The sequence below is a fragment of the Oceanibaculum nanhaiense genome, from assembly GCF_002148795.1.
In the GTDB taxonomy this organism is placed as follows: domain Bacteria; phylum Pseudomonadota; class Alphaproteobacteria; order Oceanibaculales; family Oceanibaculaceae; genus Oceanibaculum; species Oceanibaculum nanhaiense.
The window spans coordinates 225,589-448,290 of record NZ_MPOB01000001.1; the positions used below are offsets into that span (position 1 = coordinate 225,589).

A 222,702-nucleotide genomic window follows, 5' to 3' on the forward strand; every position below is an offset into this window, starting at 1 on the left:
GCCGCAAGGGCGGGGCCTCCAGCCTGCCCATCAGCGCTTCCAGCGATGCGGTGGCCTCCTCCGGACGGCCGGCCACCATCAGCAGCAGCCCGCTATGGAAGCTGGCCAGCAGCGACAGCCCATCCTCCTGCCGGATATCGCTCAGCAGCTTCAGGGCCGCATCGGTATCGCCCTGCCCCTGCAGCAGCCAGGCAAGCAGCAAGGGCCGGGTCAGTTGCATCAGCCCGCGCGCCGGCTGGTCGAGCAACTGCGTGGCGGCACCGTCGAAATTCTCCTGTCGGGCCATCTCGAGCGAGAGATAGAGGGCGGCGACCGGGTCGCCCGGCGCCAGATCGGCCACCCGACGGGCCAGCGACCCCAGGGAATCGAGCCGGCCTTCGGCGATCTGCAGCACCAGAACACGGCGCAGCAGCGTCGGATTGTCCGGATCGGCGGCCAGCGCCTGGATCATATAGTCGGCGGCGGCGCCGAGGTCGGCCTCGCGGTAGGCGTGCTGGCCGGCCAGATAGCTGCCCGAGGCGGCCGTGGCGGCGGCGTGAGCCGGCCGCGCGGCCATCGGATGCCAGGCCAGAACGGAGCCGCCGATGAGGGCGGCACAGGCCAGACGGGCAAGACGGCAGGGCGGCAACGGGCGTGTCATGATCGGTTTTCCACCCATCGGCCTGACGGAAACGCCGCGGCTGTGCGGCGCCCCCGGCGGCCTTCTACATGTTGGGATAGTTGGGCCCGCCGCCACCTTCCGGAACGACCCAGTTGATGTTCTGTGACGGATCCTTGATGTCGCAGGTTTTGCAATGCACGCAGTTCTGCGCGTTGATCTGCAGCCGGGGATTCGATCCGTCGTCGTCGCGCACGATCTCGTACACGCCGGCCGGGCAGTAGCGCTGCTCCGGTGCGTCGTAGAGCGCCAGATTCACCTCGATCGGCACGCTCTTGTCGCGCAGAGTCAGATGCGCCGGCTGGTTCTCCTCGTGATTGGTGTTCGAGATGAACACCGAGGAGAGCTTGTCGAAGGTGATCTTGCCGTCGGGCTTGGGGTAGTCGATCGGCGTGCACTCGGACGCTTTCTTCAGCTGCGGATGGTCGGCGTGGTTACGGAAGGTCCACGGCGCCTTGCCCCGCAACAGGTAAGTATCGACAGCCGAATAGGCAAGGCCCGCCCACATCCCGTTATGGAAGGCCGGCCGGATGTTGCGCACACCGCGCAGCTCCTGCCATACCCAGCTTGCCTTCAGCGCTTCCGGATAGGCGGTCAGCTCGATACCGTTGCCGGCGCCTTCCTGGGTGAGCGCCTCGAAGGCGGATTCGGCGGCCAGCATGCCGGATTTCATCGCGGTGTGCGTGCCCTTGATCTTCGGCACGTTCAGGAAGCCGGCGGTGCAGCCGATCAGCGCGCCGCCCGGGAAGGTCAGTTTCGGAATCGACTGGAAGCCGCCCTCGTTCAGCGCCCGGGCACCATAGGAGATGCGGCGCGCGCCCTCGAAGAAGGGTTTCACGGCGGGGTGCAGTTTGAAGCGCTGGAATTCGTCGAACGGGCTGAGATAGGGATTCTGGTAGTCCAGTCCGATGACGAAGCCGACCGCCATCTGGTTGCCCTCCAGATGGTACAGGAAGGATCCGCCATAGGTGGCGCTGTTCATCGGCCAGCCGATGGAGTGCCAGACCAGCCCGGGCTGATGCTTTTCCGGGTCGATCTCCCACAGTTCCTTGATGCCGATCCCGAAGGTCTGCGGGTCGCACTCCTTGCGCAGCTCGTATTTCTGAAACAGCCCCTTGCTCAACGAGCCACGGCAACCCTCGGCGAACAGGGTGATCTTCGCGTGCAGCTCAACGCCCGGCGTGTGGTTGGCGGTGGGCTCGCCATCCTTGCCGATACCCATGTCGCCGGTGGCGACGCCGCGCACCGCGCCATTCTCGTCATACAGCACCTCGGCGGCGGCGAAGCCGGGGTAGATTTCCACGCCCAGCGCCTCGGCCTGCTCGCCCAGCCAGCGGCAGACATTGCCCAGGCTGACGATATAATTGCCGTGATTGTTCATCTGCGGCGGGGTCGGCAGCTTGAACGCCTTGTTTTCCGTCAGGAACATGAAGCGGTCATCGGCGGCCGGCGTGTTCAGCGGCGCGCCCTTTTCCTGCCAGTCGGGAATCAGCTCGTTCAGCGCGCGGGGTTCCAGCACCGCGCCGGAAAGAATATGCGCCCCGACCTCGGAGCCCTTCTCGACGATGCAGACGCTGACATCCTTGCCGCTTTCGGCGCAGAGCTGCTTCAGCCGTATCGCTGCGCTCAGACCCGACGGGCCGGCGCCGACGATGACGACGTCATATTCCATGCTTTCGCGTTCCATTTACCCTGTCCTGCTGCGCTAGACCAAATCGTGGCGGACCGGAATTGCGGCCGGTCGGTCGATCTTTCGTCCTCTCGGGCCGCAGCTTCCTATATAGTTCGTCAAATCAGAAACCGCCTATCCCTTAGCGCAACGCGATGGCGATTGCCATGCCAGAACCGCAATATTCCAATCCGATCCGCCTGTTGCAATGGTATGCCGAGGCCGGAATCGACGAGGCGATCGAGGATCAACCGATCGATCGCTACGCTATTGCGGCGCGCGCCCGGCCGTCCGCCGCCGCAACCGGCGCAGACCAGGGGCGGCAGAGCGTTCCGGCGGGGTCACGACCGCTGCCTGCGGCGCTGGCGCAGCCTCGCCCAGCCGTAGCCCCAGCCTCTCCTGGTATAGCGGCCAGCAGCTTTGACGGGGCGGCCGATGCGCGGCGCCGTGCCGCCTCGGCCGACTCGCTGGACGCGCTGCGCACGGCACTGGCCGCCTTCGATGGGTGCGCCCTGAAGCAGACCGCGATGAATCTGGTGTTCGCCGACGGCAACCCGGCCGCACCAATCATGTTCATCGGTGAGGCGCCGGGGCGTGACGAGGACCGGCAGGGCCTGCCCTTTGTCGGCCGCTCCGGCAAGCTGCTGGACAGTATGCTGGCGGCCATCGGGCTGGAGCGCCATGCCGAGAAGCCCGAACAGGCCGTCTATATCGCCAATATCCTGCCCTGGCGGCCGCCCGGCGACCGCACGCCGACCGCCGCCGAGATTGCTGCTTGCCTGCCCTTTATCGAACGGCATATCGCGCTGGTGAAGCCGCGCCATGTCGTTCTGCTGGGCGGCACGGCGGCGAAATCCCTGCTGAATCGCAGCGAGGGCATCATGCGGCTGCGTGGACGCTGGTATGAGCACCCGGTCGAGGGGCTCGATAAACCGGTATCCTGTCTCGCGACCCTTCATCCGGCCTTCCTTTTGCGAAGCCCGAAGGAGAAGCGGAGCGCCTGGCGTGATTTTCTCGAGCTAAAGTCGAAATTAGGAACTTCTGTATAACTTATTGACTTCACACCCGAAGCCAAATTTCCAGAAAGTTGACGTTAAATAACCGCCAGGGGCTGAGACGATTCAACGTCTTGCCAGACCCCTCTTCTTCTGTTTTACCTAGCGCTATGAATCCGCGTGATACTAGAAAAATCATAGCGATTTCAAAGGCATCAATGCTCGCAGCGCTTTTGGCGGTCGGGCTGGCGATGCCGGCGAAGGCCCTTGACGGGCTGCCGATCGAAACCGCGCTCCTGTCGCCGGGCACGCTCGAGAAAGCTCTCGAGGGGCAAGCCTCTGGTTTGCCTGCCGTTTTGCGGCCGTCGGATGCGCAACTCTACAAGCGCATCTTCTCCCTGCAGACGCTGGGGCGGTGGGAAGCGGCCGATCGTGAAATCGCTAAACTGAACGACCGGTCGCTGATGGGGCATGTCCTCTATCAGCGCTATATGCATCCGACCGCCTACCGCTCCTCCTATGAGGAATTGCGGCGCTGGCTGGAGTTGTATGCCGATCATCCTGAGGCCAGCCGGGTCCATGGCCTGGCCCTGAAGCGCAAGCCCGCCGGCGCGAAGGCGCCGACGGCCCCGGTGCAGGGCTTTCTGTACGGCAATGGTACCGAAGGCTCGGGCATGCCGGAGCGTATCAGCATCCGCAACCGGGCCGGCAAGCTGGTCAAGAACGCCGCCGCCGATCAGGTGTTGCGGCAGATCACGGCGCTCTCGCGTGACGGCTCGCCGAGCGCGGCGCTGAAGCTTCTGGAAGAGCGGCTGACGGGCGAGATCGATGCCCTGCCCCTCGCGCTTGCGCGCGGCGAGATCGCCGCCGGCTATTACCTCGCCAACCGCGACGATCTGGCGCTGGAGCATGCCGCCAAGGCGGTGCGCCAGTCGGCCGACCGCGACATGATGGCGGCCTGGGTTGCTGGCCTTGCCGCCTGGCGGCTTGGCAAGTTCGATGCCTCGGGCCGCTATTTCGAAATGGTGGCGCTTGACGACGATGTTTCCGGCTGGACCGCCGCTGCCGCTGCCTATTGGGCCTCGCGCGTGCATCTGAAGCAGCGCCGCCCGGCCGAGGCGACGCGCTGGCTGGCCCGCGCAGCGACCTTCCCGGCGAGCTTCTACGGGTTGCTGGCGCGCCGGGCGCTGGGCGTCGAGACGCCGGCGAACTGGGGCGAGCCGCCGCTCGATACTTCGGATTTCCGCTATCTGATGGCGCAGCCGGGCGGCAAGCGCAGTCTGGCGCTGATTCAGCTGGACATGACCGAACTGGCGGAGATGGAGCTGCGCAAGCTCTACCCCCGGATCGAGCCGGAGCGCGCCACGGCAGTGCTGGCCGTCGCCAACCGCGCCAATATGGCCGGCTTGGCCCTGCGGCTGGCCAGCCGGCTGCAGGTTGCGACCGGCGAGCGCTACAAGGTCGGGCTGTTTCCGATGCCGCAATGGGAGCCGCCGGGCGGCTTCATCGTCGATAAGGCGCTGCTGTTCAGCATCATCCGCCAGGAATCGGCCTTCGATGTCCGCGCCCAGAGCGGCAGCGGCGCGCGCGGCCTGATGCAGCTGATGCCGAGCACGGCGCGGCTGATGGCGACCGATGAGGAATATGCTGGCAACCGGTCGGAGCTGTTCGACCCCGACCTGAATCTGACGCTGGGCCAGCGCTATCTGCAGCATCTGATCGGGCTGGACACGCTGGATGGCAACCTGTTCTGGGTGGTTGCTTCCTATAATGCTGGCCCGGGCAATCTGCGGCGCTGGCTGAAGCAGGTCGATTACCGCGATGATCCGCTGCTGTTCATCGAATCGATCCCGTCGCGCGAGACACGGAATTTCGTCGAGCGGGTGGTGGCGAATTTCTGGACCTACCGCATGCGCATGGGCCAGCCCTCCCCGTCGCTGGACCAGGTGGCGGCCGGCCAATGGCCGATGTATGAATCGCTGGACCCGCAGGCCCCGGACAACGGTTCGATTGCCCAGACCATCTCGGCGACGCATTAGCGCACAGAGAGCGGCTCCCGATCATGGCTATTGACGAGCGTATTCCCTTCGTCGCGATCAGCATCGCGGTTCTCACCGTTTCCGATACGCGCGGCCTGGCCGAGGACCGCTCCGGCGACACGCTGGTGCAGCGCATCGCGGCGGCGGGCCATCGGCTCGCCGACCGCGCCATCGTGAAGGACGAGATCGCTGATATCGTCGCCCGGCTGCAAGGCTGGATCGAGGATCCGGCGGTGGATTGCGTGATTTCCACCGGCGGTACCGGCGTGACCGGCCGCGATGTGACGCCGGAGGCCTTTGCCCAGGTGTTCGAAAAGGACATACCGGGCTTCGGCGAGCTGTTTCGCTGGCAGAGCTACCAGAAGATCGGCAGCTCTACCATTCAGTCGCGCGCGGTCGCCGGCGTGGCCAGGGGGACATACCTGTTCGCCCTGCCCGGCTCGACCGGTGCCGTGAAGGATGCCTGGGACGGTATCCTTGCGCAGCAGCTCGATATCCGCCACCAGCCCTGCAATTTCGTGGAGCTGATGCCGCGCCTGCGCGAGCATGAGGGCTGGGGCCGTAAATCCTGACCTAACCGGTTGCTTTCTGTCTTTCCCGCCAGCGCGCCAGATCGGCGCCGGTGTCGATATCCTCCAGCGTCGCGGCCAGACCGACAGAAAGCCCGCCCATGGCGCGCCTTGTATCGGCCATTGCCTGCGGGCCCGACCAGCGTACCGCTGACAGGTCCAGACGCCGGGGCCGGGAATTCTGATTAAGGCCGATCAGCCAGTAACCGCCATCGCCGGCCGGCCCCAGCACGGCATCGTGACGCTTCAGCAGGCGAAAAGCGCCGGCGGTGTTGCGGCGTGAAACCTCCGGAATGTCGCTGCCGATCAGCAGCGCCGGGCCCGGCGGCATCCGCTTGAAAGCCCGCAGCATACGGGCGCCCAGATCGCCTGGCCCCTGGGGCAGAACGCGCCAGCCGGCTGGCCAGCGGTGCTGGCGGGCTGCGGCATCGGGCGTCACCGCCAGCCAGCAGCGCCAGCGCGGATCCCGCCCGAGCCGCCGCAGCAGGCCGGCAAGCTGCGCACGGTAGAAGCGCCAGGCGGGAACGCGGCCGATATCCCGGGCAAGACGGCTCTTCACCCGGCCGATCCGCGGCTGTTTGGCGAAAACGATCAGATTGGGCCGCCCTCTCATGGGTAGAACCGCGCGATACGCTCCGGCGGCACACCGAGGAAGTAGGCACCAAGGCAGACCCAGTTACGGACTACTCGCCGGGCTGCGCCATTCCGGCGGTAGCGCCCGGCGGATGTGATGGCCGTCACGCCGGGCAGCAGAATCAGGTTGCGCCGTCCTATACGCCGAACCAGCGCCACATCCTCCATCAGCGGCAGCGCCGCGTACTCCCCGAGACTGCGGTAGTAGTCCCGCTGAATCAGCAGCGCCTGGTCGCCATAGGGGAGCCCCAGCAGCCGGCTGCGCAGCATGGCCGCTGCCGCGATCAGCCGATACGCCGGTCGGGTGTCGTCAAAAGCGAGGCGGGCATAGGCGGCGCGCTGGCGGTTTGCCGGACCGGCGATAAAACCGGCAATCGCGTCGGGCCAGTCGCCAGCGAGAATCGTGTCGGCATGCAGGAACAGCAACCAGTCGCCCCGCGCCGCCTGTCCGCCGGCCCGCAACTGCCTGCCGCGCCCCCGTTCGGCCGTGACGATATGGGCGCCGGCCTGCTTGGCGAGCGCGACGGTGCTGTCGCTGGAACCGCCATCGGCGATGAGGATCTCATGCGGTAGCCCGGCGCGCCCCACCAGCCTGAGTGCCGCGAGGCAGGAAGGCAGGGTTTTCGACGCGTTCAGCGCCGGGATCACGATGGACAGGGTCGGCTTTTCGGTCACGTTCCGGCGAGCGCCTATGGCTGGGGATTGCGTGTGTCTCGTTCCTACCATAGACCGGAGGTCGAGGCTGTTAACGAAGTGGTGAGGAGGAGGCATGGCGCGCCTGGTCGATCTGTCGGCGCTGCACCGGGCGCTGGTCCGGCTGCCGGGCTATGAGCAGGTGCCGCTTGGCGCGCTGGCCGCCCTGCCGGAAAAGGGGCTGGCGCATGATCATGTGCAAATCGCCGGCACCAGGGCATTGCTGCGGGTGCCGAGGCAGAGCCAGTTCGACTTTTCGGCGCGCGACAATCTCGCCTACCAGAAGGCCTGCTTCGAACGCTGCCAGCCCAGTGGCCATACCCCGGCGCTGCTGGGCGTTCTGGAGCCATCGGATGAAGTGCCGATGGGCGCGCTTCTGGTCGAACATATTGACGGGGTAGTGCTGTCTCTTCCAGGCGACATGGCGGGTATTGCCGCCTGCCTTGCCGCCATCCATACGCTGCCTTTGCCGCTCGAAGCGGATCGTCCGCCCTTGCAGGAACATCGCGAGGCAGTATCCGGCACGCTAGCCATCATCGAACGCCAAACCTTGGGGCTGGCGCAGGCGGCACTCGACAGGGAGGCCGCGGATCAGATCGAGAAGGAGCTTGCCTGGGCGCGCGGTTTTGCCGCCGAGGCGGCGCAGTGGCCGCAGCCGCTGGCGCTGGTGTTGAGCGACACCCATCCAGGCAATTATTTGCGCGCGGCGTCAGGCCAGGTGGTGTGCGTCGATCTGGAGAAGGCGGTCTATGGCGCGCCGGCGATCGACCTCGCCCATGCCAGCCTGCACACCTCAACCACCTGGGATGTGGACGCTGCCGCCAGCCTGTCGCGCGGCGAGATCGAAGCTTTTTATGCCGCCTATCTCGATCTCCTGCCACCGGCCATGCGGGAGGCGCTGATGCCCTGGCTGCTGCCGTTGCGCCGCCTGACCTGGCTGCGCTCGGTCACCTGGTGCGTGCATTACCGGGTCGAATCGGCCAGGGCCCGGCGGCGCGACAAGCATCTGGCCGCCAGCACCGAGGACTGGTCCACCGAGGATGTGGATGCGGCCCTCACCGCCCATGTCGAGGGCCGGGTGGCGGATTATCTCGACCCCGCCACCATATCCGCCATCCGCGCCGAATGGCTTGGCCCGGCGCGGCTTAGCTTCTAGAGTCGCCGCATGGGAGAGATCGTCAATCTGCGGCAGGCCCGCAAGGAACGCGACCGGCGGGAAAAAGAACGCCGGGCAGAGGAAAACCGCGCCGCCTTTGGCCGCACCAAGGCGGAAAAGCGCACGACAGAGGCCGGGAAAAAGCGGGAAGACAAGAAGCTCGACGGCCACCGCCTCGATCCGGAAGAGCGCTAGCCTCGATTCTTGTTCTTGATTTGTTCCGATTTCGCGATCATGTTTCCAGACATGGTCGAGGAAGCCCCCATCCTGCCCAAGAAGGGCCGTGGCGCCGTCCGCAACGAGAGCGGCCGCTACGAGAAATTCGCGCGCATCGCCGTGTCGGATGGCTGGGACCGCGTATCCGAGGATGAATTCCCCGATGAGAACCGGCCGCGCACGGAGATCCGGACCGACAGCAGCCGCAGCATCGTCAGCCATAATGACTCGCCGGATATCCCGTTCAGCAGTTCAATCAATCCCTATAAGGGCTGCGAGCATGGCTGCATCTACTGCTTCGCGCGGCCGACCCATGCCTATCTCGGCCTGTCGCCGGGGCTGGATTTCGAGACCAAGATCTTTGCCAAGCCCGACGCGGCGCAGCTGCTCGACAAGACATTCCGGGGCCGGAATTACAAACCCAGCGTGATCGCTATGGGCGCCAATACGGACCCCTACCAGCCGGCGGAGCGCAGCTTGCGCATTACCCGCGCCGTGCTGGAGGTGCTGGAACGGTTCGGCCATCCGGTCGGCATCGTCACCAAATCGGCGCTGGTCACCCGCGATATCGACATTCTGGCGCGGCTGGCGAAACGGCGCCTCGTGGCGGTCAGCCTGTCGGTCACCACGCTGGACCGCGATCTTGCCCGGGTGATGGAGCCGCGCGCCTCCACCCCGCCGCGCCGGCTGGAGGCGATCCGGCAGCTGAGCGAGGCCGGCATTCCGACCGGGGTGATGGCGGCGCCGATGATTCCGGCGCTGAACGACACTGAGCTGGAGGCAATCCTGCAGGCGGCGGCCGAGGCCGGGGCGACATCGGCCGGTTATGTGCTGTTGCGGCTGCCGCTGGAGATCAAGGATCTGTTCGCCGACTGGCTGGAGGCACACCGGCCCGACCGGGCGAAACATGTTCTCTCACTGGTACGCGACACGCGCGGCGGCGCGCTCTATACGGCGGAATTCGGCAAGCGCATGCGCGGCGATGGTCCCTATGCCGAGCTGATTGGCCAGCGTTTTCGCGCCGCCGTGAAACGGCTGGGGCTGAATCGCGACCGCTGGGCGCTAGACCTCAGCCAGTTCAAGGTGCCGCCACCGCAGACCGGGCAGCTCAGCCTGTTCTGATCGTACCAGCCTTTGCCCCCGCCGCTGCTTTCGCTATGCTGGCCTTGATCGTAACGAAGGCGGAACCAATGCCGGACTTCAGTCTCGAACAGGCGCATGGCGGGCTTGTCGCTGGCATCGACGAGGCCGGGCGCGGCCCCTGGGCCGGGCCTGTGGTGGCCGCCGCCGTGATCTTCGACGCCAAGCGCATGCCTTTGGAGCTGCTGTCCCTGATCGACGATTCCAAGAAGCTGAAAAAATTGCGGCGCGAAGCGCTGTTGCCGGCGATCCGCGCCTGCGCCTGGATCGGCATCGGGGCGGCCAGTGCCGCTGAGATCGACCGGGTGAACATCCTGCAGGCGACATATCTTGCCATGCAGCGTGCGGTCGCGCGGCTGCCGGTGCGGCCCAGCCTGGCGCTGGTCGATGGCAACCGGGCGCCTGCCCTGCCCTGCCCGGCGCGCACCCTGATCGGCGGCGACGGGCTGTCGCTCTCCATTGCCGCCGCCTCGATCGTCGCCAAGGTGACGCGCGACCGGGCGATGGAGCGGCTGGATGCGCGTTATGGGGCCTATGGCTGGGCCAGCAATGCCGGCTATGGCACGGCGGTGCATCAGGCGGCGCTGCGCGATCTGGGGCCGACCCGTCACCACCGGCAGTCCTTCCGTCCGATTCAGGCGCTTCTGGAGCAGCCCGAAGGAATCGGTTGAGGAGTCGTTTATAGACTCCTGACTCTGAACCCTTTTTCGCTTGACGGCGAGTCGGCCTCGACTCACATTGGCCGAATGGTGCCAAACAAGACTCTCCCGCTCGACCAGATTCTGGTCGGCGACTGTATCGAGATGATGAACCGCCTGCCTGAGCGGTCGGTCGATCTCGTCTTTGCCGATCCGCCTTACAATCTGCAGCTTGGCGGCGATCTGCTGCGCCCGAACAACAGCCGGGTCGATGGCGTTGACGATGATTGGGACCGGTTCGACGATTTCGCCACCTACGATGCCTTTACACGCGACTGGCTGAAGGCGGCGCGACGCATCCTCAAGGATGATGGTGCGCTCTGGGTGATCGGCAGCTATCACAATATTTTCCGGGTGGGCTCGATCCTGCAGGATCTGGGCTTCTGGATCATGAATGACGTGATCTGGCGCAAAACCAACCCGATGCCGAATTTCCGTGGCCGGCGCTTCACCAATGCGCATGAGACGCTGATCTGGTGCACCAAGGGCAAGGACCAGAAGGGCTACAGCTTCAATTACGACGCGCTGAAGAGCCTGAATGACGACCAGCAGATGCGCAGCGACTGGCTGCTGCCACTGTGCACCGGGCCGGAGCGGCTGAAGGATGCGGAGGGCCGCAAGCTGCATCCGACGCAGAAGCCAGAAGCCCTGCTCTACCGTGTGCTGATGGCGACCACCCAGCCGGGCGGCGTGGTGTTGGACCCGTTCTTCGGCAGCGGCACCACCGGCGCTGTCGCCCGTGCGCTGGGCCGGCACTATATCGGGCTGGAGCGCGACCCCGCCTATGCGGTTGCGGCCGAGGCGCGGATCGCCAAGGTGATTCCGATGCGCGACCCCGACATCGTCGCCATCCGCTCCAAGCGCAGCGAGCCACGCGTGCCGTTCGGCACCATTCTGGAGCGCGGCATGGTGCGGCCGGGCGAAATCCTGTTCGACGAGCGCCGACGCTGGTCGGCGCGCATCCGTGCCGATGGCACGCTGATCGCCCCCAGCCGCGAGGGCGGCGTGCAGGGCTCGATCCATTCCGTGGGCGCGGCGGTGCAGGGTGCGCCAGCCTGCAATGGCTGGACCTTCTGGCATGTGCAGCGCGACGGCATGGCACTGCCGATCGATATTTTCCGCCAGCAGGTCCGCGCCGAACTGGCGGCAGGTTAGGCTAATCCCGCCGCGCCGCCGGTTCCTTCAGCGGCAGCAGGATCAACAGCCCCACGACGAAGAAGGCCAGGATTGTCGCCATGCCGGCGCGCTGGCTGTCGAACATCAGCGTCACGCCGCCCAGCAGCATCGGCCCCGCCCAGGCGGTGGCCTTGCCGGACAGCGCGAACAGGCCGAACATCTCCGCCTCCTTGCCCACAGGGGCAAGTCGCGCCATCAGGCTGCGCCCGGCCGCCTGTGCCGGGCCGACGAACAGCCCCAGCGTCAGCGCCAGGATCCAGAACCAGGTCACGCTTTCGACCACCAGCACCGGAATACCAAAGCCGATCAGGAAGACCAGCGTGATCAGGATGGTGCGTTTCGGGCCGATCCAGTCATCGACCCAGGCGAACAGGAAGGCCCCCAGGCCCGCTGTCACATTCATCGCGATGCCGAACTGGATGATTTCGGCAAAGCTCATGCCGAAGGTGCCGGCGGCGTAGATGCCGCCGAAGGCGAACAGGGTGACCAGCCCGTCGGTGTAGAACATCCGCGCCAGCAGGAAGCGCACGATGGTCCGGTGCTGGCCGATGTCGCGCAGCAGCTGGTGCAATTCCCGAAGCCCCTGCCGTGCCGCCTGTGCCATCGGCAGGGCGCTGCGCGGCCGGTCCGGCGTCCACAGCAATAGCGGGATCATGAACAGCGCGTACCAGATGGCGACCAGCAGGGCGGTGGCGCGCACCGGCTCCGCCTGCTCCGGGTCGAGGCCGAAGGGTGGCGGATCGGCCTGCACCAGCCCGTACAGCGCCACGACCAGGCAAGCCAGCCCGCCGCCATAGCCAGCGGCCCAGCCCCAGCCGGACAGCCGCCCGGTGCGACCGGGCGTGGTCAGGTCCGGCAGCATCGAATTATAGAAGATGGTGGCGTATTCGTAGCCCAGCGCGCCCAGCGCCACCAAAGCCAGGGCCAGCGGGATATCCCCGGCATCGGGCCTCACGAACCAAAGGCAGGCGCTGGCGGCGATTGACAGCAGGCTGAACCAGAAGATCCAGGGTTTACGCGCGCCGGCACGGTCGGCGATGGCCCCCAGCACGGGGCCGGTCAGCGCGACGGCCAGCCCGGCCAGCCCGGTCGCCTGCCCCCACAGGAAAGTGCCCTGTTCCGGCGTTTCCGCCACCGCACGGGTGAAATAGGCGGCGAAGATGAAGGTGGTGATGACCGTCGGGTAGCTGTTGTTCGCCCAGTCGAACAGGCACCAGGAGAAGATCGCCCGGCGGTCCGGCCGCCGGGTGGAGGGCACGCTATCGCTCATCGGTTAGCGTCTAGGCGGGCAGCAACGCGCGCAGCTGCGCGTTCGCCACAGTCAGCATGGCGAGATCGACGCCACCCGGCGTGTTGCGGAAATCGGCCAGCAGCTGCGCGGCCTTGTCCGTCGCCGCGCGATTCTGGGAGACCCAGCTTTCGATCTTGTCCTCGCTATTGCCCTTGGCGGTCTTTCCCGTGGTGGCGAGTACGCTCTGGGTCAGCAGTGCCTGATGGCTGTAGAGATCGCCCACCGCACTGTCCACGGCGATCTTCTGCCAGTGATTGTCGAGCGACAGTCCGTCGGCGGCATTGCGCAGCCAGTCGAGACCGAAGCGGGTGCCGACGGCGAAATAAATGCGGGCGACATCGACAATGTCAGTCTTGCTGCCCGCCATTTCGGCGATCTTCACGATATCCGGCGCGCTCAGCAGATAGTCGATGGCGACGATCTCCGAGGCCAGCGATGCCGGGACGCCGTGCTTTTCCAGCTCGGCCTTGCGCTGTTTCAGGGCACCCGTGTCAGCTTCCGGTATCGCCGTGTCGAGTGCCTTGCAGAGGGTGGCGATGCCGGGGCCGAAACGGCCGGTCTCGGCGGATATGTCGAGCGGCCGGGCGGCGTTCGCCAGGAACCACAAGGTGGCCCGCTCGACCAGCCTTCCATATTCCAGCAGCATGCCGATCTGGACGTCCGCCGGCGCCTTGCCGTCCAGCGCCTCGATCTCGGCCCAGCGGTCCCGCAAATTGAACGCCTCACGGCTGATCGTGTAGGCGCGCGCGATATCGACGGCGGGCTGGCCGGTCTTCTCGCGGATCGAATCGACGAAGGCGCTGCCGACCCGGTTCACCATCGAATTTGTGGTGACGGTGGTGATGATCTCGCGGCGCAGCCTGTGCCCGGCGATATAATCCTTGTAGGGGACGCGCAGCCGCTCCGGGAAATAGCGCAGCAGATCCTCGACCAGCAGCGGGTCATCCGGCAGATCGGAGGCCAGCAGGTCGTTATAGAGCGCGATCTTAGAGTAGGAGAGCAGGATTGCCAGTTCCGGCCGGGTGAGGCCGGCATTGGCCGCCGCGCGGTCGGCGATGGTGTCGTCGTCGGGCAGGAATTCGATGGCCCGGTCCAGCTTGCCGGCGCGCTCCAGATGGCGCATCAGCCTGGCATGCAGGTCCAGCAAATCGCCGCCGCGCGCCTGTTCCATGCTGATCGCCTGGGTCTGCAGGTAATTGTGCCGCAGCACATGCTCGCCGACCGCTTCCGTCATCTGTTCCAGCAGCTTGTTGCGCTGCTTTTCGGTCATGTCGCCGGCCTGCACCACGCCGCCCAGCAGGACCTTGATGTTTACCTCATGGTCGGAACAATCGACGCCAGCGGAATTGTCGATGAAGTCGGTGTTCAGCCGCCCGCCGGACAGGGCGTATTCGATGCGTCCGCGTTGCGTCATGCCGAGATTGGCGCCTTCGCCCACCACTTTGGCGCGGATGTCCTGCCCGTTGATGCGGATCGCGTCATTGGCCCGGTCGCCGGCATCGGCATGGCTCTCGCTGCGCGCCTTCACATAGCTGCCGATACCGCCGAACCACAGCAGATCGGCCTCGGCCTTCAGGATCGCGGTCATCAGCGCGGTGGGGGTCAGGGTCTCCTCGGCAATGTCCAGTGCTTTCCGTGCCTCGGGCGAGAGCTTCAGCGACTTCGCCTTGCGGTCGAACACCGCCCCGCCCTTCGAGAGCACCTTGGGGTCGTAGTCCGCCCAGCTGGAGCGCGGCAGATCGAACAGCCGCTGGCGCTCGGCAAAGCTTGTGGCCGGGTCGGGGGTGGGGTCGATGAAGATGTGCAGATGGTTGAAGGCGGCGATCAGCTTGATATGCCGGGACAGCAGCATGCCGTTGCCGAACACGTCGCCGGACATGTCGCCGACGCCGGTCACGGAGAAATCCTCGGCCTGGATATCGCGGCCCAGCTCGCGGAAATGCCGCCTGACCCCTTCCCAGGCGCCGCGCGCGGTGATGCCCATCTTCTTGTGATCGTAGCCGGCGGAGCCGCCCGAGGCGAAGGCGTCATGCAGCCAGAAGCCATAGTCGATGGAAACCGAATTGGCGATGTCGGAGAAGGTGGCCGTGCCCTTGTCGGCGGCGACGACCAGATAGGGGTCGTCCTCGTCCAGCCGCACCACATCAGGCGGCGGCAGCAGGTCGGACCCGGCGACATTGTCGGTGATGTCCAGCATGCCGCACATGAAGGTCTTGTAGCAGGCGATGACCTCTTCCATCAGCGCCTCGCGCCCCCCCTCGGCGGGCGGACGTTTCACCACGAAGCCGCCCTTGGAGCCGACCGGCACGATGACGGCGTTCTTCACCATCTGCGCCTTCATCAGCCCCAGCACCTCGGTGCGGAAATCCTCCTTGCGGTCGGACCAGCGGATTCCGCCGCGCGCCACCTTGCCGCCGCGCAGATGCACCGCCTCGACACGCGGCGAATAGACCCAGATCTCGACCATCGGGCGGGGCAGCGGCAGCTCGTCGATGCGCTGGCTGTCCAGCTTGAAGGAAAGGTAGGGTTTCGGACGCCCGTCCGCACCTTTCTGGAAGGCGTTGGTACGCAAGGTCGCCATCACCAGATTCACGAAGCGCCGCAGGATGCGGTCCTCATCCAGGCTGGAAACCGCGTCCAACGCGTGTTCGATCTCGACCAGGATGCCGCCCTCGCGGACGTCGGCATCCTTGCGGTTCGCGGGATCGAAGCGGGCTGTGAACAGCGCCACCACCAGCCGGGCGATGTCGGCGTATTTCGCCAGAGTCTGCTCGATATAATCCTGGCTGAAGGTGAAGCCGGTCTGGCGCAGATATTTGGCGTAGGCCCGGATGATCGCGGCTTCGCGCGCACTCAGCCCGCCGCGCAGGACCAGCCGGTTGAAGGCGTCGTCTTCCGTCTCGCCATCCCAGACGGCGGCAAAGGCATCCTGGAACTTCTGCTTGGCGCGCGTGAGGTCGATAGCGATTGCATCGGCTGCGTGCAGATGGAAATCATGCACCCAGATTGAGGAGCCGAATCCGGCCGGTTCGATCTCGAACGGCACCTCGCTGATCGCCCGCAGCCCCATATTCTCCAGCATCGGCAGAATATCCGACAGCGGCACCGGCTGGCCGGTGCGATAGACCTTGAAGTGAACCTCATGCTCCGCCGCGCCGATCGGCCGGTAGAGATTCATGACGAGGTTGCGGTCGCCGCGCAGCGCTTCGATGCGGTCGATGTCGAGCAGGGCGGACTGGGCGTTGAAATATTCCGTGTAGCCGATCGGGAAGGCGCGCCCGTAGGTCTTGAACAGCGCCATACCGCGCTCCTCGCCCTTGGCCTCGATCAGGGCTTCGGACAGCCGGTCGGTCCAGGATCGCCCGGCCTCGACGATCTGCGCTTCCAGTTCCTTTACGTCGTAGGACGGAATTTCGCCCCGGGTCGTTTTGATAATGTAATGAACCCGCGCCAGCACGGAATCGGAGAGCTGGGTGTAGAAGGCGGCAAGCGTGCCGTTGAAGCTCTTTTCCAGCAGCGCCTGGATCTTCAGCCTGAGGTCGGTGTTGAAATTGTCGCGCGGCACATAGACCAGGCAGGAGATGTGGCGCTCGAAGGCGTCGCGGCGGACAAACAGCGCGGTGCGCTGGCGTTCCTGCAGATGCAGGATGCCGAGCGTCATCTCGAACAGCTCGTCATCATTGATCTGGAACAGTTCGTCGCGCGGGAAGGTCTCCAGAATGTTGACCAGCGCCTTGCCATCATGGCTGGCCGGCGGGAAGCCGGCGCGCGCCAGGATGCGCGCGACCTTCAGGCGCAGCAGCGGAATGCTGGTTGGAGATTGATTGTAGGCGACCGAGGTGAACAGGCCGACGAAGCGCCGCTCGCCAATCACCTTGCCGGCGGCATCGAATTTCTTGACGGCGATGGAATCCATATGCACCGGGCGATGCACCGTGGCCAGCCGGTTGGTCTTCACCACGTCCAGGATGGTTGGCGTCAGCAGATAGTCGCGCACATCGTCGGGCAGCTGGCCCAGCTCGCGCATGCCGTCGAACACCTGCACCTCGGGGTCGCGCAGGATGCCGAGTCCGGTATCAGGCACCACCTCGCGCTTGGCCTGCTTGCCGCGGCCCGTATAGCCATATTCGCGGTATCCCAGGAAGGTGAAGTGATCCGCTTCCATCCAGCGCAGGAAGGCGCAGGCCTCGGCCAGCTCGTCGGCGGCCAGATTGGCTGGCGGCGCTTTTTCGATGCTCTCCACCTCGGTCAGCACGGCGGCGCGCATCTTGCGCCAGTCCTCCACCGCCGCGCGCACATCGGACAGAATGCCGGCCAGCCGCTCCTCGATATGCTCCAATGCCGCCAGGTCCGATTGTTCGGAGGCCTCGATGTGCATGATCGATTCCAGCCGGCTATCCCCGATACCGTCTTTTGCCTCGGCGTCCGGCGGCAACAATTCGATCATCTTGCCGGTTTCGTCGCGGCGGACGCGGGCGATCGGGTGGATGACGAGATGCACGGTCATGCCGTGGCGGCTGAGTTCCGCCGTGACCGAATCGACGAGGAACGGCATGTCGTCATTGACGATCTCGATGGCGCTGTGCAGCGAGTGCCAGCCATTTGCCTCGAAGGTGGGGGCGAAGGCGCGAACTTTCGGCGTATTGGCGGGGCGTTGTGCGACGAAGCTCCAGGTCGAGAGCACGGCGCCGAGCAGATTCTCCGTATCGCGGTCCAGTATGTCGTCGGGCGGCACATGCGCGTAGAACAGCCGGACGAAGGTTTCCAGCGCCTCGCTCTGCCCGGGCGAAAGACGTTGCCGTGCCAGCCGGATAACGGCGTCGATGGCTTCCTGCTTGCGGGTCTCGAGTTTGCCGAGCATGACCTTCTCCCCCTTGGATCGCCGGTGCGGGTCGATGCTGTCTCCGGCCCTGCGCAATCTTTAACCAAAAACTAGCGCAATCCGCGGGCACAAAGAAGGGACAAGGCGGAAAACAAAAAGAAACGGCCGGCGCTGTCAGGCGCCGGCCGTCTCCTCCGCAAATAGGGGGGATGCGGATCAGAAGGTCAGGAACGTGCCGAAATAGACGGCAACCGCCTTGTCGTCGGCGCCGCTTGCCGGGGCGGGATCGAAATCGCCGAGGATAAAGCCGCCGGCGAATTTGATGCCGTCATTGACGGTATAGGAGGCGGCAATGTCGAACAGCTTCGCTTCGGCGTTGCTGCCCTCATTATCGCCGTTGAAGTAGGTCAGGCCGAAGCCCCAGGGGCCGGTCTCGTAGATTACGCCCAGATCCCAGGCCTTGCTGTCATTGTCGCCGGACAGGCCGTTGTTGAATTTGGCGTAGGAGCCGCCGACGGTGAAGCCGGAGAAGCCGACATTGGCGCCGAAGGAATAGCCCTTGAAGTCATCGAAGGTGCCCGCACCGTCGTTCCCGCCGAGGCTGGCGAACTCATAGCCGGCCGACAGGCCAAGCTCCACCCCGCCGACTTCCCGGGTATAGGCGGCCGCCAGGCTGACCCAGTCCTCCTGCTCGCCGATCCCGCCCTTGGGCAGAACGCCGAAGCCCTGGGTGTTGCCATCGGTGTTGGTGGTGTCCGGCACGTAGGACAGGCCGAGCTGGAAGCCGCTGAACTGCGGGGTGAAATAGGTGATCTTGTTGGCGTCGTTGGTTTGCACCAGATAGGTCGAGGTCGGCGCGCCGTTATTTTCGTAGGGCGCGATGTCCGGCGTGTTCACGCCGATGCCGACATAGGGCGCCTGATAATGCATCAGATAGGCTGCGGTCTCCTTGGAGCCGAGCTGCACCTTGCCGAAGCCGCCTTCGAAATACATGAAGACTTCGTCGGTCGGGCCGTTGGTCGAACCGGTGTTCACGATTTCCAGATTGGCCAGGAAGCCGACGGTCAGGCCGTTGTCCAGCTTGGTTTCGCCATTGAACTGGACCTCGCCCTCATGCCGGAAGGCGACTTTCTTGAAATCGGTCGCGCTGCCATCCTGGTCGGAATAGGTCACCACATTGCTGTAATAGCCGTTCACCGACAGCTTGATCGGATCGGATGCCAGAGCCGGCTGCGCCATTGCCCCCATCGCCGTCCCCGCCGCCACCAAGGCGGTGCTGCCCAAAAGCAATTGCTTCATTTGCTATGCCTCTTGCTTCGATTGCCCCTGTTTCCCGACCCGTAATCCCGGTCTTCCGGGCAGTCGCGTCGGGTTTGACGCCTTATGCGTTGCCGTATTTCTGCAATATACAGGCCAATTCCGGTTTTTACCAAGTAGCCGGGAAAGTATGGAGTTCTGACTACAGAACAGAGGCCATGGTTATTTAAAAGGCCAAAAAAAGCGCAAGAAATCGGCAAGTGGCGAAAATATGAGCAGAAGCTTGATTGGCGCCTGCGCGCCAGCGTAATGCCGGAGGGCTGGTGGGGTATCATGGTGGGGAAGTATGGGCACGAAGGCGGAGGGCATGAAAAAGGCCGCTGAGTCAGCGGCCTTTTCGTTGCGCTTTCGCGCCTCTATTGGAGCGGGCGATGAGATTCGAACTCACGACCCCAACCTTGGCAAGGTTGTGCTCTACCCCTGAGCTACGCCCGCATTGGGTACGTCCCGACCGTCAGGCCGTGGCGAGGCCGCGATAATACCCATTGCGATCTCCTTTGCAAGCGGTGAATCGCGGAAAAATTCCAAGCCGCATGAAGGGCCGCTTTCGGCCGATCTTTCCGGTTGAGTTCTTCTCCGCCGGTTCGTTAGGCTGCTGGCCATGATGGAGCAATCTCAAGACGATAAGGCGAAGGACGACGGGGCGATGGCGGCGATTGCCCCAACCACGGCTGACGCGCTGCTGGCGCGGCTGGACGCACTCGGCGTCGCCTATACGGAACACCGGCATCCGCCTTTGTTCACGGTGGAGGATTCGAAGGCGCTGCGCGGCGAACTGCCGGGCGGGCACTGCAAGAACCTGTTCCTGAAGGACAAGAAGGGCCAGTACTGGCTGGTGGTGGCGCTGGAGGACCGGCCAATCGACCTGAAAGCGCTGGACAAGAAGATCGGCGCGGCGCGGCTGTCCTTCGGCAGTGCCGAGCGGCTGTGGCAGGTGCTGGGTGTGCGGCCGGGCGCGGTGACGCCCCTGGCGCTGGTCAACGACAAGGCCGGCCAGGTGAATCTGGTGCTCGACAAGGGCATGCTGGCGCATGACCCGCTGAATTATCATCCGCTGGTGAATGACCGTACCATCGCGCTCAGCCCGGAGGGGCTGCTGGCCTTCCTGCGTGACACCGGCCATGATCCGGCGATCCTCGATCTGGAGGAATAGCCGTCTGCACAAGCTGCGTGCGGTATGGGGCCGCCATGCGGCTTTCGCGGCTTGTATCCGGCGCGTATTGCCGCCACATTTGCTGCGATCCGGCGGCCGGTGCTTCCGATTGCACGCATGTCCGCCCCACCAGCAAACACGGTCAATAACGGTGAATACCGATGGATTTTCTGATCGGCGGCGGCCCTAAGCCCGCATCCGGCGGCGGCACGCAGAGCCCCTACGTCAAGGACACCACGACGGCGAGCTTCATGGCGGATGTCGTCGAGGCCTCGCAGCAGCAGCCGGTGATTGTCGATTTCTGGGCGCCGTGGTGCGGCCCCTGCCGGCAACTCGGCCCGGCGCTGGAGAAGGCGGTGGCGGAGGCCAAGGGCGCGGTCCGCATGGTGAAGATCAATGTGGACGAGAATCAGGAGGTCGCCGCACAGCTGCGCGTGCAGTCGATTCCGACCGTCTATGCCTTCTTCCAGGGCCGTCCGGTCGATGCCTTTCAGGGGGCATTGCCGGAAAGCCAGGTGAAGGAGTTCGTGAAGCGGCTGGTCGATGCCGCCGGCGCGGGTGGCGGCGAGGCCGAGGCCGTGCAGGCGGCGCTCGATCAGGCGGCGGAATTGCTGGCCACGGACGATTTCCAGAATGCCGCGGCGCTGTATTCGCGCATCCTGCAGCACGATCCGGAAAGTCTGCCGGCGATCGCCGGCCTGTTGCGCGCGCTGATTGGCGCCGGACAGATCGACCAGGCCAAGGCCCTGCTGGCTGATTTGCCGGAAGAAGTGACGAAAAGCGCCGAGGTCGAGAGCGCGCGTCAGGCGCTGGAGCTGGCCGAGGAAGCCCAGGCCGCGGCCGGCGAGCTGGTTCAGCTGGAGGCGCTGCTGGCGCAGAATCCAGCCGATCATGACAGCCGCTTCAAACTGGCGATGGCGTATTACGCCACCGGCGACAACGAGGCGGCCGCCGGGGCATTGCTGGAGATCATCCGCCGCAATCGCGCCTGGAACGACGAGGCCGCGCGCACCCAGCTGCTGAAGTTTTTCGAGGCCTGGGGACCGAAAGATGAGGTCACGCTCTCGTCGCGGCGGGCCTTGTCCTCCATATTGTTTGCATGACCGAATCGCCCTTCGACCCAAAGTTCGACGAATTACCGCAGACCCTGCCAATTTTTCCGCTGTCGGGCGTGCTGCTGTTGCCGCGCGGGCGCCTGCCGCTGAACATCTTCGAGCCACGCTATCTGGCGATGACCCGCGATGCGCTGGCGGGTGACCGGCTGATCGGCATGGTGCAGCCGAAACCCGGCCCCGATGGGCATAAGGCAGGCGATGCCGGTGCGCGCGATTCCGGCGCGGCGGAGATCTATCCGGTGGGCTGCGCCGGTCGGCTCACGGCCTTCGCGGAGACCGACGATGGCCGCTACCTCATTACCCTGACCGGCTTCTGCCGGTTCCAGGTGCAGGAAGAGCTGCCTTTGAAGCAGGGCTATCGTAGCGTGCGGGTCGATTGGAGCGGCTATGCCGCCGACCGTGAGATGGCGGCCCCCTCCGGGCTGCGCCGCGACGATTTCGAATCGACGCTGGCGCATTATTTCCGGCTCTACGGCATTCAGGCCGACTGGGCGACCATCAAGGAGGCGCCGGACGAGCGGTTGATCACCTCGCTGGCGATGATCTGCCCCTTCGCGCCGACCGAAAAGCAGGCGCTGCTGGAGGCGCCGACCCTGGCAGACCGGGCGCGTGTCATCCACACGCTGATCGAGATGGCCGTTGCCGAGCGCGGCAGCGGCGATACGGCCCGGCACTGATTGATGAACACGGCACTGACGAAAGAGGCTGCACGTGACGGAACATGAGGCTGGCCAGGCCAAGGCCACAGGGCGAGATGGGGCCACAGGAAGCGTCGATCCGAAATTGCTGGAAATCCTGGTCTGTCCGCTGACCAAGGGTCCGCTGCGCTACGACGCGGCCCGGCAGGAACTCATCAGCGACCAGGCGCGGCTCGCCTATCCGATCCGCGACGGCATCCCGATCATGCTGGTCGATGAGGCGCGGCAGCTCGACGATACGGAACTGAAGCGCCGATGAGCGAGGAATTCGATACCGCGCACTGGCCGACCGAGGTCACGCTGAAGAAGGCCGAGAAGCTGCTGGAAATCAGCTTCGACAATGGCCGGAGCTTTCGCCTGCCGGCGGAATATCTGCGTGTTGAAAGCCCGTCGGCCGAGGTGCAGGGCCATGGCGCCGGCCAGAAGAAGACCGTTCACGGCCGCGCCCATGTCGGCATCATGGGGCTGGAGCCGGTTGGCAATTACGCCATCCGCATCAAGTTCGACGATCTGCACGACAGCGGCATCTTTTCCTGGCGCTATCTCTACGAACTGGGCGAGCGTCAGGATGAGCTGTGGGCGAAATATCTGGCGGAGCTCGAGAAGCTCGGCCTGTCGCGCGAGCCGAAGCGGCGCTCCTGAGCGGCTTCAGCCGCCGATTGTGCCCATGGCGTGGCGCATGAACAGCCGCTTCAGCGGCGGCAGCTGGTTGACGGCGGCGAGGCCCAGCCGGCGGGCCAGCCGGACCGGGGCGATATCGTTCGAGAACAGCCGGTTTAGCCCGTCCGTCGCGGCGACCAGCGTCATCGTATCGACCCGCCGCCGCCGGTCATAATCGGCCAGCAGCGCCGCCGAACCGAGATCGAGGCCAAGCCCTTGCGCTTCGGCCAGCAGCTCGACCAGCACCTCGACGTCGCGCAGGCCAAGATTGAGGCCCTGCCCGGCAATCGGATGGATGCCGTGCGCGGCATCGCCGACCAGCGCCAGCCGGCGGTCGGTCATGCGTTCCGCCAGCAGCAGCGACAGCGGATAGTGCCAGCGCCGGCCGAGCAGTGTCAGCCTGCCGCAATAATCGCCGAACCGCCGGTTCATCTCGGCGCTGAAGGCATCATCGTCCAGCGCCAGCATCTGCGGCACCAGATCGTCGCGCTCGGTCCAGACGATGGAGGCCCGGTTCGGATGGCCCGGAATGCCGGTCATCGGCAGCAGCGCGAAGGGTCCGGCCGGCAGGAAGCGCTCATGCGCGATATTGCGGTGTGGCCGTTCCATTGACACCGAACACACGATGCCGGTCTGGCCGTAGCTCCAGCGCGTGACCTTGATGCCGGCCTCCTCGCGCAGCCGGGAGCCGCGGCCATCGGCGGCGATGGCGAGGCGTGCGGAGACAATGCGGCCATCGGCCAGCGTCGCGGCCACGCCATCTTGCCGGCGCTCCAGCGTCGCCACATTCATCGGCGCCAGCAGGGTCAGGCCCGGCACCTCGGCAAGACCATCGAACAAGGCGCGGCGAGTCACGGTATTCTCGACGATCCAGCCCATCGGCTGGTCGCCGACCTCGCGGTGGTCGTAATGCAGGAACAGGCGGGAATCGCCGTCGGATACCCTGATGTCGAGGATTGGACCGGCCTCCGGCACGATGCGGTCCCATAGACCGATGCGGTCCAGCAACTGCTTTGACCCCAGCGCGATGGCCGATCCGCGCCCGTCATAGGCGGCATCGGTCTGACTCTCGGCGGGCTCGCGGTCCACTGCCACGCTGCGTATGCCTTTCAGCGCCAGCGCCCGGCCCAGCGTCAGCCCGACCAGGCCGCCGCCGACGATCAGTATGTCGGTTTCGATTCGCATGCCGGTCTCGTTTTGCTGTGCGCTCATGCCCGATGCTCTCTGGTTTCGGCCTGGTTTCGGCCCGCCGACAGATCCTGCCAGTGACTCTGGTCCGGGACCGGCACCCTGTCCAGAGGCGCGATGTCGCGGCGAGGGGGTTAAATATTAGTCACCGTCGGCAAAATACGCACAAAAAATAGGCAAAACAGCGATGCGTTGCTGATCATGACGGGTTGATGACAGCGGAGTCGCCCGGAATCGCTGGTATCTCATCACCGCATCATAAACGGCATGCTTCTTGAGTTAGTCCCGTCAGACCCGCGTCTGCGGGCTGATGGTACACCCGGAAGGAAGGGGAGCGGGCGACATGAAGCTGATTATGGCGATCATCAAGCCCTTCAAGCTCGACGAAGTGCGCGAAGCGCTGACCGAGCTGGGCATCCAGGGCCTCACTGTGAGTGAAGTGAAGGGCTTTGGGCGTCAGAAGGGACAGACCGAAATCTATCGCGGCGCCGAATATGCCGTGAATTTCCTGCCGAAGGTGAAGATCGAGTTGGTGGTTTCCGACGATCTCGCCGAATCCGTCGTCGAATCGATCCAGAAAGCGGCCAATACCGGCCGGATCGGCGACGGCAAGATCTTCGTGCTGGACGTGGCGCGGGCGATCCGCATCCGCACCGGCGAAACCGACGCGGACGCGCTTTAAGGATTGCGGAGGAGGCAATGATGATGGGGTTCAATAGGCTCGCTGCAAAGCTGAGCAGGGGGGTCGGGCTGGCGGCTCTGGTCGCTGTTCCGGTAGCGCTGACGGCGACACCCGCCGCCGCCGAGGTCTCGGCGGAAACGGCATTCGTCTTCAACACGTTTTCGTTCCTGGTGTGCGGCGCGCTGGTCATGTGGATGGCCGCCGGCTTCGCGATGCTGGAATCGGGGCTGGTGCGGTCCAAGAATACGGCCGCGATCTGCCTGAAGAACATCACGCTCTATTCGGTCGCCGGTATCATGTATTACCTGGTCGGCTACAGCCTGATGTACACGGATGTCAGCGGCTGGATCGGTTCCTTCGCGCTGTTCTACAACTCGTCCGACGCGGAACTGGCGCTGCTCGGTGCCGACGAGGCGACGGCCGAACAGGTCGCCGCCGTGGTCGATAACGGTTATTCGGTGATGTCCGACTGGTTCTTCCAGATGGTGTTCGTCGCCACCGCGGCCTCTATCGTCTCGGGCACGCTGGCCGAGCGCATCAAATTCTGGCCGTTCATCATCTTCGTCGTCGTGCTGACGGCGATTCTCTACCCGATCCAGGGCTCGTGGACCTGGGGCGGTGGCTGGCTCAGCGAGATGGGCTTCAGCGACTTTGCCGGCTCCACCATCGTCCACTCCGTGGGTGGCTGGGCGGCCCTGACCGGCGCCATCATCCTCGGTGCGCGCAAGGGCAAGTACGCGGCCGATGGCCGGGTCACCCCGCTGCCGGGCGCCAACCTGCCGCTGGCCACGCTGGGCACCTTCGTGCTGTGGCTGGGCTGGTTCGGCTTCAATGGCGGCTCGCAGCTGGCGCTGGGTTCGGCGCTGGATGCCACGGCGATGGCCATCGTGTTCTCCAACACCAACCTCGCGGCCTGCGGCGGCGTGATGGCGGCCTGCCTGCTGACGCAGATCCTGTATGGCAAGATCGACCTCACCATGGCGTTGAACGGCGCCATCGGCGGCCTGGTGTCGATCACCGCCGGTCCGGACCTGACGCACCACTTCCTGTCGATCATCGTCGGTGCCATCGGCGGTATCCTGGTGGTGGTCACGGTGCCGCTGCTCGACAAGCTGAAGGTCGATGACGTGGTTGGCGCGATCCCGGCCCACCTTGTGTGCGGCATCTGGGGGACGCTGGCGGTCGGCATCTTCGGTGGCGGCAGCCTGGTGACCCAGGTGATCGGCATCGTGGCGATCGCCGTGTTCATGATCGTGACCAGCGCTATCCTCTGGCTGGTGCTGAAATTCACCATGGGCATCCGGGTCAGCGAAGAGGAAGAAGCACTCGGCCTCGACAAGGCGGAGCTGGGCCTCGAAGCCTATCCGGAGTTCGGCCGGAGCTAAGCCCCCGGCTCTAAGCCCTCGGCTGGGCTTCGCTCAAGCCGAGAAGAAACTGGCCCGGGCGGTCGATTCCGTCCGGGCTTTTTCTTGGCTTCCGCCAGAAGCTAACATCAGGACTCAACGAACTGGCTTAGCCTTCTGTATTGTCTTTACCTTTTTCGCCGGTATAGTGCGTTTGGAGGGATTACCGGGATGGTAGCCCCCTTTTGCCATTTTGTTAGGCACCGCTTTACTGGGCACCGCGATGATCAACGACCGGTTGGACGCTCTTGCCGATTATCCGTTCCGCAAGCTGAGCACGCTGCTCGACCCGATCAAGCCGGTCAGCAACGACGCGCCGCTGCTGCTGTCGGTGGGTGAGCCGCAAAATCAGCCGCCCGCCTTCATCAACGAGGTGATCGCGGAGAATGGCCATCTCTGGAACAAATATCCGCCAGCCCTGGCGACGCCGGCCTATCGCCAGGCTGTCGCCGACTGGCTGACGATGCGCTACAAGCTGCCCGCCGGCTTCGTCGATCCCGACCGCAATGTGGTGCCGGTGCCGGGCTCGCGCGAGCCGCTGTTCATGCTGGCGCTGGTGACGATTCCGGCGGCCAAGGGCGGCGGCAAGCCGGTGGTGCTGGTGCCCAGCCCCTCCTATCACGTCTATCGCGGCGCGGCGCTGGCGGCGAACGCCGAGACGGTCTATCTGCCGGCGACCGCGGCCACCAACTTCCTGCCCGATCCGGAGAGTGTGTCGAAGGATGTGCTGGAGCGCACTGCGCTCTGTTACCTGTGCACCCCGTCCAACCCGCAGGGCACGGTGGCGGACATCGCCTATCTGAAGAGATGGATCAAGCTGGCGCGCGAGCATGATTTCGTGCTGGCGGTCGATGAATGCTACGCGGAAATCTATGACGCGCTGCCGCCGACCGGCGCGCTGGAGGCCTGTGCGGCGCTGGGCGATGGGCCGAACGGCACGCCGATGGATAATGTCGTGGTGTTCCATTCGCTGTCCAAGCGCTCCTCGGCGCCGGGCCTGCGCGCCGGCTTCATCGCCGGCGATGCCAAGGTGATGGCGCGCTATGGCGAACTCATCAGCTATGCCTGCACGCCGATGCCGCTGCCGCTGGTGGCCGCCGCCACGGCGCTGTGGCGCGATGAGGCGCATGTCCGCGAAAATCAGGCGATGTATCGCCGCAACTTCGATATCGCGACCCGGCTGCTGGACGGCAAGGCAGGCTATTTCCGGCCGCAGGCGGGGTTCTTCCTGTGGCTCAATGTCGGCGATGGCGAGGCGGCCTGCGCGCGGCTGTGGAAGGAGGCGGCGATCCGCAGCCTGCCCGGCGGCTATATGGCGGTGCCGGACGCGAACGGGGTCAATCCCGGCGCGCCCTATCTGCGCATCGCCCTGGTTTATGACAATGACACGATGGAGGATGCGCTCGGCCGTTTGGCGCGCGCGCTCTGACCATCCCGGAGGGGCCGATGGCGACCACCAGCAACGCGACGACCCGGACCGTGCTCTTTCCGCCCGGTTTCGCGGCCTTCCTGAAGCGCCGTGCACGTGAGGCCGCCGGTCTGGCGCTGATCGCGCTGGCCGTTGCGCTGGTGCTGTCGATGGCGAGCTATCATCCGCAGGATCCGTCTCTCAACACCGCCAATACCGGTCCCGTGCACAATTGGCTGGGCTATCCCGGCGCGCTGGCGGGCGACCTTCTGCTGCAGACGCTGGGCCTGTCGGGCGGCCTGCTGGCGCTGGTCATTGCCGCCTGGGGCTATCGCATCCTGGCCCGGCTGGGCGTGGCGCGCGCTGTCCTGCGCGTCGCCCTGCTGCCGCTGGGGCTGCTGCTTGCGGCGATGGCGCTGGCGATCGTGACGCCGCCCGCCGGCTGGCCGCTGGTCAGTGGCCTGGGCGGCTTCACCGGCACGCTGCTGCTGGCCAAGGCGGGCGGGCTGCTGCCGCTGCTCGGCGCCTCGGTCGAGCTGGCGCTGGTCGGTCTGGCGGCGGGGCTGCTGGCGGCCTTGCTGCTGCTCTACACGCTGGGTTTCTCGCTGCGCGAATGGTGGGGGCTGATGCGGCGCAGCGCGCGCATGGCCTGGGCCGGCGGCGCGCTGACCTATCGCGGCGCTGCCGCCAGCGGGCGTCTGGGCGGGCGCCTGGGCGGGGCCGCCGCCAGGGCGGGTTACGACCTGGCCCGCAAGGGGCTGCGGCAGGAGCCGTCGCTGAAAGGGAATGTGCTGTCGCGCCGCCGCGCCGAGGAGGACACGAAGAACGGGGACGAGATCGTCCCCCGTGCCGCCCGAGGCCCGCGCCTGGAACTGCCGCGCGAGCCGGCAGCCGCCGCGCCGAAGGAAGCGCGGCTGGAGAAGCGCAGCCCGGCCAAGAGCGCCTCGAAGCAGAAATCGCTCGACCTTGCCCCCAGTGGCGATTTCGAACTGCCGGAGATGGAACTGCTGACGCCGGCGCCCACGCGGCGCAGTGGCCCGCAGCCGGAAGGGCTGGAGGCTAATGCCCGGCTGCTGGAGACCGTGCTGTCGGATTTCGGCGTAAAGGGCGAGATCGTGAAGATCCGGCCCGGCCCGGTCGTTACCCTGTACGAGCTGGAGCCGGCGCCTGGCACCAAATCCTCGCGCGTCATCGGCCTGTCCGACGACATCGCCCGCTCGATGAGCGCGGTGTCGGTGCGCGTCGCTGTGGTCCCCGGCCGCAGCGTCATCGGCATCGAGCTGCCGAACCAGAACCGCGAGACCGTGTTCCTGCGCGAGGCCTTCGAATCGGACGCCTATGAGCGCAGCGCCGCCAAGCTGCCGCTGGCGCTGGGCCATGATATCGGCGGCGTCCCGGTGATCGCCGACCTTGCCCGCATGCCGCATCTGCTGGTTGCCGGCACCACCGGTTCGGGCAAGTCGGTGGCGGTGAACGCGATGATCCTGTCGCTGCTCTACAAGCTGCCGCCGGAGCGCTGCCGCTTCATTATGATCGACCCGAAGATGCTGGAACTGTCGATCTATGACGGTATTCCGCATCTGCTGGCGCCGGTTGTCACCGACCCGTCCAAGGCGGTGGTGGCGCTGAAATGGACGGTGCGGGAGATGGAGAACCGCTACCGCGCCATGTCGAAGCTCGGCGTGCGCAATATCGACGGCTACAACCTCCGCCTTGCCGAGGCGCGCAAGAAGGGCGAGGTGCTGAAGCGCCGCGTGCAGACCGGCTTCGACGCCGATACCGGCAAGCCGGTGTTCGAGGATGAGACGCTGGATCTGGAGCCGCTGCCCTACATCGTGGTGGTGGTGGACGAGATGGCCGACCTGATGCTGGTCGCCGGCAAGGATATCGAGGCGGCGATCCAGCGGCTGGCGCAGATGGCGCGCGCGGCGGGCATCCACATCATCATGGCGACGCAGCGCCCCTCGGTCGATGTCATCACCGGCACGATCAAGGCGAACTTCCCGACTCGCATCAGCTTCCAGGTCACCTCCAAGATCGACAGCCGCACCATCCTGGGCGAGGGCGGGGCGGAAACCCTGCTCGGCCAGGGCGACATGCTCTACATGGCCGGCGGCGGCCGTCTGACCCGCGTGCACGGCCCCTTCGTCAGCGATGGCGAGGTCGAGGATGTGGTGCGCCACCTGAAGGCGCAGGGCGTGCCCGACTATGTCGAATCGGTGACCGAGGATGACGATCTGGGCGGCGACATCGCCGGGCTGTCGGGCGATGGCGAACGCGACGATCTGTTTGACCGCGCGGTCGAGCTGGTGGCGCGCGAGGGCAAATGCTCGACCAGCTTCATCCAGCGCTATCTGCAGATCGGTTATAACCGGGCCGCCCGCATCGTCGAGCGCATGGAGGCGGAAGGCATGGTTTCCAAGGCCAACCATGTCGGCAAGCGTGAGGTTCTGCTGCGCGAACCCGACGAGTGAGCGGTTTGACGCCATTGCGGCAGAATCGGCCCATTCAGGGCCATTTTGCGGCACGCCTTGCGTGCTTCGCTACCGCACCCCATCTCCGTGTCATGCGAAACTTCCCCCTACTCGCATCGCTGGTCGCCGGCCTCCTGCTCCTGTCCGCTCCCCCCTCCACTGGGCAGGCAGCGGGGCCGGCGAACACAGCACCCAGCCTTTCCGCCGCGGACCGTGAGACGGTTCAGCGCCTGGAAACCTATCTGAATAACATCAAGACCATGCAGGCCGACTTCCAGCAGATCGCCTCCACCGGGCAGAGCGCCAGGGGCATCTTCTATTTGTCCCGGCCGGGCAAGCTGCGTGTGCAGTACACCGAGCCGGAACCGGCCTTCCTGCTGGCGAACCAGAATCTCCTCGTCTATGTCGATGAGACGCTCGGCCAGGAAAGCTATGTTCCAACCGGTTCGACGCCGGTCTCCTTCCTGCTGGCCGACACCATCAGCCTTGATGGCGATGTCCGCATCGAGCGCGTGCAATCCAGGGACAATGTGATCCGGGTCGGGCTGGTGCAGCGCGACGATCCGGATGCCGGCGCGCTGACGCTGGTGTTCAGCGACCTGCCGCTGGAGCTGCGGCAATGGACGGTGACCGACGCGCAGGGCGTTAAGACCACCATCGCGCTGAACAATACGAGCTATGGCCGCAAGCTCGATCCCGACCTGTTCGAGTATCAGCAGAAGCCGGTGCAGGGGCCGCGCAACTGACGGCTCCGCCTTCGATACGCCCGATTTCGATACGATAACGTTACGTTTTGCGGAAGGGGCGGGCCAGCAGTGCGGCGAAGCCGCCGTCGCGCGCCTCGCCTTCCAGCCCAATCTCCATATCCAGCCGCCGCGATTCCAGATTGCGGGAGCCGAACAGCGGATCCCAAAGGCTGAGGATGGTGGCGTAGTTCGAATCCGTGTCGCGCCGCACCGCGTGATGGTGCATCCAGTGGATCGAGGGTGTGACCACGATCCGGGCCAGCGCTTTTTCCAGTCTTTCGGGCAGCCGCAGGTTGGAATGGTGGAAGATCGACGCCATCAGCACCAGCGTCTCGAAAACCAGCACGGAAACCAGCGGGATATCGAACAGCATGATGATGGCCGCCCGCGCCAGCGCCGACAGCACCACCTCGCCGAAATGGAAGCGCACGGCGGAAGTTGCGTCGAGGAACCGGTCGAGGTGATGCACCGCATGGAAACGCCACAGCAAGGGCAGCTCGTGATTGGCGCGATGCCACCAGTAGATCAGGAAATCCAGCAGCAGGATATCGGCCAGCAGTGCCCAGCCGCCGCGCAGCGCGTCCGGCCGCCAGCCCAGCGTGTGCTGGCTGGCCCATAGCGACACCGGCACCACGACCAGCGGCGACAGGCCGGCATTCAGCAGCCACAGCCCGGCATTGCGGGCGAGGCGCGGCAGGCCACGGGCTTCCGCTGGCCGGTCGGCGGCCGGCAGCAGCCGCTCCCCGGCCAGGAACAGCGCGATCCACAGGCCGACAGCGAGGCCTTTCCAGGCCAGCAGGGTCTCGATGGGCAAGGGCGACTCCATGGCAGCAAACAGAACTAGACATAATCCGTCCGCATGCCTGCCGCCACTCACGAGCGCGGGAGCGGGAAAGACAGTGCCACCCCTTGCCCTGACAGGCCGGGGATGCTAGCTGAATCAGCCATGACAAAGCGCGACATGCCACCGCTGATCGGCGTCACCGCCTGCCGCAAGCTGCCGGGCGAACTGCCGATCCATACGGTGTCGGAGAAATACATCACCTGCGTGACCGATGCCGCCGGCGGTTTGCCGTTGCTGATTCCGGCCTTGGCGGAACGCCTCGACCTGCCGGCGCTGGCCGAGCGGCTGGACGGGTTGCTGCTGACCGGCAGCCCGTCGAATGTAGAGCCGCATAATTATGGCCGGCCCGACCTCGATCCCGGCGATGCCTGCGACGGTGCGCGCGATGCGACGACGCTGCCGCTGATCCGCGCGGCGATTGCCGCCGGCGTGCCGGTGCTGGCGATCTGCCGCGGCATCCAGGAGCTGAATGTGGCGCTGGGCGGCAGCCTGCACCAGCACATCCAGAACATGCCAGACAAGCTCGATCACCGGATGCGGCGTGACGTCGAACTCGATGCCAAGTACCGTCCGGCGCATTCCATCGACATCACCGAGGGTGGCGTGCTGCACCGGCTTCTCGGCACACGCAGCGTGCTGGTGAATTCGCTGCACGCGCAGGGCATCGACCGGCTGGCCGAGGGGCTGGCGGTCGAGGCGGTGGCGCCGGACGGCATTGTCGAGGCGGTCAGCGTGACCGGCGTCAGGGCCTTCGCGCTGGGGGTGCAGTGGCACCCGGAATGGCCGGTGCCTTACAATGCGGTCTCTCAGGCGCTGTTCGAGGCATTCGGCGCGGCCTGCCGGGCGCGTGTCGCGGCGCGCTTCGGCTCGCTGAGCGCGGCCTGACCGGTGGCGGGTGCAGGACAGCAGGAGCGGCTTTGCCGCGTGCTTGAGGTCACGCCGCTGGCGCGGGCGACCAGTCTGGTCCGGCTGATGCCCCTGGACGAGACGCCGTTCGATTTCCGGCCCGGCCAATATGCGTCCCTCGCTTTTCCCGGCCAGCCGCCGCGCGATTATTCCCTCGCCGGCATGCCGGGCGAATCGCATCTCGACTTCCATATCCGGCAGGTCGGCGAGACCGGCCCCAGCGCCTATGCGCAGGCGGCGCTGCATGCCGGCGATCCGGTGCGGCTGGAGGGTCCCTTCGGGCAGGCCTATTGGCGCGAGAATCATGACGGGCCGATGCTGCTGATCGGCGGCGGCACCGGCCTTGCCCCGATGATCGCCATTGTAGAAACCGCGCTTGCGGCGGGGGTGGAAACACCCGTTCATCTCTATGCCGGCTTTCAGGACGAGCCGGACGTCTATTACGAGGACAGGCTGCACGCACTGGAAGCGCGGCACGGCAACCTCTCCGTCACCTATGTGCTGTCCGCGCCGGAAGAAGCCACGGATCGCCGCACTGGCTTCGTGCATCTGGCGGTGGCTGAGGATCATGCGGATTTCGCCGGCTTCAAGGCCTATCTGGCGGGGGCGCCGGTCATGGTCGAGGCGGCGGTCTCAATGCTGGTTGCACGCGGGCTGAAGCCGGCCGATATTCATGCCGATCCGTTTTACGGCGCATCCGATCCGGCCGCTGTCCGGCGCGCCTGACTTCCTTCCATCCAGCGAGGATTTTCGATGAGTTTCGTCATTCCCGCACCGGCCCAGACAATTATTCCGGTCGAGGGCGAACAGGGCGGTTTCCCGGTGCGCCGCATCTATTGCGTCGGCCGCAATTATGCCGCCCATGCCCGCGAGATGGGGCATGACCCGGACCGCGAGCCACCCTTCTTCTTCATGAAGCCGGCTGATGCCATCGTGCTGTGCCCGAAGGGCGCCGGCGCCCCCGCCGAGATGCCGTTTCCGGTGGCGACCGAGGATCTGCACCACGAGATCGAGATGGTGGTGGCGCTCGGCAAGGGCGGCAAGGACATCCCGGCCGACAAGGCGCTGGAGCATGTCTATGGCTATGCCGTCGGCATCGACCTGACGCGCCGCGACATCCAGGCGGTGGCCAAGAAGATGGGCCGGCCCTGGGACATGGCGAAGGGCTTCGACCATTCCGCGCCGTGCGGCACCATCGTGCCGGCGGCGAAGATCGGTCATCCCGCCAAGGGCCGCATCCAGATTTCCGTGGACGGCACGGTGAAGCAGGATGCCGATATCGGCGACATGATCTGGAATGTGCCGGACACCATCGCCTATCTCTCCACCCTGGTGGAGCTGTTCCCCGGCGATCTGATCTATTCCGGCACCCCGGAAGGTGTCGCGCAGGTGAAGCGTGGCGAACTCATGGAAGGCAGTGTCGCGGGCGTCGGCGAAATTGCCGTGAAGCTGGTGTAGGCCGATGGCGCTTCGTATCGCGACCTGGAACATCAATTCCGTGCGGCTGCGTATGCCGCTGCTGCTGCGCCTGATGCAGGAACAGCAGCCCGACATCATCTGCCTGCAGGAAACCAAGGTCGAGGACGACAAGTTTCCGTTCGAGCCGATCCGCGAGGCGGGCTATGTCCACACCGCCATCGCCGGCATGAAGAGCTACAATGGCGTCGCCATCCTGTCGCGCCGGCCCTTCGCCTTCGAGGGGCCGCGCCACTGGTGCGACAAGGAGGATTGCCGCCATGTCAGCGTCACGCTGGAGGACGGCACGGAGGTGAATAATTTCTACATCCCGGCCGGCGGTGACATCCCCGACCCGGAGAAGAACGACAAGTTCGCCCACAAGCTGCGGTTCCTGCGCGAGATCACCGGCTGGTTCGAGGGCATGAAGGGCGATGGCAAGCGCCGCGTGCTCGTCGGTGACCTGAACATCGCGCCGCTGGAGCATGATGTCTGGTCGCACAAGCAACTGCTCGACGTGGTCAGCCATACCCCCATCGAGGTCGATCTGCTGGGCAAGCTGCAATCCAGCCTTGGCTGGGTCGATGCGGTTCGCCATTTCGTTCCCGAAACGGAAAAGCTCTACAGCTGGTGGAGCTACCGCGCGAAGGATTGGGAGGCGTCCGACCGGGGCCGCCGGCTGGACCATGTCTGGGTCACGCCCGATCTGGTGCCGCATCTTGCCGGCCAGCAGGTGCTGAAGCCGGTGCGCGGCTGGGAAAAGGCGTCTGACCATGTGCCGGTGCTGGTCGATCTGGCATAGCGGCGTGTAGGGGGCGGTCGATGGCGACGGAACTGCGCTACCAGCGCGAGGCGATCCGGGCGGATTATATCCGCGCCGCCATCGGCATTGCCTTCGCTGTCGGGCCGCTGCTGTTCATTCCGCAGATCCATTGGGTCTTTGCGGTCATCCTGGCGGTGCTGGGGCTGTTGTTCCTGGCCTTCGGGGTGCGCACCTGGCTGCGCGGCCGCACCCGGATTCTGGCCGGCCCAGAAGGGCTGACGGTCGAGGATCGCCGTCGCCGGCACCTGCCCTGGGAGGCGCTGGAGGAGGTGAAGCTGGCCTATTTCTCCACACGGCGCGACCGTTCTCAGGGCTGGATGCAGCTCACGCTCATCGGCAACGGCACCAGTATCAGCCTCGATTCGCCGCTGGAGCATTTCCACGAGATCGCCGAGGAGGCCGCCCGCCATGTCCGCGCCCGGCGCCTGCCGGTCAGCACTGCGACGGTTCTCAACTTCGAATCGCTGGGCATCCACGGGCTGAAGCCGGCCGATCCGCTCGCTGGCTCCCTCCGGCAGGGCGAAGGCTGAGCGGCATCCCGCCCCATTTACAAGCCGGGCCGGCCTGTGCTTGTTAAGCTCCCGGTTATTCTTCCCGTAACGCCGCAGGACGATTCCCATGGCCCGATTCAAGACCATTGATGACCTCGCCGTCGCCGGCAAGCGCGTGCTGGTGCGCGCCGATCTCAACGTGCCGATGCAGGACGGCAAGGTCAGCGACGCCACCCGCATCGAGCGGTTGGCCCCGACGCTGCTGGAGCTGGCGGACAAGGGTGCCAGGGTGGTCGTGCTGTCGCATTTCGGCCGGCCCAAGGGCAAGCCGGACGCCGCCTATTCGCTGCGTCCGCTGGTGGGCTCGCTGTCGGCGGCGCTGGGCGGGCGCTCGGTCGCCTTCGCCGGGGATTGCGTGGGCGAGGCCGCAAAAGCCGTGGTGGACGGGCTGGCCGATGGTGGCATCGCGCTGCTGGAAAACACCCGCTTCCATGAAGGCGAGGAGAAGAACGATCCGGCTCTCGCCCAGGCGATGGCCGATCTGGGCGATTTCTATGTGAACGACGCCTTCTCGGCGGCGCACCGTGCACACGCTTCGACCGAGGGCATCGCCCGGTTGCTGCCCAGCGCCGCCGGGCGCTTGATGCAGCAGGAGCTGGAGGCGCTGGAAAAGGCGCTGACCAGCCCGCAGCGCCCGGTCATGGCGGTGGTCGGCGGCGCCAAGGTCTCCAGCAAGCTGGACCTGCTCGGCAATCTCGTCGCCAGGGTGGACAAGCTGGCGATCGGCGGCGGCATGGCCAACACCTTCCTGTTCGCCAAGGGCGTCGAGGTCGGCAAGTCGCTGTGCGAGCGCGATCTGGCCGAGACCGCGCGCGAAATTCTGGCGAAGGCCGAGGCGGCGAACTGCACGATCCTGCTGCAGACCGATGCGGTGGTGGCCGATGCGCTGGCCGAAGGGGCGAAGACGGCGGTGGTCGGAATCGATGCCGTGCCGGCCGACCGCATGATTCTCGATATCGGGCCGAAGACGGCCGAAGCCTGGCAGGCCGAAATGGCCGAATGCCGCACGCTGGTCTGGAACGGCCCGGTCGGTGCCTTCGAGACCGCGCCCTTCGATGCCGGCACGGTGGCGCTGGCCCGCGCGGCCGCACGGCTGACCGAATCCGGTATGCTGCTCTCCGTCGCCGGCGGCGGCGATACGGTGGCCGCCCTCAACCATGCCGGGGTGGAGGAGAGTTTCTCCTACGTCTCCTCCGCCGGTGGCGCCTTCCTGGAATGGCTGGAAGGCAAGACCCTACCCGGCGTTGCCGCGCTCATGCAGGGGTGAGCTGGCCCTATTCCGCCGCCCGCGTTTCGGCACCCCCTGCATAGCGCCGTTCCATCGCCCGGCGATAGGCCGTGGCCTCGTCCTGCTTGGCCTCGACATCGGCCCAGGTGACCGGCTGGCCGGCCTTCACCGGTCTGGTCACCTTGATGCCATGGGCGAGGCCGATCGGCACGCCGCCCAGCTTCAGCGAGGCCTCGGCCGGCAGCAGCTTGCCCCAGACCGTGTAGCCGCCTTCGCCGTCCAGCGTCTCGCCGGGGGCAAGGTCGCGCTTGGATGTGGCCACCACGTCACCGCGGAAGGCGCGGGGCTGGCCGGTCGGCTCCTTGCGCAGCGCGGCGTTGGCGACGGAAATGCCGAGTTCCAGCCCGATCAGGTGGAAGGGCTTGTACATTGAGGTGTAGGTGCCGCTCTCATCGGTCAGCAGCCCGTACTGTGCGAAGCAGTCATGGACATACTGATTGGCGCCCTTGAACACGACATAGACGCCCCAGCGCAGATCGCGGAACACGTCACTGCCATCGCGGTTCAGGCTGGAGACGACCTCCACCATGCCTTCGCCCTCCAGCACGCCGCCCTTGGCCTTCGGGCGCAGGACATCATGCAGGCTATCGACCCCGGCGGGCGGGAACAGCAACCCGTCGGAGGGCGGGGTCAGGCCGCAGGCATTGGCGACGGCGGCCATCTCGATGCCCGACTTGGTGCCATCGACGAAGGAATTGAACATCTGCGGGTTGAAATCGCCCTTGGCCAGCTGCTCCTCAGTGAAGCCGAAATGCTCCCACACCGTCTGCGGCGTCGATTGGTGATAGGAGGGCAGGTATTTCGTGCCCTTGCCGGCGGCTACCACCTCGAAACCTGACGTGCGCGCCCAGTCCACCATCTCGGCGATCAGTGCCGGCTGGTCGCCATAGGCGAGGCTATAGACGATGCCGGCCTTGCGGGCTTCCTCGGCCAGGGCCGGGCCGGCCAGCGCGTCGGCCTCGACATTCACCATGACGATGTGCTTGCCTTGGCGGCAGCATTCCAGCACATGGCGGATCCCGGCGGCGGGATGGCCGGTGGCATCGACGATCACCTCAATGCCGGGGGCGGATATCATCGCCATCGTGTTGTCGGTGATATGGGTCTTGCCGGTCTTCAGCGCCTCTTCGATGGAGCGCGCGCCGAACTGCGCCTCCGGCCAGAAGGTGCGTTTCAGCGAGGCGCGCGCGCGGTCGGGCGACAGATCGGCGACAGCGGCGATCTGCATCCCCGGAGTCAGCCGAGCCTGGGCCAGGAACATGGAGCCGAACTTGCCGGCGCCGATGAGCCCGACCGTGACCGGGCGGCCTTCGGCGGCGCGGGCCTGCAACATGCTGTGGAGGTTCATGATCTTTCCCCTTACTCGGCGGCCGTGCGGCGGTGCGCCAGCAGGCAATCGTCGGCCTCCAGCTCGATCGGGGTGAAATCGCGATGCGCGATGTATTCCGGCCGCTTGAACTGGCGGATCGCATTGTCGGTGCGGTTGGCGGTGACATAGACCACCCAGCGGTCCCAGGGCGACATGTTGCTGGTCGAGCCATGCACCAGGCAGCCATGGAAGAACAGCGCCGAACCCGGCCCGCCCTTGGGGGCGACGATGCCGCCCTCATCCACCAGCTGGCGGATCGTGTCATTGTTGATGACCCAGAGCGGGTAGGAGGTGGTGGACAGGTCGTGCGCCGCCGGGATGGCGCCCTTGCGGTGGCTGCCGGGAATCAGCATCAGTGGGCCGTTATACTCGTTCACCTCGTCCAGATAGACGGCGAAGTTCATCGCGCGCGGCTCCGGCATCGCGTCGTCGGCCTGCCAGGTGCCGTAATCCTGGTGCCATTGCCAGATATCGCCGTCGAAGGCGGCCTTGCCGTTGATCTTGAACTGATGGATATAGACCGGCCCGCCGAGCAGTTGCTGCGCCGGCCCGATCAGGCGGGGATGGCGCGAAACCTTGCGATAGACATCGTTATAGGTGTGCGCGGCGAAGTTGGTGCGCACCTTGCCGGAGACGCGCTCGCGCACATTTTCCGGGCGGTCCTGGGCGAACAGCGCCGGCACCTCGCCCTTCATCACGGCGATTTCCTCGGCGCTGAACAGATCGGGGATGAAGACATAGCCGTCGCGCTCGAACTGGTCGAGCTGGTCCTGGGTCAGTTGCATGGCGGTTCCTCCTGTATAAAGCGCGGTCTTACGCCGCGTCGGTCTGACCGCCCTGTTTCAGGGCGGCGATAAGGTTTTCGGCAGCCCGGGCGGTATGGGCGCGGGCCAGTGCCTCGGCGCGATCGCCATCGCCGGCGATGATGGCGTCGAGAATGGCTTCATGCTCGTCCCAGACATCGCGGGCGCGGCTGCGGGCGCGCAGCACGCTGCCCATGATCCGGCGGCTGTGCTGCATGTGGGTGGAAATCGCATCCTCGATCAGCGGATTGCCGCTCAGCGCATAGAGGAAGCGATGGAAGGCCAGATCCTGCGCGGTGCGCTCGGCGACGCTGCCGGTCTCGGCCCCGGCGCGGCCGGCGGCGATCAGCGCTGGGCCATCGGCACGGGCGCGGGCAGCATTGCGGGTAGCGGCGGCACGGGCAGCCAGCCCATCCAACGCGCCGCGCACCTCATAGACATGGGAGATCGCGGCCTCGTCCAGCGGCACCACGCGCAGGCCGCGCCGGCCGGCCTCCTCCAGGAAGCCCTGGCGCTTCAGCAGCATCAGCGCCTGGATGACTGGCTGGCGCGAGACATTCAGGCTGGCCGCCAGCTCCTCCTGCGTGACCCTCTGCCCGGCTTCCAGCTGGCCGTCGCAGATCGCATCCAGAATGGCATCATAGACCCGGTCGGCGAGCTGCGGCTGCAGGGTGATCGGCTTCATTTGCATACTGTATACAAACGGGCGATGCGCAGGGAGTCAAGCCGGCATATGGAAAGCTAATAGTCGCAGCTTGCCGCCTATCCCCGCTGGCTATCCCCGGCGCGGCATCAGCACCCAATAATCGAGGTCGAGCACAACCGACGGGTCGTCGCCCTCGGCGCCGGGGAACTCTCCGCAGGGCCGGTCCTTCGCCGCCACGGTGCGCAGGCGCAGCGCGCCGACATCCGTGCGCTCCGGGATCGGCTGGCGGTCCAGCACCTGGCTCCAGGCGTAGATTGTGTCGCCGGCGAAGCTGGGGGCGGCGTGCCGTCCGCCATTGATGGCGGCGATGAAGGCGGCGTTGGCCAGCCCGTTGAAACTGAGCGCGCGGGCCAGCGACATGACATGCCCGCCATAGACTAGCGGCCTTCCGAACCGGCTGCTCTGCGCCAGATGCCGGTCGAGATGCACCCGCGCGGTATTCTGGTAGAGCCGCGTCGCCATCATGTGCTCGGAGTCCCCGATGCTCATGCCGTCGATATGGTCGATCCGCTCACCCGCGACATAGTCCTCCCACAGATGGGGGGAGCCGGCGGCCTCCGCATCGTAGCCGCTGAAATCCGCGCCCGACGGCACGGTCAGCGTGTCGGCGGGGACCAGCGATGGCAGGTCGGGGATATGGGTTTCGGGCGTTGCCGCCGATTCGTTCCGCTTGCGCACCATTACCCAGCGGTTCCAGCTCACCACCGTCTCGTCATACTGGTTGCGGGTCAGGGAGCGCACATAGACGATGCCGGCCTTGCCGTCGGAGGTCGGGCGCAGACCGGTCACCTCCGAGACTGTGGACAGCGTGTCGCCCGGATAGGCGCGGGTTTCGAAGCGCAGATCGGCATAGCCCAGATTGGCGATGGCGTTCACCGAGATATCCGGCACCGTCTTGGCAATGGCGATGTGGAAGACCAGCAGATCGTCCAGTGGCGCGCCCAGCAGGCCGATGGAGCCGGCGAAACCGGCGGCGGACTGCACCGGAAAGCGGCTGCCGGTCAGCGCCAGGTTCAGCGCCACATCGCCGGTGGTCACGGTGCGCGGGGTGGCGTGGCGGAAGCTCTGGCCGAGTCGGAAATCCTCGAAGAAATTGCCGGGGCTGGATTTCGGCGCGGGAGTCGTCATGGCATGGCTTCCGGTTGTCGCGGTCGTGATCGGGGCGGTCTCGCGGAGGGACTATTCACGAGGCATGCCGGCATGGCAAGCTTGCCCGGTTTTCACACCGCGTCCCGCCACACCCGATCTCCCGGCCCGCCCATGAACGTGCTTTCCATCCAGTCCGCCGTTGCCTATGGCCATGTCGGCAATGCCGCCGCGCAGCCGGCGCTGCACCGGCTGGGCCATACGGTCTGGCGGGTCGATACGGTGGTTTTCTCCAACCATCCGGGGCATGGAAAGTTTGCCGGCCAGGTGCGCCCGGCGGCGGAGGTGGGCGCGATCCTGCAAGGCCTCGCCGATCTCGGCGTGTCTCGCGATTGCGCCGCTGTGCTGTCCGGTTATCTGGGCGAGGCAGGAACCGCCGGGGTCGTCGCCGAAGCCGTTACGCAGGTGAAACGGGCCAACCCGCAGGCCGTCTATCTGCTCGATCCGGTGATGGGCGATGCGGGCCGCGTCTATGTGCGTGACGGCGTGCCGCTGGCGATGGCCGGCACGCTGCTGCCGCTGGCCGATATCGTGGCGCCGAATGCGTTCGAACTGTCGTTGCTGGCGGACAGGCCGGTCAGCGACATGGCGACGGCCATCGCGGCGGCGCGGGTGCTGCTGGCGCGCAGCGTGGGATTGGGGCCATCGCTGGTGCTGGCGACGGGGCTGCGGCTGGAGGGCGGCAGGGTCGCCACGCTGGCGGTGACACAGACGGAAGCGCATGCCGTTACCGCACCCTGGATCGACCGGCCGATCTTCGGCACCGGCGACCTGTTCGGCGCGCTGTTTCTCGGGCACTGGCTGGAGGCGCCGGGGGATGCGGTGCGGGCGCTGCGGCTGGCTGCCAGCGGTATGGCCGAGGCCGTCGCCGCCACCGATGCGGCGCAAGCCTCGGAGCTGGCGCTGATCCCCAATCTGCAGCGCATCTGCCATCCGCCGGCGCTGCTGCCGGCGGAACGTGTCTAGGTTTACTCTCTCGTTATCCTCGGGCTTGACCCCCATGGGCGCCTTGGGGATCCAGGGGCGGTGCTTTGCCTGAAACCTAACGGCTTGCTGCCCTGGATTGCCGGGTCAAGCCCGGCAATGACAGACAAAAGAAGGGCCTGGCCCGGCCTCAGTGCCGGAAATGCCGCATGCCGGTGAACACCATGGCGATGCCGGCCTCGTCGGCGGCGGCGATCACCTCATTGTCGCGCATCGAGCCGCCCGGATGGATGACGGCGGTGGCCCCGGCCTCGACGGCGGCCAGAAGACCGTCGGCGAAGGGGAAGAAGGCATCGGACGCGACCACGGACCCTCTCGTCAGCGCCTCCGTCTCGCCGGCGGCTTCCGCCGCGTCCTGTGACTTGCTGGCGGCGATGCGCGAGGAATCGACGCGGCTCATCTGCCCGGCGCCGATGCCGACGGTGGCGCCGTCCTTCACATAGACGATAGCGTTCGACTTCACATGCTTGCAGACGGTGAAGGCGAACAGCAGATCGGCAATTTCCTTGTCGGTCGGCTGGCGCTTCGTCACCACCTTCAGGTCGGATGCCGTGATATGGCCATTGTCGCGGGTCTGCAGCAGATAGCCGCCGGCCAGCGAACGCAGCGTCATGCCGCCGGCGCGCGGGTCGGGCATGCCACCGGTCAGCAGCAGGCGGAGATTCTTCTTCTTCGCCAGCAGTTCCTTCGCCTCATCATCGGCGTCGGGCGCGATGATGACTTCGGTCAGGATGCGGGAGATCTGTTCCGTCGTGGCGGCGTCCAGCGTGCGGTTCACCGCGATGATGCCGCCGAAGGCGCTGACCGGGTCGCAGCGCAGCGCCCTTGCATAGGCCTCGGCGATATCCGCGCCCTGCGCCACGCCGCACGGGTTGGCGTGCTTGATGATGGCGACGGCGGGCTCGGTGAACTCGGATACCAGCTCGAAGGCGGCGTCAGTGTCGTTCAGATTGTTGAAGCTGAGCTCCTTACCCTGCACCTGGGTCGCCGTGGCGATGCCGATACGCGGCGCGCCGCCGGTATAGAAAGCGGCCTGCTGGTGCGGGTTCTCGCCATAGCGCAGCACCTGCTTCAACTCGCCGCCGATGGCGATGCGGCGCGGGAAAGTATCGCCCAGCTGGCCGGCGAACCAGGTGGAGATCGCTGCGTCATAGGCGCCGGTGCGGGCATAGGCGGCGGCGGCCAGCTTCCGGCGCAGCGCCAGCGAGACCGCGCCCTTGTTCTCCGCCATCTCCTGCTTCAGCGGGGCATAGTCGGCGGGATCGACCACCACGGCCACGAAGCCGTGATTCTTCGCTGCCGCGCGGATCATCGCCGGGCCGCCGATATCGATATTCTCGATGGCTTCGTCGAAATCCGCGCCCTTCGCGACGGTCGCCTCGAACGGGTAGAGATTGACCACCAGAAGATCGATGGGGGCGATGCCGTTGGCCTCCATCGCCGCGACATGCTCCGGCAGATCGCGGCGCGCCAGCAGCCCGCCGTGGATCGTCGGGTGCAGCGTCTTCACGCGGCCATCCATGATTTCCGGGAAGCCGGTGTGGTCTGCGACCTCCGTCACCGGCACGCCGGCGGCGGCCAGCGCCTTGGCGGAGCCGCCGGTGGACAGGATTTCCACGCCATGGCCGGCCAGGAACTGCCCCAGCTCGACAAGTCCGGTCTTGTCGGAAACGGAAATCAGCGCGCGGCGGATGGATACCAGATTGGCGTCGGCCATGGGTCGCTCCAGCGGTCGGGAAAGTTGCGGCACCGTCTAGACCATGCGGGCGGGCGAGACAAGCGCCGGATCGCCGCAGCCGCTGATATACGGCCTCAACCCAGTGTTTTGCCCTTGTCCTTGCGCTGCAGTTGCGATTCGCGGACGCCGATATAGGTCGCCGCGCCGAAGATCAGGGCGCCGCCGGCATAGGTCCACAGGTCCGGGATTTCTGCGAACAGGATATAGCCCAGCGCCGTGGTCCAGATCAGCTTGGCGAAATCGACCGGCAGCACGGTGGAGGCGTCGGCCTCGTGCAGCGCCTGGTTCATGCAGGTCTGCGCGATGGTGCCGAGGAAGGCGATCAGCGCCAGCGCGGCATATTGCTCCAGCGTCGGCCATTGCCAGAAGGGAATGGCGGCGACCAGCGTCATCGGCGCCATGAAGATTGCCATATAGGCGGTGATGGCGACGCTGGATTCGGTGGCCGACAGCTTCTTGATGCACAGCAGCGCCAGCGCCCACATGGCGGAGGAGAACAGCACCAGCATGGAGCCGGTATCAATCTCGACGAGGCCGGGCCGCAGGATGATCAGCGTGCCGGCGAAGCCGATGATCATCGCCACCCAGCGCCGCATCCGCACCACCTCGCCCAGGATCAGCGCTGCGCCCAGCGTGGCGAACAGCGGGGCGGAGAAGCCCAGCGCCGTCACCTGCACCAGCGGCGTGATCGACAGGGCGAAGAAGAAGCTCAGCATCGCCACCGTGTTCAGCGCACCGCGCAGCGCGTATAGGCCGAGATGCCGGGTGCGCAGCACGCCGAAGCCGACCCGCTGCAGCACCGGCAGCAGCAGGATCAGCATGAAGAAATTGCGGAAGAAGGCGATCTCGAACGGATGCAGACCGGTCGAGGCGTGGCGGATCGCGGCGTGCATCGAGGCGAAGGCCGCCGTCGCCACCAGCATCAGCAGCAGCCCCTTCAGGGCCGGTGGCAGGCGGTGATAGCGGTACAGCACGGACGAGGCCCCTTCACGGCGTCGCGGGATAGGGCCGGTTTACTCCCCCGGCTCGACCTTGCGCAAGGCAAGCGGCTCGCCCTGATATTCCGGCACCAGCCGGTGGACCAGCGCCAGGGTCTGGTCGGTGCGCCGGGTGCGCGCCGCCTCGCCCAGCTCCTCCAGCGCCCGGTTCAGCAGGGCATGATCGACGGTGCGCGGCGTGGCGATCTGCAGGCCGCTCAGGCTGGTCGGCTGCAAGGCCTCCAGGCCATGGAACAGCTCTTCATGCAGCTTCTCGCCGGGGCGCGGACCGGTATAGACGATGTCGATATCGACGCCCGGCGTCAGGCCGGCCAGCCGGATCATCTGCTGGGCGAGATCGAGGATGCGGATCGGTTCGCCCATATCCAGCACGACGATGGCGCCGCCTTCCTCGACATGCGGGTCGGTGAGGGTGCAGGCCTGCAGCACCAGCTCCACCGCCTCGCGCACGGTGAGGAAATAGCGCTTCATCTCCGGATCGGTCACGGTCAGCGGCCCGCCGCGCGCCAGCTGGCGTTGGAACAGCGGCACGACCGAGCCGGTGGAGCCCAGCACATTGCCGAAACGCACCGTGGTGAAGCGGGTGCGCGGGCCACCGGCGCGGCGGCGCTCCAGAATGTCCAGCGACTGGCAATAGGCCTCGGCCAGGCGCTTGGTGGCGCCCATCATGCTGGCCGGGTTGATCGCCTTGTCGGTGGAGATCAGCACCATGGTCGGCACGCCGGATTCGACGCAGGCATCGGCGACGTTGCGGGTGCCGATCACATTGGTCAGCACGCCCTCGTTCGGGTTCGCCTCGACCATCGGTACATGCTTCAGCGCGGCGGCGTGGAACACAACATCGGGCCGTTCGCGGGCAAACACGTCGGACACCCGCAAGCGGTCGCGCACATCGCCCAGGATGGCGACGCGCGACAGGTCGGGATGGTGCTCCGACACTTCCAGATCGATCTCGTAAAGCTGGAACTCGGCATTATCCATGAGGGTCAGCCGCGCCGGCCCCAGATCGCTGATCTGGCGTACCAGTTCGCCGCCGATGGTGCCGCCGGCACCGGTCACCAGCACCCGGCGCCCGGCGATCAGCGCGCTTACCGCATCGCGGTTCAGCACGGTCTGCGGGCGGCCGAGCAGATCCTCGACATCGATCGGCTTGATCTCAATTTCGGTATCGAAACGGCCTTCGAGATTGGTCAGGCGCGGCAGACGCGACAGCTTGATGCCCAGCCGGTCGCCGATCGCCAGCAGCTCGCGCACATCCGTGCCCTCGACGCGCTTGGGCGTGATGATCATGCGCTCGGGCCGGAGCCCGCGCCGGTCCAGCTCATCGACAATGCGCGGCAGTTCCTCGAAGGTGCCCATGACCTCGATGTCGCGGATCTTGCGGCCGACCCGGCCGGCCTTGTGATCGATGACGCCGACCACCCGGTAAGGGGCGAGGCGCAGGCGGCTCATCTCGCGGATGAACAGGTCGGCCTCGTCGCCGGCGCCGACCAGCAGCACCGGGACGCGGCGCTGGCTGTCGCGCTCCAGCACGCCCAGCAGGGCGCGGTCCTTCAGGACGCGGTACATCAGGCGCGGACCAGCCAGCAGGGCGGTCATCACGAAGAGGTTGATGATCACCAGCGAGCGGGGAATATCGTCCAGCCGGGTGATGAGGAACAGGGCGGCCAGGAACAGCAGGTTGGTCAGCGCGACGACGCGCAGGATTTGCATCACATCGCCGACCGAGGCGTAGCGCCAGATGCCGCGGTCCAGCCGCATTGCGGCGATGACACCGGTCGCCGCCACCACGAACACGCCGAAGGCCAGCAGGACCGTGTTTCGGTCCAGCGTCAGCACCGCATCGCCAAAGCGCAGATAGAGTGACAGCAGGAAGGACACCGCTGCCATGGCGATGTCGTGCAGGTTGGTGACAATAATCCGCTGTACTTGGCGGTTCGTCACTGCCGTGCCCCGATTTGCATGACGGCCGAGACCCTCGCTGTCCATCCAGATCCGAAAATAGCACGTCCCCGGAAGGTATCCTACAAGCCGTTCAAATTGCTGGCTTGTATGGTCCGAAGGAGGGCCTGCTCCATGTCAAACGGGTGACGCCACGAAAGAGTTGCCGAAAACCGTGCGGCATCGACGGAAAAACTACCGACCAGCCGCCTTCCTGCCTCCGGACCGAGCAGCAAACGCAACAAACCCGCGGGGCCAGGGATCAGCAGCGGTCGCTGGCCAGCGGCGGTACGTAAGCGCCCGATCAGCTGGGCCAGGGATATTTCCTCCGCATCATTCAGGAGAAAACGCTGGCCCCCGGAGACCGGATAGGTTTCCAGGCAATGCCTTATGGCATCTACCATATTACCCACATAAAGCATCGCTCGCCGATTGTCGATACTGGCAACGGGCAGCGGCACGGGAATCAGCGCCAACCGCAGCAGCCGGGCGAAGTTGCCGCCGGCACCCGGCCCATAGACCAGGGGCGGGCGTATTATGGTCGCACTAGGCAGCAGCTCCAGCACCGCAGCCTCCGCCGCCAGCTTGCAATGCGCATAGGGCGTTGCCGGGGCTGGTGTGTCCGCATCGCGGAAGGACTGGCCGGGCAGCGTCTCCTCGCCCATCACTTTGGCGCTGCTGATCTGCACGAAACGCATGATACCGGCGGCGGAAGCGGCGCGGGCCAGTGTCGCGGCGCCATCGACGGTAATGCGCCGCAGGGTGGCCTCGTCCAGGCCGCTCTGATCGGCAGGCGAGGCGAGATGGACGACGGCCTCGATGCCGGATAATGCCGCGCGCCAGTCGGTTGCCGGTCCGATATCGCCGACGATGGCGGGTTCCACACCGTCGGCCAGGGGGGCAGACAGCGGCCCAGGCCGGCGCTGCGCGCCGCGTACCTGGTGGCCATGCGCCTGCAGATGCTGGCTCAGCGCCCGCCCCAGATAGCCGCCCGCACCGGTGACGAGGATATGCATAATTAGCTGGTGCCCTTTGGCCGCGCCCGTACCATCCAGCCCAGCAGGCCGGCGGTGACCAGCGCCGCCCCGGCCAGCGCCGGCAGTTCATGCCCGGCGGCCGCCAGCATCGCCAGCAGGATCAGCAACGCATTGCCGCCGGCGACCATTGTGCTGACCGTGGCGTGGCTGAAGCCGCGCCGCACCGCCTGCTGGTAGAAATGTTCGCGATGGCCATGCCAGAATTTCTCGCCGCGCAGCACGCGGCGGACCAGCGTGATGCTGGCATCGGCCAGATAATAGGCCGGCAGGATCAGCGCCGCTGCCCATTGTCCGGCGGCGGCGGCCGACAGCAGCAGGAAGCCCAGCAGATAGCCCAGCGGCACGCTGCCGACATCGCCCAGGAACAGCCGCGCGGGCTGCCAGTTGAACCACAGGAAACCGGCGGCGGCGGCGGCCAGCATCAGCAGGGGCGGCTGCCAGGCGGCCCCTATGCCAGCCCCTGCGCCGGCCCAGATACCAACCAGGACCAGACCCAGCGCCAGCGCCACGGTCTGCACCCCGGCCAGCCCGTCGATCCCATCCATGAAGTTGAACAGGTTGACGAACCACAGCCACAGCAGCGCGGCGGCCAGCAGATCCAGCCAGCCGGGCAGCAGTCCCTGGAACACCGGCCCGGCATCGGCCAGCACCAGCATGCCCAGCAGAACCGCCAGCAGCTGCGCCAGCAGCCGCATCGCGGCCGTCAGGTCGAACAGATCGTCGAGGAAGGAGATGGCGGCCAGCCCGGCCGCTGCCGCCAGCAGCAGCGCCATGACCGGCAGCAGGGCCGGCATCGTCAGCGCATAGGCGATCCAGCCAGCGGCAATCGCGGCCATCACGGCGATGCCGCCGCCGCGCGGTACCGGGCTGGCGTGGCTCGACCGGCGATTGGGATGATCCAGCACGGCATGGCGCAGCAGCAGGCCGATCACGGCGCGCGTCGCCAGCGCCGCCAGCAGCAGCACCCCGAGCGGCGCCGCCATCGACCAGACCCAGCCTGCCGCCATCGCCGTTACACCTTTCCCGCTTGTACCTTGTCAGGCGCGCGCTTTTCTTCGCGCCGCAGTGCCCATTTCATGACCGTTCCGGTTCCGGAAAGGGTTCCGGAAACGATGATCTGCTGGCTGCGCTTCATCTCGCCGCGCTGGCCGAGATAGACGCTGTCCGCCAGTGCCAGCGTGCCGCCGCTGGCCAGCATCCGCCAGCCGTGCCCGCCGGGTAGCCGCAGCAGCACGAAAGCGCCGTTCTGGCTGACCGATGCTTTCACCTTCGGATGCAGATGGAAGCGCACGGCGAAGTGCTCGCCGCCGCTGCCGGTCAGCACATCCTCGCCGCGCACATCGGCGCCATCGGCGGACAGGAACAGCCGGCGCCGGTGGGTCAGCATCAGCCGTTCCGCATAGCCGTCATGGCTGGCATTGATGAGCTGGTCGCCGTCCTGCTCCTGGCGGTCGGCCGTTACCCGGGCCGGGCTGCGGCCCGGCGTGCCATCGCCCAGCACTTCGGCGGAGTTCACGTCATCGACCACCAGCGTCGAATGCGCCGCGGTGGCGCGCAGCGCCCGGTTCCAGTCGGGCCGGCCGCTGGCGGCGCCGCAATTCACGATCAGCCGCTCCTTGGCGACGCTCATTTCGAAGGACAGCAGCCCGGCATGGGCGCAGCCGTCCAGCGTGCCGGGCTGGCCGGCATCGAGAATCAGCAGGGTGCGGGCGGCGGAGAGGCGGTGGAAGCCTGACGCGCCGGGCGCGTTTTGCGGGCGGATCTTCGCTTCCGACTGCGCCAGCACGGCGTCGATCAGCAGCGGGTCTTCCTCGTTGGAATCGTTGAACAGCGCCAGCCCGCCATCGCCATGGCGCAGGGTGCGGAGCATCGCTGCCATGCGCTCGATGGCGCTGTCCACCGCGTCGGGCACCGGGTCGCCGGTGGCGCGCAGGCAGGCGCGGATGTCGATCAGGTCGCGCAGCACGGCAAGATGACGCGAGGGGCTGCGCGAGGCGTGACAGCCATCGGGCAGGATTTGCCGCGGCAACCGCTCGGCCAGCAGCCGGCAGCCCTGCGCCTGCAGAGCGGTCTCGGTCGGCAGGGCCGCGCCGGCATAGATCAGCCCCTTGGCTGCCTGCACCAGGCCTGATCCGTCAGCCGCGGTCGCGGCAATGCGGCCCAGATGCCGTGCCTGGCGGAACAGGCTGTCGAGGAAGCGGGCGCGGAACTCGTCATCGGCGCTGGCGCAGAAGAAATCGTGATGGCCGATCCAGTTGGCGATGCGCTCGCCCAGTATGTCGGCCTCCCAGGCGAAGGCGTCCCAGTCGGCGTAGCGGTCGATCCAGTCGGCAACCAGTTCGCGCGCGCGGCGCCGCGCCATGTCGCCGCCGACCTGACGCAGATCGCGCAGCCAGGAAAAGCCGTTCAGCGCCGCCTGCCAGTCGCCGGTCGCGTCTTCCGGCACCCAGGTGTCAGGATCGCGCGGATCGGCCGACAGCAGCACGACATGGCCGAGCAGCGAGAAGCGGCCTTCCAGGATCATCCGACCGTGATCGGAATGGCCGGGCCAGCTGTCGGTGGGGACGGTGGCAAGCTGCTCGGGCGCGCGGCCGGACAGGATGTAGCGATAGAGCGGCGTGCCATAGGCGAAGGTTCGGACCGTCCGCCAGAGACCGCCCCGCCTGGCGCCCTGATCGCCGCCCTGATGGCCCTCGCGCGTGCCGTTCAACCCTACTTGCCCCTCAAGGTCTGGATGTTGGTGGCGTAGGCGGCGGTACCGCCGGCGAAGGTGGCGGTGCCGGCGACCAGCACATCGGCGCCGGCGGCGATGACCTGCGGGGCGGTGCGGGTGTTGACGCCGCCATCGACCTCCAGCTCGATCGCCCTGCCGCTGTCGTCGATCATCCGGCGCAGCCGGGCGATCTTGTCGAGCTGGCTGTCGATGAAGCTCTGCCCGCCGAAACCGGGATTGACGCTCATCACCAGAATCAGGTCGATATCGCCCATCAGATATTCGACCGCTTCCACGGGGGTCGCCGGATTCAGCACGATGCCGGCCTTCTTGCCGAGCGATTTGATGAGCTGCACGGTGCGGTGCGGGTGGGCGCCGGCCTCCGGATGGAAGCTGATAATGTCGGCGCCGGCCTCGGCGAAGGCTTCGATGAAGGGATCGACCGGCGCGATCATCAGATGCACGTCGAAGGGCAGGGCGCTGTGCGGGCGCAGTGCCTTCACCACCAGCGGGCCGATGGTCAGGTTCGGCACGAAATGCCCGTCCATCACATCGACATGCACATAATCGGCGCCGGCCTCGGTCAGCGCGCGTACTTCCTCGCCCAGCCGGGCGAAATCGGCGGACAGAATCGACGGGGCAATCTTCACGGGTCGGGACATGCTGCGTTCCTTATCGCTTTAACCAAGACGCCGCAAGCGCGCGGCATAGAATCCATCAAGTCCGCCCTGTTCCGCAAGATGGCAGGGCAGGGTGCGCAAATCGCCATCCGGCGTCACGCACTCGCTCCAGCCGCCAATCTCGGCAGGATCGACCGGCACCCGTTCCCACGCGGCCGGGGCACGATCGAGCAGGGCGGCGATGCGCTCCTCGCCTTCCGCCGGCAACAGCGAGCAGGTGGCATAGACCAGCAGCCCGCCCGGTTTCACCAGTTCGGCGGCGTGATCGAGCAGCCGGTCCTGCAGTGCGGACAGCTTGGTGACGTCGGCGGGCGTCTTGCCCAGCGCCACATCGGGATGGCGGCGGATCGTGCCGGTGGCGCTGCAGGGCGCGTCCAGCAACAGGGCATCGGCGGGTTCGGCGGGTGCCCAGACGGTACCGTCGGCGGCCTCCACGCCGGCGGACAGGCCGAGGCGCTCCAGATTCCGCGACAGCCGTTGCAGCCTTTTCGCCGACCGGTCGATGGCAGTGACATGCGCGCCCATCGCGGCCAGCTGTGCGGTCTTGCCACCGGGGGCGGCGCACAGATCGATCACATTCTTGCCGGCGACATCGCCCAGCAGAAGCGCCGGCAGGGCGGCGGCGGCGTCCTGCACCCACCAGGCGCCTTCGGCATAACCGGGTAGATCCGATATGGCGCCGCCGAAGCCGCGCCGGATGGTGCCGGTCGGCAGCAGGACCCCTTCCAGCCTTTCGGCCCAAAGCGCCGCGTCGGTCGCCACGCTGATGTCGAGCGGCGGGTCGGTCAGGTTGGCGGCGGCGATGGCGCGGGCGGTCGTATCGCCATAGACAGTGCTGAGCAGATGCCACAGCCAGTCCGGCATGTTCAGGCGGGCGGCATCCTGCGCCTCTAGCAGCGCCTTGCCGTCACGGTCGAGCCGGCGCAGCACCGCGTTCGCCAGCCCCTTGAAGCCGGCATGGCGGGTCTTTCCCAGCAGCGAGACGGCGGAATCGATGGCGGCATGGGCCGGCACGTCGAGAAACAGCAATTGCACGACGCCCAGCCGCAAGGCATGGCGCACCGGCTGGGCCGAGGCCGCGAGAGGCTTTTCCAGGCATTGCGCGATCAGATCGTCGGCCTGGCCCAGGCGCTTCAGCGTGGTGCTGGCGATCAGCCGGGCGAAGCCCCGGTCGCGGGCCGACAGCCGGTCGCCCCCAGCCTTATCACCCGCCGCCTCGTCGAACGCGTCCTCCAGCGGCCGGTTGCGGTCCAGAACGGCGGATAGCGTGGCCAGCGCCACGGCGCGGTCGGCATAGGAACGGGGCATGGTGTGCTTCAGTAGTGTCCGGTTTCGCCGGCAGGATTGCCGAAGGGCGGAAAATCGCTCATCGCCTGGGTTTCGCGATGATGGTCGAGCGCCCAGTGCACGCTGGGGAAGGCGATCTCCTGGCGCGGTATATCCTCCCAGCGGAACAGCGCCACCTCCTGCGATTCCTCGCCCGCCGCCACCTCGGGCGACAGCAGGCGGGCGCGGTAGATCAGCTGCACCTGGCTGATGCGCGGGATGTTATAGACCGCCAGCAGGCGCTCGATCTCGATGCGGGCTGTTGCCTCCTCGAAGGCCTCGCGTACCGCACCGGCCTCGGTCGATTCGTTCAGCTCCAGATAACCCGCCGGCAGCGTCCAGTAGCCGATGCGCGGCGGAATGGCGCGGCGGCACAGCAGGATACGGTCCTCGTGCAGGCAGATGGCGCCGACCACGATCTTCGGATTGTCGTAATGGATGAAGCCGCAATCGTCGCAGATCAGCCGCGGTCGGTTGTCGCCTTCGGGCACGCGACGGTTCACCGGCCCCTTGTTGAGGGAAGAGTCCAGAGTCGTTTTGTCGGCCTGGAAATCGGGCCTGTCTGAGGAATCGCGCGACATGCGCCTAGATTTGGCGGGCTTTATCGACGGCGGCAAGCGGAAATACCGGTCTTGCGCGGCGGAATGTACAGTGGAGAGAGCATGAAAAAGGCCGGCAAGAGCCGGCCTGGGAGATTATTGCAGGATAATCCGGCGTCAGACGGAAATGTCGAGCTGGGAGCCGCGCGCATCCGTGTTTGCCTGGCTGGCCTGTCGCGCGTTGCTGGCGTCGAACAGGCGACCGCCATCACGCTGCTGGTTCTCGCGGGTGCGCTCGTCCTGACGCTGCCGCTCGGCAACCTGGCGGTTGCTGGTGACCGCTTCCGGCGTGACCTGCACCGGCTCACCGCGAATCTCCGCAGGCCGCGGGGGCACCACGGTCGTGGTCGGCGTTGGCGCGACGGTCGGGGCGAAAGGTTGCAACATAAAAATACTCCTACGCCCATAAGATAGTCCTGATGCGAGAGGAATGCAAGGTTCTGCGGGGTATCGGCCGGAGTCGCCGGGGAATCCGCAAATGACCCTGGCATTACCGGTTCTCTTTCCCGTCCCCTTTGGACGTGCCCTTCTGGGTGTGCGACGGCAGGACGCATGGATTGTCCGGCCCTGGTCCCGCTATAAAAGCAGACTGCGATTAACCTTCCGATCTTTTCCGACCGTTGCGAAAGACTGTCCGATGTCTTCCACCCTGCTGCGCCGCGCCCTGTTGATCTTCATCGCCGGTGCGCTCGTGTTGCTGATCGCCCTGGCGGGGCGCGTCTATATGATGATGCAGCAGGACGCGCCGGAGGGCGTGGCCACGCTGATCGGCGGACCGTTCGAGCTGGTGGACCAGGACGGCAAGCCGCGTCGCGACAGCGATTTCCGCGGCCAGTACATGCTGGTGAATTTCGGCTACACCTATTGCCCGGATGTCTGTCCGCTGGGCCTGCAGGTTATGGCCCAGGCGCTCGACATGCTGCCGGAGGAGAAGGCGGCGAAGATCGCGCCGATCTTCATCACTGTCGATCCGGCGCGCGACACGGTCGAGCAGATGAAGAACTATGTCGGCTTCTTCCATCCGCGCATGGTTGGTCTCACCGGCACGCCGGAACAGGTGGCCGGGGCCGCCAAGGCCTACCGGGTCTATTACAAGAAGGTCGAGAGCGAGAGTGCCGCCGACTATCTGATGGACCACAGCGCGATCATCTACCTGATGGGGCCGGACGGTAACTATCTTGCCAATTTCACGCATGAGACCCCGCCGGAACGGATGGCCGAGACCCTCGACAAGATGCTATAAGGCGCGCGACAGCGCCGCCGCTTGATTCGCGGCGCCTTTCGCCCATAGAATTGTGAAAGCGCTTACAAACATTTCCGCAGGAGACCCCAGATGAGCACCCTGACCGGCCCGGCGGGCGTCGTCGCCGCCAGCCTTACCGCGTTCAAGCCCGATCTTTCCATCGATACCGAGCGCACCCTCGCGCATGCCAAATGGCTGCTGGCCAATGGCTGCGACGGCGTGCTGATCTTCGGCACCACCGGCGAGGCGAACTCGCTGTCCGTTGCCGAGCGGCTGGAAGTCATCGAGGCGATCGGCAAGTCCGACCTGCCGAAGGACAAGCTGATGATCGGCACCGGCTGCTGCGCCATCCCGGACACGGTCGCCCTGTCAAAGGCGGCGCTGGCCGCCGGCGTCGTGCGCCTGCTGATGCTGCCGCCCTTCTACTACAAGAACCAGTCGGAGGACGGGCTCTACGCCGCCTTCGCCACTGCCATCGACCGGATCAACGATCCGCGGATGAAGATATTCCTCTATCACTTCCCGCAGATGTCGGGCGTGCCGATCCCCGATGCCGTGACCGCGAAGCTGATCAAGAATTACCCCGGCATCGTGGTGGGCATGAAGGACAGCTCCGGCGATTTCGAGCATATGAAGAAGATGCTGACCGAGCATCCGGGCTTCGAGCTGTACTCCGGCACCGAGAAGTACCTGCTGGATGTGCTGCGCCTGGGCTCGCCCGGCACCATCTCGGCTACGGTGAATGTCACCTGCGCCCAGGCCGCAAAGGTCTATGCCAACTGGAAGAGCGACCAGGCCGATGCCCTGCAGGCCGAGATGACGGCCCAGCGCGTGGCCATGGAAAGCGCGCCGGCGGCCAGCGCCATGAAGGAGATGATCGCCCGGCAGACCGGCGATGCCGCCTGGCGTCCGGTGCGGCCACCCTTCGTGGCGATCTCCGACGAGCGCTATGCCGCGCTGGAGGAGAAGCTGGCTCAGACCCAGTTCCGCTTCCCCGGCACCCAGGCCAAGGCCGCCGAATAGGTTATTCGGTTCCCTTTTTCGGTGACAGAAACCCCGCTCTCCGGAGCGGGGTTTTTCGTTGCGGACAAGATGGTTACCGTTGAATGGCTGTACGGAGTGGCAGGGCGAAGGGAATAAACACGAAATAATTGCGTTGAATAGGCCTAATCAATAGCCACCTTTATCATAGAGTTAATTTGATTTTTGGCTGGAAATTTAAGAATTTTTTTCAGGCAGAAGAATTATTGTCAGGAGTTATGCAATGACCGACAAGAAAAGCTTCATGCAGAAGTTTGACGATTTCCAACCTACCAAGGCTCTTTGGGCCTGGACGACCATCGGCGCCGTGGTCGGCACGGTGCTGATCGGCTTCATCTGGGGCGGTTGGGTTACCGGCAATACGGCGAAAACCATGGCTTACGACGCCGGCAGGGACTCCCGCGCCACCCTGGCGTCCAACATGTGCATCGACAATTTCCTCGCCGGGCCCGATGCCGCCGGGCAGCTCGCGGCGCTGAAGAAGGAAAGCAGCTGGAGCCGTGACAGCCTGATCGAGAAAGCCGGCTGGACAACCTTCCCGGGCGATTCGAAGCCGGTGCCGGGGGCGGCCGATTTATGCGCCGAGCATCTTGTCGCCGTCGAGCTTTCTGCCGACATGCCGGCCAAGGCCTCGGAAGGCACCGGTACGATGAAGCCGGGTGCGACCATACCGAATTGATGCACGGGTGATCCCGTGCCGCAGAGACAGTCCCGCCTTTTCAGGCGGGACTTTTTTGTCAGGCGGCCCGCGGTGCTTCCCATTCCGCCAGCTGCTTCAGCTCGGCGAGGCCGGTCTCGAACATCCCGCCGACCATCTTCTCGGAGTTGCAGACCAGGCTGAAGGCCTTGCCTGCGAAATTCATCGGGCCTTCCATCGCCCAGGTGAGGCGCGTGCCCTGCGGGGAGGGTTCCAGCGTGAAGGTGACGCGATTGCTGGCCTTCATCGGCCGGCTCATCTCCAGGGCGAGGGCGATATGGCTGTGCGGGATGCTCTCGACGATGCGGATGCTGCCGGTCCCGCACTGCCGGTTGCCGTCCCAGGCGAGCGTGGCGCCGACGCCCTTGTCCGGGCCGGTGAAGGTACGCTTCATGTTGGGATCGGACCGCTCGAACGGCGACCAGTCGATGCCGCGCCGGATATTGTTCAGGATGGCGAACACCGTCTCCGGCGGCGCGTCGATCATCGTCGAGCGGGCGACACGGAAGCTGTCCGGCTGCCGCGCGATAGCGATGGCCAGTACGGCGAGAATCGCCAGAACGGCAATCGTTACGATCCAGAAAAGAGTCATCTTGGCCTCCTGTGTCCAAAAGTTGATATCAACTTATATGGAGACTGTCAAAGCCGCAATGTTCAGGCTGCCTGGCGATGTGCCAGCACGATGCCGGCGATGATGGCGGCGCTTCCCGCGAGCAGCGATGGGGTCAGCGGCTCGTTCAGCAGCGTGACGCCCAACAGCGCCGCTGTCGGTGGGCTGAGTGCCAGGAACACGGCGACCCGGCTGGCCGGGGCATGGCGCAGTGCCCAGAGCCAGAGGAAGAAGAACACGCCGCTGCTGAGGCCGATGAACAGCACGGCGAGCGCGGCTGTCCTGTCGATGCTGGCCAGGGGCGTGGATTCCTGTTCCCACCAGGCCGGCAGCAGCAGTGACAGGATGGCGGCCGCCATTGCCAGCGCTCCGACCCGGACCACCGGATAGCGCGCGAGATAGGGCCGGTAGAGCACGGAACAGAGGGCGCCGGTTACGGCGCTGCCCAGCACGGCCAGCGCGCCGAGCCAGTCCTTCCCGCCTTCGGTGGGCGCGGCCAGCGCCTCGCCCAGCGCCAGCCCGACGCCAATCAGCGTCAGCAGCACCCCCAGGCCCTTGGCGCCGCCCAGCCGTTCCTGCCTGATCATCGCGGCGAGCAGCAATGTCAACAGCGGCATGCTGGCGAACACCAGGGCGGCGCGGGCGGCAGTGGTGTATTGCAGGCCGATGTTCAGCAGCGCCACCAGCAGCGCGAACTGGCCGATGCCAAGGAGGGCGATGGCCAGCAGGTCACGCGGTGCGAAGCGCGCCTTCGGTGCCAGCAGGGCGGGGATCAGCAGGACGGCCAGACCCAGCGCATAACGCAGCAGGGTCAGCGTTGCCGGTCCGGTCTGTTCCACCACATAGCGGCTGGCGACCAGGGTGGCGCCCACCTGGATGCCGGTGCCGGCGGCGGCCAGCCCGGCCAGCAGGGCAAGCCGCCGGTCGGTTGCCGGCGCGGCCGTCACAGATCGCGTTCCCAGGTCTCGCCGACCAGATCCTTGCCGAAACTGTGATGCGCCTCCGTAGCGACCAGCCGGAATCCGGCCTTCTCGTAGATGTGCCGGGCGGCGTGCAGCACATCATTGGTCCAGAGCATCATCCGACGATAACCGGCCTGGCGGGCGAAGCGCAGGCATTCCTCCACCAGGCGGCCCCCGATGCCGTGCCCGCGCGCCTTCGGATCGACAATCACCAGCCGCAGCTTCGCGGTTTCCGCATCCTGGCGCACCACAAAGGCCGACCCCACGCGCTCTCCCGCCATCTCGGCGATCCAGCAGCAATCGCCGGTGGGGTCGAACTCATGCAGAAATTTAGCCGCCACCTCGGCGACGAGCGCCTCGAAGCTGATATCCCAGCCATATTCCTCGGCATAGAGCTCGGCATGGCGCTGGATCACCCAGCCGATATCGCCGGGGCGGTGCGGCCGCAGCAGATAGGAGGATGGTGGCACGGCCTCGCCCGACAGCAGGGTCTCCGCTGTTTTCAGGGCGGAAACTAGCCGTTGGCACGCGTCTTCCGGCAGCGTGTCGAGCAGTTCGCCGATTTCGTCATGGCTGCGCGCATTCAGCAGGGCGAAGGCGGCCTGCCCGCCCTCCGTAAGGGACAGCAGCGCGCGGCGGGCATCCTCCGGCGAGGGTCTGCGCGAGAGGACGCCCTTATCCTCCAGACCCTTCAGTACGCGGCTCAGATAACCGGCATCAAGGCCAAGATCGGCGCCGAGATCGCTGGCGGTCAGCGCCGCGCGCCGCGCCAGTTCGTAGATGATGCGGCCCTCGGTCAGGGAATAGGGGCTGCCGAGCAGGCCCTCATGCAGCACGCCGATGCGGCGGGTATAGAAGCGGCTGAAGCGGCGGATCGCCGCGATGCGCTGTTCACGAACGGACTCGGCCATGCCCTACCCTCCCTTGCAGGAGAATCGAGCATGGCCAAATTAATTGCCTATAGCAAATAATTTCCTGCTGGCGGCAGGGATCAGTTCAGGCGCTTCTCGGTCTCGCGGTCGAACAGATGCACCTCGCCATCGGCCGGCCGCAGATAGATCGTGTCGCCGGGGCGGGCCTGGGCCACGCCGGGCAGGCGCGCGGTCAGATGCGCCTCGGTGCCCTGGATGGTGCCATAGACCAGCGTGTCGGCGCCCAGCATTTCCACCAGATCGACGGCGACTTCCAGCGTGTCGGCGGTCTTGTCCTGGTGCTGCTGCAGATGTTCGGGGCGGATGCCCAGCATAACCGGATGGCCGTCTGCGGCGCCGAGAACCGCTTCGGTAACCGGCAGGGCGACGCCGCCGCCGAGATCGATGGTGCGGCCCGAATCGGCAAGCCTGGCGGGCATGAAGTTCATCGAGGGCGAGCCGATGAAACCGGCGACGAACATGGTCGCCGGCTTCTCATAGACATCCAGCGGCGTGCCGATCTGCTCCGCCACACCGAGATTCATGACAACCAGCCTGTCGGCCATGGTCATCGCCTCGACCTGGTCGTGCGTCACATAGATCGAGGTGGTTTTCAGCCGGCGTTGCAGCCGTTTGATCTCCACACGCATCTGCACGCGCAGCTTGGCGTCGAGGTTGGACAACGGTTCGTCGAACAGGAATACGGCCGGCTCGCGCACGATGGCGCGGCCCATGGCGACGCGCTGGCGCTGGCCGCCGGACAGCTGGCGCGGAAAGCGCTCCAGCAGCTGGCCGATCTGCAGCAGCGCCGCGGCATCCTGCACCCGCTTTTCGATCTCGGGCTTCGGCAGGCCCTTGATCTTCAGCCCATAGGCCATGTTGGCATAGACCGTCATGTGCGGGTACAGCGCATAGTTCTGGAACACCATCGCGATGTCGCGGTCTTTGGGCTCCAGCTGGTTCACCACGCGGTCGGCGATCGAGATGTCGCCGCCGGTGATGTCTTCCAGCCCCGCCACCATGCGCAGCAGCGTGGACTTGCCGCAGCCCGACGGGCCGACCAGCACGATGAATTCCCCATCCTGGATATCCAGGTCGATGCCATGCAGCACCTGGGTGTCGCCGTATTTTTTGAAGACGTTCTTCAGATGGACGTCAGCCATCGGTATTGACCCTTCCAAGCCTTACTTTTCGGTTTCGACCAGGCCCTTGATGAACAGGCGCTGCATGAAGATGACGATGGCAACCGGCGGCAGCATGGCCAGCATGGCGGTCGCCATGACCGCCGGCCAGTCGGTGAAATCATCCACGCCGATCATCTGGCTGATGCCCATGACAATGGTGTTCATGTCCTTGTCGGTGGTGATCAGCAGCGGCCACAGATACTGGTTCCAGCCATAGATGAAGAGGATGACGAACAGCGCCGCGATATTGGTGCGCGACAGCGGCAGCACCACGTCGCGGAAGAAGCGCATCGGCCCGGCGCCATCGATGCGCGCGGCCTCCAGCAGCTCGTCCGGTATCGTCATGAAGAACTGCCGGAACAGGAAGGTCGCGGTCGCCGAGGCGATCAGCGGAATCGTCAGCCCGCCATAGGAGTTCAGCAGCCCGAGATCGGCCACCACCTCGAAGGTCGGCAGGATGCGCACCTCGACCGGCAGCATCAGCGTGATGAAGATCGTCCAGAAGCACAGCATCCGGAACGGAAAGCGGAAATAGACGATGGCGAAGGCCGAGGTCAGCGAGATGGCGATCTTGCCGATGGCAATGACCAGCGCCATGATCAGGCTGTTCAGCATCATCAGCCCGACCGGAATCACCTTGCTCGACCCTTCGAACAGGGCGCGGCTGTAATTCTCGATCATGTGCGGGCCGGGCACCAGCGGCAGCGGCGGGCGCATGATTTCGCCCTGCGTCACGGTGGAGGCGACGAAGGTGATGTAGAGCGGAAAGGCGACGATCGCGATCCCGCTGAGCAGGATGATGTGGCTGAGGATCGTCAATCCGGGGCGGCGTTCGATCATGGCGCGCTCCTAGTAATGCACGCGGCGTTCGATATAGCGGAACTGCACGACGGTCAGCGAGATGACGATGGCCATCAGGATGACCGACTGCGCCGCCGAACCGCCGAGGTCGAGGCTGACGAAACCGTCGGAGAACACCTTGTAGACCAGCGTCTCGGTCGCCTTGCCGGGACCGCCCTGCGTGGTCGCGTGGATGATGCCGAACGTGTCGAAGAAGGCATAGACGATGTTGACGACCAGCAGGAAGAAGGTGGTCGGCGACAACAGCGGGAAGATGATCGTCCAGAACCGCCGCGACGGGCCGGCGCCATCGATGGCGGCCGCCTCGATCAGCGATTTCGGGATCGATTGCAGCCCGGCCAGGAAGAACAGGAAATTGTAGCTGATCTGTTTCCAGGCCGCGGCGAAGACGATCAGCCCCATCGCCTGCTCGCCGTTCAGCACATGGTTCCAGTTATAGCCGCTCTGCTTCAGCCAGTAGGCGATGATGCCGATCGACGGGTTGAACATGAACATCCACAGCACGCCGACAATGGCCGGCGCCACGGCGTAGGGCCAGATCAGCAGCGTGCGGTAGGCATCTGTGCCCTTGATCACCCGGTCGGCCATCACGGCCAGCACCAGCGCCATGCCCAGCGACAGCAGCGTGACGGAGACGCTGAACACTGCCGTGGTTTTGAAGGAGCCGAAATAGAGCGGGTCGCGCAGCAGATTCTCGAAATTCTCGAACCAGACGAATTCGCTCGACAGGCCGAACGCGTCCTCGATCAGAAAGGATTGGTACAGCGCCTGGCTGGCCGGCCACAGAAAAAAGACGGCGGTGATGACCAGCTGCGGAAAGACCAGCATCAAGGGCAGCAGGGTCTGGCGAAAGACGACGCGTTTTTCCATCTGGGCGGTCTGATCTGGAGTGCGGGGCGATCCGGAGGCGGTTTATTAACGACCAGGACGGCGCATCGCAAGGATGCGCCGTCCCAGGCCGATATTGAGCGTGAGCGGTGTTACTTGTTGGCCCGCTCGAAGCGACGCAGCAGCTCGTTGCCGCGTGCGACCGCGCTGTCCAGCGCTGCCTGGGCGGTCTTCTGACCGGCCCACACGCCTTCCAGCTCTTCGTCGATGATGGTGCGGATCTGGTCGAAGCTGCCCAGACGCAGGCCCTTGGAATTGTCGGTCGGCGCCTTGCCGGTCATCTGCTTGATGGCGATGTCGGTGCCCGGGTTCTTCTCGTAGAAACCCTGCTTCTTGGTCAGCTCATAGGCCGCCGGGGTGATCGGCAGGTAGCCGGTGTTCTGGTGCCAGTGCGCCTGCATTTCCGGCGAGGCCAGGAAGTCCAGGAAGGTGGCGACGCCCTTGTACTCTTCCTTGGAATGGCCGGCCATCACCCACACCGACGCGCCGCCGATGATGGTGTTGTAGGGCGCACCCTCGACCTCGGCGTGATAGGGCAGGTTGCTGATCGCGAACTCGAACTTCGCTTCCTTCTTCACACCGGCATAACCGGCCGAGCTTTCGAACATCATGCCGCATTCGCCGCTGCGGAAACGGGCACCGGCCTCGTTGCGGCGGCCGGCATAGATGAACTTGCCTTCCTTCGCCCACTTGCCGAGCATGTCGATGTGCTTCACCTGCAGCGGACCGTTGATGGTCAGCTCGGTGTCCATGCCCATCATGCCGTTTGCCTTGGTGGCCAGCGGCACATTGTGATAGGCGCTGAGGTTCTCCAGCTGGGTCCAGGACTGCCAGGAGACGGTCATCGGGCACTCGACGCCGGCGGCCTTCAGCTTGTCAACGGCGGCGCCGACCTCGGTCCAGGTCTTCGGCAGCGACATGGTGTCGATGCCGGCCTTCTTGAACAGGTCCTTGTTCACATACATGACCGGGGTGGAGCTGTTGTACGGGAAAGACAGCATCTTCCCGTCCAGCGTGCTGTAATAGCCGGTCACGGCGGAGAGATAGTTCTTCGGGTCGAACGGGAAGCCGTTCTCGTTCATCACCTCGTACACCGGCTTCACGGCGCCCTTGGCGGCCATCATGCTGGCGGTGCCGACCTCATAGACCTGCAGCAGGTGCGGCTGCTGCTTGGCGCGGAACGCGGCGACGCCGGCGTTCAGGGTCTCGGAGTAATTGCCCTTGTTGGTCGCGACGACCTTGAAGTCCTTCTGCGAGGCGTTGAACTTCTCAACCTGGCCCTCGAGAATTTCGCCGAGGCGGCCGCCCATGGCGTGCCACCACTGAATCTCGGTCTGCGCGCTGGCGGCGCTGGCGCCGGTGAGCGCGGTGGCGATCACGCCAGCGGCGAGTGCAGTTTTGCGGATAATCATGAATAGTCCCCCCTTATATGGGCCCGTCAACGGTAAGCTGGAGCCCTCTTGTAGGCGCAATTCATTATGCTCTCACGACAGTTTTGTGAAGCTTTTATTACGAACACGCGAACTGTAAGGCCCGTCCGCGGCAGGGATTCCGCCGCAAGCTTCGGATAGTGAAATATCGCGCGAAGCGTCAGATTAGCGCCGATAACAGGCGATTAACAGGCGATGGCGAGGAGGCGATCATGCGGACCGAACGGCAGGTAATTGTGGAGCAGGCGGATGAAGCGGCACGCTGGCTGCAGGTTCTGGCGCGCGATGGCGCGGCTGACGGTCATTTCGTCTATGCGGTGCGCTCGACGGGAATCTATTGCCGGCCGAGCTGCTCCAGCCGCAAGCCCAAGCGCGAGAATGCCTGTTTCTATGACCTGCCGGAGGCGGCTGAACAGGCAGGGTTCCGGGCCTGCAAACGCTGTCGGCCGGAACAGGCGCCTTCCGCGGACCCGCGCATGGCCGCGATGCGGCGCGCCTGCCGGCAGATCGAACAGGCGGACCATGGCGCGGGGCAGGCGGCACCCGATCTGGAAACCCTGGCGGCGGCCGCCGGGCTCAGCCCGTTTCACTTTCAGCGGCTGTTCAAGCAACTGGTCGGGGTGACGCCGAAGCAATATACGGAAGCGCGGCGGCAGGCGCGGCTGCGCCATCATCTGCGCAAGGGTGAGGCCGTCGGCAGCGCGCTCTATGGCGCCGGCTATGGCTCCAGCAGCCGGCTTTACGAGAAGGCGGGGGATTATCTCGGCATGACGCCGGCGGTCTACCGCAAGGGCGGCGACGGGATGACGCTGGGCTATGCGCTGGCGGAAACGCCCTTGGGCCTGCTCTATGTGGCGGCGACGGAACGCGGCCTCTGCGCGGTCGGTCTTGCCGATGACGCGGCGGAGGCGCTGGCAGACCTCGCCGCCGAATTTCCGAAGGCGATGCGCGTGCCGGACCAGCAGGGTCTGGCGCCGGCGCTGGCGGCCATCCTGGCGCATCTGGGGGGCCGCAGCCCGCATCTCGACCTGCCGCTCGATATCCGGGCCACCGCTTTCCAGCATCAGGTGTGGGAGGCGCTGCGGGCCATTCCGCGTGGCGAGACGCGCAGCTACAGCGAGATCGCGGCGGGGCTGGGCCGGCCAGAGGCGGTGCGTGCCGTGGCGCGGGCCTGTGCCACCAATCCGGCAGCGCTGGTCATCCCCTGCCATCGCGCGGTGCGTCAGGACGGCACGCTCGCCGGCTATCGCTGGGGGATCGATCGCAAGCGTCGCTTGCTGGCGCAGGAACGCAAGGTTTGACATTGGTTCAATTTTTTCTAATAATACCTTGAAATTAATGTCTATCTTTATCGGCAGTTAAACCAAAGACTCAGGACCAGCGATTTTGAAGGCTTTCCAGGCTTTTGGGGCGCTGGATCAAAGCCGTTCCGAGTAATCGGACTTATTGATCCAGACGAACCGGAAGGTATTTGGCATGCTTCTCTAAAGCATGCTAATGGTGAACCGAGAGTGGAAAGTTCGGGGCTCCATGGCGAGAAAACGAACACCGGAACGGGGACGCGCCGAGACACGACACCAGCGCAGGAAAAGCGCCGGTGCTTCTGCCCGAATCGGAATATTCGGCTTTTTACTAAAATGGTCTTTGGTTTCGGTCGTCTGGTTGTCGGTGCTGGTTGCCGGGGCGGTCGGTTACTTCGCCTATCAGCTGCCGGACATTTCCGCCCTGAACGAGCAGGCGCGCCGGCCCAGCGTCCAGCTCCTCGCCGCCGATGGCGGCGCCTTCGCCAGTTTTGGCGAGGTTTATGGCGAAACCCTGCCGGTGAAGACGATGTCTCGGCACCTGCCGCGTGCTGTCATCGCCATTGAGGACCGCCGTTTCTACGATCATTTCGGTGTCGATCTGTTCGGCCTTGCCCGCGCCAGCATCGCCAATTTCCGCGAAGGGCGGGTGGTGCAGGGCGGCAGCACGATCACCCAGCAGCTGGCCAAGAACCTGTTCCTGACCTCGGAGCGCAGCTTCGATCGCAAGATAAAGGAACTGCTGCTCGCGCTTTGGCTGGAGCAGAAATTCAGCAAGGACGAGATTCTCGGTATCTATCTGAACCGGGTCTATTTCGGCGCCGGCACCTATGGTGTGGATGCCGCTTCCCGGCGTTATTTCGGGCGCAGCGCGCGCGACCTCGATCTCTATCAGGCGGCGATGCTGGCCGGCCTGCTGAAGGCGCCTTCGCGCTATAACCCGTCACGCGACAAGGCGCAGGCCGACGCCCGCGCCCGGCAGGTGCTGGCGAGCATGGTGGATGCCGGTCTTGCCGATTCGGCCGCCGCCGCCCGCGCGGCGAAGCAGGGCACCACTATCGCGGCGGGGGCGCGCGGCGGCGATGGCGCGCGCTATTTCGCCGATTGGGTGCTGGATCGCGCCATGGGCTATCTTGGCCATATCGACCGCGACATCACCATCGTCACCACGTTGGAACCGGCGCTGCAGCGCGCGGCGGAGGATACGCTGAAGCTTGCGCTTGTCCGTGACGGCAGCGCCGCCAGGGTCGGGCAGGCATCGCTGGTGGCGCTCGACCTCGATGGCGGGGTGCGCGCCATGGTCGGCGGCCGGGATTACGGGCAGAGCCAGTTCAACCGCGCGACTCAGGCCCAGCGCCAGCCCGGCTCGGCGTTCAAGCCGATTGTCTATCTGGCTGCCCTGCAGGCCGGCTGGGAACCGACGGACAGCATCGAGGATCAGCCGATCCGCATCGGCGACTGGAGCCCGGCCAATTTCGATGGACGGCACCACGGTGTGGTCACGCTGGCCGACGCCTTCGCCCAATCCTCGAACGTCGCGACCGTGCGGCTCGCCGAACGGGTTGGCCGGTCGCGGATCATCGAGGCCGCCCGCCGTCTCGGCCTGTCGGGCGAACTCGCCAATCATCCCAGCCTGCCGCTCGGTGTGAACGAGGTCAGCCTGCTGGAGCTTACCGGCGCCTATGGCCCCTTCGCCAATGGCGGACAGGGCGTCATTCCCTATGGCATCCGGGAAATCCGCGATGCCGACGGGCTGGTGCTGTTCCGCCATAATGGCTCGGCGATCGGCCCGGTGATGTCGCCCGGCGAGGCGGCAAGGATGACCGACATGATGGTCGGGGTGATTTCCCACGGCACCGGCCGCGCGGCGCAGCTCAGCCGGCCGGCGGCGGGCAAGACCGGCACCAGCCAGGATCACCGCGATGCCTGGTTCGTGGGGTATTCCAGCGATCTGGTGACCGGCATCTGGATGGGCAATGACGATGCTGCGCCGATGAACAAGGTAACGGGCGGCGGCCTGCCGGCGAAGGCCTGGCAGGCCTTCATGGAGCGCAGCCATCAGGGCCTGCCGCCCAGCCCGCTGTTCGCCCATGCGCTGATGCGCATCCAGCAGGCCTCGGTCGAGCCGTCGCGTCCGGCGCTGGCGACCGGCATTCTGCCGGGAAACAGGGTGGACGGCCTGTCCGGTGCGCGGGATTAGCGGTTCCCCCTAGCGCTTTCTGGGCAGCACCAGAAACCGGAAGCTGAGCAGCGCCAGGATCGTCATGCCGGCGATGCTCACTGTCATCGGCAGGGCGGTACCGTCATGCCAGTGGCCCACGCCGATGCCGACCAGCGCTGCCATGCCCATCTGCAGGAAGCCCATCAGCGCTGAGGCGGCGCCGGCCATCCGCGGATAGGGGCCGATGGCGCCGGCCATGGCGTTCGGCATGATCAGACCGACCCCGGCCATCACCAGCGCGAAGGGTCCGACGATACCGGCCACGCTCGGCAGACCGGCCAGCACCAGCCCCGCCATGGCTGTCCCCGCCAGCGCGGCCAGCGTGCCGCCCAGCAGGATCAGCCGGTCGCCGCCCAGGCGTAGCGTCAGCCGCCCGGCGGCCAGCGCGCCGCTCATGAAGCCCAGCACCACGGCGGCGAAGCAGAAGCCGAAATACTGCTCCGGCACGCCCAGCACCTCGATCAGCACGAAGGAGGAGCCGGAGATGAAGCTGAAAATGGTGGAATAGGAAAAGGCGACGGTCAGCGCGTAGCCGAGATAGAGGGGGTCGCGCAGCATCAGCCGGTAATTGCCGATCAGGATGGCGGGATCGAGCGCCTGGGGATTGCGCTGCGCGTTGGTCTCGGCCAGCAGGAGCAACAGCCCCAGCAACACCGTGCCGCCAAAGCCCGCCAGCACCCAGAAATTCGCCTGCCAGCCGAACCAGACATGCAGGAAACTGCCCAGGATAGGGGCCGCCGCCGGCACCAGCGCCATGGCGCTCGACATATAGGCCAGCACCTTGGCCGCTCGGTCCGGACCATAGACGTCACGCACCACGGCCCGCGCCAGCACCGGGCCGCAACAGGCGCCGACCGCCTGCAACCCGCGCGCGGCGATCAGCGTCTCGATGTTCCAGGCCAGCGCGCACAGGATGGAGGCCAGGAAATACAGCGCCATGCCGCCCAGCATCACCGGGCGCCGGCCGAAGCGGTCGGACAGCGGGCCATAGATCAGCTGCGCGACGGCGAAGCCGACCAGAAAGACGCTTAAGGTCAGCTGCACGCTGGCCACGTCGGTCGCGAAGACGCGCGTCATGGTCGGCAGCGAGGCCAGATACATGTCGGTGGAGATCGGCCCCAGCGCGACGCAGGCCGTCAGCAGCACCGCGACCGGCAGGCTGTCGGCCCTTGGCTTCTCAGCCATAGCGGTGCAGCCGCGGGCCGTTCGCCTTCAGCCAGCGCTGGGCGCGCTGCCGCTCGACGCCGAGCTGATCCACCAGGCGCCAGAACCGTATCGAATGGTTCATCTCGACGAGGTGGGCGGCTTCGTGCGCGACCACATAGTCGATGACGAAGTCCGGGGCCAGGATGAGCCGCCAGCAGAACGACAGATCGCCCTTCGAGGAGCAGCTGCCCCAGCGGCTGCGCGTGTCGCGCACCGTCACCCGCCCGACCTGCCGCCCCAGCTGCGCGGCATAGTGGCGGGACCGCGTTGCCAGGTCGCGCCGGGCCTCCGCCTTCAGCCAGTCGGTCAGCCGCCGTGGCAGATGTTCGGCCGGTCCGGCGATATGGAGTTCGGGTCCCTCCGCCAGCCCTTCCTGGGGCTGCTCAAGCCACACCACGCCGCGTCTTTGCGCCGGGTTGCCGGTTGGGCGATGCCGGATGCGGTGTTCGACGCCACGATAGGGAATGGTGGCATCCGCTGCGAAGGCCAGCCGCTCGGGGACTTTTTCCAGCCGGCTTTCCAGCCAGCCGGCATGCGCCTTCAGGAAGTTCTGCGCCTCTGCGTCGCGCACGCCGAGCGGAAGCACCAGCGTTACCGTTCCGGTCTGGTCGAGGCGCAGGATCAGCCGTTGCGCGCGGGCGCTGCGGCGGACGGTGACGGACACTGTGCGGTCCCGCCCCACCGACAGCTGCATCGCTCCGGCCGCACTCATTGCAGGCGCGCCGTGCCCTCGGGCCGCGCGCCGCGCACCAGGGCGAGGTAGCTGGCGAAGGTCAGCAGGGCCGACAGGGCAAAGACAAGAGGCATGGGCATATCATGCACCGCCTGCAGCAGGCCGACCAGCACCGACATCACCATTGCCATCGCCATCTGCAGGAAGCCCATCAACGCCGAGGCAACGCCGGCCATGGCGGGGAACGGGCTGATCGCACCGGCCATGGCGTTCGGGATCAGCATGCCCATGCCGGTCAGCATCACCATCATTGGCCCGATCAGGGTGTAGGCTGTCACGATGCCGGCCAGCGAGAAGCCGATCATCGCGATGCCCGACAGCAGCACGACAACCGCACCGGCAGCCACCATGCGCGGCGCCGTCACACGGCCCGAGGCCTTGTTGGCGATGGCGCTGCCGATGGCATAGCCCAGCACGTTGAAGATCGACAGCACGCCGAACAGGTCGGGGCGGATACCGAGCTGGTCGATCAGGATGAAGGGAGAGCCGGTCATATAGGCGAACAGGCAGCCGAAGCTGAAGGCCAGGGTCAGCGTATAGCCCATATAAAGGCGATTGCGCAGCAGCCGCCCGAAATTACTCGCCATGACCGGCAGGCTGAGGGCGCGCGGATCGGGCGTCCGGTTGGTTTCCTGCAGGCCGAACAGTGTGACGAGCAGCAGCAGCGCGCCCCATCCCGCCAGGAACAGGAAGTTCGCCTGCCAGCCGAAGGCGACCTGCAAAACGCCGCCCAGCACCGGCCCCGCCGCCGGCGTCAGCGCCAGGGCAAGGCCGACCATCGCCATCACCTTGGCGTAACGCTGGCCTTCGAACAGGTCACGGCCGATGGCGCGGCCCAGCACCTGGCCGGAGCAGGCGCCAATGGCCTGGAACAACCGCGCGACAATCAGCCATTCGATGCTGGGGGCCAGCGCGCAGGCCAGGCTCGCCAGCGCGAAAATCACCAGCCCGCCGATCACCACCGGCCGGCGGCCGAAGCGGTCGCACAGCGGGCCATAGATCAGCTGCGCCACCGCAAAGCCCGCCAGGAAGACGCTCATGGTCAGCTTCACCGTGCCGCTGTCGGTGGCGAAGGACGCCGCGAGCGACGGCATCGAGGGCAGATAGATGCCGGTGGACATCTGGCCCATCGCAACCAGAACGGTCAGATAGGCGATGGTCCAGGCGGAGTCCGGTCGGATCATGATTGGCGCACCAACTATTTATGTTGCCGGTATACGCCGCCATGGTGACGGCGTACAGCCGGTACATCAGGACTAAACGTCCAGGTTGGCGACTTTCAGCGCGTTGGTCTGGATGAATTCGCGGCGTGGTTCGACCACATCGCCCATCAGGGTGGAGAAGATCTCCGCCGCCTCGTCGGCGTGGCTGACCTTCACCTGGAGCAGCGAGCGGACATTGGGGTCCAGCGTGGTTTCCCACAACTGGTCGGGATTCATCTCGCCCAGCCCCTTGTAGCGCTGGATGGTGATGCCCTTGCGCCCGGCGTCCAGGATCTTCTCGACCAGTTCGACCGGCCCGTAAATCCGGGTACCGCCTTCCTTGGTGATCAGGTCGGCCGCGTTCTCATAGCCCTGAGCCAGGGCTTCGGCCAGCTGGTCCAGCCGCTTCGCTTCGCCGCTCGCCAGGGCCGCATGGTCGATGCGGAAGGTTTCGCGGACGCCGCGCAGGGTGCGTTCCAGCAGCAGCGCCCGGCCCGGCTCGATGCTTCCCTGCCAGCCGCGCTCGGTCTGCTTTTCCAGCGTATCGAGGCGGCGCGCGACCTCCGCAGCCAGAATCTGGCCGCGTTCCTCGTCCAGCAGCAGCTCCGGCTTCAGGGCGCCGGCGATGGCCGCCTGCTCGACGACGGAGAGGCTGCCGACACGGCGGGTCAACGGCTCGATCAGCCCCTTCATGCGGCGCGCGGTGTCGACGACTTCGCGCAGGTCCTGGCCGACGCGCACGCTGGTGTCGCTCATGGTAAGGCTGGCATTCTCCAGCCCCTCGCCGACGAGATAATCCTCGAGCTGCCGGTCATCCTTCAGATAGACGCCGGAATTGCCACGCTTGGCGCGGTAGAGCGGCGGTTGGGCGATATAGAGATAGCCCTGCTCGATCAACTGCGGCATCTGCCGGTAGAAGAAGGTCAGCAGCAGGGTGCGGATGTGGCTGCCGTCCACGTCCGCGTCGGTCATGATGATGATCTTGTGGTAGCGCGTCTTGGCGACGTTGAAATCGTCGGCGCCGATGCCGGTGCCCAGTGCCGCGATGATGGTGCCGATTTCGGCCGAGCCCAGCATCTTGTCGAAGCGCGCGCGCTCCACATTCAGAATCTTGCCGCGCAGCGGCAGGATCGCCTGGAACTTGCGGTCGCGGGCCTGCTTGGCGGAGCCGCCGGCCGAATCGCCCTCGACCAGGAACAGTTCGCTGCGGGCCGGATCGCGCTCCTGGCAGTCGGCCAGCTTGCCGGGCAGGCTGGCGATGTCGAGCGCGCCCTTGCGCCGGGTCAGGTCGCGCGCCTTGCGCGCCGCCTCGCGGGCGATCGCGGCTTCCACCACCTTGCCGATGATGCGCTTGGCCTCGTTCGGGTTCTCCTCGAACCATTGCTGCAGCCGCTCGCCGATCACGTTCTCGACCGCCGGGCGGACCTCGGAGGAGACCAGCTTGTCCTTGGTCTGGCTGGAGAATTTCGGATCCGGCACCTTCACCGACAAGACGCAGGTCAGCCCCTCGCGCGCATCCTCGCCGCTGAGCGCCACCTTCTCCTTCTTGGCGATGCCGCTTTCCACGGCATAGGCGTTGATGGTCCGGGTCAGGGCCGCGCGCAGGCCCGCCAGATGTGTGCCGCCATCGCGCTGCGGGATGTTGTTGGTGAAGCACAGCGTGGTCTCGTGATAGGAGTCGGTCCACTCCATCGACATCTCGACCGTGATGCCCTCCCGTTCCCCGATCACATGGATCGGGCCGGCATGCAGCGCCGTCTTGGAGCGGTCGAGATATTTCACCATCTCGCGCAACCCGCCTTCGTAATGCAGGATAACCTTGGTCGGCGCCTCGACGGAGCGGGTGTCGATCAGTTCCAGATGCACGCCGGAATTCAGGAAGGCCAGCTCGCGCAACCGGTGTTCCAGCGTGGCGAAGTCGAATTCGCGCGTGGTGAAGGTGTCCAGCGAGGGCAGGAAATTCACCTGGGTGCCGCGCCTGCCGTTGGCCGGCCCGACCTCAGCCAGCGGCGCTTCCGCCACGCCGTGGATGAAGCGGATGAAATATTCCTTGTCATCGCGCCAGATCGTCAGTTCCAGCCGTTCCGACAGCGCATTCACCACGGAAATACCGACACCGTGCAGGCCGCCTGAGACCTTGTAGGAATTCTGGTCGAACTTACCGCCGGCATGCAGCTGGGTCATGATGACCTCGGCCGCGGAAATTCCCTCTTCCTTATGGATCTGGACGGGAATCCCGCGGCCATTGTCGCGCACCGTCACCGAGCCATCGGCGTTCATTTCCACATGGATCAGGTCGCAATAGCCGGCCAGCGATTCGTCGATGGCGTTGTCCACCACCTCATAGACCATATGATGCAGGCCGGTGCCGTCCTCGGTATCGCCGATATACATGCCCGGCCGCTTGCGCACCGCATCCAGACCGCGCAGCACCTTGATCGAATCGGCGCCATAATCCGAATCGTCGTGGCGATCAGGGTGCCCATCGGGCAGGTTCTGCGAAACTGGTTCGGTGCTCATCATTTCTATCCCGTCAAACGGAAGAATCCAGGACCACGGTGGCATCGGCCACGATGGCGTATTGCGCCCGCCCGGCAAACGGCTCGAACAGGGCCCGGTCGGTCCCGGTCAGCCAGGCCTGCGAGCCCAGGGCGCAAATTTCGTCGTACAGCGCCACGCGGCGCGTCTCATCCAGATGGGCCGCCACCTCGTCCAGCAGCAGGATCGGCGCGACGCCGGTCTCCGCCGTCTGGGCCCGGGCATGGGCCAGGGTGATGGCGATCAGCAGGGCTTTCTGTTCGCCGGTCGAACACAGGGCGGCCGGCATGTCCTTCTCGATATGGCGGGCGACGATGTCGCTGCGATGCGGCCCTTCGGCGGCGCCGCCGGTTTCCGCGTCCAGCCGCCGGCTGTCGGCCAGTGCCGCGCGCAGCTTATCCTCGGCATCGAGCGCCGGCATCTCGTCCAGCCAGTGATCGACCGTGCCCTCCAGCGCCAGCGCGGCGCGCGGGAACGGTCCCGTGCTCATTTCGCAGGCCTGGTTCAGCCGCGCTACCAGCGCCTGCCGGGCGGCGGCGATGGCAATTCCGCCCGCCGCCATCTGTTCCTCCAGCGCCGCCAGCCAGCGGGCGTCGGCCCGGCCCTGCTTCAGCAGCCGCGCGCGTTCGCGCAGCGCCTGTTCATAGGCCGAGACGCGGCCGGCATGGGCGGGGTCCGCGCCATAGGCCAGCCGGTCGAAGAAACGCCGCCGGCCCGAGGCGCCATCGAGGAACAGCCGGTCCATCTGCGGCGTCAGCCAGGCCATCGAGATATGATCGGCCAGCACGCTCTGGCTTTTTGCGGTCTCGCCATCGATGCGCACCACGCGGCGCTCCACCCCGTTGGCTGCCGCCATGTCGCGGCCAGTGCCGATGTCGATCGGCCCCAGCGAGGTCCCCAGCCGCGCGGCGACGGCCCAGCCGCCGGCATCGCCGGCCAGCCGGTCCACCTCCGACAGCTTCGCGCGGCGCAACCCACGGCCCGGCGCCAGGAAGGAGACCGCCTCCAGAAGATTGGTCTTGCCCGCCCCGTTGGCACCGGTCAGCACCACCGGCCGGCCGTCGATCTCCAGCCGCGCCGAGGCGTAGCAGCGGAAATCGGTGACAATGAGCCTCTCCACCGCGAGCCGTGCGAGGGCACGGGCGGGTTGCTGCTGAAAGGCAAGGGCGGCGTTCACGCTGAGCCGGATCAGACGCGCATGGGCATCAGGACGTAGAGCGCGCTTTCGTCGGCCTGGTCGCGCACGATGGTCGGCGAGGCGGCATCCGCCAGGGAGAACTGCGCCTCGTCGCCTTCGATCTGCGTCGTGATATCCAGCAGGTAACGGGAGTTGAAGCCGATCTCGATGGGGCCGGCGCCATAGGCGACCTCCAGCTCCTCGATGGCGGTGCCGTTCTCCGGGCTGGTGGCGGACAGCACCAGCATGCCGTCCTGCAGCGAGAGCTTCACCGCGCGGCTCTTTTCCGTGGAGATGGTGGCGACCCGGTCCACCGCTTCGGCGAATTCCTTGCGGCTGACCTGCAGCGTCTTGTCGTTGCCGGTCGGGATCACCCGCTCATAATCCGGGAAGGTGCCGTCGATCAGCTTGGTGGTCAGCGTCACATCGCTGAACTGGAAGCGCAGCTTGGTCTCCGACAGCGCCACGCCGATCTCGCCCTCGGCATCCTCGAGCAGCTTGCGCAGCTCGTTCACCGCCTTGCGCGGCACGATAACGCCCGGCATGCCGGCGGCGCCGTCGGGCAGCGGCATTTCCACCCGCGCCAGCCGGTGGCCGTCGGTCGCCACGGCGCGCAGTACCGGCACGCCATTGTTGTTGGCGGCATGCAGATAGATGCCGTTCAGGTAGTAGCGCGTCTCCTCGGTGGAGATGGCGAAGCGCGTGCGGTCGATCAGCGCCTTCAGCTCGCCCGCCTGCAGCATGAAATTATACGGCAGGTCACCGTCGCTCAGCGCCGGGAATTCCTCGGTCGGCAGCGTCGCCAGGCTGAAGGTGGAGCGGCCGGCGCGTACCGTCAGCCGGTTGCCGCCATCCTCCTCCGTCAGCTCGATCTGCGCGCCTTCCGGCAGCTTGCGGACGATGTCGTAGAGCGTGTGCGCGGCCACTGTCGTGGCACCGGGCTGCGACACCTCGGCTCCGACCTCTTCCACCACGTCGATATCCATATCGGTGGCAGTCAGCGCCAGCCGGTCCGATTCGGCGCGGAGCAGGACGTTGCTGAGGATTGGAATGGTGTTGCGCTTTTCGACGACGCTCTGAACGTGGGCCAGGGGCTTCAGCAGCGCGGCCCGGTCGATGATCAGCTTCATCCTGATAACTGCCTATCTGCGTGCGAATAGCGGTTGCGTAACGTACCGGTCAGCCCGTCCTGGACGCCACGCCCGCAAGGTTGGGATGGTGGCCATGCCAAGGAGGCGGAACGGCCTGCGGCGCGAGGCGCCGAACGGTCGCTGACTATAGCACAAAAGGATGAAAGTCAGGGCAAATTTCACCCTGCAGAGGTAAGATTTCGCGTGTCCGGACACCCCCGGACACAAAGGATGGGGGATGGAAGGCGAATTCAGCTTTCCAGCATCCGGCGCAGCAACTCGACATCCTCGGCGAAGGACTGGTCGCTGCCGCGCAGCTCATCGATCTTCTTCACCGCATGCATGACCGTGGTGTGGTCGCGGCCGCCAAACTTGCGGCCGATCTCCGGCAGCGAGCGGGCGGTAAGCTGCTTGGCAAGGTACATCGCCACCTGGCGCGGCCGGGCGACGGCGCGGCTGCGGCGGGCGGAATGCATGTCGGCGATGCGGATGTTGAAATGCTCGGCGACGCGCTTCTGGATTTCCTCGATGGTTACCCGCCGGTCGTTGGCGCGCAGCAAATCGTGCAGCAGCTCCTGTGCGCTCTCCAGCGAGATCGGCCGGCCGACCAGCGTGGCGTGGGCCACCAGCCGGTTCAGTGCGCCTTCCAGCTCACGCACGTTGGAGGTGATCTTGTGGGCGAGGAACTCCAGCACCTTGTGCGGGATCGGAATCTCGCACTTCTCGGCCTTGGCCTGCAGAATGCCCAGCCGCAACTCATAGCTGGTCGGATGGATGTCGGCGACAAGCCCCCAGCCGAGGCGGGAACGCAGCCGCTCTTCCATGCCCTCCAGATCGTGCGGCGACTTGTCGGCGGAGATCACGATCTGCCGGTTGCGATCAACCAGCGCGTTGAAGGTGTGGAAGAACTCTTCCTGCGTCGAATCCTTGCCGCTGATGAATTGCACATCGTCGATCATCAGCACATCGACCGAACGGAACTGGTCCTTGAACGCCACCGTGTCCTTGAAGCGCAGCGCGCGGATGAACTGGTACATGAATTTTTCCGCCGACAGATAGATGACGCGGCGGTTGGGATCGCGCTTGCGGATGTGCCAAGCAATCGCATGCATCAGATGGGTCTTGCCGAGGCCGACGCCGCCATAGAGGAACAGCGGGTTGAACGGCACGGACGAGGATTCGGCAGCCCGCCGCGCGGCGGCGAAGGCCAGCTCATTCGGTTTGCCGACGACGAAATTCTCGAAGGTGAAGCGCGGGTCGAGGCCCGCCTCCATCTCCAGCGGCTCCAGCCCGTTATTGTGGAAGGCCGGCGCCGCGAGCGGCATCAGGCCCGGGCCGGCAGCGGCCTGCGGCCGTTCGGCGTAATTCTGCGTCCCGGCGGCTGCTCCGTTCCCCGCTGCGGGCGTGTTGCCTGGGGAGTCGCCCGCTTGGGAGTCGCGATCCCGGGAGCCGCGGCGGGCATCGGTTTTGGCGCCTGCAGGCTGGCCAGATGCGGAGTCGGGCAGGCCGGTGACGATCTCGACGCTGCGCAGCGCCGGGTCTTCATTGGCCCACAGCGCGCGCAGCCGGTCGGCATAGTGGGTCGCCACCCAGTCCCGCATGAAGCGGGTCGGCACCGACAGGGTGACGCCCTGTTCCTTTACCGCGACCAGGGTCAGCGGCTTCAGCCAGCTGCGGAAAGCAGAGTCGCCGACCTCGCTGCGCAGGCGGGCCCGTATCCGGGTCCATTGTGCGGCATGCGGATTCTTGTCGGTATGCGAGTCTGCGGACGCGCTATCAAGCTGAACCATTCCCGGCGCCTTTCCTTATTACTTATTGTTGTTGAGCGCGGATAGCGTTCGGCAAGTCTGATGCCTGAACTGCGGAAGGTGGCGCAGGCAAGCGCACTCGCGCGGAAAGCGTCCGATGTCGGGTCATCCGGAGGCGGATAGAGCAGAATCGATTTGCCGATTTACTTGCAGCTGAAGCTGTATAAATCGAATTTTCGTCGAGGTGAGGAAGATCAAATCGAAACACTGAAGCCCTCTTGATGAATAAACCAGACCATTCCCGAATATTTCTCGGGTATCATTTTTAAATTAAGGTTTTAGACATTAGATCGGTTTCTGTTTTTAAAGCGCTTGCGGGAAATTTTGTTTCCTATTGCTTCCCGCCAAACCGCCATCAAATGTATCGGGCTAAAAAACGACTCGCAACAGGACGAATAGAGAACGGCAGATTTTTTGTCACCCGCCTGCAATAAAAACGACAAAAGCCCACTCTCCGGTTCAAAAATGAACCGGGTGGGCAATCGTCGGTCTCTATAGGGAGGACGGTCCCTGAGGGGACCGGCCGGACAGCCTGGCTGCTTACAGCGCCTTGATGCGCGCGGACAGCCGGGACAGCTTGCGGGCGACCGTGTTCTGGTGCAGCACGCCCTTGGTGACGCCGCGCTGCATTTCCGGCATGGCGGCCTTCAGCGCCTCGGCGGCGACGTCCTTGTTGCCGCCGGCAATGGCGGTTTCCACCTGCTTCACGAAGGTGCGGATGCGGCTGACCCGCGCTCCGTTAACCGCAGTGCGGCGGATGGTCTGACGGATGCGCTTCTTTGCCGACGCTGTGTTGGCCATGATGTGCCCTTGCTCGCTAAATCACTGTAACCTTATCGAAAGGAGCGCGGTTTATATACCTCGGCCCCCGGCGCGTCAAGGCCGCTGTGGAGATATCCACAAGCGGCCCGGCGCATCGCTTTATTCGTCCTTGAAGGCGGGTTTGCGCTTCTCGATGAAGGCGGCCATGCCTTCCTTCTGGTCCGCCATGGCGAAGGTGGAGTGGAACAGCCTGCGTTCGAACCGCACCCCCTCGGCGAGGGTGGTTTCGTAGGCGCGGTTCACCGATTCCTTGGCCATCATCGCGGCTGGCTTTGACATGGCGGCGATCCGCTCGGCGGTCTTCATTGCCTCGTCCAGCAGCTCGGCGGCCGGGATGATACGGCTGACGAGGCCGGCGCGCTCCGCCTCCTCGGCATCCATCATGCGGCCGGTCAGACACATTTCCATCGCCTTCGACTTGCCGACGAAGCGGGTCAGGCGCTGGGTGCCACCGGCGCCCGGAATGGTGCCGATGGTGATTTCCGGCTGGCCGAACTTGGCGGTGTCGGCGGCCAGGATGAAGTCGCACATCATGGCGATCTCGCAGCCGCCGCCCAGCGCATAGCCGGCGACCGCCGCGATCACCGGCTTGCGGCAGTGCGCGAGCCGCTCCCAGCCCTTGGTGATGAAGTCGGCCTTGTAGGCGTCCATGTAGGAGAAGCCGGCCATCTCCTTGATGTCGGCGCCGGCCGCGAAGGCCTTCTCGCTGCCGGTGACGACGATGCAGCCGATCTCGGCATCCGCCTCGAAATCGTCCAGCGCCGCGCCAAGGTCGGTGATCAGCCCGGCGGACAGTGCATTCAGCGCCTTCGGGCGGTTCAGCGTGATGACGCCGACGGCGCCCTTCTTCTCCGCGATGATGTTTTCGTAGGCCATGATAGTCCCCACTTCGAGATTTATTTGCGGCCGCGCTCTGTCTGTGCTGGCGCGGCCGTTCAACGGGGCGCGAGCGCGAAGCGGACGGTGAGCGCGTCGCCCGACCGGGCGATCTCGATCACCAGCTCCTCGCCCTCGCGGCGATAGGTTCCAGCATCTGCCTGCTGCCAGCCGAGCTGCGGCAGGGTGCGGTCGTAGAAATCGGCGACCGACCCGGCATCGACCCGACCGGTTGCCACCGACTCGACGATGCGTCCGCCCGCCGAATCGAAGCTCATGGCGGCATCCGGCACCGCCGTCAAGCCCGGGGCCAGCGGGATGTCCTCGAAGCCCGGCACGAAGCCATCCGCCGCATGCAACGCGGTCAGGGGGCCAAAACATAGTGCCAGCCCCAGGAGCATCGCGAACTGTCGCCTGCTGGTCATGGGCCCGTCTATACCATCAGCGCTGGCAGGTGGCACAATAGAAAGTGGAGCGGCCGGACTGCACCAGCCGGCGCAGCGGCCTGCCGCAATCGGGCGCGCGGCAGGCCTCGCCCTCGCGGCCATAAACCTTGAAGGCGTGCTGGAAATAGCCCAGCTCGCCATCGGCCTGGCGGTAGTCGCGCAGGGTGGATCCGCCGGCCTCGATGGCCTCGGCCAGCACCTGCTTAACCGCCGTCGCCAGCCGCTCGGCCCGGCCGCCCTGTACCGTATGGGCCAGCCGGCGCGGCGACAGGCCCGACCTGTACAGCGCCTCGCAGGCATAGATATTGCCGATACCGGCCACCACATGCTGGTCGAGCAGCGCCGCCTTGATCGGCGTGTGCCGGCCGGCCAGCGCAGCGGCCAGCGCCGGCCCGTTGAATTCGTTGGATAGCGGCTCCGGCCCCAGCCCGGCCAGCAGCTTGTGGGTGTCCAGCGCGTCCAGCGTGGTCAGATCCATGGCGCCGAAACGGCGCGCGTCGTTGAAGCGGATCCAGACGTCGCGGTCGGTCGCCAGCACGATATGATCGTGCTTCTCCAGTGCCGGCGGCTGGCCGTGCGTGATCAGCATCCGCCCCGACATGCCGAGATGGGCGATCAGCACCGTGTCATCCTCCATCTCGGCCAGCAAATATTTGGCGCGGCGGCGCAGCGCCACCACCGTGCGGCCCTGGAGGCGTTGCGCGAAATCCACGGGCAACGGCCAGCGCAGGTCGGGCCGGCGTGCCTCGACATGGACCAGGCGGCGGCCTTCAAGGTGCGGGGCGAGGCCCCGGCGGACGGTTTCGACCTCGGGTAGTTCGGGCATGCGACATAAAACCTTAAGCGACAACCGGCGTTACCGTAGCGAAACCGCCGGGCAGAGGCTATCTTCCCCGAACCATGCAGACCGACAAGCAGGAAAAGCGGCCGACCATGCAGGCTCAGCACAGCGAGGAGACCGCCCCCTTCGGCTTTCGCGAGGTGAAGGCGGCGGAGAAGCACGGCCTGGTGCAGACGCTGTTCGGCGGCGTCGCCCATAATTACGACCTGATGAACGATTTGATGAGCGGCGGCGTCCACCGGCTGTGGAAGTCGGCGATGCTGGACTGGCTGGCGCCGCGCCCCGGCATGCGGCTGCTCGACGTGGCCGGCGGCACCGGCGATATCGCCTTCCGCTTCCAGGATCGCGGCGGCGGGCCGGTCATGGTCTGCGACCTGACACCGGAAATGCTGGCGGTCGGGCGTGACCGCGCCATCGATGGCGGCCGGCTGAAACCCTATGCCGCGGGCGGCATCGACTGGGTTGCCGGCAATGCCGAGAGCCTGCCGGTGGCCGACCGGTCGGTCGATGCCTATACCATTGCCTTCGGGCTGCGCAACGTGACCCGCATCGACAAGGCGCTGGCCGAGGCGCACCGTGTGCTGAAGCCGGGCGGCCGCTTCCTGTGCCTGGAATTCAGCCATGTCGTGCTGCCGGTGCTGGACAAGCTCTATGACGCCTATTCCTTCAGCGTGCTGCCGGCGCTGGGCCAGTATGTGGCGAAGGACCGCGACGCCTATGTCTATCTGGCCGAGAGCATCCGCACCTTCCCGCCGCAGGAGGAACTGGCGGCACGCATCCGGGCCGTCGGGTTCGAACGGGTGAGCTACCGCAACCTGTCGGGCGGTATCGCGGCGCTGCATTCCGGCTGGCGTATCTGACCGCCATGCTGCGTGCCCTCCGCAATACCGGCCGACTGATCGGCATTGTGCGCATCCTGGCCCGGCATGATGCGCTGTTTCCGCTGGAGGCGGTGCCCGGCCTGCCGGCGCTGCGCTGGTTCGGACGCTTTCTGGCCAGGATCGGTCGCAAGCGCGGCCGGCAGCAACGCCCCGGCCTGCGCCTCGCCGCCGCGCTGCAGGAGATGGGCCCCAGCTTCATCAAGCTGGGGCAGACGCTGGCCACACGCTCCGACCTGCTGGGCGAGGATGTCGCCGCCGATCTTTCCACCCTGCAGGACCGGTTGCCGCCCTTTTCCAGCGCCCGCGCCCGCGCCACCATCGAGGCGGAGCTGGGGCAGACGCTGACCGCGCTGTTCGCCAGCTTCGATGACCGTCCGGTGGCCGCCGCCTCGATCAGCCAGGTGCATTTCGCCGAGACGCCGGAAGGGGTGCGGGTTGCGGTGAAGGTGCTGCGGCCCGGCATCGAGGCCGCTTTCGCCCGCGATCTTGACCTGTTCGACTGGATCGCCGAGACGGTGGAGCAGGTGCAGCCGCAGCTACGCCGGCTGAAGCCGCGCGCGGTGGTCGCCACCTTCGCCGCCACGGTGCGTGCCGAGATGGATTTGCGGCTGGAGGCCGCCGCCGCCGCCGAGCTGTCCGACAATTTTGTCGATTATGATGGCTTCCGCGTGCCCCAGGTGGACTGGCAGCGCACCGCCCGCCGGGTGCTGACGCTGGAGCGCATCGACGGTATCCGCATCGACGATGTGGCGGCGCTGAAGGAGGCCGGTCACGATACCGACATGCTGCTGCGCCAGTCGGCGGAAGTGTTCTTCCTGCAGGTGTTCCGCGACGGCTTCTTCCATGCCGACATGCATCCCGGCAACATGTTCGTAGATGCCGACGGTGTGCTGCGCCCGGTCGATTTCGGCATCATGGGCCGGCTCGACGTGAAGACCCGCTATTTCCTGGCGGACATGCTGCTGGGCTTCCTGAACGGCGATTACCGCCGTGTCGCCGAGGTGCATTTCCAGGCCGGCTATGTCCCCGCCGACCAGTCTATCGACGATTTCATGCAGGCCTGCCGCGCCATCGGCGAGCCGATCCTGGGCCGGCCGGTGCACGAGATTTCTGTCGCCCGGCTGCTGGCCCAGCTGTTTCAGGTGACCGAGACCTTCGCCATGGAGACCCAGCCGCAGCTGCTGTTGCTGCAGAAGACCATGCTGGTCGCCGAGGGCGTCGGGCGCACGCTGAATCCGACCCTGAACATGTGGGAGCTGGCGCGCCCGCTGATCGAGGACTGGATGCGCGCGCATCGCGGGCCGGAGGCGCGCATCCGCCAGGCGGCGCTGGATATCGGCCTGATCGTCGAGCGGCTGCCCGCCCTGCTGGGGCAGATCGAGCGCGCCGCCGACCGGCTGGCCGACCCGGCCGGCGTGAAGCTGCACCCCGACACGGCGGCGGCGCTGCTGCGCCGGCGGCGCAACGGAGCGGTCGCCCTGTGGCCGCTCTGGCTGGCATTGCTGCTTGTGTCGCTCGCCGCGGTATTGTACTAGGCGATACTGTGTTTTCACGCGATGGGGCTGACATGCTGGCGGGCAAGCGCATCCTGCTGATCGTCTCGGGCGGTATCGCCGCCTATAAGAGCCTGGAGCTGATCCGCCGCCTGCGTGAGCGCGGGGCTGCGGTGCGCTGCGTGATGACCGGGTCCGCCGAACAGTTCGTGACGCCGCTCTCCCTGCAGGCGCTGAGCGAGGACAAGGTCTATCGCGATTTGTTCTCGCTGACCGACGAATCCGAGATGGGCCATATCAATCTGTCGCGCCAGGCCGATCTGGTCGTCGTCGCGCCGGCGACCGCCAACATCCTCGCCAAGATGGCCGGCGGTCTCGCCGACGATCTCGCCACCACGCTGCTGCTGGCGACCGACAAGGCGGTGCTGGCCGCGCCCGCCATGAATGTCCGCATGTGGACCCACGCCGCGACCCAGGCCAATCTGGAAATTCTGCGCCAGCGCGGCGTGCGCTTTGTCGGGCCGAACGAGGGCGACATGGCGTGCGGCGAATACGGGCCGGGCCGCATGGCGGAGCCGATGGAGATCGTCGCCGCCATCGAGACCTATTTCGGCAAGGATTCGCCACTGGCGGGCAAGCACGCTTTGGTGACCAGCGGTCCGACCTTTGAAGCCATCGACCCGGTGCGCTTCATCGGCAACCGCTCTTCCGGCAAGCAGGGTCACGCCATCGCGGCGGCGCTGTCACGCGCCGGTGCCGCCGTCACGCTGGTCTCCGGGCCGGTCGCGCTGGCCGATCCGGCGGGGGTGAAAGTGGTGCGCATCGAATCCGCGCGCGAGATGCTGGCGGCCTGCGAATCCGCGCTGCCCGCCGATATCGCCGTGTTCGCCGCCGCCGTCGCCGACTGGCGCGTGGCGCACGAAGCGGCGCAGAAGATCAAGAAGCCGGCGGAAGGCGGGGCAGCACCAACGCTCAGCTTCGCCGAAAATCCCGATATCCTCGCCACCATTGCCGGGCTGAAACAGGGCCGGCCGGCGCTGGTCATAGGATTTGCGGCGGAAACCGAGAAGGTGGCGGCGCATGCCGCCGCCAAGCGCGCCCGCAAGGGCTGCGACTGGATATTGGCGAACGATGTCTCCGCCGGCACCGGCACCTTCGGCGGCGACGCCAACACCATCCATCTGGTGACGGAGAGCGGCACCGAGGACTGGCCGCGCCTCACCAAACAGCAGGTGGCGGAGCGGCTGGCCGCCCGCATCGGCGATCATTTCGGAAAGAAAACGACATGAGCATTGCGCTTCCCGTCCGCATCCTGCCGCATGGCGAGGGGCTGGACCTGCCGGCCTATCAGACGGCGGACAGCGCCGGGCTTGACCTCGTCGCGGCGGTGGAGGCGGAGATGGTGCTGAATCCTGGCGAACGTGCGCTGGTGCCGACCGGCCTCGCCATCGCCCTGCCGTCGGGCTACGAGGCGCAGATAAGGCCGCGTTCCGGCCTCGCCTTCAAGCACGGCATGACGGTGCTGAATTCGCCTGGCACCGTCGATGCCGATTATCGCGGCGAGGTGAAAGTGCTGATGATCAATCTCGGGCAGGAACCCTTCGCGGTGAAGCGCGGCGAGCGCATTGCCCAGATGGTGGTCGCCCCGGTGACGCAGATTGCGTGGCAACCGGTCGCCGATCTGGACGAGACGGCGCGTGGCGCCGGCGGTTTCGGTTCGACCGGAACCGCGACCGGTACAGCTGGCACCTGACACCGATGCTGAAATCCTCGCGCAAGCTGCTGTTCGCCATCGAGGCGGTGCTCGACATCGCCTACAACGCGGCCGACACGCCGGTGCAGAGCCGGGAGATCACCGAACGCCAGGGCATTCCCCGGCGCTATCTGGAGCCGGTGCTGCAGCAGCTGGTGCGCGCCGACATATTGATCGGGGTGCGCGGCCCGCGCGGCGGCTACCGGCTGGGGCGGGAGCGCCGGCGCATCACGCTGGGCGATATCTGCCGCACCGTCGATAGCGGCGTGGATGCGGAGGAAGACCGGCAGGACACCGAGGGCTCGGCGCTGGGCCGCGAGGTGCTGCGCCCGCTCTGGACCGGTCTGCGCGACGAGTTGCTGGCCAAGCTGGACGCCGTGACCATCGAGGATCTGTGCGACGAGGCCCGCGGCAAGGGCATCCGCAAGATCGGCAAGACCGCGCTCGACTTCACGATCTGACGCGAAGACCTACAGCCGGCCGCCGGTGATCTGGATCGAGGTGCCGGTGACGTAGGAGGAGGCAGGCGAGAGCAGCCACAGGATTGCCTCCGCCACCTCCTCGGCGGTACCGGACCGGCCCATCGGCACGCCGGGCAGCAGCCGCTTCATGCGGTTGGGATCGCCGGTCGACTCATGGATATCGGTTTCGATCAGGCCGGGCGAGACGGCGTTCACCCTTATACCCTCCGCCGCGACCTCCTTGGCGAGGCCGAGCGTCAGCGTCTCGATGGCGCCCTTGCTGGCGGCGTAGGGGATCAGTTCGCCGGTACCGCCAAGGCGCGCGGCGGCGGAGGACAGATTCACGATGCCGCCGCCCTGGCCACCGCGCGATTTCGCCATGTGGCGCACCGCCTCGCGCGCCACGATCAGCGCGCCGGTCACGTTCAGGTCGATGACCGACCGGATGGTGGCGAGGTCGGTATCGGCCAGCAGGCTGCCCGTGCCGGTGATGCCGGCATTGTTCACCACGCCGGTCACCTTGCCGAGTGCCTTTTCGGCCTCCAGGAACAGGCGGATCACGTCGGATTCCAGCGCCATGTCGCCCTGGATGGCGACGGCGCGGCGGCCTTCGCTCTCGACCTCGCCGACGACCGCCTCGGCGGCCCTGGCATTGCCCTTGTAGTTCACCGCCACATCCCAGCCGCGCTGGGCGGCCAGCCGCGCGGTCGCCGCGCCAATGCCCCGGCTGCCGCCGGTGACGACAAGAATACCCGTCATGATCCCCTCCCGGTTTCCTCGTTTATGGCTTGGGCTTGCCCTCCTGTCCGGGGCCGCCCCGCCGCTCCGGCGCCGGTGCGGTCGTGCCCAGGATGACGGTGGCAGTCTGCACGATGCGGCGGCTGACCGACAGGCCTTCGCCACCGGCCTGATCCTTCATGGCAGGCGCGGACTCCGCCGCCATGCCGCGCACCATCATGGCCTGGCGCGGTACCGGCATCCCGTCCGACTGGAAGTCGATCATCCGAACGCGGTAGGCGCGATCCGGGAAAATATCGGCCAGCCGCGCCAGTTCTTCCTTGGTCTGGCGGTAGAGTTCGGCGCGCAGCTGGGATTCGACTTCCGTGTGTTCGGCCAGCGTCGGGGTGAAATCGATATCGGCGATGCGCACCGACAGGCCCGGCTTGCTGGTGCTCTTGGCCTTGTCATGCACGCCGGCCAGCTTCGCCTCCGGCACGCGCGCCTCGGCGATGACCTGCCAGCGCTCCAGCCCGGCCGAATCCATCTGGCGGGAGAAGCGGGTGGTGCGCCAATCGACGCCGGCGACCAGCCCGTCCAGCGTCTGGGTCACCTGCGCGCGGGCATCGGCCATCTCGCCGCCCTGCAAGGCCATGTCGATGGCGACGATCAGCTTCGCGGTCTGGGTCTCGACCCAGCCCTCGGCTTCGAGGCGCAGCACGATCTCGTCATCGGCGGGGCCGGTCCGGCCCATCGTCTGGGCCTGGGCGGCGGGCACGGATGCTGTCAGCAGAAAGCCGGCCAGCACGGGCAGAAGGGCGTGGCGGGCAATGGATGGCGCAATGAGGCGCATGGAGCTCTCCCTTGGCGAAATGATCCCCCTCTCAAGGGGATATTTGTTCAACTACGCCGCGACCATGGCAAGAGTGGGGCCGCGCTAATGCACCGCTGCCGCCTGACAGGCGCAGGCGGCGCGCAGGATGGCGAGCGCGGTTGCCGAGGCGACGCCATCACCGGTCGAAATGCCGAGATCGAGCAGCGGCTCGAAGCCCAGCGCCCGGCCGAGCGCTGCCGCCAGCGGATCAGCGCTGGCATGGGCCAGCAGGCAGTGCTGGATCGCCGTCGGCTCCAGCGCGCGCAGCACCAGCGCTGCCGCCAGACCGTCGCGGCCGTCGATCAGTACCGGCGTGCGGGCGAAACGGCAGGCCAGGATGGCGCCGGCCATCGCCGCGATGTCCAGCCCGCCCAGGCAGCGCAGCGCTTCCAGCGGATCGGCCCGGGTGCCGGCATGCAGCGAGACCGCCTTATCGATGAGCGCCAGTCGCGCCGGATCGGCGGAGGGCCCGCACCAGTCGGCCGCCATGCCGCCCAGCAGCAGGGTTGCCAGCGCCGCCGCCGGGAGGTCGGATTCGGCCGAGATGCTGGCCAGCGCCAGCACATCGATACCGGGTTCGACGGCGATCATGCCATAGGTCATGGCGCGCGCGCAGTCGGCCTCTTCCAGCGCCGGGCCGGCCGAGAAATCGGCGCTCGCCAGCTCAACCGACAATTCATAGACGCGCAGGTCGGAATCCAGCGATTCCGCCAGACGGTTCAGCGGCGTCACGCCATCGAGAAACCGCTGCACCGCCGCTTCGCTGACCGCCACCGGATCGATGCCGAGCGCGGCTGCGGCGCCATGGCTGGCGGCGAACAGGGTCAGGCGCGGATGGGTCATCTGCGGCGTCGGGCGCCCCTGCCAGCCGGCAAGGAAGCGCGCCAGCGCCGCCAGCCGCCCGCTGCCGGGCAAGATGGCATGGCCGGCGGTATGGGCGGCGTCGCGGTCGATCTCCGGCAGATCATCCAGCATCCGTCGGATTTCGCCGAAATGCGGCTCGTCGGCCTGGCCCGCCCCGGCGTTGGTTTCCTCGGCCATGGGGATATTCTCCTGTCTTTGATCGTGGCATGCCATATCGCGATGCCGGGTTCTGTCCTATATCCTTCGGCGGTGAAGAGAAAGTCCGATGAAGGGGAAGCAGACAGGATGAGCCAGGAAGCCGCAACAACGACACGCTGGTGGTGGGTGCGCCACGCCCCGGTGACCAGCGAAGGCGGGCGGATCTACGGTGCCGGCGATCCGCCGGCGGACGTGTCCGATGTGGAGAGCTTCAGCGGGCTGGCCCGGCTGCTGCCGCGCGATGCGGTGTGGGTGACCTCGCATCTGCAGCGCACCCATCAGACGATGGCGGCGGTCGGCGCGGCCGGTTACCCGCTGCCGGAGGTGGGCACGCAGGGCGTCGAGATCGATCTGGGCGAGCAAAGCTTCGGTGAATTGCAGGGCCGGCCCCGGCACGAGATCTTCGCCACCGTCGAGTTTCAGCGCCATCGCTTCTGGCTGACCGCGCCGGAGGTTGCCCCGCCGGGCGGCGAGAGCTTCCAGGACCTGCTGGGCCGGGTGACACCGGTGGTCGAGCGGCTGACGCATGAATATGCGCGGCGCGACGTGATCTGCGTCGCTCATGGCGGGACGATCCGCGCGGCGCTGGCGCATGCGCTGGACATTCCGGCGGCGAAGGCGCTGCATTTCCAGATCGACAATCTGTCGGTCACCCGCATCGACCATCATCCGGCGGAGGAGAACTGGCCTGATCCGGCCTGGCAGGTGGTGATGGTGAACCGGCGGCCGCGCTGACGGTGCAGCCACGGGCCCCGGGGCGCGGCACACGGGTCGTTGCGGAACGGATGCACGACCTTCTCGTTTCTATCGCCAGGAAGCAGCCCATCATTTGGGTGCTGCTGCTGGTTTGAAATTGAAGGAGATTGGCCATGCGCCGATTGAAATATGCACTTTCCCTGGCCCTTGGCCTGTTCCTCGCCGCCCCGGCGGTAAGCGCCCCGGCCTTCGCCGATGACACCCCGCAGTTGCTGGTCGATAAGTCGCTCGGCTCGCTGCGCGCCGTGCTGAGCGAAAAGGGGCTGGAGCCGGCCCGCGGCTATCTGAAGCAGGCCAAGGGCGTGCTGATCGTGCCGGACCTCGTCAAAGCCGGCTTCATCCTGGGCGGCCAGGCCGGTGACGGCGTGCTGCTGACCAAGGCGGCTGACGGCAGCTGGAACGGCCCGGCCTTCTATCAGGTGATCGCCGGCAGCATTGGCCTGCAGGCGGGCGTCGAATCGCGCGAGGCGCTGTTCCTGGTGATGAGCGATTCCGGGCTGCAGAAACTAATGCAGAACGAGATGAAGCTCGGCGCCGACGCCAGCGTCGCCATCGGCACGGTGGGTGCCGGCGTGGGCGCATCCAGCACCGGCAATCCGGAGGCCGACATTCTGGTCTATTCCAAGTCGAAGGGCCTGTTCGGCGGCGGTTCCATCGAAGGCGGCGTGGTGAAGCCGAAGCCGGAGATGAACAGCGCCTATTACGGTGGCGCGGTTACGCCGGATGCCATCCTGATGAAGGGCACCCGAAATGCCGCGGGTGCCGCCGAGCTGCGCAAGGAACTCGCCCAGTACGATTGAGGCGCTACGCAGTAACAGAGAGGCTTCAGATCGGCGTCTGTCGCGTTAGCGGCAGGCGCCGACCGAGTCTTCGCCGCAGCGTTTCTTGCCATCGATCCAGAGCGCACCGCTGAGATCGGCCCGGAAGAAATCTGCATCCCGTATGTCCGCGCCGGTTAAATCGGCTTCGCGCAGGATGGCGTTGTGGAAACGGGCGCGCGACAGGTTGGCGTCCTTCAGCGAGGCGCCGGTCAGATCGGCGCGGGAGAAATCGGCATAGGTAAAGCGGCCGCCATCGAGCGTGGCGCCGGCCATCTTGGTTTCCAGGAACATCGACCGGTTGGCGTCGGCCTCGCTGAGATTGGCGTCCGTCAGGGTGCTGCGGTTGAAGCTGGTCCGCCACAAGGTCGCCTTTGTCAGGTCAGCCTTGGACATTTCCTGCCGGCTCAGATTGCAGTTGCGCCAGTCCACGCCTGGGCCGGGCGGATCGCCGCAGCCCGCCAATACGGGAGAGGTCGCCAGCGGCATCAGGAACAGCGTCGCCAGCAGGAGGGTAAGGCCGGTGGTTTTTTTCATTGTAAGCCAATGTAGCGCCTCCCGCCTTTCATGCAATGACCAGGGTGGTATTTGCGCGAACTCAACGCCGTGACACGCTGTCCCACACCCTCTCGCGCGGCCCACTCCATGGAGGGCTGAAAGGCGTTTGGGTATCAAGGGTGCTCGGGGATTAAAAAAGCAGAGGCGCCGAGGATGCAGGCGGTGATCGCCCTGCCCGGGAAGGCATTTCCTCGGCGCCTCTTATTCGGGGCCGGAGGCGGGCCGCAAGCGGCCGCCGGAGCCCCAGGCGCGAAAGCGCCAGGATCATCGGCGCTGTCTGGCGCAAGGCACCTGGCAGGGCAGCAGCTTGGCACGGAGCCGCCCGGCCGACAGCGATACGAAGCCCTTACCCGCAAGCCATGTCCGCCCCGTCATCGCCACGCTGGGCCGCTTTAGGACCCGGGTCGGCGCGACTGCTGACATGTCCCGTCCGCATGATTCCGGCTCGCCTGATCGGCTGAACCGGGCCGGGCGGTCCCGCTATCCACCATCATCGCCGGAGCGGTGCGGTTTCCAAACAGGCGGGTGGCGGGGCGATGCGTTCCGGGGCCGGACCCATTTGTCAGAGCCGGGCCGGAAAAACCGGCTGTCGCCAGCGTGGCTTTCGCATTGCCACCGCCATGACGCTTACGACGCAGAAGGGAAGCGTGCCGGATTTTGATTGCTTCGGCAATGAAGAAATTGTATTAATCAGCCGATTTTTTATCAATAAATATAATTATATTTCATTCACAGATTTTCCACAGAGCTCACTCCGCGCCAAACCCTGACGGGAAATCGAAAAAGTCTGTGGCTAATGCGCGTTACGTGCCGCCGCGCCAGGACCGGTGCCCTTTATCCACCGTTGTGGATAATACTCAGGAAACTGCTCACAGCTTCAGCCCTGCTCTCGCATCTTCCCGGTGTTCGCTGCCGGTGTTCCCTGATAGCGTCTCTAATGCGCGATAAGGGGATCGCTGTGTCAGAGGCAGGGCAGCGCTGCGTTGACTTGAACCCGGGCGCGGTCTAAATCAACAGCGTTCCTGAGAAGCGGGCGGCAACCCGCTCTTGTGTAATTGAAATTCGTTCTCACCGCTTTGGCGAAGGGGGCACTATGCAGTCCGGCGGGAAGGCGGCACGGCCGCTATCACCCCATTTGCAGATTTACCGTCCGCAGATCACCTCGATCCTGTCGATCCTGCACCGCATCACCGGTGTCGCGCTGTCAGTGGGTACGCTGATGCTGACCTGGTGGCTGCTGGCCGCCGCGGCAGGGCCCGATCATTTCGCGACGGCGCACGGCTTCATCACCTCCTGGTTCGGCTATCTGCTGCTGCTGGGCTGGTCGGTGGCGCTGTTCTACCACCTCGCGAACGGTATCCGGCATCTGGCCTGGGACGCCGGCTGGGGCTTCGAGCTGCCGCAGGTCTATAAAAGCGGCTATGCGGTGCTCGCCGCGACCGTGATCCTGACGGCCATCGCCTGGGGCGTTGGCCTCACGATGGGGAGCTGAGCGATGGGTATGCAATCCAATCTCGCCCGCGTGCGCGGCATGGGCTCCGCCAAGGAAGGCGTGCATCACTGGTGGATGCAGCGCCTGACCGCTGTCGCCTTGGTGCCGCTGATTCTGTGGCTGGTGATCTCGATCGTCGCCCATGCCGGTGCCGGCCATGCCGCTGTCACCGCCTGGATGGGACAGCCCATCCCCGCCATCCTGATGATCCTGCTGATTGTCGGCGGCTATTATCACGCCAAGCTCGGCGTGCAGGTGGTGATCGAGGATTATGTGCATAACGAGGGCGTGAAGTTTGCGGCCCTCATTGGCTTGAAGTTGCTCACCGTGGTGCTAGGTGTCGCTTCCGTGTTCGCCATTTCGAAACTGGCTTTCGGAGCTTAACCCCATGCAGTCCTACAAGATCGTCGATCATGCCTATGACGTAGTGGTGGTGGGCGCCGGCGGCGCCGGCCTGCGCGCGACCATGGGCGCCACCATGGCCGGGCTGAAGACCGCCTGCGTGACCAAGGTGTTCCCGACCCGCAGCCATACGGTGGCGGCTCAGGGCGGCATCGGCGCCGCGCTGAACAACATGAATGACGGCGATAACTGGCAGTACCACATGTACGACACCGTGAAGGGGTCGGACTGGTTGGGTGACCAGGACGCCATCGAATATATGTGCCGCAACGCGATCCCGGCGATCATCGAGCTGGAGCATTTCGGCATGCCGTTCAGCCGCACCGAGGAGGGCAAGATCTACCAGCGCCCGTTCGGCGGCCACACCACCAACTACGGCGAGGGCATGGCCAAGCGCGCCTGCGCCGCCGCCGACCGTACCGGCCATGCGCTGCTGCACACGCTCTACCAGCAGTGCCTGAAGCACAAGGCCGAGTTCTTCATCGAATATTTCGCCCTCGACCTGATCATCGACGAGGAAGGTGAGTGCCGCGGCGTCATGGCGCTGTGCCTCGAGGATGGCAGCATCCACCGCTTCCGCGGGCACCAAGTAGTGCTGGCGACCGGCGGTTATGGCCGCGCCTATTTCTCCTGTACCTCGGCGCATACCTGCACCGGCGATGGCGGGGCGATGGTGCTGCGCGCCGGCCTGCCGCTGCAGGACATGGAGTTCGTGCAGTTCCACCCGACCGGCATCTATGGTGCGGGCTGCCTGATCACCGAGGGCGCGCGCGGCGAGGGCGGCTACCTCACCAATTCCGAGGGCGAGCGCTTCATGGAGCGCTATGCCCCGAACGCCAAGGACCTGGCCAGCCGCGACGTGGTCAGCCGGGCGATGACGGTGGAGATCAACGAGGGCCGCGGCGTCGGCCCGAAGAAGGATCATATCCATCTGCATCTGGAGCATCTGGATCCGGCGGTGCTGCATATGCGCCTGCCCGGCATTTCCGAGACCGCCAAGGTGTTCGCCGGCGTCGATGTGACCAAGGAGCCGATCCCGGTGGTGCCGACCGTGCACTACAATATGGGCGGCATCCCGACCAACTATCACGGCGAGGTGTTCCGGCCGACCAAGGACGATCCGGATGCCACCATCCCCGGCCTGATGGCGGCCGGCGAGGCGGCCTGCGTGTCGGTGCATGGTGCCAACCGCCTCGGTACCAACTCGCTGCTCGACCTGGTGGTGTTCGGCCGGGCCTGCGCCAACCGCTGCGGCGAGACGCTGAAGCCGGGCTCCCCGCACAAGCCGCTGCCCGACAGCGCCGGCGAGAACGCCATCGCGCGGCTCGACTCGGTGCGCTTCAACAAGGGCGGCACCAAGACCGGTGATGTGCGGCTGAAGATGCAGCATGTGATGCAGCGCCATGCCGCCGTGTTCCGCGACCAGAATATTCTGGAGACCGGCGTGAAGAACATTCACGAGGTCGCCAGCGGGCTGGTCGATGTGGTGGTGACCGACAAGTCGCTGATCTGGAACACCGATCTGGTCGAGACGCTGGAGCTTCATAACCTTCTTGGCCAGGCCATCGTCACGCTGGAATCCGGCGAGGCGCGCAAGGAAAGCCGTGGCGCGCATGCCCGCGACGACTTCACCGAGCGTGACGACGAGAACTGGATGAAGCACACGGTCGCCTGGTGCGATGTCGATAACGGCTTCAAGGTCGATCTGGGCTATCGCCCGGTGCATCTGAACACCATGTCGAACGAGATCAAGACGATCCCGCCGAAGGCCCGCGTCTACTAAGCCCGGCCATTCCTTCAGGAGCCCAGGACAAGGACACCCCCCATGGCTCAGTTCACGCTGCCCGCCAATTCCAAGGTTACCGACGGCCAGACCTACAAGGCGCCGGAAGGGGCAAAGCGGGTCAAGAAGTTCAAGATCTACCGCTACGATCCCGACAGCGGCAAGACACCCCGCGTCGATACCTACGAGATCGACCTGGACGATTGCGCGCCGATGGTTCTGGACGCGCTGATCAAGATCAAGAACGAGGTCGATACCACGCTGACCTTCCGCCGCTCCTGCCGCGAGGGCATCTGCGGTTCCTGTTCGATGAACATCGACGGCACCAACACGCTGGCCTGCCTGAAGCCGATCGACGAGGTCGAGGGCGAGGTGAAGATCTATCCGTTGCCGCACATGCCGGTGATCAAGGATCTGGTGCCCGACCTGTCCACGCCCTATGCGCAGCTGGCCTCCATCGAGCCCTGGCTGCAGACCGAATCGGCCCCGCCGCCGGACACCGAGCGCCGGCAGAGCCCGGAGGAGCGCGAGAAGCTCGACGGGCTGTGGGAGTGCGTGCTGTGCTTCTGCTGTTCGACCTCCTGCCCCAGCTACTGGTGGAATGGCGACCGCTATCTGGGCCCGGCCGTGCTGCTGCAGGCCTATCGTTGGATCGCCGACAGCCGCGACGAGATGACCGGTGAGCGGCTGGATGCGCTGGAGGATCCGTTCCGCCTCTATCGCTGCCACACCATCATGAACTGCACCAAGACCTGCCCCAAGCATCTGAATCCGGCGAAGGCCATCGCCGAGATCAAGAAGATGATGGTGATGCGCCGCTGATTGCGGGCACCGTATCGCAGGTAATTCTTCAGCCCCGCCGGTCCTGCCGGCGGGGTTTTTGTTTCAGAGCCGCAAACTCACCACGATGGTGGCCGCCAGAAGTCCGGCCAGCACCACCCCGGAAACCGCGTAGAGCATCAGCGCGCGGCGCACATCGTCGGGCTGCAGCCGGGCGCGGCCGCTGCCGATCCACTCGCCCGGCACGGTCAGTGCGGCATAGAGGCGCGGCCCGCCGAGCGACAGATCCAGCGCGCCGGCCATTGCCCCCAGCGCCCGCCCGTCCGGGCGCGCTGCCTTGCCGCCGTCGCGCAGCAGCATGCGCAGGGCCGCAAGGGGCTTCGCGGTTGGCACGGCGATGGCGGCGATGGCGAAGGCGAGGCCCGCCAGCCAGGCGGCTGGCGTCTGGAACAGCCGGTCGGCCAGGGTGAAGGCACGGCCATACAGCGCCTGGTCGCCGCGCCGCAGGATATGCGCACCGGCATGGGCCGCCGCCTGCACCAGCAGGCCGGGCAGGCCGAACAGCGCCGTCCACAGCAACGGTGCGGCGACCCAGGCGACAAAGCGTTCGATCAGCGCCTCCACGGCGACACGGGCGACGGCATGCTCGTCCAGCCGGAAGATGTCGCGGTCGGTCAGCGCATCGACCGACAGCCGGGCCTCCGCCAGCGTGCCGCCCTGCAGCAGGCGGCGGGCATTCTCCGCCAGATCATAGCTCCGGCGCAGCGTCGCGAAGGCGACCATCAGCCACAGCGCCAGCGCCCAGCCGAAGCCGCTGGTCATTGCCAGCCCATGCACTGCCAGCGCGGCGGGAATCGTGACCGCCAGCAGCGCCAGCAGGACGACCCAGCCACGGAGGCGCAGCGAGCGCGGCGTGCGTTCCGGCCGGTTCAGCCGGTCATCGAACCAGCGCGCCAGCCGGCCCAGAAGATGGGCCGGATTCAGCCGCGACAGGCTGCGCGGCCAGACGAAGCCGCCGGCATAGGCGTCAATCGCCAGTGCGGCGATCAGCAGGATCAGGATTTCCGTCGATTGGCCGAGGAACAGGAGCATGCGCTACAATGCCCGCTGCCCCGCGCGAGCGTCAATCGGCGCTTCAAATCTCCACCTCGGGCGTGCGGCCGGAATGCTCCAGCTCCCAGCTGGCGGTCCAGCCGGCGCCTCTGCGCTCCAGCACCAGATAGTTGCGTTCCGCCGTGTAGGTGCCGGGCTGGCCGGGCAGGCCCTGCAGGCGGATCGGATGGCCGGGCAGCGGCGAGCTGCCGAACCGCGCCAGCAGGCCGAGGCCGATGGCGTAGGCTTTCGACGGCGCTGGATGCGCAATGCCGGAGGCGACGAGCTGGTGCAGCGGCTTCGGCGGCACGTCCAGCGTGCCGTGGGTCGCCAGGTGAATCTCGCCCGAGACGCAGGTGACCGGCGTCGCCGGATTGGCGTGGATCGCGGCCAGACGTTCCAGGAAAGCCCGCCATTCCTTCCGGTGGGCGCGGCTCTGCCACTGGTCGCGCAGATCGTCCTCGTATTTCTCCAGCCTCGGCGTCAGATGCATCAGCGCCTCGACCCAGGACAGGCGCGGTCCCAGTGCCGGCACGCTGGACAGCAGCAGCACGCGCCCGCCACCCTCAGCCGACCGGATACGCTCCAGCATGGTGTCGAAGGACTGCCAGCCCGCCGGCCCCATCACGCGGTTCGGCCGCCGTTCGGAGCGCAGATCAGGGGCCAGCACATGCAGGCCGGGCAAGGCAACATGCCAGCCCAGGCTGGTGCCGCTGCGATCCGGGCAGAAACCGGGCAGCTCGTCCGGCCGGGCGCCATACTGGAAAAGCAGGAAATGCTCGCGGGCGGCGGCGAACAGGGTGCGGCCTTCCGGCGCATCCAGCTTGGCCGGGCGCAGCGAGCCCCAGCCGTCGCAGATATCGTGATCGTCCCACATGGCGAGCGAGGGCACGTGCGCCATCATGCCGGAGATCGCCGGCTGGCCCAGTATGTCGAGATACAGCTCGAAGAAGCCGTCGCGCAGCGTCTCCGCGAGATCGGGCTCCGCCGTGGCATCCGCCTGCCGCACCCGGCCACCGCGCGCCCAGCGCTTCAGCGCCGGATGGCAGTTCAGCAGCTCGTCGGCATAGATCTGGTCGCCGCCCTGCAGCAGCAGCTGGAAGGGGGCTGCGTCATGCTCGGACTGCAGCCGCTGCCACATCGCATTGCGCTCTTCCAGCGGGCGCTTGCGGTCGTTCTTTTCTTGCCCGTTGCAGGAGACGAAGGCGATGCGCAGGTCGCCGGTGAAATCGGCATTCACCGGGTAGTGTGTGCCACCCAGGCTGTATCCGGTGTCGCGCCGCATCGGCAGGGAGAAATCGAAGCGCCAGGCCGTTTTTCCCCGCCGCGTCAGAAGCCGGGTTGCGGCGACGCTGTTGCCCTCTGCATCGAGTTGCGGCGGCTCCTTCCCGTCCGGCAGCACCAGCAGGGCGGCGAGGTTGATGCGCCCTTCTGATGCGTTGCGCAGATAGAGCAGGGGGCCGATGGCCTCTGTCACGCGCCTATTCCCCCTGCTGCAGCAGCAGGCCGCGCTGGCGGGCACTGCGGAAGGCGAGCAGGAAGAATCCGGCGGCCAGTATCAGATAGACGGCGTTTACCGCCATCGCCCCGGCCCACAAATCCCAGCGGAACACGCCCTCGAACATGACGGCGCGCATGCCCTCGAACACATAGGCCGAGGGCGTCGCCCAGGCGATGGGCTGCAGCCAGAAGGGCAATGTGGCAATCGGATAATAGATGCCGCTGACCGGCGCGAAGGCGAAGATGGTGATCCAGGCCAGGCTTTCCGCGCCCAGCCCCATGCGCATGATGAGGCCGGTGATGGCGATCCCCAGCGACCAGCCCATGATCATCAGCGCGCCGAAGAAGGCGATCAGCGGCAGGCCCAGCGAGAAGATCGAGTAATGATAGAGCGGGATCGCCAGCAGCATTGCCGGCACGATGCCGATCAGCGTGCGGATGAAGGCCATGCTCACCAGCGCCGCGGCGAATTCCTGCGGCCTCAGCGGGCTGACGAAGAGATGGCCCAGATTGCGCGACCACATTTCCTCCAGGAAGGAGATGGAAACGCCGAGCTGGCTGCGGAACACCACGTCCCACAGCAGCACGGCGGCCAGCAGGACGCCGACGGCCTCCGCCACCCAGGAGGAATGGCCGAGGAAGAACTGGGTTATGAAACCCCAGATAATCATCTGAACGGTCGGCCAGTAGGCAAGTTCCAGCAGGCGCGGCCAGGACCCGCGCAGCAAATAGAGATAGCGCAGCACCATCGCCGCGATACGGTTTGCCGAAGCGATCATGCGGATACCGCCTCTGGCGCGGTGTCGGACCGGCGGGCGATGTCGAGGAACACTTCCTCCAGATTGTGCCGGCCATAGCGCGCGGTCAGCTCAGCCGGCGCGCCCCGGTCAACGATGCGCCCGGCGCGCATCATCAGCACGTCATCGCACAGCCGCTCGACCTCCTGCATGTTGTGCGAGGCGAGCAGGATGGTGGCGCCGCTGTCCTGCTGATAGCGCCTCAGATACTGCCGCACCCAGTCCGCCGTGTCGGGATCCAGGCTCGCCGTCGGCTCGTCCAGCAGCAGCACGTCCGGCCGGTTCAGCAGCGCCTTGGCCAGCGCCACCCGTGTCTTCTGCCCGGCGGACAGCTTGCCGGCGGGCCGGTCCAGCAGGGCCTCGATATCCATGTCGGCGGCGATCTCCGCAATCCGCATCTTGCGGTCGCGCACGCCGTAGAGCCGGGCGTAGATGCCCAGATTCTGCGCGACGGTCAGCCGGTGCGGCAGCTCGACATAGGGCGAGGAGAAATTCATTCGCGGCAGCACGCGGTAGCGGTGGCGTACCATGTCCTCGCCCAGAATGCGGATGGACCCGGATGTCGGGATCAGCAGCCCCAGCAGCATGGAGAGCGTTGTGGTCTTGCCGGCACCATTGCCGCCCAGCAGCGCCACGGTCTTGCCGGCCGCGATGGCGAAATCGATCCCGTCCACGGCGGTGACGGTGCGCTCGCGGCTGCGGTATTCCTTGCGCAGGGATTGGACTTCGAGGACGGCATGCGGCATAGCGTCTATATAGGACGATGCGATCCGTTGCGTACAGAAGCGATATCCAAGATGAGCCCGTCCCCGCCCGACCGTCCGATGACGCCTTATGAGCTGACCCATCCGGTCCGGCTGCACACGCTGGTCATGCTGCGCTGGGTGGCTGTCAGCGGGCAGGCCGGGACGCTGCTTGTCACCTATTTCTGGCTCGGATTCGACCTGCCGATCGAGCTTGGCTTCACCATCGTCGGCCTGCTGGCGCTGCTGAACCTCTCGACCGCACTGCGCCAGCCTTCCTCGGCCCGGCTGACCGACCGCGAGGCGGCGGGATCGATGGCCTTCGACATATTGCAGCTCTCGGGCCTGCTGTTCATCACCGGCGGGCTCACCAACCCCTTCGCCATCCTGATCCTGGCGCCGGTGACGGTGGCGGCGACCATCCTGTCGGCGCGCTCCACCATCGCGCTGTGCGTGCTGTCGCTGGCCTGCCTCAGCCTGCTGGCCTTCTTCCATCTGCCGTTGCCCTGGATGACCCGCACCCTGTTCGACCTGCCGCAGACCTATGTGCTGGGTATCTGGGCCGGCTTGTGGGTTTCGACGATCTTCATGGCGACTTTTGGCTGGCTGGTGGCGGAAGAGGCGCGGCGTATGCGCGATGCGCTGGCGGCAACGCAGATGGCGCTGGCCCGCGAGCAGCGCCTGTCCGCGCTGGGCGGGCTGGCGGCGGCGGCGGCGCACGAGCTGGGCAGCCCGCTTTCCACCATCGCCGTGGTCGCCAAGGAGCTGTCGCGTGAGGTGCCGCCCGGAACCGAGTTCTCGGACGATCTGAAACTGCTGCAAAGCGAGACCGAGCGCTGCCGCAAGATCCTGGCGCAGCTCAGCGCGCGGCCGGAGGCTGACGGCAATGCCCCGTTCAGCCGGATCGGCCTGTCCAGCGCCATCGAGGCAGCGGCCGCCGCCTATCGCCGCGATGCGGTGATGCTGGTGCTGGAAGCGGCGGATATCGAGGGCAATCCGCCCGGCGGGGAGGAACCCACCCTGCCGCATACGCCGGAGCTGATGCACGGGCTGGCCAACATCCTGCAGAATGCCATCCAGTTCGCCCGCGAGACGGTGGAGGTGCGGCTTTTCTGGGACAATGAGGCGGTGGTCGCGGAAATTCAGGATGACGGGCCGGGTTTTCCGCCGGCATTGCTGGACAGTCTGGGCGAACCCTACCTGTCCGGCCGCACGCAGCGGGACGGGCATATGGGCCTCGGTATCTTCATCGCCAAGACGCTGCTGGGGCGCACCGGCGCCATGGTGGATTTCAGCAATGCCGGAGAAGGCGGCGGCGCGCGGGTGACGCTGCGCTGGCCGCGCATGCATATCGGCTAGTCTGCGATGGCATAAAGCTGGCCTTGTGGCGCGGAATCACCAGATAATGAGGGCGCGCTATCCGAGTAAGCGAAGGAGACGACCGCACGATGGCGGAAGACATCTCTCACAGAAATCCCGATGCGGTCCAGGCGCCGGGAAAAATGACCCTGCTGCTGGTCGATGACGATTCGCCGTTCCGGCAGCGTCTGGCGCGGGCGATGGAGCGGCGCGGCTTCGAGGTCGTCGATGTCGAAAGCGTCGCCGAAGGGCTTGAGAATGCCCGTGGCCCGAAACCGCCAGCCTATGCGGTGGTCGATCTCCGGCTTGCCGATGGCAGCGGCCTGGACGTGGTGGAGGCCTTGCGCGCAGCCCGACCGGACATGCGGATCATCATGCTGACCGGCTATGGCAACATCGCCACCGCCGTTGCCGCGATCAAGGCCGGCGCGGTCGATTACCTGCCGAAGCCGGCGGATGCCGACGCGGTGGAGGCGGCCTTGCTGGACCATAAGGAGGCGCTGCCGCCACCGCCCGACGATCCGATGTCGGCCGACCGCGTGCGCTGGGAGCATATCCAGCGTGTGTTCCAGCAATGCGACCGCAATGTCTCGGAGACGGCGCGACGGCTGAAGATGCACCGGCGCACCCTGCAGCGCATTTTGAACAAGCGCGCGCCCAGGCCTTAGGGTTTACCAGACCTTAGGGATTAGTTATCGGCGGCGGGAACCCAGGGCACGACGGCGATGTCGATGCCTTCCTCCTGCAGTGCCTTCACATCCTCGCCGGATGTCTCGCCATAGATATTGCGCGGGTCGGTTTCGCCATAGTGAATCTTCCGCGCCTCCTCCGCGAAGGCGGGGCCAACATAGTCGGCATTCGCCTCGATCTGGCGCCGCAGTTCGCGCAGCTGGCGCAACCGCTCGCCGGCGATGGCCATCGCCTGTGCGGGATCGCCGCCCTGATCGCCTCCCCTGGCAGGGGTGGATTTAGGGGGGGCGGTTTCCGACGGTTTCGCGATGGCGGGCGCCATCAGCTGCTTTTCGACCCTGGTGCTGCCACAGACCGGGCAGGCGACCTCGCCGGCTGCCGCCAGCGCGTCATAGGCGGCGCTGTCGCGGAACCAGGATTCGAAGCCATGCGCCTTGTCGCAGCGAAGCTGGTATCGGATCATGATCTTACATGCATGCCTGACAAAGGCCCCGCCAGGGGCCGGGGGTCCTAATTTGGCGTGTCATGCGTTTGAAACAAGAGGAATCGGCATGCACGGCAGCACTCGGCCCTCGGACTGGATCGCGCGGTACGCCTCCCTGGTGCCGGCCTTGCCGCCCGCTGGCGGCACGGTGCTGGATGTCGCGGCGGGCAGCGGGCGGCACACAAGGCTGTTCCGGCGGCTCGGTCATCCGGTCGTCGCCATCGATATCGACACGGGCGGGCTGGCCGATCTCGCCGGCGATCCGGCTGTCGAGATTCTGCGGCATGATCTTGAGGATGGATCGCCCTGGCCGTTTGCCGGCCGGCACTTCGCCGGCGTGGTCGTGACCAATTACCTGTGGCGGCCGATCCTGCCGGACATTGTGGCCTCGGTGGCGCCGGGCGGGGCGCTGCTGTACGAGACTTTTGCCGCCGGGAACGAGCGCTTCGGCAAGCCCAGCAATCCGGACTTCCTGCTCAGGCCAGGCGAGCTTCTGGAGGCGGTGCGCGGGGCGTTCAGGGTCGTTGCCTACGAGGATATCGAACAGTCGGAACCAAGACCGGCGATGGTGCAGCGGATTGCCGCCGTCCGGGACTGACCGGCAAGATTGTCAGCGCATGATTCCGGCGCCGGCCAGGAAGTCGGTGAAGGCGAACAGCAGCCAGATGATGGTGATGCCGGCGCCCAGGATGACCAGCAGCCAGATCACCGACCGCAGGAAGACCGAAACCTCCGCCTTCGCGCCGGCCTTGTGCTTGCGGTGCTTGAAATCGACCTCCGCCTTTCCGTCCGTTGGCGGCGCTGCCTTCGGGGTCTCTTTCACCAGCGTTCGTCGTTCGGTGGTCGGTTTGCTGGTGTCGTAGATGACGATCTCACGGCCCTGATTGGCGTCGGAATCATAGTCATCCTTGATGACTTTCACGCCTTCGAAGCGTTTTTCGGCATAGAGCTGCTTCGCCGTATCGACCGCCTTGTCCCTGTCGGAATAGGTCGAATCGATCATCCAGTTTCCGCCTTTCAGCGTGTGAACCTCATAGAGAATCGGCATCAGGCGTCCCGTTGCTGGATTGCGGATGGCTGGCCGGCAGGGTTTGCGGCCCCATGGCGCAGTCAATATCTCGCATTGTCTTTATTTGTGCAGTTCGATCAAGCATCTTGCGGCAAGCGTATGATGACGGTGGATATTGCCAGGACGCCTGCAATGCCCACATGCTGAAGAAACCGTTTCATCGACTGCCGCTGCGAGGTTCCGTCTTGTCTGCTGCCAATCCAGTCCCGGAGACAGTCCCGTCCAGTGCCGCGCCCCAATCCAGTGCCGCGCCGGCGCCCGGCCTGCTTGACCGTGCATTGCTGAACCTGAAATCCGCCTGGCGGGACATCGCCGGCGGCAAGGAGCAGGAGCCGCAGGCGCTGGACGACGGCGCGGTGCAGAAACTGCGCGCCCGCATCGCCGAATGCATCGAGGCGCGGGGCGGCGAGGTCTCGGCCCGCGCCCGGGCCGCCGGCATCGGGCAGCTCTATCTCGGGCTGAACCGGGAGGGGCGGGAGCGGTTCCTGACCGTCCTGGCCGAGGCCTTCGATGTGGATGACGCAGCGCTCGATAAAGCGCTTGCCACCTGCCGGGAGGCACAGGATCTGGCCGGAAGGCTGGCCGCCGAGGAGCGTCTGCGCCGTGTGCTGGTGGCGCCGCGCGTGAAGCTGCTGACCCAGTTCAACGCGCTGCCGCAGGGGGTGAAATTCCTGGTCGATATGCGCGCCGATCTGCTGCGCATGGATTTGCAGATCCCGCATCTCGCCAGCCTCGACCGTGACCTGAAGAATCTTCTGGCCGCCTGGTTCGATGTCGGCTTCCTCGACATGCGGACGATCAGCTGGGACTCCTCGGCGGCCCTGCTGGAAAAGCTGATCGCCTATGAGGCGGTGCACGAAATCCGTTCCTGGGCCGATCTGCGCAACCGGCTGGACCGCGACCGGCGCTGCTATGGCTTCTTCCATCCGCGCATGCCGGATGAGCCGCTGATCTTCGTCGAGGTGGCGCTGGTGCAGGGGCTGTCCGGCTCGGTGCAGGCGCTGCTCGACGAAAACGCGCCGGTCGCCGATCCGAAGGCAGCGGATACCGCGATCTTCTATTCGATCTCCAACACCCAGGCCGGGCTGCGCGGCATCAGCTTCGGCAGCTTCCTCATCAAGCGCGTGGTCGATGCGCTGGCCGCCGACCTGCCGCAGTTGAAGATTTTCTCCACCCTGTCACCGGTTCCCGGTTTCCGGCGCTGGCTGGAGGGCGCGCTGGCCGCCGATCCGGATCTGTTGCCCGATACCGACCGCGCCGCCATCGCGGAGCGCGATGCGGCCTTCGCCGATCCGGCTGAATTGCCGAAGCTGCTGGCCGTGCCCGGCTGGCAGCAGGACAAGGCGCTGGCGGAAGCGCTGCGCGAACCGCTGGCGCGGCTGTGCGCGCGGTACCTGACGATCCAGCCGAAAGGCCGGTTGCTCGACCCGGTGGCGCGCTTCCATCTTGGCAATGGCGCGCGCATCGAGCGGCTGAACTGGCTGGGCGACGTGTCGGCCAAGGGATTGCAGGAATCCGCCGGCCTCATGGTCAACTACCTCTATCGCCGCGAGGATATCGAGGATAATCACGAGGCCTATGCCCGCGACGGCACGGTCGCCGTCTCTGCGGAAATCGCCGACCGCCTGTCGGTCTGGCGCGGCGACAAGCAGAATGCGCCACGCTTGCGCGTGCGCGGCAGCCGCAATCCGTTGCGCCGTATCGCCGGCTAGTGAAGTGAAAATTTACATCATCGTGTAAAGGCTTTCCGGCCGCATCGCCTCGTCCAGGCGGAAGCGATGATTGGCCGGCGGATGTGCGCGCTGGCCGCATTCCATGCGCGGGCAGATGCGGCAGCCCACGCCGATGGGCACGACATGGGTGCTGTTGGTCAAATCGAACCCGTCGGAATAGACCATCTCGCGGGCATGGATCATGGCGCAGCCGATGCCGATGGCGAAATGCCGGCGCGGCGCGTTGTGGCGGTAATCGCCCTTGGTGATGGTGCGGGCAATGCAGAAATACTGCTCGCCGCTCGGCATCTCGGAAATCTGGATGTTGATGCGGTCCGGCTGCAGGAAGGCGGCATAGACGTTCCAGCGTGGGCAGGCGCCGGAATGCCGCGGGATCTGGATGCCGGACAGTGAGAAACGCTTGGAGATGTTGCCGGCGATATCGGTGCGCACCAGATGCATCGGAATGCCCTGGTGGCCAGGGCGCTGCAGCGTGGTCAGCCGGTGGCACACCTGCTCGAAGCTGGCGCCGAAGCGGCGCGCCAGCCGTTCGATGTCGTAGCGATAGTCGCGCGCCATACGGCAGAACGGGTCGTAGGGCATGATCAGCGCCGCCGCGAAATAGGCGGCCAGCGCGTTGCGCGCGAGGTCCGGCGCGTCACCCTCGGGCAGGCTGGCCTCGGCGATGATGGCGTCGATCTCGCGCACCGCCGCCAGCAATCCCAGCTGGTGCGCCGCCGCGAAAATTGCCGATTCCGGCGGCAATATGTCGGAGACCAGCAGTTTGCCGCTGGCGGGTTCCAGCTTGCGGGCGATGCCGGACGGCAGCGAGGCCAGCCGCCAGTCGATGCCGAAGACATTGGAGAGGTAGCTTTTCAGCCCGCCCTCGAACTCCTCCGCGGCATGGTCGATATCGGTGCGAACCCGTTCCGCCGCAGCCTCCAGCGTCGGGAAATAATTCGCATTTTCCTGGATGAAATCGGAAATCCGGTCGGTCGCCAGATGGAAGGGTGGGCCGTCCCCGGCCAGCATCTCGGGTTCCGTCTGGCTGTGCGATTCCAGCGCGCGGTAGCGGTCATAGAGATGCAGGATGGCGCGCGCCACGGCCGGGTTGCTGTGCGCGAAATCACGGATGTCGTGGTTGGTCAGGTCGGATTCCGCGAACAGCTCCTCGCCGAACATTTCCATCAGGTCACCGACGATGCGGGCCTCGTCGCCATCGACCAGATCGGCCGGTTCCACGCCGAAATATCCAGCCAGCTTGAACAGCAGCGGCACGGTGATCTTGCGGCGGTTGTGCTCGATCAGGTTCAGATAGCTGATCGAGATGCCGAGCGCCGCCGCCAGGTCGGTCTGGCTCAGCCGGCGCTGCAGGCGCAGCTTGCGGATGCGCGCGCCGATCTGCGGATCTGATTTTCCAGCCATGTCGATCTCTCGGGTTTACAAGTTTTTACAAAATGGCCGTTTTCTTTGACCTGAACTTTGCAGGTTTACACAGCTAACTATCGATATTTGTTGCGTTAATTCCCTGAATGTCAAACCTTTACATCAACAGCCCGCGCTGATGCAGGGCAGAGATTGAGGAGATTGACCATGCAGGACCAGAACAATCGGACCCAGCCTCCGCAGGAGGACTACTGCACCATCATCGCCCCTTCGATGGCGGAGGCGATGCGCCAGTTCACCGCCCGTGGCCTCGACCGCGAGGGCTACAGCATCGCCGGCCGCGTCGGCCGCCACGCGCTGCTGCTGGCCGATGGCGACGCCGCCACGGAACTGTTCTCCGGCGAGAAGATGTTCGCCGCCACCTTCGTGCGCCGCCGCGCCGCCGCGACTGTCTGACATTCTCTCGGCGGCGATCCGGCCAAGGCAGAAAGACCGAAGGCTGCGCCGCTCTTTTATTCCGACACGAGACCGGGTCGCCACCAGGCCCAGCAGATTGGAGACTACAATGCTCGACCAGCCGATGAATTTCCCGCCCTCCGGCGGCGCACCGGATGACGCTTTTCCCGCACCGGAATGGGCGCCCGACCGCTGGCGTAACGTCGCCCGCACCTACACGATGGCGGATGTCCGTCGGTTGTCGGGGTCGCTGCCGATCCATCATACGCTGGCCGAAAATGGTGCGCGCAAGCTCTGGCAGCTGCTGCATCAGGAGGATTTCGTCCCGACGCTGGGCACCTTCACCGGCAACCAGGCGGTGCAGCAGATAAAGGCCGGGCTGAAGGCGATCTACCTGTCGGGCTGGCAGGTTGCGGCGGACGCCAACACCAGCGGCAACATGTATCCCGATCAGAGCCTCTATCCGGTCGATAGCGTGCCGTCCATCGTGCGCCGCATCAACAAGGCGCTGCAGCGCGCCGACCAGATCCAGACCATGGAGCGGCATGATGGCCAGACCACGACCGAGCATGATTTCTTCGCGCCGATCATCGCCGACGCCGAGGCCGGTTTCGGCGGCCCGCTGAATGTCTTCGAGCTGATGAAGGCGATGATCGAGGCGGGGGCCGCGGCCGTGCATTTCGAGGATCAGCTGGCCTCGGAGAAGAAGTGCGGCCATATGGGCGGCAAGGTGCTGGTGCCGACCAGCCAGTTCGTCCGCACGCTGAACGCGGCGCGCCTCGCCGCCGACGTGATGGGCGTGCCCAGCATCATCATGGCCCGCACCGATGCGGAGGCCGCGCGGCTCATCACCTCCGACGTGGACGAGTATGATGCGCCCTTCATTACCGGCGAGCGCACGGCCGAGGGCTTCTTCCGGCTGAAGGGCGGCTTCGATTGCGCCATCGCGCGCGGCCTGGCCTATGCACCCTATGCCGACCTGATCTGGTGCGAGACCTCGACGCCCAATCTTGAGGACGCCAAGCGCTTTGCCGAGGCGATCCGCAAGCAGTATCCCGACCAGATGCTGGCCTATAACTGCTCGCCCTCCTTCAACTGGGCAAAGCATCTGGACGAGGCGCAGATGAAGCTGTTCCAGCGCGAACTGGGGGCGATGGGCTACAAGTATCAGTTCATCACCCTGGCCGGGTTCCACAATCTCTCCTACACGACCTTCGACCTGGCCCGGCGCTACAAGACCGATGGCATGGCCGCCTACAGCCAGCTGCAGCAGGCCGAGTTCGCGGCGGAGAAGGATGGCTTCACGGCGACCCGCCACCAGCGCGAGGTCGGCACCTCCTACTTCGATGCGGTGTCGATGGCGGTGAGTTCGGGTCAGAGCGCCACCACGGCGATGGCCGATTCGACGGAGAAGGCGCAGTTCTAGGGAGGCCGTTCCCGGAGGCAAGCGTCAGAAGATTTCGCGGGTCGTCAGGTGCCTGGGCGAGTTTATTGCTGGCCCAGGGCAAAAGGGGCCACCGGCGACCTGCGAAGCTTTTTTCAGCGACAGAAACCCCGGCAGGAAAACCGCCGGGGTTTTCCTGTTATGGGGCAGACAAGCGACGCAGCACCTCGGCCAGAATCCTCTGCCGAAACTCAGGCGGCTTGCCTTGCAGATATTTCAGCCGGCCGGAATTCATCAGATCGGCCATGCCATGCACAACCGACCAGATGCCCGCCACCTCGGCCATCAGTGATTCGTCCTGCAGCAGACCGGCGAGGGAAGCCGCGCCGGTGTCTCCGCGCAGCCGGCGCACGCCCTCCACCAGATGCAGGAAGGAAGCGGAAGCGGCCTTGTCCAGCGCAGGATCGGCGAAGTCCGGCCGGTCGGACGAGAAGATCAGCCGGAACAGCGCCGGGCTGCGCGCGGCGAAATCCAGATAGCCCTGGCCGGCGGCGTTCATCTGGGCCGCCGGGTCCGGCGCGGCGGTGCGTTGGGCCGCCCGCATGCTTTCCAGGAAGCGCGTGAATCCTTCCGCCGCCAGCGCCGTCAGCAGGCCGCGCGCATCGCCGAAATGATGGGTGGGTGCTGCGTGGCTCACGCCGGCGCGCTTGGCCACACCCCGCAGCGAGAAAGCTTCCACGCCCTTTTCCGTCAGCTCTGCCTCGGCCGCCTCGATCAGCGCCGCGCGCAGATTGCCGTGATGATAGTGCCGGCCCGATGCCGGTGCGGCGGGTTTCGCGTCTTCCTGCATGGCTCTTCCCGGTTGCGGCCCTGACTCCTGAATAGCGCCTCTTGGCGGCCCGGTCAAAATAATCTTGACAGTATCAAGATTGCCGTTCATTCGTATCTTTACATCGTCAAGTTAGGAGGTTGTCATGTCCCCCGATGCATTGTTCCAACTGGCCAATACGGCTGCCCTGCTGGGCTGGGCCGGGCTTTTGGCCACCCCTCTGGCGCCGCGCCTGTTGCCGCGCCTGTCCGCCCTGCTGGTGCCGGGCCTGCTGTCGCTGGCCTATACCGGCCTGATCCTGGCCTTCTGGTCCGGCGCCGAGGGCGGGTTCGACTCCCTGGAAAATGTGATGATCCTGTTCACCCAGCCGGAAATTGTGCTGGCCGGCTGGCTGCATTACCTGGCCTTCGACCTGTTTGTCGGGGCATGGGAAGTGCGGGCGGGACAGCGCGCCGGCATGCCGTTCTGGCTGGTCCTGCCCTGCCTGCCGCTGACCTTCCTGTTCGGTCCCGCCGGCTTCGTTGCGTTCCTCATCCTGCGGGCCGCCCACCAGATTTTCCGTCCGGCCATGGCGGGGGAGGCGGTGCAATGAGCACGCTGGCAATGGATGGGGCCGGCTTCCGGTCCGCCCACCCGCTGAGCCGTCTGTTCCTTGGCCTGTTCGGCGCGGAAAGACTGTTTGCCGCAACGGCGCTGGTGCTGCTGCTGATGATACCGCCGACGCTGCTGGCGATGGCATTCGATGGGCGCATGCTGCTGGGCGAAAATCTCTGGATCAAGCCGCTGAAGTTCGAGATTTCCCTGACGGTCTATTTCCTCACGCTGGCCTTCTTTGCGCGCTGGCTGCCGGCCGGCATGACGGAAACCCGATGGTACCGGCTGTTCGCGGGCGGGGTGGTGCTGAGCACGGCGCTGGAAATGGTGTGGATCGGCGCGGCCGCTGCACACGGCGTCCCGTCGCATTTCAACCAGGATATCCCCGTCATGGCGGCGATCTATCCGCTGATGGGAGTGCTGGCGACCTACCTGACCTCGTCGAGCCTGATCTACGGTCTGGCGATCAGGCGGGCTGGTGGGTTGGGCCTCGACCCTGCCTTCCGATTCTCGGTGATCTGGGGGCTGATCCTGACCTTCGCGCTGACCGTGCCGGTGGCCGGGGGTATGGCGGCCGGGTTTCCCGGTCATGCGGTTGGCGCCGGCGATCTCCGGGTGCCGCATTTCCTGGCGACCCACGCGATGCATTTCCTGCCGGCGGCGGGCTTTGTGGTGGGCCGGCTGCTGCCCGCGCGGCTTGCGCTGCCGGCGGTGCGGCTCTTCACCCTGGGCTTCGTATTGTTCGTGGCCTATAGCTTCGTCGAGGCGGCGACAGGCAATGCCTTCCTGGCGCTGCTGTTCTAACTGCCGGCCGGTTGGAGAAGCTGAATGGCCATGCCGTCCTTCGCCGCCTTGGCCTGCTTCTTCAGCTTGGCGACGGTATCCATCATGGTGTCGGGCGAACAGGGGCGCCGGCCAGCCGGCACATGCAGCAGCGCCGCGCTGCAGGTCAGCAGCCGGTAGCGGTGCGGAAGGCCATCCCTGTCGGTGGCGTCGATATAGCCTTGTGCCCGCGCCTCGGCATCATAGAAGCTGGCGATGTCCTCGGCGAAGGTGCCGCACAGCTCCCTTACCTGTTCGGTCGCGGTCTCCGGCGTGACGCTCTCCAACGCCAGGAAGAAATCGTCGCCGCCGACATGGCCGATCAGCCCCTGGCGGTTTACGAAACGCTTCTGCAGCAGCTCGGCAAACAGCAGGATCGCCCGGTCACCCTGCCGGAAACCGTAGGTATCGTTGAATGGCTTGAAATTATCGAAGTCGAAATAGACCAGCGTGACCGCAAGCTCGGGATCGGTCGCCGCCGTCGCCACATAGGCGTGGATCGAATTGTTTCCCGGCAGCTTGGTCAGCGGGTTCTGGTCGCGCGCGGTGGCGACGTTCTTCTCGTTGATCAGCCGCAACAGCGAGGTGGTGGATAGGAAGCCGACATAGCGCTGGTCGGAGACGATGAGGATGCCCTCGGCATTTTCCGCGTGCGCGAAGATCTCCAGGATCTTGCCGGTATCGTCATGGATGTCGGCGACCGGGCAGTGGGTGATGAAATCCTTCAGCGCCTTGCCATAGGCTTTGTTATGGATCAGGTCGCGGCCATAGGGCGAGTAGATATAGTCCTTCAGCGCTTCCTCGCGCACGATGCCGATCGGCTCTCCCTGCCGGTCGATCACCGGGAAGAAGGTACGCTGCTTGTTCAGCCGGAAGGTCTCGAACACATCCTTCATGTCGGTGTCGACGGTCAGTGGCTGGATGAACTCCATGGCCAGCCGGTCCCCGGCATTCTCATCGCGCGATGCCCGGCGGTCGCGCAGGGTGAGCTGCGCAACATGATCGTACTGTTCCAGAATCTGCGACAAATCCGTGGTCGGCCGGGCAATGAAATAGCCCTGCGCCAGATCGCAGCCGATATCCCGGCAGGTAATCAGCTCGGCCTCGGTCTCCACCCCTTCGGCGACCACAATGATGCCCAGCACATGCGCCAGATCGACGATGGTCGAGACGAACAGCTTCTTCTTCGGGTCGCGTTCGATGCCGGTGATGAAGAAACGGTCAATCTTCACCTTGTCGGGCTGATAGTCGTAGAGCAGCTTCAGCCCGGAAAAGCCGGTGCCGAAATCATCGATCGCCAGCAGATAGGACTGCGTGCGGTAAGTCTGCAGCATCCGCATCGAATCGGCGATGTTGCTGGTGTCATGGCGTTCCGTCAGCTCGAAGCAGACCGAGCGCGGATCGATGCCATAGCGCTCGATGATCGGCAGCGTCTGATTGGGCTGATAATCCGGCGATTCCAGCAGGCGTGGATCGAGGTTGAAGAACAGCTTGCTGTCGGTGCTGCGTGGCAGCAGCGCGAATTTGGCGATGGCCTTTTCGCGCAGCAGGATGTCCGCCTTATGCAGCAGATTCTCGGTATAGGCGTGATCGAAAAGCTGCTGGATGCTGGTGAAACCAATTGTTTCCGCGCCGCGCAGCAAGGCTTCGTAGCCGTAGCAGGTGCCGCTGCGGATATTAACGATCGGCTGGAAGGCATAGTCGATCTTGTCCTGCAGGGACGCCAGGAACCTGGCATTGGCATCGGTGCTGCGGCGGCCAATGGTGATGGCTGGCAAAATACCGCCGCCGCTGTCGCTGTGATCGTCCCGGTTCAAAGACATTTTCTCTTTCTATACAGCCGGTTGCCGGCAGTGCTTCGGAACAAATGCATTCGACTTTTAGCGCAGTGTCAGCGATCTGGAAATCCATCCATAGGCGATGAAACAGAAAATTCATTTAAATATGGTAAACAAAACAAAGGATTTTATGAAATCGAATGCCGGTTTCGATAATGAATCCGGAATGTATTTAATCCTTGAACAAGAGAATTCGGGGGTTTCAATTGCCTTTCTTAAGTGAAGCGAGGGCACGCCAGCCAATATCCTGACGGCAGAAGCCTTCCGGCCAGTCAATCTGGGCGATGGCGTCATAGGCATTCTTCTGTGCCACCGCCAGATCGGCGCCCAGGGCGGTCACGCCCAGCACCCGGCCCCCGTTCGCCAACAACCGGCCTGCATCGTCGCGGGCGGTGCCGGCATGAAAGACGACGAGCCTGGTATTGTCCGCCAGCGCGTCCAGCCCCCGGATCTCCGTACCCTTCTTGTAGCTGCCGGGATAGCCGTTGCTGGCCATCACCACGCACAATGCGGCGCTGTCGTGCCAGATCGGGTCGTACCTGTCGAGGCGCCCTTCGCCCGTCGCCATCAGGGCCGGCAGGATGTCGCTTTTCAGGCGCATCATCAGGACCTGGCATTCGGGGTCGCCGAAGCGGGCGTTGTATTCGATGAGGCGTGGCCCGGTTTCGGTGATCATCAGCCCGGCATAGAGCACGCCGGTAAAGGGCGTGCCTTCCGCCTTCATGCCGGCGACGGTGGGACGGATGATCTCCGCCATGATGCGCTCGGCCATCGCCTTATTGACGATGGGGGCGGGCGAATAGGCGCCCATGCCGCCGGTGTTCGGGCCGGTATCGCCGTCGCCGACGCGCTTATGATCCTGCGCATTGCCGAAGGGGATCGCCGTCACGCCGTCGGACAGGGCGAAGAAGCTGGCCTCCTCGCCCTGCATGAATTCCTCAATGACGAGTTCCGCGCCGGCGCTGCCGAAGGCCTTGTCGGCCATCATCATGTCGATGGCGTCCAGCGCCTCCTGCTCGCTCATCGCGACCACCACGCCCTTGCCGGCGGCCAGCCCATCGGCCTTCACCACGATGGGCGCGCCCTGGGCGGTCACGAAGGCCCTGGCGGCGGCGATATCGGTGAAGCGGCCATAGGCGGCGGTCGGAATGTTATGGCGGGCGCAGAAATCCTTCATGAAGCCCTTGGAGCCTTCCAGCGCGGCGGCGGCCCGGCGCGGGCCGAAGGATTTGATCCCGGCCGCGTCCAGCGCATCGACCAGACCGGCGACCAGCGGCGCCTCCGGCCCGACCACCACGAAGTCGATGGCATTCTCCGTGGCGAAGCGGACCAGCCCCCCGATATCCTCGGCGGCGATGGGCACGCATTCGGCAAGCTGCGCAATACCGGCATTGCCGGGAGCGCAATACAGCGTGTCGCACAGCGGCGAGGCGGCGAGCGCCCAGGCCAGCGCATGTTCCCGACCGCCCGAACCGACCAGAAGAAGCTTCATGGCGTTTTCTCCATCACCGCCGAATTCCTTTCGCGTGGCGGGTCTTGTATCATACCGCGCATGACATTCGACACTGTTCAGAACGCACCCAGTCCGGCCCCCGGTTCGCCTCCCGGCCCGACTCCCGGAAACGTCCCCGTCTTTTCCGTCGGCGAGCTGTCGCAGGCGGTGAAGCGCACTATCGAAGGCACCTTCGAGCGGGTGCGCGTGCGCGGCGAGATTTCCGGCTTCAAGCGCCACTCCTCCGGCCATCTCTATCTGTCGCTGAAGGATGATCAGGCGGTGCTGGCCGCCGTGTGCTGGCGCGGCCAGGCCGGCCGCCTGTCGATCCAGCCGGAAGACGGGATGGAGGTGATCTGCGTCGGCAAGCTCACCACCTATCCCGGCCAGTCGAAATATCAGCTGGTCATCGAGCAGATGGAGCTAGCCGGCGAAGGCGCGCTGCTGAAGCTGCTGGAGGAGCGCAAGCGCAAGCTGGCGGCCGAAGGCCTGTTCGCCGCCGAACGCAAGCGCGCGATTCCCTATCTGCCGCGCGTGATCGGTGTCGTGACCTCGCCGACCGGGGCGGTGATCCGCGATATCCTGCATCGGCTTGCCGACCGCTTTCCGCGCCATGTGCTGGTCTGGCCGGTGGCGGTGCAGGGCGAGGCCTCGGCGGCGCAGGTCGCGGCGGCCATACGCGGTTTCAACGCCTTGCCGGAGGACGGGCCTGTCCCGCGCCCCAACGTGCTGATTGTCGCGCGCGGCGGCGGTAGCCTGGAGGATCTCTGGGGCTTCAATGAGGAGATCGTGGTGCGCGCCGTGGTGGAGAGCGCGATCCCGGTGATCTCCGCCGTTGGACATGAGACGGACACGACGCTGATCGATTTCGCCGCTGACCGCCGCGCGCCGACGCCGAGCGCCGCCGCCGAGATGGCGGTGCCGGTCCGCGCCGATCTGGAAACCAGTATCCGCACCGCCGATCTGCGGCTGTTCCAGGCGATGGCGCGCGGTCTTGCCGACCGGCGCAAATATCTCGACGCCATGGCGCGCGCGCTGGGCGATCCGCAGACCTTGCTGGGCACGGCGACACAGCGCCTCGATGTGGCTGCGGAACGGCTGGGCAACGGCCTTGCCGCCGGGCTGCGCCAGCGCCGGTCCGACGTTGCCGCGCGGGCCGCCCGCCTCGTCCATCCGCGCCAGCTGCTGGCCACCAAGGGGCAGGCGCTGGCCGCCGATGCGCGGGCGCTGGACCAGGCGATGGCCGGTCTGCTGGACCGACAGGCGGCGCGGCGCGACCGGGTGGCCGGACGGCTGCATCCGCGATTGTTCGAAGGCGAGCTGCGCGCCGCGGGCCAGAAGCTGACGCGTGCCGCCGATGGGCTGGAGCGTGCCGCCGCCCTGAAGCTGCGCGATGCCGCCACGCCCTTGCGGATGTGGGCGGAGCGGCTGGAGAATGTGTCGTTCGAACGGGTGCTGCAGCGCGGCTATGTCATTGTGCGCGATACCGCCGGCCATGTCGTCGGGACTGCCGCCGCGACAACGGACGGGCAGGCGGTTCGTCTGCATTTCGCCGACGGCAAGGCGGATGCCGTCATTGGCGGCGCGGGCGAATCGCGAAAACCCACCCGCCCGGCGGCGGCGAAACCCTCCTCTCCACCGCCTTTGAAACAGGGAACATTGCTGTGATCCGTCTGCTGCTTGCCCTGTTGATCCTGTGTGCGCCTACCGTCCCGGCCTTCGCCCAGAACGCCCAGCTCTCGCTGGAGGGAAAACCCGTCCAGGGCGGGTTGATGCGCGGCAAGACCGTGCCGGGCGCCAGCGTGCTGTTCGACGGTAAGACCATGCGGGTCGCCGAGGATGGACTCTTCCTGATCGGCTTCGGCCGTGAGGCGCCACCAGAAATGCAGGTTGAGGTCACGCTGCCCTCCGGCCGTACCGTCAGCCGCACGCTGCAGGTGGAACAGCGCAGCTACGACATCCAGCGCATCGACGGGCTGCCGCAGACCATGGTCACGCCGCCGCCGGAGCTGCTGGCGCGCATCCGGGCGGAGAATGCGGAGATCAAGCGGGCGCGGGAACTGGATACCAGCGTGCCGTTCTTCCGCAGCGGCTTCATCTGGCCGGCGCTGGGGCGCATCAGCGGGATTTATGGCTCGCAGCGCATCCTGAACGGACAGCCGCGCCAGCCGCATTTCGGCATCGACATCGCCGCCCCCAGGGGCACCCGCGTCGTGGCTCCGGCCGATGGTGTGGTGGCGCTGGTCCATCCCGATATGTATTACACCGGCGCCACCATCGTGATCGATCATGGCCACGGCCTCAGCTCCGCCTTCCTGCATCTCGACGAGACCTATGTCGAGGTCGGCGAGATCGTGCGTCAGGGCCAGCGCATCGCCACGGTGGGGTCCAGCGGCCGCTCCACCGGCGCGCATCTCGACTGGCGGGTTAATCTGTTCGACATAAGGCTGGACCCTGCCTTGCTCACCGGGCCGATGCCGAGGGCGGGCAATGGGGCACCGGGTGCGGGCGATTCTAGTCCGGCCAGCGGCGGTGCAGCCAAAGCCACTGCCCCGGGCGCTGCCGCACCCAGGACTCAATAAGCGCGGTACAGGCCGCGGTCAGTGTCGCGATGTCGGTCTTGCGGTCGCCGCTGTCCGGCAGGTCCATCGGCGGATAGGCGGTGATGCGGAAGCGGCACCCCTCCAGCCGCTCGATGCGTGCCGGAATCAGCGGGCAGCGGTAGCGCAGCGCGAAGCTGGCGAGCGCCGTGCCGGTCATTGCGTCATGGCCGAAGAAGGGCACCGGGATGCCCTCGTTCATCTTCTGGTCGATCAGCAGGCCGACATGGCCGTTCGCGCGCATGGTGCGGAGAATCGCCTCCGCCCCGTCGCGCCCCTTCTGCACCAGCTCGCCGTCTATGCTGTGCCGGCCCCACAGGATGATGCGGTTGATCAGCGGGTTGTTGGCGGCGCGGTATATCCGTGTCAGCGGCAGGCCAAGCTGGCTGGCGGCCAGGCTGACCAGCTCCCAATTGCCGATATGGGCGGAGAAGAACAGGCCGGGCAGGCTATCGTCGCGGGCCTTATGGATATGTTCCGCGCCGACGATCTCGATGCGCGGATCGTTCAGCAGGTCAAGGCGCGGCAGATGCGGGTATTCGCCGAGCAGCCGCCCGAGATTGTCCCACATGTCGCGGACGATGCCTTCGATCTCGGCGGCGGATTTTTCCGGAAAGGCCCGGCGCAGATTGTGCCGGGCGCGCCGTGAGACGCCGAGCCTGGGCCCCACTGTGCGGCCGATGGCGCCGCCCAGCGCCGAGGCCCAGCCCATCGGCAGCGCGGCCATTAGCCCGACAAAGGGCAGCAGAAATGCCGCTTGCAGCGGATAACGGATATAGCGGTTGAAGGGGCTGTAGCGGTCAGGCATCGCCCTGCTCTGCTGTGAACAGGCCGGTCAGCAGCGCTGTCAGCGCAGCCTCGTCCTGCCAGGTCAGCGCAATGTCCAGAACCGCGATGCCGTCCCGCCGGCCGGGCGGCAGACGGACCCAGTCCTTGCGGGTGGTCACCGGCAACAGCCCGGCATCGCGCGCCTGTTGCAGGATCGCATCGATTTCTGCCGCGCCATAGGGATGGTGGTCGGGGAAGGGCTTGCTCTCCGCGATCTCGGCGCCCGCCTCGCGCAGACTCTCGAAGAATTTCTCCGGCCGGCCAATGCCGGCGAACGCCAGCACGCGGCGGCCGGAGAGATCGGTCCCGCCGGGATCGCTTTCAGGGGCGGGTGTCAGCCGGGCGCGCAGGATCGGCAGCGCATTGCCGACCTGGGCGGCGGCCCCGGTGCGGTCCTCGCCGATCAGCACGACCGCCTGAGCATGCGCGAGGCCTTCGGCCACCGTCTCCCGCAGCGGCCCGGCAGGCAGCAGCAACCCGTTGCCGAAGCCATAGCCGCCATCGACCACGATCAGCGACAGGTTCTTGGCGAGCGACGGATTCTGGAACCCGTCATCCATGATAATGGCCTTGGCACCGGCAGCGATTGCGGCTCTGGCACCCGCCACCCGGTCGCCCGCCACCCAGGTCGGGGCGGCCTCGGCCAGCAGCAGCGGTTCGTCGCCGACATCGGCGGCACCATGCGCGCCGGGATCGACACGCACCGGGCCAGTCAGCTTGCCGCCATGCCCGCGCGTCAGGAAATGCGCCGCGATACCCTGGCGCTGAAGCATCGCCATGATGGAGAGGGCGACCGGCGTCTTGCCGGCGCCGCCAGCGACCAGATTGCCGATGCAGATCACCGGCACCGTCGCCGTCCAGGGCTGTGCCGTGCGTGCCCGGCAGCGCGCCGCCCAGCCATAGGCGGTGGCGGCGGGTGACAGCAGCAGGCTGCGCCAGTCCCTGCGGCGTTGCCAGAAATCGGGTGCGCGCATGATCCCTTCCCCCCTCAGGCTGGCAGCCGGGCGAGGACCGGCGCCAGTGCGGTCATTGCCCGGTCCAGCACGCCGGCATGCGCGTGCGCCACCCGACTGGCGGCGTCGGCGAGGCGATGCCGCTCGGCTGGCGCGGTGAACAAATTTTCCACCGTTTCGGCCAAGGCCTCGGGCGTGGCGACAATGCGTGCCGCGTCAGCCTCGGCCAGCGCCTCGGCCATCTCCAGATTATTGCGCATGTCCGGCCCGTGCAGGATGGCGCAGCCGAAATGCGCCGGCTCCAGCGGATTATGACCACCGCGCCGTGTCAGCGAACCGCCGACGAAAACAATGCCGGCGCCGCCATCGGCCTGCTCGCCCGCGAGGGTGAAGAAAAGTCCCATCTCGCCCAGCGTATCAGCGACATACACGGCGCAGGCCGGTGTCGGCAGCGTGTCCAGCGACCGCCGCGCGGTGGGCAGGCCGCCCTGTTCCGCCAGCGCCGCGATCTCCGCCCCCCGCTGGGGATGGCGCGGCACGATGATGGTGAGCAGATCGGGCCGATGCACGGCCAGCCGGCGATGCGTGTCGAGCGCTGCCTGTTCCTCCCCCTCATGCGTACTGGCAGCCAGCCAGAAGGGCCGGCCGGCGACGGCCGCGCGCAGCGCGTCGCGTGCCTCGGGTGCCGCAGGCAGCGGGGCGGCGGCGAATTTCAGATTGCCGGTGACCTCCACCACCCGGGCGCCCAGCGCGCGGAAGCGGTTGGCCTGTTCCGCGTTGCGGGCGAGGCACAGATCGAAGCGCCCCAGCACCGCGCGGGCCAGTCCCGGCAGGATTCCCCAGCGCCGCGCCGAGCGGTCGGACATCCGGGCATTCACCAGCACCATCGGGATACCGCGCGCCGCGGTGGCGGCGATTAGCGCCGGCCACAGCTCCGATTCGACCCAGAGGGCGAGGTCGGGCCGCCAGTGATCAAGGAAGGCGGCGACCCAGCCCGGCCGGTCCACCGGCACGAACTGGTGGCGTGCCGCGGGAGGCAGCCGGTCACGCAGCAGTGCGGCCGAGGTCACCGTTCCGGTGGTGACAAGCACCTGCAGGCCGGGGCGGGTGGCCAGCAGCCGGTCGATCAGGATCAGCGCCGAGGCGGCCTCGCCGACGCTTGCGGCATGCAGCCAGACCAGCGCCCCGTCCGGGCGGGGCAGGGAGGCCTGGCCGCGGCGCTCCGGCAGCCGTTCCGCATCCTCCTTGCCCTGCCGCAGCCGGCGGCCGAGATAAGTCTCGATCAGCGGCCCGGCGGCGGTGCCAATACAGCGATAGGCGGCCAGAAAACTCATGGTGCCGGCTCCAGCTCCGGCGCCTTGTGCGGCAGCGGCGCCGGCTCGATGGGTGTGTGGCCCATGCGCCGGTCGGCCTCGGCGCTCAGCCGGTTCAGCGCTGTCTCGATGGCCAGCCGGCCGGTCTCGAGGGTGTCATGGTCGGTACTGGACGGCAGCAGGATCGGCTCGCCCCAGACGATGACGCCGCGCCCGAAGGGCAGGGGCAGGATGAAACGGTCCCAGCTGCGAAGAACCTGGCAATGGCTGATGGCGGCGGACACCGGAATGACGGGAACCCGGGCCACTGCGGCCGCCAGCACCAGCCCGCCGGCGGCGCGCATGCGCGGCCCGCGCGGTCCGTCCGGGGTGATCGCCACGATACGGCCCGACCGCAACGTACGGATCACGCCACGCAGCGCCGTGACCGCGCCGCGCGAAGTGGAGCCCTCGATGGTCCCCATGCCGAGATGGCTGATGACCGTCGAGATGAACCGGCCGTCGCCATGCCGGGAAATCAGCACCTCGACCGGAATCTCGCGTGGCCAGGTCGGGGCGACCAGCATCATCCGCCCATGCCAGAAGCAGCCGAGAAAGGGCTGGCCATTGTCCCAGTGGCGGCGGGGATGCTCTTCGCCGACGATCTCCCAGCGCGTGGTCCAGGAGGCGAACCGCATGTAGCAGGAGGCCAGCCGGCATATGAGGGACCGCACCGCCGTGCTGCGCAGCATCTTCTTGAGCAGGCGCATCGCGGCTTACGCCTTGGCCCGTCGCGCCGTCCGTGGCGGCGCGGCCGCGTGCGGGGGGGCGTCACTGAGCGGGGAAGTGGGCCCGGGGATAGGGTTGGCTTCCGGCGTGAACTGCAGGGCGTGAAGCCGGGCGTAAATCCCGTTCTTCGCCAGCAATTCGGCGTGGCTGCCCTGCTCGACGACCCGCCCCTGATCCATCACGAAGATGATGTCGGCATCGACGATGGTGGAGAGGCGATGCGCGATGACGATGCTGGTACGCCCTGCCATCAGCTGTTTCAGCGCCGCCTGCACCAGCCGCTCGGACTGGGTGTCGAGCGCGGATGTCGCCTCGTCCAGCAGCAGGATCGGGGCGTTCTTCAGCATGGCGCGGGCAATCGCGATGCGCTGGCGCTGGCCGCCGGACAGTTTCACGCCGCGCTCGCCGACCATGGTGTCGTAGCCCTGCGGCAGATCGCGGATAAACTCGTCGGCCGCCGCGTTGCGGGCGGCGGTCATGATCGCCTCCTCGCTGGCATCCGGGCTGCCATAGGCGATGTTGGCGCGGATCGTGTCGTCGAACAGCATCACCTCCTGGCTGACCAGGGCGATGTTCCGGCGCAGCGAGGACAAGGTGACATCGCGGATATCGGTGCCATCGATGGTCACGCGGCCGGCCGTCACGTCATAGAAGCGCGGAATCAGGTTCAGCACCGTCGATTTGCCGGCCCCGGACAGGCCGACCAGGGCGGCCATCCTGCCGGCGGGCACGGCGAGGCTGACCTGGCGCAGCGCCGGGATACCGCCGTCATAGCTGAAATCGACCTGCTCCAGCCGTACCTCGCCGGCGGCGACGGCAAGCGGCTGCGCGTCCGGCCGGTCGACAATGCCCGGCTTCGTGTCCAGCACGTCGAAGATGCGGTGCGCGGCGGCCAGCCCTTCCTGCAGGTTGGCGTTCAGCGAGACCAGCCGCTTCAGCGGCTCATAGGCCAGCATCAGGGCTACGACGAAGGAGAAGAAGGAGCCGGTGGTGCGCGCACCCTCGATCACCTGCCAGCCGCCATAACCGATGACGACGACGATGGCGATGCCGCCCAGCGTTTCCATAATCGGGTGCGATAGGCCGCGCGTGCGCGCCGCCTTGATGCCCAGCCTTGCCACGATATCCACCAGACGGCCGCCGCGCTCCGCCTCATAGGCTTCGGTCGTGTAGGCCTTCACATGGCGGATGCCCTGGAAGGTCTCGTCGAGATGGCTGGTCAGGCGCGACATTTCCGCCTGGGAATTGCCCGACACCTTGCGCATGCGCTTGCCGATGCGCGCAATCGGCAGGATCGCGGTCGGGAAGGCGAAGAAGGAGGCCAGCGCCAGCGCCCAGTCCTGATAGAACATGACGCCGATCAGCGCCAGCAGCGTCAGCAGATCCTTGCCGAAGCCGGTCAGCGTCTTGCCGACCGCCATATGCAGCAATGCGACATCGTTCATCATCCGGCTGATGAGCGCGCCGCTGGAGGTGGCGTGGAAGAAGGCGAGGTCGGCGTTCAGCAGATGCGAGAACAGGCGTTTGCGCACATCGGCGACGATGCGCTGGGTCACCCCTTCCATCACCACCTGCTGGCCGAAATTGGCCAGCCCCTTCACCACGAAGGTGGCGAGCACGAAGCCGGCGACGAGGATGAGCTTGTCGCGGTCCTTGGCGGTGAACACCTCGTCCAGCACCGGCTCCATCAGCTTTGCCAGGGCGGCGGTGGAGCCGGCGACAAGCACCATCAGCACCAGCGCCAGGGCAAAGCGCGGCGCATAGCGCTTCACATGCTCGCGCAGCAGCCTCCCGACCAGCGCTTTGGTGGACGGGTTGAGAACCTTCTCCAGCGATGTGCCGGCAATCAACGTCATCGCATCTGCGACGCCTGTGCGGCGCCGTCCATCCTGTTGGCTGTGTGAATGTCGATCAAACGCCGGGCGCCTCTACCGCGCCCGCACCCCCGCCTGCGGCCATGACCGTGGCCGGCGCTCTTTCCATATAGACTACATTCTTCCGACTGCGAGAGAAATGCAGCAGGAACCCGGCTCCCATGAGGCCCGCCACCACGCCTGAGATCGCTGCGTCGCCAACGATTTCCGGATGCACCTCCAGGCAGATCTTGCGCACGCAAGACAGGTTGGCGCCGGGCAGCAGGTCGATCTCGCCGCCCTCGATGTCCATGATCAGGTAGCTGGGGGAGTACCGGTCCAGCAGTTCCTGGAAGCCGGCGGCCGGCAGGCGCACCCGCTCCACCGTCTCGGACGGACGGCCATGCAGGCCGGAGGAAGTGTAGGAGCGGTCGAGCGCGAACTCGACCTCGCCGGTCTCCTTCGCCGCCGCCATGCTGTGAAAATCCGGGCGTACGCCATTCAGCTGGAAATTCCGTTCCAGTACCGGAACGAGCGCCGGATTGGCTTCCAGCGCATGTACTTTCGCGCCGTCGCCAATACGCTTGGCGCAGAAAATCGAGGTCAGGCCGATGCCCGCCCCCAGTTCCAGCACGCTGTCCTCTGGCGTCAGGGTGGCGTCGAGGATCGACAGTTCGGCTTCCTCATACTGATGGCGGATAATCTGCCGCCGGTGCCCCTTGCGCAGCACGGGGGCGGCCAGCCACAGCTTCACGCCATGGGTCTCGGCAATTTCCGGGCGGCGGAATTTCAGCGTTGCCACCTGAAGCTCGCGGACAAGGCAGTCCAGCATGCGGCGCAGCTTGCGGGGCTTTTGGCGCGCCGTTCCGGCGTCGCGGGCGTTCTGGGTGCCGGTTTGGGAGGAAATCTGGTTCACGCGGCGGCATCCTTGGTTGGCGCGGCCTGCAGCAGGGCCGCGTCGTCAGCATCGATAAAGGCCAGCCAGCGTTCGGTGTCAATCTTGTGCCAGCCATGGGCGCCGAAAGGCAGGTCGGCGCGGGTTTTCGGGAAGTCGCCCTCGGCCGAGCGCTCGCGCGCGAAACGCAGCGCCGTCTCCACCGGGGCGACCGTATAATTCTCATCCAGCAGCGGCGCGTAATAGGCCCAGAACATGTCTTCCGCCTGGTCGAAATACCGGCGGACAATGTGCGCCGCAGGGCGGCGGCTGCAGCGGCTGCGCAGCCAGTGGGCCAACAGGCGCTTGCCCTGGCGCCAGCTGTGGAAGAAAAGCCGGGACTGGTCGCTCTTGCCGGTCAGCTGCAGGCGCATCGCCTGCAGCACGCGCAGATGGTCGCCGACATGGCGCAGCGACAGCCCGCCATTGCCGACCGCCAGGTAGCGCCGGCGTTTCCTGTCTCGGTCCTTGCGCAGCCAGGGCGCGCCGATATAGGAGAAGCCGGACTCGCACCAGCCGGCCAGCGTGTCGTGAAATACCAGGCAGTCGGTCTGGTAGATCAGGACATAGCGGTAGTCGCTGAAGCGCCGGTAGAAATCCGGGCTCATCAGCATCGCGCTGTAGGCGCCGATGTCGCGGAAACGGCGCGGCGAGAGCGGCAGGGTGGCCATCCCGTCCAGCTCCGGCGGCAATGTCAGGCCGATTGGATGGACGACGAAGCGGTCATAATGGCCCAGATGCCGGTCCAGCGCGCGCAGAGCCACCTTTTCCGTCGCGTCCAGTTCGGTGCGATAGATCGGAACGACGATGGCAACCAGCTTCGATGGGCCCGGCACACTGTCTCCTGCTCTGCGGTCAGTCGGCGGCGCTACCTAATACCGCATGGCGCAGGCGGTGGCAAAAGCCGATATGCCCGAGGGGCGTCAGGAACGGGTGTCAGGAACCGGTGACGGTCACCAGGCTGTCGAGCAATTGCCGGGCGCAGGCGTCCCAGCCATTTTCCAGCGCATGGGCGCGGCAGGCCTCGCGCGGGATATCGAGGGCGGCCTGCACGGCGGCGCGCAGATCCTCGTCCATGCGCCCGACCGCCGGCGTCAGCACGTCGAGCGGCCCGGTGACCGGGTAGGCCGCGACCGGCAGGCCGCTGGCCAGCGCTTCCAGCATGACCAGGCCGAACGTGTCGGTGCGGCTGGGGAAGACGAAGACATCGGCGGCGGCGTAGTGCCGTGCCAGCTCCTCGCCATGCTTGGCGCCGACGAAGACGACATCGGGGTAGCGGCGCTTCAGCTCCGGCAATTGCGGGCCGTCGCCGACCACCACCTTGGTGCCGGGCAGATCGAGATCGAGAAAGGCGCCGATATTCTTCTCCACCGCCGCCCGGCCGACGCAGACCGCGATCGGGCGCGGCAGGTCGCGCATCGATTCCGCCTGCTCCTCATAGGGGCGCGGGCGGAACAGCGCCGTATCGACGCCGCGGGTCCAGCGCCGGACATGGCGGAACCCGCGGGAATCGAGGTCGCGGCGCAATGTCTCGGTCGCCACCAGCATGCCCTGGCCGCCATTGTGGAACCAGCGCATGCCGGCATAGCTCCAGGCCAGCGGCACCGGCAGGCGGGCGTGCAGATATTCCGGGAATTTGGTGTGGTAGGAGGTGGTGAAGGGCAGGCCCTTGCGCCCGCAATGAATGCGCGCGGCCAGCCCGATCGGCCCTTCGGTGGCGATGTGGATGGCGTCCGGCCGGCTGTCGCGGATCATCCCTGCCACCTTGTGCAGCGGATACCAGGCCAGCGGAATTTCGGGATAGCCGGGGCAGGGGAAGGTGCGGAACCGTTCCGGCGCGATCACCGTGACCGTGTGGCCGCTGGATTCCAGCATGGCGATGATGGTGGTCCAGGTGCGCACCACGCCGTTCACCTGCGGCGTCCAGGCATCGGTCACCAGGGTGATGCGCATCGGGGGCCGGCCAAGGCTGAATTCCGGCACGGCGTCGGCGTATTTTGGGGCGGTACTATCGGGCATGCCGCCTCACGCTGCCGGGGTCATCTGGCGCGCCTCGACCCAGTTCAGGATCTCCAGGCGCCCGTCCATATGCTCGACCAGGGCGGTGCAGCTTTCCACCCAGTCGCCGTCATTGCAGTAGGTGATGCCGTCGATCTCGCGGATTTCGGCATGGTGGATATGGCCGCAGATCACGCCATCCACGCCGCGCTGGCGGGCCTCGTCGGCGACCGCCTCCTCGAACCGGCTGATATATTCCACCGCGTTCTTCACGCGCAGCTTCACATAGGCCGAGAGCGACCAGTAGGGATAGCCCAGCTTGCGCCGCACCATGTTGAAGCCGACATTCAGCCGCAGCATCATGTTGTAGCCCCAGTCGCCGATCAGGGCGAGCCAGCGCGCATATTTCACCACGCCGTCGAAGCGGTCGCCATGCAGCACCAGGTAGGTCCTGCCGTCGGCGGCCTTGTGGATCACCTCGTCCTCGATCTCGATCTCGCCGAAGGTGAGGCCGATATACTCGCGGAAAATCTCGTCGTGGTTGCCGGGCACGAAGACCACGCGGGTGCCCTTGCGGGCCTTGCGCAGCAGCTTCTGCACCACGTCATTGTGGCTCTGCACCCAGTACCAGGACCGGCGCAGCCGCCAGATGTCGAGAATGTCGCCGACCAGATAGAGATGGTCGCTCTCGGTGTGTCTGAGGAAGTCCAGCAGCAGGTCGGCGTTGCAGCCGCGCGTGCCCAGATGCACGTCGGAAATCCAGATTGACCGGTAATGGCTGACGCCACGCTGCGCGTTCATCGCGCCATCCTCATCTGACTACCAGATGATCGGAGATCGTATCGCAGGACCGCTATATCTGGTTTTCCGATCATGAGGCACTACATGCCTCAGCTTCGGTTACCGGCGCGCGACGGAAATATGACAATTGACTGAAATTTCGTCGTCTCTGTAGGGTCGCGGCGTTTTCGCCCTATCTGTGGGGCATTTGTGTTTTGAGGAACAAGGTTTGGCCGAGTCCCGCCGTCTGCTGGTGATCCACAACCCGACCGCGGGGCGTCGCCGGCGCCGGCGGCTCGACGCCGTGCTGCATCTGCTGGCCGAGGCCGGCTGCACCATCACGCTGGTGCCAACCGCGAAACGCGGCGATGCCGAGGATTTCGCCGCCACCGCCATCGCCGACGATGTCGATCTGCTGGTCGCGGCGGGGGGCGATGGCACGCTGAACGAGGTCGCGAACGGGCTGGTTCGCCGGCGGGAACTGGGGTTACCGCCGCTGCCGCTGGCCATCGTCCCGCTGGGCACGGCGAATGTGCTGGCCGCCGAGATCGGCCTGCCCGAGGATGCTGAGGCCATCGCACGCACCATCCTCACGGGCGCACCGCGCCGGATTTATCCCGGCATCGCCAATGGCCGGCGCTTCCTGTGCATGGCGGGCAGCGGGCTGGATGCCTTCGTGGTGCAGGATGTGAACCACCGGCTGAAGCGGCTGCTGGGCAAGGGCGCCTATGCGCTGGAGACGCTGCGCCGGCTGTGGCTGGGGCCGCCCGAACCCTATCGGCTGCTGATCGACGACAAGGAAGAAAAGGCAGCCCAGATCATCCTGGCGAAGGGGCATTTCTACGGCGGCACTTTCGTCATCGCACCGGCCGCGCGGCTGGATGAGCCGCTGCTCTGGGCCTGCCTGTTCCGCCGGGGCGGGCGCTGGGCGGCGCTGCGCTACATCCTGGCAGTGATGCTGGGCGTGCCGCACCGGCTTGAGGATATCGACATAATGCCGGTCCGCCGCGTCTCCATTGAGGGGCGGGCCGCCGATCCGGTACAGGGCGATGGCGATATCGTCACCCGGCTGCCGGTTGATATCCGTATTGACGAGGACGGGATGGAACTGGTGTTTCCGGCGTGAACCTAGCGGAAAACAAGGATCATTTCGGCGGCGGATTGGCTTTCCAGATGGCCACGATCTCGTCCTCCAGCACCGGGCCGATGACCGGCACCGGCTTGTTGCTGGCGGCCACCACCTCGGCGCAGCGGATCGACAGCCGGGTGCGCGTCGGCGCATTGTCGAATTCCTGCTGCTGGCGCGGGATTGACAGGCCATAGACGACACGGCCGATGCCGCTCCACACGATGGCGGCGGAGCACATGGTGCAGGGCTCGCCGCTGGCGTACATGGTGGCGCCGGCCAGTTGTTCGGGCGTCAGGTGCCGGCCGATGCCGCGCAGGATGTTCAGCTCGGCATGGCCGGTCGGATCCTGCGTCGAATAGACATTGTTCATGCCCTCGAAAACCGGCTTGCCGTCGGATGTCACGATGAGTGCGCCGAACGGGCGGTCGCCGTTCAGCCGGGCCTGGCGCGCCAGCTCGAAACTCTGGCGCAGCCAGTGATGATCCTGTTCGCTGACGGTATCGTGCATGACCGGGCCCCCTTTTGGCTTGAGGGGCCCAGTGTAGGGAAAAGGGACGGCCTCCCGCCAGCGCGAATCAGACTTCGCGGATGCGGTAGCGCTGGACGCGGGTGGCGCGCAGGCCTTTCATGCCGTGGCGTTCGACCAGCTTGGTCCAGCCTTCCAGCTCTTCCTCGGAGAGGCTGTAGCGGGTGCAGGCCTGCTCCGCGGTCAAAAGGCCGCTCTTCACGCCGGCCACAACCAGCGCCTTGCGCCGGATGACCCAGCGCTTGGTTTCGGGCGGCGGCAGATCGTCGAGCGTCAAGCTCGAGAGGTCGATGCCGTCCAGCGTCTCCCGCGAAGAATCTTGTACAGTCGCCCGCAGGGCGAGGCTTCGAGAGTGCATGGGATAAGACCTGTCGCAAAAGTAATAATTGGTCTTAACCTAGCCGCCACTTGTTAAAAAAAGCCTAAGCATGCGAAGCATTTTCGACTCATTGACGCGTATAAGAAAACCCCCGCCATCGTGAAATGGCGGGGGTTCCGGCAGCCGATCGGAATTGGCTTTTATTCGGCGGCCTTCGCAGCCGGCTCGCGCCGCACCTCGGTGCTGTAATCGTCCATCAGCGTCCGCACCATGTCGCCGACGGTGAAGCGGTAGGGGCCGATCTCGCCGACCGGCGTCACTTCCGCCGCGGTGCCGCACAGGAAGCACTGCTCGGCCTGCTCCAGTTCTTCCGGCCGGATCGCCCGCTCGACGACCTTGATGCCGCGCCGCTTGGCGAGGTCGATCACCGTGCGCCGGGTGATGCCGTCCAGGAAGCAGTCCGGTGTCGGCGTGTGCAGTTCATTCCCGAAGGCGAAGAAGATGTTCGCCCCCGTCGCTTCCGCGACCTGGCCGCGATAATCCAGCATCAGCGCGTCCTGATAGCCCTCGCGCTCCGCCTTATGCTTGGAGAGCGTGCAGATCATGTACAACCCCGCCGCCTTGGCTGCCGTCGGTGCCGTGTCCGGTGCCGGGCGGCGCCAGTCGGAGATTGCCAGACGGATGCCCTTCTGCCGCAGTTCCGGGTCGAAATAGGACGGCCAGACCCAAGTGGCGATGGCCAGATGAATCTTGTTGTGCTGCGCCGAGACGCCCATCATCTCGCTGCCGCGCCAGGCGACCGGGCGGACATAGCCATCGACAATGCCGTTCGCGGCGACCGTCTCCATCTTGAAACGGTCGATTTCCTCGACGGAATAGGGAATCTTGAAATCCATCAGTTCGGCTGAGCGAACCAGCCGGGCCGAATGTTCGGAGGATTTGAAGATACGCTCGTCATATACACGTTCGCCCTCGAACACGGCGCTGGCATAATGCAGGCCGTGGCTGAGGATGTGGAGCTTGGCGTCGCGCCAGGGGGTGAGCTGACCATCGAACCAGATGGTGCCGTCACGGTCGTCGAAAGGAAGGAGTGTCATATCTATGCGATTCCTGCCCAGGGGTTACAAGATATTTGATTTGGCGTTTCTAGGGTTAGATAATTACCCAAATCATGAGTCGGGTAATAACATTCTGTTCGATATACGTCAACATGGTTGACATAAAAACCCGCGCAAACCCCCTGTTCCTTCGCGAGGAGGAACTGCGCCAGGGGATCGAGCTGCTGTTCTTCGCCTATCGCGACTTCACCGCCGAGCCGGACAGCATGCTCGCCGAGCTCGGCATGGGCCGGGCGCATCACCGCGTCATCTATTTCGTCGGGCGGCATCCGGGCATCACCGTCACCGACCTGCTGCGCATCCTGAAAATCACCAAGCAAAGCCTCAGCCGGGTGTTGAGCCAGCTCATCCGCGAAGCCTATATCGAACAGCGCCAGGGCCGAACCGACCGGCGGCAGAAGCCGCTGCACCTGACCGTGAAGGGCGTGGCGCTGGAACAGGCGCTGACCGCCAACCAGCTGACCCGGATCGCCGGCGCCTACAAGGCGGCCAGCGCCGAGGCGGTGGAGGGGTTCTGCAAGGTGCTGCTCGGCATGATCGACGAAAGCGACCAGCGCCGCTTCATCCGGCCGGGCCGCCCGGAGGACCAGACGGCAGCCGGGCGCGTTACCGCCGGCCAGGCCGTGCGCGGGCGTGACGGAAGATGAGCGCCGCGCCGCCGCATATTCTTGTGGTGGATGATGACGGGCGGCTGCGTGACCTGCTGCGCCGTTACCTGACGGAGAATGGCTTTCGCGTCAGCACCGCCGCCGATGCGGCCGAGGCGCGGGCCAAGCTGGAAAGCCTCGCCTTCGACCTGCTCGTCCTCGATGTGATGATGCCGGGCGAGAGCGGGCTGGACCTCACCCAGGATCTGCGGCGCACAGGAGTGGTGCCGATTCTGCTGCTGACCGCGATGGCCGAAACCGAGGACCGCATCAACGGGCTGGAGCGCGGCGCCGACGATTATCTGAGCAAGCCGTTCGAGCCGCGTGAGCTGCTGCTGCGCATCCGCACCATCCTGCGCCGAATCAATGGCGCCGCGCCGGCCCGTGCGGCGGGGGCGCCGGTCCTGCTGGGCGGGCTGCTGTTCGATGCCGAGCGGCTGGAGCTGCGCGGCCCGGACCGTACCGTGCGGCTGACCGAGGCCGAGGCGGCGCTGCTGCGCGCGCTGGCGCAAAATCCCGGCGCCACGCTCAGCCGCGACGATCTGGCCCAGCGCCTCGACCTGACCGGCAATCCGCGTACGGTGGATGTGCAGGTCACCCGGCTGCGCCGCAAGATAGAACCCGATCCGCGCTTTCCGCGCTACCTGCAGACGGTGCGCGGCAAGGGCTACGCGCTGCTGCCGGACTGACGGCGCGATGGCTGGCCTGACCCCTTTCATCAAGCGTTTCCTGCCGCGCAGCCTGTTTGGCCGGTCGCTGATGATCATCGTCACGCCGATGATCCTGGTGCAGGTGATCTCGACCTATGTGTTCTATGACCGGCACTGGGATCTGATCACAAGGCGGCTGTCCGGCGCGGTGGCCGGCGAACTCGCCTTCGTGGTCGAGCTGCTGGCCGAGGAGGCGAGCATCGAGGGCGACGAGCCGATCTTCGATATGTCGCGGCGGCATTTCTGGGCCGAACTGACCTACCGGCCGGGCGACATCCTGCCGAACGAGACCCTTGTGCCGAGCGGGCTGCTGGAGGAGAAGCTGACGCGCGAGCTGAACCAGCGCCTGTCTTTTCCGCACCGGCTGGATGCGCGCTCGATCGAGCGTCATGTGAAGATCAGCGTGCAGCTGCCCAACGGCGTGCTGGATTTCGTGACCACGCGCGACCGGCTGTTCAGCTCCACCACCTATGTCTTCCTCATGTGGATGGTGGGCAGCTCGCTGATCCTGTTCGCCGTCGCCGTCGTCTTCATGCGCAACCAGATCCGCCCGATCCGCCGGCTGGCCGCCGCCGCCGACAGTTTCGGCAAGGGCAGCGACGCGCCCGGCTTCAAGCCGGAGGGCGCGGCCGAGGTGCGGCTGGCCGCCAGCGCCTTCATCCGCATGCGCGACCGCATCCAGCGCCAGATCAGCCAGCGCACCGAGATGCTGGCCGGGGTGTCGCACGATCTGCGCACGCCGCTGACCCGGATGCGGCTGCAACTCGCCATGATGGCGGGCGGCGAGGATGCCGAGGCGTTGCGCCAGGACATTGCCGAGATGGAACAGATGCTGGAAGGCTATCTCGCCTTCGCGCGCGGCGAGGGCACGGAGCAGGCCCAGCCCATAGATCTCGCCCGGCTGCTGCGCGAGGTGACCAACGATGCGCGCCACAGCGGCCGGCGCATCGTGTTGCGGGCCGAGGAACCGCTGACCGTGACGCTCCGCCCCAACGCCTTCAAGCGGGCGCTGACCAACCTGGTGCAGAATGCCTGCCGCTATGGCAAGTCGGTCGAGGTAGCGGCGCGGCTGGCGCATGGCCAGCTTGAGGTCACGATTGACGATGACGGGCCCGGCATTCCGCCGGAAAAGCGGGCGGATGTGTTCAAGCCCTTCTTCCGGCTGGAAGCTTCGCGCAACCCGATGACCGGCGGCGTCGGCCTTGGCCTCACAATTGCCCGCGATATCGTGCTCGGCCATGGCGGCGAGCTGGTGCTGGGCGACGCCCCGCAGGGTGGCCTGCGCGCCACGGTGCTGATCCCGGTGTGATCAACCCTGTAGGATCGGCCCTGTAAAAACATAAAAAGCGATGTATTTTTGCCTTTGAGTACAGGCGGCATCACAACGGCTCGGGATATATCACGGCATGGCCTTTTCACAGGTTACAAACACCAGCCTTGCCCCCTGGAGCAGCGTGGTCTTCATCCGTTCCACCTTCGATGATGGCAATGGGGGAACCATTCGCTTCGGCGGCAGCGGCGTGGTCACGGGCCGCAATGATGTGCTGACCGCCGGCCATGTCGTCTATAGCGGCAATTATGGCGAAGCGCTGAGGGTAGAGGTGTTTCCGGCACTGAGCGGATCGCAGGAGCCTTTCGGCAGTTATCTCGCGGACAGCTTCTCTTTCAACCGGGTCGATGAGGATGGCGACCGCGGTATCACAGAGGAGGAATCCGGTCGGGATGTGGCGCTGCTGAATTTTTCGGTTCCGCTTGGCGAGACGACAGGCTGGATGAGTCTCGATCCTGATTTCTTCAACGGTCAGGCATCAGTGACCGGCTATCCGGGGACCGCCGACGGTTTCATGGTTACCGAGACGGCCTTTGCCCAGATAGATCCAACCTATGACACGGTTTATGTCGGAAATTTCGACATAGACAGCGGCCATAGCGGCAGTCCCGTCTGGTATCAGCAGGCCGGCACCTCCTATGTCGTCGGGCTGGTGTCCACGGCGACCTGGGCCTTCCAGATCGGCGGGGCCTACTACGATCAGCTGCTCAATCTGATGGCGGCGAATGAGACGCTGTTGGCGGCGTATGGCGGGATCGACGTGACCAGCGGCGGTCTCGATGACGCCTTGTCCGGGACCGATGCCGGCGACCGCATTGATGGTGCCGGCGGCAGCGATACGCTTCAGGGGATGCGCGGCGGCGATACGCTGATCGGCGGTGCCGGCGACGATTTATTGCGCGGCGGCAAGGGCTTCGATTCGCTGATTGGCGGGGCGGGTGATGACACGCTCTATGCCGGGCTGGGACAGGATACGCTGACCGGCGGCGCGGGGGCCGATCTGTTCGTGCTGCGCGGCTACGATCCGAATTTTCCGGGCGCGCTGCTCACGCCCACCATCACCGATTTCGTGCGCGGCACCGACCTCATCGGGCTGGAAGGCATCGATCAGCCGGCGGTCGAGGCAGCGCTTCTGCTCCAAGAGAGTGTTGCGGGCGGCGTGGTCTTCAATACGGACGGCGCCACGGTCACGGTACTGGGTGTTGCGGCCCTCGACATCGGCGATTTCGTGTTCACCGGGTTCTGACGCGGGTTCGAGGGCGCTTACTTCCCGGAAAAACCCTCCCGGTCCAGCGCCTCATAGATGATGATGCTGATGATGTGATCGACCGTCCGGCCATCGCCGGCGAGCGGGAAATGGCAGACCTCGATGCTGGAGAAATCCAGCCGGAATTTCAGCCTCGGCTTGCCGCGCCGGAACACCAGACAGCCGGTCTCGACCACCTGTTGCCGGTCGGCAATGGGATAGCGCACGGACTGGTCGCCTTCCGTGACGAACTCGTCCAGGTGGCGGCCTATCATCGGCCGGTCCACCGATTTTACGACCCGCTCGCCGGCTACTTTCACCAGGAACCGATGCTTCATATCCGGTGCGGCGCCGGGTACGACCCTGGTCAGCACGATGTCGGGCAGCAGGCGCGGCAGCTCGATCGGGTCGAAGGCATCGCGCCCCGGCAGCCGATCCTGCGGGTGTAGTTTCCGGAAATAGCTCAGAAACTCGCGCACATTCTGTGCCTGCGACTGGGCGAGCGCTTCATCGAGCGCCTGAAGGTTCGGGTGTATCCCCATACCGATTTCCCTTGGGGGCTAAGCGGGTATCTTTCGCCCTATTGTCGGGCGGATATATTGAATTTTAGTTAAATAGACCGTGCGTGTTGGCGGTAAAGGAATCAGGGCTGTTGACGCGCGCTCAATGCAGCCGCCCGCCATTCGGAACGCGGCGATCCACGTCAACCAGCACGACCGCGCCCTTGTCGTCCGGGAAGCCCAGCACCAGACACTCGGACAGGAAGGGGCCGATCTGCTTGGCCGGGAAGTTCACCACGGCGGCCACCTTGCGCCCCAGCAGCTCGTCCATCGTGTAGCGCACCGTCACCTGCGCGGAGGTTTTGCGCACACCGATTTCCGGGCCGAAATCGATCTTAATCTTGAAGGCTGGTTTGCGCGCTTCCGGAAAAGGCAAAACCTCGATCACCGTGCCGATGCGAATATCGACTTTAAGGAAATCGTCGAAGGAAATCGTGTCCATGAATTCTGTCTGCTCCCTGGCCGCTGTCGCAAAAAGAGGCATAGTATCAGCGGCGGGGTATAAAAAGAGAAGGGCCGGCCTACGCCTCTGCGCAAGCCGGCCTCGGTCTCGTAAGTCAGAAGGATCAGGCGAGGTTACTTCTTCGCCGCGGCATCAATGGCCTTCTTCACCTCGTCCAGGCTTTCGGTCATGCGCTGGTTGATGAGGTTGACCGCCTCGCCGTTCGACTTCGCCATCATCTCCGACAGTTCGCGCATGTTGGCGAGCGCCTTTTCCATGGCGATCTTCGCGATCTCGGTCTGCTTGGCGATGCGCTGCTCGGGCGTGCCGTTGGTCATCAGGTCGGAGGCAACCTTGGTCGCCTCTTCCATCGACTGGCGCAGGATTTCCGCCTGGCGCTGGGCAACCGCCTGCATGCCCTCGAAGGCCACGCGGTTGGCGTTGGTCAGCGCCTCCATGTTGCGGCGCTGGGCCGAAATCAGGGTGTTCACGTCAACACCCGGCATGCGGAAGTCGGCGAAGAGCTTGGTGAAGTCCATCTCGGGGAAGGACGAAAACGCGCTTTTGGCGGCCATGTTGCATTCTCCGTTTGCTTGTTGGTGTTCAGCGGATTGCTGCAGTGCAAGATGCGCGGAAGCTACAGTTAACGCTTATTCACGTCAATATTATGTGTGCATTGCAACATACACGAAACAAGATCGCGCCATCGCCCGCTTCTAGCGACCGATTCCGCCAGTCCAGCCCTCCAGCCGGCTAAGATTCTTGTCCAGGCTGGCCGTGGTCTTGCCAAGGTCGGGGCTGTCGTCGTTCAGCCAGACCCGCAGGGAGAGCGCATAGATTCCGGCCAGTGCCCGCACGCGGACCATGCCCTTCAGCCCGTGATCGTCCAGCCCGGCCGCGCGCAGCATCCAGCGCATGGAGGTCGTCGCCTGTTGGGCGAGGCAGGCCGCGGTCACAGGGTCGCGCGGCAAATCCTTCACGATGGCGGCGATGGCCTCGCGCTGCGGGCGCAGCGCCTCGAAGCGGCGCAGCAGCACATCCAGCAGCCGGTCGCGCACCGGTTCTTCCGCGTCTTCCGGGTCGGTGCCGGCCAGCACCTTCTCGTCGATCCGTCGGGAAAAGGCGGTGAGAATGGCGGTCTTGGACGAGAAGACGGGATAAAGCTCGGCAATCTTCAGCCCGGCCTTCGCCGCGATATCGGCATAGCTGATCTTGTCCCAGCCCTGCTCCGCCGCCAGCGCCAGTGCCGCTTCGATCGCCCGGCCTTCAATGTCTGTCTTGCGTGCCATGGAAAGCCTTTCCGTTGCTTTCCCTCATATAGGTGCGGTCTCCGGCCATTCCAGCCGAATCCGCATTGTCCCGGCGTTCGGCCCGGCTATTCCGCCGCCAGCGGGCGGGAGGATGGCGCCGACTGCGGTGCGCCGGCCAGTGCAGGGGCGCAGCGCCGGAATTCCTTCTGTAGCCAGTCGATGACGGTGCGGATGCGTGGCACATGCCGCAGGTCGGGATGCACCAGCAGCCACAGATCGGCGGCAAGCGCCGGCACCGGCGCGGGCGCGACACGCACCAGCCGCTCGTCGATATCGCCCAGGAAGCAGGGCAGGATGCCGATTCCTGCCCCGGCGCGGATCGCGGCATGTTGCAGATGAATGCGCGAGGCGCGCACCTGCGCGCTGCGCTCGCCCAGCTTGCCGGTCAGCCAGGCCATGGTGCTGAAATATTCGTGCGGCGCGTCGAAGGAGACAAAATTGCAGGCCTTCCAGCGCCGTTCGTCCAGCGATTCCGGGGTGGCGTCGGCATAGTCGCGCGCGGCATAGAGCGTGCCCTGCATGGTGCCAAGGCCAACCGCCAGCAGGTCGCCGCGTTCGGGCAGACCGTGCCGCACCATCAGGTCGGCCTCGCGCCGGGCAAGGTCAGGGTCGCTGTGGGTTTCCGACAGTTCCAGGATGATCGCCGGGTTGTTGCGGGCGAAATCGCCCATGCGCTCGGCCAGGAAGGCAGCGCCCCATTCGCCGGCATAGATCTTCACGACGCCCGCGGTGTCCTCGGCATAGGCGGCGCGGCGGCGGTCGATGGCGGCGGCGGTCTCCGCCATGCTCTCGGCCAGCGGCATCAGGTCGCGGCCGGCATCGGTCAGACGGTGGCCGTCGGGCGTGCGCTCGAACAGCAGCACGTCGAGCGCGGCCTCCAGCGTGCGCAGCCGGCGCAGCACGGTCGGCTGGGTCAGCGCCAGCTCGCGCGCCGCCGCGCGCAGGCTACCGCCCCGCGCTACCGCCAGAAACACCCTGATGTCATTCCATTCCATGCGGATTAGAATAATACGAAATACAATGTTGGGGCGATACGAATCTGTATCACTGCAGCAAATTTCGTGATCATGAAGGGGGCAGGTGTATGGTTGCCCGGCTATTTCGATCTGGTGGAATGAGTTGCACACGATGTTCGATGGAATCAGGCCTGTCCTCCTTGCGGCCCTGCTCGCGCTGGCGCCGGCTTCGGCAATGGCCCAGAGCGCGAGGGCGCCTGTGGTCGCCGCGGCAAACAATTTGCAATTCGCCATCGAGGAACTGGCCGAGGCCTTCCGTCAGGAGACCGGCCAGGCGGTCCGGCTGGCGATGGGATCGTCCGGCAATGCCTCCCGGCAGATTCGCCAGGGCGCGCCGTTTGAACTGTTCTTGTCAGCCGACGAGGATTATGTGCTCGATCTCGCCCGCGACGGCTTTACCCGCGACGAGGGCATCGTTTACGCCATCGGGCGCCTGGCCATCGTCACACCGAAGAACTCGCCGCTGACAGCCGACGGCACGCTGGAAGACCTCGCCGCCGCCCTGGCGGACGGCAGGCTGTCGCGCTTCGCCATCGCCAATCCGGAGCATGCGCCCTATGGCCAGCGGGCCGTGGAGGCGCTGCGACACAAGGGGCTGTGGCAGGCCATCGAGCCGAAGCTGGTCTATGGCGAGAATGTCTCCCAGGCCGCGCAGTTCGCCTTGTCGGGCAATGCGCAGGGCGGCCTTATCGCCTACGCGCTGGCGCTGACGCCGCAGGCCCGGCAGGCCGGGGCGTATGCGCTGGTGCCGCAGGACTATCACTCTCCGCTGCGCCAGCGCATGGCGCTGACGAAGAAGGCCGGCCCGGCGGCCGAGCGGTTCTATGCCTATCTGCAAACGCCAGCGGCGCGCGCCATCTTCCGCAAATACGGGTTCCTGCTGCCGGGCGAATCGGGCTAAGACGGGCGGACCGGTAAACCGAAAGCGGGGCTAAGCATGGACTGGACCGCCCTATGGCTGTCGCTGCGGCTGGCGGCGATCACGGTGCTGTTCCTGTTGCCCATCGGCATCGCGCTGGGCCGGTTGCTGGCCTACCGGGATTTCGCCGGCAAGGGGCTGGTCGAGGCGCTGGTGGCGCTGCCGCTGGTGCTGCCGCCGACCGTGTTCGGCTATTACCTGCTGGTCGCCTTCGGCGCCGCCTCGCCGCTGGGCCAGCTGTGGGAAAGCCTGTTCGGCAGCCAGCTCGTCTTCACCTTCGAGGGGCTGCTGGTCGCCTCCATCATCTTTAACCTGCCCTTCGCCATCCAGCCGATGCAGCGCGGCTTCGAGGCGATCCCGCCGGAAGTGCGCGAGGCCGCCGCCTGCTGCGGCATGACGCCGTGGCAGGCGCTGTCGCGGGTCGAATTGCCGCTGGCCTGGCCGGGCATCCTGACGGCGATGGTGCTAAGCTTCGCGCATACGCTGGGCGAATTTGGCATCGTGCTTATGGTCGGCGGCTCGATTCCCGGCGAGACCAAAACCATCGCAATCTCGATCTATGACCGGGTACAGGCGTTCGACGATGCCGCCGCCGGGCAGATGTCGGCGATGCTGCTGGCGCTGTCGCTGGTGGTGATCGCGCTGACCTTCGCCTTCTCGCGCCGCATCGGCCGGAGGCTGGGATGAACGCGGGGATGAGCGCCGTGGCGGGGCTGGATGTTTCGCTGCACCAGCTGGGGCCGATTCCGCTGGCGGCCGAGTTCCAGTGCGCGCCGGGCGAACTGCTGGCGCTGGTCGGTCCGTCCGGCAGCGGCAAATCCACCCTGCTGCGCGCCATCGCCGGGGTCTATCGCCCGCAGGCGGGGCAGGTGGCGGTGAATGGCGCGCGCTGGTTCGACGGCGCATCCGGCCTGTGCCTGCCGCCGCACCGCCGCGCCGCCGGCATGGTGTTCCAGAGCTACGCGCTGTTTCCGCACATGAACGCGCAGGAGAATGTGATGGCGGCGATGGGCCACCGCGCGCCGGGGGAGCGCGCGGAGAAGGCGGCCGCCCTGCTGGAGCTGGTGCATCTGGGCGGGCTGGAACATCGCCGACCGGCGGAACTGTCGGGCGGGCAGCAGCAGCGCGTCGCGGTCGCCCGCGCGCTGGCCCGCGATCCGCAGGTGCTGCTGCTCGACGAGCCATTCTCCGCCGTGGACAAGGCGACCCGGCAGCGGCTCTACCGTGAGATCGCGGAGCTGCGGCGCAGCCTGTCCATGCCGATCGTGCTGGTCACCCACGATCTCGACGAGGCGATCATGCTGGCCGACCGCATGGCGGTGCTGTATCGCGGGCGCACGCTGCAGACCGGCACGCCCTTGCAGATCACGACACGGCCGGCCTCGGCGGAGGTCGCCCGGCTGGTCGATCTGCGCAACCTGTTTGCCGCCATTGTGCTGGGGCACGAGCCCGAGAAGGGCTTCACCCTGCTGGACTGGAACGGCATGCGGCTGGAGGCGGCGCACAATCCGGCCGTCGCGCCGGGAACTTCAGTGTCGTGGGTGGTGCCGGACGGTTTCGTGGTGCCGCACCGGCGCGACCGCCCGTCGCGCGGTGAGCACGAAAATCCGGTGGCCGGCACGCTGGAAACCTGTCTCGATGTCGGGCCGCTGACCTATCTGACGCTGCGCCCGGATATCGACAGCCCGCATCCGCTGCATTTCTCCGTGCCCTCGCATGTGGCGCGGCGCAACGGTTTCGCGCCGGGCGAGCCGGTTACGGTCAGCCTGCTGGCCGAGGGCATTCATCTGATGCCGGCGTGATGGATAATGTCGTTGCCCTGATGCTGGCCAATCCGGTGAACCGGGCGATTCTGGACCGGCTGCCGGATCTTGGCCTGCCGGAAGCCTGCCTGGTCGCCGGTGCGCTGGCGCAGAGCGTGTGGAATGGCCTCGACCGGCGCGCGCCGCAGGCCGGCATCAAGGATTACGACATTTTCTATTTCGATGCCGCCGATATCGGCTGGGAAGCTGAGGATGCGGCGATCCGCAAGGTACGGACGGCGCTGGCCGATCTTGCCGTCGAGATCGATGTGAAGAATCAGGCGCGGGTGCATCTCTGGTACGAGGCGCGCTTCGGCGTGCCCGTAGCACCGCTGCGCAGCGCGCTCGACGGTGTGGCGATGTTCCCCGTGCGCGGTACCTGTCTGGCGCTACAGCACGGCGCGGACGGTCCTGTCCTGCATGCGCCCTATGGAACGGCGGCGCTGGAGGCGGGGTTGCTGGCGGACAATCCGAACTGCCCGGACCGCAGCGCCTTCCGCGGCAAGGCGGAAAGCTACCGGGCGCGCTGGCCCTGGCTGCGGATTGTGGAAGACAGCATCGTGGAAGACGGGGGCGGTCAGCCCTCTTCCAGCTCGGTATCCCAGTAGAGGTAATCCTGCCAGCTGCGGTGCAGATGGTTCGGCGGGAAGCCGCGGCCATTCTGTTGCAGCTCGAAGCTGGTCGGCTGGCGCGGCGGTTCCAGCGGCAGCATGCCGATATCGCGCGGCATGCGGTTGCCCTTGAACAGATTGCACGGCCCGCAGGCGGTGACGACATTGTCCCAGCTGGTGCGCCCGCCGCGCGAGCGCGGGATCACATGGTCGAAGGTCAGTTCCTGGGTGGAGAACAGATCGCCGCAATATTGGCAGGTGAAGCTGTCGCGCAGGAACACGTTGAAGCGGGTAAAGGCCGGGCGGCGGGCGGCGGGCACATATTGCTTCAGCGAAATCACGCTGGGCAGCCGCATCTCGAAGGTTGGGGAGCGCACGAGCTGGTCGTAATGGGCGAGGATGTTGACCCGGTCGAGGAACACCGCCTTCACCGTGTCCTGCCAGTTCCACAGCGACAGCGGGTAATAGCTGAGCGGCCGGCAATCGGCGTTCAGCACCAAGGCAGGCCAGTCGTTCGCAAGCGACGTCACGGCAACCCTCCCGTTCGGTTCCTGCGATCCTGACGCACCGCAGCAATCAGAGAAGTGTAATTTAGATAGCCTGCCGCAAGGGGAAACACAACAACTAGGTGCTGCGTTTCATATGCCTACCGAATTTTGTAACACAATGACAATAAACAGCGAATCCTGATGTGTCTGGCGGATCAGGCCGGCAGCACACGCTGCAGGAAGGCGCCGCCAGCCTCCAGGCCGGCCGGATCGATGCCATGGCCGAGGCCGGGGCAGCTCAGCGTCTCTACCGGCACCTGCAGCGCTTCCAGCCCCTCGCGGGACAGATCGAGGCTCTCGTAGGGGACGATCGCATCCTCCGTGCCGTGCACCAGCAGCATTGGCGGGCGCGAGGCGATCTCGCCTTCCATCGTGCCATCGTCGACCAGCCGGCCGGAATAGCCGACCACGCCGGCCACCGCGCGCTGGCGGCGCGGGGCGGTAAACAGGCTCATCATGCAGCCCTGGCTGAAACCGACCAGCGCCAGCCTGTCCTCGGACAGATCATACGCGGCCAGTTGCTCATCAATGAAAGCGTCGAGGATTGGCCAGGCGGCGCGCACGCCGGCCACCACCCGCGCCGGGGTGCGGTCCTGCAGGCTGAACCATTGATAGCCGTAGGGCGCCATATCGCAGGGGAAGGGCGCGTTCGGCGAGACGAAGGCGACATGCGGCAGCAACTGCGCCCAGTGCGGGGCGAGGCCGATCAGATCGTTGCCGTCCGCCCCCAGCCCGTGCAGCAGGATGACGAGGCCGCGCGCGGGTTTGCCGTCGGCGGGCGGAAGCGAGGGGCCGGAAAGCTGCATCGGGCGTCTCTCATGCTGTCTTCATTGGCGATGCCCCCTCCTAGCACAAAGCGCTTCGGCGCTGAAATCGTTCCGGCTAGTTTTGTCGGATGATTGTCACCCGCTTTGCCCCCAGCCCGACCGGCCTGTTGCATCTGGGCTCCGCCTATTCCGCCCTGGTGGGGTGGCGCCGTGCGCGGGAAGCGGGCGGGCGTTTCCTGCTGCGCATCGAGGATATCGACCCGACGCGCTGTCGGCCGGAACATGAGGCGGCGATCCTCGACGATCTCGCCTGGCTGGGTATCGACTGGGATGGCGATGTCCGTCGGCAGTCCGACCATCTGGAGGAGTACCGCGCGGCGCTGGGCCGGCTGGAAGGCATGGGTCTGCTCTATCCCTGCTTCTGCACGCGCAGCGACATCGAAGCGGAAATCGCCCGCTCAGGACATGCACCGCATGGGCCTGTCCATGGGCCTGAGGGCCCGGTCTATCCCGGCATCTGCCGCGCCATTCCGGCGTCGGAACGAGAGGCCCGCATCGGCGCTGGGGAAGCGCACGCGCTGCGCCTCGACATGACAAAGGCGGTTGCCCTGGCAGGCCCGCTGGACTGGCAGGACGAGGAGAAGGGTGTCATCCGCGCCACGCCGGAAGCGTTTGGCGATGTGGTGCTGGCGCGCAAGGAGACGCCGACCTCCTATCACCTGTCGGTGACGCTGGACGATGCGCTGCAGGGGGTGACGCTGGTGACGCGCGGCATGGATCTGTTCGAGGCAACGCATATCCACCGGCTGCTGCAAGCGCTGTTCGGCCTGCCGGTGCCGCTCTACGCCCACCATCGGCTGCTGACCGGGCCAGACGGGCGACGCTATGCCAAGCGCGACCGCTCGCTGACCATCGCCGCCCTGCGCGAGGCCGGTCACTCGCCAGCCGATATCCGCGCGATGGTGGAACGGGGTGCTGCGCCTACCGGTGCAGGCCCGAAATGAGGTCCAGATAGTCCGGATGGTCCGGCCCGATGAGGCCGTGGCGGATCAGGAAGTCGATGATGACGAGGTGGCAGTTGAATTTGAAGTCGTCGCCGCTATCGACGATGCGCATCACCTCGGCGATGGGCAGCAGGCGGAATTCCTCGATCTCGCCATCCTGGCAGACCGGGGTGAAATCGGCTGGCAGTTCGAGATCGAAACAATAGAGCACGTCACGCCTGAGCCCGTCCTGTCCGATATCGGCGGCGCTGCCGTGGGCCGTGCCGGATCCCACCTCCATCATGTAGGTGATGGCGCCCACCGGATGCGCCTTGCGGGCGAGGGCTTCCGGCAGGCCTGCCTCTTCGCCGCATTCCTTCACCAGGGTTTCGACCGGGCCGTAGCCATCGCCCATGCCGCCGGCCACCATATTGTCCAGCTTGCCGGGGGCGACGCTCTTGTCGCGGGCGCGCCGGCCAATCCAGAGATGGATGCCGTCGGGCTTGCGGACATAGCCGTTCAGATGCACGCCAAAGGACAGGATGCCGAAATGGGCGGCGGCGGCGCGGTTGAGCCACATCAGTGCCGGCCCGCCCGGCCGTTCCAGTACCGGATATTGCTCGAAGCGGATTTTCGCGACCGCGCCTTCTTCCACAAGCTTCCGCACCGCCCGGTCCACCGCCTCGGTGCGCGCGTCCGGGTCGGAAAAGGCCGGTAACAGACGGACCGTGTGCGCATCGACCGCGAACACATCGGCCTGCGCCTTCAGCCGCTCGGCCAGTGCGTGGCGCAGATAGCCGGCATGGGCGTCGCCGATCAGGAAGCGGCGAAAGCCGGAGAGATCGTGGCGGTTCACCCGTTTTATATGATCGAGAAAGCTCATCTCGGCTCCGTGACGGTTTATAGCCTGAGCAGATCGCGGGCGGCGTTCAGCTGGCCCATGCGCAGCGTATCGCCCTGCGGCGAATCCGGGTGGAAGATCATCGCCAGCATGCGATAGCGCGCCTTCAGCGCCCTTGGGTCCGGTTGCGTATCGGCCGGGAAACCCAGCACATAGAGCGCTTCCATGCGGGTGCGCACGCCTTCCTTCAGCGGCTCGAAGGCGACGGCGGAGAGCATGAGGCGCAGCCGCTCCATCTCCTCCTCCAGCACCTTGATCCGTTCGGCCTGCTTGCCCTTGGCGGCCGGCGCTTCCAGCGCCACCACATGGTCGCCGCGCGCCATGGCAACGGCAAGCCCGAGCGCCCGGCGCAGCTGCACCACCGACAGGCCGGGCTGCAGCCGTACCTGCAGGCGCGGCTTGCGGCGCAGCACCCGGCCCTTGGAGGCGCCGGACAGCAGGGTCACCTCCTCACGTTCATGGGCTGCCGGTTCGCCCGGATCCGGGGCGGCGCTTACGGTCGCTTCCGGAACGGTCAGCAGAATGGCGCGCGCCAGGTCGGCGATGCTGACGTCGCGGCGCTGCGCCAGCGCCGTCACCTGGTCGCGGAAGGCGGCGCTGCAGGGAATGGCATAGGTCCGGCTGCGCGCGCCGGATGTGCGCGTGGCTTTATGGTCGGGCATCGCGCTGTCGGGCATTCTGTCTGTCTCGAAATCGCGGCTCTGATCAAAATATTGAGGGCGATTCACGCTTTAAACGGATCACTCGGGTGATCGCCTTTAACGCGGTCGCACTCTAACGAATCGGAAGCGATTCGGTCCGCCGGCCATCGATGGCCGGAAACTGCAAATCGCCATCACAAGGCCAGCCTTATCGGCCTCCGGCGAGGGCGTCAACTGCAATCGAAGTTAACGAACCGTTAACCACGCGCCTGAAACTGCAAGCTGCGGCTACAGGAGGTCGCGCAACATCGCGACCAGCGGCACATCGGCCGGCGGCATCGGGTATTCGGCCATGCGAATGGGCCGTACCCATTTGATTTCACTGTGTTCTTTCGCCACGACGCGACCCTTCCAGCGGCGGCAGACATAGAGCGGCATCAGCAGGTGGAACTCGTCATATTCATGCGAGGCGAAGGTGAGGGGGGCAAGGCAACTGCCCGAGGTATCGATGCCCAGCTCCTCATGCAGCTCGCGCACAAGTGCTGCTTCCGGCGTCTCGCCGGATTCCACCTTGCCGCCGGGAAACTCCCACAACCCGGCCATCTTCTTGCCTTCCGGGCGTCTGGCGATCAGCACCCGCCCGTCGATATCGACTAATGCTGCCGCAACCACCAGCACAATCGGCTTCGGCCCCGCGGCAACGGATGCGGCGGGGCCGGACGGGCAGAGATCGTCGAGATCAGCTTCGATAGGAGCCATTGATGTCGATATAGGCGTGCGTCAGATCGCAGGTCCACACCCGGGCGCGGCCCTTGCCGAGGCCGATATCGACCTCGATGTGGATTTCCTGGCCCTTCATGTGGGCGACCACCGGGGTTTCGTCATAGCCCTCGACGGCGGCCCCTTCCTTTGCCACCACGACACCGCCAATGCTGATGGCCAGCCGGTCGCGGTCGGCCCATTCGCCGGACTTGCCGACCGCCATGACGATACGGCCCCAGTTGGCGTCCTCGCCGGCAATGGCGGTCTTTACCAGCGGCGAATTGGCGATGGCGAGGCCGATGCGCTTGGCCGCCTTGGCCGAGGCGGCCCCCGCCACATCAATGGTCACCAGCTTGCTGGCCCCCTCGCCGTCACGCACGATCTGGATCGCGAGATCGGTCAGCAGATCTTCCAGCGCCGCGCGGAACTCCTTCAGATGCGCATCCCTGGCGCTTTCCACCGGCGGGTGCTTCGCCTGGCCGGTGGCGAAAAGCAGCACCGTGTCGCTGGTCGAGGTGTCGCTGTCCACGGTGATGCAGTTGAAGGATTTGTCGGTGCCGCGCGACAGCATCTCCTGCAGCACCGGGGCGGGGATCGCCGCGTCGGTGAAGACGAAGCCCAGCATGGTCGCCATGTCCGGCGCGATCATGCCCGAACCCTTGCAGATGCCGTTGATCGTGACCTTGGTGTCGCCGATACGCGCCGTCCGCGTCGCCCCCTTCGGGAAGGTGTCGGTGGTCATGATCGCCTTGGCCGATTCATGCCAGGTTCCCGGCTTCAGGTTGGCGCGCAGCGTGCCGATGGCCGCCACCACCTTGTCGGCCGGCAGCGGCTCGCCGATCACGCCGGTGGAGGCCAGGAACACTTCCGACGGCTTGCAGCCGATGGCCTTCGCCGCCGCCTCGGCGGTGGCGACCGCGCCGTCATAGCCCTTCTTGCCGGTGAAGGCGTTGGCATTGCCGGAATTCACCAGTACCGCGCGGCCCTTGCCGTCCGCCAGGTTGGCGCGGCACCACTCGACCGGGGCGGAGGCGGTCAGCGACTTGGTCAGCGTGCCGGCCGCCGTGGTGCCGGGCACCAACTCCGCCAGGAACACGTCGGTGCGGCCCTTGTAGCGTACCCCCGCCTCGGCGGAGGCAAGCGTGACGCCGGCGATTGGTGGCATATCCGGAAACCGGGCCGGGGCCAGGGGGGAAAGCTTCAGGGCCACGATAATCCTCTCCCTACTCTATAAGGATATTTACTTCGGCTGGGTCTGCTGCGGCGGCAGCGGCTGGCCATCCATGCTGAACCGTTCGATGGTCGCCTTGGCGCGCAGCTCCGCCAAGATGCGGCGGGCCTCCTGCTCGGCCAGCTCGGCGCGAATCTGTTCGCGTGCCTCGTCCAGGCTGGGCGGGGCGACGTCGCGGCGGTCGGCAACCTTGATCACATGCCAGCCGAACTGCGACTTCACCGGCTCCTTGCTGTAGGCGCCGGGCGCCAGTTCAAAGGCGGCTGCGGAGAATTCGGGGACCATCTGTTCGGCGGTGAAATAGCCGAGATCGCCGCCATTGGCGGCACCGGGATCGATCGACTTCTCGGTGGCCAGCGCGGCGAAGTCGGCACCCTTGTCGAGTTCGCGCACGATGTCCTTCGCCGTCGCCTCGTCCGAGACCAGAATATGGCTGGCGCGGATTTCCTCGGCCTTGGGCGCCTGCTCCCGCAGTTTCTCGTATTCGGCCTTCACCTTGTCTTCGCTGACCGCCGCTTCCAGCTGGTCGGTCAGGTACTGCTCCTGGATCAGCTGGTCGCGGTAGCGTTCGACCCGGCGCTTCACCTCGGGGTTCTCGGCGACGCCGGTGGCCTTGGCCTCGCGCTGCAGCAGCTCGCCGTCGATGGCGCGCTCCAGCAATGCGGGAAACAGCATCTGCATCGGGATGTCGCGGTACTGCTGCGGCAGCGTCGAGATCAGCGCGGCGATATCGCTTTGCCGGATAGTCGTGCCATCGACGCTGGCGACAATCGGGTCCGCATCGCCGGCGGGGGCGGGCTGCTGCGCCATGGCCGGAATCGCAAGAGCTCCCATGAAGAAGGCACCCACAAAGGCCCTCACAAAGGCTGGGGCGAAGGATCGAAGGGAATGGCGCATGGGCTGTCTCGTTTCCTGTTTCTGGCCTGTGGCGTGTGCGGTATTCGGGCGCGGCATTGTGCCGCCAGCCGGCGGCACGGGGACAGTAGCGCAGCCCGCCGGGCGGCGGAAGGCGCTTTACCGGGCTACTATATGTGGCCCTGCATACCAGAATGGAAGCCGGTCCGCGACCGTGCGCCGGATACCCTGATCTTATGTTGGAAGAGTGCGTTTTCAGAATGCAGTTATGATTAAAACAGACTGCCCTGAGCCTTTGCGCTTTCGGATAGTTTGTCGAGACGCAACACGCCGAGAAGTTGCCAGACTTGTGGGCGCTTGGCTTGGTTGCCAATAGCGAAGGCCATCCCGTTCTTGGGGTATTCTACGTTAAAAGTGTGGTCCATCCAGTCAAGCACCTCCTTCTCTGGTTGACCCCGGACAAGGCCGTTATAAAACATCGCGTGGGCTTCCCAGTCACCGTTTGTATAAGTGTGCTCAGCTTCATCATCTCGGAAGTGAAATTTGAACTCGTAGGGAGTGGGTTCGAGTGCCTCAAGTTCCTTATCAAGAAAGGACCACTGCTTTGCAGCCATGGCATAGGCTGCGCGTTCATCAGCTAAGGCTTCTGATGTCTTGCGCTTATAGAAAAACCGTGGATTGCAAGGTCGGATTAAAGCCAAAGATTGACCACGGCGTACAGCATCGCCAACGGATAGTAGGATTAGTGGGTTAAGAAGACGCGCTCTTTCTCTCACAGGCATTTTGCCAACAATCTCAATGCTGTCCTCTTCAACGCTGCAGCTTTCGAGACGTTTATCCTGTTTGGGGCGCCTATATTTGAATCTCACGACATCCCATCGTGAGAAGGCGGTTTCCCCTGCTAGATGGCGGTATCGTACAGGATATAGACGCTTCCACTGACCATCTAAGGTAATGCCGGCGCAGCAAACAGTTTCGCCATGCTTCTTGCTAGGCTGTGGCAGTGCCTTGACGAGGACTGTAACTTGGCAGTCGATGGGCGTTACGGACATATCTCTCCGGGGCATCGCCAAAGAGGTTCAGTACCTCAAAGCCGCAGGATTTCAGTTCCTCTGCAATGATAGACCGATGGCAATTCACCGGATCTCGTTCAAAGCATAATAGGCAAGTCGGCTGTTGTTCAGCTACTGCCGTTAGCTCCTTGAGGGATGACTGAGCGCCTTCAGAGTTGAGGTGTGTAGTATAAATAGCACGGAATACATCCTGTTGTCCCGCACGGGCAGCATCTCTACCGGGTTTGGGGTCGCCGAGAGGTTGAAAAGTTAAATATTCGATCCCTTCGGCTTCTAGGTGGGCTGCCAATGATTTTTTAGAAAAGCCCCTTTTTCGTGAATGGAGCACGGCTCTCACATCAGCGAGCCGTTGAATACCAACCGCTTTCAGAGTGGCGACAAATCGCTCAATGTCTGTTCCCTCGTAGCCGATGGTATACAGGATTTGCATGTCTTTCCCCCTCTGTTCGCCTGGGCATACACGCATTCGTGGCTTGCGTCATCCCTGCTAGGCCACACAATTTTGTGTGCATGCTGTGCACATTAGTGGCGGGTAAAGTTTTTCTGGAGCGGTGCCAACTGCCGGTCCGCGACCGTGCGCCGCTGCGCTTCGGGGGTGCCCGGCGTTGACAGTATTTGACGATGCCCCTATCTGTCAGCCACGCAGGCTCCCTTCTTTCTTCATGTACACCCCGAGGTCTCCCATGTTCGGCGCCATCGCCAGAAACTTGTTCGGCTCATCGAACGACCGCGTGGTCAAGCGCCTGCGGAAAAGGGTCGATGCGATCAACGTCCTGGAAGCGGAGCATCAGGCGCTGTCCGACGAAGCGCTGCGCGCCCGCACCGGCGAGTTCCGCAAGCGGCTGAGCGACGGCGAGACGCTGGACGACATCCTGCCGGAAGCCTTTGCCACGGTGCGCGAGGCATCCCGGCGCACGCTGGGCCTGCGCCCCTTCGACGTGCAGCTGATGGGCGGCATGGTGCTGCATGAGGGCATGATCAGCGAGATGAAGACCGGCGAGGGCAAGACCCTGGTCGCCACGCTGCCGGTCTATCTGAACGCGCTGTCGGGCAAGGGTGTGCATGTCGTCACGGTGAATGATTATCTGGCCAGCCGCGATGCCGCCTGGATGGGCCGGGTCTATAATTTCCTGGGCCTGTCGGTCGGGGTCATCAAGCATGGCATCGAGGAGGATGACCGCCGCGCCGCCTATGCCGCCGACGTGACCTACGGCACCAATAACGAGTTCGGCTTCGACTATCTGCGCGACAATATGAAGTTCCGGCTGGAGGACATGGTCCAGCGGGATTTCAACTATGCCATCGTCGATGAGGTCGACTCGATTCTGGTCGATGAGGCGCGCACGCCGCTCATCATCTCCGGCCCGGCCGAGGATTCCTCCGAGCTATACCGGGCGATGAACGTGCTGATCCCGAATCTGGCGCCTGAGGATTACGAGAAGGACGAGAAGCAGCGCGCCGTGTCGCTGACCGAGGCCGGCACCGAGAAGATTGAGCAGCTGCTGCGCGAGGCGGGCATGCTGACCCAGGGCGATCTTTACGACATCCACAATGTCTCGCTGGTTCATCACATGAACCAGGCGCTGCGTGCCCACAAGCTGTTCCAGCGCGATGTCGATTACATCGTGAAGAACGACAAGCTGGTCATCATCGACGAGTTCACCGGCCGCATGATGGAGGGCCGCCGCTATTCCGAAGGGCTGCATCAGGCGCTGGAAGCCAAGGAAGGCGTGACCATCCAGCAGGAAAACCAGACGCTGGCCTCGATCACCTTCCAGAATTATTTCCGGCTCTATCCGAAGCTGGCCGGCATGACCGGCACGGCGATGACCGAGGCGGCGGAGTTCGCGGAGATCTATGGGCTGGAAGTGGTCGAGATGCCGACCAACGTGCCGATGGCCCGCAAGGATGCCGACGACGAGGTCTATCGCAGCCAGCGCGAGAAGTTCGACGGCATCATCGAGCTGGTGCGCGACTGCCAGGAGCGCAAGCAGCCGGTGCTGGTCGGCACCGTTTCCATCGAGAAGTCGGAAATGCTGGCCGAGGCGCTGAAGGCCAAGGGCATCACGCATGAGGTGCTGAACGCGCGCTATCACGAGCAGGAAGCCTTCATCATCTCGCAGGCCGGCCGGCCGGGCGCTGTCACCATCGCCACCAACATGGCCGGTCGCGGCACCGATATTCAGCTCGGCGGCAATCTGGAAATGGCCTTGGCCGCCCGCCTGCAGGGGGTCGAGGACGAGGCGGAGATCGCCCGCATCACCGCGGCGGTGACGGCGGAGGTCGAGGAAGGCCAGCGCATCGTAAAGGAGGCCGGCGGTCTCTATGTGGTCGGCACCGAGCGGCATGAGAGCCGCCGCATCGACAACCAGCTGCGCGGCCGTTCCGGCCGTCAGGGCGATCCTGGCGCGTCCAAGTTCTTCCTGGCGCTCGACGACGATCTGATGCGCATCTTCGGCTCCGAGCGGATGGAAGGCATGCTGCAGAAGCTGGGGCTGAAGGAAGGCGAGGCCATCGTCCATCCCTGGATCAACAAGGCGCTGGAGAAGGCGCAGCAGAAGGTCGAGGCGCGCAACTTCGAGATTCGCAAGCAGCTGCTGAAATACGACGATGTGATGAATGACCAGCGCAAGGTCATCTACGAGCAGCGCAAGGAGATCATGCGCGCCAAGGAGGTGCAGCAGATCATCCTCGATATGCGCCACGAGGTGGTGGAGGATCTGGTCGCTTCCTGCATTCCCGCCAACGCCTATGCCGAGCAGTGGGAAGTGGATCGGCTGCATCAGGAGGTCGCCCGCCTGTTCAACCTCGACCTGCCGGTCCAGGACTGGGCGAAGGAAGAGGGCATCGCCGACCAGGAGATCCGCGAGCGCATCATCAGCGCCGTGGACCGCAAGATGGCGGAGAAGGTGGCGAATTACGGCGCCGACATCATGCGCATGGCGGAAAAGAGCCTGCTGCTGCAGATCCTCGACCAGTGCTGGAAGGATCATCTGCTGCAGCTCGATCATCTGCGCCAGGGCGTATCTCTGCGCGCCTATGCCCAGAAGGACCCGCTGAACGAGTACAAGCGCGAGGCCTTCCTGCTGTTCGACGGGCTGTTGAGCCGCCTGCGCGAGACCGTGGTGTCGGTGCTGGCCCATGTCGAGATGCGGGTGAACCGGCCGGAGGATATGCAGCCCCAGCCGCAGGAAATGCACGAGACGCGCCACGATCCGGCGATGGACGAGCTGGTTGGCGCCGATGGCGAGCCTGCCCCCGCTGGATTCTCGGGCGGTGCCGATCTGCCGGCCCGGCGTATGGCGGCGGCCATCGATCCGAACGATCCGTCCAGCTGGGGCAAGGTGCAGCGCAATGCGCTCTGCCCCTGCGGTTCAGGCAAGAAGTTCAAGCATTGTCATGGGCAGATCGCGTAGGCGGGGTATTCTGATACAGTACAATTTGCGCAGAATCAGAATCGCGTGAGTCCGTCAAGTTTTTTCTTGATTATGTTTAAGGGAAAATTAATACTGATTTGTCGATAGGCAACCCAGAATGGGGACGCAACGTGTTGGTACCGTCAGTAGCGACGTTGGAAAACATCTCTCCGGCCGGATTTTCCGGGCGGGGCGATAGCGATTCCAGCCCCGCTACCTATCAGCCGGAACCTTTGCCGACACAGATCGCCTACAGTTCCACGCGGCTGTCCTACGATTCTGAAATCCGGCGTCTGTTCTTCCAGTATCGCGATACCGAGACCGGCGAAATCCAGCGCGAGATTCCGTCGCGCGAAGCCATGAAGGTCTATGAGCAGCGCGAACAGCGCCGGGAAGAGGCACGCCAGGTCGATACGACCGACGAAGCCGCCGCCACTGGTGCTGGCACTGGCAGCCGTCAGCTGGAGGTGCGGGTCATCAGTGGTGAACCGGCAAGTCAGCAGCGTGCCGCGACGCCGGCGACCGGGGCTGAGTCCGAGGGCGAAGGCCCGTCTGCCGACACCGGATCTTCCCGCGGCATCACGACCGACCAGCTCGTCTAACTTTTTTCCGCTCTTCTACTCCACCCGGAACGGCAGATTGCCGGCCGCTGCCGCGCCCTTGCCGTCGCGCACGGTGACATAGAGCCTGTAGGCGCCGGGGGCGAGGCCACCCAGCGTGACCGCATTGTTGGCCGCTGCACGTATCGCTTGCGGGAAGCGTCGCAATTCCGGCTCGGCGTCCCCGGCTTTCAGCAGCGTTTGCTGCTCCTCCATGATTTCCCATTCCACGATCAGCGAATCCCCGTCCGGATCGCTGGCGTCCAGCCGCGCCACGATCTCCCGGCCCGGCGCGATGACATCGCTGTTGGCGAAGGCCAGCGCGGCGATGCGCGGCGCGCGGTTGCCGCCGGGCGTCCTGCCACCCCAGGCGGCGGCCATGATCTCCGCGCTCTGCTGCCACTCGCCGGTCGGCAGCAACAGGCTGTGCCAGGTGTGGGTTACCTCCTGCTTCCAGCCCCACAGGAACAGGATCTGCCCGGCGCTGTCCGGGCCGATGGCGGAAAGCTGCTTTTCCAGCAGCGTCGCCTTCTGCGTGCTGGTCGGTTCAATGGCGGCGCCCCAGCCGGTCTTCGGCGCCTGCCACTGGCCGATGGCGCCCAGCTCGGTCAGGATCAGCGGGCCGGTCCAGCCCTGCGCCCGCACGCGCGCCGGCACGCTCGGTACGCTCTCGCCATAGGAATTGATGCCCAGCACGTCGATGCTGGGGGCCTGGGCTTTCAGCTTCGCCACCTTGTCCGTGCCGGTTTCCGCCAGCACCGCCAGGGTGGGGTGATCGGGATCGAGCGACTTCACCAGCCGCGCCGCCTCCTCAATGGCCGGCCAGACCTGGCTGTCGTCCGTCAGCTCCGACTCGACCTCATTGCCGATGCCCCACATCAGCAGGGCGGGATGGTCCTTGTGCGCCAGCACGAAGTCCCGCAGCCGGGCCATTTGCGGTTCGACATGGGCGGGATTGGCGTAATCGAAGCCGCGCCTTGGATGTTCCAGCCAGAACCCCAGGATGACCTTCAGCCCCAGCCGCTGTGCTGCGTCCAGCACATCCTCGCCATTATCGCCATAGGTGCGGATGGTGGTGACGCTGAGGCCGGGCAGCATGTCGAGATTGCCCCAGCCGGCCACGCCATGCGCCTGGAAGGGCTTGCCGTCCACCAGCAGGCGCGTGCCCTCGACACGGACATCCGCGCGGGCCGGAAGCGCGGCGACCAGAAGCAGAATCAGCAGCGGCAGGACAAGGCGGATCGGCATGGGGGCTCCGGCTTTGATGGTCTTTTCGGGGCAGGCGTTGAACCTGGTACCGCCCTTCCTATCTGAACGGAGCAAATCAGCGAAGTGTGGAGAAATGATGGACCCGACGAAATTCCTCGACCAGTTCCTTGGCGGTGACTCGAAAGCGAAACTGCAACAGGCTGGCGGCGCCGCGAAACAGCAGTTCGACCGCATGGGCGGCATGGGCGGTTTCGCTGGTGGAGCCGCGGCTGGCGGCCTGGCCGGGCTGCTGCTGGGCAACAAGAAGGTCCGTAAGATGGCCGGCGGCGTTGTCGGCTATGGTGGGGCCGCGGCGCTGGGTGCGCTGGCCTTCAAGGCCTATCAGAACTGGCAGGAGGGCAAGCAGGCGGCTTCCGCGCCGGCGGCAACCGAGGCCGATATGCCGAGGACCGAGGCGCGCTTCCTGCCGGACGCGGCACCCGCCGCCACCGGCGAGCCGTTCCAGCTGTCGCTGATCCGCGCCATGATCGGCGCGGCCAAGGCCGACGGCCATGTCGATGCGGCGGAGCAGAAGCTGCTGTTCGAGCAGGTGGATCGCATGGGTCTGGACGCCGAGGCCAAGGGCTTCGTCTTCGATACGCTGGCCAAGCCCACGGGCCTCTCGGAGATCGCCGCTGCCGCCCGCACGCAGGAACAGGCGGCAGAGCTCTATCTTGTCTCCCGCCTTGCCATCGATCCCGACCATCCGGCGGAGAAGGTCTATCTGGAGGCACTGGCCCACCGGCTGAGCCTGCCGGTGGAGCTCGTCGCCCATCTCGACCGCCAGGCGGAAACCGGCTTGTCGGCGTAGCGGGGGAGGGCGCTTACCGCGCCCCGAACCCTTTCAGGAAGCTGGCGAGATTGTCGCCCAGGATATCGGACGGGTAGCCGCCTTCCTGCACCAGCACGCTGGGCAGGCCGAGCCCGGCGATGGTGCTGGCGATGCGTCCGAAGCCCGGCGTGGTGATGTGGAAGAAGCGCAAAGGATCGGCCTCCGATGCATCCAGCCCCAGAGCCACCACCAGCGCGCCCGGCTGGAACGCCCTGATGGCCGCAAGCGCCGGTTCCAGCGCTTCAAGGTAAGCATCGTCGCTGGTGCCCTGCGGCAGCGGGATGTTCAGATTGCAACCGGTGCCGATACCCTCGCCGCGTTCGTCGTCGAAGCCCGTGTACCAGGGGTAGAAGCTGGTCGGGTCGCCATGCAGCGAGACCGTCAGCACATCGTCGCGGCCGTAGAAGATGCCCTGCGTGCCGTTGCCGTGATGCACATCGACATCGAGGATCGCCACCCGGCCGAATTTTGCCAGCAACGCCTGGGCGGCAATCGCGCTGTTGTTCAGGAAGCAGAAGCCACCCGACAGATCGTGATAGGCGTGATGCCCCGGCGGTCGGCACAGCGCATAGGCCGCGCTGGCCCCCGCCTCGACATGGGATGCTGCCGCCAGCGCACTCTGCGCCGACCAGTACACGCCTTCCCAGGTGCCGGCGCCGATCGGGCAGGCGGTGTCGGTTGTGTAATAGCCGACGCGCGACACGATGGAGGCCTTTGCGCTTATACCGCGCGTATCCGCCATGTGCCGGCTGGGATGCACGTTCGGCGTGATCTCCGCCGAGGCATTGGGCAGGGCCGACCAGTCGGCATGCGCGGTCTTCAGGAAATCGACATAGCCGTCATCGTGGATGGCGCGGATCGGCGCTTCCCCACGATCTTCCGGCGCGCGGACGTCATGGCCGGCGGCCTTCGCCGATTTCAGGAAGACGTGCGCGCGCTCGGCCTGTTCCGGGCTTTGCGTCACCTGGCCCCGGAAGATGAAAGTCCTTGGGTCGTGGCGTTCCTGCTGCGGGGCGTAGAAGACGGGAATGGACATCAGGCCGCCTTCTCCACACCGCACCAGTCGGCGATGAACAGCGCCACCGACTGCGTGACCTTACGGATGGAATCGATGCTCACGCGCTCGTCGAAGCCGTGGATTTCCGTCGATTTCGGGCCATAGACCATGGCCGGGATATTGGCGTAGAGGCCATAGAAGCGGGCATCGGTCGTGCCGGTGAAGATGCGCTTCTGCAATTCCTCGCCATAGACCGTCTTGTGGCAGCTCTTCAGCAGATCCTGGCCTTCCTCGCCGCCTTCCAGGATGTACCCTTCGGCCTGGAAGCCGTGATAGACGATCTGCGGCGGGTTGTTGGCGAGGAAAGTGCTCTTGCGTGCAGCACCGGCCACCGTCTCCTCGACGGCGCGGCGGACATCGGCCAGATCCTGCCCCGGATAGCAGGAAATCCGCATGTCGAAGGTGCACCAGGCCGGCACCGAGCTGGTCCAGTCGCCGCCCTCGATCTTCGAGACCACGAAATTGATCGGGTGCTCCTCGTCATGGAACATCGGATGTCGGTCCTTGTTCCATTCCGCTTCCAGCCCGTGCAGCGCCTCGATGATCGGGAAGCAGGCCTCGATGGCGTTGGAGCCGCTGCCGGCATAGGCGACATGGGCTGGCCGGCCGCGCACCTTCACCTGGAACCACATGACGCCGACCTGGGCGGAACCCAGCCGGTCGCCCGAGGGTTCGGTGATGATCGCGGTGTCGGCGCGGTAGCCGCGCTGCAGGCAGGCCAGCGCGCCATTGCCGGTGCATTCCTCTTCCACCACCGACTGGAAATGGATGTCGCCGGCCGGGGCCAGGCCAATCCGCTTCAGCGCATCGAGGGCGTAAAGATTGATCGCCAGCCCGGCCTTCATATCGCCGGCACCACGGCCATACAGCCAGTCGCCATCGACATAGGAATCGAAGGGCGGGCGCGTCCACATATCCAGCGGGCCGGTCGGCACCACGTCGATATGGCCGTTCAGGATCAGCGACTTGCCCTTGGCGTTGCTGGGTCGGTGCGAGCCGACGACGTTCCAGGCATCGTCATAGGAGATATGGACCGGCGAGAAACCCGGCAGGTTCTGGATATCCTCGATATTGATCTTCCAACGATCGACGGTCAGGCCGCGCTCGCGCATCGAGCGCGCCATGAAATCCTGCGCCGTCGCTTCCTGGCCGCGCAGCGAGGGCAGCCGCACCAGCTCCGCCGTATAGTCGATCTGCTCCTGAAGCCCGTCATCGACCGCTTTCATGATCTTTGTCGTCAGTTCGGTATCGGGCATCGCCATCTCCTGTTCGCTTATGCTTGGCTGCTGTGGATGTTGTGAGTATCAGTGACAAGTAGAACAGATGCAACGTGGCACAGCACAGGGTAGGCTGGCACGTGGCGCAGGACAAACAGGGAAGCGGTGCGATGAAGAATATCCAGATCAGGGGCGACCGGCTGTGGGACAGCCTGATGGAGATGGCGAAGATCGGCGCGACCGAGAAGGGCGGCAATTGCCGCCTGGCGGCCAGCGATCTGGATAAGGAAGGCCGCGACCTGTTCGTGCGCTGGTGCAAGGAAGCCGGCTGCACCGTCACGGTGGATGCCATCGGCAATATCTTCGCCCGCCGCCCCGGCAAGAATAACGATCTGCCGCCGGTGATGACCGGCAGCCATCTCGACACCCAGCCGACCGGCGGCCGCTTCGACGGCGTCTATGGCGTGCTGGCGGGGCTGGAGGTCGTGCGCACGCTGAACGATGCCGGTATCGAGACCGAGGCACCGGTCGAGGTGGTGGTCTGGACCAATGAGGAAGGCTCGCGCTTCTCCCCGGCGATGATGGGCTCCGGCGTGTTTGCCGGGGTGTTCCCGCTGGAGGAGATCCAGGCAAAGCAGGATATTGATGGGCTGAAGCTGGGCGACGAGCTGCGCCGCATCGGCTATGAGGGCACCGCCCCGATGGGCAAGCCCGTGAAGGCCTATTTCGAGGCGCATATCGAGCAGGGGCCGATCCTCGAGGCGGAGAAGAAGCCGGTCGGCATCGTCACCGGCGCACAGGGCCAGCGCTGGTATGAGGTCACGGTGGTGGGGCAGGAGGCGCATGCCGGCCCGACGCCGATGGCGCGCCGCCGCGACGCGCTGGTCGGCGCCTCGCGCATGATCCAGGAGGTCAACCGCATCGGCCTCGCCAACCAGCCCTATGCCTGCGCCACGGTCGGCTTCATGCAGGTCAGCCCGAATTCGCGCAACGTGATCCCCGGCCGTGTGTTCTTTGCGGTCGATTTCCGCCATCCCGACGATGCCGTCCTGACCAAGATGGACAGCGAGCTGCGCGCGGCGTGCACGAGGATCGCACAGGAAGCCGGGCTGGAGGTCGAGGTCAGCGAGTTCTGGTATTTCCCGCCGACGCCGTTCGACGCGAAATGCGTCGCCGCCGTGCGCGAGGGCGCGAAGCTCTATGGCTACGAGCATATGGAGATCGTCTCCGGCGCGGGCCATGACGCGGTCTATATGGCGAAGGTGGCACCCACCGGCATGATCTTCGTGCCCTGCGAAGACGGCATCAGCCACAATGAGGTGGAGAACGCCGATCCGAAGGATCTGGAGGCCGGCGGCAATGTGCTGCTGCACGCCATGCTGGAACGCGCGCAGGGTTGATCCTGAGGATGGTGTTGCGCCCCGCCAGGACCGAGGAGTGTGCGGCGCTCACCGATCTGGTGCTGCGCTCCAAGGCGCATTGGGGCTACAGCGACGCCTTCATGGAATCCTGCCGGGACGAGCTGGCGGTCACGCCGGAACGGCTGGCCGTCCAGCCCTGCTTCGTGCTGGAACGGGACGGGCGGCCCGCCGGCATCTGGGCGCTCGACCTGTCCGATAGCGTGCCGGAGGTGGCGCTGATGTTCGCCGACCCGGCGGTCATCGGCGGCGGCGTGGGGCGCCTGCTCTGGCAGCATATGGCGGCCGAACTGCGCCGCAGGGGCCATGACCGCGTACAGCTGGATGCCGACCCGAATGCGGAGCCGTTCTACGAACGCGTGGGCTGCCGGCAGATCGGCACGAACGCCTCGCCTTCGACGGGCCGCATCCTGAAACGCTACGAGGCCGATGCGTCGCTGGTGCTGACGACGAAGCGGCTCATTCTGCGCTGTTACGCGCCCGGCGAGGATGAGGCGCTCTATCCGATCATGAGCGATCCCGTCACCATGCGCTTCTGGCCGCAGCCCTATGACCGGGCTGGGGTTGCCGGCTGGGTCAATCGCTGGATCGAGTCCTATGCCGAGAACGGCTATGGCCGCTGGGCGATGCTCGACCGGGAAACCGGGCAGCGGATCGGCGATGCCGGGCTGATCCGCACCGTGCTGATGGGGCAGGAGGTCATCGATCTCGGCTACATCATCCACAATCCCTATTGGCGGCAGGGCTATGCGGTGGAGGCCGCCGCCGCGATCCGCGACCACAGCTTCGATGTGCTGGGCCTGCCCCGGCTGGTCGCCAATATGGCGCATGATCATGCGGGTTCGGCACGCGTCGCGGAGAAGATCGGCATGGCGAAGGTGGCGGAATTCGACAATCCGCGGAACCGCAACATCCGCACCTTCTTTTATGCGCTGGATAATCCTAACGCCGGTCCCTGAAGAAGCCGCGCAGCAGGTCCGCCGCCTCGCGCTCGCCGATGCCGCCATAGGTTTCCGGCGCGTGATGGCAGGTCGGCTGGCCGAACAGGCGCGGCCCATGCTCGACCGCGCCGCCCTTCGGATCATAGGCCGCGAAATAGAGCCGCCTGATGCGCGCCATGCTGATTGCCTGGGCGCACATGGCGCAGGGTTCCAGCGTCACATAGAGGTCGCAGTCCGGCAGGCGCGGCTCGCCCGCAATCCGGCAGGCTTCGCGGATCGCCAGCAGCTCGGCATGGGCGGTGGGGTCGCGGTCGGTCTCCACGCGGTTATGCGCGCGGACGAGGATCTCGCCGCCGCGCACCAGCACGGCGCCGACCGGCACCTCGCCCTCGGCCGCCGCCTGTCGCGCCTCGTCCAGCGCTGCTGCCATGAACCCGTTGGTTTCCGCAATCATCGCCGGACCCTGCCGCGCGGTCCCGGTCCCGTCAAGCGCGCCCATTGCCCGTTCCGGGCTTTGCGCCTACTCTCCGGCCAAGAATGACACCCTGGATGCACGCATGAAACAGCCCCTCATCGGCCTGACCCTCGATTCCGAGGAGCCGGGCGGATACTCCAAATTTCCCTGGTACGCGATCCGGCAGAATTACTGCGCCGCCGTGGTGCGGGCCGGCGGGCTGCCGCTGGCCCTGCCGCATGAGGTGGATCAGGTCGGGCGCTATCTCGATCTGCTCGACGGGCTCATCGTGACAGGCGGCGCGTTCGACGTCGATCCGGCCCTGTTTGGCGCCAAGGCACGGCATGCCAGCGTCACCACCAAGGACCGCCGCACCGCGTTCGAGATGGGCATGGTAAAGGGCGCGCTGGAGCGCGACATGCCGATTCTCGGCATCTGCGGTGGCGAGCAGCTGCTGGCAGTGGCCCTGGGTGGTACGCTGATCCAGCACATCCCGGACGAGATCGAGGCTGCGCTGGCCCATGAACAGCCGAATCCGCGCGACGAGCCGGGCCATCATGTGACGGTCACGCCGGGCACCCTGCTGCATGGTATCTGCGGCGGCGAGACGCTGCTGCATGTGAACAGCGCGCATCACCAGGCGGTAAAGGATGTGCCGCCGGAGATCGTGGTGAACGCGCATGCGCCGGACGGCGTCATCGAGGGCATCGAGGATCCGAAGCGCCGCTTCTGTTTGGGCGTGCAGTGGCATCCGGAATTCTCCATCAGCAGCGGCGACGACAGGATATTCGACGCCTTCATCGCGGCGTGCCGCTGATGGAGGAGGTTCCGGTAAAAGAGGGTGCCAGGGATGGGGAGCGTATCGCCAAGCGCATCGCGCGCGCCGGCGTGTGTTCCCGCCGCGATGCCGAGAAGCTGATCGCCGAGCGCCGCGTTTCCGTCGATGGCAAGATGATCGATACGCCGGCCACCATCGTGACGGCGGCCAGCCGCATCGTGGTGGATGGCAAGCCGCTGCCGGCGGTGGAGCCGACACGGCTGTTCCGTTATCACAAGCCGGACGGGCTGGTGACCACGCATAAGGACCCGGAAGGGCGCCCGACGATCTTCCAGGCGCTGCCGCCGGGCCTGCCGCGGCTGATTTCCATCGGGCGGCTCGATTTGACTTCCGAGGGGCTGCTGCTGCTGACCAATGACGGCGCGCTGGCCCGCAAGCTGGAACTGCCGGCGACCGGCTGGGTGCGGCGCTACCGGGTGCGCGTGCATGGACGGGTGGATGAAGCGGAACTGGCGAAGCTGGCCAAGGGCGTCACCGTGGATGGCCTGCGCTATGGCCCCATCGAGGCAGTGCTGGAACGCGCGCAGGGCGGCGCCAATGCCTGGATCGCGGTTTCCTTGCGCGAGGGCAAGAACCGCGAAATCCGCAAGGTCATGGAGCATATGGGCCTGCCGGTCACCCGGCTGATCCGCGTCGCCTATGGCCCGTTTCAGCTTGGCCATCTGGAACGCGGCCAGGTCGAGGAAGTGCAGGCCAAGGTGCTGCGCGAACAGATGGGCGACAAGGCCAAGGGCGACCGCACCGGCCATGCGCGGGCAAAGCCGAAACCGAAGCGGGGCGTAAGCCCGAAGCGGGAAGAATCACAGCGGGAAGAACCAAAGCGGAAAGAAAATGCGGATCGTCGCCGGACGCCATCGCGGCGCTAGGCTGGAGGCGCCGCCGGGCGAGGCGACGCGGCCGACCTCGGACCGCGCCCGGCAGGCGCTGTTCGATACGCTGACCGGCGGTCGTTTCGACATCGATCTGGATGATGCCATCGTGCTCGACCTGTTTGCCGGCACCGGTGCGCTGGGGCTGGAGGCGCTCTCCCGTGGTGCTGCGCGGGCCATCTTCGTCGAGAAGGATCGGGCGGCGCTGGCGGTGCTGAACCGCAACATCGCGCATCTGAAGGCGGATGACCGTTCGCTGGTGCTGGCGCTGGATGCGACGCGGCTGGGCCGTGCCCGTGAGGCCGCTAGCCTGGTGTTGATGGATCCGCCCTACCGGCAGGGTCTGGCCGGCCCGGCCCTGCAGGCGCTGCTTGCCGGCGGCTGGCTGGCGCCGGGCGCGCTGATCGTGGTTGAGCAGGCGAAGGACGAGGCGCTGGAATTGCCGCCGGGATTCGATTTGCTGGAGGACCGCCGCTACGGCGCCGCGCGCTTCCTGTTCCTGCGGCAGGCTGTGCCTGAATGAACAAAGCCCCGGCGGATGCCGGGGCTTTGCGGTTTCAGCGGTTAGGCTGGGTCAGATATTCGATTCGACCCACTGGAACAGGGCGCTTTTTGGCATGGCGCCGATCTTGGTGGCGGCGACCTGGCCGTTCTTGAACAGCATCAGGGTCGGGATGCCGCGCACACCGTATTTCTGCGGGGTTGAGGGATTCTCGTCGATGTTCAGCTTGGCGATGGTGACCTTGCCGCCCATCTCGCCGGCCAGTTCGTCGAGGATCGGCGCGATCATCTTGCACGGGCCGCACCATTCGGCCCAGAAATCCACCACCACCGGCTTGTCGGCGTTCAGGACGTCGGTCTCGAAGGAGTTGTCGGTAACCTTCGTCGTACTCATGCGTTTAGCCCTTTATCTATTTCAGGTGCCGAAGTGGCATCCTTTTGGCCGGGAAAGAGAGCGCGCCCGGACGGAAAAACGAATTCGACCTCGAATCTAGGAAGGCGCGGGGCAACGGTCAAGCGACGCCGTTCCTCCAGTGCCGAATCCGCCCATCACTTCATCGTTTCCGAGGCGAGAAGAATGGGCAGATCGGCCAGCATTGTATCACGTGCCGCAAAGCTGGCCGGCCCTTCGCGCGGCCCGTCATCCTCCAGCAGCCGGGCGAAAATTATCCGGCGGCCCTGCTTTTCCGCCCAGCCGACGAACCAGCCGATCTGGCGCGCCTCGTCCAGGCTGCCATCGGCCCGGCGCTGCAGGCCGTTGCCGGTCTTGCCCCGCACGACCCAGTCATCGGCGACCGTGAAGACAGGCTGCACGGCCACCGCGAGCGCCTGCGCTTCGGCACTGACCGGTAATTCGCCCCGCCCGAGCCGGCCGAGAAAGCCGATCTGCGCCATCGGCGAAATCTTCAGGGAGGAGGACAGCCAGGCCCGGCTCAACCCATTATCCTTGCCGGGATCGCCGCTAACGTCGCGATTGCCATAGGTCAGCGCATCGACAGAACTGCTGAATCGTTCCATGCCCAGCTTGCGGGTCAGATCCTGCGAATACCAGACGACGGAATACTGCATCCAGCGTGTCGGGTCGGTGGTGTGGCGCCAGGGTTCAAGCGAGACATTCAGCGCCGGATCATAGGGGATGGCCGGGGCATGGGCATCCTTCAGCAGGCCCGAATCGAAGCCGATCACGGCCAGCGCAATCTTGAAGGTGGAAAACGGGCTGACCGGCTTGTCGCAGGACGGGCCGTCACGGAAAAGGACGGCATCCGTTGCCGCATCGGCGATCACGGTGCAGGTCGGACTGTTCGAGGCAGGCGCGGCAAAGGCGGGCGTGGCAAAGGCAGGCAGGGCCAGCAGCAGGCCGACCGCCGATAAAAGAAAACGACGCATGGAAAGGCTCACGGATCAGGGTTGGTGTCTCGCCAGAAGATCATCCGGCAATTCCATGAGACGCGGACCGTCTGTCCAAAGTAAGGCGCAGCGCACCGGCCGTCCGGGATAGATCGCCGCCAGCGCCGCCTGATAGCAGGCCATCTGCCGCAGATAGACCGGGGACACATCGGCCACGGCAAGCGGCGGCGGCCGGTTGGTCTTGTAGTCGATCACCAGCACTTCCGATTCCGTTACCAGCAGCCGGTCGATCTGGCCGGAAATCACCACCGCATCCGTGCCCGTGCCGATGCGACCGACCACCGGCACCTCGGCGACGGAGCCGGGGCCGAAAATGGCACCGAAGGCGGGATCGTCGAGCACGGCAAGCGCCTCGGCGGCATAGGCTTCGGCATCGCCCGGCCGCAGCCCATGCACCGGGCGCTCCAGGAAGTGCCGCGCCGCCTCCGCCCGGCGTCCGGCCGGCAGTTCCGGCAATATCTGCAGCAGCCGGTGGATCAGCGTGCCGCGCTTGAAGCGCGCGGCCTCGGCCATCGCCTCTTCGCCGAGCGGGGAGCGTACGGACGGCTCCTCGCCGCTCGGCCGCGACGGCGCCAGCGGCCGCGAGGGGGTCGGTTCCGGCGCCGGCGGCATGGTCGCCCAGGCTTCCGGTGCTATCGGCTGCAGCGGCGGGCGGTGCGGCTTTTCCGCGATCGTCACTCTGGCGCTCTGCGGGTTGGTGCGTAGCCGGCCTTTGGCATCCGGGGCGATGAAGCCGCAATCGAGCTCCTCGCCCTCGGCCAGCATCGCCTGCTCGACCAGCCGGTACCAGCATTCGTCCGCAGTCGCGTTGCGGGTCTCCCAGCCGCAGACCACCAGACGATCTTCGGCGCGGGTCAGGGCGACATAGAGCAGCCGGCGATATTCCTCCATCTGCCGTCGGCGGGCATCGTCCCGCGCCGCCCCGGCCACCTCGTCGTCGCTACCCCGGTTCGGCGACCACAGCATCAATCCACCCTGCGGGTCGTCGCGGGTCCACAGCAGCGGCGGGATGTCCTGCGAACGCGGCATCGCCACACTGTCGGGCAGGATGACGATGGGCGCCTGCAGGCCCTTGGCGCCATGTACGGTCATTACGCGCACCTCGTCGCGCCCGGCCTCTAGGTCGCGCTTGATGTCGCCGCTGGCGGCACGCAGCCAGGCGAGGAAACCCTGCAGGCTCGGCACATGCTCGCGCTCGTAGAGCAGGGCGGCGGACAGGAATTCGTCGATCGGGTCGTCGGCCTCATAGCCCAGCCGGCCGATCAGCTTTTCCCGTCCCTTGCCCTGGCCCAGAATCTCGGCATAGAGCTCATAGGGCCGCACGAAATCGACCCGCGCCAGCAGCGCCGCCAGGATCGTCGCGGCCTGCTGTGCCCAGCCCTGCGGTGCGGCCTGCAGCGCTGCCCACAGGCTGCCGCTGCGGTTCCAGGCGATCTCGAACAGCTGGTCCTCGGTCAGCCCGACCAGCGGCCCTTTCAGCACCGTGGCCAGCGTCAGATTGTCCTCCGGCAGCAGCAGGAAATCGCCCAGCGCCATCAGATCCATGACCGCCATCTGTTCGGTCAGCACCATGCGGTCGATGCCGGCAACCGGCACTTCCAGCGCCTTCAGCTGGCGCACCAGCTCCTCGACGAAGCCGCCGCGCCGGCGCACCAGCACCAGAATGTCGCCAGCGCGCACCGTGCGGCCCTTGGCCGGCAGATCCTCCGTGCCGATCCAGCCGGCGATGCGTTCCGCGATGATCCGCGCCAGCCTGCCGGACGGCGAATCGCCGGGGCGGACGACGACCGGCAGAGGCCAGGGTTCCAGCGTCTGGCGCGGCTCCGGCGCGATCAGAGGCCACAGCTCGACGCGTCCGGCCTGGCCCGTGCGATAGACCAGATGTTCCAGCGCCTCGCCTGGCTCGATGACGCCGTGACGGGCGGGGTCGGCGTTGAACACGCTATCGACCAGCCCCAGCACCGCCTGGGTCGAGCGGAAGGAAGTGGTGAGCCCGACCTCGGCCCAGTCTTTGCCGGCCAGGCTGGCGCGCTCCCGGAAGCTGGCGCGCATGCGGATGAATTCCGCCCGTTCGGCGCGCTGGAAACTGTAGATCGACTGCTTCACATCGCCGACCGCGAAGATGGTGCGCACCTGTTCCCGCGCGCCCAGCCCGGCGAAGAATTCGTCGGTCAGCGCCTCGATCAGCTCCCACTGTTCCGGGTTGGTGTCCTGCGCTTCGTCGATCAGCACATGGTCGATGCCGCCATCCAGCTTGTAGAGCACCCAGGCGGCCACGCCCTCGCCGCCATGCAGCAGGTCGCGGGTGGCGAGAATCAGATCGTCATAGTCCAGCAGCGCGCGCGATTCCTTCACCCGCGCATAGAGGGCCAGCATCTCGGCGCCCAGCCGCAGCAGCGCCGCAGTCGATGCCGCGACCCGCAGCGCGCGCAGCTTGCCGTCCAGCCGCAGTAGCCGTTCGATCTCCTGCTCGAAGATGCCCAGAATAGCGGGGAAGCTGTCGGTGACGGCCTTGGTTGCCAGCCGGCTGCGTACCTCGCCCTCCTTGGTGAAAAAGGCGAGGCGATAGGCGGCGTACCGTGCTGTCCGTTCGGCGGGATGGGCAAGGAATTCGTCGATCAGCGCCGCCCGGTCCTTGTCGGTCTTGCTGCCCTGCGCCAGCGCCTCCATGGCGCGCTTCAGCCCGGCGCCGTCGAAGGCAGCGTCACGGCAGGCGGCGGCGATGGCCTGGTCCTCGGTCTCGCCGGCCGTGACACCGATGCGGGCATTGATCGCCGCCACCAGCCCGTCCAGCCCGCCATGCTTCGCCAGCAGTCGCGTAAGCCGGCCGCGCTCCCCGGTCAGCGCGTCCATCAGCGCGCCGAACGTCTCCTCGCCGGCACGCCTTGTGACCGCATCCAGCGCCTCCGCGAGGGCGGCGTCCCTGCCGTCGCGGGCCTTTGTCAGCATGCGGTCGCGTGCCGCCAGCAGCAATTCGCGGGCAGTCTGCTCGTCCATTACCTCGAAATGCGGGGCGATGCCGGCCTCCAGCGGGAAGCGCCGCAGCAGCGCCTGGCAGAAGGCGTGGATGGTTTGGATCTTCAGCCCGCCCGGTGTGTCCAGCACCTGTGCGAACAGCCGGCGCGCCCGGGTCATGCGCTCCGCGTCCGGCAGGTCGCCGGTCAGTGCCGCCAGCCTGTCGGCAAGGGCGTCATCCGGCATGACCGCCCAGCCGGCCAGCACGGTGTTCAGCCGGTTCGCCATCTCCGCCGCCGCCGCCTTGGTAAAGGTGAGGCAGAGCAGCCGTTCCGGCTTCGTGTCGCCCAGCAGCAGGCGCAGCACCCGGTCGGTCAGCACCTTGGTCTTGCCGGTGCCGGCTGAGGCACCGACCCAGACCGAGGTTTCGGGGTGCGAGGCGCTGCGCTGTGCGTCAGCGGGATTGGGGGCGGGGGTGGGAAGGACGGTGGTCATGCGCCATCCTCCCCACCATTGCCGGACCATTCCTTCACCCGCGCCAGATGCAGATAATCGCTGTAGCGCGGTGCGGAGTCCGGGTCGGGCCGGGAGATATAGGGCGTGGCCGGGTCGTCATAGGCCTGGATCAGCCGTTCCAGCCCGTCGCGCGCGGCCTCGGTCACCGCCGCGATGTCTTTGGCCGGCCGGGCGATCTCGCCGGGCGGCTCGCCGCCCGACAGCCGCCAATAGGCCAGCTCCGATACCGGTGCGGCGGCAATGCCGGGGAAGCCGCCGCGCCCGGCGATCAGCGCCTCCAGTGGTAATTGCGGCGCGTGACCGCTCTCCACCTCGGCGGGTTTCGGCGGCTGGCCGGTCTTGTAGTCGATCAGCGCCAGCGTGCCGTCGTTCAGACGGTCGATGCGGTCGGCCTTGGCCGACAGGGTGACATCGCCGCCGGCAAAGCCGGCCAGCGTGATTTCGCCGCGCAGCTCGGTCTCGGTGCCGGCGAGGATCGCACGGCGCGCACTCTCCTCGGTGACGAACCAGCGCGCCAGCCGCCCGAATCGCGGCCACCAGAACGCCCAGACGCCGGGCCGGTCGAGCGCCTCGGCGAACACCTCCCGGCCAATGGCGAGCAGCCTTTCCAGCGCGTCTGGCGGCAGCGTGCTCGGATGCTCCTTCAGGAAGCGTTCCAGCGCCTTATGGATGATGGTGCCGCGCTCGGCCGCGCCCGGATCGTCGTCAATCGGGTCGAGCGCGCGCAGCTTCAGTATCTTCGACGCATAGATGCCATAGGGGTCGCGCATCAGCGTCTCGACCTCGGTGACCGAGAATTTGCGGGGCCGTGCCGCCAGCGGCGGGGCCGGCGCCGGCCGGACAGCCGGGGCGATGGCGCCTGGCCGGTCGATGGCTGCCCACCAGCCACGCCACCGTGCCTCCTCCTGGCGCAGGGTCGGGGCCGCCTCGCCCAGCACCGTGTCCAGCCGCAGCAGCCAGCGCGACGGCACGGTCGGCGCGCCCTCCTGCTTTTCGGCGCGGGTCAGCACGATCTCCGGCGCACCGAAGGCTTGCGCGAAATCATGCGCCGACAGGCCGATGCGGTGTTCCGGCAGCGGCAGGCCGAAGCTGGCGCGCATCGGGCGGCTCATCCAGGGGTCGGAGCCGGCCTCGGGCGGCCACACACCTTCGTTCAGTCCGCCCAGCACCAGCAGATCGGCCTGCTGCAGGCGGGCCTCCAGCGGTCCCCAGATCGACAGGCGCGGATGGCTGGACTGGCGCGGCCGTACCACCCGGCCAGCAAGCAGGCTGTCCAGCAAGGCCGGATAGAGCGCCGGCTCGACGGTGCCAAGCACGTCCCCGGCATCGCGCAGATCGGCCAGGAAGTTCGCCGCATTCTCGCCGGCCTCGCCGCGCCAGAGGCGCACCGGCCCCGGTTCCTCGTCGCTTTCCGCCAGCGCTTCGGCGAAGCGGCCATGGGTTTCCAGCAGCTCGGCCAGCGGGACGGCGGGCTGGTCGATCAGCGCCGCGAAGGGTGCCAGCATGGCTTCCAGCCGGTCGAGCCAGGGCAGCAGCTGGGCGCGCACCCGGTCCAGATCGCGGCCGGTACGGTCCTGCAGTTCGGCCAGGCTGTGCAGCAGCGCTTGGCGCGTGCCGCCGATGCCTTCGGCCGGGCGTGGGCCGCGCAGCGCGTACATTTCCAGCTGGCGCAGGCAGCGCCGGAAGTCGCCGGTTCCCATGCCGCCAGAGGCCAGCGGATGTTTCAGCGCCGCCAGCAGCGGCAGCGGCGCCGCGCGCTCGACCGCCAGTGCGGCGGTCAGGCGCAGGAACTCGCCGGGCGGGGTCTGCGCCAGCGGTACGCCGGCGGAATCGTCGACCGCGATGTCCCAGCGCGCCAGCTCGGCGGCGACACGGCGGGCCAGCGCCCGGTCCGGCGTGACCAGTGCCGCCGTGCGTTCCGGTGTCTCAAGCGCCTGGCGCAGCAGCAGCGCGATCACGCCCGCCTCCTCCTGCGCGGTGGCGCAGTCGATGCGGCGGATGCCGGCAAGGCCGGGCGCATCGAAGGGGGCGACCTGCCGCCAGGCCTCGGTCGTTGCTGCCGGGCGCAGCGCCTCGGCGACCAGCCGGTCGCGCGAGGTCGGGAATGTGGCGGTCCAGTCGGCGACCTGCCCGCGGGGGACGCCGAGATGGCGCAGCAGCCGGGCCAGGCTGAATTGCGGATGGCTTTCGTCGGTCTCGATCTGCTGCCAGGTGGCATCGTCGCTCAGGCCGTCGAGGCCGGGCAGCACCACCATGCCCTGCGGCAGGCCGGCGACCACTTCCAGCAGGTCGCGGGTCGCCGGGATACTGCCGGTGGTGCCGGCGGCGATCACCGGGAAGCCGGGCGGGCTGGCGCGCCAGAGCGCACCTTGCGCGTCCAGCAGCCGGTTGCGCCGCTCCGCCGGGTCCAGCGCGCCATATTCTTCCAGCAGCTTGGGCCAGGCCTCAGTGACGATGCGCAGGAAATCCAGCGTGATCTGCCAGTGTTGCGCATATTCCGCCGGCACCAGCCCGGCCAGCTTGTCGAAGGACAGCCGCTCGGTCTGCACCTGATCGAGCAGCCGCGCCAGTTCGGCTGCCAGCCTTATCGCCTGGTCCGGGCGGCGCGGCCCATCCTCCAGCCGCTCGCCCAGCTTCAGGATCAGGCGGGAGAGCAGCAATTGCCGCTGAAGCGACGGGATTGCCGGCGGGATGTCGGCTGCGGGGCCGCCCGGTGCCTCCGCCTCGCCCTGCATCTCGATCTCGTCGGCATCCAGGTCGCCCAGCGGCATCATGCGCGGCAGCAGCAGCGGCCTGCCGTCGGACAGCCGCAGGAAGGCCTCGCGCAGGGCGCGGCCGCCGCGCCGGGTCGGCACCAGGATCAGCATGCGCGACAGGGCCAGCGGATCGCCGCCGGCCCGCGCCATCAGCCCGGCGGCCAGCGCGTCGGCGAAACCGGCGCCGGCGGGGATGGAGAAGACGGAAGGCGGGGTCGCCGCCATCACACCATTTTCAGCGTATGGCCGGCGAGGAAGGCGTCCTCGGTGGCCGGAATGTCTTCCGGGGTGCTGACGTGATACCACATGCCGTCATGCACCATGCCGTGCAGCCGCCCGGCCTCCGCCGCCTTGTCATAGAGCAGGTTCAGCGAGAACGGGCCGTCCGGCGCGCCTTCGAACAGGCGCGGATGCAGCATCTGCACACCCATATAGGCGAAGGGCACGACTTCCTGCTCCTTTCGGCGGCGGATGCTGGTGCCGGGCTGCGCGAAGAAATCGCCGGTGCCGCGATAGCCCAGCGCGCCATGGGTCGGGAACAGCATCAGCAGGGCGTCCATCGCCGCATCGTCCCAGAGATTGGCCAGCCTTTCCAGTGCCGGGGACAGGCTGTTCAGCCACAGGCTGTCGCCATTGGCGACGATGAAAGGGGTGTCGCCGAAATGCGGCAAGGCGCGTTTCACGCCGCCGCCGGTATCCAGCAGCTCTTCCTCGCGGGAAATCTCGATCAGGGGTGTCTTGCGCTGTGCCAGATGCGCTTCCAGCGCCTCGGCCTTCCACCAGCTGTTCACCACCACGGTCTCAATGCCGGCCTCCTCCATCCGGTCCAGCGCGTAGTCGATCAGCGGTCGTCCGGCAATCGCTGTCATCGGCTTCGGGATGGTTTCGGTGATCGGGCGCATCCGTCTTCCCTCGCCGGCAGCCAGGATCATCCCAGCCTTTGGAACGGATTGGGGCGTCTTCATGCCGGTGTCTCCGGTGTCGTGCGGATGGCGGGCGGAATCGCGGCATCGAGCCAGGTGCTGAGCGGTGCCAGGTCGGGATGGTCGAGATCGCGGGCGATCAGCCGCCACAGCCGCGGAATATGGGTGAGATAGCGGTGCTTGCCGTCGCGCCGCGACAGCCGGGTGAAGATGCCGACGATCTTCATGCTGCGCTGCGCGCCCATGATCCGGCAGGAGAGGTCCAGCGCCGCCGGGTCGATCTCCGGGAAGGCGGCGGCGTAGCGTGCGAGCATCGCGGCGGCGAGGGCGGGCGGCACGTCGCGCCTTGCATCTTCCAGCAGCGAAACCAGATCGTAGGTCACCGGCCCGATCACCGCATCCTGGAAATCCAGCAGCCCCAGCCCTCGCGGCCCGTCGCCGGGCTGTATGCCCGGCAGCAGCATCAGATTATCGACATGATAGTCGCGCAGCACCAGCGTCTGTGGCACCTGCCGGGCCAGCGCCAGCAGCGGCGTCAGCGCCCCGGTCAGGCCGGCGCGGGCGGCCTCGATATCCGCCTCGGGCGCCACCGCCGGCAGATACCAGTCGGTCAGCAGATGGGCTTCGCGCAGCAACAGCGCATCATCATAGGGCGGCAGGGCGATGGAGGCGGCGTCGGCATGCCGGTGTAGCCCGATCAGCAGGTCCAGCGCATCGCGATAGAGCGGCTCTTCCGGCGCGCCGTCCGCCAGCGCGCGGGTGAAGGTGGTGTCGCCGAAATCCTCCAGCAGCAGCAGGCCGGCCTGCTCGTCGCGGGCCAGGATGCGCGGTGCGCGCTGGCCAAGCCGCAGCAGATGCTCGGCCACGGCGAGGAAGGGGCGGACATCCTCCAGCGGCGGCGGTGCATCCATCAGCATCGCGGTTTCCGAACCGCGCGTAAGCCTTGCATAGCGCCGGAACGAGGCATCGCCTGGCAGCCAGAAAAGGGCGGAATCCTGCCAGCCGGCGCCGGCGAGAAAGCCGGATATCAGGCCGGTCCGGGAGGCGTCCTGAACAGCCGTCATAGGGCCAGCCCCTTCAGCCGGTCCGGCCAGTCGCCGCCACCCGAGAGCGTGGCGCGGCGGCCATCGCCGGCGTGCGACAATGCGATTTCCAGCCGGCGCGCCGGCATATAGGGGCCCAGCCGTTCCGGCCATTCGATCAGCGAGACCGCTTCGGCGAAGGCATCCTCGATGCCCAGCTCGAAGGCCTCTTCCGGGTCTTCCAGCCGGTACAGGTCGAAGTGCCACAGCGACAGCGGCACGGAGTCGGCCTCGTAGGTCTGCACCAGGGTGAAGGTCGGGCTCGGCACCTCGGTGTCCGCGCCGAAAAGGGCGCGGATCAGGCCGCGCGCCAGCTCCGTCTTGCCGGCGCCCAGATCGCCGTGCAGCGCCACCACGTCGCCGGTCTTCAGCCGGGGCGCCAGACCCGCACCCAGCGCCTGCGTCGCTGCCGCGTCGGGCAGCGCGTATTCGGCGATGAGGGGAGATGAATCGGACACGCGGGCGATGCTTCCTGCGACACGGATCGTCGGTTCCGGTTGTAGCGGTGCAGGCTTCGATAGGCAACGGCGCGATAAGCCCCTTATCCGCCCGGGGTTGATATGCCGGGCGGCCCCGGCCATCTTTAGCGCCGCATTTCCAGGGAACAACGGTTCGAACGCCATGAGCACCCTTCACAAGACCGATGTCGCCATCATCGGCGCCGGGCCGGTCGGCCTGTTTGCCGTTTTCCAATGCGGCATGCTGGGGTTCCGCTGCCATGTGGTGGACTCGCTGGACGCGGTCGGCGGGCAATGCGTGGCGCTCTATCCGGAAAAGCCGATCTACGACATTCCCGGGTATCCCACCATCGACGCGGCGGACCTGATCGTGAAGCTGGAACAGCAGGCCGCGCCCTTCGCGCCGGTGTTCCATCTGGGCCAGCAGGCGACCGGGATGGAAAGGCTGCCAGACGGCGGCTGGCGGCTGACCACCTCCACCGGGACGGTGATCGAGGCGGGGGCGGTGATTGTCGCCGCCGGTGCCGGCGCCTTCGGTCCGAACCGGCCGCCGATCCCCGGCATCGAGGCCTATGAGGGCCGTTCGGTGCATTACATGGTAAAGCGGCGGGAGGATTTCCGGGGCAAGCGCGTGGTGATTGCCGGCGGTGGCGATTCCGCGGTGGACTGGGCGTTGTCGCTGTCCGAGATCGCCAGGGTCATGGTGGTGCATCGCCGGCCGAAATTCCGCGCCGCCTTCGAGAATGTCTGCCGGCTGGAGCAGCTGCATGCCGAGGGCGTGCTGGAACTGGTCGTGCCCTATCAGCTGCACGGGCTGGAGGGGGCGGACGGGCGGATCGAGGCGGTCACTGTCGCCACGCTGGAAGGCACGGTACGGCGGCTGGAGGCGGATGCGCTGCTGGCCTTCTTTGGCCTGTCCACCGATCTGGGGCCGATTGCGGGGTGGGGGCTGGATCTGGAGCGGCACCACATCGCCGTCGATCCCGCCAGCATGGTGACCAGCCAGCCTGGCATCTTCGCCATCGGCGACGTGAACGCCTATCCCGGCAAGCTGAAGCTGATCCTGACCGGATTCGCCGAGGCGGCCCTGGCGGCGCATGCGATCCATCCGATCCTGCGGCCCGATACCGCCCTGCATTTCGAATATTCGACGACTCGGGGCGTGCCTGGCGGGGTTCCCGCTTAACCGGCGGCCTCGTCCTGCAGCGGGGGTTTTTCGTCGCCGGGCAGGCGGATGGTGACGATTGTGCCCCGGTCGATTTCGGAGGCCAGCTCGATCTGGCCGCCATGCATCTCGATCAGGCTTTTCACCAGCGACAGGCCGAGGCCCGCGCCGGTATCGCGCTGATTGCGGCCGCGCTCGAACTTGCCGAACACGCGTTCCTGGTCGCGGGCGGCAATGCCGACGCCCGAATCGGTGACGGAAATCACAAGCGCATCGCCGTCGCGCCGGGCGTCCAGCTGCACCGTTCCGCCAGCGGGGGTAAATTTCTGCGCGTTGCTGATGATGTTGAACAGCGCCTGTTTCAGCCGCCGCCCGTCCGCCCGGATGGTGCCGATCCCGTCCGGGCATTCCAGACTCATCTGCAGATTGCGCGTGCGCGCGGCCTCGGTGCTCAATGTCATCAGCGAGTCCACCATCTCGCGCACATCGACCTCTTCCAGCTCCAGCGTCATGTAGCCGGCCTCGATGCTGGCGAGGTCGAGAATATCGTTCACCAGCGAGATCAGCCGCTGCGAGGAGGACAGGATGGCCTGGCTGTATTCGCGCTGGCGCTCGTTCAGCGGGCCAAAATAGCCCTGGTCGAGGATTTCCGAGAAGCCGACGATGGCGTTGAGCGGCGTGCGCAGCTCGTAGGAGACATTGGCGACGAATTCGTTCTTCAGCCGGTCGGCCTCCTCCAGCGCCTCGTTGCGCTCCAGCAGGGCGCGTTCGACGCGATAGGAATCGGTGACGTCGAGATAGGAGAACAGGGTCGCGCCGTCGGGCAGCGGTACATGGGCATAATCGATGGCCGTGCCATCGACGCGGATCAGGCGCTCGGTCCAGCTCCGCCGTTCGCCCAGCCGTTCGATCTCCTTGCTCCTGTGGGCCTCCCAGGAGTCGAAGCTGTGCAGCGGCCGGGTCATTTCCAGGAAATCGGCATAATGCGGCTGCTGGTCGAGCTGATCGGCCGGCAATTGCCAGATCCGGGCATAGGCCGGGTTCCACAGCTTCAGCCGGGCGTCGCCGCCATACACGGCGATGCCTTCGTAAAGATTGTCCAGCGTCTCGCGCTGCACCGCATTCAGCGTGTTGAAGTTGCGTTCCAGCGCCAGCCGGTCGGTCACATCCTCGTCGGCGAACACCAGCCCGCCGAACGGATGCGGGGCGGTCACCCGGCGGATCGTGCGCTCGTCAGGCAGATGCAGCAGTTCTTCCTCGGGATCGAGCAACGAGGTGATACGGCGCTCGATGGCGCGCACCATCACCTTGAAATCGGTTACCTCCGGCAGCCAGCGACGTTCGCGCAGCGCATCCATCACCTCGGCGATGGACGGTTCGCTGGACAGGAAACGCTCGTCGAGGCCCCACAGGCTGGCATAGGCGGCATTAAAGAATTTCAGCCGCTTGTCGGGCCCGAAGATGCTGATCGCGACCTGCAGATTTTCCAGCACGGCGTCATGGGCGGCGATGTGCCGCTCAAGCTCCGCCTGGGCATTGTCCAGCGCGCTCGCATCGGTCAGATAGCCGATGGTCCCGGCGCCATCCTCGCGCGGCAATTCGGTAAATTCCAGCAGTGCGCGCTGCTCGCCGGTCGCGACATAGCGGCTGGCCGATTGCCGGTGCTCGCTGCGCCGTGCCCGGCGCACGAGGTCGGTGCCGGTATCGGTCGCGGACGGGCCGCCGATTTCCAGATCGCCGCCGCCGCCCGAGGCTTCCTGCAGCGCGCGGTAGGCCGGATTGGCCCAGGCGATGCGGCCCTCGCCATCGCGCCGCCACATCGGCACCGGCACGGCCTCGGCCACGGCCGCCACCTCGGCGGCGTCGCGCAGGGCGGCCAGCATCCGCTGCAGCCGAAGCTGCCGCCAGCCCAACAGCAGCAGGGCCAATAAAAGAATGCCGGCAATGGACCATGGAAACAGGTTCATGCCGGCACTCTAGAGTCTTTCTCGCTGTCGTGGAATCGCTGCGTTGCTGCCACTTACGCCGCGGCACGGACCCCGGCGGCGCGGACCTTCTCCGGCACATGGCTTTCGAACTGCTTGAAATTGGCCTCGAAGCGGCCGCGCAGATCGTGCGCGGTGCTGTCATAGGCGCCCTTGTCCGCCCAGGTCTGGCGCGGGTCGAGCACGTCCGTCGGTACGTCCGGGCAGTTCTCCGGCACCAGCAGGCCGAAATTCGGGTCCTGCCGCACGCCGGCCTGGGCCAGGGTGCCGTTCAGCGCGGCGGCCACCATGGCGCGGGTATAGGCGATCTTCATGCGCTCGCCGACGCCGGCCTTGCCGCCGCTCCAGCCGGTGTTCACCAGCCAGCATTTGGCGCCATGCTTGGCGATGCGGTCGCGCAGCATCTCGGCATAGACGATCGGGTGGCGCGGCATAAACGGGGCGCCGAAGCAGGTGGAGAAAGTGGCCTGTGGTTCGCTGCCCAGCCCCTTCTCGGTGCCGGCGACGCGCGCGGTGTAGCCGGACAGGAAGTGGTACATCGCCTGTTCCGGCGTCAGCTGGCTGATCGGCGGCAGCACGCCGAAGGCATCGGCGGTCAGCATCACGACATTGTCGGGATGGCCGCCGGTACCATCCAGGCTCATGTTCGGAATGAACTCGATGGGGTAGGAGGCGCGGGTGTTCTCGGTCAGGCTGGCATCGTCGAGATCGAGCTGCCGGGTTTCCGGATTGAACACCACATTCTCCAGGATGGTGCCGAAACGCTCGGTGGTGGCGTAGATCTCCGGCTCCGCCGCGCGCGACAGGCGGATTACCTTGGCGTAGCAGCCGCCCTCGAAATTGAACACGCCATTATCCGACCAGCCATGCTCGTCATCGCCGATCAGCGTGCGGGTGGAATCCGCCGACAGCGTGGTCTTGCCGGTGCCCGACAGGCCGAAGAAGATCGCCACATCGCCGCGCTGGCCGATATTGGCCGAACAATGCATCGGCAGCACGCCGCGCCCCGGCAGCAGGTAGTTCAGCAGGGTAAAGACCGATTTCTTGATCTCGCCGGCATAGGAGGTGCCGCCGATCAGCACGATCCGCTTCGCCATATCGACCAGGATGAAGGTTTCCGAGGCCAGGCCGTCGGCGGCGCCGCGGGCCATCAGGTTCGGCACGTTCAGGATGGTGAATTGCGGTTCGAAATGGGCCAGTTCCTCGCGCTTCGGCTGGATGAACATGTTGCGCGCGAACAGATTGTGCCAGGCGGTCTCGGTGACGACGCGCACCGGCAGCCGGTAGTCGGGATCGGCGCCAGCGAAGCAATCCTGCACGAAGACCTCGCGGTTCTGCAGGTAGGCGAGCGCCCGGTCCAGCATGATGTCGAACCGTGCCTGGTCGATCGGCTTGTTCACCTCGCCCCAGTTGATGTTGCCGCGCGAACCCGGCTCATCGACGAAGAACTTGTCCTTCGGCGCGCGCCCGGTGTGCTTGCCGGTATTGGTGATCAGAGCGCCGCCGGCGCCCAGCACGGCTTCGCCGCGCCGGATCGCCGCTTCGTACAGGGCTGCCGTGGCGAGGTTCCAGTGGGCGGCCTTGAGATTGACGAGGCCATGGGTGTCGAGGCCATGCTTGCTGGCCGGTGCACCGATGATCTGCACGGGTGGGGTCTCCTCCGATGGCTTTTTTTGTATGGCAACCGTAACGGCCACCATGAATTAGCGTTCCATAGACAGATAGCGGGCCGACGCGGCGGCGCGCAATCTTCTTGTCAGGAATGTTCGCTGTCGTCGGTGAGGAGGGTTGCTCGCGGTGTGGCACGGGCCCGCTGGACCAGCCGCACCAGCGCGGCGCGGGCGCTCCCGGCGTCGCCGACCGGGGCTTCGTCCCAATCCATGAAAGCCAGCCGGGCGACGGTGCCGGTGCGCCGCAGATCAACGCCTTCCGGGTCGATGCCGGTCATCCGCCAGCCCGTGCCATCGAGGCCCAGCAGCCGCGCGGCATAGAGCTCGAGCGCATCGGCATGGTCTGCGTTCATATGGGCGACGATCTCCGCCTCGGCGGCGGCCAGCGCAGCATGCGGTGTGGCATCGAACAGCAGCGCGCTGGAGTCGATCCAGTGAATCCGGCCGAAGCCGGCGACCAGATGGGCGCGTGTCACGTCCATGCGGTAGAGGCGGAAATCCGTGAAGCCGGCATAGAAGGATGCCGGGGGATGGCGGGCGATATAGCGCGCCAGCAGGGCATCGTCCTCGACGGGCGCGATGCGGCCCTGCAGGCTGACCCGCGCGCCGGTCAGCGGCTCATCGAGGCCGGCCGTGCCGTCGATCAGCAGCGAGGCGCGCGGGTCAGCCTGCAGGTTCTTCGTGTGGTCGGCAAGGTCGGACAGTAGCAGCAGGGGCTGTGCCGCGTGATCCAGCGCGATCATCACCAGCGAGGCGTAGGGCCAGCCCTCCGCGCCGTTCAAGGCTGTGGCCAGGACGGCGCGGTCGGCGGTGCGGATCAAGCGCCGGGCGGCGTCGCCCGGCGGCTCTTGCGACATGTCAGTGGGTGCGGACCTTGCCATGGTCCATCTTGCTGCCATCGGCGCCGATCGGCAGCACCTCGGCGGTGATTTTCACCGGCCCGGCATCGCGATAGATCAGCACCAGCTCGAAGCTGTCGCCGGGGACCAGCTGTTTCTTGAGGCCCATCAGCATGATGTGCAGCCCGCCCGGCTGGAACACGACCGGCGTGCCCGGCTCGACATCCACACCACCCTCGACGCGACGCATGCGCATCACGTTGTTTTCCATCAGATGGGTATGGATCTCGACGCGCTCGGCGACATCGGAGGCGACATCGAGCAGGCGGTCGGCCTTCGCCGTGTCGTTGGTCAGAATCATGTAGGCGGCGCCATTCTTGGCGCCGGGCGGGGTCGCGCGGGCCCAGACATTGGTGGCCTCCACATGATTGTGGTGGGCGACCGCCAGTGGCGGCACTGCCATCAGCGCAAGAACGAAAACCAGAAACCGGGGAACGAAACGCATGAATCACCATTAGTCTTGTCGTGGACAGCTATTTCGCAGAATTGCCGGAAATTTCGTGCCCGGCAATCGGTCAAAGCGCCGCATCGCGATCGGTTTATTTGGCGGGCTTTCTGGTAATTTTATGCGGGAATGCCTAAATCCGGTCATTATTATTGCGCAAAAGGCGGGACGCCGGACCGCTATCCCAGTATGGTCCGGCCCGGTATGGTCCGGTGCGCGCGTGCATGGCGGCGTGCATATCGAATAGGGGAGCATGACAGTGGCTCAAACGATCGCCTTGGTCGATGACGACCAGAATATCCTGACGTCGGTGCAGATGGCCCTGGAGGCCGAGGGCTTCGATGTGCGTGCCTATGCGGATGGCGAGGAGGCGCTGCTCGGGATCAGCCAGCGCCCGGTCGATCTGGCCGTGCTGGACATCAAGATGCCGCGCATGGATGGCATGGAGCTGCTGTCCAAGCTGCGCAAGAAGACGGCGATGCCGGTGATCTTCCTCACCTCGAAGGATGATGAGGTGGACGAGGTGCTGGGCCTGCGCATGGGGGCGGACGACTACATCACCAAGCCGTTCTCGCAGCGCCTGCTGATCGAGCGTATCCGCGCGCTGCTGCGCCGCCAGGAACTGGCGCAGGATACCGGCGACCAGAGCAAGGAGAATGTGGTCGTCCGCGGCGAGCTGGTGCTCGACCCGCGCCGCCACATGTGTACCTGGAAGGGCGGGCCGGTCAATCTGACGGTAACGGAATTCCTGATCCTGAAGGCGCTGTCGCAGCGCCCCGGCCATGTGAAGAGCCGCGACCAGCTGATGGATGCGGCCTATGGCGAATCGATCTATGTCGACGACCGTACCATCGACAGCCACATCAAGCGGCTGCGCAAGAAATTCAAGGTGGTGGACGACGATTTCCAGGAAATCGAGACGCTGTATGGTGTCGGCTACCGGTATCGCGAAAGCTGAACGCCGTTTCGGTGCGGCGGCATGGCGCGGCGGACCGGTAGGCTATGGGCAGACAAGACAGGCCGATGACGACGCAAGCGACGACGCCAGAAATGCCAGAAATAACGGATGCGATGGCGGATAAGGCATCAGGGGCAGCCTCCGGGAGCGCACCCGGGAGCGCGTCCGCTGAGGGCGCGTCGCGTCCGGAGCGGGACGAACTGTCGGCCGCCGAGGTCGAAACCAGGCTGCGCCGCCGCCGGAAATGGCTGATCTCGCCGCTGACCCTGCGCATCATGGCGATCAATTTGCTGGCGCTGGCGATGCTGGTGGGCGGGGTCTTCTATGTTGATGAATACCGCCGCAGCCTGATTGTTGCCGAGTTGCAGAACATGCGCCTGCAGGCCGAATTGCTGGCCGGCGCGCTGGGCGCCACCGTCGTGCAGAATGTCGGCGACGATTCCGTGGTCATGTCGCCCGATCTGGCGCGCCAGCTGGTGCGCCGGTTCGAGCCACCGCCCGGCGTGCGCATCCGCGTCTTTCTGCCGACGGGCGAGCTTGCCGCGGACAGCCGGATGCTGCGCGGTCCTTACGGCGTGGTGCAGATCGAGCCGCTGCCGCCGATCGGCGCGACCGCCAGCCTTGGCGAGCGGGCACTGAACGCGGTTTATGACTGGATCGTCGGCTGGCTGCCGGCTGACGAGCATCTGCCGCCCTACAGGGAAGCGCCGCTGCAGACCGCCCTGGATTATCCCGAGGTGCTGGAGGCGCTGCAGGGCGAGGCGGCCTATGCGCGCCGGCGCCTGCCGGAAGGCCGCATGCATCTGTCGGTGGGGGTGCCGGTGCAGAGTTATCGCCAGGTGCTCGGCGCCCTGGTGATCAGCGGCACCGACAAGAGTATCGAGGAGAATATCCGCGCGGTCCGGCTGGACATCATGAAGGTGTTTGCCCTGGTCTTTGCGGTGACGGCCCTGTTGTCCTTCTATCTGGCGCGCACCATCACCCGGCCCATCGAGAGGCTGGCGGCGGCGGCCGAACGGCTGCGCCTCGGCATGAACCGGCAGCACAAGATTCCCGATTTCCGGAAACGCCGTGACGAGATCGGCGAATTGTCCGGCACGCTGATCGCCATGACCGATGCGCTGTGGCAGCGCCTCGACGCTATCGAGCGGTTCGCCGCCGATGTGGCGCATGAGATCAAGAATCCGCTGACCAGCCTGCGCAGTGCGGTGGAAACCGCATCGCGGGTGAAGGATGCCGGACAGCAGCAGAAGCTGATGGCCGTCATTCTTGACGACGTGAAGCGGCTGGACCGGCTGATCTCCGATATCTCGGACGCTTCACGCCTCGATTCCGAACTGTCCCGCGCCGACATGGAGACGGTGGATGTCGGCATCATGCTGACCACGCTGGTCGGCATTTATACCGCCGTGCCGAAGGAAGGTGGCCCGCGCTTCCGGGTGGCGCTGCCGCCGGGCGACAAGCTTCTGGTCACTGGCCTGGAAACCCGCCTGGGGCAGGTGGTGCGCAATCTCGTCACCAACGCGATCAGCTTCTCGCCGCCCGATGGCACCATCACCGTGACCGGCGGCCGGGAGGGCAGCTTCGTGGTGTTCACGGTGGAGGATGAGGGGCCGGGCATCCCGGAGAACAAGCTGGCGGACATTTTCAATCGCTTCTACACCGAACGGCCGAAAGGCGAGCGTTTCGGTACCCATTCCGGGCTGGGCCTCAGCATCTCCAAGCAGATCGTGGACGCCCATGGCGGTACCATCATCGCCGAGAATCGGATGGATTCGGCCGGGCAGGTCGTTGGCGCCCGCTTCACCGTGCGCCTGCCAAAGCAATAACCCATGCTGCTCCACGCCACGACCATCGCCCTGGACGGCCGCGCGGTGCTGCTGTGCGGTCCGCCGGGCAGCGGCAAGTCCGATCTCGCGCTGCGCGCTATCGATGCCGGCGCGGTGCTGGTGGCCGATGACCAGACCGCCCTGTCCGCCGAGCAGGACCAGCTCATTGCCCGCTGCCCGGAGACGATCCGCGGCCGGCTGGAGGTGCGCGGCCTGGGGATTGTGGACCTGCCCTGGCGCGACGCGGTTCCGGTCAGCCTCGTGGTCGATCTGGTGCCGCCGGACTCTCTCGAACGGCTGCCGGGACCGGCGGAACGCGCCTATCTGGGCATCCCCATACCGCTGTTGCGGCTGGCTGCCTTCGAGGCGTCCGCGGTCGTGAAGCTTCGGCTTGCGGTGGCGCGCCTGACGGGCGAATAATGCCGGCTCATGAGCGATTTGGCTAAAATCCCCGCTACGGCGGACGCGACCACTGACCGGGTTGTCCTCGTGACAGGCCTGTCGGGCGCCGGTCGTACGGCGTGCCTGAAGGCGCTGGAGGATATTGGCTACGAGGCCATCGACAATCTGCCCATCGGTCTTTTGCAGCTGCTGCTGGAAGGCGGCGGCGAGCTGGGCGGTATCCGGCGGCCGCTGGCCATCGGCGTCGATATCCGCACCCGCGACTTCGAGGTCGGCCGGCTGGTCGCGCTGATTGACGCCGCTCATGGCGCCACTTATGGCGCCCCTAACGGCGATTGCGCGCGCGACATCAGGCTGTTGTTCCTCGACTGCGACACGGAAGTGCTGGCGCGGCGTTTCACTGAGACCCGCCGCCGCCATCCGCTGGCTGCCGACCGGCCGGTGATGGATGGCATCCGGCTGGAACGCCAGCGCATCGCCCCCTTGAAGGAGCGCGCCGACCAGGTGATCGACACCAGCGCGCTGGCGCCGGGCGATCTGCGCCGGCGGCTCTGGACGGAATATGCGCTCGACCCGCGCCATGGCGTGACGCTGACCGTGCTGTCCTTTTCCTACCGGGAGGGGCTGCCGCGCGAGGCGGATCTGGTGTTCGACGTGCGCTTTCTGAAGAACCCGCATTACGATGCAGCACTCAGGCCGCTCGACGGTCGTGATCCGGCGGTGGCGCGGCATGTCGAATCGGACGCCGGCTTCCCTCCTTTCTTCGAACAGCTGACGGCGATGCTGGAACCGCTCTTGCCGCGCTACTACGAAGAGGGCAAAAGCTATCTGACCATCGCGCTGGGCTGCACTGGCGGACGGCACCGCTCGGTCTATGTCGCCGAAAGGCTGGCGGCATGGTTGCGCGAGGCCGGGCAGCAGGTGATCCTGGTGCACCGCGACATGGAACAGTGGGAGAGCCGCCAGAAGATCGGCCTTCCGTCGGGTGAGGCACAAACAAGCGAAAAGGAAGGCCCATGATTGGCATGGTGCTCGTAACCCACGGCCGTCTGGCCGTTGAATTCATCGCCGCGCTGGAGCATGTGGTCGGCAAGCAGCAACAGGTGGCTGCCGTCTGCATCGGGCCGGACGACGATATGGAACAACGCCGGCAGGAGATTCTCGACAAGGTCGGCGAGGTCGATGGCGGTTCCGGTGTGGTGGTGCTGACCGACATGTTCGGCGGCACGCCGTCGAACCTTGCCATCTCGATCATCGACAAGGCGCGCATCGAGGTTATCGCTGGCGTGAACCTGCCGATGCTGATCAAGCTGGCCAGCGTGCGTGGCACGGAAAGCCTGGCCAAGGCGGTTGAAAGCGCGCAGGAGGCGGGCTGCAAATACATCAATGTCGCCTCCAAGCTGCTGGCCGGGGAAACTTCGTGAGCGCAACCGAGGCGCTGCGCCGCAGCGTGACCATCGTGAACAAGCGCGGCCTGCACGCCCGCGCGGCTGCCAAATTCGTGAAGCTGAGCGAGAGTTTCGACGCCGACATCACTGTCTCGAAGGGCGGTGTGGAGGTGTCGGGCCTGTCGATCATGGGGCTGATGATGCTGGCCGCGGCACCGGGCTGCAGCATTGAGGTCACCACCCGCGGACCCGAGGCCGCCGCCGCGATGGCGGCGCTCGAAGAACTCGTCGCCGGCAAGTTCGGCGAGGAGTAAGGTTTTCATAACCATATAAAGATATCTTTATCCTTGCTGCCGCGCCGGGGCTCTGCTATAGCCCGGCGCAACAGCATATTTTCGTCTATAGCGTTCTTCAGGAGACAGCCGCGATGGGTTCTTTCACCGACTATAAGGTCGCCGATATCAAGCTGGCCGATTGGGGCCGCCGCGAGATCCGCATTGCCGAAACCGAGATGCCGGGCCTGATGGCGCTGCGCGAGGAATATGGCAACACGAAGCCGCTGGCCGGTGCGCGCATCGTCGGCTGCCTGCACATGACGATCCAGACCGCCGTGCTGATTGAGACGCTGACCCATCTGGGCGCCACCATCCGCTGGTCGTCCTGCAACATCTATTCGACCCAGGATCAGGCCGCCGCGGCCATTGCCGCCGCCGGCATCCCGGTCTTCGCCTGGAAGGGCGAGACCGAGGAGGAGTTCTGGTGGTGCATCGAGCAGACCGTGAAGGGCCCGGATGGCTGGACCCCGAACATGATCCTCGACGATGGCGGCGATCTGACCGTGCTGATGCACGACAAGTACCCCGAAATGCTGAACGATGTGCGCGGCGTCTCCGAGGAGACCACGACCGGCGTTCATCGCCTGTATGAGATGGCGAAGAAGGGCACGCTGAAGGTTCCGGCCATCAACGTGAATGACAGCGTCACCAAGTCGAAATTCGACAATCTCTATGGTTGCCGCGAAAGCCTGGTCGATGGCATCCGCCGCGCCACCGACGTGATGATGTCGGGCAAGGTCGCCGTGGTCTGCGGTTATGGCGATGTCGGCAAGGGCTCGGCCGCCTCGCTGCGCAATGCCGGTGCCCGCGTCATGGTCACCGAGATCGACCCGATCTGCGCCCTGCAGGCGGCGATGGAAGGCTTCCAGGTCGTGACCATGGAAGACGCCGCCCCGGTGGCCGACATCTTCGTCACCGCGACCGGCAACAAGGACATCATCACGCTGGACCATATGCGGGCCATGAAGGACCGCGCCATCGTCTGCAATATCGGCCATTTCGACACCGAGATTCAGATCGGCGCGCTGTCCAACTACAAGTGGGAAGAGGTCAAGCCGCAGGTTGACGAGGTTGTGTTCCCGGACAACAAGCGCCTGATCGTGCTGTCCAAGGGCCGCCTGGTGAATCTGGGCAATGCCACCGGCCACCCCAGCTTCGTGATGAGCGCTTCCTTCACCAACCAGGTCCTGGCGCAGCTGGAGCTGTGGAAGAACCACGCGAATTACGAGCGCAAGGTCTATGTGCTGCCGAAGCATCTGGACGAGAAGGTGGCGGCGCTGCATCTCGCCAAGGTCGGTGCCAAGCTGACCAAGCTGACCCCCGACCAGGCCAGCTATATCGGCGTTGACGAGCAGGGGCCGTACAAGGCGGACCAGTATCGCTACTGATCCTTCCCCCATCGGCTTTCCAAAAGGGCTGGCGCCTTGGCGCCGGCCCTTTTCTTTTCCAGGCCTTCGTTTTTCCGGATCAGTGCAGGCTGAGGCTCACATCGGCGTGCCGCAGCGACCCCGGGGTGATGAGCGGCGCCGAGCCGACCGTCACCGAATGCAGCTTGCCCTCCAGATTGCCCTGCCAGAAATCCAGAAATCTGTGCAGCACCGGGTAGGAGGGGGCCATGTCATATTCCTGCCAGATGAAGCTTTGCAGCAGCGTCGGATGGTCGGGCAGGTGATAGAGAATCTCGGCGGTGGTCAGACGGTAGCCGTCCAATTGTCGGATCAATCCACTCATCGGCAAAAGTCTCCCGGCTTCGGTGGAAAAATTTGCGTCCCTGTCTCTTTTCTGTAACTGTGCCGCCTCGTTTTTGACGCGGCAAGAAAATTGTTGTAGATCAAGGTGTTGTTAGCAGCTGGCCGGGAGTGCTAACAATTTGCGCAGCACGCCGCGCCGAGCCGGCGCAAAATCCCCGCCGACTCATTGCCTCGCATGTCTTGACAGGGAAAATCCGCTTTCCTATGTGTCTGGCACTCATCGGGGGAGAGTGCTAACGGGTCCACGCGCCCGGCCCCCTTCCCTTGAGAGTTGCAAATTCAGGCATATCCGCGCGGCAGCATTGACCGCGCGACATTGAGGAGGGTTACCCATATGAAGTTTCGGCCTCTGCACGATCGCGTGCTGGTCCGTCGGCTGGAATCCGAGGATAAGACCGCTGGCGGCATCATCATTCCGGACACCGCCAAGGAAAAGCCGATGGAAGGCGAAATCGTCGCCGTCGGTCCGGGCGCCAAGAATGAGCAGGGCGTGCTCAGCCCGCTGGATGTGAAGCCGGGCGACCGGGTTCTGTTCGGCAAGTGGTCCGGCACCGAGGTGAAGGTTGACGGCCAGGAGCTGTTGATCATGAAGGAAAGCGACATCATGGGCGTCATCGAAGGCGCCGCGAAGGGCAAGAAGGCCGCCTGAGGCGCCTCTCCCCCCGTCGCTTAATCAATCTATTTGAAGGAAGACATACATGGCTGCCAAGGAAGTAAAGTTCGGTGGCGAAGCGCGCACCAAGATGCTGCGCGGCGTCGACATCCTCGCCGATGCGGTGAAGGTCACGCTGGGTCCGAAGGGCCGCAACGTCGTCATCGATAAGTCGTTCGGCGCGCCGCGCATCACCAAGGACGGCGTCTCCGTCGCCAAGGAGATCGAGCTCACCGACAAGTTCGAGAACATGGGCGCCCAGATGGTGCGCGAAGTGGCCTCCCGGACCAACGACGTCGCCGGTGACGGCACCACCACCGCCACCGTGCTGGCCCAGGCCATCGTGCGCGAAGGCAACAAGTCGGTTGCCGCCGGCATGAACCCGATGGACCTGAAGCGCGGCATCGACCTCGCCGTCGCGGCTGTCGTCGAGGATCTGAAGAAGCGCTCCAAGAAGATCGCCACCTCCGCCGAGGTTGCCCAGGTCGGCACCATCTCGGCCAATGGCGAGCGCGAGATTGGCGAGATGATCGCCAAGGCGATGGAGAAGGTCGGCAACGAGGGCGTCATCACGGTCGAAGAGGCGAAGAGCCTGGAGACCGAGCTGGAAGTCGTCGAGGGCATGCAGTTCGACCGCGGCTACCTGTCGCCGTACTTCGTCACCAATGCCGACAAGATGAATGCGGAGCTCGAGAGCCCGTACATCCTGCTGCACGAGAAGAAGCTGTCCAGCCTGCAGCCGATGCTGCCGGTGCTGGAGGCTGTCGTGCAGTCCGGCAAGCCGCTGCTGATCATCGCCGAGGACGTCGAGGGCGAAGCGCTCGCCACCCTGGTGGTGAACAAGCTGCGCGGCGGCCTGAAGGTCGCGGCCGTGAAGGCGCCGGGCTTCGGCGATCGCCGGAAGGCGATGCTGGAAGACATCGCCATCCTGACCGGTGGCCAGGTGATCTCCGAGGATATCGGCATCAAGCTTGAGACCGTCTCGCTCGAGATGCTCGGCAAGGCGAAGCGCGTGCTGATCACCAAGGAAGAGACCACCATCGTCGATGGTTCGGGCAAGAAGAAGGACATCGAGGGCCGCGTCACGCAGATCCGCGCGCAGATCGAGGAGACCACCTCGGACTACGACCGCGAGAAGCTGCAGGAGCGTCTGGCGAAGCTGGCTGGCGGCGTTGCCGTCATCCGCGTCGGCGGTGCTTCCGAGGTCGAGGTGAAGGAGCGCAAGGACCGCGTCGATGACGCGATGCATGCGACCCGCGCCGCTGTCGAGGAAGGCGTGGTGCCGGGCGGCGGTGTTGCCCTGCTGCATTCGCTGAAGGCGCTCGACAAGGTGAAGCCGGCCAATGACGACCAGCGCGTCGGCGTTGAGATCATCCGCCGGGCGATCCAGGTTCCGGCGAAGCAGATCGCCGCGAACGCCGGCATGGACGGCGGCGTTGTCGTCGGCAAGCTGCTGGAGTCGACCGATCCGAGCTGGGGCTTCGACGCCCAGACCGGCGAGTACAAGGACCTGGTGAAGGCCGGTATCATCGACCCGACCAAGGTCGTGCGTACCGCCCTGCAGGATGCGGCCTCGGTCGCCTCGCTGCTCATCACCACCGAGGCGATGATCGCCGACAAGCCGGAGAAGAAGGCCGCTGGCGGCGCTCCGGACATGGGTGGCATGGGCGGTATGGGCGGCATGGGCGGTATGGACTTCTAAGTCCGGCCCATCCGAACAGAAGCAAAAGAACCCCGGCAGCCTTGGCTGCCGGGGTTTTTCTTTGCGCCCCGCCCCTGCAACCCGGCCACCCTCGCGTGTACTGTTCAGTCTGACGGCTCTGTGCTTTAGTATATTTTCGATTGCACACGTAATGAACAAAGGGGCTGAAAACACGACATCCCTGCCGGCAGCGGCAGGACCGAACAGCGCCAGGCAATGAAAAGACGCACGCGGCATCCGGAGAACCGGAGCTGACGATGCGATAATCGCGACAGGGAGGGCGCCACCGATGAAAGCAAGACAGATCCCGGATTCGCCGGGACAACCAGATGAATCGCCAGGGTTTCTGCTATGGCAGCTGGCCAATGCCTGGCAGCGGCAGATGCGCATCGTGCTCTCGCCGCTGGGCCTGACCTATGTCCAGGCAATGCTGCTGACCGCACTTTTGCGCCTCGAAGAGCGCGAGGCCATCACCGGCACGCCGATCACTCAGGGTGATCTGGCCCGGTTCTGCCAGGCCGATGCCACCATGACCTCTCAGGTGCTGCGCACGCTGGAGGCGAAAGGTCTGCTGGAACGCAGCCGCGGGGCGGATGCCCGCGCCCGGTTGCCGCGCCTGACGGCGGCCGGACGGGCGCTTGCCGAACGCGCCTTGCCGCTGGCTGAGGCGGTTGACCGCGAGTTCTTCGACCTGCCGAGGCAGAGCCGCAAGCCGATCTCGAACGACAGCGAACTCATGGTCGATCTGCGGATGCTCTGGGCCCGGCAGCGCGATAACGGCGAGCTGGCTTCCTGATGGCTGTACCGGGCCCCGGCTGCGTTTTCAGCCTGCGCCAGCGGCGCGCCGCGTCAGCTCCTCGTACAGGGCATCCGGCAGCATGACACCGTCGCGCGCCGCCGCTTCTTTCAGCACCTGCCGCCGTTCGCCGGGCAGCCGGGCGCCGGGCTGGCCCATGATCCGCGCGAACATCTCCTCGCCGCGACCGGCCACATCGCCGCCGCCGAAGCGCGCCGGGTCGAACAGCAGGATCATGTGGCCGACACGCGGCGGCGCGCCGGTCGGTTCGAAGAAGGAGGTGCCCTGATAGCCGAAGTTTGAGCCGGTCAGCGCGCCGCACAGCAGCTCCACCATCAGCGCCAGCGCCGATCCCTTGGCGCCGCCGATGGGCAGCACCGTGCCGGCCAGCGCAGCCGCTGAGTCGGTGGTGGGATTGCCATCCGCGTCGATGGCCCAGCCTTCCGGTATGTTCCGCCCTTCCTTCGCCGCCAGCACGATCTTGCCGCGCGCCGCGATGCTGAGCGACAGGTCGATGACCAGCGGCGGCCGGTCCTGGCGCGGAAAAGCGAAGGCGATGGGGTTGGTGCCGAACAGCCCCTGATTGCCGCCCCAGGGCGCCATGGCCTGCGGCGTGTTGGAGAAGGCCAGCGCGATATAGCCCTGCCGCGCCGCATCCTCGACCGGATGGCCGGCAACGCCGAAATGATGCGAATTGGCGATGCCGATGGCGGCGATGCCGCTCTCCGGCAGGATCGCATAGGCGGCCTCCAGCCCGGCATCAATGGCCGGGAAGGCGAAGCCGGTGCCGGCATCGACCCGGATCGTGGCGGCGGCGGTGCGTTCGACCGTCGGTTCGGCCAGACCGTCCGCCTTGCCGTTCAGCGCCTGCCCGGCATAGACCGGCGCGCGGGCGGCGCCGTGCGAGCTGATGCCCTCTGCCTCCGCCCGTGTCAGGGCGCGGGCCACGCTGTCGGCGGTGGCGGGCGCAACGCGGCTGTTCAGCATCACGTCACGGATCAACGCTTCCAGCTCAGGTAGGGAAAGACGGTGCGGCATGTGTCTCGATCTGTGGCGGGCAGGGTCGAAAGGATGTATGTCAGATGGTCACGCCACTGACAACTTGCCGAACGAAAACCGAGGGGGAAATCCGTGAGCCACGCCGATCTCGTGAAGCTGACCGCCGTCGAGGCTGTCGATCTGCTGAAAAAGCGCAAGGTCTCGCCGCTGGAGATGATCGATGCCGCCGCCGCCCGCATCGCCGAGGTGGACAAGACCGTGAACGCGCTGCCGACCCTGTGCCTGGACCGGGCGCGCGCGCAGGCGAAGCGGCTGGAATCCGAACCGGGCGACAAGAACTATGCCGGCTATCTCGCCGGGCTGCCGATCGCGGTGAAGGATCTGAACCCGGTGAAGGGTGTGCGCACCACCTATGGCTCGCCGATCTACAAGGATTATGTGCCGGATCATTCCGACCATATGGTGGAGATGCTGGACCGGCGCGGCGCCGTCACCATCGCCAAGTCGAACACACCGGAATTCGGCGCCGGCGCCAACACCTTCAACGAGGTGCTGGGCACCACGGTGAATCCGTGGGACACGCGGAAAAGCTGCGCCGGGTCTTCCGGCGGTGCGGCGGTGGCGCTGGCGACCGGCCAGGTCTGGCTGGCCACCGGCTCCGACCTTGGCGGCTCCTTGCGTAGCCCGGCCAGCTTCTGCGGCATCGTCGGCATGCGCCCCAGCCCGGGCCGGGTGGCGCACGGCCCGTCGCTGATGCCCTTCGCCAACCTGTCGGTCGATGGGCCGATGGCACGCACCGTTGCCGACACGGCACTGTTCCTGGACGCGATGGCCGGCCAGCATCCGGGTGATCCGATCTCGCTGGCGGAGCCGGCCACCTCCTTCTCGGCGGCGGTCGCCAATCCGGGCAAGCTGTCGCGCGTCGCCTTTTCGGCGGACCTGAATGGCATCACGCCGGTCGATCCCGAGGTGCGGGAGATCGTCGCCAAGGCGGCGAGGCTGTTCGAGGCGATGGGCGCCACGGTCGAGGAGGCCGCGCCCGACCTGAAGGAGGCGCAGGAGACCTTCCATATCCTGCGCGCCGCGCAGTTCGCCGCCTCCAAGGCGCCGTTGCTGGAAAAGCACCGCGACCTGCTGAAGCCGGAAGTGATCTGGAACATCGAGAAGGGCCAGAAGCTGACCGCCGAGGAAATCGGCAAGGCCGAGCGCTGGCGCGGCGAGCTGTTTTACCGCACGGCCAAATTCTTCGAGACCTACGACGTGCTGGTCTGCCCGACCACCATCGTGCCGCCCTATCCGGTGGAGCAGCGCTATGTGGCGGAGGTCGATGGCCATACCTTCGAGAACTACATCGAATGGGTGCTGGTCTGCTCGGCGATCACGCTGACCTCCTGCCCGGCAATTTCGGTGCCTTGCGGCTTCACGAAGGACGGGCTGCCGGTCGGGCTGCAGATCGTCGGCAAGCCGCGCGGCGAGGCGGCCATGCTGCAGGCGGCGAAACTGTTCGAGGAGGCCGCCGGTCTTTCCACCCGCCTGCCTATCGATCCCATCGTGAAGGCGTAAAGAAAACGCCCCCGGCTTTCCGGCCGGGGGCGTTGTTCTTCAGGCTGGCGTGCGGTTTTAAGAAGAATAATGCACCGAGCAGCCATAGGCACGGGTGACCGGGTTCGGCACCGCAGCACCCTTGTCCATCGCCTGCAGCGCCTCGTGGACATAGTTCACCGCCTGTGGGATGTCGTCGGCGCGGGCCGAGGGGATCGAATCGATCGCGCCTTTATAGACCAGCGTGCCCCTGGCATCGATGATGTACATGTGCGGCGTGGTCTGCGCGCCATAGGCCTTGCCGATGGTGCCCTCGGGGTCGAGCAGGGTGTTGGCCGGCACGGCGCTGCGCTGGTCGTTCAGCTTGATCGCGGTCGGACCATCGACATGGCCCTGCTTGCCGGGGCCGGACGAGATCACCTGCAGCCATACGATGTCGCGGGCCTTCGCCTCCTTCTGCAGGGCCTGCATGTTCTCCGCGCCGTAATGCTTCTTCACGAAGGGGCAGTCATGGTTGGTCCATTCCAGCACGACAGTCTTGCCGCGCAGGGACTCGAGGGCGACGGTGCTGCCGTCGGCGGCCTTGCCGGTGAAGGCGGGGGCGGGCTGGTTCACCTCCGGGCTGGCCGAGGCCACAGCCGGTACGGCCAGCGAAAGGGAAAGGCCCATCAGGGCCGGCAGGAACATCTTGCGCATCAGCATGGCATCTCTCCTGGGTCAGGAATGGTGTCAAAGGGTACGCATGGTCTTGTGTATCAGCCGGCCCCGATCCCGCCGAGCACGATATCGACGGTCAGCAGCTGCGGCAGCACGACCGGCTGCGAGTCGCGGCCGGCCGGATAGAAGACGTAGAGCGGCACGCCGGAACGGCCGAATTCCTCCAGCTTGGCGGTGATCTCCGCATCCTGATTGGTCCAGTCGCCTTTCAGATAGGTCACGTCGCCGGTTCGGAAAGCCGTGGCCACGTCGGGCCGGTTCAGCGCCACCCGCTCATTCACCAGGCAGGTGATGCACCAGGCGGCGGTGAAGTTCAGGAAGACCGGCCGGCCCTCGGCGCGCAGCGCCTCGAATTTCTGCAGGCTGTAGGATTCCCACGGCGTGGTTTCGGCGGCGCCTGCCTCCGCCGTCGCCGGCGCGGCGCGCGGCGCGGCCTGGTTGCCGGCGGCAATACCCCAGCCGATGGCGGCGATCAGGGCGAGCGCGGCGAGGCCGCTGCCGGCATGACGTGCCGCCCGGTCCGAGGCGCGGGTGACATCATACAGCCAGGCGGCAAAGCCGATCAGCAGCATGCCGCCCAGCGCGGTCAGCACGCCCTCGGCGCCGGCCTGCAGCGACAAGACCCAGACCAGCCAGATCGCCGCGCCATACATCGGGAAGGCGAGGAACTGCTTGAAGCGCTCCATCCACAATCCCGGCTTCGGCAGCAGGCGCAGCAGCGGCGGCCAGACGGACAGAGCGACATAGGGCAATGCCAGCCCCAACCCGAGCGCCAGGAACACGGCGAACAGCACCGGCAGGGAGGCCGCCAGCGCGAAGCCGATGGCCACCCCCATGAAGGGCGCGGTGCAGGGCGTGGCGACGATGGCGGCCAGCACGCCGGTGAAGAAGCTGCCGGCATAGCCGCCGCGTGCCGCGAGGTTTGCCCCTACGCCCGCGACCGAGCCGCCGATGGTGAACACGCCGGACAGGCTGAGGCCGACCGCGAAGAGCAGATAGGCGAGCAGCAGCACGAAGATCGGCGACTGGAACTGGAAGCCCCAGCCGACGGCAGTGCCGCCGGCCTTTAGCGCGGCCAGCAGGCCGGCCAGTGCGGCGAAGCTGACAAGGATTCCGCCGGTATAGGCAAGCGCGTGCAGCCGCACCTGTGCGGGCTGCTTGCCGGCCTGCTCGACCAGCGCCAGCGCCTTCATCGACAGCACCGGGAAGACGCAGGGCATCAGGTTGAGGATCAGCCCGCCGAGCAAAGCGAACAGCAGCGCGGTGCCGACGCCGATGGACAGGCCGGCGACGGATCCACTGGCGCCGGCCACGGTCCCGGCGGTGGCGCTCACCGTCAGCGCCTGGGTCAGCAGCTGGCCGCCAGCACGCTCCTTCACCACCAGCACGCCATCGAGGCTGGCGAGCGTCGGCTGGAAGGCATCGCCGGGCGTCATCCTCAGCACGATCCGGTCCGCCTCGACACTCAGCTGCTGTGACGCGGCATGGGCGATCACGCCCCATTCATTGGGGTAGAACCAGATATCCTCGATGGAATCGCGGCGCAGGCCGGAGGCGTCGAAGGCCAGCCGCAGCGTATCGCCGCCAGCCTCGAAACGCGCGGTCCACGGGCTGTCCACCGGCAGCCGCGCCTCGGCAGCGGCAATGGCGGGGTGCGCCGGTCCGGTATTGGGCCCGGCATCGGCCCCGGCCGCTACGACCGGCAGGTCAAGGCTCAGCGCCACCTGCTCGGGGATGCAGATCTCCTCGCAGACCAGCCAGTCCACCGTGGCGCGGATCGGGAAGCTGCCGCCGACCGGCGCATCGGCCGGCACGGCGATATCGGTCAGCAGCGTGACCTCGCCCTCATAGCCATAATTCATCAGCGGGCCGACGGCGATGCGCTCCGGCGCCGGCCAGATTATATCGCTGGCCGTGGCGCCTTCCGGCAGAGTCCAGTCGGCGGTCGTGGCGAGGCCGGAATCGCCGGGATTCAGCCAATAGGTGTGCCAGTGCGGGATGATCTGCTTATGGATGCCGATGCGGATGGTCTCGCCGGGGCGGACCGCTTCGGCGCCGGCCACTAGTTCGGCGCGGACATGGTCGGTCGAGACCGGACCGGTGGCATGGGCGGGCGACGCGACGCCGGCCAGCAGGGCCATCACAGCGCCGAAAATCGTCAGAGCGATAGGGGGCATCCGCCGAATCCGTCCGTGAAAAAGCGATATCCGCAAGGAAGCTAGCCTCGAATCGGGGTCAAAGCACGTCGCGTTTCGCCGCAGTCCCGTTCACAGTCCCGTTCAGGGCCTGACGGACCTATCCAGAAATGGGGATTGCACGCGCGCTGACAAGTCCGTACGGCCTGCCGCTCACGGACACTTGATCTTCCTGCCGCCGCCCACCATCGTTGCCGCAATTCTTCAATCAACGAAATCCGCTGGAGGAAACCCCATGACCTATCGCTGCGCCGTGCTGGATGATTACCAGCAGGTCGCCCTGCAGATGGCCGACTGGTCGGCGCTCAAGGGCCGCGTCGAGGTGACCGTGTTCGACCGCTATATGGCGGAGGACCCGAATCTCGCCGCGACGCTGGCGCCGTTCGAGATCATCTGCATCATGCGCGAGCGCACGCCGTTTCCCCGCGAGCTTTTCGCCCGCCTGCCGAACCTGAAGCTGCTGGTCACCACCGGTGCGCGCAACGCCGCCATCGATCTGGCGGCGGCGAAGGAGCATGGCGTCACCGTCTGCGGCACCGAGGGGCATGGCCATCCGACCGCCGAGCTGGCGCTGGGGCTGATGCTGGCGCTGGCCCGCCACATCCCGGCCGAAAGCCGTCGGCTGGCCGAACAGGGGCTGTGGCAGAGCAGTATCGGCATCGATCTGAAGGACCGCACGCTGGGCGTCCTCGGTCTGGGGCGGCTGGGCAGCCGGCTGGCCCGCGCGGCGCAGGCGCTGGACATGAAGGTGATCGCCTGGAGCCAGAATCTGACGCCGGAGAAATGCGCCGAGCAGGGCGTGGGGTATGTCAGCAAGGAGGCGCTGTTCCGGCAGTCCGACTTCCTGTCGGTGCATGTGGTGCTGAGCGCGCGCAGCCGCGGGCTGGTTGGCGCCGATGAACTGGCGCTGATGAAGCCGTCTTCTTTCCTGATCAACACCTCGCGCGGGGAGATTGTCGATCAGGACGCGCTGGTCGCGGCGTTGACGAATGGCAAGATCGCCGGCGCTGCAGTCGATGTTTATGACAAGGAGCCGCTACCCAAGGGGCATGTGCTGTATGGCGCGCCGAACCTGCTGATGACCCCGCATCTGGGCTATGTGACGGAGGATAATTACCGCACTTTCTTCAGCCAGACCGTCGAGGACATCGCCGCCTGGCTCGACGGCAAGCCCGTCCGCGCGCTGGGATGATACGGGATTGAACTACCGTCACGCCTATCACGCCGGTAATTTCGCCGATGTGCTGAAGCATCTGGTGCTGGTCCAGGTGCTGCGGCATCTGCACCGCAAGGACAAGCCGTTCTATGCGCTCGACACCCATGCCGGGCGCGGACTCTACGAGTTGCACGGCGAGCAGGCGGAGAAGACCGGCGAATACCGCGAGGGCATCGGCCGGCTGCTCTCGCTGCCGGAGCCGCTGCCGCCCGCCCTTGCCGATTATCTGGCGGCGGTGCGGCCTTATCTCGCGGAGGGCCGCTATCCCGGCTCGCCGGTTCTGGTGCAGGCGATGCTGCGCGAGGGCGACCGAGCGCTGTTCGCGGAGTTGCACCCGGAGGAGAACGCCGCCCTGCTCGACGCACTGGGCCGAGACCGGCAGGTGAAGGTGGAGTGCCGCGACGGCTACGAAGCGCTGCGCGCCACCCTGCCGCCGAAGGAGCGGCGCGGGCTGGTGCTGGTCGATCCGCCGTTCGAGGAAAAGGGCGAGATGGAGCGGCTGGGCAAGGCGCTGCGCGAGGGGTTGCGGCGTTTCGCCACCGGACAGTATCTGCTGTGGTATCCGATCAAGGCGCGCGCCGATGTGCGGCTGCTGCACGATCTGGTGCGCTCGCTGGAGCCGAAGGAGGCGCTGGTCGCCGAGCTGACGATTTGGCCGGAACGCACGGAACTGCGGCTGAACGGCACCGGCATGGTGATCGTGAACCCGCCTTACGGGCTGCGCGAGGCGCTGGCCGATTGCCTGCCGCTGCTGGCCCGGACGCTGGCGCGCGAGGGCACTGGCGGCTGGCGTCTGGAGCCGCTATCCGTCCGGCCTGAAGAGGCATAATGCCTGCTTGCCGAAAAAATGCCGCGAAGCGGGTGCAACTTGCCGCGCGCTTCGCTAGGATTTACTGCATGGACTTGCGGGAAACCGTTCTGGCAGGGTTAGACCTGATCTCTTCTTGGTCTTGGCGTGATCGTCAGGACTGCCTTTAGAAACCGTTGCCGGAAGGCACGCAAGGTTACGGAAAAAGATGAATAAACTGGTTGATGCGGCGCATGTGAAATTGGCCTATCGCCGTTATGCCGCCGTCTATGATCGGCTGTTCGGCGCGGTGTTCGAGCCCGGCCGCAAGGAAGTGGTGGCGGAGGTCAATACCAAGCCGGCCCAGCGCATTCTGGAGGTTGGTGTCGGTACCGGCCTGTCGCTTGGCCATTACCGGCCCGATGCGCATGTGCATGGCATCGACATTTCCGGCGACATGCTGGATCGCGCCCGCCAGCGCGTCGCGCGGCTGGGCCTGTCGCATGTCGAGGCGCTGCTGGAGATGGACGCGCAGTCGATGTCCTACGCCGATGACAGTTTCGATGCGGTGGTTGGCATGTATGTCGCCTCGGTGGTGCCGGACCCGGCGCAGATGCTGGCCGAGATGCGCCGCGTCTGCGTGCCGGGCGGCGACATCCTGATCGTGAATCACTTCTCGTCCGAAAATCCGGCCCTGCGCGCGCTGGAGAAGGCCATGTCGCCCTTCGCCTCGCAGATCGGCTTTCATCCGGATTTCGATCTGAACGAGCTGCTGGGTCTTGCCGCCATTGAGGTGGTCGAGATCAAGCCGGTCAATCTGTTCGGCTACTGGAAGCTGGTCCGGCTGCGCAATGTCCCGGTGATGGTGACGGCCAGCGAGCGCAGCGAGGTTGGTGCCGGCTATGCCGAGCCGCCCCCCTACAAGCTGCGTGAAGGCTCCTCCGCGGCGCGTTAGCGGCGGATTTCCGCATACCGCGCTAGCGCGGTATGCGGCGCAGCGCCAGCAGGCAGACCAGGCAAAGCTGCACCGATGCCAGCAGGAAGGCGACGGCATAGCTGTCCGTCGCCTGTACCAGCAGGGCGAACAGGATCGGCCCGCTGACCGAGCCGACGAAGCCGAACAGATTGACGGCCGAGGTCACCTCGCCGACGCGGCCGGGCGGTGACAGCCGCGCCGATTCCGCCATATGCAGGCCGTTCCAGCTGGTCCCGGTGAAGCCGGCCAGCGCCACCAGCGCATAGGTGACCGGATCGCCGGAAACCGGTTGGTGCAGCGCCAATGCCGCGAGTGATGCCGCGGCCAGGAAGCCCTGCACGGCGAGTTGCAGCTGCGCGTTTCCAATCCGGTCGGCAAGCCAGCCAAGGGTGATCCGGGCGACCAGATTGGCGCCCTGCATGGTGGCCGCGATCAGCCCGCCCTCGGCCAGGCTGAAACCGTGCCGCGTCACCAGGTAGGTGACCAGGAAGGCGGTCAGGCAGGCCTGCAGGATGGCGAGGGACAGGCCCAGTGCGGTGAACATCGGCAGGCTCGGATGCAGCTTCAGGGCGGCGACCGAGTTGCGCATCACCCGCCAGGAGAACAGTGCCGGGAACCAGGCCGTGGGCAGCCGCTCGCCGGGCGGATCCAGCTTCGCGCGCGCCGGCTGTACCAGCAGCAGGGCGATGGTGCCGAGGGCCAGCATCAGCAGGGTGACGCCGAACAGCCCGTGCAGGCCGACCAGGGGAGCCACGATCAGCCCGGTCAGCATCGCGCCCAGCGGCACGCCGGCCTGTTTCAGGGAGAACACCAGCACGCGGTTCCGCGCCGGGGCGGTGCGCACCAGAATCTCGCTGCTGGCCGGGTTGTTGGTGGCGTAGCCGAAGCCCATCACCACCGCCCCCAGCACGGCCAGCGGCCACCAGGCGGTGCAGATCGCGGCAAAACCCAGCACGCCAAGGGCGAGGCCGATCTGCAGCATGCGGACCGGGCCGTACTGCGCCAGCATCGGCACGCCGTTGGACAGCAGCCAGCACACGCCCAGCGCCGACAGCGAGGACAGATAGCCGATGCTCTCTCCCGGCAGGCCGGCGGCCTCGGTCAGCACCGGCCCGATCACCGGCACGGCGAACAGGATGAAGGCGCCGACGGTCTGCACCAGCATCGTCGCCGCCAGGGCATTGGCCCAGAGGGGCACCTTTTATCCTCCCGCGTTCGTTTCCGGCCGGTTTGTTTTTTCGCATCGCCGGCGGTTTGTTGCCGGGCATCGACCCGCCTCCAGCAAAGCCCACCAGCACGGCTTGCGCAACCCGTGTGCCAGTCATGCCGGGGCCATGCCTGAGCCGATGTCCGAAGCGGCGTTTCTAGGCTTGCAGAAGCGGCATCATGCCGCTAATGTCCGCCGCCTTGGCGCCGGTGTAGCTCAGCGGTAGAGCATCCGCTTCGTAAGCGGGTGGCCGGGGGTTCAAATCCCTCCACCGGCACCATTCCTTCCCCTATCACACGTCTGAAAACCGCCTCGGGCTTCCCGGGCGCGGTGTCATGCTACGTTAAGATTCTGTCAGAATCGGTTTGATTTTGCTCGATTTGTTTTATCTTCAGGACGTTAACTAATTTTTCCGCTTGTGAATCGGCGGAAATGAATAAGAATAAAGGCTGAATTTTAGAAAATTCTATTATTTCGCCGTGCTCCAGAGCTGTCGCGGCGGTCTTGTGGGGTTGGTACCGAAATGCCGAACGACATATCGGGACTGCGAAGCGCGGAGGAGGCAGTACCGGCCGCCGGTGACCGCGCGACCCATTTCATCTTCGCGCACAAGATATTCGCATCGCTGGACGGTTATTTCGGCCTGTCGCATGAGCATCGCGAGCCGGTCTTTTTCGTTTCCTTCGGCGAGATGAACGCGGCGCTGCCCTTCGCGACGCTGCGCCGGGAATTCGGGATCGATCCGGAGTCGGACGATGGAAGGCTGCTGGATGTGGTGGCGCAAGGCCTGCGCTATGTGAAGGAAATCCGCCCCGGCGATTCGATTCCGCGCGAGCTGCTGGATGGCAGCGCTTCCTGGACTGTAGAGGAGGTGCATCGCCGGCGCTCGACACAGCGCATCCGGATTCAGGTCGCCAGCTATGGCGATGGCGAGGAGATGCTGATCTTCGACATGGCGGAGATGGCGCGGCTGACGAGCACGGCGGACTTCGAGGGCCGCTATCTCAATGGCTGCCGCAAGCTGGCGGGGAAACTGGGGCTGAAGCGCGACAGCGACGGCAAGACGGTGCAAAGGCGGATCGATGCCCTGGCGCGGGAGATCATCTATATCGAGGCGCTGCGCGACCGCTTCAACAAGATCCGCGCCGTGCAGCGCGGGCTGGCGGAGCTGCGGCGCGCCTACAGCCGCGACCCGGTGATCAGGCCGGACATCGATCGCGCGCTGGCCCTGATCCGCGCGCCGATGGACGATTTCGAAGGGGTCTTCACCAACCTCTATGCGCAGGTGAGCGAGATCCTGCTGGTGCTGATGGCCCATGGCCCCTACATCGCCTTCATCCGCGATTCCCGCGACGAACTGCACAACGGCATGATGCGCTGGGACGGGCTGGTGACGGAGTGGGAGAATCTGATCCCGCAGGCCAGCCAGACAAATGAGAATCTGGTGAAGTCGGTCTATCGCTTCCTCGCCACCAACTATCCGCAGGCCGGCGACTGGACGCTGGTCGGCAAGCTGGAGGCACAGAAGGAATTGCGCTTCGGCAACGCCGCGCTGGCGGGGTAGGGCCGCCTCAGACCCCGAAGAAGAACAGCAGTGCAACGCCGCCCACCAGCGCGCCGAGGCTGTGCAGCGGGCGGCGGCCGAGATCGATGGAGACGTAGCTCAGCAGCCAGATGCCCAGCCCCACCTTCGCCATCGCCAGGAAGGCCAGCGCCGGGCTTTCCAGCACCAGCAGCAGCGACGGGTTGGCGATGAAGCCCAGCGGCACCAGGAACAGGCCGACGCCGATACGCAGCGCATTGCCGGCGACGGGCAGCCAGGGCGTGTTCGCAATGCCGGCGGCGATGAACACATTGCCGCAGACCGGCGGCGTGATGGTGCACAAGAGCGCGTACCAGAATACGAACATGTGCGCCTGGAGTTCCGGCAGGCCCAGCGCCACCAGCGCCGGCCCGGCGACCGCGATGCAGATGACATAGGCCGCGGTGGTCGGCAGCTCCATGCCCAGCACCAGGCTGGCCAGTGCGGTCAGCAGCAGCGCCGGCCACAGCTCGCCGCCCGACAGCGACAGGATGACCGAGGTGATCTTCACCCCGAGGCCGGTCATGTGGAACACGCCGACGATCAGGCTGGCGCAGATCAGGATGGCGGCGATGCTGGCGATCTGCTCGGCGGCACCCTTGGTGCCCTCGGCGACGCGGGCAACCCAGCGGCTTGCCGAGGCGCGGCCTTCCGAATCGATCAGCAGCAGCGCCACGGTCAGGGCGGTCGCCATCGCCGCCGCATAGGGCGCGGTATAGCGGGTGAACAGCAGCATCACCACCAGCAGGCCGAACGGCAGCAGGAAGAACGGCACGGTGCGCGCAACCTTGCCCCAGCCCGGCAGATCCTCGCCGCGCATGCCGGTCAGACCGTGCCGGACGGCATAGAAATGCACGCCGGCCCAGGCCGCCAGGAAGAACAGGAAGGCCGGCAGGCTGGCCAGGATCATCAGGTCGGTGTAGGGCGTGCGCAGCAGCTCCGCCATCACGAACACGCCGGCCCCCATCAGCGGCGGCATGATCTGGCCGCCGGTGGAGGCGACGGCCTCGACCGAGGCGGCGAAGCTGGGCGGATAGCCAAGCCGCTTCATCGCCGGGATGGTGACCGTGCCGGTGGAGGCGGTGTTGGCCGAGGCCGAGCCGGAGATCGTGCCATACAGCGCCGAGGCGACGATGGAGACCTTGGCCGCACCGGCGCGCATGCGCCCGGCGAACTGGGTGGCAAAGGACATGAAGCCGGTGCCGGCCTCGCCCGCCGAGATGAAGCAGCCGAGGATGATGAAGGGCGCGATGATCTCCGCAGAGATGCCGGTCAGGTCGCCCCACAGCCCGCCCTCGGCGATCACCAGCGTGCCGAGGAAATAGTCGAGCGGGATGCCGCTATGGCCGAAGGCGCCGGGGATATGGCTGCCCAGCAGCCCATAGGCCAGCACCAGCACGGCGATGGCCGGCAGCACGGCCTTGATGGTGCGGCGCGCCATTTCCAGCGCCAGCAGGATCAGCACGATGGCGACGCCATGCTGCAGCCAGCCGGACAGCGCGCCATACTGGTCGGCGAGATCCTCGCGGTTCACGACGATGTAGAGGCCGGCGGCAAGGCCGATGGCGCCGGTCGCATAGGCGACGCTCCTTCCGGCCGGCCCACCCTGCACGCCGAAGAAGAAGATGAACGGAATCGCCAGCATCAGATGCAGCGGCCGCGTCACCAGATTGGGCAGCAGGCCGGAGAAAATGAGGTAGAGGTGAAAGCCGACGGACAGGGCCGCCACGGCCAGCACCATGCTGTCCTTCCAGGAAATACGCATCGTCACAGGCGGTCTCGGGCTTCGATCAAGAAAACACCCCGCCCGGCAGGCTGAATCCGCCGGGCGGGGTGCGGGACAGGGGTGATTACATCAGGCTGGCGTCAAGTTTCACGCCGGCTTCCTTGTAATATTTCAAGGCGCCGGGATGCAGCTTGGTGCCCAGCTGGTTCACCATCTCCGGGCTGACGCCCGCCCACCAGGGGTTTTCCTTGGCCAGCGCATTGCGCTGCTGCCAGAAATTTCTGGTGATGAAATAGGCGGTCTCGTCATCCATGTCGGTGGTGGTGAAGGCACCGACCGGCACGCCCACCGTGTTCACCGGCGCATCCTGGCCCTTGTAGGTGCCGGCCGCGATGGTCAGCGGGCCGGACATCGGGTCGGCCTTCAGGATCGCCTCACGCTGTGCGTCGGTGAAGGACAGCACGGTCAGCGGATTGGTGGTCGCCAGCTCAACCAGCTGCGGCGTCGGATGCGAGGAGCAGGTGGCGAAGCCGGCCACCTTGTCGTTGCGCATCGCGTTGGAGGCGGCGCTCAGCTCGACATCCACCGCCTCGACCTTGCCCTCCAGGCCCAGCAGTTCGAACACGCGACGGGTGCGGCCCTCGCAGAAGGTGCCCTTGCCGCCGGCGATGAATTTCTGGCCGGCAAGCTGCATCACATCGGTGATGCCGCTGTCCTTCTGCACGGCGAAATGGATGGTCACGAACGGCATGACGAACAGGGTGCGCACCCGGTCATAGCCGGTTTCGCCCTCGAACGGCTTCTTGCCGGCGCGGGCGCTGGTCAGCAGGCTGGGCGGGGTGGTGAACAGGAAATTGCCCGGACGGCGGGCCGATTCCTTCACATTCTGCACCGATCCCTGGCTTTCCTCGACGGTCGCCTGGATCTTGCCGCCGCTCTGCGCCTTCATCATCTCGCCGAGCTGCACCATCATCACATAGTAGGACGTGCCCGCCTTGGCGGATTTCAGCGTCACGCGGGTCTGCGCGGCGGCATCCGGCGCGAGCGCGCCAGCACCCATGACCAATCCCAGCGAAAGGGCCAGCGCCGCAGCACTTTTCTTGAACATGCGTTTTCCTCCATTCCTGCACCCGCCCAGTTTTTGCAGGCGGGAAAGCGCCTTTATGCCTCATCGCCCGGTTGGCCGCCATATCCATCGTGGCGGGCTGTCGGCCCCGGCTCAGCATTGCCAAGCCGGTGTACTGCGGTCATCAATGATGCCGGTCTGAATGCTAAGGGAGTAGGCGATGCGCTTCATTGGGCGGTGGCTCGGGCAATCGCTGACGCTGGCCGCCGGAATTCTGGCATTGGCGCTAGCGGCACAGGCGCCGGGATTCGCCGAGCATTACATGACGGCACTGGACCAGCGCGCGCAGGAACAGCGCGTCGATATCGCCGGACGGATCGATGTCGCGCGGCGCTTCTACAGCCTGCCGGATACCGCCGATGCGCGTGCCGTGCTGCTGCACCTGACCGAGCGCGAACCCGCCAATGCCGAGGGAATCCGCCGCAGCGCCCAGCGTCTGTCGGCGCTGGAGGCAGCGCACCGCCGGCTGGTCGAGGCATCGCCGCTGCTGCGCCCGCTGCTGGTCCTGCCGGCGGTGGCCGGCGGCAATGCGGTCATTGCCGAAGTCGCGGACAGTGCACTTGCCGGTTACACGCCGCGTTTGCCGTTGTCCCTGACGGCGCTGTTCTACGGCGTTGCCGGGCTGTTCCTCGGGGTATTGCTGGCGGAGGCGGCACTCAGCCTCGCGCGGATGCCGTTCCGGCGCGCCACGCCACCTGCCCGTCCCTGGTAGCCTAATCCGGCGCTAGGCAGCCTCCGGCCGGTTCGATAAAGTGACCGAAATAAAGGTCAAGAATGGGGAAAGGTGGGGCAAATGCGGTATACACCCGGACCGTGGCGCATGAAGTCTAACGGCGAACTCTGGTCCTATCCGCGCGGCGGTGCGCCGGCGCAGGTCGGCCAGATGTACTGGAGCGGCAAGCACGAGGATCGCGCCGGCAATGCGCGGCTGGTTTCCTTTGCCGCCGATCTGTCCGAGGATTTGCAGGAGATGTATCGCCTGGTCTCGCAGCCTTCGGTGGTGGCGGCGATCAAGGCGGACCAGCGGATATACGGCAAGGCGCGGCTGATCATCGAAAATGCCCGGCAGACGCTGGAGCAGGCCACCGGCGAGAAGCTGCCCGAATGGCCACATATCGACCCCACGAAAAGCCTGGCCTCCTGACGCGCGCGCCGTCGGAAGATTTGATGGCGGAGCAGGAAATGCGCCTCGAACGCTATATGGAGATCGCCGCCGCCAGCCAGCCGGAAGACTGGCTGATGATCGCGCGCCCGACATTACGCCACCGTTTCACGCCGATGCTGGACGACAAGGACCAGTTGATCCGGCAGGTGCTCGACGAGCCGATGGTCGGTTTCAGCTATCGGCCGGACATCCGGCTGACCCTGCTGTTCGGGCTGGTCGAAATGGCGCATTACCCGCTGCCGCCGGGCATGCCCTATGCCGAGGAAAATGCCCGGACGGTCCTGCTGCACTGCCTGTATGAAGGGCAGCTCATCCATACCGAGACATTGCTGAAGGTTGACCGGCAGCGCTGCATCCTGCCGATGCCCGTGGCGTGGGGCGAACCACCCCAGGCCATCCCGCGCCGGCAGCACGATCTGGCCCGGCTGGTGCACCAGCTTGCCGGCCCGTTCACCGATTTCGAGCAGTATTTCAAGAGTGCCGGAATGGCTGTGGTGGAGCAGCCCTGGCCGTAGGGATTTATTCCCCGGCGGCGCGCAGCGGTTCCGGTGCGTCCACCGCGAAGTCGCGGTCATGGGTCAGCGACGGCACCATGCGCCGCGCCTCGGCGATCAGCGCCGTGTCGATCTCGGCGGTGACGAAGCCCGGTTCGGTCCCGGCATCGGCCAGCACCTCGCCCCAGGGGGCGATCACCAGCGAATGGCCAAAAGTCTTGCGGCCCTCGGCATGTTCGCCGGTCTGGGCGGGGGCGAACACGAAGCAGCCGGTTTCGATGGCGCGGGCGCGCTGCAGCACATGCCAGTGCGCCTCGCCGGTCACCTTGGTGAAGGCGGCGGGGATGGTGATGAAATCCGCCCCGGCCTTGGCCAGCGCGCGGTACAGATAGGCAAAGCGCAGATCGTAGCAGATCGTCATGCCCAGCCGGCCCCAGGGCAGGTCGGTCAGCACCGCCTTTTCGCCCGGCCGGTAGGTTGCCGATTCGCGGTAGGTCTGGCCGTCCTTCACATTCACGTCGAACATGTGGATCTTGTCGTAGCGCGCCTGGATGCCGCCCTTCGGGTCGATCAGAATCGAGCGGTTGGCGAGCATGGTGTCGCTGAGCTTCACCGACAGCGAGCCGGCCAGGAACCACACGCCGAGTTCCCGCGCCAGGTCGCGCCAGGCAGCCAGCGCCGGATGGGTTTCCTCAGGGCACGCCTTCGCCAGCGACTGCTCGCGCTTCGGCTCGAACATGGCGGCGATTTCCGGGGTCAGGATGAATTCCGCACCATCCTTTTTCGCCGCGCGGGCCTGCGCGTTCACGAAGTCGATGTTCGGCTGGAATTCCCGCTCGGAATTGGTCTGGATCAGCGCGACCTTGAACTTGGCGGTCATGACAGGCTCCTAATAGGGGGTCAGGCGGCGCCCTGCAGCATCGGGTCGAGTTTGCCGGCGCGGTCGAGATCGTGCAGATCGTCGCAGCCGCCGATATGGGTGCCGTCGATGAAGATCTGCGGCACGCTGGTGCGGCCGCCGGCCTTCTCGCGCATCTCCGAGCGCTTGTCGCTGTTGAAGGTGACGTCGATTTCCTCGAAATCGGCCCCCTTCTGCTTAAGCAGCTGCTTGGCAGCGTGGCAGTAGGGGCACATCAGTGTGCTGTAAATGATAATCTTGGCCATGGAATCCTCGTTGCGGCAGAAAGGCAGCATAACGCCGGGCGGCGGCGCAGCGCAGCCTATTCTTCTATAGATGGTCGCTAATTCTCAGCCGTGAAGACCCGGGCCAGTGCCAGCACCCCGACCTGCGCCGCGCCGGCCTTCAGCAGCGCCCGGCTGCAGGCCTCCACCGTCGCCCCCGTTGTCACCACATCGTCGATCAGCAGCACGCGCCGCCCGGCCACCAGGGCACGCCGTGCCTCCGGCACAATGATCGCACCGGCCAGATTGGTCAGGCGCTGACGGCGGCGCAAGCCGCCCTGGCTGCGGGTGCGCCGGGTGCGCAGCAGCGCATCGGTGGCGACCGCCAGGCCCCGCCTCTGGCCAAGCGCCAGTGCCAGCAAGGCCGCCTGGTTGTAGCGCCGGCCGAGCAGCCGCCAGCGGTGCAGCGGCACCGGCACGATCAGATCGGCATCATCCAGCAGTTCCGCGCCGGCGCGGTCCAGCCAGCCGGCCAGCGCCGGGGTCATGTGCAGCTGGTCGCCATGCTTGTAGCCCAGGATCAGGCGCCGGCTGATGTCGCTGTAGCGTGTCGCGGCGCGCAGCCGCCTGTAGGGCGGCGGGCTGGCGACGCAGGAGGCGCACAGGCTGGCTTCCGGCATCTCGAAGCTGAAGGGCAGGCCGCAGCAGGCGCAGTGCGGCGGGCCCAGGAAATCCACCTGCTTCCAGCATTCGGCGCACAGCGTGCCTTGCCGGTCCACCGGCACGCGGCAGGACAGGCAGAGCGGCGGCAGCAGCGCATCCACAAGGCCGGAGGCCAGCCGCGCGATTCGCCCCGTCTGGTGGTCCCATACACGGAGGAGAATTCCTGCTCGCATGTCTGCCTCTCGCCGCCGCGCTGCCTAGCTTGCGCCACGATCCCATGTTACACCCTAGAACCGTTGGCACAGCATGCTTGAAGCAAAAAGGACGGATATGATTTCTCCCCAGGTCGCGCTGATCTACGTCATGGTTCTGGTGTCCGCCAGTGACAGCGACATGACCGACGCCGAATTCAAGACCATCGGCGACATCGTCACCCATCTGCCGGTGTTCACGGAGTTCGAGGTGGATAATCTGCCGTCCGTCGCCAGCAGCTGCGCCGACATGCTGCAGGAGGACAATGGCCTCGATGCCGCGCTGGACCTCGTGCACAAATCGCTGCCGGAAAAGCTGCGCGAGACCGCCTATGCGGTTGCCTGCGACGTTGCCGCCAGCGATGGCAAGGCAAGCCAGGAAGAGTTGCGGCTGCTGGAGATGCTCCGCCACAAGCTGCATGTGGACCGGTTGGTCGCCGCCGCCATCGAGCGCGGCGCCCGCGCCCGCTATATGCCGGTCTAGCGCCTTTTAACCCAGCCTTCCGCATCCGCCGGAACACCGGAATCATCAATTCCATCCGGGCTGATTCCCCTCCAGGGCGATTCCTGGCCGGGGAAATCATGCTATTGTTAAAGCGCAGTGTTTGACGACGCGTGGATGCGAGGGGGCGGAACGGGCATGAGTCGGGAGCATCTGAAGAAAAAGGCGCAGGAAGCGCTGAAGGAAGCCGACGGCAATGCCAGCCTGGCGGCCAGGCTGTTGCATGGCTGGGCCCTGGAAGATCAGGAATTGCTGCAGGCGCTGGTAAAGCCGATGCTGCCCAGCCTGTCGCTTCTGGCGGTGCAGCGCGCGGCCGGCAAGGATGATGGCTATCGCGCCAGCCGCCGTCGCCGGTCTCCGCCGGTTACCGAGAAGGCGGCGCTGGAGGCTGTTGCCGAGGCGCTGAGCGGCAAGCGGGCACCGGCCATGACTTCCACGCGCAATCCGCTGACAGCGCCCTCGGAAGCCAGCACGCGCCATCGCAGCGCCGTGCAGTTCCTCGCGTCAGCCTACAAGCCGAAAAGCTGAGGGATTTGCGATTACCTGGCCGGGATGTGCCGGTCAGGTTTTAAGGCAATGATTACTTAGCGCGCGGCCGGCAGTCGTCGGGCCGTGCATTCACGACATTGTGATAGAGCTTCTTTACATATTCCGGGTCGGCGCCGATCGTCCGGTTGCTGCCGCTGGTGCGCTCGGCAGTCTCGGCGACACCTGCCGACACCATGAAGGGCGTGGCCTCGTCCGGCATGATATGATAGCCGGTCCGCTCCAGGTCGGTGATGATTTCGATCGCCGTCTTGGCGAAGCGCCGGTAGGAGGAATCGACCATGTCCTTGCGCCCGGTGGGGGCGGAGGCGCGGGCCAGCGCCATCGAGATGATGTTCACCAGCAGATCCGTGTCGCGGCTCTGAATCCAGGCATTGGCCATCGCGCCCAGGACGGCATTGATGTACAGGGCGGCGCCGCGCTGCCCCATCAGCTTGTTCGCGCCGGGCTGCTGGTCGGCCTGGGCGATCATCTGGTCAGTCAGCTCGCGCGGGGTCACCATGAAGCCGGCAATCTCCAGCGACTTCACCAGATCGTTCGCATCCTCGGCGTAGCGGTCCCACTCCTGCTCCACGAGGAAAGAGCCCAGCATATCGTTGCCGGCGCCGTGGACGCGATTCAGGAACCGCGCGAACTCCTTCGCGAAGTACTGAACGATCTTGGGGTCGGACGGCTGGCTCTGGATGCGCATACTCTGATTCCCTTCTTCGGCACCCCTCATGCAACAAAGATGATGCCGAATCAACCAAATATAAAGCCTATTATGACGAATCTGACGACGGGTCTACGCGCCTGCCCTGCAACGGAAGCTTCGGATCGGCCTGCACATGCACCGATCGCCCACAAGGGCGAGGCCATTTTAGCCAACCCACTCTGCAGGTTAATGTACTGTCAGAATAAGCACTTAAAAACAAAAAGTCACTGGGAAAGCTTCAAAAGGTCAGTGCCGCTGTACTAAGTGAAATTCCCCTGGGCGCGGATATCGGCAACAAAAGACAGCCCCGGAGAATACGGACTGTTGATACGAGGCGGATAATTTCCACGCCACCGGCTGAATTATTAAAGCGATATGTGCGCGTGTTATTAACCGGCCAGCGAGGCGCCGTTCAGCAGCCGAGTTCAGTTTCGATTCATGGCCGAGTTAAGGCTGATCCGGTTTCAGCTTGGCCCGGTTTCAGCTAGGTCGGCGGGGCGGCAGGCCTGGGACGGGATTTTTCGGCGCGGGTTTCAGCGGCGTCTGCGGCCCGACCGACTTGAAGGAGGTGGGTTGGCTGCTGCCGTACTGGCCATTTCCCTGCGTCCCGCTTCCCTGGGGCGCTGCCGGGTTGGCGGCGCGGGGCGCGGCCGGGCGGCTGGTTGCCGTGGCGGCGGCATCCCTGGGCCGGATGCCGTTCGGCAGGCGCGGGAAGATAATGGTCTTCTCGCGGTCGGCGAGGTCGCGCCAGTCGCGCTGGCTGGCGCGGGCAATGCGCACGAACTGCCAGGCGCGTTCTTCGACGGCGTCGCCGATCTGCTGGCGCTGCCAGCCGGGCAGCGCGTTGAAGGCGGCCTTGGCGGTGAACAGATCGACGGTGCGGCCGCTCTCATAGGCGCGGCGCACCTCGCGGGTGACGATATTGGACATGCCCAGCGTCACGCTGACCGTCTCGGCCAGTATGCCCAGGGCCTGGCGGTCCTGGCTGTTTTTGGCCTGGCTGTTGCCGCTGTTGGCCTGGCTGTTCTCGGGTGTCATCCTATCTCCTGCGCTGCCGCCGAAGGATGTGTCCCGCAAGGGACATGTCCTTCGGGGACATGCCGTAAAAGGCGTGCCACAAGGCAAGTAATCCCGGCCACGCCTGCCGTGCCATTTTCTTCGGCCATTCTCGATTTGAATCGCTGCCCGCGCAAGCGCTTCCTCCAATGACCCGGATTCCCGTCGGTTACCAGTTTTTCGCGATGGCCAGGCGGAACGCCTCCAGCAACTCCTGCTCGATCTTGCCGCCGCTGCCTTGGATACGTTGGGCCAGCACGACATAGAGCGCGTCGATATGGCAGCGGATGATCGCCATCTGCTTCGGGTTGGCGTCGCCGATCCGTCCGGCGACGGCGTGCAGCGAGCGGGCGATTTCGGTCAGCAGCGGATAATCGAAGGTGCCGCCGAGCCCCTTGATGTCAAAGGCATGCCGGCGGATATCGACCATCAGGGGGTCCCAGCGCGCCGGGTCCTTTTCGGCGTCGGCGAGTGCCGACCGCAGCGACCGCAGCGCGGCGGCGACACTGGCGATGAATTTGTCGCCCGACTGATGGACGGCCTTCTCGATCTTCTTCAGCTCTTCGGGCTGTGGATTGATCGAAAAGCCCTTCTTGCTGTTCACCGCGCGGCGGCGGAGATCCATCGAGGGCGGAATGATCTGGGCCTTCGCCATGTTCGTTCGACCTTAGTCTGCTGATTGGGTCTGCAAGTCTGTGTGCTAGTCGGCGCGCCGGTTGCGGCCGCCATGCGGCACTTGTCGGCGGCGCCGGTCCGGCCCGAAATATTGCTCCGCATTCACGAAGGGGCGTGGCCGCGCGATCACCGACACCAGCCGGCGGTAGAGCGAATCCACGGTGAAAGGCTTGGCCAGGAATTCGGTGACGCCACGGTCGCGCGCCTCCACCACATATTCCGGCTCGGAATTCGCCGTCAGCATGATGATCGGCAGCATCCGGTTCGGCGAATGCATGGTGTTGCGCACCGTGTCGATCAGCTCAATGCCGGACAGCGGCTCGACGATCCATTCGGTGATCATCACATCCACCTCGCCGGCCTTGATGACCGCCAGCGCCTTGTTGCTGTCGGCGACCTTGCGGATGGCGATGGCACCCAGCATCCGCAAGATGTCGTATAGCAGTTCCGTGGAGAGCGGATTCGGGTCCACGATCAGAAACCGAATCTGGCTGAAATCAATCTTCTCCGACAAACCGACACCACATTCTGTAACAGATTTCGAAAGCCACGCTTCGATGGCAGGGGAGGCAGCTAAACAAAGAATGATAAATTTTTAATTAAAAGTGCAAGCAGGTTGTTTCGCCAGCACCAGATGAAAAATGTGCCAGCGCTTGGGTTTGCCCAGGGCCGTGACGCCGTCCTCGATGGTCTCGTCCAGCTTTTCGACGCTGAATCCGGCACATAGGCTGTCGATGGCAGCCCGGTCATGGATGGTGATGCCGCGCCCGGCCCAGTCATCCTGCGGGCCATAAAGCTGGCCGGCGAAACGGCCGCCGGGTCGAATTGCCGCAGTCAGCCGCGCCCAAAGGGCGGGGAAATCCGCAGGAACGCACAGCGGCAGGGAGAAGCTGGCATTGACGAGGTCGCAGGCCGGCGGCAGAAAATCCTCGAACCGTTCGATGCGGGTTTCCAGCAACCGCTTGTCGGGCAGATCGGGCCGGGCCAGCAGCCGCTCGATGGCCTCCGCCGTCGCGTCGAGCGCCAGCACCCGCCAGCCGCGGCGCAGCAGTTCCAGCGTGTCGCGCCCGTCGCCGCAGCCGAGATCGAGCGCGAAGGGCGGCGGCCCGCCTTTTGCCGGTATGCCCTCCAACGCGAACCGGTCGAGAGCATGCAGCAATGTCGGGCGGGGCGGCCGGTCCGTAACCGCATCATAGTAACGGCCCCAGCGCGCCTCGTCCGACATCGTCTGTTCCCGTTACTCCAGGGTTTCGAACAGCCGCAGCATCAGCTTGGCGCGCGGCTCGAAGGAGGAGTAATAGGCCTGCTCGTAATCGGTGTGCGCGCCGCGCCCATCGACACCCAGACCGTCCAGCGTCGGCACGCCGACGGCGGCGGTGAAATTGCCGTCGCTGCCGCCGCCGGTGATCTTCACATCCTCCAGCTCGAAGCCGATCTCGGCGGCCAGCGCCTTGGCGTGGTCGAACAGCTTGGTGATGCCTGCATCCTTCACATAGGGCGGGCGGTTGATGCCGCCGGTGATGGTCACCTTCACATCGGCATCGAAGGCGGTGAAGCCGAGAATCTTCTTTGTCATCTCCTCGGCCAGTTCCGGTGTGGGCACGCGCATGTCCACCTCGGCGGTGCAGAATTGCGGCACCACATTCACGCCGCTGCCGCCGCTGACCAGCCCGACATTGCAGGTCACGCCCGTCTCGTAATTGGTCAGCTCCTCGAAGCGGATGATCTGCTTCGCCATCTCGCGGATGGCGCTGCGGCCGTCCTGGTGCTGCGCGCCGGCATGGGCGGGGCGGCCCTCGCACTTCACGTCGAAATGCAGCACGCCCTTGCGCGAGGTGACGATCTTGCCGCCATCGCGTGCCGGCTCGGTGACCAGCACATATTTGTTCTTCAGTGCCATCTGCTCGATGATCTTCTGCGAGGTCGGGCTGCCGACCTCTTCCTCCGGCACGAACATGAAGGTGATCGGCAGGGGCGTCTGCTTGCCGCTGCGCACCAGATGGCGATAGGCGTAGTAGGCGAGGTAGGCGCCGCCCTTCATGTCGTAGATGCCGGGGCCGAACACCTTGTCGTCCTCCTGCTTGAACGGCAGCACATCCTTGATGAAGCCCATCGGGTGCACGGTGTCGATATGGCTCAGCACCAGGATACCGGGACCATCGCCGCCCCAGGGGGTGCGTGCCGTCAGAATGTCGCCCCAGCCCTCGCGGCCCGGCGTGCGCTCGATAGTGGCGCCAATGGCGCGCATGTCGGCCTCGACCAGATCGGCCATGCGGTTGACCGCGGCGGCGTCATGCGAGGGGCTTTCGACTTCCACCCAGCGGCGGATGCCGTGCAGGATCTCCTCGGCGTCGATCCGGGGCTGGTTGGAGGCGATATCGTTCATGGTGGTTTCCCTTGGACTCGGATGGGGGCTTCGGATGATTGCCAAAAGAATAAGCGCGGCAATTTGTCATCGCCAATGACAAAACGCCCTGCCGGCGCCGTGTATGCCCTATTGCGCTCCCGCCGGCTTCGGCGCTACCTAGGTTTTTTTGCTCGACATCCTGGAGGAGGCCATGCGCCGCACCACCCGGTTTCGCCGCCTGATCGAGGCGCCGGAATTGCTGCTTTTGCCCGGCGTGCATGATGCGCTGGGCGCGCGCATCGCGGAGAAGCTGGGCTTCGAGGCGATCACCAGCGGCGGTTACAGCGCCACTGCGACGCTGCTCGGCCGGCCCGACACCTCGCAGCTGACCGCGACCGAGATGGCGGATTACTACGCCCGGCTGTGCGATTCGACTGACCTGCCGGTCTTCGCCGATGCCGATACCGGCTATGGCAATGTGACCAACACCGGCCGCACGGTGAAGGCCTATGAGCGCGCCGGTGTTGCCGGCCTGTTCATCGAGGATCAGGTGTTCCCGAAGCGCTGCGGCCACATGGCCGGCAAGGATGTGGTGCCGCTGGAGGAATTTCTGGCCAAGCTGAAGGCGGCGCTGGATGCCCGCACCGACCCCGACCTCGTCATCATGGCGCGCACCGACGCGCTGGCTGTTCACGGCATCGACGAGGCCATTGAGCGCGCCCAGGCGGCGCGCGAGGCCGGCGCCGATCTGCTGTTCGTCGAGGCACCGGAGAATCAGGACCAGATGCGCCGCATCTGCGCGGAGATCGACGGGCCGTGCCTCGCCAACAATCTGGATGGCGGGCTGTCGCCGGTGCTGAAGGCCGAACTGCTGCAGGAGATCGGCTACGCCACGGTCGCCTTCCCGACGGCGGCGACCTATGCGGTAGCCCACGCGCTGGAGGCGGTGCTGGGTGAAATCCGCACCACCAGCGTGGCGACGGCGCTGTATGACCGGATGTACAGCTTCGAGACTTTCAACGAACTGGTTGGCCTCGGCGATCTCCGTCGCAAAGAAGCCGGCTATCAGGACTCCGCCCGCGATCTGCTGGCCCGGCGCAAGAATGCCGGTAAGGCTGGCGGCAAGAACCGGGCGGCGGAATAAGCGTCACGACAACAAAAGGAGGGACCCCCATCATGAAGATCACCCGTTACGCGGCGCTGGCCCTGCTGGCCGGCAGCATCGCCCTGGCCGGCCCCCTGGTCGGCTCGGCCATGGCGCAGGAGAAGATGCGCATCAGCCACCAGCTGCCGCCGGCCCACCATATCGGCAAGCTGGTTGAAAGCTGGGCGGCCGATATCGAGAAGCGCTCGGGCGGCAAGATCGATGTCGAGGTGCTGGGCTCGGCCCAGGCCTTCAAGCCCAACCAGAACCATCCGGCGGTCGCGCGCGGCCAGGTCGAGGCGGCGATGGCGGTGAATTTCCAGTGGGGCAACACGATCCCGGAAATGAACGTCGTCACCATTCCCTATTTCATGACCGACCTGGCGCGCATCAAGAAGTTCCCCGGCTCCGAGGCGGCGAAGCTGCTGGAAGCCAAGCTGCTGGAAAAGGGCGTGCGCAACGTCGCCTGGCTCTACACCACGCGGCAGTCGATCTTCACCTCGTCGGGCAAGCCGCTGGTGAAGCTGGACGATTTCCAGGGCGTAAAGATCCGCGGCCTGAACAAGCTGGTCGATGCCGGTCTGGTGGCGGCGGGTGCCGCGCCGGCCTCGATGCCGGGCTCCGAGGTCTATCAGGCGCTGCAGACCAAGGTGATCGATGCCGGCCTCACCGACGTGTCGGCGGCCTATAGCCGGAAATATTTCGAGGTGCAGGAATTCGGCACGGTGGCGCCGTTCTTCACCGTCTATTTCCACATCTATGTGAACCCGGACTGGTTTGGCAAGCTGGCGCCCGACCTGCAGAAGGCGGTGCTGGAAGCGTCAGCCCAGGCGGAGCAGGATTCCATCGGCATCACCGAGAAGACTGCCGAGGAGTCCATCGCCAAGCTGAAGGAAAAGGGCATGAAGCTGCATATCCAGTCAGCTGAAGAGGTGAAGATTTTCACCGCCACCATGCAGCCGCCGGTCATGGAGGCCTTCAAGGCCTCATCCCCTGACGCCGGCAAGCTGATCGACCTCGTCAACAAGCTCTGAGCGGCACCGGACGGCTCCGCCTGACGTCAGTGTCTGGCGTCAGCGCGGGGCCGTACCCGGAATGCGAGGCTTTTCCTTTGATGAAATCTTTCCTGGTCCTGCTGGAGCGTGCGGTCGGCGCGCTGTCGGCGCTGGCGACGGCGCTGGCGGCACTGCTGATGCTGGTGATCACCGGGATCATCGGCTACGCCGTCGCACTGCGTTACCTGTTCAACCAGCCGCAGGTCTGGGCTGACGAACTGGCGAGCTACCTCATCGTGCTGGTGGTCATGCTGGCGATTGCCGAGGTGCTGCGCCGGGGCGAGCATATCTCCATCGACCTGCTGGTCGGGCGGCTGGGGCCGCGCGCCGGTTACTGGGTCGATGTCGCCGGCTTGGTGGCGGTGATCGTGGTGGCCGGCGTGCTGGTCGTCTCGGGCTGGGACATGGCGGCGTTCTCGGCCGATATGGGGATCAAGTCGGAAGGCTATCTGGCGATGCCGATGTGGCTGCCGCAGGCCACATTGCCGCTGGGTTTCGCGCTGCTCGGCCTCGCCGCGCTGAACCGGCTGCTGCGCCTGCTGACCGGGCTTGAGGTAACACAGGGCAAAGGGGCGCATCGGCCATGATGCTCGCCTGGATCCTGATCGGCCTGCTGGCGATCCTGCTGACCGGCATACCCCTGTTCGCCGGCATGTCGCTGGCCTCCATCGGCCTGTTGCTGGTGGTCGAGGGGCGCGTGGCCGGGCTGGCGGACGAGGTGTTCGCCAAGCTGTCGAATTATCTGCTGGTGGCGATCCCGCTGTTCGCCTTCATGGCGCATGTGATGATCAAGGCCCGTGTGGTGGACGATCTCTACGCGCTGGCGCACACGCTGGTGCGGCACTGGCCGGGCGGGCTTGGCGTCGCCACGGTGATGGCCTGCACCATATTCGCCGCGATCAGCGGCTCTTCCGTTGCCACCGCGCTGACCATCGGAACGGCGGCGATCCCGCAGATGCTGCGCTATGGCTACAAGCCGCACGCCGCCTATGGCGTGCTGGCCGCCGGCGGCACGCTGGGCATCCTGATTCCGCCCTCCGGGCCGATGGTGCTGTACGGCGTGGTGTCCGACACCTCGATCGGCGCGCTGTTCGTCGCCGGCATCATCCCCGGCGCGCTGATGGCGCTGCTGTTCTCGCTCTATTGCGTGCTGCACAGCCTGTTCACCGGGCAGACGGAACGCCCGGCGCGCGCCAACTGGGCCGAAATCTGGCCCAGCCTGCGGCGCGGCTTCTGGGCGCTGCTGCTGCCGCCCATCGTGCTGGGCGGCATGTATGCGGGCGTGTTCACCGCGACCGAGGCGGCCGCCGTCGGCGCCATCGCGGCGATCCTGATCGCGCGCTTTGCCTATAACCGGCTCAGCCTCGCCGATCTCTACGACGCGGCGCGCGATTCGGTGGGAACCACCGGCATGCTGTTCATGATCCTGGCCGCCGCCGCCATGTTCGGCCATGTCATCGCCGTGCTGGGCCTGCCGCGCCAGCTGGTCGAGCTGACCACGGCGCTGGGCATCGGGCCGATCACCTTCATGCTGGCGGTGATGGCGATGATCTTCCTGCTGGGCATGTTCCTGGAGACCATCTCCATCATCCTCATCACCACGCCTATCGTGCTGCCGGTGATGCTGCTGCTGGAGATCAACCCGGTCTGGTACGGCGTGCTGCTGACGATCAATCTGGAGCTGGCGCTGATCACCCCGCCGGTCGGGATGAATCTGTTCGTCATCAAGGGCATCACCGGCGGCGCCATGGGCCCCATCGTGCGCGGCGTGCTGCCCTATGTCGCGATCATGCTGGTGACGCTGTTCCTGGTGCTGTTCTTCCCGGAACTGGCGCTGTGGCTGCCTTCAACCATGGCGCTCGGGCGGTAGAGTGCGATCGCCTGACTCTTATTGATCCGGAATAATCCGGCGGGTTTTGCGTCTATACCGGCGATTGCCACTTTTCTGGCTCATTTGTGCCCCTGTCCAGGCGCAGTTGCCGCACAGCCTTGCGGCATGAAAAGCTGGATGGAAAATGCCCGGAAACCGGGCGGGGAATATGCTGGCGGGGCGGATCTGGCGGAACATGTCCGCAGTCTCCGGCGTTACGCGATTGCCCTGACCGGCGATCCGTCGGAAGCGGACGATCTGGTGCAGGAGAGCCTGGTGCGGGCGCTGGCCAGGATCGAGGAGGGTGCGGAAGTGCGGAATGCGCGGACCTATCTGTTCAGCATCCTGCACAATCTGCGCGTCGATCTGCTGGCGCGGAATGCCCGGCGCGGCCCGCAGATGCCGCTGGAAGCGGTTGAGCACCGGCTGTCCCGCCCGGCGGAGCAACCCGCCCGTCTGCGCCATGCGGAGCTGGCATTGGCCATCGATGCGCTGCCGGAGCAGCAGCGCGCCGTGCTGCTGCTGGTGGCGCTGGAAGGGGCGAGCTATCAGGAGGTGGCGGAGATCCTGGACATCGCGCCGGGTACCGTCATGTCGCGCCTCAGCCGTGCCCGCAAGGCGCTTCGGGACCTGATGGAGGAGAGTGCGGTCACCAATCTGCGCAGGATGACGTGATGAAGAATGAGCACACCGGAATCAACACCACGCCGCTGATCACCGAGGCGATGCTGCTGGCCTATGTCGATGGCAGCCTGGCCGAGCCGCAGCGGCTTGCCGTCGAGGCGCGCCTCGAACGCGACCCGGAGATGGCGGCGAAGGCGGCGGCCTATCGCGCACAGAACGAGGCGCTGCACGCGCTGTTCGACCGCCACCTGGCCGAGCCGCTGGATCCGGTCATCGCCGACCTCGAATCGGAATTGCGGAAGGCTGGCGCGCCGCGCCGGCCGAGCAGGAAAGCCTGGGGGGCGGCCGCCCTGGCGGCGTCCGTCGCCCTGGTCGCGTTTGCCGGCGGCTTTGCCCTGGCCGAGTATCGCAGCCGCGCGCCGGTCGGTCCCGTCACTGCCTTCATGCAGCAATTTCCGGCACCAGCGGAGAAGGTGGCTGGCATCATGCCGGCGGGCGGTGCCCTGCGGGTGTCCCCTGCGGGCTTCCGCCCGCCCGATCTGTCCGCCCTCGGTTTGCGGCTTACCGGCGAACGGCAGCTGGGCAGCGCCGCAGCGGCGGTTACGCATCATCTGTCCTATGAGCGGGCAGATGGCCGATGGGTCAGCCTGTATGTCGGAACGGAGGCCGCCGGCGATACGCCGCTGCGGGCGATCTATCCGGATGGGCGCTCCGTGCTTGCCTGGCGCAAGGATGGCCTGTCCTACAGTCTGGTGGGCACGGTTGGCCGTGACGCGATGATGGCCATCGCCGGCACGCTTGATGGTGCTGCCGGTGCGGCAAAGCGGCCGACGGTCATGCCCAAGACGCTGCCTGACCCGGCTGGCGGCCTGCGTCCCGCGCAACCTGTCGAGACGATACAGCCGCCGGCGATTCCCGCCGCACCCACGGCGCCGTCGATCGCCCCCAACCCCGCAAACCGCCCGGATGGCGCGGCACCGCGCGCACGGGACGAAGGGGCGGCGTGAGAATCTACCGGACGATGGAATATTGGCAGCTTTGCGTCGTCCATGGTTCTGAAGGTGGACCCCATCACCTTCTTGTGAGCCTCCCTGTTGGTTCCTGTTGACCTTGAGGCCCCGCCATCCGGCGGGGCTTTTTTTGGAATAATGGTCGCGTTCGCCCGTCCACTCCCATGAAGCCGGCATGCTTGCCGGCGGAGCCGACCCAGAATCCAATGATGGAGAGGACGACATGAACAAGCGTATCCTGACGACCCTTTTGCCGGCACTCATGCTTGCCGTGGCGCCGGTCGCCGCGATGGCGCAGAGCCAGGCACCGGCACAGCAGCAGGAGATGCCGAAGATCGACGAGAGCCAGCTCGATTCCTATGCCGATGCCGCCGTTAAGATTTACGACATCCGGGTGCGCTGGGAGCCGGAGATTCGGGCCGCCGAAAGCCAGGAAAAGGCGATGGAGGCGCAGCGCGAGGCACGCACCGAGATGATTGAGGCGGTGCAGAAGGAGGGGCTGTCGGTTGAGGAGTACAACTCGATCACGGCAGCCGCCCAGCGTGACCCGGACCTCAACCAGAAGATCGCCCAGCTGATCGAGAAAAAGCGCTAAGCGGAACGCCGGCTTCAGCAACCTGGCCCGGGGACCCTAACCTGGGGGTGGGATTCAGCTCCTGGGCTGGGCGCTGAAGGTCACGACCAGATCCGCCGCTTCGCCCGCCGGGTTCACGAATTCGGTGCGGAAGGCGGCGATCTCGCCGGGCGACAGATCCAGCCGGTTCGCCTCGAACTCCCAGTCCTGCAGCTCCTTGCGCTCCAGGTCGCGCAGCTGGGCCTTCATCGGCGGTATGATCGCCGGCTCGTCGGTCAGGTTCACCACCTCGCCCTGCACCACCAGAATCATCGTGCTGCCCTCCATCAGCCGCTCGACGCGGATGTTTCGGATCAGCAGCCCTTCGCCCGGCACCGGGGCGGGATGGCCGATCTTCTCATACAGCAGGGCGGCGGGCGGCCAGGCCGCGACGATCTGCGCCCGGCCAAAGAAAATGCCGGCGGCCAGCCCGACCGTCAGCAACAGCAGTAAAATCCAGGCAAGGCGGCCGCTGCGCGGCTTCTTCTGCTCCAGCGGCAGGCGCGGCAGGCGCGGAATGCGCGGCCGCTCCTCCTCTTCCTCCGGGAATGGAGCGGCTTGCGCCGCGTCATCTGGCCAGCCGGCATCCTCATCGGGCGCGGCCGCTTCTTCGGCGTTATCGTCCTGATACTGATCGAACGGATGCGGCGGCGCCTCGACCTCCGGCATGTCGGAGGCCTCCCGCTGGGCAGGCTTCTCCTGGGCGGCCTTCCGTTTGGCGGCCGACTCCTTGATGGCCGACGGGCGGCTGGTTTCCGCAACCGGTTCCTGAAACCAGACATGGCCGCACTCATTGCAGCGGACCTTGCGGCCAGCCGGCCCCAGCTGCGCATCGCTGATCGCGTAGCGCGCGGAACATTCTGGACAGGACAGGATCATTGTGTGGACCACCGTATCATGGTCTAGCTTTTAGCCTGCCCGTCGCATCGGTGGCAAGCGAGGCTCTCATGACCGGAGTCGCCTGTCCATCAGAGCGCGGCGGGAACGCGGCGCGCGGCTGGACGCTGGGCCGCCGGCTGTGCCATCTTGCCCGCGGTCATTGACTGGCACCGGAGCGGGCGATTTCGTCCGCCAGGCCAGCGGCATCAGGAAAGGTTATCGGTTCCGTGGTTCGGTTCGAAAATGTCGGGATGCGGTTTCGCGACGGGCCAGCCGTACTGGAGAATATCGGCTTTACGCTGCCGCCTGGATCCTTCCATTTTCTCACCGGGCCGAGCGGTGCCGGCAAATCGACCTTGCTGAAGCTGATCTATCTGGCGCTGAAGCCTTCCTCCGGGCGCATCCGCCTGTTCGACCGCGATGTCGCCGGCATTCCACGCCGGGAACAGCCTGATCTGCGCCGGCGGATCGGCGTGGTGTTCCAGGATTTCCGGCTGCTGGGCCATCTGACGGCGCTGGACAATGTGGCGCTGCCCTTGCGTATCGCCGGGGCAAAGCAGAGCCTGATCCGCCGCCATGTGCCGGAATTGCTGGATTGGGTCGGTCTCGGCGATCATATGAACGCGTTGCCGGCCACCTTGTCGGGCGGGCAGCAGCAGCGTGTCGCCATCGCCCGCGCGGTGATCGGCCGGCCGAAACTGCTGCTGGCCGACGAGCCCACCGGCAATGTCGACGACCAGATCGCCATGCGCCTGCTGTTCCTGTTCGAGGAGTTGAACCGCATGGGCACCACCGTGCTGATTGCCACCCACAACAACATGCTGGTGGACCGGTTCAGCTATCCCCGGCTCGATCTGCGCGACGGGCGGTTGTCCCGGCCGGGCATCGACAGCGCTGTCGCCTGAGGTTCGGATGATCTTCCGGCGCCATTCCGACCTGCCGCTCAAGGGCGACGCGACCAGCCGCTTCCTGCCCTGGATCATCGGCGTGATGGTGTTCCTGGCCACGCTGTCGGTCGCCGGCCTGCTGCTGGCGCAGGATGTGACGCAGCGCTGGCGCTCTGCGTTGGCCGGTACGCTGACCGTGCAGGTGCCGCCGCCCTTCGGCGAGACGGACCCGCAGGCCCAGCTGGCCGAGGTGTTGCAGATCCTGCGCGGCACGCCCGGCATCGCGCGTGCCGAACCGTTGTCCATCGACCAGAGCCGCGCCCTGCTGGAGCCCTGGCTCGGCAGCGGCCAGATCATCGACGAACTGCCCTTGCCGCGCCTGATCGATGTGGCGCTGCGGCCCGGCGCGCGGCTGGATTTCGCGGCGCTGGAAACAAGGCTGGCCGGGATCGCGCCCGGCATCGTGCTGGACGATCATGGCCGCTGGCTGGGCGATCTGGTGCGGGTGGCGCGGTCGGTGGAGCTGGTGGCGGCGACGGCGGTGCTGCTGGTCGCGCTGACGGCGGTGCTGGCCGTGGTGTTCGCGGTGCGCACCGGCCTTGCCATCCACCGCGAGGTGATCGACGTGCTGCATCTGGTCGGCGCGCGCGACAGCTATATCGCGCAGCAATTCGCCCGCCATGCGCTGACTCTCAGCCTGCGCGGCAGCATCCCGGGGGCGCTGTTCGCGCTTGCCCTGCTGCTGGGCATCGCCGTGCTGGCGACCGGCGGCGCCGAGGGGCTGGCAGCCGAAGGGTTCCTGCCGGCCGATATCTGGCAGATTCTGCAGCCGCTGGACTGGGCGGCGCTGGCCGCCGTGCCGGTCGGGGCGATCGTGCTGGCGGTGCTGGCGACGCGGCTGGCCGTGATGCGCGCCCTCTCCCGGCTGGTATAAGGGGCGCTTTCCATGTCCGCGCGCCGCCGTATCTTCCATCGACCCGGGCCGCCGCCGCGGCGCTGGCGGCTGGTGCTGCCGGCGCTGGCGCTGTTTCTTGCCGTCTGGGTTGGCGGGTTCTTCAACTACGCCGCCAGCATCCCGCGCAGCGTCGAGGATGGCGAGCAGCGGACCGACGCCATCGTCGTGCTGACCGGCGGCAGCCTGCGGCTGGAGGTCGGCCTGCGCCTGCTGCAGGCCGGGCTGGCGGACCGGCTGCTGGTGTCCGGCGTCAATCCGGGGGTGACGCGCGAGGCGCTGCTGCGCCTGATGCCGGAATGGACCGAAGCGCTGAATGCCCATATCGATATCGACTATGCGGCTAACAATACGGTGGGGAACGCGGCGGAAACGGCGGTGTGGCTGCAGGGGCGCGGGTATCGCTCGCTGCGGCTGGTGACGGCGAACTATCATCAGCGCCGCAGCCTGCTGGAGTTCCGCGACGCCATGCCGGATATCGACATCGTGCCGCATCCGGTGTTTCCGGAAGATTTCCATCGCGAGGATTGGTGGCGCTGGCCGGGCAGTGCCATGCTCATCTTCTCGGAATACAACAAGTTCCTGATGGCGCATCTGCGCCTGTCCCTGGCCGCTCTCATCAAAGGGTAGGCGTTGGCAATGAGTGCGCTGCGTTCGCTGCTGTTCAACATCGCGTTCTTCGGCTGGACCGCACTGCTGTGCATCGGCGGTATTCCGCTGCTGGCCGCGTCCGCGGGCTGGATCGTCGCCGGGCAGCGGCTCTGGGCCTGGGGCGTGATCGGGCTGCTGCGGCTGCTGATCGGCACGGATTACCAGGTCAGCGGGCGGGAGAACCTGCCGGAAGGGCCATTTGTTATCGCCGCCAAGCACCAGTCGGCCTGGGAAACCATCATCTTCTTCCTGCTGATTGACCGTCCCGCCTATGTGCTGAAGAAGGAATTGCTGGCGATCCCGCTCTATGGCTGGTATGCGCGCCGCGGCGGCCATATCGCGGTCGATCGCAAGGCCGGCGCCAAGGCGCTGCGGTTGCTGCTGGAGGATTCCCGGCGCGCCATCGCGGACGGCATGGTGCCGGTGATCTTCCCGCAGGGCACACGCACCGCGCCCGGCACGCACCTGCCCTATCAGCCGGGCATCGCGGCGCTGTACCGGGGGCTGGACCTGCCGGTGGTGCCGGTGGCGTTGAATTCCGGCCTGTTCTGGGGGCGTCGCGCCTTTCGCAAGCGGCCCGGCACCATCAAGCTGGAATTCCTGCCGGCGATCCCGCCGGGGATGGACAGGGCCGGCTTCATGGCCGGTCTCGAGACCGCCATCGAACAGGCGACCGACCGGCTGGTGGCGGAAGGCTTATCCCCGGAAGCTTGAGAATTATCCTTGTGAATTTCGGGGATAAGGCCGATCTGCAAGCGATACAAGGTGCTTGGCAGGCCCGGTCCGGTGGAAACATAACGGGAACATATTTGTTGTCCGCCGCTGCCAGACTGGTAAACTGTCAGGCTTCTCGATGGCGTTGGAGCGTTTCATGGCGGGCATCGCGGCGATCTCGCAGCAGATCTGGGACATGAAATACCGGTTGAAGCGGGCCGATGGCGCGCCGCTCGACCGCACATTGGAGGATAGCTGGCGGCGTGTCGCCAGCGCGCTGGCCGCGCCCGAGCGTGACCAGGCGCTGTGGGAGGGCCGCTTCTACGAGGCGCTGGAGGATTTCAAATTCCTGCCCGCCGGGCGCATCCTGGCCGGCGCCGGTACCGAGCGCAGCGTCACACTGTTCAACTGTTTCGTCATGGGCACGGTCCCGGACGATATGGCGGGCATCTTCGAGCATCTGAAGGAAGCCGCGCTGACCATGCAGCAGGGCGGCGGCATCGGCTATGATTTCTCGACGCTGCGGCCCAAGGGTGCTGCGGTGAAGGGCGTCGGCGCGGATGCGTCGGGCCCGCTGCCCTTCATGGATGTGTGGGACGCGATGTGCCGCACCATCATGAGTGCCGGCCACCGGCGCGGCGCGATGATGGCGACCATGCGCTGCGACCATCCCGACATCGAGAATTTTATCGCCGCCAAGCAGGAGGCGGGACGCCTGCGCATGTTCAACCTGTCGGTGCTGGTCACCGATGCGTTCATGCAGGCCGTAAAGGAGGATTCCTCCTGGGATCTGGTGTTCGGTGGCACGGTCTATCGCACCGTTGAGGCGCGCGCGCTGTGGGACAGCATCATGCGCGCGACCTATGCCTATGCCGAGCCGGGCGTGATCTTCATCGACCGCGTGAACAACCGCAACAATCTGCACTATTGCGAGACCATCGCCGCCACCAACCCGTGCGGCGAGCAGCCGCTGCCGCCCTATGGCGCCTGCCTGCTGGGCTCGATCAATCTAGCGAAGCTGGTGGACCGGCCATTCGAATCCGATGCCGCCATCGATATGGGCCGGCTGGAAGCGCTGGTCGCGACATCCGTGCGCATGATGGACAATGTGACCGACGTGTCGCGCTTCCCGCTGCCGCAGCAGCAGCAGGAGGCGCTGGCGAAGCGGCGCATCGGCCTCGGCGTCACCGGCCTTGCCGACGCGCTGATCTTCTGCGGCGCGCGCTATGGCAGCGCCGATGCGGTGGCGCTGACCGATAAATGGATGGCGGCGATCCGCCGCGCGGCCTATCTCGCCTCGGTCGAGCTGGCGAAGGAGAAGGGCGCCTTCCCGCTGTTCGATCGCGAGAAATACCTGGCCGGAGAGACCATCGGCGAACTGGATGCGGATGTGCAGGAAGCGATTGCCGCGCATGGCATCCGCAATTCCCTGCTGACCTCGATCGCGCCGACCGGCACGATTTCCATCCTGGCCGATAATGTGTCGTCCGGGCTGGAGCCGGTGTTCAGCTTCGAATATACCCGCACCGTGCTGATGCCCGATGGCAGCCGCAAGGAAGAGGCGGTGACCGATTACGCGCTGCGCCTCTACCGCCGGCTGAAGGGGGAGAATGCGCGGTTGCCCGACGCCTTTGTCGATGCCCAGCGGCTGTCGCCCAGCGACCATGTGGTGATGCAGGCGGCGGTGCAGAAATACATCGACAGTTCGATCTCCAAGACCATCAACATCCCGGTCGATCTGCCGTTCGAGCAGTTCAAGAATGTCTACCAGATGGCCTATGACATGGGCTGCAAGGGCTGCACCACCTACCGGCCGAACGAGATCACCGGGGCGGTGCTGCAGGTGAAGCCGGACAATGTGGAGGGCACGCAGCAGCCGGAGCTGGCGCTGGACAAGCCGGAGGCAAGGCCGGCCGACCAGTTCGAGGCCGGCGCCGTCATCTATATGACGCAGCCGCTGAACCGGCCGGAGGAATTGCCGGGCAAGACCTACAAGATCAACTGGCCGGAAAGCGAGCACGCGCTCTACATCACCGTGAATGATGTGATCCAGGATGGCCGCCGCCGGCCCTTCGAGATATTCATCAACTCCAAGAACATGGAGCATTTCGCCTGGACCGTGGCGCTGACCCGGATGATCAGCGCGGTGTTCCGGCGCGGCGGCGACGTGTCCTTCCTGGTCGAGGAGCTGAAGGCCGTATTCGACCCGCGCGGCGGGCAGTGGATGGGCGGGCGCTACGTGCCCTCGCTGCTGGCCGCCATCGGCGATGTGATCGAGCGCCACCTGATCGATATCGGCTTCATCCCGCAGCCGGAGGAGAAGCGCCAGGGCCACCTCGCCGAACGCAAGGTGGTGGGCATCGCCGACCAGCGCCTGCGGCAATGCCCGAAATGCGCCCAGCCCAGCCTAATCCGGCAGGAGGGCTGCGATACCTGCACCTCCTGCGGCTATTCAAAGTGCGGGTGAAATAGTAGGCACGCAAAAAGGGCGGCCTGCGGGCCGCCCTTTTTTAACATATGCTCTGAAGATCAGGCCGACAGCTTGTCCAGCTCGCGCAGCAGCGTATCGCCCATCACCGTGGTCGAGACCTTGGCGGTGCCCGGCACATAGATGTCGGCGGTACGGAAGCCGGCGTCGAGCACGTTGTTGATGGCCTTCTCGATCATGTCGGCATCCTCGCCCATGTCGAAGGAATAGCGCAGCAGCATGGCGAAGCTCAGCAGCTCGGCCAGCGGGTTCGCCATGTCCTGCCCGGCGATGTCCGGGGCGGAACCGTGCACCGGCTCATACAGCGCCATGCGGCGGCCGGTGGTCGGGTCCTCAAGGCCGAGCGAGGCCGAGGGCAGCATGCCGAGCGAGCCGGTCAGCATCGCCGCGCAGTCGGACAGGATGTCGCCGAACAGATTGTCGGTGACGATCACGTCGAACTGCTTCGGGTTGCGCACCAGCTGCATCGCGCAATTATCGGCGTACATGTGGTGCAGCTCGATGCCCTTGCCTTCGGTCTCATGCAGCTTGGTCACCGTCTCGCGCCACAGCACGCCGGTATGCATGACATTGGCCTTTTCGACCGAATGCACCTTGCCGCCGCGCTTGCGCGCGAGGTCGAAGCCGACGCGGGCCACGCGCTCGATCTCCGGCGTCGTATAGACCTGGGTATCGACCGCCTTCTTGGTGCCGTCCGGCAGGGTCTCGATGCCGCGCGGCTCGCCGAAATACACACCGCCGGTCAGCTCGCGCAGGATCAGGATGTCCAGCCCCTCGACCAGTTCACGCTTCAGCGACGAGGCGTCGGCCAGCGCCGGGAACACGATGGCCGGGCGCAGATTGGCGAACAGGTCCATTTCCTTGCGCAGGCGCAGCAGGCCGCGCTCCGGCTTCTTCTCGAACGGCAGATCGTCCCATTTCGGGCCGCCGACGGAGCCGAACAGCACGGCGTCAACCGCCAACGCGTCGGTCATGGTCTCGTCGGTCAGCGGGGTGCCGTGCGCGTCCAGCGCCGCACCGCCCACCAAGCCTTCCTGAATGTCGAAGGAGACGTGACGGCGCTTGTCCATCCAGTCCACCACGCGGCGGACCTGGCGCATCACCTCCGGCCCGATACCGTCACCCGGCAGGACCAGCAGTTTCTTGTTCGATGCCATTCTATTTTTCCGTTCTTTGGGAGCGATCAGGCGGCGATCCAGGGCTGGGAGAGGGCGAGCTTCTCCTCATAGCCGGCGATCTTCTGGTCCTTCTGCAGGGTCAGGCCGATATCGTCGAGCCCGTTCAGCAGGCAGTGCTTGCGGAAGGCATCCACCTCGAAGGCGATCTTCTCGCCGTTCGGGCGGGTGATCTCCTGCTTTTCCAGATCGACGGTGATGCGGGCATTGCCGCCCAGCTTCGCGTCCTCGGTCAGCTGGTCGACGATCTCCTGCGGAAGCCGGATCGGCAGGATGCCGTTCTTGAAGCAGTTATTGAAGAAGATGTCGGCGAAGCTGGGGGCGATGACGGCGCGGATGCCGAAATCCAGCAGCGCCCAGGGGGCGTGCTCGCGGCTTGAGCCGCAGCCGAAATTGTCGCCCGCCACCAGGATCTCGGCCTTGGTGTAGGGCTCCCGGTTCAGCACGAAATCCGGGTTCTCCTTGCCGTTGCTGTCGCGCCGCATCTCGTCGAAGAGAAACTGGCCGAGGCCGGTGCGCTTGATCGTCTTCAGAAACTGCTTCGGGATGATCATGTCGGTGTCGATATTGACCATCGGCAACGGTGCTGCGATCCCGGTCAGGGTGGTGAATTTATCCATCTCTTTTCCTCCCGCTGGTCCGGTCAGCCCATCAGCTCGCGCACATCGGCGATATGGCCGGCAATCGCTGCCGCTGCCGCCATCGCCGGGCTCATCAGATGCGTGCGCCCGCCGCGGCCCTGGCGGCCCTCGAAATTACGGTTCGAGGTGGAGGCGCAACGCTCGCCCGGGGCCAGCTTGTCGGCGTTCATGGCAAGGCACATGGAGCAGCCCGGCTCGCGCCAGTCGAAGCCTGCCTCGCGCAGCACGACGTCCAGCCCTTCGGCCTCGGCCTGCTCCTTCACCAGACCGGAGCCGGGGACCACCATGGCGCGCACATTGGCGGCGACCTTGCGGCCCTTGGCGACCTCGGCGGCGGCCCGGATGTCCTCAATGCGGCCATTGGTGCAGGAGCCGATGAAGACCGTGTCGATCTTCACGTCGGTCAGCCGCATGCCCGGCTTCAGGTCCATGTAGGACAGCGAGCGCAGCATCGCCTCGCGCTTGCCGGGATTCGGCGCCTTGTCCGGATCGGGCACGACGCCGGTCACCGGGGCGATATCCTCAGGGCTGGTGCCCCAGGTGATCGTCGGCACCAGATCGCCGGCGTTGATGACGATTTCCTTGTCGTAGACAGCACCCTCATCGGACGGCAGCGTCTTCCAGTAGGCGACGGCCTGTTCCCAGGCAGCACCCTTGGGCGCCAGCGGACGGCCCTTGAGGTAGTCGAAAGTAATCTCGTCCGGCGCGATCAGGCCGGCGCGCGCGCCGCCTTCGATCGACATGTTGCAGATCGTCATGCGCG

General features: G+C 66.0%; 219 protein-coding genes and 2 tRNA genes (2 of these 221 cut by a window edge). 104 read left to right on the top strand and 117 right to left on the bottom strand.

Going from position 1 to position 222,702, the window contains the following annotated elements; translation table 11 throughout:
- Positions 1 to 640 carry the beginning of a tetratricopeptide repeat protein gene (locus BKM74_RS01070; protein WP_176342330.1) on the bottom strand. Its footprint begins 1,091 nt before the window's first position, so 640 of the gene's 1,731 nt are visible here — the first part of the coding sequence; the start codon lies at positions 638 to 640; the stop codon falls past the left edge of the window.
- A 64-nt stretch (positions 641 to 704) separates the two neighbouring features.
- Positions 705 to 2,345, bottom strand: coding sequence for an electron transfer flavoprotein-ubiquinone oxidoreductase (locus BKM74_RS01075; RefSeq protein ID WP_086463850.1), 1,641 nt, complete (start codon positions 2,343 to 2,345; stop codon positions 705 to 707).
- 149 nt (positions 2,346 to 2,494) lie between these two features.
- On the opposite strand from BKM74_RS01075, the gene BKM74_RS01080 reads away from it, so the two are divergent.
- The 3 genes from BKM74_RS01080 to moaB all read left to right on the top strand — a co-directional run bounded on the left by BKM74_RS01080 (position 2,495) and on the right by moaB (position 5,933).
- Positions 2,495 to 3,376: a uracil-DNA glycosylase gene (locus BKM74_RS01080; protein ID WP_245825712.1), complete on the top strand. Its 882-nt coding sequence runs from the start codon at positions 2,495 to 2,497 to the stop codon at positions 3,374 to 3,376.
- A gap of 164 nt (positions 3,377 to 3,540) precedes the next feature.
- A complete protein-coding gene (locus BKM74_RS01085; RefSeq protein ID WP_176342331.1) occupies positions 3,541 to 5,361 on the top strand; it encodes a lytic transglycosylase domain-containing protein in 1,821 nt (606 codons plus the stop codon).
- A gap of 23 nt (positions 5,362 to 5,384) precedes the next feature.
- On the top strand, positions 5,385 to 5,933 hold the full coding sequence (gene moaB, locus BKM74_RS01090) for a molybdenum cofactor biosynthesis protein B (RefSeq protein WP_086463853.1): 549 nt from the start codon (positions 5,385 to 5,387) through the stop codon (positions 5,931 to 5,933).
- Between the two features lies 1 nt (position 5,934).
- On the opposite strand, the gene BKM74_RS01095 is transcribed toward moaB, so the two are convergent.
- Positions 5,935 to 6,543, bottom strand: a complete 609-nt coding sequence (locus BKM74_RS01095) for a TIGR04282 family arsenosugar biosynthesis glycosyltransferase (protein WP_086463854.1) — start codon at positions 6,541 to 6,543, stop codon at positions 5,935 to 5,937.
- On the bottom strand, positions 6,540 to 7,238 hold the full coding sequence (locus tag BKM74_RS01100; protein ID WP_245825716.1) for a TIGR04283 family arsenosugar biosynthesis glycosyltransferase: 699 nt from the start codon (positions 7,236 to 7,238) through the stop codon (positions 6,540 to 6,542). Before BKM74_RS01100 ends, BKM74_RS01095 begins: the two co-directional genes overlap by 4 nt.
- Positions 7,239 to 7,332: 94 nt before the next feature.
- Here BKM74_RS01100 and BKM74_RS01105 point away from each other — a divergent pair, with 94 nt between their 5' ends.
- The 5 genes from BKM74_RS01105 to BKM74_RS01125 all read left to right on the top strand — a co-directional run bounded on the left by BKM74_RS01105 (position 7,333) and on the right by BKM74_RS01125 (position 11,621).
- A complete protein-coding gene (locus BKM74_RS01105) occupies positions 7,333 to 8,412 on the top strand; it encodes an aminoglycoside phosphotransferase family protein (protein ID WP_086463855.1) in 1,080 nt (359 codons plus the stop codon).
- A gap of 9 nt (positions 8,413 to 8,421) precedes the next feature.
- Positions 8,422 to 8,607 (top strand): DUF4169 family protein, encoded by a 186-nt coding sequence (locus BKM74_RS01110; RefSeq protein ID WP_086463856.1) that lies wholly within the window; start codon positions 8,422 to 8,424, stop codon positions 8,605 to 8,607.
- A gap of 39 nt (positions 8,608 to 8,646) precedes the next feature.
- Positions 8,647 to 9,750: a PA0069 family radical SAM protein gene (locus BKM74_RS01115; RefSeq protein ID WP_245825718.1), complete on the top strand. Its 1,104-nt coding sequence runs from the start codon at positions 8,647 to 8,649 to the stop codon at positions 9,748 to 9,750.
- A gap of 68 nt (positions 9,751 to 9,818) precedes the next feature.
- Positions 9,819 to 10,439: a ribonuclease HII gene (locus BKM74_RS01120; RefSeq protein ID WP_086464226.1), complete on the top strand. Its 621-nt coding sequence runs from the start codon at positions 9,819 to 9,821 to the stop codon at positions 10,437 to 10,439.
- A gap of 75 nt (positions 10,440 to 10,514) precedes the next feature.
- Positions 10,515 to 11,621: a site-specific DNA-methyltransferase gene (locus tag BKM74_RS01125; RefSeq protein ID WP_086463857.1), complete on the top strand. Its 1,107-nt coding sequence runs from the start codon at positions 10,515 to 10,517 to the stop codon at positions 11,619 to 11,621.
- Position 11,622: 1 nt separating this feature from the next.
- Here BKM74_RS01125 and BKM74_RS01130 read toward each other — a convergent pair whose 3' ends face one another.
- From BKM74_RS01130 to BKM74_RS01145, 4 genes are all read right to left on the bottom strand, one after another.
- Positions 11,623 to 12,912 carry an MFS transporter gene (locus tag BKM74_RS01130; protein ID WP_086463858.1) on the bottom strand — a complete coding sequence of 430 codons (1,290 nt, stop codon included), beginning with the start codon at positions 12,910 to 12,912 and terminating at the stop codon, positions 11,623 to 11,625.
- Between the two features lie 10 nt (positions 12,913 to 12,922).
- Positions 12,923 to 17,794, bottom strand: coding sequence for an NAD-glutamate dehydrogenase (locus BKM74_RS01135; RefSeq protein WP_086463859.1), 4,872 nt, complete (start codon positions 17,792 to 17,794; stop codon positions 12,923 to 12,925).
- Positions 17,795 to 17,971: 177 nt separating this feature from the next.
- A complete protein-coding gene (locus BKM74_RS01140) occupies positions 17,972 to 19,054 on the bottom strand; it encodes a porin (RefSeq protein ID WP_086463860.1) in 1,083 nt (360 codons plus the stop codon).
- A 378-nt stretch (positions 19,055 to 19,432) separates the two neighbouring features.
- A tRNA-Gly gene (locus tag BKM74_RS01145) sits at positions 19,433 to 19,507 on the bottom strand.
- Positions 19,508 to 19,673: 166 nt separating this feature from the next.
- Between BKM74_RS01145 and BKM74_RS01150 the strand changes: the two genes are divergently transcribed.
- The 5 genes from BKM74_RS01150 (at position 19,674) to BKM74_RS01170 (ending at position 22,680) form a co-directional block, all read left to right on the top strand.
- Positions 19,674 to 20,225 carry a prolyl-tRNA synthetase associated domain-containing protein gene (locus BKM74_RS01150; RefSeq protein WP_086463861.1) on the top strand — a complete coding sequence of 184 codons (552 nt, stop codon included), beginning with the start codon at positions 19,674 to 19,676 and terminating at the stop codon, positions 20,223 to 20,225.
- A gap of 161 nt (positions 20,226 to 20,386) precedes the next feature.
- Positions 20,387 to 21,328 (top strand): thioredoxin, encoded by a 942-nt coding sequence (trxA, locus tag BKM74_RS01155; protein ID WP_086463862.1) that lies wholly within the window; start codon positions 20,387 to 20,389, stop codon positions 21,326 to 21,328.
- Positions 21,325 to 22,017: an LON peptidase substrate-binding domain-containing protein gene (locus BKM74_RS01160; protein ID WP_086463863.1), complete on the top strand. Its 693-nt coding sequence runs from the start codon at positions 21,325 to 21,327 to the stop codon at positions 22,015 to 22,017. The genes trxA (BKM74_RS01155) and BKM74_RS01160 overlap by 4 nt, the downstream gene beginning before the upstream one ends.
- Before the next feature lie 34 nt (positions 22,018 to 22,051).
- Entirely contained in the window at positions 22,052 to 22,297 is a 246-nt protein-coding gene (locus tag BKM74_RS01165) for a Trm112 family protein (protein ID WP_086463864.1), read from the top strand.
- Positions 22,294 to 22,680, top strand: a complete 387-nt coding sequence (locus BKM74_RS01170; protein ID WP_086463865.1) for a gamma-butyrobetaine hydroxylase-like domain-containing protein — start codon at positions 22,294 to 22,296, stop codon at positions 22,678 to 22,680. The genes BKM74_RS01165 and BKM74_RS01170 overlap by 4 nt, the downstream gene beginning before the upstream one ends.
- A gap of 6 nt (positions 22,681 to 22,686) precedes the next feature.
- On the opposite strand, the gene BKM74_RS01175 is transcribed toward BKM74_RS01170, so the two are convergent.
- Entirely contained in the window at positions 22,687 to 23,910 is a 1,224-nt protein-coding gene (locus BKM74_RS01175; protein ID WP_176342332.1) for a UbiH/UbiF/VisC/COQ6 family ubiquinone biosynthesis hydroxylase, read from the bottom strand.
- A 319-nt stretch (positions 23,911 to 24,229) separates the two neighbouring features.
- Between BKM74_RS01175 and BKM74_RS01180 the strand changes: the two genes are divergently transcribed.
- The 5 genes from BKM74_RS01180 to BKM74_RS01200 all read left to right on the top strand — a co-directional run bounded on the left by BKM74_RS01180 (position 24,230) and on the right by BKM74_RS01200 (position 30,599).
- Positions 24,230 to 24,568, top strand: a complete 339-nt coding sequence (locus tag BKM74_RS01180; protein ID WP_008943274.1) for a P-II family nitrogen regulator — start codon at positions 24,230 to 24,232, stop codon at positions 24,566 to 24,568.
- Between the two features lie 20 nt (positions 24,569 to 24,588).
- The gene (gene amt, locus BKM74_RS01185; protein WP_322096612.1) at positions 24,589 to 25,953 is read left to right on the top strand and encodes an ammonium transporter; all 1,365 of its coding nucleotides are present in this window, start codon (positions 24,589 to 24,591) and stop codon (positions 25,951 to 25,953) included.
- 241 nt (positions 25,954 to 26,194) lie between these two features.
- Positions 26,195 to 27,400, top strand: a complete 1,206-nt coding sequence (locus BKM74_RS01190; protein ID WP_086463867.1) for an aminotransferase class I/II-fold pyridoxal phosphate-dependent enzyme — start codon at positions 26,195 to 26,197, stop codon at positions 27,398 to 27,400.
- A gap of 17 nt (positions 27,401 to 27,417) precedes the next feature.
- Positions 27,418 to 29,853, top strand: a complete 2,436-nt coding sequence (locus BKM74_RS01195) for an FtsK/SpoIIIE family DNA translocase (protein ID WP_086463868.1) — start codon at positions 27,418 to 27,420, stop codon at positions 29,851 to 29,853.
- A 260-nt stretch (positions 29,854 to 30,113) separates the two neighbouring features.
- Entirely contained in the window at positions 30,114 to 30,599 is a 486-nt protein-coding gene (locus BKM74_RS01200; protein ID WP_176342333.1) for a LolA family protein, read from the top strand.
- A gap of 40 nt (positions 30,600 to 30,639) precedes the next feature.
- Here BKM74_RS01200 and BKM74_RS01205 read toward each other — a convergent pair whose 3' ends face one another.
- Positions 30,640 to 31,413, bottom strand: coding sequence for a sterol desaturase family protein (locus BKM74_RS01205; protein WP_086464228.1), 774 nt, complete (start codon positions 31,411 to 31,413; stop codon positions 30,640 to 30,642).
- Between the two features lie 132 nt (positions 31,414 to 31,545).
- Here BKM74_RS01205 and BKM74_RS01210 point away from each other — a divergent pair, with 132 nt between their 5' ends.
- The 6 genes from BKM74_RS01210 (at position 31,546) to BKM74_RS01235 (ending at position 36,445) form a co-directional block, all read left to right on the top strand.
- Entirely contained in the window at positions 31,546 to 32,328 is a 783-nt protein-coding gene (locus BKM74_RS01210) for a gamma-glutamyl-gamma-aminobutyrate hydrolase family protein (protein ID WP_245825721.1), read from the top strand.
- A 39-nt stretch (positions 32,329 to 32,367) separates the two neighbouring features.
- Positions 32,368 to 33,075, top strand: a complete 708-nt coding sequence (locus tag BKM74_RS01215; RefSeq protein ID WP_176342334.1) for a ferredoxin reductase domain-containing protein — start codon at positions 32,368 to 32,370, stop codon at positions 33,073 to 33,075.
- A 27-nt stretch (positions 33,076 to 33,102) separates the two neighbouring features.
- A complete protein-coding gene (locus BKM74_RS01220; RefSeq protein ID WP_086463871.1) occupies positions 33,103 to 33,807 on the top strand; it encodes a fumarylacetoacetate hydrolase family protein in 705 nt (234 codons plus the stop codon).
- A 4-nt stretch (positions 33,808 to 33,811) separates the two neighbouring features.
- Positions 33,812 to 34,606, top strand: a complete 795-nt coding sequence (gene xth / locus BKM74_RS01225) for an exodeoxyribonuclease III (protein WP_086463872.1) — start codon at positions 33,812 to 33,814, stop codon at positions 34,604 to 34,606.
- 20 nt (positions 34,607 to 34,626) lie between these two features.
- Entirely contained in the window at positions 34,627 to 35,157 is a 531-nt protein-coding gene (locus tag BKM74_RS01230; protein ID WP_086463873.1) for a hypothetical protein, read from the top strand.
- Positions 35,158 to 35,245: 88 nt separating this feature from the next.
- Positions 35,246 to 36,445, top strand: a complete 1,200-nt coding sequence (locus BKM74_RS01235) for a phosphoglycerate kinase (protein ID WP_086463874.1) — start codon at positions 35,246 to 35,248, stop codon at positions 36,443 to 36,445.
- A 7-nt stretch (positions 36,446 to 36,452) separates the two neighbouring features.
- On the opposite strand, the gene BKM74_RS01240 is transcribed toward BKM74_RS01235, so the two are convergent.
- From BKM74_RS01240 to BKM74_RS01255, 4 genes are all read right to left on the bottom strand, one after another.
- Positions 36,453 to 37,814 carry an NAD(P)H-dependent oxidoreductase gene (locus BKM74_RS01240; RefSeq protein ID WP_086463875.1) on the bottom strand — a complete coding sequence of 454 codons (1,362 nt, stop codon included), beginning with the start codon at positions 37,812 to 37,814 and terminating at the stop codon, positions 36,453 to 36,455.
- 11 nt (positions 37,815 to 37,825) lie between these two features.
- Positions 37,826 to 38,620, bottom strand: a complete 795-nt coding sequence (locus BKM74_RS01245; protein WP_086463876.1) for a phytanoyl-CoA dioxygenase family protein — start codon at positions 38,618 to 38,620, stop codon at positions 37,826 to 37,828.
- Between the two features lie 28 nt (positions 38,621 to 38,648).
- Positions 38,649 to 39,323 (bottom strand): GntR family transcriptional regulator, encoded by a 675-nt coding sequence (locus BKM74_RS01250; RefSeq protein ID WP_245825724.1) that lies wholly within the window; start codon positions 39,321 to 39,323, stop codon positions 38,649 to 38,651.
- A 90-nt stretch (positions 39,324 to 39,413) separates the two neighbouring features.
- On the bottom strand, positions 39,414 to 40,472 hold the full coding sequence (locus BKM74_RS01255) for a MaoC family dehydratase (RefSeq protein ID WP_086463878.1): 1,059 nt from the start codon (positions 40,470 to 40,472) through the stop codon (positions 39,414 to 39,416).
- A 132-nt stretch (positions 40,473 to 40,604) separates the two neighbouring features.
- On the opposite strand from BKM74_RS01255, the gene pdxY reads away from it, so the two are divergent.
- Entirely contained in the window at positions 40,605 to 41,456 is an 852-nt protein-coding gene (gene pdxY / locus BKM74_RS01260; protein WP_176342335.1) for a pyridoxal kinase, read from the top strand.
- A gap of 148 nt (positions 41,457 to 41,604) precedes the next feature.
- On the opposite strand, the gene purH is transcribed toward pdxY, so the two are convergent.
- The 10 genes from purH to BKM74_RS01310 all read right to left on the bottom strand — a co-directional run bounded on the left by purH (position 41,605) and on the right by BKM74_RS01310 (position 52,893).
- Positions 41,605 to 43,191 carry a bifunctional phosphoribosylaminoimidazolecarboxamide formyltransferase/IMP cyclohydrolase gene (purH, locus tag BKM74_RS01265; RefSeq protein WP_086463880.1) on the bottom strand — a complete coding sequence of 529 codons (1,587 nt, stop codon included), beginning with the start codon at positions 43,189 to 43,191 and terminating at the stop codon, positions 41,605 to 41,607.
- Positions 43,192 to 43,286: 95 nt separating this feature from the next.
- Positions 43,287 to 44,186 carry a DMT family transporter gene (locus tag BKM74_RS01270; RefSeq protein WP_086463881.1) on the bottom strand — a complete coding sequence of 300 codons (900 nt, stop codon included), beginning with the start codon at positions 44,184 to 44,186 and terminating at the stop codon, positions 43,287 to 43,289.
- A gap of 39 nt (positions 44,187 to 44,225) precedes the next feature.
- Positions 44,226 to 46,154, bottom strand: coding sequence for a polysaccharide biosynthesis protein (locus tag BKM74_RS01275; RefSeq protein ID WP_086464230.1), 1,929 nt, complete (start codon positions 46,152 to 46,154; stop codon positions 44,226 to 44,228).
- Positions 46,155 to 46,234: 80 nt separating this feature from the next.
- Positions 46,235 to 47,167, bottom strand: coding sequence for an NAD-dependent epimerase/dehydratase family protein (locus tag BKM74_RS01280; protein WP_086463882.1), 933 nt, complete (start codon positions 47,165 to 47,167; stop codon positions 46,235 to 46,237).
- A 2-nt stretch (positions 47,168 to 47,169) separates the two neighbouring features.
- The gene (locus tag BKM74_RS01285) at positions 47,170 to 48,195 is read right to left on the bottom strand and encodes an MraY family glycosyltransferase (RefSeq protein ID WP_086463883.1); all 1,026 of its coding nucleotides are present in this window, start codon (positions 48,193 to 48,195) and stop codon (positions 47,170 to 47,172) included.
- A 5-nt stretch (positions 48,196 to 48,200) separates the two neighbouring features.
- Complete coding sequence (locus BKM74_RS01290; RefSeq protein WP_086463884.1) at positions 48,201 to 49,898, bottom strand: heparinase II/III family protein; 1,698 nt, start codon at positions 49,896 to 49,898, stop codon at positions 48,201 to 48,203.
- Between the two features lie 2 nt (positions 49,899 to 49,900).
- Entirely contained in the window at positions 49,901 to 50,563 is a 663-nt protein-coding gene (gene rpe, locus BKM74_RS01295) for a ribulose-phosphate 3-epimerase (RefSeq protein ID WP_086463885.1), read from the bottom strand.
- Positions 50,564 to 50,581: 18 nt separating this feature from the next.
- On the bottom strand, positions 50,582 to 51,889 hold the full coding sequence (locus BKM74_RS01300) for an RsmB/NOP family class I SAM-dependent RNA methyltransferase (RefSeq protein WP_086463886.1): 1,308 nt from the start codon (positions 51,887 to 51,889) through the stop codon (positions 50,582 to 50,584).
- Positions 51,890 to 51,897: 8 nt separating this feature from the next.
- The gene (locus BKM74_RS01305; protein WP_086463887.1) at positions 51,898 to 52,488 is read right to left on the bottom strand and encodes an NUDIX hydrolase; all 591 of its coding nucleotides are present in this window, start codon (positions 52,486 to 52,488) and stop codon (positions 51,898 to 51,900) included.
- A gap of 135 nt (positions 52,489 to 52,623) precedes the next feature.
- Positions 52,624 to 52,893 carry a hypothetical protein gene (locus BKM74_RS01310; protein ID WP_086463888.1) on the bottom strand — a complete coding sequence of 90 codons (270 nt, stop codon included), beginning with the start codon at positions 52,891 to 52,893 and terminating at the stop codon, positions 52,624 to 52,626.
- 250 nt (positions 52,894 to 53,143) lie between these two features.
- Here BKM74_RS01310 and BKM74_RS01315 point away from each other — a divergent pair, with 250 nt between their 5' ends.
- From BKM74_RS01315 to BKM74_RS01325, 3 genes are all read left to right on the top strand, one after another.
- Positions 53,144 to 53,749 (top strand): SCO family protein, encoded by a 606-nt coding sequence (locus tag BKM74_RS01315; RefSeq protein WP_086463889.1) that lies wholly within the window; start codon positions 53,144 to 53,146, stop codon positions 53,747 to 53,749.
- 90 nt (positions 53,750 to 53,839) lie between these two features.
- On the top strand, positions 53,840 to 54,772 hold the full coding sequence (locus tag BKM74_RS01320; RefSeq protein ID WP_086463890.1) for a dihydrodipicolinate synthase family protein: 933 nt from the start codon (positions 53,840 to 53,842) through the stop codon (positions 54,770 to 54,772).
- A gap of 241 nt (positions 54,773 to 55,013) precedes the next feature.
- Positions 55,014 to 55,469 (top strand): hypothetical protein, encoded by a 456-nt coding sequence (locus BKM74_RS01325; protein ID WP_086463891.1) that lies wholly within the window; start codon positions 55,014 to 55,016, stop codon positions 55,467 to 55,469.
- Positions 55,470 to 55,527: 58 nt separating this feature from the next.
- Here the strand turns inward: BKM74_RS01325 and BKM74_RS01330 are convergent, their stop codons facing one another.
- From BKM74_RS01330 to ugpB, 7 genes are all read right to left on the bottom strand, one after another.
- Positions 55,528 to 56,079 (bottom strand): SRPBCC family protein, encoded by a 552-nt coding sequence (locus BKM74_RS01330; RefSeq protein ID WP_086463892.1) that lies wholly within the window; start codon positions 56,077 to 56,079, stop codon positions 55,528 to 55,530.
- A 62-nt stretch (positions 56,080 to 56,141) separates the two neighbouring features.
- Entirely contained in the window at positions 56,142 to 57,044 is a 903-nt protein-coding gene (locus BKM74_RS01335) for a DMT family transporter (protein ID WP_086463893.1), read from the bottom strand.
- Positions 57,041 to 57,970: a bifunctional helix-turn-helix transcriptional regulator/GNAT family N-acetyltransferase gene (locus BKM74_RS01340; RefSeq protein WP_086463894.1), complete on the bottom strand. Its 930-nt coding sequence runs from the start codon at positions 57,968 to 57,970 to the stop codon at positions 57,041 to 57,043. The genes BKM74_RS01335 and BKM74_RS01340 overlap by 4 nt, the downstream gene beginning before the upstream one ends.
- A gap of 80 nt (positions 57,971 to 58,050) precedes the next feature.
- Entirely contained in the window at positions 58,051 to 59,133 is a 1,083-nt protein-coding gene (locus tag BKM74_RS01345) for a sn-glycerol-3-phosphate import ATP-binding protein UgpC (protein ID WP_086463895.1), read from the bottom strand.
- A gap of 21 nt (positions 59,134 to 59,154) precedes the next feature.
- On the bottom strand, positions 59,155 to 59,994 hold the full coding sequence (ugpE, locus tag BKM74_RS01350; protein ID WP_086463896.1) for a sn-glycerol-3-phosphate ABC transporter permease UgpE: 840 nt from the start codon (positions 59,992 to 59,994) through the stop codon (positions 59,155 to 59,157).
- A gap of 9 nt (positions 59,995 to 60,003) precedes the next feature.
- Positions 60,004 to 60,885: a sn-glycerol-3-phosphate ABC transporter permease UgpA gene (gene ugpA / locus BKM74_RS01355; protein WP_086463897.1), complete on the bottom strand. Its 882-nt coding sequence runs from the start codon at positions 60,883 to 60,885 to the stop codon at positions 60,004 to 60,006.
- 110 nt (positions 60,886 to 60,995) lie between these two features.
- Positions 60,996 to 62,315, bottom strand: a complete 1,320-nt coding sequence (ugpB, locus tag BKM74_RS01360; protein ID WP_086463898.1) for a sn-glycerol-3-phosphate ABC transporter substrate-binding protein UgpB — start codon at positions 62,313 to 62,315, stop codon at positions 60,996 to 60,998.
- A gap of 230 nt (positions 62,316 to 62,545) precedes the next feature.
- Between ugpB and ada the strand changes: the two genes are divergently transcribed.
- Positions 62,546 to 63,634 carry a bifunctional DNA-binding transcriptional regulator/O6-methylguanine-DNA methyltransferase Ada gene (ada, locus tag BKM74_RS01365; protein WP_086463899.1) on the top strand — a complete coding sequence of 363 codons (1,089 nt, stop codon included), beginning with the start codon at positions 62,546 to 62,548 and terminating at the stop codon, positions 63,632 to 63,634.
- Between the two features lie 367 nt (positions 63,635 to 64,001).
- Positions 64,002 to 65,834 (top strand): transglycosylase domain-containing protein, encoded by a 1,833-nt coding sequence (locus tag BKM74_RS01370; RefSeq protein WP_086464231.1) that lies wholly within the window; start codon positions 64,002 to 64,004, stop codon positions 65,832 to 65,834.
- Between the two features lie 9 nt (positions 65,835 to 65,843).
- Here BKM74_RS01370 and BKM74_RS01375 read toward each other — a convergent pair whose 3' ends face one another.
- The 11 genes from BKM74_RS01375 to mutM all read right to left on the bottom strand — a co-directional run bounded on the left by BKM74_RS01375 (position 65,844) and on the right by mutM (position 78,619).
- Complete coding sequence (locus BKM74_RS01375) at positions 65,844 to 67,040, bottom strand: multidrug effflux MFS transporter (protein ID WP_086463900.1); 1,197 nt, start codon at positions 67,038 to 67,040, stop codon at positions 65,844 to 65,846.
- The gene (locus tag BKM74_RS01380) at positions 67,033 to 67,773 is read right to left on the bottom strand and encodes a M48 family metallopeptidase (RefSeq protein WP_086463901.1); all 741 of its coding nucleotides are present in this window, start codon (positions 67,771 to 67,773) and stop codon (positions 67,033 to 67,035) included. The genes BKM74_RS01375 and BKM74_RS01380 overlap by 8 nt, the downstream gene beginning before the upstream one ends.
- Positions 67,770 to 68,978, bottom strand: a complete 1,209-nt coding sequence (locus BKM74_RS01385; RefSeq protein ID WP_086463902.1) for a multidrug effflux MFS transporter — start codon at positions 68,976 to 68,978, stop codon at positions 67,770 to 67,772. Before BKM74_RS01385 ends, BKM74_RS01380 begins: the two co-directional genes overlap by 4 nt.
- A gap of 72 nt (positions 68,979 to 69,050) precedes the next feature.
- Positions 69,051 to 71,516 (bottom strand): DNA topoisomerase (ATP-hydrolyzing) subunit B, encoded by a 2,466-nt coding sequence (gene gyrB, locus BKM74_RS01390; protein ID WP_086463903.1) that lies wholly within the window; start codon positions 71,514 to 71,516, stop codon positions 69,051 to 69,053.
- A gap of 13 nt (positions 71,517 to 71,529) precedes the next feature.
- Positions 71,530 to 72,711, bottom strand: a complete 1,182-nt coding sequence (gene recF / locus BKM74_RS01395; RefSeq protein WP_086463904.1) for a DNA replication/repair protein RecF — start codon at positions 72,709 to 72,711, stop codon at positions 71,530 to 71,532.
- A gap of 11 nt (positions 72,712 to 72,722) precedes the next feature.
- Positions 72,723 to 73,841, bottom strand: coding sequence for a DNA polymerase III subunit beta (dnaN, locus tag BKM74_RS01400; protein WP_086463905.1), 1,119 nt, complete (start codon positions 73,839 to 73,841; stop codon positions 72,723 to 72,725).
- 251 nt (positions 73,842 to 74,092) lie between these two features.
- On the bottom strand, positions 74,093 to 75,631 hold the full coding sequence (dnaA, locus tag BKM74_RS01405; RefSeq protein WP_086463906.1) for a chromosomal replication initiator protein DnaA: 1,539 nt from the start codon (positions 75,629 to 75,631) through the stop codon (positions 74,093 to 74,095).
- Positions 75,632 to 76,189: 558 nt separating this feature from the next.
- A complete protein-coding gene (rpsT, locus tag BKM74_RS01410; RefSeq protein ID WP_086463907.1) occupies positions 76,190 to 76,450 on the bottom strand; it encodes a 30S ribosomal protein S20 in 261 nt (86 codons plus the stop codon).
- A gap of 120 nt (positions 76,451 to 76,570) precedes the next feature.
- Positions 76,571 to 77,347 (bottom strand): enoyl-CoA hydratase, encoded by a 777-nt coding sequence (locus tag BKM74_RS01415; protein ID WP_086463908.1) that lies wholly within the window; start codon positions 77,345 to 77,347, stop codon positions 76,571 to 76,573.
- A gap of 59 nt (positions 77,348 to 77,406) precedes the next feature.
- The gene (locus tag BKM74_RS01420) at positions 77,407 to 77,772 is read right to left on the bottom strand and encodes a hypothetical protein (protein WP_086463909.1); all 366 of its coding nucleotides are present in this window, start codon (positions 77,770 to 77,772) and stop codon (positions 77,407 to 77,409) included.
- A 16-nt stretch (positions 77,773 to 77,788) separates the two neighbouring features.
- Positions 77,789 to 78,619, bottom strand: coding sequence for a bifunctional DNA-formamidopyrimidine glycosylase/DNA-(apurinic or apyrimidinic site) lyase (gene mutM, locus BKM74_RS01425; RefSeq protein WP_086463910.1), 831 nt, complete (start codon positions 78,617 to 78,619; stop codon positions 77,789 to 77,791).
- 74 nt (positions 78,620 to 78,693) lie between these two features.
- Here mutM and BKM74_RS01430 point away from each other — a divergent pair, with 74 nt between their 5' ends.
- The 5 genes from BKM74_RS01430 to BKM74_RS01450 are packed head-to-tail and all read left to right on the top strand — an operon-like array spanning position 78,694 to position 83,222.
- Positions 78,694 to 79,494 (top strand): class I SAM-dependent methyltransferase, encoded by an 801-nt coding sequence (locus BKM74_RS01430; protein WP_086463911.1) that lies wholly within the window; start codon positions 78,694 to 78,696, stop codon positions 79,492 to 79,494.
- A gap of 5 nt (positions 79,495 to 79,499) precedes the next feature.
- Positions 79,500 to 81,050, top strand: coding sequence for a 2-polyprenylphenol 6-hydroxylase (gene ubiB, locus BKM74_RS01435; protein ID WP_086463912.1), 1,551 nt, complete (start codon positions 79,500 to 79,502; stop codon positions 81,048 to 81,050).
- A gap of 32 nt (positions 81,051 to 81,082) precedes the next feature.
- Positions 81,083 to 82,297: a bifunctional phosphopantothenoylcysteine decarboxylase/phosphopantothenate--cysteine ligase CoaBC gene (gene coaBC / locus BKM74_RS01440; RefSeq protein WP_086463913.1), complete on the top strand. Its 1,215-nt coding sequence runs from the start codon at positions 81,083 to 81,085 to the stop codon at positions 82,295 to 82,297.
- Positions 82,294 to 82,761, top strand: a complete 468-nt coding sequence (gene dut, locus BKM74_RS01445; protein ID WP_086463914.1) for a dUTP diphosphatase — start codon at positions 82,294 to 82,296, stop codon at positions 82,759 to 82,761. Before coaBC ends, dut begins: the two co-directional genes overlap by 4 nt.
- A gap of 5 nt (positions 82,762 to 82,766) precedes the next feature.
- Entirely contained in the window at positions 82,767 to 83,222 is a 456-nt protein-coding gene (locus BKM74_RS01450; protein ID WP_086463915.1) for an RrF2 family transcriptional regulator, read from the top strand.
- 9 nt (positions 83,223 to 83,231) lie between these two features.
- Here BKM74_RS01450 and BKM74_RS01455 read toward each other — a convergent pair whose 3' ends face one another.
- From BKM74_RS01455 to BKM74_RS01465, 3 genes are all read right to left on the bottom strand, one after another.
- Positions 83,232 to 83,981, bottom strand: a complete 750-nt coding sequence (locus BKM74_RS01455) for an SDR family oxidoreductase (protein WP_086463916.1) — start codon at positions 83,979 to 83,981, stop codon at positions 83,232 to 83,234.
- Positions 83,982 to 84,003: 22 nt separating this feature from the next.
- On the bottom strand, positions 84,004 to 84,792 hold the full coding sequence (locus BKM74_RS01460) for a hypothetical protein (RefSeq protein ID WP_086463917.1): 789 nt from the start codon (positions 84,790 to 84,792) through the stop codon (positions 84,004 to 84,006).
- An 84-nt stretch (positions 84,793 to 84,876) separates the two neighbouring features.
- Positions 84,877 to 85,854, bottom strand: coding sequence for a nicotinate-nucleotide--dimethylbenzimidazole phosphoribosyltransferase (locus tag BKM74_RS01465; protein WP_176342336.1), 978 nt, complete (start codon positions 85,852 to 85,854; stop codon positions 84,877 to 84,879).
- 108 nt (positions 85,855 to 85,962) lie between these two features.
- On the opposite strand from BKM74_RS01465, the gene BKM74_RS01470 reads away from it, so the two are divergent.
- A complete protein-coding gene (locus tag BKM74_RS01470; protein WP_176342337.1) occupies positions 85,963 to 86,610 on the top strand; it encodes a histidine phosphatase family protein in 648 nt (215 codons plus the stop codon).
- Positions 86,611 to 86,744: 134 nt separating this feature from the next.
- Positions 86,745 to 87,431 carry a lipid-binding SYLF domain-containing protein gene (locus BKM74_RS01475; protein ID WP_086463919.1) on the top strand — a complete coding sequence of 229 codons (687 nt, stop codon included), beginning with the start codon at positions 86,745 to 86,747 and terminating at the stop codon, positions 87,429 to 87,431.
- A 45-nt stretch (positions 87,432 to 87,476) separates the two neighbouring features.
- On the opposite strand, the gene BKM74_RS01480 is transcribed toward BKM74_RS01475, so the two are convergent.
- A complete protein-coding gene (locus BKM74_RS01480; RefSeq protein WP_245825726.1) occupies positions 87,477 to 87,986 on the bottom strand; it encodes a pentapeptide repeat-containing protein in 510 nt (169 codons plus the stop codon).
- Between the two features lie 557 nt (positions 87,987 to 88,543).
- Here BKM74_RS01480 and BKM74_RS18450 point away from each other — a divergent pair.
- The 5 genes from BKM74_RS18450 (at position 88,544) to BKM74_RS01500 (ending at position 92,506) form a co-directional block, all read left to right on the top strand.
- Positions 88,544 to 88,777, top strand: a complete 234-nt coding sequence (locus BKM74_RS18450) for a hypothetical protein (protein ID WP_140056002.1) — start codon at positions 88,544 to 88,546, stop codon at positions 88,775 to 88,777.
- 323 nt (positions 88,778 to 89,100) lie between these two features.
- The gene (sdhC, locus tag BKM74_RS01485) at positions 89,101 to 89,499 is read left to right on the top strand and encodes a succinate dehydrogenase, cytochrome b556 subunit (protein ID WP_086463920.1); all 399 of its coding nucleotides are present in this window, start codon (positions 89,101 to 89,103) and stop codon (positions 89,497 to 89,499) included.
- A 3-nt stretch (positions 89,500 to 89,502) separates the two neighbouring features.
- Entirely contained in the window at positions 89,503 to 89,883 is a 381-nt protein-coding gene (gene sdhD / locus BKM74_RS01490; protein ID WP_086463921.1) for a succinate dehydrogenase, hydrophobic membrane anchor protein, read from the top strand.
- Positions 89,884 to 89,887: 4 nt separating this feature from the next.
- Positions 89,888 to 91,684: a succinate dehydrogenase flavoprotein subunit gene (gene sdhA / locus BKM74_RS01495; protein ID WP_086463922.1), complete on the top strand. Its 1,797-nt coding sequence runs from the start codon at positions 89,888 to 89,890 to the stop codon at positions 91,682 to 91,684.
- 42 nt (positions 91,685 to 91,726) lie between these two features.
- Positions 91,727 to 92,506 carry a succinate dehydrogenase iron-sulfur subunit gene (locus BKM74_RS01500; RefSeq protein WP_086463923.1) on the top strand — a complete coding sequence of 260 codons (780 nt, stop codon included), beginning with the start codon at positions 91,727 to 91,729 and terminating at the stop codon, positions 92,504 to 92,506.
- Positions 92,507 to 92,569: 63 nt separating this feature from the next.
- On the opposite strand, the gene BKM74_RS01505 is transcribed toward BKM74_RS01500, so the two are convergent.
- From BKM74_RS01505 to BKM74_RS01520, 4 genes are read right to left on the bottom strand one after another with little or no spacing between them, the layout of a single operon-like run.
- A complete protein-coding gene (locus BKM74_RS01505; RefSeq protein ID WP_086463924.1) occupies positions 92,570 to 93,556 on the bottom strand; it encodes a cobalamin biosynthesis protein CobD/CbiB in 987 nt (328 codons plus the stop codon).
- Between the two features lie 43 nt (positions 93,557 to 93,599).
- The gene (locus BKM74_RS01510; RefSeq protein WP_086463925.1) at positions 93,600 to 95,033 is read right to left on the bottom strand and encodes an alkaline phosphatase D family protein; all 1,434 of its coding nucleotides are present in this window, start codon (positions 95,031 to 95,033) and stop codon (positions 93,600 to 93,602) included.
- Between the two features lie 4 nt (positions 95,034 to 95,037).
- Positions 95,038 to 95,835 (bottom strand): ABC transporter permease, encoded by a 798-nt coding sequence (locus tag BKM74_RS01515; protein WP_086463926.1) that lies wholly within the window; start codon positions 95,833 to 95,835, stop codon positions 95,038 to 95,040.
- Positions 95,832 to 96,599 carry an ABC transporter ATP-binding protein gene (locus BKM74_RS01520; RefSeq protein ID WP_086463927.1) on the bottom strand — a complete coding sequence of 256 codons (768 nt, stop codon included), beginning with the start codon at positions 96,597 to 96,599 and terminating at the stop codon, positions 95,832 to 95,834. Before BKM74_RS01520 ends, BKM74_RS01515 begins: the two co-directional genes overlap by 4 nt.
- A gap of 51 nt (positions 96,600 to 96,650) precedes the next feature.
- Between BKM74_RS01520 and BKM74_RS01525 the strand changes: the two genes are divergently transcribed.
- Both BKM74_RS01525 and BKM74_RS01530 read left to right on the top strand, forming a co-directional pair.
- The gene (locus BKM74_RS01525) at positions 96,651 to 97,955 is read left to right on the top strand and encodes an ActS/PrrB/RegB family redox-sensitive histidine kinase (protein WP_086463928.1); all 1,305 of its coding nucleotides are present in this window, start codon (positions 96,651 to 96,653) and stop codon (positions 97,953 to 97,955) included.
- 143 nt (positions 97,956 to 98,098) lie between these two features.
- A complete protein-coding gene (locus BKM74_RS01530; RefSeq protein WP_322096613.1) occupies positions 98,099 to 98,623 on the top strand; it encodes an ActR/PrrA/RegA family redox response regulator transcription factor in 525 nt (174 codons plus the stop codon).
- A 20-nt stretch (positions 98,624 to 98,643) separates the two neighbouring features.
- Here BKM74_RS01530 and BKM74_RS01535 read toward each other — a convergent pair whose 3' ends face one another.
- Positions 98,644 to 99,108: a DUF1178 family protein gene (locus tag BKM74_RS01535; protein ID WP_086463930.1), complete on the bottom strand. Its 465-nt coding sequence runs from the start codon at positions 99,106 to 99,108 to the stop codon at positions 98,644 to 98,646.
- A gap of 88 nt (positions 99,109 to 99,196) precedes the next feature.
- Here BKM74_RS01535 and BKM74_RS01540 point away from each other — a divergent pair, with 88 nt between their 5' ends.
- Positions 99,197 to 99,727: a class I SAM-dependent methyltransferase gene (locus BKM74_RS01540; RefSeq protein WP_086463931.1), complete on the top strand. Its 531-nt coding sequence runs from the start codon at positions 99,197 to 99,199 to the stop codon at positions 99,725 to 99,727.
- A gap of 12 nt (positions 99,728 to 99,739) precedes the next feature.
- Here the strand turns inward: BKM74_RS01540 and BKM74_RS01545 are convergent, their stop codons facing one another.
- On the bottom strand, positions 99,740 to 100,177 hold the full coding sequence (locus tag BKM74_RS01545) for a hypothetical protein (RefSeq protein ID WP_086463932.1): 438 nt from the start codon (positions 100,175 to 100,177) through the stop codon (positions 99,740 to 99,742).
- Positions 100,178 to 100,461: 284 nt separating this feature from the next.
- On the opposite strand from BKM74_RS01545, the gene BKM74_RS01550 reads away from it, so the two are divergent.
- Entirely contained in the window at positions 100,462 to 101,910 is a 1,449-nt protein-coding gene (locus BKM74_RS01550) for a malonyl-CoA decarboxylase (RefSeq protein ID WP_086464234.1), read from the top strand.
- Positions 101,911 to 101,922: 12 nt separating this feature from the next.
- On the opposite strand, the gene BKM74_RS01555 is transcribed toward BKM74_RS01550, so the two are convergent.
- On the bottom strand, positions 101,923 to 103,335 hold the full coding sequence (locus BKM74_RS01555; RefSeq protein ID WP_086463933.1) for a helix-turn-helix domain-containing protein: 1,413 nt from the start codon (positions 103,333 to 103,335) through the stop codon (positions 101,923 to 101,925).
- A 168-nt stretch (positions 103,336 to 103,503) separates the two neighbouring features.
- Here BKM74_RS01555 and BKM74_RS01560 point away from each other — a divergent pair, with 168 nt between their 5' ends.
- Together BKM74_RS01560 and aceA are read left to right on the top strand one after the other, a co-directional pair.
- Positions 103,504 to 103,752 (top strand): hypothetical protein, encoded by a 249-nt coding sequence (locus BKM74_RS01560; protein ID WP_086463934.1) that lies wholly within the window; start codon positions 103,504 to 103,506, stop codon positions 103,750 to 103,752.
- A 109-nt stretch (positions 103,753 to 103,861) separates the two neighbouring features.
- Positions 103,862 to 105,178 (top strand): isocitrate lyase, encoded by a 1,317-nt coding sequence (gene aceA, locus BKM74_RS01565; RefSeq protein WP_245825731.1) that lies wholly within the window; start codon positions 103,862 to 103,864, stop codon positions 105,176 to 105,178.
- Between the two features lie 157 nt (positions 105,179 to 105,335).
- Here aceA and BKM74_RS01570 read toward each other — a convergent pair whose 3' ends face one another.
- Positions 105,336 to 105,986 carry a TetR/AcrR family transcriptional regulator gene (locus BKM74_RS01570; RefSeq protein ID WP_086463935.1) on the bottom strand — a complete coding sequence of 217 codons (651 nt, stop codon included), beginning with the start codon at positions 105,984 to 105,986 and terminating at the stop codon, positions 105,336 to 105,338.
- A gap of 124 nt (positions 105,987 to 106,110) precedes the next feature.
- On the opposite strand from BKM74_RS01570, the gene BKM74_RS01575 reads away from it, so the two are divergent.
- Positions 106,111 to 106,557, top strand: coding sequence for an ABA4-like family protein (locus BKM74_RS01575; protein WP_086463936.1), 447 nt, complete (start codon positions 106,111 to 106,113; stop codon positions 106,555 to 106,557).
- Positions 106,554 to 107,363, top strand: coding sequence for a hypothetical protein (locus tag BKM74_RS01580; protein WP_086463937.1), 810 nt, complete (start codon positions 106,554 to 106,556; stop codon positions 107,361 to 107,363). Before BKM74_RS01575 ends, BKM74_RS01580 begins: the two co-directional genes overlap by 4 nt.
- On the opposite strand, the gene BKM74_RS01585 is transcribed toward BKM74_RS01580, so the two are convergent.
- Complete coding sequence (locus BKM74_RS01585; protein ID WP_086463938.1) at positions 107,360 to 109,204, bottom strand: bifunctional diguanylate cyclase/phosphodiesterase; 1,845 nt, start codon at positions 109,202 to 109,204, stop codon at positions 107,360 to 107,362. The genes BKM74_RS01580 and BKM74_RS01585 overlap by 4 nt on opposite strands.
- A 217-nt stretch (positions 109,205 to 109,421) precedes the next feature.
- Positions 109,422 to 110,711, bottom strand: a complete 1,290-nt coding sequence (purD, locus tag BKM74_RS01590) for a phosphoribosylamine--glycine ligase (protein ID WP_086463939.1) — start codon at positions 110,709 to 110,711, stop codon at positions 109,422 to 109,424.
- 60 nt (positions 110,712 to 110,771) lie between these two features.
- Between purD and xseA the strand changes: the two genes are divergently transcribed.
- Together xseA and BKM74_RS01600 are read left to right on the top strand one after the other, a co-directional pair.
- Positions 110,772 to 112,379, top strand: coding sequence for an exodeoxyribonuclease VII large subunit (gene xseA, locus BKM74_RS01595; protein WP_086463940.1), 1,608 nt, complete (start codon positions 110,772 to 110,774; stop codon positions 112,377 to 112,379).
- Entirely contained in the window at positions 112,376 to 113,293 is a 918-nt protein-coding gene (locus BKM74_RS01600) for a M23 family metallopeptidase (RefSeq protein WP_086463941.1), read from the top strand. The genes xseA and BKM74_RS01600 overlap by 4 nt, the downstream gene beginning before the upstream one ends.
- On the opposite strand, the gene BKM74_RS01605 is transcribed toward BKM74_RS01600, so the two are convergent.
- The 9 genes from BKM74_RS01605 to BKM74_RS01645 form a co-directional block, all read right to left on the bottom strand.
- The gene (locus BKM74_RS01605) at positions 113,226 to 114,119 is read right to left on the bottom strand and encodes an LpxL/LpxP family acyltransferase (protein WP_086463942.1); all 894 of its coding nucleotides are present in this window, start codon (positions 114,117 to 114,119) and stop codon (positions 113,226 to 113,228) included. The two genes, BKM74_RS01600 and BKM74_RS01605, sit on opposite strands and share 68 nt — an antisense overlap.
- Entirely contained in the window at positions 114,112 to 115,113 is a 1,002-nt protein-coding gene (gene lpxK / locus BKM74_RS01610; protein WP_086463943.1) for a tetraacyldisaccharide 4'-kinase, read from the bottom strand. Before lpxK ends, BKM74_RS01605 begins: the two co-directional genes overlap by 8 nt.
- Before the next feature lie 14 nt (positions 115,114 to 115,127).
- Positions 115,128 to 116,426, bottom strand: a complete 1,299-nt coding sequence (locus tag BKM74_RS01615; protein ID WP_086463944.1) for a 3-deoxy-D-manno-octulosonic acid transferase — start codon at positions 116,424 to 116,426, stop codon at positions 115,128 to 115,130.
- On the bottom strand, positions 116,423 to 117,154 hold the full coding sequence (locus tag BKM74_RS01620; RefSeq protein WP_245825732.1) for a lysophospholipid acyltransferase family protein: 732 nt from the start codon (positions 117,152 to 117,154) through the stop codon (positions 116,423 to 116,425). The genes BKM74_RS01615 and BKM74_RS01620 overlap by 4 nt, the downstream gene beginning before the upstream one ends.
- A gap of 6 nt (positions 117,155 to 117,160) precedes the next feature.
- Positions 117,161 to 119,029 (bottom strand): ABC transporter ATP-binding protein, encoded by a 1,869-nt coding sequence (locus tag BKM74_RS01625; protein ID WP_245825734.1) that lies wholly within the window; start codon positions 119,027 to 119,029, stop codon positions 117,161 to 117,163.
- A gap of 55 nt (positions 119,030 to 119,084) precedes the next feature.
- Positions 119,085 to 119,942 carry an FkbM family methyltransferase gene (locus BKM74_RS01630; RefSeq protein WP_086463945.1) on the bottom strand — a complete coding sequence of 286 codons (858 nt, stop codon included), beginning with the start codon at positions 119,940 to 119,942 and terminating at the stop codon, positions 119,085 to 119,087.
- On the bottom strand, positions 119,939 to 120,796 hold the full coding sequence (locus BKM74_RS01635) for a DUF5672 family protein (protein WP_086463946.1): 858 nt from the start codon (positions 120,794 to 120,796) through the stop codon (positions 119,939 to 119,941). Before BKM74_RS01635 ends, BKM74_RS01630 begins: the two co-directional genes overlap by 4 nt.
- A 100-nt stretch (positions 120,797 to 120,896) precedes the next feature.
- Complete coding sequence (locus BKM74_RS01640; RefSeq protein ID WP_176342365.1) at positions 120,897 to 121,913, bottom strand: glycosyltransferase family 4 protein; 1,017 nt, start codon at positions 121,911 to 121,913, stop codon at positions 120,897 to 120,899.
- 72 nt (positions 121,914 to 121,985) lie between these two features.
- Positions 121,986 to 122,759 carry a UDP-2,3-diacylglucosamine diphosphatase gene (locus BKM74_RS01645; RefSeq protein WP_086463948.1) on the bottom strand — a complete coding sequence of 258 codons (774 nt, stop codon included), beginning with the start codon at positions 122,757 to 122,759 and terminating at the stop codon, positions 121,986 to 121,988.
- Positions 122,760 to 122,967: 208 nt separating this feature from the next.
- Between BKM74_RS01645 and BKM74_RS01650 the strand changes: the two genes are divergently transcribed.
- Positions 122,968 to 123,864: a diacylglycerol/lipid kinase family protein gene (locus BKM74_RS01650; protein WP_245825736.1), complete on the top strand. Its 897-nt coding sequence runs from the start codon at positions 122,968 to 122,970 to the stop codon at positions 123,862 to 123,864.
- Between the two features lie 19 nt (positions 123,865 to 123,883).
- Here the strand turns inward: BKM74_RS01650 and BKM74_RS01655 are convergent, their stop codons facing one another.
- From BKM74_RS01655 to BKM74_RS01665, 3 genes are all read right to left on the bottom strand, one after another.
- Positions 123,884 to 124,375, bottom strand: coding sequence for a nucleoside deaminase (locus tag BKM74_RS01655; RefSeq protein WP_086463949.1), 492 nt, complete (start codon positions 124,373 to 124,375; stop codon positions 123,884 to 123,886).
- A gap of 67 nt (positions 124,376 to 124,442) precedes the next feature.
- A complete protein-coding gene (sciP, locus tag BKM74_RS01660) occupies positions 124,443 to 124,751 on the bottom strand; it encodes a CtrA inhibitor SciP (RefSeq protein WP_245825737.1) in 309 nt (102 codons plus the stop codon).
- A gap of 161 nt (positions 124,752 to 124,912) precedes the next feature.
- A complete protein-coding gene (locus BKM74_RS01665) occupies positions 124,913 to 125,809 on the bottom strand; it encodes a branched-chain amino acid aminotransferase (protein ID WP_086463950.1) in 897 nt (298 codons plus the stop codon).
- A gap of 113 nt (positions 125,810 to 125,922) precedes the next feature.
- On the opposite strand from BKM74_RS01665, the gene BKM74_RS01670 reads away from it, so the two are divergent.
- The 4 genes from BKM74_RS01670 to BKM74_RS19050 all read left to right on the top strand — a co-directional run bounded on the left by BKM74_RS01670 (position 125,923) and on the right by BKM74_RS19050 (position 129,763).
- Positions 125,923 to 126,477 (top strand): MarR family winged helix-turn-helix transcriptional regulator, encoded by a 555-nt coding sequence (locus tag BKM74_RS01670; RefSeq protein WP_086463951.1) that lies wholly within the window; start codon positions 125,923 to 125,925, stop codon positions 126,475 to 126,477.
- Positions 126,474 to 127,166, top strand: a complete 693-nt coding sequence (locus BKM74_RS01675; protein WP_086463952.1) for a response regulator — start codon at positions 126,474 to 126,476, stop codon at positions 127,164 to 127,166. The genes BKM74_RS01670 and BKM74_RS01675 overlap by 4 nt, the downstream gene beginning before the upstream one ends.
- 7 nt (positions 127,167 to 127,173) lie before the next feature.
- Positions 127,174 to 128,496: an ATP-binding protein gene (locus BKM74_RS01680; protein WP_086463953.1), complete on the top strand. Its 1,323-nt coding sequence runs from the start codon at positions 127,174 to 127,176 to the stop codon at positions 128,494 to 128,496.
- A gap of 97 nt (positions 128,497 to 128,593) precedes the next feature.
- Positions 128,594 to 129,763: a trypsin-like serine protease gene (locus BKM74_RS19050; protein WP_086463954.1), complete on the top strand. Its 1,170-nt coding sequence runs from the start codon at positions 128,594 to 128,596 to the stop codon at positions 129,761 to 129,763.
- 17 nt (positions 129,764 to 129,780) lie between these two features.
- Here BKM74_RS19050 and BKM74_RS01690 read toward each other — a convergent pair whose 3' ends face one another.
- The 5 genes from BKM74_RS01690 to BKM74_RS01710 form a co-directional block, all read right to left on the bottom strand.
- On the bottom strand, positions 129,781 to 130,305 hold the full coding sequence (locus BKM74_RS01690; protein WP_086463955.1) for a PAS domain-containing protein: 525 nt from the start codon (positions 130,303 to 130,305) through the stop codon (positions 129,781 to 129,783).
- 121 nt (positions 130,306 to 130,426) lie between these two features.
- Positions 130,427 to 130,765 carry a tRNA-binding protein gene (locus BKM74_RS01695; protein ID WP_086463956.1) on the bottom strand — a complete coding sequence of 113 codons (339 nt, stop codon included), beginning with the start codon at positions 130,763 to 130,765 and terminating at the stop codon, positions 130,427 to 130,429.
- Positions 130,766 to 130,899: 134 nt separating this feature from the next.
- Positions 130,900 to 131,340 carry a phasin family protein gene (locus BKM74_RS01700; RefSeq protein WP_086463957.1) on the bottom strand — a complete coding sequence of 147 codons (441 nt, stop codon included), beginning with the start codon at positions 131,338 to 131,340 and terminating at the stop codon, positions 130,900 to 130,902.
- 141 nt (positions 131,341 to 131,481) lie between these two features.
- The gene (locus tag BKM74_RS01705) at positions 131,482 to 132,054 is read right to left on the bottom strand and encodes a TetR family transcriptional regulator (RefSeq protein WP_086463958.1); all 573 of its coding nucleotides are present in this window, start codon (positions 132,052 to 132,054) and stop codon (positions 131,482 to 131,484) included.
- An 86-nt stretch (positions 132,055 to 132,140) separates the two neighbouring features.
- On the bottom strand, positions 132,141 to 133,325 hold the full coding sequence (locus BKM74_RS01710) for a LysR family transcriptional regulator (protein ID WP_086463959.1): 1,185 nt from the start codon (positions 133,323 to 133,325) through the stop codon (positions 132,141 to 132,143).
- Between BKM74_RS01710 and modA the strand changes: the two genes are divergently transcribed.
- The 4 genes from modA to BKM74_RS01730 are packed head-to-tail and all read left to right on the top strand — an operon-like array spanning position 133,291 to position 136,420.
- A complete protein-coding gene (gene modA, locus BKM74_RS01715) occupies positions 133,291 to 133,992 on the top strand; it encodes a molybdate ABC transporter substrate-binding protein (protein ID WP_245825738.1) in 702 nt (233 codons plus the stop codon). The genes BKM74_RS01710 and modA overlap by 35 nt on opposite strands.
- A 36-nt stretch (positions 133,993 to 134,028) precedes the next feature.
- Positions 134,029 to 134,697 (top strand): molybdate ABC transporter permease subunit, encoded by a 669-nt coding sequence (gene modB / locus BKM74_RS01720; protein ID WP_086463960.1) that lies wholly within the window; start codon positions 134,029 to 134,031, stop codon positions 134,695 to 134,697.
- Positions 134,694 to 135,812, top strand: coding sequence for an ABC transporter ATP-binding protein (locus BKM74_RS01725; protein ID WP_217895427.1), 1,119 nt, complete (start codon positions 134,694 to 134,696; stop codon positions 135,810 to 135,812). Before modB ends, BKM74_RS01725 begins: the two co-directional genes overlap by 4 nt.
- On the top strand, positions 135,812 to 136,420 hold the full coding sequence (locus tag BKM74_RS01730; RefSeq protein ID WP_086463962.1) for a nucleotidyltransferase family protein: 609 nt from the start codon (positions 135,812 to 135,814) through the stop codon (positions 136,418 to 136,420). Before BKM74_RS01725 ends, BKM74_RS01730 begins: the two co-directional genes overlap by 1 nt.
- On the opposite strand, the gene BKM74_RS01735 is transcribed toward BKM74_RS01730, so the two are convergent.
- Both BKM74_RS01735 and BKM74_RS01740 read right to left on the bottom strand, forming a co-directional pair.
- Positions 136,390 to 136,953: an HNH endonuclease gene (locus tag BKM74_RS01735; RefSeq protein ID WP_086463963.1), complete on the bottom strand. Its 564-nt coding sequence runs from the start codon at positions 136,951 to 136,953 to the stop codon at positions 136,390 to 136,392. The two genes, BKM74_RS01730 and BKM74_RS01735, sit on opposite strands and share 31 nt — an antisense overlap.
- Positions 136,954 to 137,126: 173 nt before the next feature.
- Complete coding sequence (locus BKM74_RS01740; protein ID WP_086463964.1) at positions 137,127 to 137,777, bottom strand: alpha/beta hydrolase; 651 nt, start codon at positions 137,775 to 137,777, stop codon at positions 137,127 to 137,129.
- Positions 137,778 to 137,866: 89 nt separating this feature from the next.
- On the opposite strand from BKM74_RS01740, the gene gluQRS reads away from it, so the two are divergent.
- Positions 137,867 to 138,742, top strand: coding sequence for a tRNA glutamyl-Q(34) synthetase GluQRS (gluQRS, locus tag BKM74_RS01745; protein WP_086463965.1), 876 nt, complete (start codon positions 137,867 to 137,869; stop codon positions 138,740 to 138,742).
- Here the strand turns inward: gluQRS and BKM74_RS01750 are convergent.
- From BKM74_RS01750 to BKM74_RS01780, 7 genes are all read right to left on the bottom strand, one after another.
- Complete coding sequence (locus BKM74_RS01750; RefSeq protein ID WP_086463966.1) at positions 138,720 to 139,604, bottom strand: DUF4743 domain-containing protein; 885 nt, start codon at positions 139,602 to 139,604, stop codon at positions 138,720 to 138,722. The two genes, gluQRS and BKM74_RS01750, sit on opposite strands and share 23 nt — an antisense overlap.
- Positions 139,605 to 139,621: 17 nt before the next feature.
- Positions 139,622 to 140,299: a J domain-containing protein gene (locus BKM74_RS01755; RefSeq protein WP_245825740.1), complete on the bottom strand. Its 678-nt coding sequence runs from the start codon at positions 140,297 to 140,299 to the stop codon at positions 139,622 to 139,624.
- Between the two features lie 252 nt (positions 140,300 to 140,551).
- Positions 140,552 to 141,022 carry an 8-oxo-dGTP diphosphatase MutT gene (gene mutT / locus BKM74_RS01760; RefSeq protein ID WP_086463967.1) on the bottom strand — a complete coding sequence of 157 codons (471 nt, stop codon included), beginning with the start codon at positions 141,020 to 141,022 and terminating at the stop codon, positions 140,552 to 140,554.
- The gene (argJ, locus tag BKM74_RS01765; protein ID WP_407668606.1) at positions 141,003 to 142,235 is read right to left on the bottom strand and encodes a bifunctional glutamate N-acetyltransferase/amino-acid acetyltransferase ArgJ; all 1,233 of its coding nucleotides are present in this window, start codon (positions 142,233 to 142,235) and stop codon (positions 141,003 to 141,005) included. The genes mutT and argJ overlap by 20 nt, the downstream gene beginning before the upstream one ends.
- A gap of 30 nt (positions 142,236 to 142,265) precedes the next feature.
- Positions 142,266 to 143,090 (bottom strand): peptidylprolyl isomerase, encoded by an 825-nt coding sequence (locus BKM74_RS01770; protein WP_176342339.1) that lies wholly within the window; start codon positions 143,088 to 143,090, stop codon positions 142,266 to 142,268.
- A gap of 293 nt (positions 143,091 to 143,383) precedes the next feature.
- Positions 143,384 to 144,163: a hypothetical protein gene (locus BKM74_RS01775; RefSeq protein ID WP_217895428.1), complete on the bottom strand. Its 780-nt coding sequence runs from the start codon at positions 144,161 to 144,163 to the stop codon at positions 143,384 to 143,386.
- Entirely contained in the window at positions 144,102 to 144,614 is a 513-nt protein-coding gene (locus tag BKM74_RS01780; protein ID WP_086463970.1) for a DUF488 domain-containing protein, read from the bottom strand. Before BKM74_RS01780 ends, BKM74_RS01775 begins: the two co-directional genes overlap by 62 nt.
- Positions 144,615 to 144,867: 253 nt before the next feature.
- On the opposite strand from BKM74_RS01780, the gene secA reads away from it, so the two are divergent.
- Both secA and BKM74_RS01790 read left to right on the top strand, forming a co-directional pair.
- Positions 144,868 to 147,600, top strand: coding sequence for a preprotein translocase subunit SecA (gene secA / locus BKM74_RS01785; RefSeq protein ID WP_086463971.1), 2,733 nt, complete (start codon positions 144,868 to 144,870; stop codon positions 147,598 to 147,600).
- Positions 147,601 to 147,833: 233 nt separating this feature from the next.
- Positions 147,834 to 148,202: a hypothetical protein gene (locus BKM74_RS01790; RefSeq protein ID WP_086463972.1), complete on the top strand. Its 369-nt coding sequence runs from the start codon at positions 147,834 to 147,836 to the stop codon at positions 148,200 to 148,202.
- Positions 148,203 to 148,217: 15 nt separating this feature from the next.
- On the opposite strand, the gene BKM74_RS01795 is transcribed toward BKM74_RS01790, so the two are convergent.
- Positions 148,218 to 149,447, bottom strand: a complete 1,230-nt coding sequence (locus BKM74_RS01795) for a glycoside hydrolase 5 family protein (protein ID WP_086463973.1) — start codon at positions 149,445 to 149,447, stop codon at positions 148,218 to 148,220.
- Positions 149,448 to 149,544: 97 nt separating this feature from the next.
- Here BKM74_RS01795 and BKM74_RS01800 point away from each other — a divergent pair, with 97 nt between their 5' ends.
- Entirely contained in the window at positions 149,545 to 150,258 is a 714-nt protein-coding gene (locus BKM74_RS01800; protein ID WP_086464242.1) for a tellurite resistance TerB family protein, read from the top strand.
- A 13-nt stretch (positions 150,259 to 150,271) separates the two neighbouring features.
- Here the strand turns inward: BKM74_RS01800 and BKM74_RS01805 are convergent, their stop codons facing one another.
- Positions 150,272 to 151,315, bottom strand: a complete 1,044-nt coding sequence (locus BKM74_RS01805) for a histone deacetylase family protein (protein WP_086463974.1) — start codon at positions 151,313 to 151,315, stop codon at positions 150,272 to 150,274.
- Complete coding sequence (locus BKM74_RS01810; RefSeq protein WP_086463975.1) at positions 151,315 to 152,592, bottom strand: ArgE/DapE family deacylase; 1,278 nt, start codon at positions 152,590 to 152,592, stop codon at positions 151,315 to 151,317. Before BKM74_RS01810 ends, BKM74_RS01805 begins: the two co-directional genes overlap by 1 nt.
- A gap of 131 nt (positions 152,593 to 152,723) precedes the next feature.
- Between BKM74_RS01810 and BKM74_RS01815 the strand changes: the two genes are divergently transcribed.
- Together BKM74_RS01815 and BKM74_RS01820 are read left to right on the top strand one after the other, a co-directional pair.
- Positions 152,724 to 153,953 carry a Zn-dependent hydrolase gene (locus tag BKM74_RS01815; protein WP_086463976.1) on the top strand — a complete coding sequence of 410 codons (1,230 nt, stop codon included), beginning with the start codon at positions 152,724 to 152,726 and terminating at the stop codon, positions 153,951 to 153,953.
- Positions 153,954 to 153,961: 8 nt separating this feature from the next.
- A complete protein-coding gene (locus tag BKM74_RS01820) occupies positions 153,962 to 154,930 on the top strand; it encodes a GNAT family N-acetyltransferase (RefSeq protein WP_086463977.1) in 969 nt (322 codons plus the stop codon).
- Here the strand turns inward: BKM74_RS01820 and BKM74_RS01825 are convergent.
- Positions 154,914 to 155,366, bottom strand: coding sequence for a nucleoside deaminase (locus BKM74_RS01825; protein WP_086464243.1), 453 nt, complete (start codon positions 155,364 to 155,366; stop codon positions 154,914 to 154,916). The two genes, BKM74_RS01820 and BKM74_RS01825, sit on opposite strands and share 17 nt — an antisense overlap.
- Before the next feature lie 103 nt (positions 155,367 to 155,469).
- Here BKM74_RS01825 and BKM74_RS01830 point away from each other — a divergent pair, with 103 nt between their 5' ends.
- The 3 genes from BKM74_RS01830 to rsmD are packed head-to-tail and all read left to right on the top strand — an operon-like array spanning position 155,470 to position 157,596.
- Positions 155,470 to 156,183 carry a gamma-glutamyl-gamma-aminobutyrate hydrolase family protein gene (locus tag BKM74_RS01830; protein WP_086463978.1) on the top strand — a complete coding sequence of 238 codons (714 nt, stop codon included), beginning with the start codon at positions 155,470 to 155,472 and terminating at the stop codon, positions 156,181 to 156,183.
- Positions 156,183 to 157,070: a pseudouridine synthase gene (locus BKM74_RS01835; protein ID WP_086464244.1), complete on the top strand. Its 888-nt coding sequence runs from the start codon at positions 156,183 to 156,185 to the stop codon at positions 157,068 to 157,070. The genes BKM74_RS01830 and BKM74_RS01835 overlap by 1 nt, the downstream gene beginning before the upstream one ends.
- Positions 157,036 to 157,596, top strand: coding sequence for a 16S rRNA (guanine(966)-N(2))-methyltransferase RsmD (rsmD, locus tag BKM74_RS01840; RefSeq protein WP_086463979.1), 561 nt, complete (start codon positions 157,036 to 157,038; stop codon positions 157,594 to 157,596). Before BKM74_RS01835 ends, rsmD begins: the two co-directional genes overlap by 35 nt.
- Positions 157,597 to 157,647: 51 nt before the next feature.
- Here rsmD and trxA (BKM74_RS01845) read toward each other — a convergent pair whose 3' ends face one another.
- The 7 genes from trxA (BKM74_RS01845) to tsaE all read right to left on the bottom strand — a co-directional run bounded on the left by trxA (BKM74_RS01845) (position 157,648) and on the right by tsaE (position 167,671).
- Entirely contained in the window at positions 157,648 to 157,968 is a 321-nt protein-coding gene (gene trxA / locus BKM74_RS01845) for a thioredoxin TrxA (protein WP_086463980.1), read from the bottom strand.
- A 155-nt stretch (positions 157,969 to 158,123) separates the two neighbouring features.
- Positions 158,124 to 158,960 (bottom strand): class D beta-lactamase, encoded by an 837-nt coding sequence (blaOXA, locus tag BKM74_RS01850; protein WP_245825743.1) that lies wholly within the window; start codon positions 158,958 to 158,960, stop codon positions 158,124 to 158,126.
- A 15-nt stretch (positions 158,961 to 158,975) separates the two neighbouring features.
- A complete protein-coding gene (addA, locus tag BKM74_RS01855; protein WP_086463982.1) occupies positions 158,976 to 162,431 on the bottom strand; it encodes a double-strand break repair helicase AddA in 3,456 nt (1,151 codons plus the stop codon).
- Positions 162,428 to 165,433: a double-strand break repair protein AddB gene (gene addB, locus BKM74_RS01860; RefSeq protein WP_086463983.1), complete on the bottom strand. Its 3,006-nt coding sequence runs from the start codon at positions 165,431 to 165,433 to the stop codon at positions 162,428 to 162,430. The genes addA and addB overlap by 4 nt, the downstream gene beginning before the upstream one ends.
- Positions 165,433 to 166,173, bottom strand: a complete 741-nt coding sequence (locus tag BKM74_RS01865; protein ID WP_086463984.1) for a nucleotidyltransferase family protein — start codon at positions 166,171 to 166,173, stop codon at positions 165,433 to 165,435. Before BKM74_RS01865 ends, addB begins: the two co-directional genes overlap by 1 nt.
- Complete coding sequence (locus BKM74_RS01870) at positions 166,170 to 167,195, bottom strand: aminoglycoside phosphotransferase family protein (protein WP_086463985.1); 1,026 nt, start codon at positions 167,193 to 167,195, stop codon at positions 166,170 to 166,172. The genes BKM74_RS01865 and BKM74_RS01870 overlap by 4 nt, the downstream gene beginning before the upstream one ends.
- Positions 167,192 to 167,671, bottom strand: a complete 480-nt coding sequence (tsaE, locus tag BKM74_RS01875; RefSeq protein WP_086463986.1) for a tRNA (adenosine(37)-N6)-threonylcarbamoyltransferase complex ATPase subunit type 1 TsaE — start codon at positions 167,669 to 167,671, stop codon at positions 167,192 to 167,194. The genes BKM74_RS01870 and tsaE overlap by 4 nt, the downstream gene beginning before the upstream one ends.
- Before the next feature lie 163 nt (positions 167,672 to 167,834).
- Here tsaE and BKM74_RS01880 point away from each other — a divergent pair, with 163 nt between their 5' ends.
- On the top strand, positions 167,835 to 168,857 hold the full coding sequence (locus BKM74_RS01880) for an NAD(P)/FAD-dependent oxidoreductase (RefSeq protein ID WP_086463987.1): 1,023 nt from the start codon (positions 167,835 to 167,837) through the stop codon (positions 168,855 to 168,857).
- On the opposite strand, the gene BKM74_RS01885 is transcribed toward BKM74_RS01880, so the two are convergent.
- The 4 genes from BKM74_RS01885 to BKM74_RS01900 form a co-directional block, all read right to left on the bottom strand.
- On the bottom strand, positions 168,854 to 170,803 hold the full coding sequence (locus tag BKM74_RS01885; RefSeq protein ID WP_086463988.1) for a sensor histidine kinase: 1,950 nt from the start codon (positions 170,801 to 170,803) through the stop codon (positions 168,854 to 168,856). The genes BKM74_RS01880 and BKM74_RS01885 overlap by 4 nt on opposite strands.
- 53 nt (positions 170,804 to 170,856) lie before the next feature.
- Positions 170,857 to 172,467, bottom strand: coding sequence for a phosphoenolpyruvate carboxykinase (locus tag BKM74_RS01890; RefSeq protein ID WP_086463989.1), 1,611 nt, complete (start codon positions 172,465 to 172,467; stop codon positions 170,857 to 170,859).
- Between the two features lie 110 nt (positions 172,468 to 172,577).
- Positions 172,578 to 173,372: a HugZ family pyridoxamine 5'-phosphate oxidase gene (locus BKM74_RS01895; protein WP_086463990.1), complete on the bottom strand. Its 795-nt coding sequence runs from the start codon at positions 173,370 to 173,372 to the stop codon at positions 172,578 to 172,580.
- A complete protein-coding gene (locus tag BKM74_RS01900; protein ID WP_086463991.1) occupies positions 173,350 to 173,835 on the bottom strand; it encodes a copper chaperone PCu(A)C in 486 nt (161 codons plus the stop codon). Before BKM74_RS01900 ends, BKM74_RS01895 begins: the two co-directional genes overlap by 23 nt.
- A gap of 259 nt (positions 173,836 to 174,094) precedes the next feature.
- Between BKM74_RS01900 and BKM74_RS01905 the strand changes: the two genes are divergently transcribed.
- The 7 genes from BKM74_RS01905 to ahcY all read left to right on the top strand — a co-directional run bounded on the left by BKM74_RS01905 (position 174,095) and on the right by ahcY (position 180,135).
- Entirely contained in the window at positions 174,095 to 174,793 is a 699-nt protein-coding gene (locus BKM74_RS01905; RefSeq protein ID WP_086464245.1) for a response regulator transcription factor, read from the top strand.
- Between the two features lie 113 nt (positions 174,794 to 174,906).
- A complete protein-coding gene (locus tag BKM74_RS01910) occupies positions 174,907 to 176,622 on the top strand; it encodes a stimulus-sensing domain-containing protein (protein ID WP_245825745.1) in 1,716 nt (571 codons plus the stop codon).
- A 3-nt stretch (positions 176,623 to 176,625) separates the two neighbouring features.
- Positions 176,626 to 177,042, top strand: a complete 417-nt coding sequence (locus BKM74_RS01915; protein ID WP_086463992.1) for an HPr kinase/phosphorylase — start codon at positions 176,626 to 176,628, stop codon at positions 177,040 to 177,042.
- Positions 177,043 to 177,051: 9 nt separating this feature from the next.
- Complete coding sequence (rapZ, locus tag BKM74_RS01920) at positions 177,052 to 178,044, top strand: RNase adapter RapZ (protein WP_086463993.1); 993 nt, start codon at positions 177,052 to 177,054, stop codon at positions 178,042 to 178,044.
- Positions 178,041 to 178,448: a PTS sugar transporter subunit IIA gene (locus BKM74_RS01925; protein WP_086463994.1), complete on the top strand. Its 408-nt coding sequence runs from the start codon at positions 178,041 to 178,043 to the stop codon at positions 178,446 to 178,448. Before rapZ ends, BKM74_RS01925 begins: the two co-directional genes overlap by 4 nt.
- Positions 178,445 to 178,726, top strand: a complete 282-nt coding sequence (locus BKM74_RS01930; protein WP_086463995.1) for an HPr family phosphocarrier protein — start codon at positions 178,445 to 178,447, stop codon at positions 178,724 to 178,726. The genes BKM74_RS01925 and BKM74_RS01930 overlap by 4 nt, the downstream gene beginning before the upstream one ends.
- 113 nt (positions 178,727 to 178,839) lie before the next feature.
- Entirely contained in the window at positions 178,840 to 180,135 is a 1,296-nt protein-coding gene (gene ahcY, locus BKM74_RS01935; protein ID WP_086463996.1) for an adenosylhomocysteinase, read from the top strand.
- Positions 180,136 to 180,214: 79 nt separating this feature from the next.
- Here the strand turns inward: ahcY and BKM74_RS01940 are convergent, their stop codons facing one another.
- Positions 180,215 to 180,478, bottom strand: a complete 264-nt coding sequence (locus tag BKM74_RS01940) for an usg protein (protein ID WP_086463997.1) — start codon at positions 180,476 to 180,478, stop codon at positions 180,215 to 180,217.
- Positions 180,479 to 180,832: 354 nt separating this feature from the next.
- Between BKM74_RS01940 and BKM74_RS01945 the strand changes: the two genes are divergently transcribed.
- From BKM74_RS01945 to BKM74_RS01955, 3 genes are all read left to right on the top strand, one after another.
- A complete protein-coding gene (locus BKM74_RS01945) occupies positions 180,833 to 181,147 on the top strand; it encodes a co-chaperone GroES (protein ID WP_086463998.1) in 315 nt (104 codons plus the stop codon).
- A gap of 49 nt (positions 181,148 to 181,196) precedes the next feature.
- A complete protein-coding gene (groL, locus tag BKM74_RS01950) occupies positions 181,197 to 182,852 on the top strand; it encodes a chaperonin GroEL (RefSeq protein ID WP_086463999.1) in 1,656 nt (551 codons plus the stop codon).
- Positions 182,853 to 183,141: 289 nt separating this feature from the next.
- A complete protein-coding gene (locus tag BKM74_RS01955) occupies positions 183,142 to 183,648 on the top strand; it encodes a MarR family winged helix-turn-helix transcriptional regulator (RefSeq protein WP_086464000.1) in 507 nt (168 codons plus the stop codon).
- 27 nt (positions 183,649 to 183,675) lie between these two features.
- Here the strand turns inward: BKM74_RS01955 and BKM74_RS01960 are convergent, their stop codons facing one another.
- Entirely contained in the window at positions 183,676 to 184,686 is a 1,011-nt protein-coding gene (locus BKM74_RS01960; RefSeq protein ID WP_086464001.1) for an Ldh family oxidoreductase, read from the bottom strand.
- Between the two features lie 93 nt (positions 184,687 to 184,779).
- Between BKM74_RS01960 and BKM74_RS01965 the strand changes: the two genes are divergently transcribed.
- The gene (locus BKM74_RS01965) at positions 184,780 to 186,210 is read left to right on the top strand and encodes an amidase (protein ID WP_086464002.1); all 1,431 of its coding nucleotides are present in this window, start codon (positions 184,780 to 184,782) and stop codon (positions 186,208 to 186,210) included.
- A 57-nt stretch (positions 186,211 to 186,267) separates the two neighbouring features.
- Here BKM74_RS01965 and BKM74_RS01970 read toward each other — a convergent pair whose 3' ends face one another.
- On the bottom strand, positions 186,268 to 186,891 hold the full coding sequence (locus BKM74_RS01970; RefSeq protein ID WP_086464003.1) for a redoxin domain-containing protein: 624 nt from the start codon (positions 186,889 to 186,891) through the stop codon (positions 186,268 to 186,270).
- A gap of 53 nt (positions 186,892 to 186,944) precedes the next feature.
- Positions 186,945 to 189,083, bottom strand: coding sequence for a protein-disulfide reductase DsbD family protein (locus BKM74_RS01975; RefSeq protein WP_086464004.1), 2,139 nt, complete (start codon positions 189,081 to 189,083; stop codon positions 186,945 to 186,947).
- A gap of 253 nt (positions 189,084 to 189,336) precedes the next feature.
- Here BKM74_RS01975 and BKM74_RS01980 point away from each other — a divergent pair, with 253 nt between their 5' ends.
- The 3 genes from BKM74_RS01980 to BKM74_RS01990 all read left to right on the top strand — a co-directional run bounded on the left by BKM74_RS01980 (position 189,337) and on the right by BKM74_RS01990 (position 192,059).
- Positions 189,337 to 190,293, top strand: a complete 957-nt coding sequence (locus BKM74_RS01980; protein WP_086464005.1) for a D-2-hydroxyacid dehydrogenase family protein — start codon at positions 189,337 to 189,339, stop codon at positions 190,291 to 190,293.
- 7 nt (positions 190,294 to 190,300) lie between these two features.
- The gene (locus BKM74_RS01985) at positions 190,301 to 191,146 is read left to right on the top strand and encodes a 23S rRNA (adenine(2030)-N(6))-methyltransferase RlmJ (RefSeq protein ID WP_086464006.1); all 846 of its coding nucleotides are present in this window, start codon (positions 190,301 to 190,303) and stop codon (positions 191,144 to 191,146) included.
- Between the two features lie 187 nt (positions 191,147 to 191,333).
- Positions 191,334 to 192,059: a class I SAM-dependent methyltransferase gene (locus BKM74_RS01990; protein WP_086464007.1), complete on the top strand. Its 726-nt coding sequence runs from the start codon at positions 191,334 to 191,336 to the stop codon at positions 192,057 to 192,059.
- A 22-nt stretch (positions 192,060 to 192,081) separates the two neighbouring features.
- On the opposite strand, the gene BKM74_RS01995 is transcribed toward BKM74_RS01990, so the two are convergent.
- Positions 192,082 to 193,278 (bottom strand): MFS transporter, encoded by a 1,197-nt coding sequence (locus BKM74_RS01995; RefSeq protein ID WP_086464008.1) that lies wholly within the window; start codon positions 193,276 to 193,278, stop codon positions 192,082 to 192,084.
- A 214-nt stretch (positions 193,279 to 193,492) separates the two neighbouring features.
- On the opposite strand from BKM74_RS01995, the gene BKM74_RS02000 reads away from it, so the two are divergent.
- Both BKM74_RS02000 and BKM74_RS02005 read left to right on the top strand, forming a co-directional pair.
- Positions 193,493 to 193,567, top strand: a tRNA-Thr gene (locus BKM74_RS02000).
- 243 nt (positions 193,568 to 193,810) lie between these two features.
- A complete protein-coding gene (locus BKM74_RS02005; protein WP_086464009.1) occupies positions 193,811 to 194,851 on the top strand; it encodes a hypothetical protein in 1,041 nt (346 codons plus the stop codon).
- 7 nt (positions 194,852 to 194,858) lie between these two features.
- Here the strand turns inward: BKM74_RS02005 and BKM74_RS02010 are convergent, their stop codons facing one another.
- Both BKM74_RS02010 and BKM74_RS02015 read right to left on the bottom strand, forming a co-directional pair.
- Positions 194,859 to 196,634: a TRAP transporter permease gene (locus tag BKM74_RS02010; protein ID WP_086464010.1), complete on the bottom strand. Its 1,776-nt coding sequence runs from the start codon at positions 196,632 to 196,634 to the stop codon at positions 194,859 to 194,861.
- A gap of 85 nt (positions 196,635 to 196,719) precedes the next feature.
- A complete protein-coding gene (locus tag BKM74_RS02015; protein WP_086464011.1) occupies positions 196,720 to 197,703 on the bottom strand; it encodes a TAXI family TRAP transporter solute-binding subunit in 984 nt (327 codons plus the stop codon).
- A gap of 178 nt (positions 197,704 to 197,881) precedes the next feature.
- Between BKM74_RS02015 and BKM74_RS02020 the strand changes: the two genes are divergently transcribed.
- From BKM74_RS02020 to BKM74_RS02030, 3 genes are all read left to right on the top strand, one after another.
- The gene (locus BKM74_RS02020) at positions 197,882 to 198,433 is read left to right on the top strand and encodes a DUF2937 family protein (protein WP_086464012.1); all 552 of its coding nucleotides are present in this window, start codon (positions 197,882 to 197,884) and stop codon (positions 198,431 to 198,433) included.
- A 108-nt stretch (positions 198,434 to 198,541) separates the two neighbouring features.
- Positions 198,542 to 198,865, top strand: coding sequence for a hypothetical protein (locus tag BKM74_RS02025; RefSeq protein ID WP_086464013.1), 324 nt, complete (start codon positions 198,542 to 198,544; stop codon positions 198,863 to 198,865).
- Positions 198,866 to 198,888: 23 nt separating this feature from the next.
- Positions 198,889 to 199,401, top strand: a complete 513-nt coding sequence (locus BKM74_RS02030) for a hypothetical protein (RefSeq protein WP_086464014.1) — start codon at positions 198,889 to 198,891, stop codon at positions 199,399 to 199,401.
- 4 nt (positions 199,402 to 199,405) lie between these two features.
- Here the strand turns inward: BKM74_RS02030 and BKM74_RS02035 are convergent, their stop codons facing one another.
- From BKM74_RS02035 to BKM74_RS02045, 3 genes are all read right to left on the bottom strand, one after another.
- Positions 199,406 to 200,260 carry a carbon-nitrogen hydrolase family protein gene (locus tag BKM74_RS02035; protein WP_086464015.1) on the bottom strand — a complete coding sequence of 285 codons (855 nt, stop codon included), beginning with the start codon at positions 200,258 to 200,260 and terminating at the stop codon, positions 199,406 to 199,408.
- Between the two features lie 20 nt (positions 200,261 to 200,280).
- A complete protein-coding gene (gene grxC / locus BKM74_RS02040; protein ID WP_086464247.1) occupies positions 200,281 to 200,544 on the bottom strand; it encodes a glutaredoxin 3 in 264 nt (87 codons plus the stop codon).
- 77 nt (positions 200,545 to 200,621) lie between these two features.
- Positions 200,622 to 201,398 carry a ComF family protein gene (locus BKM74_RS02045; protein WP_086464016.1) on the bottom strand — a complete coding sequence of 259 codons (777 nt, stop codon included), beginning with the start codon at positions 201,396 to 201,398 and terminating at the stop codon, positions 200,622 to 200,624.
- A gap of 97 nt (positions 201,399 to 201,495) precedes the next feature.
- Here BKM74_RS02045 and BKM74_RS02050 point away from each other — a divergent pair, with 97 nt between their 5' ends.
- Entirely contained in the window at positions 201,496 to 201,900 is a 405-nt protein-coding gene (locus BKM74_RS02050; protein ID WP_086464017.1) for a tellurite resistance TerB family protein, read from the top strand.
- Positions 201,901 to 202,056: 156 nt separating this feature from the next.
- Entirely contained in the window at positions 202,057 to 202,446 is a 390-nt protein-coding gene (locus BKM74_RS02055; RefSeq protein WP_086464018.1) for a hypothetical protein, read from the top strand.
- Positions 202,447 to 202,498: 52 nt separating this feature from the next.
- Here BKM74_RS02055 and BKM74_RS02060 read toward each other — a convergent pair whose 3' ends face one another.
- The 6 genes from BKM74_RS02060 to BKM74_RS02085 form a co-directional block, all read right to left on the bottom strand.
- Positions 202,499 to 203,155: a hypothetical protein gene (locus BKM74_RS02060; protein WP_086464019.1), complete on the bottom strand. Its 657-nt coding sequence runs from the start codon at positions 203,153 to 203,155 to the stop codon at positions 202,499 to 202,501.
- Between the two features lie 483 nt (positions 203,156 to 203,638).
- A complete protein-coding gene (locus BKM74_RS02065) occupies positions 203,639 to 204,196 on the bottom strand; it encodes a hypothetical protein (protein WP_086464020.1) in 558 nt (185 codons plus the stop codon).
- 187 nt (positions 204,197 to 204,383) lie between these two features.
- Entirely contained in the window at positions 204,384 to 204,869 is a 486-nt protein-coding gene (locus BKM74_RS02070) for a hypothetical protein (protein WP_086464021.1), read from the bottom strand.
- Between the two features lie 45 nt (positions 204,870 to 204,914).
- Complete coding sequence (locus BKM74_RS02075) at positions 204,915 to 205,403, bottom strand: response regulator (protein ID WP_086464022.1); 489 nt, start codon at positions 205,401 to 205,403, stop codon at positions 204,915 to 204,917.
- An 81-nt stretch (positions 205,404 to 205,484) separates the two neighbouring features.
- Positions 205,485 to 206,114: a class I SAM-dependent methyltransferase gene (locus BKM74_RS02080; RefSeq protein WP_086464023.1), complete on the bottom strand. Its 630-nt coding sequence runs from the start codon at positions 206,112 to 206,114 to the stop codon at positions 205,485 to 205,487.
- Positions 206,115 to 206,126: 12 nt separating this feature from the next.
- Entirely contained in the window at positions 206,127 to 207,275 is a 1,149-nt protein-coding gene (locus tag BKM74_RS02085) for a M20 family metallopeptidase (protein WP_086464024.1), read from the bottom strand.
- 172 nt (positions 207,276 to 207,447) lie between these two features.
- On the opposite strand from BKM74_RS02085, the gene BKM74_RS02090 reads away from it, so the two are divergent.
- From BKM74_RS02090 to BKM74_RS02120, 7 genes are all read left to right on the top strand, one after another.
- Positions 207,448 to 208,380, top strand: a complete 933-nt coding sequence (locus BKM74_RS02090; protein WP_176342340.1) for an isocitrate lyase/PEP mutase family protein — start codon at positions 207,448 to 207,450, stop codon at positions 208,378 to 208,380.
- Positions 208,381 to 208,412: 32 nt separating this feature from the next.
- Entirely contained in the window at positions 208,413 to 209,414 is a 1,002-nt protein-coding gene (locus BKM74_RS02095) for a TRAP transporter substrate-binding protein (protein WP_086464025.1), read from the top strand.
- A gap of 80 nt (positions 209,415 to 209,494) precedes the next feature.
- Positions 209,495 to 210,022, top strand: coding sequence for a TRAP transporter small permease (locus tag BKM74_RS02100; RefSeq protein ID WP_086464026.1), 528 nt, complete (start codon positions 209,495 to 209,497; stop codon positions 210,020 to 210,022).
- Positions 210,019 to 211,305, top strand: a complete 1,287-nt coding sequence (locus BKM74_RS02105) for a TRAP transporter large permease (protein WP_086464027.1) — start codon at positions 210,019 to 210,021, stop codon at positions 211,303 to 211,305. The genes BKM74_RS02100 and BKM74_RS02105 overlap by 4 nt, the downstream gene beginning before the upstream one ends.
- Before the next feature lie 138 nt (positions 211,306 to 211,443).
- A complete protein-coding gene (locus BKM74_RS02110) occupies positions 211,444 to 211,980 on the top strand; it encodes an RNA polymerase sigma factor (protein ID WP_086464028.1) in 537 nt (178 codons plus the stop codon).
- Positions 211,980 to 212,936, top strand: a complete 957-nt coding sequence (locus tag BKM74_RS02115) for an anti-sigma factor family protein (protein WP_086464029.1) — start codon at positions 211,980 to 211,982, stop codon at positions 212,934 to 212,936. Before BKM74_RS02110 ends, BKM74_RS02115 begins: the two co-directional genes overlap by 1 nt.
- 226 nt (positions 212,937 to 213,162) lie before the next feature.
- Positions 213,163 to 213,534 (top strand): DUF4168 domain-containing protein, encoded by a 372-nt coding sequence (locus BKM74_RS02120; protein ID WP_176342341.1) that lies wholly within the window; start codon positions 213,163 to 213,165, stop codon positions 213,532 to 213,534.
- Between the two features lie 54 nt (positions 213,535 to 213,588).
- Here the strand turns inward: BKM74_RS02120 and BKM74_RS18910 are convergent, their stop codons facing one another.
- Positions 213,589 to 214,431, bottom strand: coding sequence for a DUF3426 domain-containing protein (locus BKM74_RS18910; RefSeq protein ID WP_086464031.1), 843 nt, complete (start codon positions 214,429 to 214,431; stop codon positions 213,589 to 213,591).
- Positions 214,432 to 214,658: 227 nt separating this feature from the next.
- Between BKM74_RS18910 and ftsE the strand changes: the two genes are divergently transcribed.
- From ftsE to BKM74_RS02150, 5 genes are all read left to right on the top strand, one after another.
- Complete coding sequence (gene ftsE / locus BKM74_RS02130; protein WP_086464032.1) at positions 214,659 to 215,336, top strand: cell division ATP-binding protein FtsE; 678 nt, start codon at positions 214,659 to 214,661, stop codon at positions 215,334 to 215,336.
- A 7-nt stretch (positions 215,337 to 215,343) separates the two neighbouring features.
- Positions 215,344 to 216,252 carry a cell division protein FtsX gene (locus BKM74_RS02135; RefSeq protein ID WP_086464033.1) on the top strand — a complete coding sequence of 303 codons (909 nt, stop codon included), beginning with the start codon at positions 215,344 to 215,346 and terminating at the stop codon, positions 216,250 to 216,252.
- A gap of 12 nt (positions 216,253 to 216,264) precedes the next feature.
- Positions 216,265 to 216,900 (top strand): YdcF family protein, encoded by a 636-nt coding sequence (locus BKM74_RS02140; protein ID WP_245825749.1) that lies wholly within the window; start codon positions 216,265 to 216,267, stop codon positions 216,898 to 216,900.
- A 9-nt stretch (positions 216,901 to 216,909) separates the two neighbouring features.
- Complete coding sequence (locus BKM74_RS02145) at positions 216,910 to 217,635, top strand: lysophospholipid acyltransferase family protein (RefSeq protein ID WP_086464034.1); 726 nt, start codon at positions 216,910 to 216,912, stop codon at positions 217,633 to 217,635.
- 157 nt (positions 217,636 to 217,792) lie between these two features.
- Positions 217,793 to 220,102 carry an adenosylcobalamin-dependent ribonucleoside-diphosphate reductase gene (locus BKM74_RS02150; RefSeq protein ID WP_086464035.1) on the top strand — a complete coding sequence of 770 codons (2,310 nt, stop codon included), beginning with the start codon at positions 217,793 to 217,795 and terminating at the stop codon, positions 220,100 to 220,102.
- Positions 220,103 to 220,164: 62 nt separating this feature from the next.
- Here BKM74_RS02150 and leuB read toward each other — a convergent pair whose 3' ends face one another.
- The 3 genes in view from leuB to leuC are tightly spaced (at most 26 nt apart) and all read right to left on the bottom strand, a layout consistent with a single transcriptional unit that may run on beyond the window.
- Positions 220,165 to 221,280 (bottom strand): 3-isopropylmalate dehydrogenase, encoded by a 1,116-nt coding sequence (leuB, locus tag BKM74_RS02155; protein ID WP_086464036.1) that lies wholly within the window; start codon positions 221,278 to 221,280, stop codon positions 220,165 to 220,167.
- A 26-nt stretch (positions 221,281 to 221,306) separates the two neighbouring features.
- On the bottom strand, positions 221,307 to 221,918 hold the full coding sequence (leuD, locus tag BKM74_RS02160; RefSeq protein ID WP_086464037.1) for a 3-isopropylmalate dehydratase small subunit: 612 nt from the start codon (positions 221,916 to 221,918) through the stop codon (positions 221,307 to 221,309).
- 23 nt (positions 221,919 to 221,941) lie between these two features.
- Positions 221,942 to 222,702, bottom strand: the 3' portion of a protein-coding gene (leuC, locus tag BKM74_RS02165; protein WP_245825751.1) for a 3-isopropylmalate dehydratase large subunit. The gene runs 661 nt beyond the window's last position; only the last 761 of its 1,422 coding nucleotides appear in the window; the start codon falls outside the window, past its right edge — the gene reads right to left on this strand; the stop codon is at positions 221,942 to 221,944.

Bases quoted from the DNA above. Each gene is read 5' to 3' on its own strand.
- BKM74_RS01075 (WP_086463850.1), bottom strand. From the start codon at position 2,345: ATGGAACGCGAAAGCATGGAATATGACGTCGTCATCGTCGGCGCCGGC.
- BKM74_RS01080 (WP_245825712.1), top strand. From the start codon at position 2,495: ATGCCAGAACCGCAATATTCCAATCCGATCCGCCTGTTGCAATGGTAT.
- BKM74_RS01085 (WP_176342331.1), top strand. From the start codon at position 3,541: ATGCTCGCAGCGCTTTTGGCGGTCGGGCTGGCGATGCCGGCGAAGGCC.
- moaB (WP_086463853.1), top strand. From the start codon at position 5,385: ATGGCTATTGACGAGCGTATTCCCTTCGTCGCGATCAGCATCGCGGTT.
- BKM74_RS01095 (WP_086463854.1), bottom strand. From the start codon at position 6,543: ATGAGAGGGCGGCCCAATCTGATCGTTTTCGCCAAACAGCCGCGGATC.
- BKM74_RS01105 (WP_086463855.1), top strand. From the start codon at position 7,333: ATGGCGCGCCTGGTCGATCTGTCGGCGCTGCACCGGGCGCTGGTCCGG.
- BKM74_RS01110 (WP_086463856.1), top strand. From the start codon at position 8,422: ATGGGAGAGATCGTCAATCTGCGGCAGGCCCGCAAGGAACGCGACCGG.
- BKM74_RS01115 (WP_245825718.1), top strand. From the start codon at position 8,647: ATGTTTCCAGACATGGTCGAGGAAGCCCCCATCCTGCCCAAGAAGGGC.
- BKM74_RS01120 (WP_086464226.1), top strand. From the start codon at position 9,819: ATGCCGGACTTCAGTCTCGAACAGGCGCATGGCGGGCTTGTCGCTGGC.
- BKM74_RS01125 (WP_086463857.1), top strand. From the start codon at position 10,515: ATGGTGCCAAACAAGACTCTCCCGCTCGACCAGATTCTGGTCGGCGAC.
- BKM74_RS01130 (WP_086463858.1), bottom strand. From the start codon at position 12,912: ATGAGCGATAGCGTGCCCTCCACCCGGCGGCCGGACCGCCGGGCGATC.
- BKM74_RS01135 (WP_086463859.1), bottom strand. From the start codon at position 17,794: ATGCTCGGCAAACTCGAGACCCGCAAGCAGGAAGCCATCGACGCCGTT.
- BKM74_RS01140 (WP_086463860.1), bottom strand. From the start codon at position 19,054: ATGAAGCAATTGCTTTTGGGCAGCACCGCCTTGGTGGCGGCGGGGACG.
- BKM74_RS01150 (WP_086463861.1), top strand. From the start codon at position 19,674: ATGATGGAGCAATCTCAAGACGATAAGGCGAAGGACGACGGGGCGATG.
- trxA (WP_086463862.1), top strand. From the start codon at position 20,387: ATGGATTTTCTGATCGGCGGCGGCCCTAAGCCCGCATCCGGCGGCGGC.
- BKM74_RS01160 (WP_086463863.1), top strand. From the start codon at position 21,325: ATGACCGAATCGCCCTTCGACCCAAAGTTCGACGAATTACCGCAGACC.
- BKM74_RS01170 (WP_086463865.1), top strand. From the start codon at position 22,294: ATGAGCGAGGAATTCGATACCGCGCACTGGCCGACCGAGGTCACGCTG.
- BKM74_RS01175 (WP_176342332.1), bottom strand. From the start codon at position 23,910: ATGAGCGCACAGCAAAACGAGACCGGCATGCGAATCGAAACCGACATA.
- BKM74_RS01180 (WP_008943274.1), top strand. From the start codon at position 24,230: ATGAAGCTGATTATGGCGATCATCAAGCCCTTCAAGCTCGACGAAGTG.
- amt (WP_322096612.1), top strand. From the start codon at position 24,589: ATGATGGGGTTCAATAGGCTCGCTGCAAAGCTGAGCAGGGGGGTCGGG.
- BKM74_RS01190 (WP_086463867.1), top strand. From the start codon at position 26,195: ATGATCAACGACCGGTTGGACGCTCTTGCCGATTATCCGTTCCGCAAG.
- BKM74_RS01195 (WP_086463868.1), top strand. From the start codon at position 27,418: ATGGCGACCACCAGCAACGCGACGACCCGGACCGTGCTCTTTCCGCCC.
- BKM74_RS01200 (WP_176342333.1), top strand. From the start codon at position 30,114: ATGCAGGCCGACTTCCAGCAGATCGCCTCCACCGGGCAGAGCGCCAGG.
- BKM74_RS01210 (WP_245825721.1), top strand. From the start codon at position 31,546: ATGACAAAGCGCGACATGCCACCGCTGATCGGCGTCACCGCCTGCCGC.
- BKM74_RS01220 (WP_086463871.1), top strand. From the start codon at position 33,103: ATGAGTTTCGTCATTCCCGCACCGGCCCAGACAATTATTCCGGTCGAG.
- xth (WP_086463872.1), top strand. From the start codon at position 33,812: ATGGCGCTTCGTATCGCGACCTGGAACATCAATTCCGTGCGGCTGCGT.
- BKM74_RS01230 (WP_086463873.1), top strand. From the start codon at position 34,627: ATGGCGACGGAACTGCGCTACCAGCGCGAGGCGATCCGGGCGGATTAT.
- BKM74_RS01235 (WP_086463874.1), top strand. From the start codon at position 35,246: ATGGCCCGATTCAAGACCATTGATGACCTCGCCGTCGCCGGCAAGCGC.
- BKM74_RS01240 (WP_086463875.1), bottom strand. From the start codon at position 37,814: ATGAACCTCCACAGCATGTTGCAGGCCCGCGCCGCCGAAGGCCGCCCG.
- BKM74_RS01245 (WP_086463876.1), bottom strand. From the start codon at position 38,620: ATGCAACTGACCCAGGACCAGCTCGACCAGTTCGAGCGCGACGGCTAT.
- BKM74_RS01250 (WP_245825724.1), bottom strand. From the start codon at position 39,323: ATGAAGCCGATCACCCTGCAGCCGCAGCTCGCCGACCGGGTCTATGAT.
- BKM74_RS01255 (WP_086463878.1), bottom strand. From the start codon at position 40,472: ATGACGACTCCCGCGCCGAAATCCAGCCCCGGCAATTTCTTCGAGGAT.
- pdxY (WP_176342335.1), top strand. From the start codon at position 40,605: ATGAACGTGCTTTCCATCCAGTCCGCCGTTGCCTATGGCCATGTCGGC.
- purH (WP_086463880.1), bottom strand. From the start codon at position 43,191: ATGGCCGACGCCAATCTGGTATCCATCCGCCGCGCGCTGATTTCCGTT.
- BKM74_RS01280 (WP_086463882.1), bottom strand. From the start codon at position 47,167: ATGCATATCCTCGTCACCGGTGCGGGCGGCTATCTGGGGCGGGCGCTG.
- BKM74_RS01285 (WP_086463883.1), bottom strand. From the start codon at position 48,195: ATGGCGGCAGGCTGGGTCTGGTCGATGGCGGCGCCGCTCGGGGTGCTG.
- rpe (WP_086463885.1), bottom strand. From the start codon at position 50,563: ATGTCCCGACCCGTGAAGATTGCCCCGTCGATTCTGTCCGCCGATTTC.
- BKM74_RS01300 (WP_086463886.1), bottom strand. From the start codon at position 51,889: ATGCCCCGTTCCTATGCCGACCGCGCCGTGGCGCTGGCCACGCTATCC.
- BKM74_RS01305 (WP_086463887.1), bottom strand. From the start codon at position 52,488: ATGTCGCGCGATTCCTCAGACAGGCCCGATTTCCAGGCCGACAAAACG.
- BKM74_RS01310 (WP_086463888.1), bottom strand. From the start codon at position 52,893: ATGTTGCAACCTTTCGCCCCGACCGTCGCGCCAACGCCGACCACGACC.
- BKM74_RS01315 (WP_086463889.1), top strand. From the start codon at position 53,144: ATGTCTTCCACCCTGCTGCGCCGCGCCCTGTTGATCTTCATCGCCGGT.
- BKM74_RS01320 (WP_086463890.1), top strand. From the start codon at position 53,840: ATGAGCACCCTGACCGGCCCGGCGGGCGTCGTCGCCGCCAGCCTTACC.
- BKM74_RS01325 (WP_086463891.1), top strand. From the start codon at position 55,014: ATGACCGACAAGAAAAGCTTCATGCAGAAGTTTGACGATTTCCAACCT.
- BKM74_RS01330 (WP_086463892.1), bottom strand. From the start codon at position 56,079: ATGACTCTTTTCTGGATCGTAACGATTGCCGTTCTGGCGATTCTCGCC.
- BKM74_RS01340 (WP_086463894.1), bottom strand. From the start codon at position 57,970: ATGGCCGAGTCCGTTCGTGAACAGCGCATCGCGGCGATCCGCCGCTTC.
- BKM74_RS01345 (WP_086463895.1), bottom strand. From the start codon at position 59,133: ATGGCTGACGTCCATCTGAAGAACGTCTTCAAAAAATACGGCGACACC.
- ugpE (WP_086463896.1), bottom strand. From the start codon at position 59,994: ATGATCGAACGCCGCCCCGGATTGACGATCCTCAGCCACATCATCCTG.
- ugpA (WP_086463897.1), bottom strand. From the start codon at position 60,885: ATGGAAAAACGCGTCGTCTTTCGCCAGACCCTGCTGCCCTTGATGCTG.
- ugpB (WP_086463898.1), bottom strand. From the start codon at position 62,315: ATGATTATCCGCAAAACTGCACTCGCCGCTGGCGTGATCGCCACCGCG.
- ada (WP_086463899.1), top strand. From the start codon at position 62,546: ATGCGGACCGAACGGCAGGTAATTGTGGAGCAGGCGGATGAAGCGGCA.
- BKM74_RS01375 (WP_086463900.1), bottom strand. From the start codon at position 67,040: ATGGCTGAGAAGCCAAGGGCCGACAGCCTGCCGGTCGCGGTGCTGCTG.
- BKM74_RS01380 (WP_086463901.1), bottom strand. From the start codon at position 67,773: ATGAGTGCGGCCGGAGCGATGCAGCTGTCGGTGGGGCGGGACCGCACA.
- BKM74_RS01385 (WP_086463902.1), bottom strand. From the start codon at position 68,978: ATGATCCGACCGGACTCCGCCTGGACCATCGCCTATCTGACCGTTCTG.
- gyrB (WP_086463903.1), bottom strand. From the start codon at position 71,516: ATGAGCACCGAACCAGTTTCGCAGAACCTGCCCGATGGGCACCCTGAT.
- dnaN (WP_086463905.1), bottom strand. From the start codon at position 73,841: ATGAAGCTGATCATCGACCGGGCCGCGCTGCTGAAGCCCCTGGCCCAC.
- dnaA (WP_086463906.1), bottom strand. From the start codon at position 75,631: ATGGTTCAGCTTGATAGCGCGTCCGCAGACTCGCATACCGACAAGAAT.
- rpsT (WP_086463907.1), bottom strand. From the start codon at position 76,450: ATGGCCAACACAGCGTCGGCAAAGAAGCGCATCCGTCAGACCATCCGC.
- BKM74_RS01415 (WP_086463908.1), bottom strand. From the start codon at position 77,347: ATGGCCTACGAAAACATCATCGCGGAGAAGAAGGGCGCCGTCGGCGTC.
- BKM74_RS01420 (WP_086463909.1), bottom strand. From the start codon at position 77,772: ATGACCAGCAGGCGACAGTTCGCGATGCTCCTGGGGCTGGCACTATGT.
- mutM (WP_086463910.1), bottom strand. From the start codon at position 78,619: ATGCCCGAACTACCCGAGGTCGAAACCGTCCGCCGGGGCCTCGCCCCG.
- BKM74_RS01430 (WP_086463911.1), top strand. From the start codon at position 78,694: ATGCAGACCGACAAGCAGGAAAAGCGGCCGACCATGCAGGCTCAGCAC.
- ubiB (WP_086463912.1), top strand. From the start codon at position 79,500: ATGCTGCGTGCCCTCCGCAATACCGGCCGACTGATCGGCATTGTGCGC.
- coaBC (WP_086463913.1), top strand. From the start codon at position 81,083: ATGCTGGCGGGCAAGCGCATCCTGCTGATCGTCTCGGGCGGTATCGCC.
- dut (WP_086463914.1), top strand. From the start codon at position 82,294: ATGAGCATTGCGCTTCCCGTCCGCATCCTGCCGCATGGCGAGGGGCTG.
- BKM74_RS01450 (WP_086463915.1), top strand. From the start codon at position 82,767: ATGCTGAAATCCTCGCGCAAGCTGCTGTTCGCCATCGAGGCGGTGCTC.
- BKM74_RS01455 (WP_086463916.1), bottom strand. From the start codon at position 83,981: ATGACGGGTATTCTTGTCGTCACCGGCGGCAGCCGGGGCATTGGCGCG.
- BKM74_RS01460 (WP_086463917.1), bottom strand. From the start codon at position 84,792: ATGCGCCTCATTGCGCCATCCATTGCCCGCCACGCCCTTCTGCCCGTG.
- BKM74_RS01465 (WP_176342336.1), bottom strand. From the start codon at position 85,854: ATGGCCGAGGAAACCAACGCCGGGGCGGGCCAGGCCGACGAGCCGCAT.
- BKM74_RS01470 (WP_176342337.1), top strand. From the start codon at position 85,963: ATGAGCCAGGAAGCCGCAACAACGACACGCTGGTGGTGGGTGCGCCAC.
- BKM74_RS01475 (WP_086463919.1), top strand. From the start codon at position 86,745: ATGCGCCGATTGAAATATGCACTTTCCCTGGCCCTTGGCCTGTTCCTC.
- BKM74_RS01480 (WP_245825726.1), bottom strand. From the start codon at position 87,986: ATGAAAAAAACCACCGGCCTTACCCTCCTGCTGGCGACGCTGTTCCTG.
- BKM74_RS18450 (WP_140056002.1), top strand. From the start codon at position 88,544: ATGCGTTCCGGGGCCGGACCCATTTGTCAGAGCCGGGCCGGAAAAACC.
- sdhC (WP_086463920.1), top strand. From the start codon at position 89,101: ATGCAGTCCGGCGGGAAGGCGGCACGGCCGCTATCACCCCATTTGCAG.
- sdhD (WP_086463921.1), top strand. From the start codon at position 89,503: ATGGGTATGCAATCCAATCTCGCCCGCGTGCGCGGCATGGGCTCCGCC.
- sdhA (WP_086463922.1), top strand. From the start codon at position 89,888: ATGCAGTCCTACAAGATCGTCGATCATGCCTATGACGTAGTGGTGGTG.
- BKM74_RS01500 (WP_086463923.1), top strand. From the start codon at position 91,727: ATGGCTCAGTTCACGCTGCCCGCCAATTCCAAGGTTACCGACGGCCAG.
- BKM74_RS01505 (WP_086463924.1), bottom strand. From the start codon at position 93,556: ATGCTCCTGTTCCTCGGCCAATCGACGGAAATCCTGATCCTGCTGATC.
- BKM74_RS01515 (WP_086463926.1), bottom strand. From the start codon at position 95,835: ATGATCGCTTCGGCAAACCGTATCGCGGCGATGGTGCTGCGCTATCTC.
- BKM74_RS01520 (WP_086463927.1), bottom strand. From the start codon at position 96,599: ATGCCGCATGCCGTCCTCGAAGTCCAATCCCTGCGCAAGGAATACCGC.
- BKM74_RS01525 (WP_086463928.1), top strand. From the start codon at position 96,651: ATGAGCCCGTCCCCGCCCGACCGTCCGATGACGCCTTATGAGCTGACC.
- BKM74_RS01530 (WP_322096613.1), top strand. From the start codon at position 98,099: ATGACCCTGCTGCTGGTCGATGACGATTCGCCGTTCCGGCAGCGTCTG.
- BKM74_RS01535 (WP_086463930.1), bottom strand. From the start codon at position 99,108: ATGATCCGATACCAGCTTCGCTGCGACAAGGCGCATGGCTTCGAATCC.
- BKM74_RS01540 (WP_086463931.1), top strand. From the start codon at position 99,197: ATGCACGGCAGCACTCGGCCCTCGGACTGGATCGCGCGGTACGCCTCC.
- BKM74_RS01545 (WP_086463932.1), bottom strand. From the start codon at position 100,177: ATGCCGATTCTCTATGAGGTTCACACGCTGAAAGGCGGAAACTGGATG.
- BKM74_RS01555 (WP_086463933.1), bottom strand. From the start codon at position 103,335: ATGGCTGGAAAATCAGATCCGCAGATCGGCGCGCGCATCCGCAAGCTG.
- BKM74_RS01560 (WP_086463934.1), top strand. From the start codon at position 103,504: ATGCAGGACCAGAACAATCGGACCCAGCCTCCGCAGGAGGACTACTGC.
- aceA (WP_245825731.1), top strand. From the start codon at position 103,862: ATGCTCGACCAGCCGATGAATTTCCCGCCCTCCGGCGGCGCACCGGAT.
- BKM74_RS01570 (WP_086463935.1), bottom strand. From the start codon at position 105,986: ATGCAGGAAGACGCGAAACCCGCCGCACCGGCATCGGGCCGGCACTAT.
- BKM74_RS01575 (WP_086463936.1), top strand. From the start codon at position 106,111: ATGTCCCCCGATGCATTGTTCCAACTGGCCAATACGGCTGCCCTGCTG.
- BKM74_RS01580 (WP_086463937.1), top strand. From the start codon at position 106,554: ATGAGCACGCTGGCAATGGATGGGGCCGGCTTCCGGTCCGCCCACCCG.
- BKM74_RS01585 (WP_086463938.1), bottom strand. From the start codon at position 109,204: ATGTCTTTGAACCGGGACGATCACAGCGACAGCGGCGGCGGTATTTTG.
- purD (WP_086463939.1), bottom strand. From the start codon at position 110,711: ATGAAGCTTCTTCTGGTCGGTTCGGGCGGTCGGGAACATGCGCTGGCC.
- xseA (WP_086463940.1), top strand. From the start codon at position 110,772: ATGACATTCGACACTGTTCAGAACGCACCCAGTCCGGCCCCCGGTTCG.
- BKM74_RS01605 (WP_086463942.1), bottom strand. From the start codon at position 114,119: ATGCCTGACCGCTACAGCCCCTTCAACCGCTATATCCGTTATCCGCTG.
- lpxK (WP_086463943.1), bottom strand. From the start codon at position 115,113: ATGCGCGCACCCGATTTCTGGCAACGCCGCAGGGACTGGCGCAGCCTG.
- BKM74_RS01615 (WP_086463944.1), bottom strand. From the start codon at position 116,426: ATGAGTTTTCTGGCCGCCTATCGCTGTATTGGCACCGCCGCCGGGCCG.
- BKM74_RS01620 (WP_245825732.1), bottom strand. From the start codon at position 117,154: ATGCGCCTGCTCAAGAAGATGCTGCGCAGCACGGCGGTGCGGTCCCTC.
- BKM74_RS01625 (WP_245825734.1), bottom strand. From the start codon at position 119,029: ATGACGTTGATTGCCGGCACATCGCTGGAGAAGGTTCTCAACCCGTCC.
- BKM74_RS01640 (WP_176342365.1), bottom strand. From the start codon at position 121,913: ATGCGCATCACCCTGGTGACCGATGCCTGGACGCCGCAGGTGAACGGC.
- BKM74_RS01645 (WP_086463948.1), bottom strand. From the start codon at position 122,759: ATGAACGCGCAGCGTGGCGTCAGCCATTACCGGTCAATCTGGATTTCC.
- BKM74_RS01655 (WP_086463949.1), bottom strand. From the start codon at position 124,375: ATGCACGATACCGTCAGCGAACAGGATCATCACTGGCTGCGCCAGAGT.
- sciP (WP_245825737.1), bottom strand. From the start codon at position 124,751: ATGCACTCTCGAAGCCTCGCCCTGCGGGCGACTGTACAAGATTCTTCG.
- BKM74_RS01665 (WP_086463950.1), bottom strand. From the start codon at position 125,809: ATGACACTCCTTCCTTTCGACGACCGTGACGGCACCATCTGGTTCGAT.
- BKM74_RS01670 (WP_086463951.1), top strand. From the start codon at position 125,923: ATGGTTGACATAAAAACCCGCGCAAACCCCCTGTTCCTTCGCGAGGAG.
- BKM74_RS01675 (WP_086463952.1), top strand. From the start codon at position 126,474: ATGAGCGCCGCGCCGCCGCATATTCTTGTGGTGGATGATGACGGGCGG.
- BKM74_RS01680 (WP_086463953.1), top strand. From the start codon at position 127,174: ATGGCTGGCCTGACCCCTTTCATCAAGCGTTTCCTGCCGCGCAGCCTG.
- BKM74_RS19050 (WP_086463954.1), top strand. From the start codon at position 128,594: ATGGCCTTTTCACAGGTTACAAACACCAGCCTTGCCCCCTGGAGCAGC.
- BKM74_RS01690 (WP_086463955.1), bottom strand. From the start codon at position 130,305: ATGGGGATACACCCGAACCTTCAGGCGCTCGATGAAGCGCTCGCCCAG.
- BKM74_RS01695 (WP_086463956.1), bottom strand. From the start codon at position 130,765: ATGGACACGATTTCCTTCGACGATTTCCTTAAAGTCGATATTCGCATC.
- BKM74_RS01700 (WP_086463957.1), bottom strand. From the start codon at position 131,340: ATGGCCGCCAAAAGCGCGTTTTCGTCCTTCCCCGAGATGGACTTCACC.
- BKM74_RS01705 (WP_086463958.1), bottom strand. From the start codon at position 132,054: ATGGCACGCAAGACAGACATTGAAGGCCGGGCGATCGAAGCGGCACTG.
- BKM74_RS01710 (WP_086463959.1), bottom strand. From the start codon at position 133,325: ATGGCGAATTGCAAATTGTTTGCCGCGGCGACCACAGGCGCCCTCGCG.
- modB (WP_086463960.1), top strand. From the start codon at position 134,029: ATGGACTGGACCGCCCTATGGCTGTCGCTGCGGCTGGCGGCGATCACG.
- BKM74_RS01725 (WP_217895427.1), top strand. From the start codon at position 134,694: ATGAACGCGGGGATGAGCGCCGTGGCGGGGCTGGATGTTTCGCTGCAC.
- BKM74_RS01730 (WP_086463962.1), top strand. From the start codon at position 135,812: ATGGATAATGTCGTTGCCCTGATGCTGGCCAATCCGGTGAACCGGGCG.
- BKM74_RS01740 (WP_086463964.1), bottom strand. From the start codon at position 137,777: ATGCAGCTTTCCGGCCCCTCGCTTCCGCCCGCCGACGGCAAACCCGCG.
- gluQRS (WP_086463965.1), top strand. From the start codon at position 137,867: ATGATTGTCACCCGCTTTGCCCCCAGCCCGACCGGCCTGTTGCATCTG.
- BKM74_RS01750 (WP_086463966.1), bottom strand. From the start codon at position 139,604: ATGAGCTTTCTCGATCATATAAAACGGGTGAACCGCCACGATCTCTCC.
- BKM74_RS01755 (WP_245825740.1), bottom strand. From the start codon at position 140,299: ATGCCCGACAGCGCGATGCCCGACCATAAAGCCACGCGCACATCCGGC.
- mutT (WP_086463967.1), bottom strand. From the start codon at position 141,022: ATGGCTCCTATCGAAGCTGATCTCGACGATCTCTGCCCGTCCGGCCCC.
- BKM74_RS01770 (WP_176342339.1), bottom strand. From the start codon at position 143,090: ATGGGAGCTCTTGCGATTCCGGCCATGGCGCAGCAGCCCGCCCCCGCC.
- BKM74_RS01775 (WP_217895428.1), bottom strand. From the start codon at position 144,163: ATGTCCGTAACGCCCATCGACTGCCAAGTTACAGTCCTCGTCAAGGCA.
- BKM74_RS01780 (WP_086463970.1), bottom strand. From the start codon at position 144,614: ATGCAAATCCTGTATACCATCGGCTACGAGGGAACAGACATTGAGCGA.
- secA (WP_086463971.1), top strand. From the start codon at position 144,868: ATGTTCGGCGCCATCGCCAGAAACTTGTTCGGCTCATCGAACGACCGC.
- BKM74_RS01795 (WP_086463973.1), bottom strand. From the start codon at position 149,447: ATGCCGATCCGCCTTGTCCTGCCGCTGCTGATTCTGCTTCTGGTCGCC.
- BKM74_RS01800 (WP_086464242.1), top strand. From the start codon at position 149,545: ATGGACCCGACGAAATTCCTCGACCAGTTCCTTGGCGGTGACTCGAAA.
- BKM74_RS01805 (WP_086463974.1), bottom strand. From the start codon at position 151,315: ATGTCCATTCCCGTCTTCTACGCCCCGCAGCAGGAACGCCACGACCCA.
- BKM74_RS01810 (WP_086463975.1), bottom strand. From the start codon at position 152,592: ATGCCCGATACCGAACTGACGACAAAGATCATGAAAGCGGTCGATGAC.
- BKM74_RS01815 (WP_086463976.1), top strand. From the start codon at position 152,724: ATGAAGAATATCCAGATCAGGGGCGACCGGCTGTGGGACAGCCTGATG.
- BKM74_RS01820 (WP_086463977.1), top strand. From the start codon at position 153,962: ATGGTGTTGCGCCCCGCCAGGACCGAGGAGTGTGCGGCGCTCACCGAT.
- BKM74_RS01825 (WP_086464243.1), bottom strand. From the start codon at position 155,366: ATGATTGCGGAAACCAACGGGTTCATGGCAGCAGCGCTGGACGAGGCG.
- BKM74_RS01830 (WP_086463978.1), top strand. From the start codon at position 155,470: ATGAAACAGCCCCTCATCGGCCTGACCCTCGATTCCGAGGAGCCGGGC.
- BKM74_RS01835 (WP_086464244.1), top strand. From the start codon at position 156,183: ATGGAGGAGGTTCCGGTAAAAGAGGGTGCCAGGGATGGGGAGCGTATC.
- rsmD (WP_086463979.1), top strand. From the start codon at position 157,036: ATGCGGATCGTCGCCGGACGCCATCGCGGCGCTAGGCTGGAGGCGCCG.
- trxA (WP_086463980.1), bottom strand. From the start codon at position 157,968: ATGAGTACGACGAAGGTTACCGACAACTCCTTCGAGACCGACGTCCTG.
- blaOXA (WP_245825743.1), bottom strand. From the start codon at position 158,960: ATGCGTCGTTTTCTTTTATCGGCGGTCGGCCTGCTGCTGGCCCTGCCT.
- addA (WP_086463982.1), bottom strand. From the start codon at position 162,431: ATGACCACCGTCCTTCCCACCCCCGCCCCCAATCCCGCTGACGCACAG.
- addB (WP_086463983.1), bottom strand. From the start codon at position 165,433: ATGGCGGCGACCCCGCCTTCCGTCTTCTCCATCCCCGCCGGCGCCGGT.
- BKM74_RS01865 (WP_086463984.1), bottom strand. From the start codon at position 166,173: ATGAAGACGCCCCAATCCGTTCCAAAGGCTGGGATGATCCTGGCTGCC.
- BKM74_RS01870 (WP_086463985.1), bottom strand. From the start codon at position 167,195: ATGACGGCTGTTCAGGACGCCTCCCGGACCGGCCTGATATCCGGCTTT.
- BKM74_RS01880 (WP_086463987.1), top strand. From the start codon at position 167,835: ATGAGCACCCTTCACAAGACCGATGTCGCCATCATCGGCGCCGGGCCG.
- BKM74_RS01885 (WP_086463988.1), bottom strand. From the start codon at position 170,803: ATGAACCTGTTTCCATGGTCCATTGCCGGCATTCTTTTATTGGCCCTG.
- BKM74_RS01895 (WP_086463990.1), bottom strand. From the start codon at position 173,372: ATGGCAAGGTCCGCACCCACTGACATGTCGCAAGAGCCGCCGGGCGAC.
- BKM74_RS01900 (WP_086463991.1), bottom strand. From the start codon at position 173,835: ATGCGTTTCGTTCCCCGGTTTCTGGTTTTCGTTCTTGCGCTGATGGCA.
- BKM74_RS01910 (WP_245825745.1), top strand. From the start codon at position 174,907: ATGGCGGATAAGGCATCAGGGGCAGCCTCCGGGAGCGCACCCGGGAGC.
- BKM74_RS01915 (WP_086463992.1), top strand. From the start codon at position 176,626: ATGCTGCTCCACGCCACGACCATCGCCCTGGACGGCCGCGCGGTGCTG.
- rapZ (WP_086463993.1), top strand. From the start codon at position 177,052: ATGAGCGATTTGGCTAAAATCCCCGCTACGGCGGACGCGACCACTGAC.
- BKM74_RS01925 (WP_086463994.1), top strand. From the start codon at position 178,041: ATGATTGGCATGGTGCTCGTAACCCACGGCCGTCTGGCCGTTGAATTC.
- ahcY (WP_086463996.1), top strand. From the start codon at position 178,840: ATGGGTTCTTTCACCGACTATAAGGTCGCCGATATCAAGCTGGCCGAT.
- BKM74_RS01940 (WP_086463997.1), bottom strand. From the start codon at position 180,478: ATGAGTGGATTGATCCGACAATTGGACGGCTACCGTCTGACCACCGCC.
- BKM74_RS01945 (WP_086463998.1), top strand. From the start codon at position 180,833: ATGAAGTTTCGGCCTCTGCACGATCGCGTGCTGGTCCGTCGGCTGGAA.
- groL (WP_086463999.1), top strand. From the start codon at position 181,197: ATGGCTGCCAAGGAAGTAAAGTTCGGTGGCGAAGCGCGCACCAAGATG.
- BKM74_RS01955 (WP_086464000.1), top strand. From the start codon at position 183,142: ATGAAAGCAAGACAGATCCCGGATTCGCCGGGACAACCAGATGAATCG.
- BKM74_RS01960 (WP_086464001.1), bottom strand. From the start codon at position 184,686: ATGCCGCACCGTCTTTCCCTACCTGAGCTGGAAGCGTTGATCCGTGAC.
- BKM74_RS01970 (WP_086464003.1), bottom strand. From the start codon at position 186,891: ATGCTGATGCGCAAGATGTTCCTGCCGGCCCTGATGGGCCTTTCCCTT.
- BKM74_RS01975 (WP_086464004.1), bottom strand. From the start codon at position 189,083: ATGCCCCCTATCGCTCTGACGATTTTCGGCGCTGTGATGGCCCTGCTG.
- BKM74_RS01980 (WP_086464005.1), top strand. From the start codon at position 189,337: ATGACCTATCGCTGCGCCGTGCTGGATGATTACCAGCAGGTCGCCCTG.
- BKM74_RS01990 (WP_086464007.1), top strand. From the start codon at position 191,334: ATGAATAAACTGGTTGATGCGGCGCATGTGAAATTGGCCTATCGCCGT.
- BKM74_RS02005 (WP_086464009.1), top strand. From the start codon at position 193,811: ATGCCGAACGACATATCGGGACTGCGAAGCGCGGAGGAGGCAGTACCG.
- BKM74_RS02010 (WP_086464010.1), bottom strand. From the start codon at position 196,634: ATGCGTATTTCCTGGAAGGACAGCATGGTGCTGGCCGTGGCGGCCCTG.
- BKM74_RS02015 (WP_086464011.1), bottom strand. From the start codon at position 197,703: ATGTTCAAGAAAAGTGCTGCGGCGCTGGCCCTTTCGCTGGGATTGGTC.
- BKM74_RS02020 (WP_086464012.1), top strand. From the start codon at position 197,882: ATGCGCTTCATTGGGCGGTGGCTCGGGCAATCGCTGACGCTGGCCGCC.
- BKM74_RS02025 (WP_086464013.1), top strand. From the start codon at position 198,542: ATGAAGTCTAACGGCGAACTCTGGTCCTATCCGCGCGGCGGTGCGCCG.
- BKM74_RS02030 (WP_086464014.1), top strand. From the start codon at position 198,889: ATGGCGGAGCAGGAAATGCGCCTCGAACGCTATATGGAGATCGCCGCC.
- BKM74_RS02035 (WP_086464015.1), bottom strand. From the start codon at position 200,260: ATGACCGCCAAGTTCAAGGTCGCGCTGATCCAGACCAATTCCGAGCGG.
- grxC (WP_086464247.1), bottom strand. From the start codon at position 200,544: ATGGCCAAGATTATCATTTACAGCACACTGATGTGCCCCTACTGCCAC.
- BKM74_RS02045 (WP_086464016.1), bottom strand. From the start codon at position 201,398: ATGCGAGCAGGAATTCTCCTCCGTGTATGGGACCACCAGACGGGGCGA.
- BKM74_RS02050 (WP_086464017.1), top strand. From the start codon at position 201,496: ATGATTTCTCCCCAGGTCGCGCTGATCTACGTCATGGTTCTGGTGTCC.
- BKM74_RS02055 (WP_086464018.1), top strand. From the start codon at position 202,057: ATGAGTCGGGAGCATCTGAAGAAAAAGGCGCAGGAAGCGCTGAAGGAA.
- BKM74_RS02060 (WP_086464019.1), bottom strand. From the start codon at position 203,155: ATGCGCATCCAGAGCCAGCCGTCCGACCCCAAGATCGTTCAGTACTTC.
- BKM74_RS02065 (WP_086464020.1), bottom strand. From the start codon at position 204,196: ATGACACCCGAGAACAGCCAGGCCAACAGCGGCAACAGCCAGGCCAAA.
- BKM74_RS02070 (WP_086464021.1), bottom strand. From the start codon at position 204,869: ATGGCGAAGGCCCAGATCATTCCGCCCTCGATGGATCTCCGCCGCCGC.
- BKM74_RS02080 (WP_086464023.1), bottom strand. From the start codon at position 206,114: ATGTCGGACGAGGCGCGCTGGGGCCGTTACTATGATGCGGTTACGGAC.
- BKM74_RS02085 (WP_086464024.1), bottom strand. From the start codon at position 207,275: ATGAACGATATCGCCTCCAACCAGCCCCGGATCGACGCCGAGGAGATC.
- BKM74_RS02090 (WP_176342340.1), top strand. From the start codon at position 207,448: ATGCGCCGCACCACCCGGTTTCGCCGCCTGATCGAGGCGCCGGAATTG.
- BKM74_RS02095 (WP_086464025.1), top strand. From the start codon at position 208,413: ATGAAGATCACCCGTTACGCGGCGCTGGCCCTGCTGGCCGGCAGCATC.
- BKM74_RS02100 (WP_086464026.1), top strand. From the start codon at position 209,495: ATGAAATCTTTCCTGGTCCTGCTGGAGCGTGCGGTCGGCGCGCTGTCG.
- BKM74_RS02105 (WP_086464027.1), top strand. From the start codon at position 210,019: ATGATGCTCGCCTGGATCCTGATCGGCCTGCTGGCGATCCTGCTGACC.
- BKM74_RS02110 (WP_086464028.1), top strand. From the start codon at position 211,444: ATGGAAAATGCCCGGAAACCGGGCGGGGAATATGCTGGCGGGGCGGAT.
- BKM74_RS02115 (WP_086464029.1), top strand. From the start codon at position 211,980: ATGAAGAATGAGCACACCGGAATCAACACCACGCCGCTGATCACCGAG.
- BKM74_RS02120 (WP_176342341.1), top strand. From the start codon at position 213,163: ATGAACAAGCGTATCCTGACGACCCTTTTGCCGGCACTCATGCTTGCC.
- BKM74_RS18910 (WP_086464031.1), bottom strand. From the start codon at position 214,431: ATGATCCTGTCCTGTCCAGAATGTTCCGCGCGCTACGCGATCAGCGAT.
- BKM74_RS02135 (WP_086464033.1), top strand. From the start codon at position 215,344: ATGATCTTCCGGCGCCATTCCGACCTGCCGCTCAAGGGCGACGCGACC.
- BKM74_RS02140 (WP_245825749.1), top strand. From the start codon at position 216,265: ATGTCCGCGCGCCGCCGTATCTTCCATCGACCCGGGCCGCCGCCGCGG.
- BKM74_RS02145 (WP_086464034.1), top strand. From the start codon at position 216,910: ATGAGTGCGCTGCGTTCGCTGCTGTTCAACATCGCGTTCTTCGGCTGG.
- BKM74_RS02150 (WP_086464035.1), top strand. From the start codon at position 217,793: ATGGCGGGCATCGCGGCGATCTCGCAGCAGATCTGGGACATGAAATAC.
- leuB (WP_086464036.1), bottom strand. From the start codon at position 221,280: ATGGCATCGAACAAGAAACTGCTGGTCCTGCCGGGTGACGGTATCGGG.
- leuD (WP_086464037.1), bottom strand. From the start codon at position 221,918: ATGGATAAATTCACCACCCTGACCGGGATCGCAGCACCGTTGCCGATG.